This is a genomic window from Sorangium sp. So ce887 (genome assembly GCF_051521455.1).
Lineage (GTDB): Bacteria > Myxococcota_A > Polyangia > Polyangiales > Polyangiaceae > Sorangium.
In genome coordinates, this window is the sequence record NZ_CP150354.1 from 12,304,765 (window position 1) to 12,535,450 (window position 230,686).

149 protein-coding genes, 1 other RNA gene and 1 pseudogene (2 of these 151 running past the window's edge) are annotated in these 230,686 nt (G+C 71.4%); 86 read left to right on the plus strand and 65 right to left on the minus strand.

What is annotated here, in order from left to right:
• From WMF36_RS46180 to purD, 3 genes are all read right to left on the minus strand, one after another.
• Positions 1 to 112, minus strand: the 5' end (the start) of a protein-coding gene (locus WMF36_RS46180) for an FHA domain-containing protein (RefSeq protein WP_437484597.1). It extends 767 nt beyond the left edge of the window; 112 of the gene's 879 nt are visible here — the first part of the coding sequence; it begins with the start codon at positions 110 to 112; its stop codon lies off the left edge, out of view.
• Between the two features lie 189 nt (positions 113 to 301).
• Entirely contained in the window at positions 302 to 751 is a 450-nt protein-coding gene (locus WMF36_RS46185) for a hypothetical protein (RefSeq protein ID WP_437577251.1), read from the minus strand.
• A gap of 193 nt (positions 752 to 944) precedes the next feature.
• Positions 945 to 2,282: a phosphoribosylamine--glycine ligase gene (purD, locus tag WMF36_RS46190; protein ID WP_437577252.1), complete on the minus strand. Its 1,338-nt coding sequence runs from the start codon at positions 2,280 to 2,282 to the stop codon at positions 945 to 947.
• 256 nt (positions 2,283 to 2,538) lie between these two features.
• Here purD and WMF36_RS46195 point away from each other — a divergent pair, with 256 nt between their 5' ends.
• Entirely contained in the window at positions 2,539 to 2,979 is a 441-nt protein-coding gene (locus WMF36_RS46195) for a deoxycytidylate deaminase (protein ID WP_437484600.1), read from the plus strand.
• A gap of 79 nt (positions 2,980 to 3,058) precedes the next feature.
• Here the strand turns inward: WMF36_RS46195 and WMF36_RS46200 are convergent, their stop codons facing one another.
• Entirely contained in the window at positions 3,059 to 4,465 is a 1,407-nt protein-coding gene (locus tag WMF36_RS46200) for a sigma 54-interacting transcriptional regulator (RefSeq protein ID WP_437577253.1), read from the minus strand.
• Positions 4,466 to 4,810: 345 nt separating this feature from the next.
• Here WMF36_RS46200 and WMF36_RS46205 point away from each other — a divergent pair, with 345 nt between their 5' ends.
• Together WMF36_RS46205 and WMF36_RS46210 are read left to right on the plus strand one after the other, a co-directional pair.
• Positions 4,811 to 9,127, plus strand: coding sequence for a protein kinase domain-containing protein (locus tag WMF36_RS46205; RefSeq protein ID WP_437577254.1), 4,317 nt, complete (start codon positions 4,811 to 4,813; stop codon positions 9,125 to 9,127).
• A 55-nt stretch (positions 9,128 to 9,182) separates the two neighbouring features.
• Positions 9,183 to 10,658, plus strand: coding sequence for a hypothetical protein (locus WMF36_RS46210; protein WP_437577255.1), 1,476 nt, complete (start codon positions 9,183 to 9,185; stop codon positions 10,656 to 10,658).
• A 76-nt stretch (positions 10,659 to 10,734) separates the two neighbouring features.
• On the opposite strand, the gene ffs is transcribed toward WMF36_RS46210, so the two are convergent.
• Positions 10,735 to 10,824, minus strand: an RNA gene (gene ffs, locus WMF36_RS46215) — signal recognition particle sRNA small type.
• A gap of 264 nt (positions 10,825 to 11,088) precedes the next feature.
• Between ffs and WMF36_RS46220 the strand changes: the two genes are divergently transcribed.
• Complete coding sequence (locus WMF36_RS46220) at positions 11,089 to 11,877, plus strand: hypothetical protein (RefSeq protein ID WP_437577256.1); 789 nt, start codon at positions 11,089 to 11,091, stop codon at positions 11,875 to 11,877.
• A gap of 66 nt (positions 11,878 to 11,943) precedes the next feature.
• Here WMF36_RS46220 and WMF36_RS46225 read toward each other — a convergent pair whose 3' ends face one another.
• Positions 11,944 to 12,867 carry a hypothetical protein gene (locus WMF36_RS46225; protein ID WP_437577257.1) on the minus strand — a complete coding sequence of 308 codons (924 nt, stop codon included), beginning with the start codon at positions 12,865 to 12,867 and terminating at the stop codon, positions 11,944 to 11,946.
• 105 nt (positions 12,868 to 12,972) lie between these two features.
• Here WMF36_RS46225 and def point away from each other — a divergent pair, with 105 nt between their 5' ends.
• Positions 12,973 to 13,548 carry a peptide deformylase gene (gene def, locus WMF36_RS46230; protein ID WP_437577258.1) on the plus strand — a complete coding sequence of 192 codons (576 nt, stop codon included), beginning with the start codon at positions 12,973 to 12,975 and terminating at the stop codon, positions 13,546 to 13,548.
• Between the two features lie 27 nt (positions 13,549 to 13,575).
• On the plus strand, positions 13,576 to 15,168 hold the full coding sequence (locus tag WMF36_RS46235; protein WP_437577259.1) for a bifunctional metallophosphatase/5'-nucleotidase: 1,593 nt from the start codon (positions 13,576 to 13,578) through the stop codon (positions 15,166 to 15,168).
• Between the two features lie 68 nt (positions 15,169 to 15,236).
• On the opposite strand, the gene WMF36_RS46240 is transcribed toward WMF36_RS46235, so the two are convergent.
• From WMF36_RS46240 to dnaK, 3 genes are all read right to left on the minus strand, one after another.
• Entirely contained in the window at positions 15,237 to 15,662 is a 426-nt protein-coding gene (locus tag WMF36_RS46240; protein WP_437577260.1) for a TraR/DksA family transcriptional regulator, read from the minus strand.
• Between the two features lie 247 nt (positions 15,663 to 15,909).
• On the minus strand, positions 15,910 to 17,934 hold the full coding sequence (locus WMF36_RS46245; protein WP_437577261.1) for a hypothetical protein: 2,025 nt from the start codon (positions 17,932 to 17,934) through the stop codon (positions 15,910 to 15,912).
• A gap of 192 nt (positions 17,935 to 18,126) precedes the next feature.
• Entirely contained in the window at positions 18,127 to 20,043 is a 1,917-nt protein-coding gene (gene dnaK / locus WMF36_RS46250; RefSeq protein WP_437577262.1) for a molecular chaperone DnaK, read from the minus strand.
• 632 nt (positions 20,044 to 20,675) lie between these two features.
• On the opposite strand from dnaK, the gene rpmE reads away from it, so the two are divergent.
• The 5 genes from rpmE to WMF36_RS46275 all read left to right on the plus strand — a co-directional run bounded on the left by rpmE (position 20,676) and on the right by WMF36_RS46275 (position 24,466).
• The gene (gene rpmE, locus WMF36_RS46255; protein ID WP_437484612.1) at positions 20,676 to 20,891 is read left to right on the plus strand and encodes a 50S ribosomal protein L31; all 216 of its coding nucleotides are present in this window, start codon (positions 20,676 to 20,678) and stop codon (positions 20,889 to 20,891) included.
• 301 nt (positions 20,892 to 21,192) lie between these two features.
• Positions 21,193 to 22,308, plus strand: coding sequence for a DUF1385 domain-containing protein (locus WMF36_RS46260; RefSeq protein WP_437577263.1), 1,116 nt, complete (start codon positions 21,193 to 21,195; stop codon positions 22,306 to 22,308).
• A 65-nt stretch (positions 22,309 to 22,373) separates the two neighbouring features.
• The gene (gene prfA, locus WMF36_RS46265) at positions 22,374 to 23,474 is read left to right on the plus strand and encodes a peptide chain release factor 1 (protein ID WP_437577264.1); all 1,101 of its coding nucleotides are present in this window, start codon (positions 22,374 to 22,376) and stop codon (positions 23,472 to 23,474) included.
• Complete coding sequence (locus tag WMF36_RS46270) at positions 23,471 to 24,034, plus strand: hypothetical protein (protein WP_437577265.1); 564 nt, start codon at positions 23,471 to 23,473, stop codon at positions 24,032 to 24,034. Before prfA ends, WMF36_RS46270 begins: the two co-directional genes overlap by 4 nt.
• Before the next feature lie 93 nt (positions 24,035 to 24,127).
• Complete coding sequence (locus WMF36_RS46275; protein WP_437577266.1) at positions 24,128 to 24,466, plus strand: histidine triad nucleotide-binding protein; 339 nt, start codon at positions 24,128 to 24,130, stop codon at positions 24,464 to 24,466.
• 22 nt (positions 24,467 to 24,488) lie between these two features.
• On the opposite strand, the gene WMF36_RS46280 is transcribed toward WMF36_RS46275, so the two are convergent.
• The 3 genes from WMF36_RS46280 to asd are packed head-to-tail and all read right to left on the minus strand — an operon-like array spanning position 24,489 to position 29,644.
• The gene (locus WMF36_RS46280) at positions 24,489 to 26,543 is read right to left on the minus strand and encodes an FAD-binding protein (RefSeq protein ID WP_437577267.1); all 2,055 of its coding nucleotides are present in this window, start codon (positions 26,541 to 26,543) and stop codon (positions 24,489 to 24,491) included.
• A 21-nt stretch (positions 26,544 to 26,564) separates the two neighbouring features.
• Positions 26,565 to 28,922, minus strand: a complete 2,358-nt coding sequence (locus tag WMF36_RS46285) for a methyltransferase domain-containing protein (protein WP_437577268.1) — start codon at positions 28,920 to 28,922, stop codon at positions 26,565 to 26,567.
• The gene (gene asd / locus WMF36_RS46290; protein WP_437582050.1) at positions 28,919 to 29,644 is read right to left on the minus strand and encodes an archaetidylserine decarboxylase; all 726 of its coding nucleotides are present in this window, start codon (positions 29,642 to 29,644) and stop codon (positions 28,919 to 28,921) included. The genes WMF36_RS46285 and asd overlap by 4 nt, the downstream gene beginning before the upstream one ends.
• Before the next feature lie 567 nt (positions 29,645 to 30,211).
• Here asd and WMF36_RS46295 point away from each other — a divergent pair.
• Positions 30,212 to 31,054 (plus strand): MBL fold metallo-hydrolase, encoded by an 843-nt coding sequence (locus tag WMF36_RS46295; protein ID WP_437577269.1) that lies wholly within the window; start codon positions 30,212 to 30,214, stop codon positions 31,052 to 31,054.
• A gap of 56 nt (positions 31,055 to 31,110) precedes the next feature.
• Positions 31,111 to 32,592 carry a sigma-54-dependent Fis family transcriptional regulator gene (locus tag WMF36_RS46300; RefSeq protein ID WP_437577270.1) on the plus strand — a complete coding sequence of 494 codons (1,482 nt, stop codon included), beginning with the start codon at positions 31,111 to 31,113 and terminating at the stop codon, positions 32,590 to 32,592.
• 85 nt (positions 32,593 to 32,677) lie between these two features.
• Here the strand turns inward: WMF36_RS46300 and WMF36_RS46305 are convergent, their stop codons facing one another.
• From WMF36_RS46305 to WMF36_RS46320, 4 genes are all read right to left on the minus strand, one after another.
• A complete protein-coding gene (locus WMF36_RS46305; protein ID WP_437577271.1) occupies positions 32,678 to 33,301 on the minus strand; it encodes a hypothetical protein in 624 nt (207 codons plus the stop codon).
• Between the two features lie 220 nt (positions 33,302 to 33,521).
• Entirely contained in the window at positions 33,522 to 35,093 is a 1,572-nt protein-coding gene (locus WMF36_RS46310) for a hypothetical protein (RefSeq protein ID WP_437577272.1), read from the minus strand.
• A complete protein-coding gene (locus WMF36_RS46315) occupies positions 35,090 to 37,945 on the minus strand; it encodes a DUF4175 family protein (RefSeq protein WP_437577273.1) in 2,856 nt (951 codons plus the stop codon). Before WMF36_RS46315 ends, WMF36_RS46310 begins: the two co-directional genes overlap by 4 nt.
• 78 nt (positions 37,946 to 38,023) lie before the next feature.
• Complete coding sequence (locus WMF36_RS46320) at positions 38,024 to 39,310, minus strand: GNAT family N-acetyltransferase (protein WP_437577274.1); 1,287 nt, start codon at positions 39,308 to 39,310, stop codon at positions 38,024 to 38,026.
• Between the two features lie 226 nt (positions 39,311 to 39,536).
• Between WMF36_RS46320 and WMF36_RS46325 the strand changes: the two genes are divergently transcribed.
• The 3 genes from WMF36_RS46325 to WMF36_RS46335 all read left to right on the plus strand — a co-directional run bounded on the left by WMF36_RS46325 (position 39,537) and on the right by WMF36_RS46335 (position 44,443).
• Positions 39,537 to 41,516, plus strand: coding sequence for a DsbA family protein (locus WMF36_RS46325; RefSeq protein WP_437577275.1), 1,980 nt, complete (start codon positions 39,537 to 39,539; stop codon positions 41,514 to 41,516).
• A gap of 166 nt (positions 41,517 to 41,682) precedes the next feature.
• Positions 41,683 to 42,975: a DUF6882 domain-containing protein gene (locus WMF36_RS46330; RefSeq protein WP_437577276.1), complete on the plus strand. Its 1,293-nt coding sequence runs from the start codon at positions 41,683 to 41,685 to the stop codon at positions 42,973 to 42,975.
• Between the two features lie 136 nt (positions 42,976 to 43,111).
• Positions 43,112 to 44,443 carry a phosphoribosyltransferase family protein gene (locus WMF36_RS46335; protein ID WP_437577277.1) on the plus strand — a complete coding sequence of 444 codons (1,332 nt, stop codon included), beginning with the start codon at positions 43,112 to 43,114 and terminating at the stop codon, positions 44,441 to 44,443.
• A gap of 3 nt (positions 44,444 to 44,446) precedes the next feature.
• Here WMF36_RS46335 and WMF36_RS46340 read toward each other — a convergent pair whose 3' ends face one another.
• Positions 44,447 to 45,952: a hypothetical protein gene (locus WMF36_RS46340; protein ID WP_437577278.1), complete on the minus strand. Its 1,506-nt coding sequence runs from the start codon at positions 45,950 to 45,952 to the stop codon at positions 44,447 to 44,449.
• A gap of 469 nt (positions 45,953 to 46,421) precedes the next feature.
• On the opposite strand from WMF36_RS46340, the gene WMF36_RS46345 reads away from it, so the two are divergent.
• The 10 genes from WMF36_RS46345 to WMF36_RS46390 all read left to right on the plus strand — a co-directional run bounded on the left by WMF36_RS46345 (position 46,422) and on the right by WMF36_RS46390 (position 60,809).
• Complete coding sequence (locus WMF36_RS46345; RefSeq protein ID WP_437577279.1) at positions 46,422 to 47,717, plus strand: DUF1552 domain-containing protein; 1,296 nt, start codon at positions 46,422 to 46,424, stop codon at positions 47,715 to 47,717.
• 59 nt (positions 47,718 to 47,776) lie between these two features.
• Entirely contained in the window at positions 47,777 to 50,206 is a 2,430-nt protein-coding gene (locus WMF36_RS46350; protein ID WP_437577280.1) for a DUF1592 domain-containing protein, read from the plus strand.
• A gap of 202 nt (positions 50,207 to 50,408) precedes the next feature.
• Positions 50,409 to 50,951 (plus strand): inorganic diphosphatase, encoded by a 543-nt coding sequence (locus WMF36_RS46355; RefSeq protein ID WP_437484644.1) that lies wholly within the window; start codon positions 50,409 to 50,411, stop codon positions 50,949 to 50,951.
• Between the two features lie 197 nt (positions 50,952 to 51,148).
• Positions 51,149 to 51,292 carry a hypothetical protein gene (locus WMF36_RS46360; RefSeq protein WP_437577281.1) on the plus strand — a complete coding sequence of 48 codons (144 nt, stop codon included), beginning with the start codon at positions 51,149 to 51,151 and terminating at the stop codon, positions 51,290 to 51,292.
• 279 nt (positions 51,293 to 51,571) lie between these two features.
• Positions 51,572 to 53,335: a DUF1592 domain-containing protein gene (locus WMF36_RS46365; RefSeq protein WP_437577282.1), complete on the plus strand. Its 1,764-nt coding sequence runs from the start codon at positions 51,572 to 51,574 to the stop codon at positions 53,333 to 53,335.
• A gap of 51 nt (positions 53,336 to 53,386) precedes the next feature.
• Positions 53,387 to 54,697: a DUF1552 domain-containing protein gene (locus WMF36_RS46370; RefSeq protein ID WP_437577283.1), complete on the plus strand. Its 1,311-nt coding sequence runs from the start codon at positions 53,387 to 53,389 to the stop codon at positions 54,695 to 54,697.
• Between the two features lie 87 nt (positions 54,698 to 54,784).
• Entirely contained in the window at positions 54,785 to 56,074 is a 1,290-nt protein-coding gene (locus WMF36_RS46375) for a DUF1552 domain-containing protein (RefSeq protein WP_437577284.1), read from the plus strand.
• Positions 56,075 to 56,179: 105 nt separating this feature from the next.
• A complete protein-coding gene (locus WMF36_RS46380; protein ID WP_437577285.1) occupies positions 56,180 to 58,546 on the plus strand; it encodes a methyltransferase domain-containing protein in 2,367 nt (788 codons plus the stop codon).
• Between the two features lie 561 nt (positions 58,547 to 59,107).
• Complete coding sequence (locus WMF36_RS46385; RefSeq protein ID WP_437577286.1) at positions 59,108 to 59,785, plus strand: hypothetical protein; 678 nt, start codon at positions 59,108 to 59,110, stop codon at positions 59,783 to 59,785.
• Between the two features lie 220 nt (positions 59,786 to 60,005).
• Positions 60,006 to 60,809 (plus strand): phytanoyl-CoA dioxygenase family protein, encoded by an 804-nt coding sequence (locus WMF36_RS46390; protein WP_437577287.1) that lies wholly within the window; start codon positions 60,006 to 60,008, stop codon positions 60,807 to 60,809.
• Positions 60,810 to 60,937: 128 nt separating this feature from the next.
• On the opposite strand, the gene miaA is transcribed toward WMF36_RS46390, so the two are convergent.
• Genes miaA through WMF36_RS46405 form a run of 3 tightly spaced genes read right to left on the minus strand, consistent with a single transcriptional unit; the run spans position 60,938 to position 64,502 of the window.
• A complete protein-coding gene (miaA, locus tag WMF36_RS46395; RefSeq protein ID WP_437577288.1) occupies positions 60,938 to 61,885 on the minus strand; it encodes a tRNA (adenosine(37)-N6)-dimethylallyltransferase MiaA in 948 nt (315 codons plus the stop codon).
• A complete protein-coding gene (gene mutL / locus WMF36_RS46400; RefSeq protein WP_437577289.1) occupies positions 61,882 to 63,918 on the minus strand; it encodes a DNA mismatch repair endonuclease MutL in 2,037 nt (678 codons plus the stop codon). The genes miaA and mutL overlap by 4 nt, the downstream gene beginning before the upstream one ends.
• The gene (locus WMF36_RS46405; protein WP_437577290.1) at positions 63,915 to 64,502 is read right to left on the minus strand and encodes a hypothetical protein; all 588 of its coding nucleotides are present in this window, start codon (positions 64,500 to 64,502) and stop codon (positions 63,915 to 63,917) included. The genes mutL and WMF36_RS46405 overlap by 4 nt, the downstream gene beginning before the upstream one ends.
• A 228-nt stretch (positions 64,503 to 64,730) precedes the next feature.
• On the opposite strand from WMF36_RS46405, the gene WMF36_RS46410 reads away from it, so the two are divergent.
• Together WMF36_RS46410 and rsmI are read left to right on the plus strand one after the other, a co-directional pair.
• Entirely contained in the window at positions 64,731 to 66,050 is a 1,320-nt protein-coding gene (locus WMF36_RS46410; protein ID WP_437577291.1) for an RNA polymerase factor sigma-32, read from the plus strand.
• Between the two features lie 3 nt (positions 66,051 to 66,053).
• Positions 66,054 to 66,932, plus strand: coding sequence for a 16S rRNA (cytidine(1402)-2'-O)-methyltransferase (gene rsmI / locus WMF36_RS46415; protein ID WP_437577292.1), 879 nt, complete (start codon positions 66,054 to 66,056; stop codon positions 66,930 to 66,932).
• Between the two features lie 184 nt (positions 66,933 to 67,116).
• On the opposite strand, the gene WMF36_RS46420 is transcribed toward rsmI, so the two are convergent.
• Entirely contained in the window at positions 67,117 to 68,247 is a 1,131-nt protein-coding gene (locus tag WMF36_RS46420) for a mannose-1-phosphate guanylyltransferase (RefSeq protein WP_437577293.1), read from the minus strand.
• A 254-nt stretch (positions 68,248 to 68,501) separates the two neighbouring features.
• Here WMF36_RS46420 and WMF36_RS46425 point away from each other — a divergent pair, with 254 nt between their 5' ends.
• From WMF36_RS46425 to WMF36_RS46440, 4 genes are read left to right on the plus strand one after another with little or no spacing between them, the layout of a single operon-like run.
• Positions 68,502 to 69,005, plus strand: a complete 504-nt coding sequence (locus tag WMF36_RS46425; protein ID WP_437577294.1) for an NADH-quinone oxidoreductase subunit A — start codon at positions 68,502 to 68,504, stop codon at positions 69,003 to 69,005.
• Complete coding sequence (gene nuoB / locus WMF36_RS46430; RefSeq protein WP_437577295.1) at positions 69,002 to 69,550, plus strand: NADH-quinone oxidoreductase subunit NuoB; 549 nt, start codon at positions 69,002 to 69,004, stop codon at positions 69,548 to 69,550. Before WMF36_RS46425 ends, nuoB begins: the two co-directional genes overlap by 4 nt.
• A 40-nt stretch (positions 69,551 to 69,590) precedes the next feature.
• Positions 69,591 to 70,139, plus strand: coding sequence for an NADH-quinone oxidoreductase subunit C (locus tag WMF36_RS46435; RefSeq protein WP_437484678.1), 549 nt, complete (start codon positions 69,591 to 69,593; stop codon positions 70,137 to 70,139).
• Positions 70,136 to 71,302 carry an NADH-quinone oxidoreductase subunit D gene (locus tag WMF36_RS46440; RefSeq protein WP_437577296.1) on the plus strand — a complete coding sequence of 389 codons (1,167 nt, stop codon included), beginning with the start codon at positions 70,136 to 70,138 and terminating at the stop codon, positions 71,300 to 71,302. The genes WMF36_RS46435 and WMF36_RS46440 overlap by 4 nt, the downstream gene beginning before the upstream one ends.
• A gap of 17 nt (positions 71,303 to 71,319) precedes the next feature.
• On the opposite strand, the gene WMF36_RS46445 is transcribed toward WMF36_RS46440, so the two are convergent.
• From WMF36_RS46445 to WMF36_RS46455, 3 genes are all read right to left on the minus strand, one after another.
• On the minus strand, positions 71,320 to 71,910 hold the full coding sequence (locus WMF36_RS46445) for a hypothetical protein (RefSeq protein WP_437577297.1): 591 nt from the start codon (positions 71,908 to 71,910) through the stop codon (positions 71,320 to 71,322).
• A gap of 244 nt (positions 71,911 to 72,154) precedes the next feature.
• Complete coding sequence (locus WMF36_RS46450) at positions 72,155 to 72,556, minus strand: MmcQ/YjbR family DNA-binding protein (RefSeq protein WP_437577298.1); 402 nt, start codon at positions 72,554 to 72,556, stop codon at positions 72,155 to 72,157.
• A 99-nt stretch (positions 72,557 to 72,655) separates the two neighbouring features.
• Positions 72,656 to 73,714: a methyltransferase gene (locus WMF36_RS46455; protein WP_437577299.1), complete on the minus strand. Its 1,059-nt coding sequence runs from the start codon at positions 73,712 to 73,714 to the stop codon at positions 72,656 to 72,658.
• A gap of 595 nt (positions 73,715 to 74,309) precedes the next feature.
• Between WMF36_RS46455 and WMF36_RS46460 the strand changes: the two genes are divergently transcribed.
• Positions 74,310 to 74,888 (plus strand): hypothetical protein, encoded by a 579-nt coding sequence (locus WMF36_RS46460; protein ID WP_437577300.1) that lies wholly within the window; start codon positions 74,310 to 74,312, stop codon positions 74,886 to 74,888.
• 665 nt (positions 74,889 to 75,553) lie between these two features.
• On the opposite strand, the gene WMF36_RS46465 is transcribed toward WMF36_RS46460, so the two are convergent.
• The 5 genes from WMF36_RS46465 to WMF36_RS46485 all read right to left on the minus strand — a co-directional run bounded on the left by WMF36_RS46465 (position 75,554) and on the right by WMF36_RS46485 (position 81,467).
• Positions 75,554 to 76,093: a carboxymuconolactone decarboxylase family protein gene (locus tag WMF36_RS46465; RefSeq protein WP_437577301.1), complete on the minus strand. Its 540-nt coding sequence runs from the start codon at positions 76,091 to 76,093 to the stop codon at positions 75,554 to 75,556.
• 82 nt (positions 76,094 to 76,175) lie between these two features.
• Complete coding sequence (locus tag WMF36_RS46470) at positions 76,176 to 76,640, minus strand: MarR family winged helix-turn-helix transcriptional regulator (protein WP_437577302.1); 465 nt, start codon at positions 76,638 to 76,640, stop codon at positions 76,176 to 76,178.
• Between the two features lie 1,446 nt (positions 76,641 to 78,086).
• The gene (locus WMF36_RS46475) at positions 78,087 to 79,358 is read right to left on the minus strand and encodes a serine hydrolase (protein ID WP_437577303.1); all 1,272 of its coding nucleotides are present in this window, start codon (positions 79,356 to 79,358) and stop codon (positions 78,087 to 78,089) included.
• Positions 79,359 to 79,617: 259 nt separating this feature from the next.
• The gene (locus tag WMF36_RS46480; protein ID WP_437577304.1) at positions 79,618 to 80,478 is read right to left on the minus strand and encodes a DMT family transporter; all 861 of its coding nucleotides are present in this window, start codon (positions 80,476 to 80,478) and stop codon (positions 79,618 to 79,620) included.
• 194 nt (positions 80,479 to 80,672) lie between these two features.
• Complete coding sequence (locus WMF36_RS46485; RefSeq protein ID WP_437577305.1) at positions 80,673 to 81,467, minus strand: phytanoyl-CoA dioxygenase; 795 nt, start codon at positions 81,465 to 81,467, stop codon at positions 80,673 to 80,675.
• Positions 81,468 to 81,990: 523 nt separating this feature from the next.
• Between WMF36_RS46485 and WMF36_RS46490 the strand changes: the two genes are divergently transcribed.
• Complete coding sequence (locus WMF36_RS46490; protein WP_437577306.1) at positions 81,991 to 82,815, plus strand: toll/interleukin-1 receptor domain-containing protein; 825 nt, start codon at positions 81,991 to 81,993, stop codon at positions 82,813 to 82,815.
• A 170-nt stretch (positions 82,816 to 82,985) separates the two neighbouring features.
• Here WMF36_RS46490 and WMF36_RS46495 read toward each other — a convergent pair whose 3' ends face one another.
• Positions 82,986 to 83,483 carry a helix-turn-helix domain-containing protein gene (locus tag WMF36_RS46495; RefSeq protein ID WP_437577307.1) on the minus strand — a complete coding sequence of 166 codons (498 nt, stop codon included), beginning with the start codon at positions 83,481 to 83,483 and terminating at the stop codon, positions 82,986 to 82,988.
• Between the two features lie 180 nt (positions 83,484 to 83,663).
• Between WMF36_RS46495 and WMF36_RS46500 the strand changes: the two genes are divergently transcribed.
• The 3 genes from WMF36_RS46500 (at position 83,664) to WMF36_RS46510 (ending at position 90,493) form a co-directional block, all read left to right on the plus strand.
• Positions 83,664 to 83,870 (plus strand): hypothetical protein, encoded by a 207-nt coding sequence (locus WMF36_RS46500; RefSeq protein WP_437577308.1) that lies wholly within the window; start codon positions 83,664 to 83,666, stop codon positions 83,868 to 83,870.
• Between the two features lie 209 nt (positions 83,871 to 84,079).
• Entirely contained in the window at positions 84,080 to 87,937 is a 3,858-nt protein-coding gene (locus WMF36_RS46505) for an RHS repeat-associated core domain-containing protein (protein ID WP_437582051.1), read from the plus strand.
• Between the two features lie 21 nt (positions 87,938 to 87,958).
• Complete coding sequence (locus WMF36_RS46510) at positions 87,959 to 90,493, plus strand: HEAT repeat domain-containing protein (RefSeq protein ID WP_437577309.1); 2,535 nt, start codon at positions 87,959 to 87,961, stop codon at positions 90,491 to 90,493.
• Between the two features lie 74 nt (positions 90,494 to 90,567).
• Here the strand turns inward: WMF36_RS46510 and WMF36_RS46515 are convergent, their stop codons facing one another.
• The 4 genes from WMF36_RS46515 to WMF36_RS46530 all read right to left on the minus strand — a co-directional run bounded on the left by WMF36_RS46515 (position 90,568) and on the right by WMF36_RS46530 (position 94,243).
• A complete protein-coding gene (locus tag WMF36_RS46515; protein ID WP_437577310.1) occupies positions 90,568 to 91,434 on the minus strand; it encodes a helix-turn-helix domain-containing protein in 867 nt (288 codons plus the stop codon).
• 48 nt (positions 91,435 to 91,482) lie between these two features.
• Positions 91,483 to 92,256: a hypothetical protein gene (locus tag WMF36_RS46520; RefSeq protein ID WP_437577311.1), complete on the minus strand. Its 774-nt coding sequence runs from the start codon at positions 92,254 to 92,256 to the stop codon at positions 91,483 to 91,485.
• Between the two features lie 252 nt (positions 92,257 to 92,508).
• Positions 92,509 to 93,669 carry an SUMF1/EgtB/PvdO family nonheme iron enzyme gene (locus tag WMF36_RS46525; RefSeq protein ID WP_437577312.1) on the minus strand — a complete coding sequence of 387 codons (1,161 nt, stop codon included), beginning with the start codon at positions 93,667 to 93,669 and terminating at the stop codon, positions 92,509 to 92,511.
• 10 nt (positions 93,670 to 93,679) lie between these two features.
• The gene (locus tag WMF36_RS46530) at positions 93,680 to 94,243 is read right to left on the minus strand and encodes a TlpA family protein disulfide reductase (RefSeq protein WP_437577313.1); all 564 of its coding nucleotides are present in this window, start codon (positions 94,241 to 94,243) and stop codon (positions 93,680 to 93,682) included.
• 212 nt (positions 94,244 to 94,455) lie between these two features.
• Here WMF36_RS46530 and WMF36_RS46535 point away from each other — a divergent pair, with 212 nt between their 5' ends.
• From WMF36_RS46535 to WMF36_RS46575, 9 genes are all read left to right on the plus strand, one after another.
• Entirely contained in the window at positions 94,456 to 97,158 is a 2,703-nt protein-coding gene (locus WMF36_RS46535) for a HEAT repeat domain-containing protein (RefSeq protein ID WP_437577314.1), read from the plus strand.
• A 273-nt stretch (positions 97,159 to 97,431) separates the two neighbouring features.
• Positions 97,432 to 97,812, plus strand: a complete 381-nt coding sequence (locus WMF36_RS46540; protein WP_437577315.1) for a hypothetical protein — start codon at positions 97,432 to 97,434, stop codon at positions 97,810 to 97,812.
• Positions 97,809 to 99,899, plus strand: a complete 2,091-nt coding sequence (locus WMF36_RS46545; protein ID WP_437577316.1) for a M20/M25/M40 family metallo-hydrolase — start codon at positions 97,809 to 97,811, stop codon at positions 99,897 to 99,899. The genes WMF36_RS46540 and WMF36_RS46545 overlap by 4 nt, the downstream gene beginning before the upstream one ends.
• An 89-nt stretch (positions 99,900 to 99,988) precedes the next feature.
• Positions 99,989 to 100,981: a formylglycine-generating enzyme family protein gene (locus WMF36_RS46550; RefSeq protein ID WP_437577317.1), complete on the plus strand. Its 993-nt coding sequence runs from the start codon at positions 99,989 to 99,991 to the stop codon at positions 100,979 to 100,981.
• Positions 100,982 to 101,181: 200 nt separating this feature from the next.
• Positions 101,182 to 101,661: a hypothetical protein gene (locus tag WMF36_RS46555; protein ID WP_437577318.1), complete on the plus strand. Its 480-nt coding sequence runs from the start codon at positions 101,182 to 101,184 to the stop codon at positions 101,659 to 101,661.
• Between the two features lie 1,063 nt (positions 101,662 to 102,724).
• Positions 102,725 to 109,246: an RHS repeat-associated core domain-containing protein gene (locus WMF36_RS46560; RefSeq protein WP_437577319.1), complete on the plus strand. Its 6,522-nt coding sequence runs from the start codon at positions 102,725 to 102,727 to the stop codon at positions 109,244 to 109,246.
• Complete coding sequence (locus WMF36_RS46565; RefSeq protein ID WP_437577320.1) at positions 109,243 to 109,644, plus strand: hypothetical protein; 402 nt, start codon at positions 109,243 to 109,245, stop codon at positions 109,642 to 109,644. Before WMF36_RS46560 ends, WMF36_RS46565 begins: the two co-directional genes overlap by 4 nt.
• A 288-nt stretch (positions 109,645 to 109,932) precedes the next feature.
• Positions 109,933 to 110,598: a hypothetical protein gene (locus WMF36_RS46570; RefSeq protein ID WP_437577321.1), complete on the plus strand. Its 666-nt coding sequence runs from the start codon at positions 109,933 to 109,935 to the stop codon at positions 110,596 to 110,598.
• Positions 110,567 to 111,202: a hypothetical protein gene (locus WMF36_RS46575; RefSeq protein ID WP_437577322.1), complete on the plus strand. Its 636-nt coding sequence runs from the start codon at positions 110,567 to 110,569 to the stop codon at positions 111,200 to 111,202. Before WMF36_RS46570 ends, WMF36_RS46575 begins: the two co-directional genes overlap by 32 nt.
• A 60-nt stretch (positions 111,203 to 111,262) precedes the next feature.
• On the opposite strand, the gene WMF36_RS46580 is transcribed toward WMF36_RS46575, so the two are convergent.
• The 4 genes from WMF36_RS46580 to WMF36_RS46595 all read right to left on the minus strand — a co-directional run bounded on the left by WMF36_RS46580 (position 111,263) and on the right by WMF36_RS46595 (position 120,813).
• Complete coding sequence (locus WMF36_RS46580; protein WP_437577323.1) at positions 111,263 to 112,714, minus strand: hypothetical protein; 1,452 nt, start codon at positions 112,712 to 112,714, stop codon at positions 111,263 to 111,265.
• A 364-nt stretch (positions 112,715 to 113,078) separates the two neighbouring features.
• Entirely contained in the window at positions 113,079 to 115,265 is a 2,187-nt protein-coding gene (locus tag WMF36_RS46585; protein WP_437577324.1) for a hypothetical protein, read from the minus strand.
• Between the two features lie 260 nt (positions 115,266 to 115,525).
• Entirely contained in the window at positions 115,526 to 119,581 is a 4,056-nt protein-coding gene (locus tag WMF36_RS46590; protein ID WP_437577325.1) for an RHS repeat-associated core domain-containing protein, read from the minus strand.
• Positions 119,582 to 119,820: 239 nt separating this feature from the next.
• Positions 119,821 to 120,813 (minus strand): fatty acid desaturase family protein, encoded by a 993-nt coding sequence (locus tag WMF36_RS46595; RefSeq protein ID WP_437577326.1) that lies wholly within the window; start codon positions 120,811 to 120,813, stop codon positions 119,821 to 119,823.
• 190 nt (positions 120,814 to 121,003) lie between these two features.
• Here WMF36_RS46595 and fumC point away from each other — a divergent pair, with 190 nt between their 5' ends.
• The 3 genes from fumC (at position 121,004) to WMF36_RS46610 (ending at position 127,754) form a co-directional block, all read left to right on the plus strand.
• Positions 121,004 to 122,404 (plus strand): class II fumarate hydratase, encoded by a 1,401-nt coding sequence (gene fumC, locus WMF36_RS46600; RefSeq protein WP_437577327.1) that lies wholly within the window; start codon positions 121,004 to 121,006, stop codon positions 122,402 to 122,404.
• Between the two features lie 202 nt (positions 122,405 to 122,606).
• Positions 122,607 to 124,199, plus strand: a complete 1,593-nt coding sequence (locus WMF36_RS46605) for a porin (protein WP_437577328.1) — start codon at positions 122,607 to 122,609, stop codon at positions 124,197 to 124,199.
• A gap of 9 nt (positions 124,200 to 124,208) precedes the next feature.
• Positions 124,209 to 127,754, plus strand: a complete 3,546-nt coding sequence (locus WMF36_RS46610) for a PHP domain-containing protein (RefSeq protein ID WP_437577329.1) — start codon at positions 124,209 to 124,211, stop codon at positions 127,752 to 127,754.
• Positions 127,755 to 127,827: 73 nt separating this feature from the next.
• Here WMF36_RS46610 and WMF36_RS46615 read toward each other — a convergent pair whose 3' ends face one another.
• The 3 genes from WMF36_RS46615 to WMF36_RS46625 all read right to left on the minus strand — a co-directional run bounded on the left by WMF36_RS46615 (position 127,828) and on the right by WMF36_RS46625 (position 135,671).
• On the minus strand, positions 127,828 to 132,942 hold the full coding sequence (locus WMF36_RS46615) for an AAA family ATPase (protein ID WP_437577330.1): 5,115 nt from the start codon (positions 132,940 to 132,942) through the stop codon (positions 127,828 to 127,830).
• Positions 132,943 to 133,300: 358 nt separating this feature from the next.
• Entirely contained in the window at positions 133,301 to 134,761 is a 1,461-nt protein-coding gene (locus WMF36_RS46620) for an HTTM domain-containing protein (protein WP_437577331.1), read from the minus strand.
• Positions 134,658 to 135,671, minus strand: a complete 1,014-nt coding sequence (locus WMF36_RS46625; RefSeq protein WP_437577332.1) for a hypothetical protein — start codon at positions 135,669 to 135,671, stop codon at positions 134,658 to 134,660. Before WMF36_RS46625 ends, WMF36_RS46620 begins: the two co-directional genes overlap by 104 nt.
• Positions 135,672 to 136,045: 374 nt before the next feature.
• Between WMF36_RS46625 and WMF36_RS46630 the strand changes: the two genes are divergently transcribed.
• Positions 136,046 to 137,086: an oxidoreductase gene (locus WMF36_RS46630; RefSeq protein WP_437577333.1), complete on the plus strand. Its 1,041-nt coding sequence runs from the start codon at positions 136,046 to 136,048 to the stop codon at positions 137,084 to 137,086.
• Between the two features lie 105 nt (positions 137,087 to 137,191).
• On the opposite strand, the gene sucD is transcribed toward WMF36_RS46630, so the two are convergent.
• The 5 genes from sucD to murA all read right to left on the minus strand — a co-directional run bounded on the left by sucD (position 137,192) and on the right by murA (position 142,596).
• Complete coding sequence (sucD, locus tag WMF36_RS46635; RefSeq protein ID WP_437577334.1) at positions 137,192 to 138,073, minus strand: succinate--CoA ligase subunit alpha; 882 nt, start codon at positions 138,071 to 138,073, stop codon at positions 137,192 to 137,194.
• 94 nt (positions 138,074 to 138,167) lie between these two features.
• Entirely contained in the window at positions 138,168 to 139,370 is a 1,203-nt protein-coding gene (gene sucC, locus WMF36_RS46640; protein WP_437577335.1) for an ADP-forming succinate--CoA ligase subunit beta, read from the minus strand.
• Between the two features lie 254 nt (positions 139,371 to 139,624).
• Positions 139,625 to 140,581: a hypothetical protein gene (locus WMF36_RS46645; RefSeq protein ID WP_437577336.1), complete on the minus strand. Its 957-nt coding sequence runs from the start codon at positions 140,579 to 140,581 to the stop codon at positions 139,625 to 139,627.
• 114 nt (positions 140,582 to 140,695) lie between these two features.
• Positions 140,696 to 141,331: an ATP phosphoribosyltransferase gene (gene hisG, locus WMF36_RS46650; RefSeq protein ID WP_437577337.1), complete on the minus strand. Its 636-nt coding sequence runs from the start codon at positions 141,329 to 141,331 to the stop codon at positions 140,696 to 140,698.
• Positions 141,328 to 142,596, minus strand: a complete 1,269-nt coding sequence (gene murA, locus WMF36_RS46655) for a UDP-N-acetylglucosamine 1-carboxyvinyltransferase (RefSeq protein WP_437577338.1) — start codon at positions 142,594 to 142,596, stop codon at positions 141,328 to 141,330. The genes hisG and murA overlap by 4 nt, the downstream gene beginning before the upstream one ends.
• Positions 142,597 to 142,838: 242 nt before the next feature.
• On the opposite strand from murA, the gene WMF36_RS46660 reads away from it, so the two are divergent.
• Positions 142,839 to 144,023 (plus strand): hypothetical protein, encoded by a 1,185-nt coding sequence (locus tag WMF36_RS46660; RefSeq protein ID WP_437577339.1) that lies wholly within the window; start codon positions 142,839 to 142,841, stop codon positions 144,021 to 144,023.
• A gap of 136 nt (positions 144,024 to 144,159) precedes the next feature.
• Entirely contained in the window at positions 144,160 to 144,648 is a 489-nt protein-coding gene (locus tag WMF36_RS46665) for a DUF2452 domain-containing protein (RefSeq protein WP_437577340.1), read from the plus strand.
• A 16-nt stretch (positions 144,649 to 144,664) separates the two neighbouring features.
• Here the strand turns inward: WMF36_RS46665 and WMF36_RS46670 are convergent, their stop codons facing one another.
• Both WMF36_RS46670 and WMF36_RS46675 read right to left on the minus strand, forming a co-directional pair.
• Positions 144,665 to 145,651 carry an NAD(P)H-quinone oxidoreductase gene (locus WMF36_RS46670; protein ID WP_437577341.1) on the minus strand — a complete coding sequence of 329 codons (987 nt, stop codon included), beginning with the start codon at positions 145,649 to 145,651 and terminating at the stop codon, positions 144,665 to 144,667.
• Positions 145,652 to 145,674: 23 nt separating this feature from the next.
• On the minus strand, positions 145,675 to 146,802 hold the full coding sequence (locus WMF36_RS46675; RefSeq protein ID WP_437577342.1) for a serine/threonine-protein kinase: 1,128 nt from the start codon (positions 146,800 to 146,802) through the stop codon (positions 145,675 to 145,677).
• A gap of 460 nt (positions 146,803 to 147,262) precedes the next feature.
• Between WMF36_RS46675 and WMF36_RS46680 the strand changes: the two genes are divergently transcribed.
• On the plus strand, positions 147,263 to 148,930 hold the full coding sequence (locus WMF36_RS46680; protein ID WP_437577343.1) for a serine/threonine-protein kinase: 1,668 nt from the start codon (positions 147,263 to 147,265) through the stop codon (positions 148,928 to 148,930).
• Here WMF36_RS46680 and WMF36_RS46685 read toward each other — a convergent pair.
• Positions 148,915 to 149,232 carry a hypothetical protein gene (locus tag WMF36_RS46685; RefSeq protein WP_437577344.1) on the minus strand — a complete coding sequence of 106 codons (318 nt, stop codon included), beginning with the start codon at positions 149,230 to 149,232 and terminating at the stop codon, positions 148,915 to 148,917. The genes WMF36_RS46680 and WMF36_RS46685 overlap by 16 nt on opposite strands.
• Before the next feature lie 164 nt (positions 149,233 to 149,396).
• Between WMF36_RS46685 and WMF36_RS46690 the strand changes: the two genes are divergently transcribed.
• The 4 genes from WMF36_RS46690 to WMF36_RS46705 all read left to right on the plus strand — a co-directional run bounded on the left by WMF36_RS46690 (position 149,397) and on the right by WMF36_RS46705 (position 157,048).
• Complete coding sequence (locus WMF36_RS46690) at positions 149,397 to 152,483, plus strand: AAA family ATPase (protein WP_437577345.1); 3,087 nt, start codon at positions 149,397 to 149,399, stop codon at positions 152,481 to 152,483.
• Between the two features lie 188 nt (positions 152,484 to 152,671).
• Complete coding sequence (locus tag WMF36_RS46695; RefSeq protein WP_437577346.1) at positions 152,672 to 154,912, plus strand: SLC26A/SulP transporter family protein; 2,241 nt, start codon at positions 152,672 to 152,674, stop codon at positions 154,910 to 154,912.
• A gap of 69 nt (positions 154,913 to 154,981) precedes the next feature.
• Positions 154,982 to 156,103 (plus strand): polyamine ABC transporter substrate-binding protein, encoded by a 1,122-nt coding sequence (locus WMF36_RS46700; protein WP_437577347.1) that lies wholly within the window; start codon positions 154,982 to 154,984, stop codon positions 156,101 to 156,103.
• A 360-nt stretch (positions 156,104 to 156,463) separates the two neighbouring features.
• Positions 156,464 to 157,048, plus strand: coding sequence for a GNAT family N-acetyltransferase (locus WMF36_RS46705; protein WP_437577348.1), 585 nt, complete (start codon positions 156,464 to 156,466; stop codon positions 157,046 to 157,048).
• A gap of 469 nt (positions 157,049 to 157,517) precedes the next feature.
• Here the strand turns inward: WMF36_RS46705 and WMF36_RS46710 are convergent, their stop codons facing one another.
• From WMF36_RS46710 to WMF36_RS46725, 4 genes are all read right to left on the minus strand, one after another.
• Positions 157,518 to 160,589, minus strand: a complete 3,072-nt coding sequence (locus WMF36_RS46710; protein WP_437577349.1) for a TonB-dependent receptor domain-containing protein — start codon at positions 160,587 to 160,589, stop codon at positions 157,518 to 157,520.
• Positions 160,590 to 161,101: 512 nt separating this feature from the next.
• The gene (locus WMF36_RS46715; RefSeq protein ID WP_437577350.1) at positions 161,102 to 161,929 is read right to left on the minus strand and encodes an ABC transporter permease; all 828 of its coding nucleotides are present in this window, start codon (positions 161,927 to 161,929) and stop codon (positions 161,102 to 161,104) included.
• The gene (locus tag WMF36_RS46720; protein ID WP_437577351.1) at positions 161,926 to 162,819 is read right to left on the minus strand and encodes an ABC transporter permease; all 894 of its coding nucleotides are present in this window, start codon (positions 162,817 to 162,819) and stop codon (positions 161,926 to 161,928) included. The genes WMF36_RS46715 and WMF36_RS46720 overlap by 4 nt, the downstream gene beginning before the upstream one ends.
• Positions 162,812 to 163,915: an ABC transporter ATP-binding protein gene (locus WMF36_RS46725; protein WP_437582052.1), complete on the minus strand. Its 1,104-nt coding sequence runs from the start codon at positions 163,913 to 163,915 to the stop codon at positions 162,812 to 162,814. The genes WMF36_RS46720 and WMF36_RS46725 overlap by 8 nt, the downstream gene beginning before the upstream one ends.
• A gap of 405 nt (positions 163,916 to 164,320) precedes the next feature.
• Here WMF36_RS46725 and WMF36_RS46730 point away from each other — a divergent pair, with 405 nt between their 5' ends.
• A complete protein-coding gene (locus WMF36_RS46730) occupies positions 164,321 to 168,157 on the plus strand; it encodes a serine/threonine-protein kinase (RefSeq protein WP_437577352.1) in 3,837 nt (1,278 codons plus the stop codon).
• 6 nt (positions 168,158 to 168,163) lie between these two features.
• Here WMF36_RS46730 and WMF36_RS46735 read toward each other — a convergent pair whose 3' ends face one another.
• From WMF36_RS46735 to WMF36_RS46745, 3 genes are all read right to left on the minus strand, one after another.
• Complete coding sequence (locus WMF36_RS46735) at positions 168,164 to 168,472, minus strand: hypothetical protein (protein WP_437577353.1); 309 nt, start codon at positions 168,470 to 168,472, stop codon at positions 168,164 to 168,166.
• Positions 168,473 to 168,619: 147 nt separating this feature from the next.
• A complete protein-coding gene (gene gcvPB, locus WMF36_RS46740; RefSeq protein WP_437577354.1) occupies positions 168,620 to 170,113 on the minus strand; it encodes an aminomethyl-transferring glycine dehydrogenase subunit GcvPB in 1,494 nt (497 codons plus the stop codon).
• Positions 170,114 to 170,127: 14 nt separating this feature from the next.
• Positions 170,128 to 170,730 carry a hypothetical protein gene (locus WMF36_RS46745; protein WP_437577355.1) on the minus strand — a complete coding sequence of 201 codons (603 nt, stop codon included), beginning with the start codon at positions 170,728 to 170,730 and terminating at the stop codon, positions 170,128 to 170,130.
• A gap of 299 nt (positions 170,731 to 171,029) precedes the next feature.
• On the opposite strand from WMF36_RS46745, the gene WMF36_RS46750 reads away from it, so the two are divergent.
• Positions 171,030 to 172,709: an FG-GAP repeat domain-containing protein gene (locus WMF36_RS46750; protein ID WP_437577356.1), complete on the plus strand. Its 1,680-nt coding sequence runs from the start codon at positions 171,030 to 171,032 to the stop codon at positions 172,707 to 172,709.
• A gap of 103 nt (positions 172,710 to 172,812) precedes the next feature.
• On the opposite strand, the gene hemL is transcribed toward WMF36_RS46750, so the two are convergent.
• Positions 172,813 to 174,129, minus strand: a complete 1,317-nt coding sequence (hemL, locus tag WMF36_RS46755) for a glutamate-1-semialdehyde 2,1-aminomutase (protein ID WP_437577357.1) — start codon at positions 174,127 to 174,129, stop codon at positions 172,813 to 172,815.
• 302 nt (positions 174,130 to 174,431) lie between these two features.
• On the opposite strand from hemL, the gene WMF36_RS46760 reads away from it, so the two are divergent.
• Entirely contained in the window at positions 174,432 to 175,925 is a 1,494-nt protein-coding gene (locus tag WMF36_RS46760) for a serine/threonine-protein kinase (protein ID WP_437577358.1), read from the plus strand.
• An 88-nt stretch (positions 175,926 to 176,013) separates the two neighbouring features.
• On the opposite strand, the gene WMF36_RS46765 is transcribed toward WMF36_RS46760, so the two are convergent.
• Complete coding sequence (locus WMF36_RS46765) at positions 176,014 to 176,571, minus strand: GNAT family N-acetyltransferase (RefSeq protein ID WP_437577359.1); 558 nt, start codon at positions 176,569 to 176,571, stop codon at positions 176,014 to 176,016.
• 106 nt (positions 176,572 to 176,677) lie between these two features.
• Here WMF36_RS46765 and WMF36_RS46770 point away from each other — a divergent pair, with 106 nt between their 5' ends.
• A complete protein-coding gene (locus WMF36_RS46770) occupies positions 176,678 to 177,190 on the plus strand; it encodes a hypothetical protein (RefSeq protein ID WP_437577360.1) in 513 nt (170 codons plus the stop codon).
• 61 nt (positions 177,191 to 177,251) lie between these two features.
• Here the strand turns inward: WMF36_RS46770 and WMF36_RS46775 are convergent, their stop codons facing one another.
• The gene (locus tag WMF36_RS46775) at positions 177,252 to 177,887 is read right to left on the minus strand and encodes a glutathione S-transferase family protein (RefSeq protein ID WP_437577361.1); all 636 of its coding nucleotides are present in this window, start codon (positions 177,885 to 177,887) and stop codon (positions 177,252 to 177,254) included.
• Between the two features lie 98 nt (positions 177,888 to 177,985).
• The gene (locus WMF36_RS46780) at positions 177,986 to 178,861 is read right to left on the minus strand and encodes a hypothetical protein (RefSeq protein ID WP_437577362.1); all 876 of its coding nucleotides are present in this window, start codon (positions 178,859 to 178,861) and stop codon (positions 177,986 to 177,988) included.
• A gap of 1,073 nt (positions 178,862 to 179,934) precedes the next feature.
• Between WMF36_RS46780 and WMF36_RS46785 the strand changes: the two genes are divergently transcribed.
• Entirely contained in the window at positions 179,935 to 181,428 is a 1,494-nt protein-coding gene (locus tag WMF36_RS46785) for a ferritin-like domain-containing protein (RefSeq protein WP_437577363.1), read from the plus strand.
• Positions 181,429 to 182,003: 575 nt separating this feature from the next.
• Positions 182,004 to 182,735 (plus strand): DUF4142 domain-containing protein, encoded by a 732-nt coding sequence (locus WMF36_RS46790; RefSeq protein WP_437577364.1) that lies wholly within the window; start codon positions 182,004 to 182,006, stop codon positions 182,733 to 182,735.
• A 193-nt stretch (positions 182,736 to 182,928) separates the two neighbouring features.
• Here WMF36_RS46790 and WMF36_RS46795 read toward each other — a convergent pair whose 3' ends face one another.
• Entirely contained in the window at positions 182,929 to 184,371 is a 1,443-nt protein-coding gene (locus WMF36_RS46795) for an aldehyde dehydrogenase family protein (protein WP_437577365.1), read from the minus strand.
• A gap of 82 nt (positions 184,372 to 184,453) precedes the next feature.
• On the opposite strand from WMF36_RS46795, the gene WMF36_RS46800 reads away from it, so the two are divergent.
• The 8 genes from WMF36_RS46800 to WMF36_RS46835 all read left to right on the plus strand — a co-directional run bounded on the left by WMF36_RS46800 (position 184,454) and on the right by WMF36_RS46835 (position 199,572).
• Complete coding sequence (locus WMF36_RS46800; RefSeq protein WP_437577366.1) at positions 184,454 to 185,875, plus strand: aminotransferase class III-fold pyridoxal phosphate-dependent enzyme; 1,422 nt, start codon at positions 184,454 to 184,456, stop codon at positions 185,873 to 185,875.
• The gene (locus WMF36_RS46805) at positions 185,872 to 186,885 is read left to right on the plus strand and encodes a hypothetical protein (protein WP_437577367.1); all 1,014 of its coding nucleotides are present in this window, start codon (positions 185,872 to 185,874) and stop codon (positions 186,883 to 186,885) included. Before WMF36_RS46800 ends, WMF36_RS46805 begins: the two co-directional genes overlap by 4 nt.
• 268 nt (positions 186,886 to 187,153) lie before the next feature.
• Positions 187,154 to 188,197, plus strand: coding sequence for a formylglycine-generating enzyme family protein (locus WMF36_RS46810; RefSeq protein ID WP_437577368.1), 1,044 nt, complete (start codon positions 187,154 to 187,156; stop codon positions 188,195 to 188,197).
• A 130-nt stretch (positions 188,198 to 188,327) separates the two neighbouring features.
• Positions 188,328 to 189,701 (plus strand): serine/threonine-protein kinase, encoded by a 1,374-nt coding sequence (locus tag WMF36_RS46815; RefSeq protein WP_437577369.1) that lies wholly within the window; start codon positions 188,328 to 188,330, stop codon positions 189,699 to 189,701.
• 77 nt (positions 189,702 to 189,778) lie between these two features.
• The gene (locus tag WMF36_RS46820) at positions 189,779 to 190,822 is read left to right on the plus strand and encodes a hypothetical protein (RefSeq protein ID WP_437577370.1); all 1,044 of its coding nucleotides are present in this window, start codon (positions 189,779 to 189,781) and stop codon (positions 190,820 to 190,822) included.
• Positions 190,819 to 193,497 (plus strand): DUF2169 domain-containing protein, encoded by a 2,679-nt coding sequence (locus WMF36_RS46825; RefSeq protein ID WP_437577371.1) that lies wholly within the window; start codon positions 190,819 to 190,821, stop codon positions 193,495 to 193,497. Before WMF36_RS46820 ends, WMF36_RS46825 begins: the two co-directional genes overlap by 4 nt.
• A 43-nt stretch (positions 193,498 to 193,540) precedes the next feature.
• The gene (locus WMF36_RS46830; protein ID WP_437577372.1) at positions 193,541 to 194,833 is read left to right on the plus strand and encodes a hypothetical protein; all 1,293 of its coding nucleotides are present in this window, start codon (positions 193,541 to 193,543) and stop codon (positions 194,831 to 194,833) included.
• Complete coding sequence (locus WMF36_RS46835) at positions 194,830 to 199,572, plus strand: RHS repeat-associated core domain-containing protein (protein ID WP_437577373.1); 4,743 nt, start codon at positions 194,830 to 194,832, stop codon at positions 199,570 to 199,572. Before WMF36_RS46830 ends, WMF36_RS46835 begins: the two co-directional genes overlap by 4 nt.
• Positions 199,573 to 199,824: 252 nt before the next feature.
• On the opposite strand, the gene WMF36_RS46840 is transcribed toward WMF36_RS46835, so the two are convergent.
• Positions 199,825 to 202,290: a type VI secretion system Vgr family protein gene (locus WMF36_RS46840; RefSeq protein ID WP_437577374.1), complete on the minus strand. Its 2,466-nt coding sequence runs from the start codon at positions 202,288 to 202,290 to the stop codon at positions 199,825 to 199,827.
• Positions 202,291 to 202,737: 447 nt separating this feature from the next.
• On the opposite strand from WMF36_RS46840, the gene WMF36_RS46845 reads away from it, so the two are divergent.
• From WMF36_RS46845 to WMF36_RS46880, 8 genes are all read left to right on the plus strand, one after another.
• The gene (locus tag WMF36_RS46845) at positions 202,738 to 203,610 is read left to right on the plus strand and encodes a formate dehydrogenase accessory sulfurtransferase FdhD (RefSeq protein ID WP_437582053.1); all 873 of its coding nucleotides are present in this window, start codon (positions 202,738 to 202,740) and stop codon (positions 203,608 to 203,610) included.
• Entirely contained in the window at positions 203,607 to 205,928 is a 2,322-nt protein-coding gene (locus WMF36_RS46850; RefSeq protein ID WP_437577375.1) for an FdhF/YdeP family oxidoreductase, read from the plus strand. Before WMF36_RS46845 ends, WMF36_RS46850 begins: the two co-directional genes overlap by 4 nt.
• A gap of 551 nt (positions 205,929 to 206,479) precedes the next feature.
• Complete coding sequence (locus WMF36_RS46855; RefSeq protein WP_437577376.1) at positions 206,480 to 207,376, plus strand: formylglycine-generating enzyme family protein; 897 nt, start codon at positions 206,480 to 206,482, stop codon at positions 207,374 to 207,376.
• 115 nt (positions 207,377 to 207,491) lie between these two features.
• Positions 207,492 to 208,970, plus strand: coding sequence for a protein kinase domain-containing protein (locus WMF36_RS46860; RefSeq protein WP_437577377.1), 1,479 nt, complete (start codon positions 207,492 to 207,494; stop codon positions 208,968 to 208,970).
• A gap of 103 nt (positions 208,971 to 209,073) precedes the next feature.
• Positions 209,074 to 210,114, plus strand: coding sequence for a hypothetical protein (locus WMF36_RS46865; RefSeq protein ID WP_437577378.1), 1,041 nt, complete (start codon positions 209,074 to 209,076; stop codon positions 210,112 to 210,114).
• Between the two features lie 16 nt (positions 210,115 to 210,130).
• Positions 210,131 to 212,368: a DUF2169 family type VI secretion system accessory protein gene (locus tag WMF36_RS46870; RefSeq protein ID WP_437577379.1), complete on the plus strand. Its 2,238-nt coding sequence runs from the start codon at positions 210,131 to 210,133 to the stop codon at positions 212,366 to 212,368.
• Between the two features lie 44 nt (positions 212,369 to 212,412).
• Positions 212,413 to 213,705: a hypothetical protein gene (locus tag WMF36_RS46875; protein WP_437577380.1), complete on the plus strand. Its 1,293-nt coding sequence runs from the start codon at positions 212,413 to 212,415 to the stop codon at positions 213,703 to 213,705.
• Complete coding sequence (locus WMF36_RS46880) at positions 213,702 to 218,312, plus strand: RHS repeat-associated core domain-containing protein (protein ID WP_437577381.1); 4,611 nt, start codon at positions 213,702 to 213,704, stop codon at positions 218,310 to 218,312. The genes WMF36_RS46875 and WMF36_RS46880 overlap by 4 nt, the downstream gene beginning before the upstream one ends.
• Positions 218,313 to 218,323: 11 nt before the next feature.
• Here WMF36_RS46880 and WMF36_RS46885 read toward each other — a convergent pair whose 3' ends face one another.
• Positions 218,324 to 220,855: a type VI secretion system Vgr family protein gene (locus WMF36_RS46885; protein WP_437577382.1), complete on the minus strand. Its 2,532-nt coding sequence runs from the start codon at positions 220,853 to 220,855 to the stop codon at positions 218,324 to 218,326.
• Positions 220,856 to 221,181: 326 nt separating this feature from the next.
• On the opposite strand from WMF36_RS46885, the gene WMF36_RS46890 reads away from it, so the two are divergent.
• The 3 genes from WMF36_RS46890 to WMF36_RS46900 all read left to right on the plus strand — a co-directional run bounded on the left by WMF36_RS46890 (position 221,182) and on the right by WMF36_RS46900 (position 224,714).
• Entirely contained in the window at positions 221,182 to 222,588 is a 1,407-nt protein-coding gene (locus WMF36_RS46890) for an aminotransferase class III-fold pyridoxal phosphate-dependent enzyme (protein ID WP_437577383.1), read from the plus strand.
• Positions 222,585 to 223,550: a histone deacetylase family protein gene (locus WMF36_RS46895; protein WP_437577384.1), complete on the plus strand. Its 966-nt coding sequence runs from the start codon at positions 222,585 to 222,587 to the stop codon at positions 223,548 to 223,550. Before WMF36_RS46890 ends, WMF36_RS46895 begins: the two co-directional genes overlap by 4 nt.
• A gap of 138 nt (positions 223,551 to 223,688) precedes the next feature.
• Positions 223,689 to 224,714: a GAF domain-containing protein gene (locus WMF36_RS46900; RefSeq protein WP_437577385.1), complete on the plus strand. Its 1,026-nt coding sequence runs from the start codon at positions 223,689 to 223,691 to the stop codon at positions 224,712 to 224,714.
• Between the two features lie 61 nt (positions 224,715 to 224,775).
• Here WMF36_RS46900 and WMF36_RS46905 read toward each other — a convergent pair whose 3' ends face one another.
• Positions 224,776 to 226,014: a hypothetical protein gene (locus WMF36_RS46905; protein WP_437577386.1), complete on the minus strand. Its 1,239-nt coding sequence runs from the start codon at positions 226,012 to 226,014 to the stop codon at positions 224,776 to 224,778.
• 111 nt (positions 226,015 to 226,125) lie between these two features.
• Between WMF36_RS46905 and WMF36_RS46910 the strand changes: the two genes are divergently transcribed.
• The 4 genes and pseudogenes from WMF36_RS46910 to WMF36_RS46925 all read left to right on the plus strand — a co-directional run.
• Positions 226,126 to 227,424 (plus strand): NAD(P)/FAD-dependent oxidoreductase, encoded by a 1,299-nt coding sequence (locus WMF36_RS46910; protein ID WP_437582054.1) that lies wholly within the window; start codon positions 226,126 to 226,128, stop codon positions 227,422 to 227,424.
• Between the two features lie 136 nt (positions 227,425 to 227,560).
• Entirely contained in the window at positions 227,561 to 228,646 is a 1,086-nt protein-coding gene (locus tag WMF36_RS46915; protein ID WP_437577387.1) for a serine/threonine-protein kinase, read from the plus strand.
• 54 nt (positions 228,647 to 228,700) lie between these two features.
• Positions 228,701 to 230,032 (plus strand): threonine synthase, encoded by a 1,332-nt coding sequence (thrC, locus tag WMF36_RS46920; protein WP_437577388.1) that lies wholly within the window; start codon positions 228,701 to 228,703, stop codon positions 230,030 to 230,032.
• Between the two features lie 235 nt (positions 230,033 to 230,267).
• Positions 230,268 to 230,486 (plus strand): annotated as a pseudogene (locus tag WMF36_RS46925) (ATP-binding protein); the annotation flags it as partial.
• Positions 230,487 to 230,523: 37 nt separating this feature from the next.
• Here WMF36_RS46925 and WMF36_RS46930 read toward each other — a convergent pair.
• On the minus strand, positions 230,524 to 230,686 hold the 3' portion of the coding sequence (locus tag WMF36_RS46930) for an STAS domain-containing protein (protein ID WP_437577389.1). The gene runs 1,682 nt beyond the window's last position; 163 of the gene's 1,845 nt are visible here — the last part of the coding sequence; the start codon falls outside the window, past its right edge; the stop codon is at positions 230,524 to 230,526.

Genomic DNA, 230,686 nt, shown 5'->3' on the forward strand with positions numbered 1-230,686 from the left:
GCGACACAAGCGGGTCGTCGAGCGACAGCTGGCAGTCGGCGCTCCGTCCGATGAAGAACTCGCCGAGCGGCACCTCGAGATCGTGGGCGAGGTAGCGCAATCGGATGCCCATGATCGAGCCATACCAACAGCCCAACAGGCCGTCAAAAGCCAGCTTCCGGGCCGCGTAGCAAAGGTTTGCAAGCCCACAAGAACGGTCCTGGACCGCGGACGGCGACGTCCGTTGCCGTCTTACAGTGTCGCACTGGTAGACGCCCGCGCGGGTGTCTTGGTCGGAGGCTGGTCGGAGGCGGGTCGGAGCTCAGGGGTGGCTCGAGAGGATCCGGAGCAGCGTGAGGATGAGCCGCGGGTGCGCGAGGAGGCCGTAGATCTTGAGCTCCCCGCTGGCCACGAGCCGCGCGAGCTCGCGCAGGGGGCCGCTCTGGCGGCGGTGCAAGAGGCCTACCTTCGGGAGCCTCAGCCAGCGGTGGAACGCGATGTCGGGGAGCCGGCGAAGCGCCGCCTCGTCGCCGCAGAACGTGACGGTGGGGATACCGATGGCGCCGTCATGGACGGTGAGGCGCCCGTGATCGAAGCGCATCGTCATCGACGTGCCGGTGTCCTGCGCGACGACGAGCACCGCGCCGCGCAGCGTCCGGAAATCGGACACGCGCCGCGGGTCACGGCCGAGGTGCTCGCGGATGAGCCGGCCGAAGTGGGCGGCGAGCGCGTTCTCCTCCGCGCCCGGGGCAAGATCGATGATGGGCTCCATGGTGCCGCGCTCTCGCGTCTGGAACGACGCCGCGCCGCCCCCCTCTCTCTGTGGCAGATGCGCTCCCCGGCAAGCCGCGTCGCCGCGCACCTCGGCGGACGGCCTGGGCGGCGATCGCGCGCCCTCGTGAGACGATAGGCACGACAGGTGGCCGAGGGTCAAGCGGCGCGCCGGCGCGGGCGGGCGCCGCGCCTCATCCGGCGGCGCGCGTTCCGTCCATCCCGATGTCGCGGCGGAGCACCTGGCCGTCGAAGTCGATCGCGCTCGCGGCGCGGAACGCGCGCTCCCGCGCCTCCGCGAGCGAGCCGCCCGCCGCGGTGACGGCGAGCACGCGGCCTCCCGCGGTCACGATCGCGCCGTCCCGCTCCGCCGTGCCCGCGTGGTTCACGAAGGCGCCCTCGACCGCGGCCGCAGCGTCGAGGCCGCGGATGGCGTCGCCGGTCACGGGCGCCGTGGGGTAGCCGCGCGCCGCGAGGACCACGGTGAGCGCGTGGCGGCCGGGGACGACGCGCGCCGCCCCGGGATCCAGCGCGCCCGCCGCGGCCGACGCGCAGAGCTCGGCGACGTCGCCCTCGAGGAGCTCCATCAGCGCCTCGCACTCGGGATCGCCGAAGCGGACGTTGTGCTCGAGCAGGATCGGATCCCCCGCGGGCGTGATCATCAGGCCCGCGAACAGCACCCCGCGGAAGGGCCTCCCTTCCGCCCGCATGCCGTCGATCGTCGGCCGGAGGATCTCGCGCTCGACGCGCGCGGCCAGGGCGGGGGTGACGCTGGCGCTCGGCGCGAACGCGCCCATGCCGCCGGTGTTCGGCCCGGTGTCGCCCTCGCCGACGCGCTTGTGATCGCGCGCCGCCGGCAGGACGAAGATCGCCTCGCCGTCGCTGAGGGCGTGCACGCTGGCCTCCTCGCCCTGGATGGCGTCCTCCAGGATCACGGTGGCGCCGGCGTCGCCGAAGCGGTGATCCACGAGCATGTCCTTCGCCGCCGCGAGCGCCTCGTCGACGGTCGTCGCGACGACGACGCCCTTGCCGGCGCAGAGCCCGTCGGCCTTCACGACGATGGGCGCGCCGCGCTCGCGGATGATGCGGGCGGCCTCCTCGAAGGAGCGCGCGATCTGGAACGGCGCGGTCGGGATCCCGTGGCGCGCGGCGAACTCCTTCAGGAACGCCTTCGACCCCTCGAGGCGCGCCGCCTCGCGGCTCGGCCCGAAGACGGCGATGCCGGCGGCGGCGAGCGCGTCGGCGACGCCGGCGCAGAGGGGCGCCTCGGGGCCGACGACGACCAGGTCGGCGCGCTCGCGGACGGCGAGCCGGGTCGCCTCGTCGGGCGACAGGGCGGCGAGGTCGGCGCGGCGGATCGGCGCGCGGCCGGCGCCGCCTTGCGCCTGGGTGCCGGCGTTCCCGGGCGCCACGATGACCTCGGCGACCGAGGGCGATCGGGCGAACGTGCGCGCGAGGGCGTGCTCGCGCCCCCCCGAGCCGAGCACGAGGATGCGGCGATCTGACCGGCGTGGTTTCGCAGTGGAGCTCACGCACGCGCGCTACCACGCGGCGGCCCTCGCTGTCGAGGCGCCTCGCGCGGTCGACCGTCCGCGAGGGGCTCCGCGGCGCCCGACATCGTGATAGAAGCGCCCGCGCGGCTCAGCCAGGGCCGCGGGCGCGCATCGCCGGGCCTCCTCGCGGGGTGACCGGAGGGCGGATCCCTGAACATTCTGGAGGGGACAGCGGGCGCGGATCCCTGGGCATCGAGGGGGCAGCGCGCGCGGATCCCCGTCGTGGAGACGAGCGATGACTCACCGATCTTCGTGGGATGAATACTTCATGCGCATCGCCGAGGTCGTCGCGTCGCGGGCGACGTGCGACCGGAAGCACGTCGGCGCGGTGATCGTGCGCGACAAGAGCATCCTCGCGACCGGGTACAACGGCTCGATCCGGGGGCTGCCCCACTGCGACGAGGAGGGGCACCTCATCGAGGACGGCCACTGTGTGCGCACGATCCACGCGGAGGCCAACGCGATCATCCAGGCCGCGCGGAACGGGGTGCGGATCGACGGCGCGACGGTCTACGTCACGGCCTCGCCTTGCTGGGGGTGCTTCAAGATGATGGCGAACGCGGGGATCTCGCGCGTCGTCTTCGGCGAGTTCTACCGCGACGAGCGCATCTTCCGGTTCGCCACCGAGCTCGGGATCGAGCTCGCCCCGCTTTCGCCGCGCGAGACGCCCGCCTGAGGCGTTGCGCGCGCGGGCGCTCGGTTGAGCGAGCCCTCGCGCAACTTGCGCGGCGTCTTGCGCAACGCTCGGGCAACGCTCATGCCTTGCGCGGCCGCGGCAGCCCGTACACGCGGATGCGCTCCACCAGCGTACGCCGCGAGATCCCGAGCAGCGCCGCGGCGCGCGTCTGGTTCCCCATGCACTGCTCGAGCGCCTGGACGATGCGCTCGCGCTCGTGGGCCTCCATGGTGTCGCGCAGCCGTGTGGGGCTCGCGCCCGCGCCGTCGAGCACGCCCTTCGCGCCGTCGGGCACGCCCTTCGCATTCACATTCGCGTTCGGGGACGCGGCCGCCGAGGCGGGCGCCTGCGACGGGTGCACCGGAAGGCTAGGCTCATGCGATGGACGGGTGGGATCGGCCAGGGGGGAAAGGAGCAGGTGCTCCGGCCCGATGGGCGCCCCGTTGGCGAGGATCACCGCGCGCTCGACCACGTTGCGCAGCTCCCGGATGTTGCCTGGCCAGCTGTGGCGCTGGAGCGCGGCCAGGGCCGCCGGGGGGAGCGGAGCGGCCGCGGCGCTCGCCTCGCTCGGGAAGAGCTCCTTCGCCGTGCGCTCCGCGAAGAGCTGCGCCAGCGCCGCGACCTCCCCGGGCCGCTCGCGCAGCGGCGGGATGGTGAGGGTCACGCCGTTCAGCCGGAAGTACAGGTCCTGCCGGAACGCGCTGCGGCTCACCTCGGCCTCGAGGTTGCGGTGCGTCGCCGAGATGAAGCGGACGTCGATCTTCGTGGGGGTCAGGCCGCCGACCCGCATCACCATCCGCTCCTCGATGACCCGGAGCAGCTTGGCCTGGATCGAGGGCGGCAGCTCGCCGATCTCGTCGAGGAACACCGTGCCCCCCTCGGCCGTCTCGAGCAGCCCCGGCTTCGCCCGGACGGCGCCGGTGAAGGCGCCGCGCTCGTGGCCGAACAGCTCGCTCTCGAGCAGCGACTCGGAGAGCGCGACGCAGCTCAGGCGCAGGAGGGGCCGGCCCGCGCGCGGCGAGGCCCTGTGGATCGACTCGGCCAGCACCTCCTTGCCGGCGCCCGTCTCGCCGAGGAGCAGGATGTTGATGGGGCCCTTCGCGACGCGCTCGGCCAGCTCGTAGACGGCGCGCATCGCGTCGTCCTTGACGATGACGTCCTTGCGCGCGCCCCGTTCGCCGTCCTTCTGCCGGAGGATGACGCGCGCGGCGCCCAGGTAGATCACGTCGCCGGGCGAGAGCTCGACGGCGCCGTCCCGCGCGGGCGCGCCCTTGCCGACGTCGATGAGGCGCTCGGTCGCCGCGCTGCTATGGCGGGTGCGCACGCGGGTCCCGTTGCTGCTGCCGAGGTCCTCGATCCGGAGCGGCGGGCCGAGGTGCAGCACCGCGTGCCGGCGCGACACCGAGGAGTCCGGGACGCAGAGGCCGGCGTCCTCGTCCCTGCCCAGGACGACGCTCCCGGAGCCCGGCAGCTGTCGCGTGCTCATCGAGCTCTGGGTGATGATCAGGACCTCGAGCGGGCCACCATCGCGGGAAAGAACTTCCGGCTCAGCCACATCGCACCCCAGAGTCGCGCCCGACGCCCGAGGACGCCCTTCCACTGCACGCGTGCGATCCGCCCCGGGGACCGCTGCGGCAGCTCGCGCAGGACGGTAGCCAGGACCGAGGGCGCGCCCTGCAGGCGGCTGCGTAGCACGGACGCGCGCGCAGGGCGACTGCTGTGGCGCTCGCTTTGCTCTCCCGGCTTCCGGCGGTGGCGCGGGACGGCGATCGTCGCCTTGCGGAGGCGGCGCGCTCCCGGCGCCGCGGCCCGGGCGGTAGAATTTCTGCGGATGATCGCGGGAGACCCATTCGGCTGGGTGGGCAGCACCCTGGGCGGCAAGCTGCTGGTGGACGCCGTGGCCGGGGAGGGGGCGTTCGGCGTGGTCTACCGGGCGACGCACCTCGGCTTCCAGGAGCAGGTGGCGGTCAAGTGCTTGAAATTGCCAGCAAATTTCTCTCCGGAAGAGCAGGCGTCGCTGCTCGACATGTTCGAGCGCGAGGCCCGGCTGCTGCACCGGCTCTCGCGCCGGACGACGGGCATCGTCCAGGCGCTCGACGTCTCCGCCGCGACCTCGCCGGAGGGCCACTGGACGCCCTACATCGTCATGGAGTGGCTCGAGGGGGAGACGCTCGCGCAGCACATCGACGCGCGTCGCGCCGCCGGGCGCGGTCCGTACCCCGTCGACGAGGCGATCGAGCTCCTCGCGCCGGCGGTGTCGGCGCTCGCGATGGCGCACGACGAGCGCGTCTCGCACCGCGACATCAAGCCGGCGAACCTGTTCCTCGTCGGTTCTCCCGGCGCGACGACGATCAAGATCGTCGATTTCGGCATCGCCAAGGTGATCGACGCGTCGATGCCGCTGTCGAGGGCGCTCGTCGAGACGAGGCGATCGGCGGCGTCGGCGCCTGGCGGGGCCGCCTCCGACACGACGCAGGAGCTCGCGGTATCGCGGACGCTGCACGCGTTCACGCCGCTCTACGGCGCTCCGGAGCAGTTCAATCCGAGGCTGGGCGCGACCGGGCCCTGGACAGACGTGTTCGCGCTGGGGCTCATCCTGCTGCAGCTGGCCTCGGGGAAGCAGCCGATCGACGGGAGCGACTGGGCCGATCTCTACGTCGCCTGCGTCGACCCGCGCAGGCGGCCGTCCTTCGCGGGGCTGGGCGTCGAGGCGAGCGCTGAGCTCGAGGCGGTCATCGGGCGGGCCGTCGCGGTCGAGCCCGCGGCGCGCTTCCGGGACGCGCGGGAGCTCGGCGACGCGCTCGCCGCCGCGCGCCGCGGCGCTGCGCCGAGGCCGGCCGACCCGATGGCGGTCACGCTGGCGAACATCCATCGCGCGCCCGCGCCGGGCTGGAGCGCGCCGCGCCCGGCCCTCGCGGCGCCCGCGCGCGCCGCGAAGGTCGCGCAGCCTGCGGGCGAGTACCGCGTCTGCACCGTGCTCTCTGCGGAGATCGTGGCCGGCGGCGACGGGCAAGCGCCGCTCGATCCGGAGCAGGAGATGGAGCTCCGCGAGGCTTGCCTCGAGCTCGTCCGCGAGCGCGTCGAGGGCCTCGGCGGCGTCGTGAACGGCCGGAGCGAGGGCGCCGTCACCGCGCTGTTCGGCGCGCCGCGCGCGAGCGACAACGACGCCGAGCGGGCCGTCCGCGCCGGGCTGGAGCTCGCCGCGATCGACGCCGCGTCGCTCCGCGTCCAGCTGCCGCCGGGGTGCCGGCCGGGGCTGCGCGTCGGCATCAGCACGGGGAGGCTGTTCGTGAGCGGCGCGGCCGGGCCGGGCGCCCCGGTCGACGCCTCCGGCGAGGCCATGAAGGCGGCCGCGCAGCTCCAGCAGGCCGCCGCGCCGGGCGCGGTGCTGATCGCGCAGCCCACGTTCCGGCAGGTGGCCGGGCTCTTCCAGATCGAGCCGCAGGGAGGGGACGTGCCGAGCTTCCGCGTCCTCAGGCCCGCGAGCGGATCGATCGCCGGGTCCGATTTCCTCGGCCAGGACACCCGCTTCGTCGGGCGGACGGCGGAGGTGCAGCGGCTCTCGGAGGCGCTGGAGACGGTCGTCGCGGAGCGGCGCGCGATGTTCGTCTCGGTGGTCGGCGCGGGGGGCATCGGGCGCAGCCGCCTCCTCTCGGAGATCCGGGGGACGGCGCTGTCGCAGGCGGACCCGTGCGTCGTGCTCGGAGCGGCGTGCTCCTCGCTGTCGATGGATGCGAGCTACCACCTCGCCGCGTCGCTCCTGCGCTCCCATTTCCGCGTGCAGGACGACGACGCGCGCGACGTCGTCCTGCGCAAGCTCAGGACGGGCGTCTCCGGGGCAGGCGCGGGCGGCGAGGCCGGCGGCGCGCCCCATCCGCTCGCCCTGGAGGACGCGCTGGCCGAGGTCGCGGCCGTGCTCTGCCCGCCCCGCCCGGCGCCGGTCGTGTCCGCGACGGCGATCGTCCCCGACGAGGGCGGCGCGGAGGTCAAGAAGCGGGTGGCCGCGGCCGTCGCGGTGCTCCTGCGGACGATGGCCGCGCGCGGGGCCGTGGTCGTCCTGCTCGACGACATCCACTGGGCGGACGACGCCAGCCTCGACCTCTTCGACGACCTGGCCGTGCGCCTCGCGGACGCGCCGCTGCTCCTCGTCGGCGCGGCGCGGCCCGAGCTCTACGATCGGCGGCCGCACTGGGGCGAGGGGAAGGCGAGCCACGCGCGCCTCGATCTCGGCCCGCTACCGCGGCGGCATGTCGAGGACATGGCCCGCGATCGCCTGCGCCTCGTCGCGCGCTGCTCTGCGGAGGCCATCCGCGCCCTGGCGGAGCGCGCCGAGGGCAACCCGCTCACGCTGACCGAGACGCTGTACCTGCTCATCGACGTCGGCGCGCTCGAGCGGCGCGCCGGCGAGCCGTGGATCCTGCACGAGGAGAAGCTCGCCCGGCTCTCCCTGCCGGCGACGATCCAGGGCATCGTCCAGGCGCGGCTCGATCGGCTCGACGGCGAGGCGCGGGCCGTCCTGGCGCAGGCGGCCGTGGTCGGCAGGACGTTCTGGAAGGGCGCGATCGACCACCTCCGCGGCGTCGCGCCGCTCGACGGCGGCGCCTCGAGCACCTCGGACGTGCTGCGCCGGCTCCGGGATCAGCAGCTCATCCGCGCGCGCGACGCGTCGATCTTCCCCGAGGACTGCGAGTACGTCTTCGCCGAGGCGGCGACCCAGGAGATCGCCTACGACACGCTCAGCCTCAAGGTGCGCCGCGCGATGCACCGCGCGGTCGCCTCCTGGCTCGACGGCCTGTCGGCGGCGCCGCGGGGGCTCGGGGAGGTCGGGGCGGCGCTCGCGGCGCTCCACCACGATCGCGGCGGCGACGCGCGGAGCGCCGCGCTCGCCTACGCGCGCGCCGCGGCGGGCGCGTCATCCCTCGGGCAGAACGCCGAGGCGCTGCGCCATTTCGAGCGGGCCCGGGAGATCCACGCGAGCGCCGGGGGCGGCGCCGCGGCGGTCGGCGCCGCGGGGCGCGCCCCGTCGGCGGCCGCGCCGGGGGGCGGCGAGCGCCGGCTGTTCGCATGGCACGAGCGCGCGGGGCTCCTGCTCGACGTCGGCGATGCGCTCCGGCGGGCGGGCCGCCTCGACGAGGCGGAGCGCGCCTACCACGACGCGCGGGCGCGGATCCTCCGCGTGGAGCGGCGCGCCACCGCGCCGTCCTCGCGCGACCCGAACGCGGCGCTGCTCTGGGATGCGCGCGTGGATTTCCGCCTCGCGCTCGCGCTCAAGGTGCGCGGCGCCACGGCCGAGGCGCGCGCGCTCGTCGAGCGGGCGATCGCGCTCGCGGAGCGCGGCGGCGCCGCCCCGGAGGCGCTCCCCATGGTCGGCCTGCTCGCGGCGCTCCACCGGCGCGACGGCGATCTCGACGCCTGCCGCGCTGTCGCGCTCCGGAGCCTGCGCGTCTGCTCGACGCTGCCGCTCGGCGACGGCCGCCGGCGCGAGGCCGCGTCGCAGCTGCTGCTCGCGCTCGGGACGGTGTTCTACTCGCGCGGCCGGCTCGTGCAGGCCGAGCGCTGTTACCGCCAGGCCGCGCGCGCCGTCGACGAGCGCGCGTGCCCGCAGGCGCTGAGCTTCGCGCTGAACGGCGTCGCGGCGGTGCTGTTCGCGAGGGGCGATCTCGGCGGCGCCCGGGAGGTGTTCGCCCGCGCGCTCGCGCTGAAGGAGCGGCTCGGCGATCTCCAGGCGATCGCCTCGGGGCACAACAACCTCGCGGAGGTCGAGCTCCGGCTCTCGCGCCCGCACGCCGCGCTGGAGCACGCGCGGCGCGCGGTGATGCTGGGCGAGCAGTCCGGCGCCGGCGCTGACCTCCCGGACGCCTACCGCAACCTGGCCGCGGCGCTGCTCACGGTCGGCCACGTGGGCGAGGCGCTCGAGTCCGGCTGCGCGGCGCTGCGCCTCGCCGAGGTGGGCGGCGGGCGCGTGTACCTCGCCGACGTCGCGCTCGGCCTCGCGAGGATCTGCCGCGCGGGCCTGCGCGACGCCTCGACGCGCCCTCGCGCCGAGGCCGCCGCGGCGCAGCTCTCCGCCTCGCTGGTGGCGCATTTCGGCGAAGGCGAGCTCGCGGCGCGGGCGGATGAGTGCCGCGCGGTGCTCGCGCGGCCCTGAGGGTCGACCCTTTTCTGGTCAGGTAGCGCGGCGTGCCGCGCGGGAGACGTTCGTCATGATCAAGGCTTGGAATCAGGCAGCCCTCGTTTTGACCGCCGCGGCCGTGCTCGGCCCGGCGGCGCTCGGGTGCGCGTCGGACCCTGAACCGAAGGGCGCGAGCGCGTGCCCGGACGCGCGCGCCGCCTCCGGCGCGTGCATCGGCGTCCCCGCCGGAGCGCTCTGCGATGGCGACTTCTGCGCCGCTTCCGTCGACTGCGCCGAGGTGATCGAGTTCGCGGGCGACGCGGCGCTCTCGCCGGCCGCCGCCGCGGCTCGACCCGGGGCGTGCATCGCGCTCGGCCCCGGCGTCTATGGACCGGTCGCTCTGCCTCCCGGCGTGAGCCTGCTGGGCCGGGGCGCCGGCTCCGTGTCGGTGGCGGCGGTCTCGCTCGCGGCCGGCGACGGCGCGGTCCTCCGCGGGCTCACGGTGCGAGAGGGCGGCGTGGCGCTCGCGGCCGGCGCGCGGGTGCGGATCGAGGCGGTGCGCGTCACCGGGAGCGCGTCCGACGGCGTGACGCTCGGCCTCGGCGCGTGGCTCGACGTCGTCGAGTCCGCGATCGAGGGCTCGGCGCGCTACGGCCTGAGCGCGTTCGACGCCGACCGCGTCTCCGTGGTGCGGTCCATCGTCTCCGGCTCGCGGGGTCCGGGTCTTTGGGCGCAGTGCACCGGCGGATGCGACTGCGAGGCGCAGGTGGAGCTCGAGGTCGAGGACGCGATCCTCCGCGACAACAAGGTGGTCGGCGTGTCGCTCGTCGGGGCGCGCGCCGCGATGTCCCGCGTCGAGGTGAGCGGCAATGGCCTGAGCGGGTTCGACCCGAGCGGCGGCGTCTCGGTGTCCGGCTGCTCGACCCTCGACGCGGCGGCCCTCAGGGTCGCCGACAACAGCGGGTTCGGTCTCCTGATCGATCGCGCGAGCGCGTCCCTTGGCCTCGACGGCGAGGGCTTCGAGGTGAGCGGCAACCAGCCCGGGATCTGGATCCAGAACACGACGCCGGAGCAGGCCGTCGCGCTCCGGGGGGGCGTCCTCGAGAAGAACAGGGCCATCGGCCTGGGGATGAGCGGCGACGCGCGCGGCATCATCATCGACGGCATGCGCATCGCCGGGACCTTCGCCGACTCCGCGGTGGTGAGCGCGGGCGGCGAGCACTCCCAGGAGGTCGTGGGCGACGGCGTGAGCTGGCAGGAGCGGGCGCAGGCGTCGATCTCCGGGCTCGTCCTGAGCGGCAACGGGCTCGAGTCCAGCAATCCATCCATCAGCCCGTCGCGTCGAGCGAGCGTGCTCATCGACGGCGACGTCGGCCCGGACAGCCGCATCGCGGCCGTCACGCTGGAGGGCGGCGACGAGGCGGCGGGCATCGTGCAGCAGCGCCTGCCCGCCGGCGGCGTCAGCCCGCTGCGCGCCACGGATGTCCCGCGCATCACGACGAGCCCGGACGCGCTCTTCTCCGTGCCCCTCGCGCCCCTCGCGCCGGCGGCGCTCGAAGCGCCCTGATCGGCAGGCAGCGACACGGCGTCGGGCTCCGGGACCGCGCCCCAGGTGGGTGCGGGAGAGTATCGAGCCCACAAAAAGCAAGTGGGCCCGCCACACTCGCTTTCCGCTACCGTTGCTCCCTTCCGGGCCTGGCGGGGTTCACGGCGCGCTGTCGGCGGACCCATGAAGTCCAGGCGCTGTCGCCTGACGCACGGACTTCGTAGTCGAACCTCCGCGCCGTGTCGAGCCCCATGGAGCGCGCGGCGGTGTTTCGTGGCTGCGGGTGTCGCGGCTCCGTGGCGAACTCCGCGCCTCCCCTGGTGCTCCTCCGGGCGCCATCGGACTGCAGTCGGAGTGCAATTCAGAGCGCGGGAATGACGTGCGACGGCGCCGGAGCGGGCGTCGTACGGGACTTGCCTCGTACGGGAAGCCCCGTACGCTTGGAAGTGTCGTGGATCCGTTCGATTCCGAGGACGAGGGGCAGGGCAGCCGGCTGATTTCGGTGCTGCTCTTCACCGGCTCTGCAGCGCTGGCGGCGGTCGCGCTCCAGTTCGCCTGGCACCAGCCGGTGATCATGACCGCGGTGCTGAGCGTGGTCCTCGCGTTCGCGGCGGCCCGCTGGCTCGCTCGCCGCAAGCTGCGCAGGCTGCTCCGCTCGGGCGATGTGCGCTCGGTGCTGCAGCGCTGGTCGCCGACGCTGCACCGCATCCCGCACCCCGCCACGATGGCTCCGCTCATGACGGCGACGGCGTTCGCTGCCTACGGCTGGGTCGAGAAGGCGCGGGCGGCCATGGCGGCTGCCGAGCGGGGGCCGGCGTGGGAGGCGGCCCTGGAGCACCGGCTCTTCCTGGACACGCTCCTCTGCACGTTCGAAGGCGATCTCGACACGGCCCTCGATCGGGCCGGTCGCCTGGAGCGCCTCCCGCCCCCGAAGGTCAGCGCTCCGTTCCGCGACCGGGTGGTCACCTTGCGGGTGGCTGCCGGCGCGCTCGCCCGCGCCTTCGCGCACACGAGCGTGCCGGGCGATCGCGCGCTGCTGGAGCGCGCGAGCGAGGTCAGCCCGCTCATCTTCTGGGCCATGCGCTACGCCGCCGCCGTCATCGCCATCGACGAGGGCGAGCTCACCCGCGTCGGAGAGCTCCTCGCCGACGCGCCCTCGTGGCCGCAGGAGTCGACGTTCCGCGCCTTCCACGACGAGATCGCCGACCGCGCCGGCCTCCCCCGCCCGGTAAGCGCGTAGCGCGCCCGGTGGCCGCGCGCGGGCCGCTCTCTTTCGAGGCGTCGGCGCGCGCGTCCGAGGGCCCGCTCAGCCCTGGAACAGCGTGCGGACGGTGCAGTAGGCGCGCGCGTCGGGGGCTGCGCTCGCGGCGCCTTCCGGCGGATCCGGCACGAACGCGCCGAGCGCGCCGAGCGCGCCGTCGATCGCGAACGTGCGCAGCACGATCCTCGCCCGCGCGCCCGCGAAGCACGGCTTGCGGTAGGCGACCTCCACCCTGCGGGCGAGCACCGCCGTGCTGTGCCCGTGCGCCGCGAGGCGCCGGAGCGCGGCCTCCGCGAAGAGCCGCGGGTACACGAGCGAGTTCACGTGCTGGTTCCCGTCCGTGTGATCCAGGCCGAACGCGACGGAGACCGGATCCAGGGTCGGCTCCGCGTCGAACGGCTCCGCGCCCGCCGGCAGGACCATCAGCGCCTCCGGCGAGCGCCACGCGTAGCGCTCCGGCGGCACCGGCGGCAGATCCGGCGAGTCGAAGCGCAGCACCTTGCGCGCCCCGGGATCGGCGAAGGGCCGCGTGAAGACGTGCTCCGCGAACACGCGGCCGACCTGGATCGGCTCGCCGGCGCCGGGCGGCGGTGGGCCGTAGGTCCGGCTGCGGCGCGCGGTGGCCGAGAGCCACATGGCCAGGATCAGCCGGTTCACCTCGGACGCGGCGTCCTCCGTGCGCGCGAGCTGGTAGCGGCCCTCGAGCTGCAGCGGCTCCCGCGCCGCGATCGGGCCGTCGCCGCCCTCGATGATGAGGCGGGTGAGGATCGGGATGATCCCCTGCGTGGTCATCAGCGCCTCGATGGGGCTCCCTCGCATGAGCTTCACCCAGATCGCGGGTCCGAGGCCGTGCGGCAGCGCGTCCAGCATCACCCGTCCGCTCTGGCTGACGTCTTCGAACCGGAGGTGCATGACGGCGTTCGCCTGCTGCTGCGCGGGGACGTGCGGCTCGTCGGGGAAGTCGTGCATGGCCCCTCTCCATAGCCGACGCTGCCGCGCGCCGCATGGCCGGGCGCGTGAATGGAAGCCGTGGCAGGCCGGGTCGCCGGCGCGCGCGTATGGTACGATCGCGGCGTGACGCTCCTGAAAATCGCCCACATCGGCAACCCCGTTCTCAGGCAGCGAGCGCGCGAAGTCACGCCGGAAGAGCTCTCCTCTCCTGCCATGCAGGCGTTCATCGACGACCTTGTCGAGACGATGCGCGACGCGAACGGCGCGGGCATCGCCGCCACGCAGGTCCACACGCCGGTGCGGATCTTCGCGGTCGAGGTCCAGGACAACCCGCGGTATCCGTACAAGCCGAACATCCCGCTCACGATCGTGGTCAATCCGGCGATCGAGCCGCTCACGCAGGAGACGTTCGAGAACTACGAAGGGTGCCTGAGCGTCCCGAACCTGAGGGGCGTTGTCGATCGCACCACCGAGATCCGGCTGACCGGCCTGGATCGCGACGGGAAGCCGATCGATCGCGTCGTGCGCGGGCTGTCGGCGGGCACCTTCCAGCACGAGAAGGACCACGTCGACGGCGTGCTCTTCGTCGATCGCGTGAAGGATCCCCGCACGCTCTGCACCTGGGCGGAGTTCGATCGCTACCACAAGCAGCCCTTCGTCGAGCGCATCGTCCCGTTCATCCAGCGGATGGGCGGCTGAGGTGCTTCGCCGCGCGGAGCCTGGTCGATGCCCGTGAGCGCTGCGCCGGCGGCGCGACGATCCCGCGCAGCGAGCGGGATCGTCGCGCTCGGCGCGTACGCGCTCCTGTCCCTGGCCGCGTGCGACCCCAGGGAGGCGACGACGGCCGCCGCGAAGGCGCCGGCTCCGTCCGAGCGCGCTCCGGCGGCGATCACCCTTCTCTATACGACCGACGAGCACGGGTGGCTCCTGCCCACCACCGAGAAGGACACGGTGCTCGGCGGCGCAGCCGAGATGCTGGCCGTGTGGATCTCGCGCGAGGGCCATTGCGCTGGCCCGGCGCCCGGGGCTTCGCCTCGTCTCTCTCCGTTGCCCGCCTGCCAGGACCCGTCGACGCTCGCGCTCTCCGGCGGCGACAACTGGACCGGCCCCGCGATCTCTTCCTATTTCATGGGGGCGCCGATGGCCGATGCGATGGCGCGCATGGGCTACGCCGCGTCGGCCTTCGGAAATCATGAGTTCGATTTCGGCAGGGACGCCTTCCTCCAGAACAGGACACGGTCCCGGGCCACCTACCTGGCGGCGAACCTGCGCGTGACGGATCCACGGCTCTCCGCCTTCGCGCTGCCTTCCTTCGCCGTGTTCGAGCGGCGCGGTCTGCGCATCGGCGTCGTCGGCCTGACGACGGTGCGCACCCGCGAGGCCGCGACGGCGAGCCGCTTCGAAGGCATCGATTTCCAGGGCGAGGAGGCGGCGCTCGCGCGCGCCATCCCCGAGGCGTGGCGCGCCGAGCCGGACGCGCTCGTGCTCGTCGCCCACGAGTGCCAGGACGTGCTCGAGCCGATCCTCGCGCGTCACCCCGAGTGGCGCCTGTCGTTCGTCGGCGCCGGGCACTGCCACAGGAAGACCGAGCTGCGCGTGGGCGGCGTCCCGCTCGTCAACCCCGGCTGGCGGATGCGCAGCTACGCCCGTGTCTCGCTCGAGATCGATCCGCGTCGTCCGCTGCAGCAACGCGTGGTGTCGGCCTCCACGGAGGTGGTCGACGTGGCCCACCCGGAGGGCGCGCCCGCGGTCCCGCCCGATGAGGCGCTCGTCAAGGCCACCGCAGGCTGGCAGCGCGCGCTGGACGCCGCGCTCGGCGAGCAGATCGGGTATTCAAGCGACGGAATGGAGCGCGACTCCGCCGAGATCCGGCGCTGGATCGCAGGGGCGTGGCGCGATCAGCTCGGGGTCGACCTCGCGGTCCTGAACAAGGACGGTATCCGGCAGGCCCTCCCCAGGGGACCGATCACGAAAGCAACGGTGTTCTCCGTCCTCCCGTTCGACAACAAGCTGGTCATCTGCTCGCTCCGGGGCAGCGACATCCTCGAGACGCTCCGCCACCGCGATGCGGTGCTCGTCGGCCTATCGCCATCGGTCGGCGGTCGCTATGCCCTGTCCGATGGGCGCTTGCTGGACGAGGACCGCCGCTACACCGTCGCGACGATCGATTTTCTCTACTACGGCGGGGACGGCTTTCGCTTCCAGGCCCAGGATCCCTCGCCGCGCTGGACGGGTCTTGACTGGCGCGCGCCGGTGATCGCGTGGACCAAGGCGCTCGGCACGAGCTCGAGCGCTCCGCTGGACGCGCGCTTCCGCTAGCTAGCGTCCTGCCGCACGTCCCTCGACCCGCGTTGACGCGGCGCGGGACGTGCGCTGGCAGGGTGGGCTCAGGAGCCGCCGCCGGTCCGCTCCTCGCGCTCGATCTGTTCCTGGTAGGCGACGCTGTAGCGCGCCCACGGGCGCAGCTTGAGGCGGCGATAACCGATGGGCTCGCCGGTGCCCTCGCACATCCCGTAGGTCCCTTCCTTTATCTTGACGAGCGCGCGGTCGATCTCCGCGAGCACCCGGACATCGCGCTCCAGGAGCTTCGATGTCAGCGAGGTCGCGCCCTCGGCGTTGGCCTCGTCCATCTCGTCGCCTACCTCTCGCGAGACGTCGCGCTCCGCGTGCTGCCGCTCATCGATGTTGGCGACGAGGCTTGCCCGGCGCTCCTCGAGCGCCTGCTTGAGCTCGCTGAGCTGCTCCGGTGCCAGCTCGGGCAGATCGGAGTCGTCCGTATCGGGCGCCGCGCGGCGCACGGGCGGCTTCGGCATGGGGGCTGCCGCCGTGGTGTTCTCGGACGTCTCCGGCCGCTCCGGGCTGGTTCCGTCGCGACTCGCACCTTCACGGTTGTTCATTGGTTTCCTCTCATCTCTTCAAGCAGCTGGGCAATTCGCGTACCGGTCTTGAACGTGGGCGGACGACGCACGCGCTGCGCGCGTCGTCCAGAGGACACGACCGAGCAGGAGCGGCCGTGCTGGGCTGGGCTGCGCTCCTGCCTGTGATAGCGCATCCGGGGGCTTATGGCTTCGTGATGCCGGCCATCTGGAGCCCCGCGGCGAGGAGCGCGCCGATGTCCTCGATCACGGGCTTCGACACGTTGATCGAGAGCTCGGCGCGCGGCGCGGCGCCGCCCTGGTCCTGCGTCGTGAGGAACATCAGCCCTTCCCCTTTGTGGGGGAGCTTTGCCAGCGCTTCGCCGAACCGCCGGGCTTCCGGGGGCAGCGCGACCGGCGCCGCGCCGGGACTGTCCAGCGTCGCGAGCACGCTCTGGAGCGTGCGGGTGATCGGGGCGAGCGTCGAGAATCCACCCGAGACGAACTTCCCGGTCTTCAGCTTCTCTAGCCCCGGGCGCGACGCGAGCGTCTCGGTGTCGGGGGCGCCCGCTTTCACCATGGCGAGCCGCCTCAGCAGCTCACGCTTGTCGTGCCCGAACGCGATCCACGTCGTCTTCTCTTCACCCATGAGGAAGAGGTGCAGCGTCACCGTCATCTTGGGCTTCGGCTTGGCCTTGCCGGAGGGCGCCGGCTCCGCGTCGGCGTCGAGCGAGGGCAGCTCGTTGGTGATCTGGATCTCGACGGCGAGCGACTTCGTCCCGAGCTCCTTCGGCGCCTGCACGGTCTTGACCGTCGGCAGCTCCTTCAAATCGATGTCGAGCTCCGGGAGCCGCTTGCGCAGCGCGGGCGTGTTGTAGGCGGTGACGACGTTCTTCAGGTACTTGATGTGCGTGTCGGGCGCCTCCTCGAACCCGAACAGGTTCCAGCCGACGAGGCCGCCCATCATGCTGTCGAACACCTGGTTCGGCGACGGCTTCCCGGCCTTCGCGGCGGCAGGCGGCGCGTCGAAGTACCCGTGGGCGGACACGCTGGGCGCCTGGTTGATCGGCAGCGAGAGGACGTCGGCGAGCGCCTTGCGATCGGCGGGCTTGCCGATCTTCTCCTTCTCGAGCCACCCCTCGAGCATCGCGCGCAGCGTCTTCAGGATGCCGCCGTAGTGCGCCGGGTCGTAGCCGTGGTCGAAGAAGGCGCCGTGGCTGTCCTTCGGCACGCGCCAGTAGAGCGCCGGCGCGGGCCCGGCGCGGTTCGCGCCGTCGGCCATCGTCTGCGCCAGCCACGACGACTTTCCCCGCAGCTCCAGGGCCGCCGTGAGGTTCACGCAGGACTGGTTGTCGACCTGGAGATCGACGACCGCCCTGTTCGCGTCGTTGATCAGCGCCTCGAGCTCCTCCTGGACGGCGGTGGTCGCGTCGGTGAGCGCCCGGTCGAACTGAGGCTGCCCGATCGAGAGCTGGCTCTGCGCGAGGATCGGGAGCCCGCCGAGCTGCTGCTTGGCCATGTCGCCGTACTTCGTGCTGAGCGGGACGAAGCGGACCTCGCCGTGGATGTCGCGCGCCCCGGGCGCGAGCGTCGGCAGCGTGCGCGCGAGGTAAGGCCCGAGGGTCGTCACATCCCGGTCCCGATCGCCGCAGAGGAGCCGCGCCGGCGTCGAGCCCGCGGACGCGGCGAGGAAGCAGCTCGACGACGCGCGCTCCTTGCCGCCGATCTTCCACATGCCCGGCTTCACCTCGGTGAGGGTGGCGCCGGCCTCGAGCGCGCCCCTGGCCCGCTCCAGCGACGTGAGCCCGAGCGACACGGCCGCGACCGGGTTACCCCGCTTCGAGCTGTCGTCGAGCGCGACGATGAGGTGCACCGGCGCGTCGAGCGCGAGCACCGCGGCGAGCTGGTTCGTGTCGATGGAGGGGCTCACGAGCTCGCTCAGGACGCCCGCGGAGAGCCCCTGCGCGCCCGCCTCGGCGAGCGCCGGCGGCAGCCCGGCGCAGGTGGCGATGCTCGACAGCGTGGCCGCCGGGCTGCTCCAGCGGAGCACGCCCACGACGTCGGCGGGCTCGGCGACGGGGGATAGGTCGAACGCGGGGCTCGCGGCCTGGGGAGGTCCGGCCTTGACCTCTCCCTGTCCTCCTGTCGGCGCGGCAGGCGTGGGGGACGGCCCACAGGCGACGGGACCGGCCATCAGGACCAGGGTGGCGAGCGGCAGGAGGGTTCGCATGAGCGCCGGTTATACGGCTCCCTGACATCCGAGTCGACGCCCAAGGAGAGCGTGGCGGGGGAGTTACGGCGGTCCGCGCCGACCTCCGGGGGATCGAGGCGCGGCATGCAAATGCAAACGAGCGCGGACGAAGCCGCGCTCGTTGCTCGTTGCGTCAGTTACGCCCGTCGAGGAGCGCTCACCTCGCGGCGATCAGTTCGACTCTTCGAACTCCGCGTCGATGACCGAGTCCTTCCCCTTGCCGCCGGCGGGCGGGGGCGGCTGGCCTCCCGGAGCGCCGGGCGCGGCGCCCCCGCCGTCCTGCGGCGGGCCGGCCTTCTCGTACATGACGCTCGCGATCCGGTGCGCCTCCTTCTCGAGCCGCTCCAGCGCCGCGGTCACGGCCGCGTCGTCCTGCTTCTCGATGGCCGACCGGCCCTCGGCGATGATCCCGTTCAGCGCCGAGACGTCGCCCTCCGGCAGCTTGTCCTTGTTCTCGCTGATCGTCTTCTCCAGCGTGTAACAGAGGTTGTCGAGCTTGTTGCGCCGCTCGATCTCCTCGCGGCGCCGCTTGTCCTCGGCCTCGTGCGACGCCGCCTCGCTGACCATCCGGTTGATCTCGTCCTCCTTGAGGCCGCCCGACGCCGTGATGGTGATGCGCTGATCCTTGCCGGTGGCGGTGTCCTTGGCGTGCACCGACAGGATGCCGTTCGCGTCGATGTCGAACGTCACCTCGATCTTCGGCACGCCGCGGGGCGCCGGCATGATCCCTTCCAGGTGGAAGCGGCCCAGGGTCCGGTTGTAGCGGGCCTCGGTGCGCTCGCCCTGGAGGACGTGGACCTCGACGCTCGGCTGGCTGTCGGTCGCGGTCGAGAAGATCTCCTTCTTCTGCGTCGGGATCGTGGTGTTCCTCGAGATCATCACGGTCATCACGCCGCCGAGCGTCTCGACGCCGAGCGAGAGCGGCGTGACGTCGAGCAGCACGAGGTCCTTCACTTCGCCCGAGAGCACGCCCGCCTGGACCGCGGCGCCGACGGCCACGACCTCGTCCGGGTTCACGCCCTTGTGCGGCTCCTTGCCGAAGAACTTCTTGACCGTCTCCTGGACGAGCGGGGTGCGGGTCGAGCCGCCGACGAGGACGATCTCGTCGATCTGCTGCGGCGTCTTCTTCGCGTCGGCGAGCGCCTTGCGCGTCGGCTCGAGCGTGCGGTCGATGAGCGGCCGGATCATCTGCTCGAGCTTCGCCCGGGTGAGCTGCTTCTGGAGGTGCTTCGGCCCCGAGGCGTCCGCGGTCAAGAACGGCAGGTTGATCGTCGTCTCCTGCACGTTCGACAGCTCGATCTTCGCCTGCTCCGCGGCGTCCTTGAGCCGCTGCACGACCATCTTGTCGTTCGAGACGTCGATGCCCGTGTCCTTCTTGAACTCGGCCGCGAGCCAGTCCATCACGAGGTGGTCGACGTCGTCGCCGCCGAGGTGGGTGTCGCCGTTGGTCGAGATGACCTGCACGACGTTGTCGCCGACCTCGAGGATCGAGATGTCGAACGTGCCGCCGCCGAAGTCGTAGACGGCGATGACCTGCTCGTTCTTCTTGTCGAGCCCGTACGCGAGCGCGGCCGCCGTGGGCTCGTTGACGATGCGCTTCACCTCGAGCCCGGCGATGCGGCCGGCGTCCTTGGTGGCCTGCCGCTGCGCGTCGTTGAAGTAGGCCGGCACGGTGATGACGGCCTCGGTCACCTTCTCGCCGAGATAGTCCTCCGCGGCCTTCTTCAGCTTCTGCAGGACCTTCGCCGAGACCTCGGGCGGCGAGACCTGCTTGCCGCGTACCTCGATCGAGGCGTCGCCGTTCTTGCCCTTGCTGACCTTGTACGGGATGCGCTTCGACTCTTCCTGCACCTCCTCGGCCCGGCGTCCCATGAAGCGCTTGGCCGAGTAGATGGTGTTGGTGGGGTTCGTGACCGCCTGGCGCTTGGCGATCTGTCCAACGAGCACCTCGCCCTTGTCATCCCAGGCCACGACGGACGGCGTGAGGCGCGAGCCTTCCTCATTCACGATGACCTTGGGCTCCTTGCCCTCCATCACCGCGACGACGCTGTTGGTCGTGCCGAGATCGATGCCGATGATCTTGCCCATGACGTTGAACCCTCCGAGAAATGTTTGCGCGACGGCTTGGTAGCCGCGGGGGGCGAGAAGACCCGACCGGCCAGCAGGGCTCGGCTGACAGCTGCCGCGAGCCCCTGCTCCAGAGCCGTCAAAACCGCTGGGAATCCGGATACTTTCGCCGAATTTCGCGAGCTCGCTGGCTCGCGACCGCGAAACTAACCATGTGCACCCGAGCGTCAACGCCGCCCCTAGCAATTGCCGTGCGCGCGGCCCGGCCCCCGGCCCTTGACCGGAGCGACCCCGAGCCGCACGTAGGTCGTCCACCCTCCGTGCTGCCCAGCGCTTCGTGCCGGTGTCCCGGTCCGATGTGCTGGTACGGAGCGGCGGGCTCCGCCGGCTACCCCAGGACCCTCCCCGGCCGCTCTGTTCGCACATTTCGCCGCACATTTCGCCGCACATTTCGCCGCACATTTCGCCGCACATTTCGCCGCACATTTCGCCGCACATTTCGCCGCACATTTCGCCGCGCATCCCGCGCCGGACGCCCGGTCCGGGAGACACCGGCTGGGGAGATGGAAGAGCGGCGCGCCGGAGGGGCTTCTTGCGGTCCGAGACGCGCTGAGCTATAGGCGCCCTCCCTCGCAACACCCGAAGGACTCACCATGAAGCCCGGCATCCACCCCGAGTACAAGGACTCCACGATCACCTGCGCGTGCGGCGCCGTCGTCGAGACCCGCTCCACCCGCGGCAGCTTTACCACCGACGTGTGCTCCGCCTGCCACCCGTTCTACACGGGCAAGCACAAGATCATGGACGTCGCCGGCCGCGTCGATCGCTTCCGCAGGAAGTACGGGACCGCTGCCAAGCCGGCGGTCTGATCGCCCGCTCGACCCGACATCCCCGAATCCCTCCTTTTCAGACACGTCCGTCACGCCACACCCCGCCCGGGGCGTGGCGGAGGGCTCGGCGCGTCCCGAGCTCGCCGCGGTTCGCGAGCGGCCGAGCCGCGCAGGGCGGGCGGCCGAGACGTCGCGCTGCGGACGACGTCGCCCATCCACATTCGCGGCGCTGGTCGGCCGGGCGCGATGCGCCAGCCGCATTATGCGCTAGATTGGAACGCGTATGAGCGATCAGCCTGCACGTCCGTATATCGGCGGCCAAGCGGTGATTGAAGGGGTCATGATGCGATCGCCGAGCTCGGTCGCCATCGTCTGCCGGCGCCGCTCGGGGGAGCTCGTGGTGCGCGAGCAGCCGATGACCGCGGTCTCGAAGGGGCCACGCACCTGGCCCTTCGTGCGGGGGGTCGCGACGCTCGTGGAGTCGCTGCGCCTCGGATCCCAGGCGCTCCGGTGGTCTGCGGACCTCTACGAGCAGGATCTCTCGGCCGAAGAGGCGGCCGCGGCCAAGGGCCCGGCGTCCAAGCGCTCGAGCGCCGGACAGGCGAGCGGAGCGACCCTCACCTCGCTGGCGCTCAGCATGGCCGCGATCGCGACGCAGGACGCGGAGCCCGCGCAGATCTCGGGCAGCCCGGGCGCAGGCGGCGCGGACGGGAAGAAGCGGGGCGGGGGGATGGGCGTGATCCCGATCCTCTTCGCCGTCCTGCTCTTCGTGGCGGCGCCTCAGGCCGGCGCCGAGCTGGTCAACAAGCTCCTGGGCCTCGAGCTGGAGGTCACGTCGCCGGGGTTCCAGGCGATCACGGGCATGGCGAAGCTGGCCATCGTCGTCACCTACCTCCTCCTGATCCGCCAGATCTCCGAGGTTCGGCGCGTTTTTCAGTACCACGGGGCGGAGCACAAGGCGATCTCCACCTACGAGGCGCGCGAGGCGCTCGAGGTCGAGAACGCGCGCCGGAAGACGGCCATGCACCCTCGTTGCGGGACGACGTTCCTGGTCATGGTGGCGCTCGTGTCGATCTTGGTGTTCTCGGTGGCCGGGGCATCCCTCGGGGCGTTCCTGCCCAAGCTGCCCGGCGGCCGGTTCGTCGAGAGCGTCGGCTTCTTTCTGATGAAGCTGCCGTTCCTCCCGCTCATCGCCGCGGTGACCTTCGAGATCCAGCGGATCTTCGCGCGCTACTGCACCACCGGCCCGCTCCGCGTGCTGCTCTGGCCGGGGTTCCTGGTCCAGAAGATCACGACGGCGGAGCCCGAGGATGCGCAGCTGGAGGTCGCCCTCGCCTCGCTCCGCGCGACGCTCTGGCGGGAGGAGTCGGTGGCCGCTCCGGCCCAGCCGGATCGGGTGTTCGAGGACTACTCCAAGCTGCTGGCCGACCCCGGCTACGCTGGCGCGCCCGGCTAGCGCGCACCGGCGCCGCCGCACGCCTCGCCGCCGCCGTCCAACTCCGCGCCGCCTTCGGATTGCAGATGCTACCTATCGCGAAACTCGAGGCGGTCCAGCGCCGCTTTCAGGAACTCGAGCACCTCATGTGCAGCCCTGCGGTGCTCTCCGCGCCGGCCGAGCTCCAGCGGCTCAACCGCGAGCGGACCGAGATCGAGCCGGTGGTCGCCGCCTTCGCTCGGCTGCGGGATGTCGAGCGTCGCATCGTCGAGGACCGGGAGGCGCTCAACGATCCCGACCTGGCCGAGCTCGCCCAGGCGGAGCTGCCCGAGCTCGAGCTCGAGCGGGAGCGGCTCGCCGGTGAGCTCGAGGTGCTCCTCCTGCCGAAGGACCCGAACGAGACGCGAAACACCGTGATCGAGATCCGGAGCGGCGAGGGCGGCGAGGAGGCGGCGCTGTTCGCCGCCGATCTCTTCCGCATGCTCTGCCGCTACGCGGAGACGAAGCGGTGGAAGGTCGAGGTGCTCAACCTGAGCGAGGCCTCGGCCGGCGGCTACAAGGAGGTCGCAGCGCTGATCACGGGGCAGGACGTCTTCTCCCACCTCCGTTACGAAGGCGGCGTTCACCGCGTGCAGCGGGTCCCCTCGACGGAGACGCAGGGGCGCATCCACACCTCGACCGCGACCGTCGCCGTCCTGCCCGAGGCGGACGAGGTCGACGTGCACATCGACGACAAGGATCTGGAGATCTCGATCGCCGCGTCGGGGGGCCCCGGCGGTCAGGGGGTCAACACGACGAACAGCGCCGTGCAGATCAAGCACTTGCCGACAGGCATGATCGTGAAGTGCCAGGACGAGCGCTCCCAGCTGAAGAACAAGGCGAAGGCGCTCAAGGTGCTCCGGAGCCGGCTGCTCGAGCTGGAGCAGCGCCGGCAGGAGGAGGCCCAGAGCGCCGAGCGAAGGACCATGGTCGGCACGGGGGAGCGCGCGCAGAAGGTGCGGACCTACAACTTCCCGCAGAACCGGGTGACGGATCACCGGATCGGCCTCACGCTGCACAAGCTCGACAAGATCATCGAAGGGGATCTCGACGAGCTCATCGGCGCGCTGCGCACGCACCGTCAGGCCGAGCTCCTGCGGCGCGGCGGGCTCTCGGAGGCCGCGGGCGCGGTGGGGCCCGCGACGTGAGGGCGCCGCCGCCCATCGATCTGGAGGCGCTGTTCGTCGCGCTCGTGCTGGCGCCGTCCACATTCTCGCGAAACCGCTTCTTCTCGCTCTACGCCGACCCGGCAGCGCGCCGGGTGCGGCGGCGGGCGGCGCTGCTCAGGAGCATCGTGCGGCAGCTGGTCGCCGGCGCGCACCGCGCCGGGCTCGCGCCCGAGGCGAGCGGCGGCGCGCTGCTCACCTACGACGTGCCATCGCTCGGGCTGAAGCGCACCGCCGCGCTCGACGCCCTCGAGCTCGCAGTGCTCCGCATCGCGGTCGCGCGCGGGGCGGTCCTGCGAGCCGGGCAGCAGGACGGCGGGGGCGCTGCGCCGAGCCCGGCGGCGGGCGCCGCGTTGCCCGACGATCTGCTCCCGGAGCCAGCGGATACCTCTCGGATCGAGCGCGCGCTCGCCCGGCTGCTGCCCAGCGACGGGCACGGCGGAGCCGTGGAAAGTCCTGGGCAGGGGGAGCCGGGAGAGCCGGATCCTGCGACCAGGGCGATGCCTCGCGACCGGGAGCGGCGCGACACGCAAGCGCCCTAGCTCCGCCCGCCAGGCGCGCCGCCGCGAGGTGGCGGTCAGAAATCCTGATAGGGATTTCTGACGCGCGGAACGACGCGGTACTAGGAGACGACCATGTGCATCTTCTGCAAGATCGCGAACAAGGAGATCCCGTCGAAGGTCGTGCTCGAGGACGAGCACGTCTTCGCCTTCCACGACGTGAACCCGCAGGCGCCGACGCACGTGCTCGTCGTTCCGAAGCGCCACATCGCGGGGATCGCCCAGGCCGCGCCCGAGGACGAGGCCGTCCTCGGCCGGCTGCTGCTCGCCGCGCGACGGGTGGCAGAGCTGACCGGCATCGCGGAGAGCGGCTTCAGGACCGTGGTGAACAACGGCGCGAACGCCGGTCAGACGGTCTTCCATCTCCACGTCCACGTCATGGGCGGACGGCCCATGGCCTGGCCTCCGGGCTGAATCCGGCCAGCACCGGACGGGATCAGCGAACGTCGCGGGCGGCGCTCACCACCGCGTCGAGCCACGCTGCTTCGGCGTGGCCGAGCGGCGGATGCCGCGGCAGCGAGGTCGGCAGCGCGCGGGGCCGCGACGCGCCGTGGGCGCGCAGGTGCACGGACGTGATGGCGCCGACGCGCCCGCCGACGCCGAGGAACAGCGCGAAGAGATCCGGGCCCACCGCGCGCCGCGGGGCGGGCCGCACAGCGAGCTCGCCGCCGGACGCGAGCCGCGCGGTGAAGCCGGCGACGAGGTGATCGACCGGGTCGCTCCACGGATCGGGCGCGCCGGGGGCGCCCGCCGCGATCCACGCGTCGAGCGTGAGCTCGCGCGAGGCCGCGCCGAAGTCGAGCGCCAGGGTGAGGCCGCGCTGCGCGAGGGCGCGCTCGACCTCGCCGATGCGAGCGGCGCCGGCGGCGTGCACGAGCAGGGAGTCGCCGTCGATCAAGGGCGCCGCGGGCGGCGGCGGCAGCGGGCGGCGCGCGGCGGGGGCGGCGTCGCGCGGGAGCAGGTTGCCAGGGTTCATGATGCCGGCAGGGTCGAAGACGCCCCGGAGCGCATGGATGACGTCAGCGCCGAGGCCGAGCTCGGCGCCGAGCCGCGGCGCCTTGCTGCGGCCGACGCCGTGGTGGTGCGAGAGCGTGCCGCCGGCCTCGATCGCGGCGTCCAGGGCCGCCCGCCAGGCCGCGTCGTACTTCGCCTCGGCCGCCGCGACGGTCGGCGCGCTGCCGGCGAAGGTGAAGTAGATGCTGCAGCCGTCCGGGTAGGCGTGGGACAGGTGGGCCATCACGAAGACGTGGCGCCCGAGCGCCTTGCGCACCGACCGGTAGAGCGCGTCGAGGCGCGACCAGGGCGCGGCGACCTCCATCGTGTCGCTGAACGCGCCGGCCATGAAGACGGGCGCCTGGCGGTAGCTCACGCTGTAGCGGTGCGCGAGCCAGTGGCGCGCCGGCTCCTCGCCGAGCGGCCTGGCCCCGCCGCGCTCGGCGATCGCCGCGGCGCGGGCGAGATCGTCCGCGCTCGCGCGCGCCGTGCCCTCGAAGATGAGGATGAGCGTCGCGCCGCGGAGCGCGCGTGCTCCGAGGGTGTCGACGACCTGGTTGAGGAGCCCCGGCGCGCGCAGCAGGCCGCGCAGCACGGCGGCGCCGGCCCCGGGGCCTCGCCCGGCGCGCGCCCGCGCGGCCGCCCCCTCGGACGGCTCGTGGCCGGCACCGGCGTGGGCGCGCTGCCGGCGCACCGCGCCGAGCCGGGCCATGAAGGAGTCGAACGGGTCGTAGAGGCGCGAGACCGCCGGGCGAAGGCCGGCCTGGAACATCTCCCGCATCGCGTTCCATCCGGCCTCCAGCGTGGGAAACGAGAAGGCGGCGAACGCGCGCGCCGGCGGGGCCGGATGCAGCCTGAGCGTCGCGGCGGTGACCACGCCGAGCACGCCCTCGCTGCCGATGAGGAGCGGCGTCAGATCCGGGCCGTGCGCGCGCCGATCGAGGCGGACGACCTCGCCGCGGCCGACGACGCACTCGAGCGACGCCACCATGTCCTCGATCTTGCCGTAGAGCCCGGAGCACTGGCCGGCGCTGCGCGCAGCGACCCAGCCGCCGACGGTCGAGCAGAGGATCGACGACGGGAAATGGCCGAGCGTGAAGCCCTCGGCGTTGAGCTCCTCCTCGAAGCGGATGCCGAGGGCGCCGGCCTCGATCTCGACCGAGGGGGCCTGCCGATCGAGCGAGCGGCGACGGGAGAGCCGCTTCAGGTCGAGCACGACCGTGCGGTCGTCCGGCAGGACGCCGCCGCACACGCCCGAGCCCGCGCCGTACGGCACGAGCGGGAGCCCCTCGTCCGCGCAGAAGCGGACCACCTGGGCGACCTCCTCGGTGGACGCCGGCCAGACGATCATCCCGGGCCGATGCTCGGCGATGCGGCCCTCCGTCACGGCGAGGTGGTGCCGCGGCCAGAGATCGCGGGCGTAGGCGATCTGATCGACGGGGGACGTGCTGCGCGGGATCCCCGGCAGCGCGCGCGAGATCGCGGCCTCGAAGCTCATGCGTGAGGAGGCCCTAGCGCCTCAGCTCCGCTCGGCAAGGATGATGAGCCGAGGCGACTCCGAGCCGAAGAAGACGCCCGGGTGCGAGGGATGGCCGGTCACCTCGGTGACCTTGAAGCCAGCTTCGTGGAGCATCTTGCCGAGCTCGTGCAGCCCGTAGAGGCGGATCGAGTAGTCGAGCTCCCGCGAGCGGCCGTCCTCGAACATGACGGTGCGCTTCACCCGGAGCCGGCTCGTGAAGAAATCCACCTGCATCTCATCCATGCAGACGCAGCCGTCCCCCTCGAACCAGACCAGGCTCGGCTGGCGGGACGCCACGTAGTCGCGGTTGACGATGTCGAGCAGGAGCATGCCGCCCGCGCGGAGGGCGCGGCGGATGCGGGCGAGGACGTCCAGGTTCTTCTCGTCGTCGAAGTAGCCGAAGCTCGTCGACCAGCAGTAGATGCCGTCGAAGGTCTCCTCGAACGTCATCTCGCGCATGTCGCCCTGGAGGAAGTTCAGCTTCTGGCCGCGGTCCTGCGCGTCGTCCGCGGCGCGGGCGAGCATGGCGAGCGACAGGTCGTAGCCGACCACGCTGTAGCCGCGGCTCGCGATCTCGATCGCGTGGCTGCCCGCGCCGCACGCGAGGTCGAGGATCACCGCGCCCTTCTCGACGCCGAGCCGCTCCTCGATGAAATTGACCTCGCGGCGAACCACCTTGCCGTCGATCTTGTCGAGCGTGCGCAGGAAGTCGTCGCCGAAGAGCTCTTCCCACCACGGGCGCTTCCGGCGTGCGGCGGGCTCGGTCGAGGGACCGGAGTTCGGCTCATGCTCGATCGGCTTCGCCGCGGGCGGGGCGGGGGGAGCGGAGGAGCGCGCGGGCGCCGACGCCTCGCCGTGCGGCGGCGGCACGGACAGGGGCGGCGGCGGCACCGAGCTCGTGAACGTCGCGAGATCAGGCGAGGCCAGCGCATGCGCGCGCGGGCGCCGCGGCGGGGGCGGAGGCGGAGGCGGGGGTTTCTTGGGCTGCGCCGCCTGCGCGTCGGCCCGGGCGGCCCGGGCTTCGTCGGTCATCTCGGCGTCGCGCTCGGGCTCGACCTCCTCGAGATCGACCTCGCTGCTCTTCGGCGGCAAGGTGCTGCGCGTCGCGTCGGCCTGCTCCCGCTCGCCTTCGCCTCCCGCGGGCGAGGCGCTCGAGGGCTCGGCCTTCGTGTCGTCGACCAGCTCGGGCTCCGGCTCGAGCTCCGAGAGCTCGTCCGTGGCCGACCCCGGCGGCCAGTCGAGGGGGCGCGCCTCGATCTCCGGCCCCGAGGGCTGCGGCCGTCGAGGCTCGGGCTGGAGGGAGTCGAACGCGGCATCGCGCGCCGTCGGCGGGCCCTCCGGCAGGCCCTCCTGGTACGGCTCGAGGCCCAGCACGGTCTGGCGCTCCTCCGGCCGGATCCTGAACTGAAGCGGCGGCCACTCGTTCTCGGTCGGCTCGGTCAGCAGCGGCGGCTTGGCGGGCTCGGCCAGCGAGGTGACCGGCGGCAGGTTCGACTCGATGCTGAGGATCTGGAGCGGCCGGATCACCGCGACCGAGTCCGGATCGATGAGGAGCCCCGGCGTCGGCATCGGCGGCACGCTCGAGGATTTCGGCGACGGGCGCGGGACCGCCCGCGGCGCGACCAGCTCCGCCAGGTTCGGCGGCGGCGCCGGCTTGCTGGCGGGCCTCGGCAGCTCGAGCGCCGGGTCGCTGGGAGACCTCGCGGCGGCGTTCAGCCACCCGTCGTCCTCCGCGTCGTCGAGCGCCGGCGATCGCGGCGTCGCCGTGTCCGCATGCGCGGCACCCTGGTCGTGCGCGGCGCCCTGGTCGTGCGCGGCGCCCTGGTCGTGCGCGGCGCCCTGGTCGTGCGCGGCGCCCTGGTCGTCGCCGTGTTGCGCCGCGTCTCCGGGCACGTTCACGAGCCGCCGCGAGCGGCGCCGCGCGGCCTTCGTGCTGTCGCCGCGCTCCACCTCCGCGGCCCGCTCCACCTCCGCGGCCAGCGATTGCCAGGCCCGCCTGGAGGTGGGCGTGGCCGGCAGGGGGGTGCCGTGCCGCGAGCGCTCCGTGGGCGGCCCGGCGATGCGCGGGTCGAGATCGAGATCCGGGATCTCCGAGAGCTGCCCTCCGGAGCTTCCGTCTGTCATGCCCGGAATGACGTCGAGGCGCGGCAGCGGCGTGGTCGTCGCGAGCTGCGGGCGCACGCTGGGCGTGCGCTCGGGCCGTGGAGCGGACGAGCGCGCGGGGAGCGAGCCCGCTTCCTGCGGCGCGAGCGAGGCCGCGTTCCCTGCCTCGCCCGGCAGGGGCGCGCCGGGCTCTCCGGAGGCGCCGCCTTCCTGGGCGGGCGCAGCCAGGGGGTTGCGCGGCCGCTCGCTCGTCATTGCTTGCCCCCTCCATCGAGCGGCTCACCGTAGAGGATCGGCCCCGGAGCCCTGCTCCAGGGGGGCGCCGCCCCGCGCTCCACGAACATGACCGCGGTGGAGCCGAGGTGGAACTTGCCGATCTCCTCGCCGCACTGGACCGGAAGGGCCGGCGAGAGCGTGTGCACGCCGAGCGGCACGTCGCGCGCGTCGACCGCGCTCACCGTGATCCGTCCGACGATCATCGCGCCCACCATCACGACCGTCACGCGTCCGTGGCGCTCGGTGTCGATCACGATCGCGACACGCCGGTTGCGCGCGAACAGTCCCGGGATGTGGCGCTCGCCGATCGCGTTCACCGGGAACAGCTCCCCCGGCATCGAGCGGATGAGGCTCACCTGGCCAGCGACGGGCGAATGGACCCGGTGGTAGTCGCGCGGTGAAAGGTAGACGACCGCGAACTGCCCGCCGTCGTAGCGCGAGGCCTCCGCGGGGTCGCCCACGAGGTCCTCGACGCGGTAAGGCTGCCCCTTGATGAGCAGGCGCCCGCCCTCGGTCACGGGGCCGAGCGCTGCGACGCGTCCATCGGCAGGGCTGGTGATGGCTCCGGGATCGGAGCAGACAGGGCGCATCCCCTCGCGGAGCTTGCGCGTGAAGAACGCGTCGAAGCTCTCGTACGGGCTCGTGAGCACCTCGGCAGCGTCCATGTCGACGCGGTACGCGCGCGCGTAGAGCTTGACCACCGCGTTCAAGACGGCGGCGGGTGCTCTGGCGTCGCAGAGGCGGCCAACGGCCCGGGTAATGCGCTCTCGCGGAAGCACCCGCAACAGCTGTGCGGCGGCGTAGGTGGCAACGGTCATTGTGCGGAACGGTAACAATGCGGGAAAAAGAGCGGTGCAGGAATGCTAGGCCTCGGGAAGGACGTCGGTCAACGCTCGGGTCAGGCGAACCTTCACGCGCCGGCGCGGTCCTCCCATCCAGCGAAGGAGCTCAGCCTTGACGCGACGCGCGACGCTCAGCGCGATCCGTGGCGCGACGCCAGGCCCGTCCCCCGCGCCCCACGTTTCTCCACGTCGTTGCGAGCGCGTCAACCGCGAAGCGCCGCTCCGCGCAAATGTGGGCGCGAGCGCGGGCAGACCGCGCCGCCCGCGCGCTCCATTCTGAAGCGCCGATCCGGATACCGCGCTGCAACTTCGATCGACCCCTGCGAGGGCAGCAGAAAAGCGGAGCGGTTTCAAGTGCCTGCGCCCTGGCACGCCGCTCGCTGAAGGTCGCTGAAGGGCAGAGCGCCCAGGAGGCACGCGACAACGATGGAGATCAGGTTCTGGGGAGTTCGCGGGAGCATCGCTTCGCCTGGGCCGGAGACGGCGGCGGTGGGCGGAAACACAAGCTGCGTGGAGGTTCGCTGCGGATCGTCGCGGATCATCCTCGATGCAGGGACAGGCGTACGCAAGCTCGGAGACGCCCTGCTCCGGGAAGGGTCGGTCGAGGCCACGGTGCTGCTCTCCCACCTGCACTGGGACCACATCCAGGGCTTGCCGTTCTTCGTGCCGGCGTACCTGCCGAGCTCGAAGCTGTCGATCGTGGGCAGCACGCACGGGGTCGGGACCCTCCGCGAGGCGCTCTCGGCGCAGATGGCAGCGCCGAGCTTCCCGGTCCGGCTGGACGAGCTGGGCGCGCAGCTCGCGCTGCGGGAGGCGCGGCCGGGAGAGGCGTTCGATGCCGGGGAGGTCCACGTGCGCATCGCCAAGCTCAACCACCCGGGCGGCGTCCTCGCCTACCGCCTCGAGCACGCGGGCCGCAGCCTCGTCTACGCGACCGACACCGAGCACTACGCCTGCGTCGATCCGGCGCTGCGCGCGCTCGCGGACGGCGCCGACGTGCTCATCTACGACGCGCAGTACACCCCGGAGGAGTATCGCGGCGACGCAGGGCGATCGAGGGCCGGATGGGGGCACTCGACGTACATCGCGGGCGCCGAGATCGCGCGGGCGTGCGGCGCGCGGCAGCTCGTGCTCTTCCACCACGACCCGCAGCGGACGGACGCTGGCGTCGCCGAGATCGAGCGCCTCGCGCGCGAGCTCTTCCCTGCCTCGGTCGCCGCGCGCGAGGGGCTCTGCATCAACGTCGAGGCCCTCGCGCGGGCCGCGTGATGACGCGGATGACGACAAGGGCGGCGCCCTCTATGCTGGATCTCGCTCCGTTATCCATGTCGCGCCTCTCGCTGCTCGTCGATCTCGCCTCCCTCCTCGCCCGGGAGGTCGACTTCGACGCCCTCCTCGGCACGGCGTGCGAGCGGCTCGCGAAGGCGCTCCGCGCCGACCGCGCGACGATATGGCTCGTCGACGCGGAGCGCGGCGATCTCGTGACGCGCGTCGCCCTGCTGCCCGAGCTCCCCGCGCTCAGGCAGCCGCTCGAGCGCGGCATCGCGGGGCATGTCGCCAGGACCGGCGAGGTCGTGCGCGTCGACGACGCCGCGCGCGATCCGCGCTTCGATCCGTCGGCCGACCGGGCGACGGGCTACACGACGCGCTCGATGCTCGTCGCGCCCATCCGCGAGGACGGCGCCGCGCCCATCCGCGGCGTCGTCCAGCTGCTGAACCGCGCTGGAGCGCCGTTCGACGAGGAGGACGAGCGCTACCTCGTCGCGCTCGCGACGCAGCTCGCCCGGGCGCTCATGCTGACGACGCTCCGCGCGGCCGAGGGCGGCGGGCCGGGGGTCGTGCTGCAGGGGCCGTTCAACCGGATCGTCGGCCGCAGCGAGCGGCTGGCCGCCGTGTACGAGAAGGTCCAGCTCGCGGCGCAGACCGACGCGACCGTGCTGCTCCGCGGGGAGACCGGCACCGGCAAGAGCCTGTTCGCGCGGGCGATCCACGTCAACTCGCGGCGACAGACGCGGCCCTTCGTCACCGTCGACTGCACGACGCTGCCGGCGCAGCTCGTCGAGAGCGAGCTCTTCGGCCACGAGCGCGGGGCGTTCACCGGCGCGGATCGGCGCGTGCCGGGCAAGGTGGAGCTCGCGGAGGGCGGCACGCTGTTCCTGGACGAGCTCGGGGACCTGCCGCTCGACATCCAGGGCAAGCTCCTCCGCTTCCTGCAGGATCGCTCCTTCGAGCGCGTCGGCGGTCGCCAGACGCTCCGCGCCGACGTGCGGGTCGTGTGCGCCACGCACTGCGACCTCGAGCACCTCGTCGCCGAGGGCCGCTTCCGGAAGGATCTCTACTACCGCGCGCGCGTCGTCGAGATCGACCTGCCGGCCCTGCGCGAGCGCGGCCCCGAGGACGTCGAGACGCTGGCCCGCCACTTCGCGGACGTCTACGCGACGAGGTACGGAAGGCCCGCGCCGCGCTTCGATCTGGACGCGCTCCGCCACATCCGCGCCCATACCTGGCCGGGCAACGTGCGCGAGCTCGAGCACTGGGTCGAGAGCGCGATCGCCCTGGCGCCGGACGGCCGCATCTCCGCGGGGCACCTCCCGGCGCGCCGGCGCGATGGCGCCCCGCCGCACGCCGACGCGGGCCGCGAGGGCGACGAGCAGGTCGCGCTGCCGCTCGGCCTCACCCTCGACGAGGTGACGCGGCGCTACGTCGAGGCGATGGTCCGCGCGTGCGAGGGGAACAAGACGGAAGCGGCGAAGCGGCTCGGCGTCGGCAGGAACACCCTGGCGCGCGCGCTCCGCACGAAGAGCTGAGGCCGCGGCGCGCCTCCGGCCGCGCGCTCGCGCCGCGCGGAGGCGCGCCGCGGGCGCGCGGCTCGGAGCGCCGTGTGACCCCGCGTCACTCCGGGGTCACACGGAACGCCACGCCGATGCCGGCGACCGCCGCGACGCTAGAGGCTTGCCACTTCTGGACGGTGCCGACCTTCAGATGAGGGCGAGCCAGGACGACATGCAGCTCGAGGAAGCTGCGCAGCTCCACGGTTCGCCAGAGGCGCCACTGGGCGCCCCCGCGCGCGCCGGAGGTGAGTATCCAGGGGAGGTTGCCGTCGTCCTTCGGCTTCAGGTCCCCTGTGAGCTCCGCGTTGGCGACGCCGGACTGCAAGAAGTTGCACACGAAAATGGCATCCCTGTGCCTGCAGAGCGACAGGAGCCCGAAGCCGACGCTGCTCTTCGGTCCCATGGTCGGGACGCCGCTCGGATCGCTGCCCAGCGCCCAGAGCACGCGCGCCTCGGCCGACATGGACACGTCGAGCCAGCGGAGGGTGGCGGCCACCGAGGGGCCGAACGCCGCCACGGGCATCAAGCCGAACGCCAGCACGGTCGACGTGCTGAGCTCGCCGACCGTGCGCGGCTCGCCGACCCCGCGCGGCTCCGAGACGCGTTGCGTGTCACCTGCGTACGCCCGAGCCGACAGAGCGAGGCTCAGCGCCACCATCAGGACGATGCGATCCGTGTTCGTCACCGCGCGACCGTAGGAGAGCGCTCCGGCGCGACGGAAGCCGAAGCGGGCGCGCTCGCGCAGAAACCGGCAAGCGTAGACCATTGCGCCGAGCGGCGGCGTTTACCTCGTCTCGTTGTCTTTTCGACGCAGGACGCCGCCCGGCCGACCGAGGGAGCTCCGTGGCGCCAGGGGGCGTCCCTTCGTCCTGACGGCCTCGGAGGTCGCCGGAGCTTCCGGCGCGCTAGCGCGCCCTGCGGCGCGCGGCCTCGCAGAGGGCCGACCGGATGGGGTCGCCGGGGAGCTCCGGCGGCAGCTTTTCCTCGCAGGCCACCTCGGGGCTCAGCGGGTCGAGCGCGGTGCCCGCCGAGAAGGCGCGATCCGCGTCGGCGCCGCCGTGGAGCAGGCCGTGCAGCGACCACCACCGGCCATGGCGGCTGTTCACGTCCTCCACCTGCTCGACGAGCGGAGCGGCGCTCGCCCGCTCGCCGGAGGCCAGCAGGGCGGCGGCGAGGAAGCAGCGCACCGCCGGCTCATGCGGCGCGAGCGCCTGCGCGCGAGCGTGCTGGACCGCGGCGGCGGCGTGGTGGCCGCGATCGTGGAGCAGCTGGCCGAGGCGCACCCGCTTGGCGACCTCCTGCCGGTGCGGCATGTCCCCGCCCGGCGCCAGGTCGGGCGGCACGTCGGCCGGCACCGTGGCGAGATAGGCGCGCCAGCGCTTGTCCCAGGCCGCGAGGTCCGCGCCGGAGATCTCGGCGATCGCTCGCTCCAGGTCCGCGTCGCTGCTCGCGTCCTTGAGCCGGCGCAGGAGCTGCGGCAGCGCCGTGTCGCCCGCCTCCCTCGTCCAGTAACGGATGAAGCTCGCGACCTCGGCGAACACGATCGCCGCCTCCTCCGCGCTCGGGAGCATCGCGATCGAGGGGCCGATCTTGTCGAGCGGGCGCCCGAGGCCCTTCCGGATGCCGAGGACGGCGATCGCGTCCGCGGACGGCACGTCGTCCAGCGGGTCGGGCTCGCGCCAGCGGACCTCCTCGCGCTTGGCCACGCCCTCCTGCAGCCACAGCGGGGCGTTGTCGCGCGTCCCGCGCGAGAGCGCGAGGTGCGTTATCTCGTGCGCGAGCGTGTCCAGCCAGGGGTAGCCGTTCGGCGTCGCGCGCGGGGAGAGCATCGTCACCCGCCCCCACTTGGCGATGGCGACGGTGCCCGTCGTCCGCGCCGCGTCCTCGGGCAGGCCCGTCATCGCCGAGAGCGTGAACTGATCCCGGACGAGATCGATCCGCAGCGGCCGGAGGAGCTCGACCCCCAGGTCCTTCGCGAGCACGTCGCGCGTCTTCGCGGCGACCTCGACGAGGAGCGGCACGAGCGCGCGATCCTCGTCGTCCTGGAGCCGCACCCAGACGCCGCGCGCCTCGTCGTTCACGACGACGGTCGCCGCGGTGGCGCGGGCGCAGCCGCGCGCGATGTCCCCGAGCGCCGCGCCCTCCGCCGTCGCCGCGAGATCGGGGCGCGCGAGGATCGCCGACGCGGCGTCGCAGTCGCCCTCGTAGATGGCGAGCCGGCCGCGCTCGATGGCGAGCGCGGGATCGGCTGGATCCGCCCCCTTCAGGATGTCCCGCGCCGCCGGGGCGTCGATCTCCAGGATCGCGGCCCGCGCCCGCACGGCGCGATCGAGATCGCCGACCGTGATGCGGCCGGACGCCGTCGCCGATGCGGTCGCGAGCGCGGCGAGGATCACCGCCCTGAGGCCGCGCCTCGCCATGGCCGTCGCCCTGCGCGGAGCCCTGGCCGGGACCGCTGCACCGTCGATGCGCCTCATTTCAGGAGCCCCTCCGCGTAGCGCTTGACCGCCTCTCTCAGCCGCGGATCCGAGGCGCTCCCGAGCCCCTCGAGGACGCGCCGCCGGAACTCCTCGGGGCCCTTGTGCTTGTCCTTGTCCGGGATGTCGGCCTTCCTCGCCATGTTCCGCTCCCCTTCCGACTCGGCGTCGCCCTCCTGACCCTGGTCCTCGCTGCGCGACATCTCGAGCAGCCGCTGCGCGTCGCGCTGGCGCTCGTTGCCCTGCTCGCCGTCCCCCTCGGAGAGGGCGCGCTGCGCGTCGCGCATCGCCTCCTCGGCCTCGTCGAGGCGCTCGAGCATCTCCTCCGGCATGCGGCCGTCGCCGCGCTCGCCCCGCTTGCGCAGATCGCGCGCGCGATCGGCGAGCGAGCCCTCGCGCTGGCTCGACCTCGCGAGGCCCTCCCGCGCCCGCCCCGCCGCAGCCTGTCGCAGCCTGCGCAGCGCCTCCTCGGCCCAGGCGAGCTCCTCGCCGAGCGCCTGCTGCGCCTCGGCGGCCTCGCGGCCGGCCCGCTCCTCGGGGAAGAAGCCGCCACCCTGCGCGCCGAGCCGCTTCGCCTCGCCCAGCGAGCGCATCGCGCCCTGGCCGCTCTGGACCGCCTCCTCGGGGCGGACCTGCTCCAGCGCGCCGGCCATCGCCTCGGCCTGCTCCCTGCCAGCCGCCGCCGCGGACTCGGCCGAGCCCGGCGCCCCGCCCGGCTGCGGCAGATCCCGCACCGCCTCGCGGATCGCCTCCGCGTGCCTCTTCGCCTCCTCGCGGAGCGCCGCGATGTCCTCGGGCCGCGACGCGCGCGTGAGCTCCTCGGCGACCGCGTTCACCTCGGCGGCGTGATCGCGCGCGAGCTCCTCGAGGTCCCGCTCGCTCTGCGCGACGCTCTCGTCGGCGCTCGAGGCCTCGCCGGGCTCGGGTCCGCGCGGCGCCCCGGACTCCACCCCGCCGCGGCCGCCGCCGCCGAACGAGGGCTCCGGCCGCCTGAGCCGCGCCGCGAGGTCGCGCGCCGCGAGCTCGGCGTGCATCCAGTCGCCGGCGCCGCGGGCGCGCGCGATCCTGCGCAGGTCGTTCGCGACGATCTCGCCGAGGTCGAGGCCGAGCTCGCCGATCTTGCTCAGCTCGACCCCCCCGCCGCCCAGCACCGTGACGGCCGCCTCGAGGCGGACCTCGCCGCCCTCGCGATCGCCGCCGCCCAGGAGCTCGGCCGCGGCCGCGGCCTCGTCCGCGACGTCGGCGAGCCGCTGCGCGACGGCCCGGGCGTCCCGGGAGCCGAGGCCGCGCAGGCCGGCGTCGAACGCGAGCAGCACGCCCTCGGTCTCGTCGAGCAGCCCCTGGTGCGCCGCGCGCGTGGTCGATTTCCGCTCGGCGGCGAGCGCCTCGTCGAGCCTGGCCAGCTGACCGCGCGCGAGCGACGCGATGCGCCCCCGCACCCGGAGCCCGCCGTAGTCGGCGGCGAGCGCCCGCTCGACCTCCGCCTTCGCGGTCGCCTGCACCTCGGCCTCGCGCGCCGCGTGCGCCGCGGCGCCGACCGCGTCCGGCGTCCTCTGGCCGATGCGGTCCGCGAGCAGGTCGGTGAGCGCGTCGCGCGCCTTCGCGAGCGCGACGTAGCGCCGCGCCTCGGGCTCGCCCACCTGCGGCGGGATGACCAGGATCGCCTCGCTCCTGCCCCACTTCGGGCCCTCGATCGGGTCGTTGTCGCGCGCCTCGATCCGCACCTCGATGGGCACGTACGTCCTGCGGAAGAAGGGATCGCGCGCCCTGAGCTCGTAGCCTCCGCGGTCGATCTTCGCGTCCCCCGCCGGCCGCGAGAGCACCCGGCGCTCCTCCTTCGGGCCGGCGCGAAGGACGAGATCGACCTCGCGCAGGCCGTGATCGTCGGTGATCTCGTAGCGGAGCGGGATGCTGGGCTCGTCGAGGAGCCTGACCGTGCGCGGCGCGCCCTCGAGCGTGACGCGCGGCGCGTCGTCGGCGATCGACACGACGCGCTGCGCGTCGGCCTGCCGGACGCGCACCTGCCCGAAGCGCGCGGCCGCCTGGAGGGTGGTCGACTCGCCGAGCGTCCAGCGGGCGATCACGCCGTCCTTGCCGTCGTCGACGAACGGGACCTCGGCGCCGCCGTCGGTCAGCACGAGCGCGCGCCCGCCCCGGATCGGGCGGCCGCGCATCGTGATCACGGTCCCCCGCGGCTGCATCGTCGTCGCGAACGGCAGGAGCACCTCCGGGCCCTCGTGCAGGTACTCGGGCGGCGTGGCCATCATCTCGACGTCCTCGAGCCACGGCAGATCGAGCGGCGCCTCGCCGCCGCGGGCGGCGAGGACGTCGAGCCCCTCGACGACGCGCGACGGCTCGATCGCGGCGGCCGCGAGCGCCGCCACGCCGAGGGCGAGGCCCGCGCTCGCCCACCGCGCGGCCGCCTGCTGCGCGCGCGCGAGGATGCGCGCCTGCGAGGCGCGGCCGAGCAGGCGCCGGAGGTGCAGGCCGGCGAGCTCCGGCGACCCGACCCGCTCGTCGGCCGCGGCGCGATCCACGAGCGAGAGCGCCCTCAGGGTGGCGGCGCCGAGCGCCTCGTCCGTGCGGCCGACGATCTCGCGCACGGTGCGCCGGGCGTCGCCGCGCCGCCGCCGCGCGAGGATCGCCCGCGCGACGATCGCCGCGAGCAGCACCGCGAGGCCTGTGCCGGCGAGCCCGCGGGCGAGCGGGGAGCCCACGCGCGCCACGTGCGCCGCGCCGAACAGCCCCGCGAAGGCCGCCGCGGTGAGCGCGCGCCGCGCGGAGGGATCCACCTCGGTGTCCCAGAGAGAGCGCAGCCGCGCGATGGACAGGGCGGGCGCCTCGTTATCCATGGAGAGGCAAGGGTAACCGGCGGCAGGAGGTGGTCCAGCGGATCGGTGGGATCCCCGGGGGGGTGAGCGCCTGGCCGATCAGACGTCGAGCTCGCCGTCGGTCATGAACCAGCTGTCCGGGTCGAGCAGCACGCGCCGCAGCTCGTCCGGGAAGCTGGGGTCGAGATGTACGATGAGCCACCGCGAGCCGACGCTCGGGGGGTGGGGGCGGGAGAAGAAGCCGAGCGCCCGCAGGCGCGCGCTGAACGAAGGGGGGGTCACAAGGAGCATCCCCACGGAGACGTGCCCCTCGCGCCGCATCGCCTGGCAGAACTCGAGGAGCAGGGCGTCGAGCAGGGGGCCGCTGTCCTCGCAGAACATGTCGGTCATCTCGACCTTGTTGTTCCGCACCGAGTAGACGGCGTAGCCGAGCAGCCGCCCGTCGTGCCTGTCGAGCATGCAGAAGAAGCGGTGCCGCGTGTTGCCGAGCTGCGCATAGCGCCAGTTCAGGAACTGGGCGCTCCGCTCGCCGACGATCGGCGAGGGCTTCGCCCGCGACCACAGCTCGTCGAAGCGATGGTCGGCGGCGTCCACGAGCTCGGTGCGCACGCGGCTGCCCTTCGCGAGCAGCGCTGTGGCGTCCCGGAGCGCCATGGAGGCGTCGACGGCGCGCCCGGCGGCGCGCACCAGGGCGTTGTCCGGCTTCACCGTCGCTCGCTGCACGACGCGCTCGGCGGCCGTCGACAGCGCCTGCGTGAGGGGGGCTGGCGGGTCGCCCGGCGCCGCCGCCTCCCAGAGCGCGCGCCAGCGAGGGTGCGGGACCGCCGAGGCCGCCCGCTCCGCGACCCGCTGCACCACCGCGCTCACCGTGCTTCGCTGCTCCCCGGCCGACGAGGCGGCGAGCTCGTTCAGCTTGTACGCGGCCATGAGGGGGCGGACCCAGATGGTGGAGTCCGCGATCTTCTTGTAGCCGGCGCGCTGGAAGATCGGGAATGACGCCTTGTTGGGGAAGCCGAACAGGAAGTCGACCCCGGCGTCGCGGCAGCCCTTCGCGAGCTCGCGCTGGATGCTCATGGCGGCCCCGGCGATGCGGTGCGCCCGGGTCACGCCGAAGTCGCCGAGCACGCCGGCCTTGAGCTTCCGCCCGCTGACGTAGACGTCGCGCGGGTAGAACGAGCCGCTGCCGATGATCTCCCGCTCCGGGCCGTGAAAGCCCATCCAGGTCCGCGGCGGGCCCGCCGGGTTCTGCTCCTGGAACCAGCGCATCCGCCGCTCCACGAGCTCCTGCGATACCTCGCCGTGGGCGAGGTTCTCTTTCCAGAGCTGCGCGAGGACGTCCCTGTGCTCTTCCGGCTGGATGCGGGCGGCGCTGTAGACCTTCTGCATGGCTTCCCGGTGCGCTCTCCTGGCGCGGCCGAGCGGCGCGCCGGGCCCGTCATGGCCGAAGGCGGCGAGGGCGTCAATCGTGCCTGGCCGGGGTTTCTCCGTTCGCTTCTCCGTTCACTTCGCCGTTCATCCTCAACGACGCACGACGCGAGGGGACGTTCCGCGCCGGGCGCAGCGAGGCGCGCGCGGCGACGGCGCCATCACGGAACGGGGGTACACTCGCGCGATGCTCCGCCGCGCCATCGCCGCCGTCGCCTGGCTCTCGCTGATCTTCGCCCTGGCCTGCAGCTCCGCTCTCCCGCCGCCCCCTCCGGGCACCTCGCCGCCGAAGGCCGGCGGGGCCGCGGCGCAGCCGTCAGGGGCGGGCGCGCCGCTCGACGATGTCATGGTCGCGGAGGGCGACCCCGGTCCGGTGCCGGTGACCCGCGCCGATCCGGCGCGCGGCAGCCGGCTCGCGCCCGTGACGATCGTCGTGTTCTCCGATTTCGAGTGCCCCTTCTGCAAGCACCTGGACGGCACGCTGAAGCAGCTGGAGCGGCGCTACGGCCCGGAGCAGCTGCGGATCGTGTGGAAGAACTTCCCGCTCGCCTTCCACAGGCAGGCTCGGCCGGCCGCCGAGGCGGGGATGGCGGTGTTCGCGCACGCCGGTCCCAGCGCCTTCTGGGCGTTTCACGACGCCATCTTCGCCGCGGACGAGCGGCTCTCCCCGGAGCTCGAGGCCGCGGCGCTCCGGCGGGCGGGGGTGACCCCCGGCCAGGTCAAGCAGCTCGTTCAGCGGAGCGCGGCGGCGCAGAAGGTCGACGCCGACATGGCGCTCGCCGCGCGGCTCGGCGTGAACGGCACGCCGGCGTCGTTCATCAACGGCGTCGCCCTCGTCGGCGCGGAGTCGGCGGAGCGGTTCGCCGAGATCATCGACGCGCAGCTCGCCTCGGCGCGGGCGCTCCGCGCCGAGGGGACGCCGCCGGAGCAGGTGTACGCGGCGCTCGCGAAGAAGAGCTTCGCCCCGCCCGCCGCGGAGCCCGAGGACGCCGAGGAGGAGGAAGAGCGCAGGACAGTGCACCTCGTGCCCGTCGGGGACTCGCCCGCGCGCGGCAAGGACACGGCGCTCGTCACGATGGTGCTGTTCAGCGACTACCAGTGTCCGTTCTGCAGGCGGATCACGCCGACGGTCGAGAAGCTCGCGGCGCAGTACGGCGACAAGCTGCGCGTCGTGTGGAAGGACAACCCGCTGCCGTTCCACCCCCGCGCCGAGCCCGCTGCGGAGCTCGCGCTCGAGGCTCGGGCCCAGAAGGGGGACGCCGCCTTCTGGCAGGCCAATGATCGCCTCCTCGCCGTCGAGGCCAGCCTCGACGACGCGGCGCTCGAGGCCCTCGCCGCGGATCTCCAGCTGAACGTGGCGGCGGTGAAGCGCGCCATCGCCTCGCGCAAGCACGCGGCCAAGATCGAGGCCGACATGGAGCTCGCGGACGACCTCGGCGCCGCGGGGACCCCGCACTTCTTCATCAATGGACGCCGGCTCGTCGGCGCGCAGCCGCTCGAGAAGTTCCAGGCGCTCATCGACGAGGAGATCGCCAAGGCGGAGGCCATGGTCGTGGCGGGGACGCCGCGCGCGAAGGTCTACGAGTCCATCCAGAAGCAGGCTGTCCCGCCGGCGTCCCCGCCGAAGGTGTCCGTGCCCCCGCCGTCCAAGGGCCACCCCGGCAAGGGCGCGGCCGCCGGCAAGGTGGTCATCCAGATGTTCTCCGACTTCCAGTGTCCCTATTGCGCGCGCGGCGGCGCCACGATGGACGAGCTCCTCAAGGCCTTCCCGGGCAAGGTCCGTGTGGTTTTCCGCCACCTGCCGCTCCCTTTCCACCCCGAAGCGCAGCTGGCGGCCGAAGCGGCCATGGAGGCGCTCGCGCAGCAGGGGCCGGCCGGCTTCTGGAAGATGCACGATCGGCTCTTCAAGGCCCATGACGCCTCGAACCTCGATCGCGCGGCCCTGGAGCAGCATGCCGCGAGCATCGGGCTCGACGCGGCGCGCTTCGCCCGGGCGCTCGACGAGCGCACCCATCGAGCCGCTGTCGAGGCCGACGCGCAGACCGCGCGGAGCGCCGGCATCACCGGGACTCCGGGGTTCGTGATCAACGGTTACCTGGTCAGCGGAGCCCAGCCGCTCGCGAAATTCAAGAAGGTCGTGCGCCGCGCCCTCCGCGAAGCGAACTGAAGCGAGCTGAACGCAAACGCACGTGAGCTGAACGTGGCCAGGCAGACCGAGCTTGGGCTGCGGGCTTCTGGCCTGGCGCTCGGTCGACTGGCCTTCCGTTCGCCATGCGCGTTGCTCGGGGCGCGTCCATCGGTATCGCCCGCCGAGCTCGTGATACCTTGTCCCAATGCCCAAACCGCGCGGTCGAGGGACCTCGGCCGAACCCAGGCGCACCGTCAAGGCATCGACCGGGCGGGCGCGCGCGCAGCCTCGTGACAAGGCGGGCCAGCGCGGCGTCGCCGACGCGGGCTCGCCGGCCGCGCTGCGCGACAGGCAGGAGCGGTCGCCCATCAGCGCGCGGGCCACGGCCAAGAAGGCGAAGGGGGCCACCGCGCGGGTGGAGGCCGCTCCGGCGGAGCGACGGGCCGCGCCGAAAAAGCGCGCTGCGACGGAGCGGCCGGCGCCGAGGAAGGGCGCTGCGAAGGAGCGAGCGGCCGCGCCGAGGAAGGGCGCCGCGAAGGAGCGAACGGCCGCGCCTAGGAAGGGCGCCGCGAGGGCGCGCGCCGACGAGCAGCCCCGCGCCGCGCCGCCGAAGCGACGACCTCGGACCGCGAAGGTCAAGAGCACCGCGAAGGCCAAGAGCAAAGCGGGCGACGCGGAGCTCTCGCCCCCCCGTCCGCCGGAGCTCGACTGGGACGACACGCCGTCCGGCAGCGCCGAGGAAGCGCTCGCCCAGCGCTGGGCGGCGCGGGGCGAGGAGCTCTTCCAGCAGCTCGCCGATCACGGCGCCTCACAGCACGAGTACCGCGCCGACCTCAAGGAGGGGCGCTTCGTCTGGATCGCGCCGGGCGGCCGCGTGTCCGCCGAGGCGGGCGCGCGCCTGCTATGCAGCTGGTCGCGCGCCACGTCGGTCCTGGTCATGGCGTGGGCCGATCCGCTCGTCAGCAGCACGGGGATCGAGCGCTTCGACGGGATGCCCGCGGAGCAGGACAGCGTGGACGAGGAGGGCGCCTGGCAGATCGCGATGAGGTCGGCCGACGCCTGCGGCGCGGCGTACCTCTACCGCGTGTCCTCGCCGCAGGCCCTGTACTTCCTGGCGCTCGACGATCTGACGTTCTCGCCGAAGCGCGCCTCGTTCCACCCCGGCGCGCCGGTCGGCCTCGTGCTGCGCGCCATCGGCGAGATCCGCGAGGCCATCGCGTCCCGCGCCGAGCCCGCCGAGGTCATCCGCGACAGGATCTCCGCGCTCAGCGACTCGCTGCTCCACCAGGCCAGGTACGCCTACCGCGACACCGACTGGGTCGCGCGCCTCGACCGGACCGGCTCGTGCTTGATGCACCTCGCGAAGCGCATCCCGCGCGCGTGCTTCAGCGCGGTCGCGGCCGGCCAGCGCGTCGACGAGTGGCTCGAGCGCGAGCTCGCGCTCGAGCTGCTCAACGCGCTCTCGCTCATCGAGGACGAGTGGAGCCTGTTCGGCTGACGGGCCGCCGCGCCGCGCGGCTGAGCTCGCGCCGGCGCTCGGCCCCGTCCCCCACCGCCCCGCGCCAGCGCGGGGCGTGACCCGCGCGGCACCGCTCTTGAAAGGTCAAAAGGGGCGGAGGTGAGGGGAGGCGGCGATGGGTCGAGCGAAGCTGTTCCAGGATCGCAGGGACGCCGGGCGCAGGCTCGCGCAGCTGCTCTCGGGGTACAGGAGCGAGGCGCCGCTCGTGCTCGGCCTGCCGCGAGGCGGCGTCGAGGTGGGCTACGAGGTGGCGCGCGCGCTGGGCGCGCCGCTCGATGTGTGGATCGTGCGCAAGCTCGGCGCACCCGGGCAGCCGGAGCTCGGTGTGGGCGCGATCTCCGAGGGGGGCGAGGTGTACATCGACCGGAGCCTCGTCGCGCTGCTCGGGATCACCGAGGCGGAGCTCGCCGAGGTCGCGGAACAGCAGACCGCCGAGGTGGAGCGGGGGGTGCGCCGGTTCCGGGGCGACAGGCCGATGCCCCTCATCGAGGGGCGGACGGTCATCGTCGTGGACGACGGCATCGCGACCGGCGGCACGGTGCGGGCCGCGCTGCGCGACCTGCGCAGGCGCTCGCCGAGGCGGCTCGTGCTCGCGGTGCCCGTCGCCGCGCCGTCGAGCCTGTCGTCGCTCTGCCGCGAGGTCGACGGCACCGCGTGCATCGAGGAGGACCCCGGCCTCCAGGCGATCGGCGCCTACTACGAGGACTTCTCGCAGACCTCCGACGAGGCGGTCGTCCAGCTGCTCGCCGAGGCGCAGCGCGAGCTGCCGCCGCCCGAGGGCGCGGAGCGGCCGCTCTGCGTCCAGGCGGGGACGGCGGCGCTGCCCGGGGATCTCGCGGTCCCGGAGAGGGCGGTCGGCCTCGTTCTCTTCGCCCACGGCAGCGGCAGCGGCCGCAGGAGCCCTCGCAACCGCTCCGTCGCGGAGGCGCTCTGGCGGTGGGGGCTGGCCACGCTGCTCTTCGACCTGCTCACCGAGGACGAGGCGGAGGAAGATCGCCGGAGCGCTCGCCTCCGCTTCGACATCGACCTGCTCGCCCGGCGGCTGATCGGGGTGACGGACTGGGCGCTCGCGCGCCCCGAGCTCCGTCATCTCGGCGTCGGCTATTTCGGCGCCAGCACCGGCGCGGCGGCCGCGCTGATCGCGGCGGCGGCGCGGCCTCGCGCCGTGGGCGCCGTCGTGTCGCGCGGCGGCAGGCCCGATCTCGCGGGCGCGGCCCTGGCCAGGGTGCGGGCTCCGACGCTGCTCATCGTCGGCAGCGCGGACACCGCGGTGCTGGCGCTGAACCAGGACGCGCTCGAGCGCCTCGCCGGCCCGCGCCGCCTCGCCGTCGTGCCGTCGGCGACGCACCTGTTCGAGGAGCCGGGCGCGCTCGCGGCGGTGGCCCGGCTCGCGGGGGAATGGTTCGCGCAGCACCTGTCCCCGAGGGGCGACGAGGCGCGGCCGTGACGCCTACTTCGAGAGCCAGACCGTGTAGGCGTGCGGCATGAACGGCGCATCGTCGGGGTCGAACGGGCGGCTCCGGATCATGCTCCCCGCGTTGACGCCCACGAGCAGCAGCCCCGAGAGGCCGTCGAGCCCGACCACGGTGCGCTGCGCGCGGCTGCTGCCGAAGATGCCGGCCACCTCGACGCGGCCGGCCTCGGCGCCCTGCCTGTCGACCTTCACGATCGCCCAGCGGAACAGCGCGGGCAGCTCCCAGTCGGCCACGAAGGTGATCTCGGCCGCCTCGAGGTCCGGTCGAGCGCTCGCGTTCTCGGCGGAGAGATCGAGCCACAGATAGGTGGCGCCGGTCGGCTCGATCGGTCGCAAGGGCGCGACCCGCCGCGGGAGCGTGGCGTAGGGCAGCGACCACTCGAAGCGCACCCGGCCGAAGTCGCCGAACCGCTCGGCGTCCGACAGGTGGGCGCCGTCGCTGCGGCTGCCCAGGAACGCCCGCGCGATCGCGAGCTCGAGGAGCAGGTCGTCGAGGTCCTTGCCGCGGGACCTGAGCGACGCCCGGAGCGCGTCGAACGTGTCGGGCTCGGCGCGGAAGCGCGCCGCGCCTGCGGGCGTGGACTGCGCCGCGATGGCGAGCAGCGACATCGCGACCTGCGCCGGCGTCCCGGTGCCGTAGGCGTCGTCGAGGTACCACGGGAAGAGCAGGGCGCCGTCGAGCGCGCCGAGCGCCGCGCCCGTCAGCGCCCGCTCGGGGGCGCGCTGGAAGGCGTCGATCGCGGCGAGCTCCTCGGCCGCGCAGGGCGCCGCGATCGCGGCGAGGTAGCTCGCGGCCATGGCGAGCGCGCCCTCCTCGGCCCCGGCGTCGAGGCGCACGGCGACGGCGTGCCCGAGCGCATACGCCGCGTCGGACGCGCTCGTGCACCCGCCGCGCCCTGGCGCCGCGATGAGGGCGAACGCGCTCGCGGCGTCGAACCGCTCGCCGACCGCCCGCAGGTCGTGCCCGACGCGCGTGGGGCTGCGGCGCGGGCCGCGCTCCAGGTAGAGATCGTACGACGGGCTGCCGCCCCGCGCGCCGTCGGGGAGCGGCCGCGGCAGGCCGAGCGCGTCGTAGGCGCGCATCGCGGCCTCCAGGTGAGCGAGGCTCGCCAGGAGGGCGGCGCCGGGGACGTCCGCGGGCGCGTGCACGCACACCGGCAGCGTGAACGAGCAAGCGCGCTGCGGGACGTCGCGTTCGTCGGGGCGCTGCACCGGTGAGACCACGGGGCGGCCCTCGGCCGGCGGGCTGGCGGCCTCGTCGGGGGGCGCACCAGGCTGCGCGCTCGGCGCGGGCGGGCCGGCCGACGGCGCGTCCGGCGCGCGCGCTGCCGCCGCGTGGGGGCCGCCGAGGGACGCGACAAGCGCGAGCAGCGCGAGCCCGCAGCGCGCCTTGCGCCGCGGCCGCTGCGGAGCAGGCGCGCGCTCCCGTCCCTGGGGTGGGGCGTGCGTGGGGCACGGTCTCGTGGGGAGCGCTACAGCCATCCGGAGGCCCGCGGGCGAGGTCTGCCCCCGCGATGGGGCCCTAGCTCATCGCACGAGCGGCGCCTCCTGCCCATCCCGGGATGCTCCACGCGGGCGGCTTGCGGGCCCCGGCGTCGTCGGGTCGGGCGGTCGCGCCGCGGAGCGTCCTGCGGATTGCACCGGTGTGACCGTGCCAGATACTGCCGAGCTCGCTGCATGGCTGTGCTCGGACGAGGAGGGGTTGAGCGGCCGAGGTACAAAGGATGTCTGGAAGATAAAATTGCGACATCTCCTGTGGCGCAGAGGCTCACGCATTGTGGTGCATGTGCGCCGAACTCGTTCCAGTCCAGGATCGCCCTCGAAATCGCCTGGATCTCGCGCCCAGAACCGCTCCGGGTTCAGGCGACATGTGGCCCTGTCATTCTTCGATGAATTCGAGTTCTCGGCGCCGCTCGCCTCGCTGGGCACGGCCTCTGCAAAGCCCGCGTGCATGAACCGCATATCCCGACGTCGCTTCGTCGCCGGCCTGGGCGCTGGTCTCCTCGCCGCTCCGTTCCTCGGGAGGATCAACCAGCTTCGCGCCGACGGTGGGACTGCTCGCAACCTGGTTGTCTTTTTCTCCCCCAACGGGACTCATCATCATCTCTGGCGGCCGACGGGCTCGGGATCGAGCTTCTCTCTCCCTGCGGGCTCGATCCTCGAGCCGCTCGCAGCGCATAAGTCCGATCTCATCCTCTGCGACGGCATCGACTTCAAGGGCGTCGACAACCACGAGCCCGGCATGGTCAACATGCTCACGGGCGGCGGCAACGCCGGGAGCGCCAGCCGCGGCCAGAGCCTCGACTGGTACGTCGCCCAGGAGCTCGGCGGCCGGCCGGTCAACCTCGGTATCTACACGAGCCCGTGGGGGACGAACTCGCAGACCCGCATGTCGTACAGCGCGGCGGGGCAGTTCGCTCCCGTGATCGACGAGCCGCGGACCGCATACAACCAGATCTTCGACGGCTTCACGGGCGCGAACGAACCGACCGGGACGGACGCTGGCGAGGTCGATCCGAAGATGAAGCGCCGGCAGAGCATCCTGCGCGTCACGAACGGCGAGATGGAGGCGCTGCGCGCCGGCGCGCCCGCGCGCGAGCAGGCCAAGCTCGACGCGCACATCGACGGCCTCAAGCAGATCGCGCCCGGCGCCAGCGCGGGCGCCGGCCCCGTCGCCGCGAGCTGCAACACGGCGCCCGCGCCCCCGCCCTCGTTCAACCCGACCGACGAGGACGCCGTCCCCGACATCGCCATCGCGCAGATGGACCTCGTCGCCGCGGCGCTCGCGTGCGGGCGGACCCGGGTCGCGACCGTCCAGTTCTCTCACACGGTCTCGCCGCTGCACCTCCGGTGGCTCGGCCTGTCCGGCCAGGACCATCACTCGCTCTCGCACGCGAGCACGGGCGAGGACGTCGACAGGTTCCGCATCGCGGAGCGATGGTTCGCCGAGCAGTTCGCCTACCTCCTCGGGAAGCTGAAGTCGACCGCCGGCTCCGGCGGCGGCACCCTGCTCGACGAGACGCTGGTCGTGTGGGCCAAGGAGCTCGGCGACGCGCCGCTGCACCGGTGCGAGTCGGTCCCGTTCGTCCTCGCCGGCGGGGGAGCCTTCACGCCCGGCCGCTACGTCAACTTCGGCGGCGCTCCCCACCAGCAGCTCCTTGTCTCGATCTGCCAGGCCATGGGCCTCGGCAACAGCACCTTCGGCGACGCCTCGAAGGGCACTGGCCCGCTGGATGGGCTCGCGTGATGCGCGGTCCTCCGCATGTCCGTCCACCCACAGCACTCGGGATTACGAGGAACAAGCTCATGAACACACACAACACGACGGGACCCCTCGACGAGGCGGATGCGCCTGTCTCCCGGCCTCTGCCGACGAGCGATGCCCCGCGGCGCAGGCGGACACCGCGCCTCAGCCACGCGCTCGTGCTCTCGTGCGCCGCGCTGGGCGCCGCCGTCGCCGGCTGCAACGGCCTGTTCGGAGGCGGCGACGACGACGGCCAGACGAACGGCGGAGACGACACGGGCTCCCTCGACACGGGATGTGCCGACAACGTCGCGTTCTTCAAGGCGAACCTCTGGGACCCGATCATGTCCTCGAAGTGCACCGTCTGTCACACCGAGAGCGGGCTCGCGAAGGGGACCCGCATGGTGTTCGACACCTCGGGCACCGAGGAGGCGCTGCAGGCGAATTTCGAGGCGGTGCGCGACATGGCCGCGATCCAGGTGAACGCCGAGTCGGCGCTCCTCCTGCGCCCCTCCGGCCGGCACCCCGAGGGGCACGCCGGCGGCGCGCTCATCCCGTTCCAGGGCGAGGAGTACGTGGTGTTCGAGAAGTTCGTCAACCGCGTCAACCTGGGCGTGGGATGCGAGGAGCAACCGACGGCCTGCGAGCCCGACAGGGTGTCCGGGCGGCGCGTCCTGCGCCGGATGTCGCGCGTCGAGTTCGACCGGACCGTGGCCGACCTGCTCGGCGTCGACTCGACCGGCTACATCCTCCCGACGGACGCGAACGTCGAGGGCTTCGACAACAACGCCGACGCGCTCCTCTACGCCGGGACCGACGTTCAGCTGATGCGCGACGCTGCCGAGGACATCGCCGCCAGGGTGATCGAGGCGCCGGGCTCGCTCATCCCCTGCGAGGTGGAGACCGGAGACGACGCCTGCGCGACCGCGTTCTTCGAGAGCTTCGGGCGCCGGGCCTTCCGCAGGCCGCTCACCGAGCAGGACCGCGCGCGGTACATGGAGCTCCACCGCAGCGTCGAGGCGGACGAGGGCTTCGCGATGGGCGTCCAGTCGATGATCGCCGCGGCGCTCCAGTCCCCGTACTTCCTCTATCGCCCGGAGCTCGGCGCCGTCGCGCAGGACGGCACATACCAGCTCCTGCCGCACGAGATCGCGTCCCAGCTCTCCTACATGATCTGGAGCTCGATGCCGGATGACGAGCTGCTTGGCAAGGTGGAGTCGGGCGAGCTCGCGACGCCGGCGGTCATCTCCGCCGAGGTCGACAGGATGATGCAGGATCCGCGGGCCGAGGCCGGCGTCCTCAGGTTCTTCAGGACCTGGCTCCAGCTCAACGCCAAGCCGTCGAAGGACATGACGGCATACCCGGAGTACACCGAGGCGGTCCGGCAGGCGATGGAGCGGGAGACCGCGGCCTTCGTGCGCCACCTCATCCGGGAGGGCTCGGGCTCGCTGAACGAGATGTACACCGCGAGCTACTCCTACGTGAACCAGGAGCTCGCGTCGTTCTATGGCCTGGAGGCGCCGGGCGGGGCCGCGGACCAGGACGGCATGACGCGCGTCGACCTCACCGGGTCGAACCGGATGGGCATCCTCACGCTCGGCAGCGTCCTCAGCACCCACGCGCACGCCGCCGAGTCGTCGCCCGTGCACCGCGGCAAGTTCGTGCGCGAGCAGCTCCTCTGCCAGCCGCTGCCGCCGCCGCCCGCGGGGCTCGACGTCAAGCCGCCCCAGCCCGATCCCACGAAGTCGACCCGCGAGCGGTTCTTCGAGCACTCCAGCAACGAGGCGTGCGGCAGCTGCCACTCGCTCATCGACGGGATCGGCTTTGGTTTCGAGCACTTCGACGGCGTCGGCCGCTACCGCGACACCGACGACGGGCACCCGGTCGACGCGAGCGGCGACATCGTGGGGGCGCCGAGCGCGAGCGGCCCGTTCGACGGCACCGGAGAGCTCGCCCAGAAGCTCGCGCAGAGCCCGGACGCACAGGCGTGCTTCACGCTCCAGTGGCTCCGCTTCGGCTTCGGCGCCATGGACCAGGCCGATCTCTCCTGCATGGCGGAGCAGATCACCGGCCAGCTCGGGCCCGAGGAGCTGACCGTCGCAGGCGTCATCAAGGCGATCGCGCGGTCGCCGCGCTTCACGAAGCGCCTCGCCGAGGCGGCGGCGGACCCGGGCTCCTCGACGGATCCCGGCGGCGGCACGGGGCCGTCGGGCACCGACAACGACCCCCCGCCCACGAGCTCGAGCTTCGATATCCAGGAGACCGTGGACTCGGTGTGGGACGGCGGCGGCTGCAAGTCGGTCGTGGTCACCCACCAGGGCGACGCCAAGGCGCTCTGGGAGGTCACCCTCCACACCGACGGCACGCCCACCGACGTGTGGAACGCCGTGGCCGAGGCGGGCAACGCGGGCGTGAAGTTCTCCGGCGTGAGCTACAACGCGGAGCTCGATCCGGGGGCGTCCGCGTCCTTCGGCTTCTGCTGGCGGGAGTGAGCCGCGGCGGCGTATCGCCGCCCGCCCCGGCGCGGCCGTACCAGCGCGGCCGCGCCCGCCCGGACGCGCCCACCCGACCCTGCCAGCTCGGCCGCCCCGGTGCGTGGCGGGCGATACGCCGCGCGCCAGTTTGCCTTGAATTCTGCTATCCTGCGTACCCCTCGCCCGCCTCCAGGGCGGGGCGAAAGCCCAGGACGCCTCAATGACACATCCGCTTCACGACATCGTGCTTCCTGACAGCCGGCACGATTTCTTTCCCGTGGTGATCGAGATCCCGAAGGGGTCGAAGTGCAAGTATGAGCTCGACAAGAAGACCGGGCTCTTGATGCTCGATCGCGTGCTCTACTCGTCTGTGCACTATCCCGCCAGCTACGGCTTCATCCCCCAGACGCACGCGGGAGACGGCGACCCGCTCGACGTCCTCGTCCTCATGCAGGAGCCGGTCGTGCCGCTCACGATCGTGCGGGCGCGCGCCATCGGCGGCTTCTTCATGCGCGACGACAAGGGCGTCGACGACAAGATCATCGCGGTCGCCGTCGACGACCCCTCCGTGGCCCATTACCTGACCCACGAGGAGCTGCCCCCGCACGTGACCAAGGAGCTCATGCGGTTCTTCATCGACTACAAGACGCTCGAGAACAAGCTCGCCGAGGTCGACATGATGTACGACAGGAAGCGCGCCCTGGAGGTCATCGAGGAGTCCGTCGCCAGCTATCGCTCGATCAGCGCCTGGTCCAAGGGCTGACGTGGGGCTGACGTGGCCGGGGTTGGGGAGCCCGGTCACAGAAGAGCACGGATGGATCGCTGCTGGGGTGGATCGCGCTTCCTGGACTTTTTGGCGTCCACCCACGCAAAATCTCCGAAAAAATCCATAAACTGGCCCAAAACCCACGGGTAGCTCCTGAGAGACGGAGCGGCACACAGGTTGCTTAGTGTCTCTCCGTGGATCGCTTTTCGACACTCACGGGAAATGAGCGGCTCGCCGCGAGCCCCGAGGTCGAAGCGCGCCTGGCGGTCCAGCGGCTCCGGTTCGGCTCCGAGATCGAGGGCCGGCCGAGCTGGCTCGCGTGGCGGACGGCATCGTGAATCGGCTCGACGCGGAGCGTCGAACACGACTCTATCCCTGGAGAGCCAGCTCGGTCCGCCAGCGGAACCAGGCAGAAGCGCTGAGAGATCCGATAAAGATTCGATCCAGATTTGATAAAGATTCGATAGAGAATGACGAGTTGCGTCAGGGTGTGTGGGTAAAGGTTCGATAGAGAATGACGAGCTGCGTCAGGGTACGTGGGAAATCACGTGAGTTATCGAGGCGACACCGCTTGATCGGGGCTTGACAACATGAGAGACATCAGCTTTTCTCAAGCAATGATGAGCACGCTTAATAGCTTGGTTTCGGCGAGGGCGTGTCGCCGCTATTCAGCGGTCGCGCTCCTCCTCGCCGGCCCGCTCGGTTGCTTGGGCAATCTGGGCAATGTTGACGGCACGCCCGCGGAGGAGGAGGAGGAGGAGAACAATCCCGATACCACCAACCCGCTGCCGACCGACGATCCGCCGCCGCAGCCGCACGACATCCCCAAGGTGTCGGCCTGCATGGTCGAGGACCTCAGCACCCCCGGCCCGCGCATGGTGCGTCGCCTGACGGTGGACCAGTTCGAGGCCACCGTCCGCGATCTCTTCAAGGATCCGGGCGTCACCCTGCCGAGCATCTTCAACGATCCGCAGGTGCTCGGGTTCACGGCCGACGCGAACGCGCTGGTGATCCGCGACCTGACCGCCCAGCAGATCATGGACTGGGCCGAGGCGACCGCCGAGTGGGCGGTGACGACCAAGCTCGGCAGCATCACGTCGGTCACCTGCAGGGCGACGGACGCCGCCTGCCGGGGCGAGTTCATCCGCGACTTCGGCCGCCGCGCGTTCCGCGAGAAGCTCTCGGACGACCGCGTCGCGTCCTACGACGCCCTGTTCGCGCCGGAGAAGACGTTCGAGGATGGCGCCAAGGTGGTCGTGAGCGCCATGCTGCAGTCGCCGTTCTTCCTGTACCGCCACGAGATCGGGGCCGAGGCCGGCGGCGCGGGCCTCTACGAGCTCACCCCGCACGAGATCGCGAACAACATCTCGTACCTGCTGACCGGGACCATGCCGGACGAAGCGCTGCTGCAGGTCGCCGACGAGGCCGTCGCCCAGGGCACCACGCTGACCAGCGAGCAGATCTCCCAGCACGCGCTGCGCCTCCTGGAGGACCCGGCGACCAAGCCGCTCGCCGAGGCCGAGATGATGCGGTTCATGCGCGGTTGGCTCCAGCTCAACCGCCTGGTCACCAGCGTGAAGGACAACACGGTCTTCACGCTCCCGGACGAGCTGCGCAAGGACATGATGTCCGAGACGCAGGCGCTCATCCTGGACACCGCGTTCACGCAGAACGGCACGTTCTCCAGCCTCCTGCAGGCGGACTACACGTACATCAACAGCGGCCTTGCGGCGCACTACGGCCTTGGCGGCGCCGGCGGCACCGAGCTGACCCGGGTGCAGATCACCCCCGGGCAGCGCGATCGGGGCATCCTGGCCCACGGCAGCTTCCTGACCGGGCACGGCGGCGCGAAGCTGTCCTCGCCCACCCAGCGCGGCAAGATGGTCCGCACCCGTCTCCTCTGCCAGCCGCTCGAGCCCCCGCCGCCCGGCGTCGATCCGAACGTCAAGCCCCTGGACACCCCGGCGACCACGCGTGAGACGCTCGCGAACCACACCGCCGGTACCTGCAACGGCTGCCACAAGTACATGGACAACATCGGCGTCGGCTTCGAGCACTACGACACGTTCGGTCGGTGGCGGAACGACGAGAACGGGCTCCCCCTCGACGTGACCGGCACGATCATCGAGCCGCCCTCCGGGTCGGACTTCAATTTCAGCGGCGTGACCGAGCTGGCCGACTATCTCGCGGCGAGCGAGGACGTCAAGGCGTGCATGGTCCGTTACTGGTCGTACTACGCGTTCGGCGGCACCTGGAAAGAGGACGGCTGCACGTACGAGAAGGTCCAGCAAGAGGCGGCGGTCGACGAGTACCGCATGAAGAACGTGTGGCTCGCGCTGACGCGCGCGCCGCACTTCACCCGCAGAGTTCAAGGTCCGTGACCCCACGGCTGCAAACAACGAAGAGATCGGTAGTCAGCGAAAGGATCGGTCATGCGCAGCCACAGCCGTAGGAACTTTATCAAGGGTGTCGGGGCCAGCCTGGGGGCCAGCCTCCTGTTCTCGCCCTTCTATGACTCCATCGCCAACGCGGCTCCCGGGAAGAAGCCGAAGCGGCTCCTGATCTTCTTCACCATGGGGACGGCTCCCGAGGTCTGGAAGCCGAAGAGCGTCTCCGGTGAGACCCCCACGTTCAGCGATGCCACCTCGCCTCTCGAGCAGGTGAAGGAGCACATCGTGATGGTGGATGGCCTCCCCAGCGCGAGCCCCGGCAACAACCACGGGTCCGCCGACGGCCTCACCGGGATGGGCTACCACAGCGCCGGCCCCTACGGGCTGATCTCGGTCGACCAGTTCATCGTGGAGAAGCTGAAGGCCTCGCTGGCGACGCCCATCCCCTCGCTCCTGCTCGGCGCCGACACGAGCGGCGGCAAGACGGGGTTCTACAAGAACAACAACCTGGTGCCCATCGGCTCCCCGATGTCCGCCTACTCGACCGTGTTCTCGGGGGTGGGGCCGACGACCCAGGTCCCCAACGACACCTCCGCCGAGGATCGGCTGCGCCGGCGCAAGAGCATCCTCGACAACCTCAAGGGCGAGATCACGACGCTCAAGGGGAACCTGGGCGCGGAGCAGAAGTACAAGCTGGATCTGCACCTCGAGTCGCTCCGTCAGATCGAGCAGCGGCTCTCGACCTCGATGCCCGGCGGAGGACAGGGGGGCGGCGGCTGCTCCGTCCCGACAGCGCCCTCCGGCGACATGACCAACGCGATGAAGGCCAACCAGCTTCATCTGGACATCCTCGTCGGCTCCTTCGCGTGCGACATCACGCGGATCGCGGCGATCCAGTGGGGCTCGGATCAGATGATGAACGTGAATCTGCCGGAGATCGGCCTGGCCGACGAGGAGCACAACGGCCTGATCCACGGCAACGACCCCGGGCACGTGAAGCTGATCAAGCTCGAGAAGTGGCTGCACGAGCAGTTCGTCGGCGTCATCAAGAAGCTGAAGGAGCTGCCCGAGGCCGACGGCTCCGGCTCGCTCCTCGACAACACCCTGGTCGCCTGGTGCCGCGACATGGGCGACGCGCCGGCGCACACGCAGAACGAGATGAAGTTCGTCCTGGCGAGCGGCAACGGCGGCTACCTGAAGACGAGCCCCGGCGGCCGGTTCATCCAGAGCAAGGAGCGGCACGAGCGCGTGCTGCTCAGCCTGTGCGACGCGATGGGCGTCACGGATTACGCCGGCTTCGGCGATCCGGCCCTGTCGGCCAAGTCGCCGCTCCCGGGCCTGGCGGCTACCTGAGAATCAGGGGCGCAAGGCCCCCCGCCGCGACAGGCGCGCCCCCACGCGCCTGTCGCGGCGAGCTCCGGGCGAGTGAAAGGGTCGTTCATGCGCAGCCATCATCGTAGAGCTTTTCTTCAAGGCCTGGGTGCCAGCGTAGGGGCCGGCTTCCTGTTCACGCCGTTCCTCGACTCCATCGCCCAGGCGGCGCCCGGGAAGAAGCCGAAGCGCCTCCTCCTGTTCTGCACGATGGGGACGGCGACCCAGATCTGGAAGCCCGCGAGCGTCGCCGGCGAGACGCCCACGTTCAGCGAGGCCACGTCGCCGCTCGCGGCCGTGAAGCAGCACGTCGTGCTCGTGGACGGCCTCCCCAGCGGGAACCCCGGGAACAACCACGGCGCCCCCGACAGCCTCACCGGCCTCGGCTTCAGCGACCCCGCCAGGCTGCTCTCCGTCGATCAGTTCATCGCGGACAAGCTCGTCGCCGGCGGGACGACGACGCTCATCCCCTCGCTCCTGCTCGGGGCCGAGAGCACGGTGAACGGCGGGAGGTCGCCGTACTACCGCGCGGACAACCTGCCGACGATCGCTTCGCCCAAGTCCGCCTACTCGACCCTGTTCGGCTCGGCGATCCCGTCGAACACCTCCTCGGACGACGTGCTGCGCCGCCGCCGGAGCGTGCTCGACAACCTCAAGAGCGAGATCGCGACGCTCAAGGGGAACCTGGGTTTGGAGCAGAAGTACAAGCTGGATCTGCACCTCGAGTCGATCCGGCAGATCGAGACGAGGCTGTCGAACGCGTCCTCCGGCGAAGGCGGCGCCTGCAGCGCGCCCACGACGCCCGCCGGCGATCCGAGCAACCCGCTGGAGGCCAACCTCTTGCACATGGATCTCCTCGTCGGCGCGTTCGCTTGCGACATCACGCGGGTCGCCGCGATCCAGTGGGGCTCGGATCAGGCCATGAACGTCGAGCTCCCGGACATCGGGCTGCGAGGCGAGGAGCACGGCACCATGATCCACACCGGCGCCCCTGCGCACCTCGACCTGATCAAGCTGGAGAAGTGGCTGGCGCAGCGGTTCGTCGACCTCATCACGAAGCTGAAGGCGATCCCCGAGGCCGACGGCTCCGGGACGCTCTTCGACAACACGCTGATCGCCTGGTGCCGCGACATGGGCGACTCGCCGAACCACAACATGAACGAGATGAAGTTCGTCCTGGCGAGCGGCGAGGGCGGTTATCTGAAGACGAGCCCCGGCGGCCGTTACGTCAGGAGCAACGAGCGGCACGAGCGCGTGCTGCTCAGCCTGTGCGACGCGATGGGCGTCACGAGCTTCAGCGGCTTCGGCGATCCGAACCTCCAGGCCAAGTCGCCGCTCCCGGGCCTGGCCGCGAGCTGAGACGGCCGGCGCACGGCTTCCCCGGAGAGGCCTTCGCCGGTCACGTGACCGCGCCGGCGCTGCCATCGTCGATCCGTGTCCCTCGACCGGCGTACACTGGTCGTCATGACGACGAGCGCGCCGGCGGGGTACGAGGCGGAGCAACGGCGAGACGACCTGTCCGCGTACGCGCGGTACCTGGCCGCGATGGACGCGTCCATGCGCCAGAAGGTCGCGCTCACGGCGGCGCACCTCCTGTGTGAGGGCCGCGTCGCCGACATGGGGATGGGCTCCGGGCAGGGCAGCGCCGCGCTGGCCCAGCTCTACCCGCGCCTCGAGGTGATCGGCGTCGACATCGATCCCACGGTCATCGAGCTCGCGCGCCGCGCTCATCGGCACCCGAACCTCAGCTTCCAGCTGGGCGACATCGCCACGGCGGTCTTCCCGCCCGAGAGCCTCGACGGGATCTTCGACTCGTCGGTGCTGCACCACGTGACCTCGTATGGCGGCTACCGCCACGCGAACGCCGCCGACGCGCTGGCGGCGCAGGTGGAGCAGCTCGCGCCGGGCGGGGTGCTTGTGGTGCGGGACTTCCTCGACCCGGGGCCGGAGCCGGTGCTGCTCGACGTGCCCGCCGACGACGGCGACGACGGCCCCGACCCCCGCAGCGCCTCGACCGCGGCGCTGCTCGACCGGTTCGCCGGCGAGTTTCGCTCGCTGTCGCCGGAGCCGGGGTTCCCGCTGGCGCGCGTGGAGCCTGCGCCGACTGGCGCGCTTCCCGCGCCGCGCCCCGGGTGGCGCCGGTATCGGCTCACCCACAAGCATGCTGTCGAGTTCCTGTTGCGGAAGGATTACCGCGCCGACTGGGAAGCCGAGGTCAAGGAGGAGTACACCTACTTCTCGCAAGCGCAGTTCGAGGCGCTCTTCGCCCGCCTCGGCCTGCGCGTGCTGTCGTCCACGCCGCTGCGCAACCCGTGGATCGTGCGCAACCGGTTCGCCGGCCGCTTCGAGCTCCGGGACGCCGCGGGCGCGCGGCTGCCTTATCCGCCCACGAACTACCTGATCGTCGGCGAGAAGGTGAAGGCCGGTCAGGGGGTCGCGTTCGGGCTCCGGCCGGCGGAGGGCCCTCCGCGGTTCCTGCGGATCGAGCATCACCAGGATCGCGCCACCGGATGCGTGTTCGACCTGGCGGCGCGACCCCACCCCACGCTCGACATCGTGCCGTTCTTCTTCGCCGGCGAGACGGCGTACGTGCTGGCGAGGACGAGCTACCCGCGGCCGATCGCGCACGCCTGCCGCGAGGAGACGCCTCCCCTCGACGGCAGCGGCCCGGCCGGCTACCTGGCCGAGCCGATCGCGGTGGTGCAGAGCGAGTTCCCGGTCGGGCACACGGTCGAGCGCGCGCTGGAGCGGGCGGCCGGCGTGCGGGCGGCGGCGATCCAGCGGATGATCCCGGGCACGACGTACTACCCGTCGCCGGGCGGCATCCTCGAGGAGGTGCGCTCGATGCTCGTGGAGGTCGAGCCCACGTTCGTGAACGCGCCTTCGGAGGACGTCTCCGGGTTCGGCACCTCGGGCCGCATCCGCGCCATCGAGGCGCGCCAGCTGCTGCGCGCCGCGCAGGTCGGAGGCCTGCCCGACGCGCGGCTCGAGCTGAACGTCTACGACCTGCTGGCGCGCTTCGGATTGCCCTTCGGGCCGTGGATCGGCGACGACATCGCGCTCCCCGAGGGGCGCGCCGATCCGCCCGGAGGGGGCGCGGCAGGCGCTGCCGGCGCGGACGGCGGCGCGGTGGCCGTCGTGCGGCCGACGTCGCTGCGCGCCCTGCTCGAGCGCCCGAGCCGCCGGCGGTTCTCGCGGGTGGACCCGAGCGCCAGCACCGGGTTCCTCGAGGTGCGGCGCGCGCGCTTCGAGGAGCTGGCCGAGGGCGGCGCCGTGGTGGCCGCGCGCGAGCTCGAGTACGTGGTGCCGCGGCCGCTCGGCGCGCTGACCGTCTCGACCACGCTGCTCGCGCGCGCGCCGTCGGGAGAGGTGGTGCTCGGCGTGGACGACCATGACCTGCCCGCCGCCCAGAGCTTCTCGGGCAACAGCGAGCTCCTTGTCGCGCCGGCGTGGCGGCTGCCGCGGAGCGCGCGCACCCTCGCGGACGCCGAGGCCTTCGTGCGGACAAGGCTCCGGGTCGAGTACGGCGTCGAGGCGGGGGAGGCCGTCGAGCTCGGAGGTGCCTACCGCCCCTCGCCAGGGCTGACGCCGGAGCTCGTGCAGCCGCTCGCCTTCGTGGTCACCGCGGTCGCCGCGGAGGCGCCGACGGCCCCGGCCGGCGCAGCGCCCCCGGTCGCGCCGGCGCCCGTCCCGGATCGGCGGCTGTACTGGGTGCCGCTGACCGAGCTGGTCGCGGGGCGGGAGCACCTGCCCGACGGTCACCTCCGGGTCGTGGCCCTGCGCGCCGCCCACGCGCTCGGCGCCGCGATCGCGCCGCCGCGCCCGCGGTGACGCGGCGCTGGCGCAGGCCCCGCGCCGTCGTGTCGGTCCGATAGGCCACCTCGAACAACACGGCATGGATCGTCCAGCGGGCTTCTCCCCTGGTCGACCCATCAGGCAGCGTCTCCACGAACATCGATGCTTCGCCGCCCGGCGCGCGTGAGCCGACGGCAGGCGGGCGCCGGGCGTTTCCCTCATGATGTCTCCGGGGAACGGCCGGGAGCGATCTCGGGTCGTCACGGGCGGACGAACGTCTGTCTGCCGCGCCGGTGCGCGAAACGGACCCTCTCCCGGCGCCACGGATGAGCACAGGACGCCCTCCGAGCGCAGAGGTGGATTGCGTTCGAGCTGCCTGATGCCCAGACACAGCAATCGCGGGCGATGGGCGGCGGTCCCGAGACATCAGCTGCATTCGTCGCGTCGCGCGCTTTCGCGCGTCATCGCGCGCTTTCGCGCGATGCGGCCGGGCGCTGACGCATCGAAAGGCTGGCACGCCGCGCGCTTACAGCGTCGCACATCGCCGGCGAAAGGCCGCCCCGCAGCGCACAGCGGGACGGAAACCCCATGGACCTTATGAGCAATTCCCTGAAGATCGCGATGGCTGGCCTCTTGCCCACGAGCCGCTCCGTCCGCGGCGAGGTGCTCGGGCAGGACGCCCGCGCCGACGGCGGGCGGGCCGGCTCGTTCGTCGCGCTGCGCGCGCGCCTGCTCGCGAGCCCCAGCCTGGCCGGCGCGCTCAGCTTCATGCAGGGCACCACCCGCCCGTGGGAGCCCCACGAGCTCGCGGCGTGGCTCCACGAGCATGTGGTCGCTCCCGGCTGGATGAAAGCCCCGCGCGCGCTGCGCGAGCCGGGCGCGGAGACCGTGGAGCTCTGCGAGCTCGACGAGCGGCACCGCGAGGTCGCGGTGCTCACCGGGTGCGCGCGCCGGCGCGTGGCGCTCGCGCTGCTCGATTTCGTGGCGCCGAACCCCGAGCGCGGGTTCCTCCGCGCGGCGCTGTACAGCGCGCGCGTGCGGTGGAGCGTCGTCGGCGACCGCTCGGGCTGGCTCCCGGCGCCGCGCGAGAGCGACCTCCTGAGCGACATCGTGCTCAGCCTGTTCGCCTCCGAGATCCTCTCGGACGCGGAGCTCTACAGGAGCCACATGACCGTGTGCGCGGGGTGCGGCCGTGTCGCGTTCGCGCAGGAGGCGCGGCCGCGCGGCGCGGGCTGCCCGCGCTGCGACGGCGAGGTCAGGTGGCAGTCGCGCTGACACCGAGGGATCCAGCGCCGCGCCGTCGACGCCGCGCCATCCCGGCGTCGAGCACGATGAGATCGCCTGCTCGTCCCGCGTGCGTAATCCAGGCGTCTCAAGCGGTATCTTCTCTTCCGAAGACAACGATTCCTGAAAAGAGGGTGTCGTGGTGAATCGGCGGTGAACGAGTGCTGTGCTTGACGACTCGCTAGCGCCGCTCCAGGCTCGGCGCCGAGCCATGAGCCACGCCCGCCCCACGAGCGCCGAGATGGATGAGCTTGCCCACGCAGCGCAGCGCGATGGGTTCTGTTTGATCAAGGATCTCCTCCCGAAGCGCCTGCTGCTCTCGTGGCGTGAGGCCTTCGCGCCGCTGCTCGACGCGCACGTCGCGCGCGAGGGGCACCTCAAGAACCGGGGGCCGGGTCGCTACTATGTGACGCTCCCGTTCAAAGCCCCCTTCGCGGAGCCGCGCATCTACGAAGACGAGACGATCCTGGGTGTCGTCGAGCGCCTGGTCGGGGCCGACATGACCATGGTCCAGCTCGCGGCCGATACTCCGCTCCTCGGGTCCGATTACCAGGATGTCCACCGCGACACGCCACCGCTCTTCCCCGAGACCGGGGAGGAGACGCCTGCGTTCCAGCTCGCCGTCAACTTCCCCCTGGTCGACGTCACCGCCGAGAACGGCCCCATCGAGATCGCCCGCGGTACGCACATGCTCTCCAGGGCCGAGGGGATGCGGCGTCTCGAGCAGGGCGAGGTCGCGCTCGAGCCGGTCTCCATGGAGCTCGGCGACGTCATGGTCCGCGACGTTCGCGGCCTCCACCGCGGCACCCCGAACCGCTCGCCCGAGCCGCGGCCCATGGTGGTCATCGGCTACAGCCGCCGCTGGCTCTTCCGCCCGGAGGTCTCGATCCGGGTGCCCCGCGAGCGCCTCGCCCAGCTGTCGGAGCGCGCGAAGCGCATGCTCCGCTTCAACCCCATCGTCGAGTCGCTCGACGGGCCCGAGGAGACCGAGGTCTACCAGGCCTTCGCGTACTGACGCGCGCCGTCGCTCGCGAAGGCCGGCCTCCCGCGTGGCCGCTCCTCGGCGACGTCTCGCCGCTCGGAGGCGCTGCCATGCGGCCTCCTCTCGGTTCGTAAGATATTGTAATTATTGAAGATACTGGTTCAGGCGAGCGTGACGTGCGCGACCGCCTGATCCCTCAGCCAGGTGCGCTGCCGCCGCACGAAGACGCGCGTGGAGCGCACGATGGCCGGCGCGAGCTCCGCGGCCGGCAGGCCCCCTTCCAGGTGCTCGCGCACCTGCCGGTAGCCCACCGAGCCCATCGCCCGCGCGCCGCCGTAGCCGCGCGAGAGGAGCGAGCGGACCTCGTCCACCCAGCCCTGCTCCAGCCACCCGGCGACGCGGGCCTCGATGCGGCGGTCGAGCTCGGCGCGATCCCTGTGCACCGCGACCAGGCGCGCGGCGTGCCGGCGCTCCCGGAAGCCGTGCTCGGCGTGCCACGCGCTCTGCGTCCGGCCCGAGCGCTCGTAGATCTCCAGCGCCCGGCTCACGCGCACGAAATCGTTCGGCGCGAGGCGCGCCGCGCTCGCCGGATCCACCTCGGCGAGGCGCGCGTGGAGCGCGGCGCGCCCCTCGGCCTCGGCGACGGCGCGGTGGCGCGCGCGCACCTCGGGGTCGGCGGGCGGCGCGGGCGACAGGCCGAAGACCAGCGCCTTCACCCAGAGGAACGTGCCGCCGCAGACGATGGGCACCCGGCCCCGGTCGCGGATGTCGCCGAGCGCCGCCTCCGCGAGCTCCGCGAAGCGCTGGGCGTCGATCGCCTCCAGCGGATCGGCCGCGTCGATCAGGTGGTGCGGCGCGCGCGCCCGCTCGGCGGGCGTCGGCTTGCCGGAGCCGAGGTCGAACTCCCGGTAGATCTGCACGCTGTCGACGCTCACCACCTCGCCGCCGAAGCGCTCCGCGAGCCGGATCGCGAGCTCGGTCTTGCCGCTCGCCGTCGGGCCGACCACGACGAGCAGCTCGCCCGGCGACGGCGGCGCGATCGTCTCCCACGACGGCGGCGCGACGGCCGCGCTCGCCTCCGCGGCGAGCTCGTGCTCCGCCTCGATCACCGCCGCCCCACGCGGTGCTCCAGCTCCGGCCAGCCGACGCGCATCACGATGGGCCGGCCGTGCGGGCAGTGGCCGGCGAAGTCGACCTCGTCGAGCGCCGTGAGCAGCGCGCGCGCCTCGTCCGGCGCCACCGGGTCGCCCGCGCGCAGCGAGCCGTGGCAGGCCATCGTCGCCAGCGCGAGGTCCACCGCGCCGGAGAAGGCGCGCTCGCCCGAGTGGCTCAGCTCGTCCACGAGATCGCGCACGAGGCGCTCGGGCGCCGCGCGGCGGAGCAGCGTCGGCACCGCGTGCACCGCGAGCTGCGCCGCGCCCGCCGGGCGGACGTCGAGCCCGAGCCGCGCGATCGCCTCCTGCGCCTCCTCGATCAGCGACACCTCCGAGGGCGCCGCCGGGACGATCACCGGGAAGAGCAGCTTCTGCGTCGCAACGTCGCGCCCGTCGTACGCCGCCCGCAGCCGGTGGAACGTCACGCGCTCCGCCGCCGCGTGCTGATCGAGGAAGTAGATCCCGTCCGGCCCCTCGCACACGAAATAGGTGTTGCGCACCTGCGCGAGGAACCGCAGCGATTTCCAGGCGAGGGCGCGCTCGGCCGCGGCGAGCACGGGCCCGCTGCCGGTCGGGTACGGGACGGGCGGCGCGCCCGGCACGGACGTCGGCTGCTCGCCCGGCGCGCCCGGCACGGACGCCGGCTGCTCGCCCGCCCCGCCGCCCCGCTCGGCCAGCGCGACGTCGGCCCACGCCTCGAGCTGCACCGGCGCGCCCGCGCCGGTCGGCGCGGCCTGGGGGCGCGCCGGCGGGACCCCGCCGAAATCGCCGCCGAGCCCCCACGGATCGGCCGGCGGCTCCTGCCGCTCGCCCGGCGCGCCCGCCGCGATCGGCTCCGTGGCGGGGCTGCTCGACCAGACCCAGGCCTCCGCAGGCGGCGGGGCCGCGTCCTCGAAGAGCTTGCCCTTCCGGCCCTGGAAGCCGCCGGGGGGCGGCGCGGGCAGGCCGAACGCCGCGGCCACCTGCGCGGCGACGATCTTGTAGAGCGCGTCGGCGACGGCGCGGCCGTCGGCGAAGCGGACCTCGGCCTTCTGCGGGTGGACGTTCACGTCGACGAGCTCGGGCGGCAGATCGATGAACACCGCGCCGATGGGGTACCGGCCCGGCTCGAGCACGCTGCCGTAGGCGAGCGCGATCGAGCGCGCCAGCGATCGGTCGCGCACGTGCCGGCCGTTCACGAACATCCACAGCCAGCCGGCGCCCGAGCGGGCGCGCTCCGGCCGCGACACGAACGCCTCGACCGTCAGCGGCCCCCGCTGCCCCGCGCACGTCGCGAGCTCCTCGCCCGCGAGTATCGTGCGCGCCCGCTCCGCGCGGCTCGAGGTGCGCAGCCACTCCCGCGCCACGCGCCCGTCGCGCGAGAGGACCAGCGTCACGCCGGGCTCGCCGAGCGCGACCGCCTGCGCGATCTCGGTCACGTGCGCCGACTCGGTCCCGACGGCGCGCAGGAACTTGCGCCGCGCGGGGACGTTGTAGAAGAGGTCGCGCACCTCGACCACGGTGCCGGCGGCGCACCCGCAGGGGACGACCTGCGCCGCGCCGCCGCCCTCGATGCGGATCTCGGTCCCCTCGGACTCGCCGTCGCGCCGCGTGCGGAGCGAGAAGCGGCTCACCGAGGCGATGCTCGGGAGCGCCTCGCCGCGGAAGCCGAAGCTCTGGATGCAGCGGAGGTCGTCGAGCCGGGCGATCTTGCTCGTCGCGTGGCGGACCACCGCGAGCGAGGCGTCCTCGCGGCTCATCCCGGACCCGTCGTCCGCGATGCGCACCAGGCCGACGCCGCCCCCCTCGATGTCGACGCGGATGCGGCGCGCGCCCGCGTCGAGCGCGTTCTCGACGAGCTCCTTAACCACGCTCGCCGGCCGCTCGACCACCTCGCCCGCCGCGATCTGGTTGGCGAGGTCGTCCGGCAGGACGGCGACCCTGCGCCCCTCGGGCGTCGCGGGGTTCGATCGAGGATCCGCGCCGGCGATCCTCTCCGCGGTGCTCATGGCTCGTCGCTGGGGTCGACCGTCCGGGCGACCGCCTGGAAGTACAGCTTTGTGCGCTCCCGCGTCATCGCCAGCGCGGCGGAGCCGAGGATGGCCAGCTCGAAGACCACGAAGCGCACCCGCTCGGCGGTCCACCAGAGGCCCGGGTTCGTGAGGCCCGCGCGCTCCGGGATGTCCGGCGGCAGGAGCGCCCCCGCCTGCGCGACCATGTCGATCCAGGCGCCGCGGACGCCCCGGGTGAGCGCGTACTCGACCGCGGCGAAGGCCAGGTTGGCGAAGAGGACCTGGAGCACGAAGCCGCGCGTGCCGGGCCGCCCCCCGAGCGCCAGCCCGCTCGCGATGACCAGGAGCCCGCCGAGGAGCACCTTCCCGATGCTGAGCGGAAAGGAGACGTCCTGGTGCAGGCTCAGGGCGCGCGCCTGGGCGGCCTCCAGCACGAGGTACGTGAACTGGAAGGGCTCGCCCTGGTCGCGCGCTTGCTCGGCCACGGCCATGACGTCGGGGGCCATGCCGTCGCGCAGGTACATGGCCGTCCCGCAGCCGGCCATGAACCCGCGCACGCCGATGAGCCAGGTAAGCAGCATGGCGGCGACCAGGTACCAGGGGCGCAGCGAGCGCGGGCGCGGAGGTCGGTGCGAGTCCACGTGGAGGCTGCCGTGTAGCACGTTCTGCGATCTCGCGCGCTGTCTTCCTTCGGTCTTCCTTACCCGCGGATCGCAGACCGGGTAGCCTCGGAGCGCGAGGTGCCTGCGCGCCGGCGCAGGTGGCGCGGTGCGGCGGGGCTGTACTAGAACTTCGAGGACGAGGTCCTGGTGGCGAAGAGCAAGAGCGAGCCGCGAACGAAGCGAACGAAGGGGACCGGTGCGCCGCAGCCCGCGGGGACGGCGAAGGTGGGCCTCCTGCCCGGGTCGGAGGACGAAGGCGCGGGCCTCCGCGCCGACACGGACGCGGCCCCCCGGCCCGCCGCCAAGCGCCGCGCGCGCACCTCGGCGAAGGGCGCCGGGAACGCGCGCGGCGAGGCGCAGCCCGCGGCCGGCGACGACGACGGTACGCGCGAGGACGACGACCACGACGACGACGACGACGACGACGACGAGGGCGACGCCCCGCCCGAGAGCGGCGCCGCGAGGGCCGGCGACGCCGACGATGGCGAGGTCGTCGAGGTCGTCGGCGAGGTCGTCGGCGAGGTCGTCGACGACGTGAACGTCGATCTGAACGACATCGAGCTCCCGCGCGTCGCGCGGGCCAGAGCCGGCGAGGGCCGCGGCGGGGACGCGGCGCTGTCTCGCACGGACCCGCTGCAGGCCTACCTGCGCGAGGTGCAGCGCCACCCGCTGCTCACGCCGGACGAGGAGAAGGAGCTGACGGTCAAGTACACGAAGACGCAGGACGTCGCGACCGCCGCGCGGCTCGTGACGGCGAACCTGCGGCTCGTGGTCAAGCTCGCGTACGAGTACCGGCGCGCCTACAAGAACATCATGGACCTCATCCAGGAGGGCAACATCGGCCTGATGCAGGCCGTGAAGCGCTACGACCCGTACCGCGGCGTCAAGCTCTCCTCGTACGCGGCCTGGTGGATCCGCGCGTACATCCTGCGCTTCATCCTCAACAACTGGCGCCTGGTGAAGCTCGGCACGACGCAGGCGCAGCGGAAGCTCTTCTTCAACCTCAACAAGGAGAAGGCGAGGCTCTCGGCGATGGGGATCGAGCCGACGGCGGCGGAGATCGCGAAGCGCCTGTCGGTCGAGGAGAAGGAGGTGGTCGACATGGACCGCCGCCTCTCGAGCGGCGAGGCGTCGCTCGACGCCCCGGTCGGCGATCTCGAGGGCCGGACGATCCCGCGCGTCGAGCTGCTCGTCTCGTCGGGGGCGAGCCCGGACATCGCGTTCGAGGCGAGGGAGATGGGCATGCTCGTCCACGATCGGCTCTCGAAGTTCCGCGAGACGCTGAAGGGCAAGGACGTGATCATCTTCGACAAGCGCATGGCCGCGGAGGACCCGCTCACGCTCCAGGAGCTCGGCAACGAGTTCGGTATCTCGCGCGAGCGCGTGCGCCAGCTCGAGGCGCGGCTCCAGTCGAAGCTGCGGACGTACCTGCAGGAGGAGCTCGGCGACGCCGTCGAAGCGGGCTAGGTCTTGTCGAGCGGCAGCGAGCAGGGCGGTGCGAGGGGCTACGGGTGTCTCTACGTGGTCGCGACACCGATCGGTAACCTCGGCGACGTCACGCTGCGCGCGGTCGAGACGCTGCGCGGGGCGGACCGGATCCTCGCGGAGGACACGCGGCGCGCCCGCGCGCTCCTCGGCCACCTCGGCGTCTCGGGCAAGCCGGTCGACCGGTTCGACGCGCACGCCTCCGAGGCGGACGCGGCGCGGGCGGCCGCGCGGCTCTCGGCGGGCGAGTCGATCGCGTTCATGACCGACGCCGGCACGCCGGTGGTGAGCGATCCGGGGACGGCGCTCGTGCGCGCGGCGAGGGAGGCCGGGGCGCGCGTCGTGGCGATCCCCGGACCGAGCGCGGTGATGGCGGCGGTGAGCGCGTCGGGGCTCGTGACGGGGGGCTTCCGCTTCGTCGGGTTTCTGCCCCGCGGCGGGCGCGAGCGGCGCGAGGCGCTGGCCCTCGTCACGTCGACGCCCGAGGCGGTGGTGCTGTTCGAGTCGCCGCGGCGCTTCCGCGAGACGCTCGCGGAGATGGCCGAGCGCATGCGCGGTCGTCGCGCGGTCGTCGCGCGCGAGCTGACGAAGGTGCACGAGGAGATCCTGGGCGGCACCGTGGAGGAGCTCGCGGCGATGGAGCGGGAGTGGCTCGGCGAGATCACGCTGGTGCTCGCGCCCGCCGAGCCGGCCGCGGCGGGCGCGCGCCCGAGCGACGAGGAGCTCGACGCGCGCATCGACCGGGAGCTCGCCCAGGGGAGGCGGGCGAAGCACATCGCCGAGGAGCTGTCGGTGGAGCTCGGGCTACCGCGGCGGGAGCTCTACACGCGGGTGGTGGCGCGGCGGGGAGAGCCGGGCGGGTAGAGCGAGAAAAAACGCAAAGGCGCAAAGGCGCAAAGGCGCAAAAAGAAAGAGGAGATGGGCCGCGTCCACCCAGACATCCGGCGTTCTTTTTCATCAATCTCTTTTTTGCGACTTTGCGTCTTTGCGCCTTTGCGTTTTCTTCTCCTCTCACTGCTCCGGGGAGCGCAGCAGGCGCGCCGCGCCGTCACGTGTGCCGGCCCCGTCCCTGCGCCTTGAGGGCGTCGACCACGTGCTTCACGTCCTGCGCCCGATCGCGCGGCACGATCAGCAGCGCGTCGTCGGTCTCGACCACCACGAGTCCCTCCACGCCGACGAGCGCGATCACCCGGCGGTCGATCTCCGCGCGCGCGCGGAGATCGACGACGTGGTTGCCCTGCGCGTCGACGAGCACCGACCCCGCGGGCGCGCTGTTGCCTCGCTCGTCCTTCTCGGCGAGCTCCCAGGCGCTCTGCCAGCTGCCCAGATCGCTCCAGCCGAAATCGCCGGGCACCACGGCGAGCCCGGCGACGTGCTCCATCACGGCGTGATCGATGCTGACGGCCGGCAGGCGCGGGAACACCTGCAGGACCGCCTCCGCCTCGGCCGCGGCGCCCAGCGCGGCGGCGCGGTCGATCTCGTCGAGCCCCTCGGCGAGCGCCGGCAGGTGGGCGCGGATCGCGGCCCGCATGTCGCCCGCGCGGAAGATGAACATCCCCGCGTTCCAGAGGAAGCGGCCGCTCGCCACGAACTCCGCGGCGCGCTCGCGGTTCGGCTTCTCGACGAAGCGCAGCACCCTGCGGGGTGCCGCGCTCCCCGCGCCGGCCGCCTCCTCCGCCTCGATGTAGCCGAAGCCCGTCTCCGGGTGGGTCGGGCGGATGCCGATCGTCGTGATCGCGCCGCCCTGGGCCGAGGCGACGGCGGCCTGCAGCACCTCGAGGAACCGCGGCACGTCGGCGATGTGGTGATCGCTCGGGAGCACGACCACGACCGCCTCGGGATCGTCGCGCGCGATGGTGGCCGCCGCCCAGCCGATGCACGGCGCCGTGTTGCGCGGCGCCGGCTCGACGAGCAGGCGCCGCTCGGGGACCTCCGGCAGCGCGACCCGCGTGGGCGCCACGAGGTGCTGGCCGGTCGCGATCCAGATGCGCTCCCAGCCGGCGCTCCCTTCGCCGGCGCACAGCGGGAGCACCCGGCGCGCCGTCGCGGTGATGAGCGGCTCGCCGCCGACGAGCGGCAGGAGCTGCTTCGGGCGCGCCGCGCGCGACGCCGGCCAGAAGCGCGTGCCCGCGCCGCCGGCGAGGATCAGGACATGGACGGGGGTTGCGGTCGAGCTCATGAGCGATCGCCGGAGGTCACGCGTCGAAGCTTACCGCAGGGTCGCGGCGCGGTGGCAGGGGGCCGCTCAGGTCAGGGCCGGCAGCGCGTGCGTGGAGGCCACCCTCGCGAAGCCGAGCGAGACGACCCACAGCGCGCTTCCCCTCCAGGGTCTGCCGGCTTGCCGCGCTTCATCTTTTCACCTACATACCGCTCCTGGATCTGGCGCTCTCTCGCCCGGGGCGAGGGAGGGCGAGCCGAGCGAGGTTCCGTCCGATGTTGATGGCATATGCCAGCGTTGCCGCGTTCTTCCTGGTGGCGATCGGCTTCGTCCTCGGCTCTCTGCTGTTCGGGAAGCTGCTGCGCCCCAACAACATGTACGCCGGGAAGCTCGAGACGTACGAGTGCGGTGAGGCGCCCGTCGGGCCCGCGTGGTTCAACTTCAACCCGCGTTTTTACATCATCGCGCTCGTCTACATCATCTTCGACGTCGAGATCGCCTTCATCTATCCGGTCGCGGCGGTGTTCAAGCGCTGGGTGGACCAGGGCAGCGGGCTCTTCGCGCTGATCGAGATCTTCCTCTTCGTGGCCATCCTGATGCTCGGCTTCGTCTATGTCTGGGTGAAGGGCGATCTCAACTGGATCCGCGCCATCAAGGGCGATCCGCGCGGCGCTCAGAACGTGAGCAGCCGGTCCCGGGCGCGCGCGCCGCTCGCGGGCACGAGCGAGGGCGCGCCGGCGGGGCAGGCGGCGGTCGCCGACGGAGGTGCGGAGTCATGACATCGAACCTGAACCTGATGGCCCCGCCCCGCGGGTGGGAAGCCAAGTACGAGAGCGACGGCGGCGGCGTCATCACGACGAGCGTCGACCAGACGGTGAACTGGCTGCTCAACTGGGGGCGGTCGAACAGCGTCTGGTACATGCTCTTCGGCCTGGCCTGCTGCGCGATCGAGCTCATGCAGACCGGCGGCCCCCGCGGCGACCTCGAGCGCTTCGGCGCGGCCCCGCGGCCGAGCCCGCGGTCGAGCGATCTCTTCATCATCGCGGGGACGCTGACGTACAAGATGGCGCTCCGGGTGAAGCGCCTCTATGACCAGATGGCGGAGCCCCGCTTCGTCATCTCCATGGGCAGCTGCGCGAACTGCGGCGGCCTCTTCCAGTACGCCTACTCGGTCTGCAAGGGCGTGGATCAGATCATCCCGGTCGACGTCTATGTGCCCGGTTGCCCCCCGCGCCCCGAGGCGCTCCTCGAAGGGCTCCTGAAGATCCAGGAGAAGATCAAGAGCGAGCGGACCCTCGACCGCCGCGGCGCGACGGGCGGCTGAGCCCTCTTCTCTCGCTGTTCGTTCTGCGCTCCCGCACCCCATGACACCCGAAGAGATCTTCCAGGCGCTCCAGGCGAAGCTCGGCGAAGACGCGGTCTTCGACCTCCACCCCGTGTCCGCGAAGGATCGCGACGCCTGGTTCCAGGTCGCGCCGGAGAAGATCCTGACCGTGTGCCATCACCTGCGTGAGGCGCCGGAGCTCGATTTCGATTACCTGGAGTGCATCACCGGGGTCGACTATCCCGATCTCAAGAAGATCGTGGTCGTCTATCACATCTACTCTTACGCGAAGAAGCGCCGGATCGTCCTCAAGGCGTTCCTCGACCGGGAGAGCCCGGCGATGCCGACCTTGGTCGACGTGTGGTCGGCGGCGAACTGGCAGGAGCGCGAGTGCTTCGACCTGCTCGGCGTGCGCTTCGAGGGGCACCCGGATCTCCGGCGCCTGCTCCTGCCCGACGACTGGGAGGGGCACCCGCTCCGCAAGGACTGGCAGGAGAAGGCGGACTACCACGGCATCCCGACGCAGCGGCCGAACCCCGTCGAGCTCTTCAAGATCAAGCTGCCGAAGAAGGACGCGGAGGCGTCATGAGCCAGGTCATCTTCAGCGTCGACCGCGGGGGCGCGGACCCGGGCAGCGAGCCGGAAGACGAGATGACCCTCAACATGGGGCCTCATCACCCGTCGACCCACGGGGTGCTCCGCTTCGTCATCTCGACGGACGGCGAGATCATCCGCAAGGCGGTGCCGGACGTCGGCTACCTGCACCGGAGCATCGAGAAGATCGGCGAGCGCTGCACTTACAGCGGCTTCATGCCGTACACGGACCGCGTCGACTACATCGCGGCGATGTTCGCCAACGAGGCCTGGGCGAGCGCCTGCGAGAAGCTGATGGGCATCGAGGTGCCGAAGCGGGCGCAGTACCTGCGCGTCATCTCCTGCGAGCTCAACCGGATCGGGAGCCACATGATCGCGCTCGGCGCGATGGCGATGGACGTCGGCGCGGTCACGCCGTTCCCGTGGGCGCTGCGCGAGCGCGAGTACATCAACGACTTCATCGAGGAGCTGTGCGGCGCGCGGCTCACGTTCAACTACCACCGCATCGGCGGCGTCTCGTTCGACCTGCCGGCGGGGTGGGCCGACAAGGTGAAGCGGTGGCTCGAGCGCTTCGAGCCGATCATGGTCGAGTTCGATCGGCTCATCAGCCTGAACGACATCTTCATCAAGCGGCTCGCCAACGTCGCCGTGGTCACGGCCGAGGAGGCGAAGGACTGGGGCCTCGTCGGCCCCAACCTGCGCGCGTCCGGCGTGAAGTGGGATCTCCGGAAGGAGGACGGCTACTCGGTCTATCCGGAGCTCGACTTCGACGTCCCCGTGGGCCGCGGGCGCTACGGCGCCGTGGGCGACTGCTGGGATCGGTTCTACGTCCGGGTCGAGGAGTGCCGCGAGTCGGCGAAGATCCTCCGCCAGGCGCTCGACAAGATCGACGAGCACCCGGAGGACGACCTCCTGGGCAAGCTGCCCAAGAAGATGAGGCCCGACGGGGAGGCCTACGCGCGGATCGAGAGCGCCCGCGGCGACATGGGCTGTTACGTGATCGGGCGTGGCGCGGAGGAGGCGTACCGGGCGCGGTTCCGGACGGGGAGCTTCACCGCGATGGCGATGATCGAGGCCAAGAGCCCCGGGCTATTCCTGGCCGACCTCGTGGCGCTCATCGCCAGCTTCGACGTCGTGGCGCCCGAGATCGACCGGTAGCCGGGGGAGGGAACGCCTCAGGCGCCCTCGCCCCCGCCCTCGCCCTCGGTCCCCCCGCCGAGGAGCTCCGGGCACTTCTCGCTGATCGCCTCGCACCCTTCAAGCGCCTCCTCGGAGGTGTCGGGGGGCGTTTCACACGTGAGCGCCTTGATGAACTCAATCTGGGCGTTCGTGCAGGTCTTGAACTCGCCGACCGTGGCGGTACACCCTTCGAAATCCTCCGCGGGGCACGTCCCCGGTTCCGCGGGCGTCTCCGGATCGCTCATGCACTCTTCCTTGGCGGCCTCGCAGTCACCGCCGAGGGCGGCGGCGACCATGCCGATGAGCTCGCAGCTGTCCTCCTTCGAGAAGTCGGCCGACGCGGCGAGCTCGTCGCACAACGCCTGCGCCTCCTCGCCCGTCAATGTGTCGAGCTGCTTGCCGTCGAGGTCGTCCCCGGTCTCGCCGCCGGTGCCGTCTGTGCCGCCGTTGCCGCCGGTGCCGTCCGTGCCGCCGTTGCCGCCGCTGCCGCTGGTGCTGGTGGTGCTGGTGGTGCCGGTGGTGTCCCCATCGTCATCGCCGCACGCCACGAGCGCGAGCCCGGCCATCAAGAATCCAAGAAGCTTCATCCGTGTCATTGAGCGCTCCATCATCGAGAATGTTCACCTGAATGTCCGCGCGGCGCTCGAGGACGGCTCCGTCGAAGGAAGCGAGCGGGCGGCGTCGTCGATCGGGCAGGCCGCGCGGGGTGCGAACATACTACGGCCACGGCCCACTTTTCCTTCCTCGTCAGAAAATTGCGCAGCACCCTGCGGCGTGTGGATGGCCGCGCGCCGCCGAGGCGCTCTCCGGATCGCGCGTCCCCGTGGTCGGTCACGTCGCGCGCCGGCGCCTCCGCGGACGTGAGGGAGACCCCGGCGGCGCCGCCGGCTGCCCGCTGCGGCCGGCGTCCCACTGCGCGACAACGCGCTTCGGCGCCACGCGACGCCAGGCCCCCACGAGCAGCTCTTCGAAGAGCGTCCGGTCGACGCGACGGAGCTCCACCCGCGTCCAGCCCTGGTGTCCCCAAGGCGTCACCGAGAAGACGTCGGGCTGCGCCTGCACCAGGCTGTCCTGCTCCTCCAGCGACAGCTTCAGGACGGCGCCCTCCTGCTCCACCCAGTGGGTCGCGAAGATCTTCCCTCGCACGCGGAACGACGGCTTGCCGAAGTGGTCCTGCTCCTCGGCCTCGGGCAGCGACAGCGCGAGCTTTCGAAGGTCGTCGGAAGAGATCACGGCGGTGCGCCTCGGCAAGGGGATGGGTCGTGAAGGTCGTCGGAAGAGATCACGGCGGTGCGCCTCGGCAAGGGGATGGGTCGTTGTCGCGGAGGGATCTCAGGCCCGCGCTGCCTCGAAGACCCGGAAGAAGCTCGGCGTCTCTCGCACGCTCGTCACGCCGAGCCCCGCTGCCTCGAGCAGCGCGCGGTACTCGGCCTCCGTGCGCTCGCGTCCACCCGTGTTCACGAGCATGTTGATATCGCTGAACGTGAGGATCCAGTCGAGGGTCGCGTTCCCGCGCTGGGCGGGGGAGGCGGGGGCGGGCGCCTCCACGACGAGCAGGCGCGCCGCGCCGTCCATCGCCTCGCGGCACTTGCCCAGGATCTGCAGGCTGCGGGCGTCGTCCCAGTCGTGGATCACGCTCTTGAGCACGTAGACGTCGGCGGCCGGAGGCGCCGTGTCGAAGCAGCTCCCCGCCACGAAGGAGGCGCGGGCGGCGACGCCGCGCGACGCGAACAGCTGGAGCGCTCCTTCGCGCGCGTGCTCGAGATCGAAGACGACCCCGTCGGCGCCGGCATGGGCCTCCAGGATCGCGCAGAGCAGGGCGCCGTAGCCGCCGCCCACATCGACCACCCGGCGCGCGCCGCGGAGATCGACGGCCCCGACGATGCCGGGCGCGACCCCGCGGGTCAGCTCCACCATGGCCTGGTGGAAGATCGCGGCGGCGGCCGGGTCGCGCGCCATCTCGTCGAAGTGCTCGGTCCCGGACGACGCCGCGGCGTCTCCGGCGCTCCACGCCATCCGGCCGGTGCGGACGCAGTCGGTCAAGCGGCCCCAGGCCTGCCAGACGCCCGGTCCGCCCATCAGCCGAGACCACGCGCGCCGCGCGGTGGGGGAGCTCGTCTCGAGGCATCGCCCCATCTCGGTGAGCTCGATCTGCTCCCCGCGCGCGGCGAGCAGATCGAGCGTGACGAGCGCCCGGAGCAAGCGATCCGTGGCGTCGGGGTGCGTGCCGAGCCGCGCCGCGATCGCGCTGCTCGGAAGCGGCCCGTCGGCGAGGACGTCGGCGACGCCGAGCTCCGCGGCCGCGTGGACGACCTGCGGCACCCAGAGGCTCATGATCATCTGATTCAGGCGGAACGCAGGGGGCAGATTCGTGGGAGACCCGCTCGACATGGTGTTCGCTCCTTCGGGCCTACTCTGGGGGGCGCGACGCCGGGAGTATTGTAAAGATTTTACCTTGCCCGTAACGCGTTCGACCTTGTGGCGCCCGCGATCGATCGATCGCTAGAGCGACAAACGGGTTGAAACCCCGAAAAAAGCAGGAATTTCACAGGGAGGCGAGGAGGCGGGGAGCGAGAGACGGCGAGAGGGAGAGATTCTTTTTTTTCTTCCTCCCCGCCTCCTCGCCTCCCTGTGAAAATTCTCCGGGTTTCAACATGATTGGTGTTCTAAACCCCCGCGCTGTCACCCGTGCGCGTAGCGGAAGCCCGGGAATCATCGGTGCACTTTCGAGGTAGCAGTCTGCTGCGAGAGCGTCGTTGCCGCTCCCCGCCTCCCCGCCTCCCTGTGAATTTTCCGAAGGATTTGAGGGGATACCTCAGCTTGGGAACGGATGGCCTGAACGATGAATCCAAGGACGAACCGTGGACAGGCGACTGAGCTCGTTGGCGGCCTGGATCGAGCGTCGAGGACGGCGGCCCGGACGTCGAGCCGCGCCGGCATGCGCCGTGTGGCGCGGGCGCCCGCCGTTCGGTTACTCTACGCGCCCATGAGAAAGCGGAGCGGGCGCCTTGCGCCGATGGACGACGTGTTCGCCGCGAGGAAGCGACAGGCCGTCCCCCATGAGTTCGTGCTCGAGGCGCTGGCGCCGCTCGGGCCCGTGACGCGCCCGATGTTCGGCTGCGTGGCCGTCTATGTGGGGGAGAAGATCGTCCTCATCCTGCGCGACAAGCCCGCGCCCTCGCAGGACAACGGCGTCTGGCTCGCCACGACCGAGGAGCATCACGCGGCCCTGCGCGCGGAGTTCCCGGGCATGCGAAGCATCGAGGTGCTCGGGGAGGGGGTGACCGGCTGGCAGATGATCCCGGCGGACGCGCCCGATTTCGAGGAGGCCGCGCTGCTGGCCTGCGCGCTCATCCGGGCCGGCGATCCGCGGATCGGGAAGGTGCCCGGAGCGCGGCGGAAGCGGCCCGCCTTGCTACGGGCCGAGACGCCGGCGAAGGGGGCATCGAAGAAGCAGCCCGCCAAGAAGGCGGCGGGGGCGCTCCCCGCGAAGAAGGCGGCGACGAAGCTGCGCCCGAAAAAGGCGGCGACCCGGTCGCGCGCGAGGCTGGGCGCGCGCAGGTGAACGAACACGCAAGGAGCGCCGGCGCTCACGGGGCCCGCGCCACCGTTCTTCCCCATCGAACAGCCGCGCTGCACGCGCTTGTCGATAGACAGGCAGGCTGACGGGTCTACCGTGGCTGCCCCACCAGCCTCCTCTTGGGCGAGGTGGTCTGGTTCACGTGGACCATGGTGCTCTTCGTTGGAGTTCGCTGCAGCGCCCATGCCAGGCTCGCGCCCTCCGCGGAGCCGCGCCACGTCGGCGGCTGCTCTACCCGCTGACCGGCTGGCTCCTCGCGCCGGTCCTCGCGAGCGCGCATCCGTGCGATCGCTCACGTTCCGTGAAAAAGCTGAGTCGTATCGACGAGCTACAGATCCACGGACCTCAACGCGTTGTGGTCTCGGGCGAGCGCGGTCGCGGAGGGACCAGGATGCATTGTGGTCTCGGGCGAGCGCGGTCGCGGAGGGACCAGGATGCATTGTGGTCTCGGGCGAGCGCGGTCGCGGAGGGACCAGGATGTATTGTGGTCTCGGGCAAGCGCGGTCGCGGAGGGACCAGGATGCATTGTGGTCTCGGGCGAGCGCGGTCGCGGAGGGACCAGGATGCATTGTGGTCTCGGGCGAGCGCGGTCGCGGAGGGACCAGGATGCGTTGTGGTCGCGGGCGAGGGGCCCCGCGAGCCCGGGCGCGTCAGCGCATCGTGTGGCTGCGGGTCATCCGGTTCGCGAACGTCGACAGGGTGAACGTGCCGATGCCAACGATCACCTCGAGCGCCTGTTCGGCGGTGAAGCCGGCGCGGAGGAAGGCGTCGAGCTCGGCGTCCGTCACGTGACCCCGCTCGCGCAGCGTCGCCTCGGTGAATGCGGCGAGCGCCTGGAGGCGAGCGTCGGGCACGGGCGTTCGCTCGAACAGCGCAGCGGCCACCGCGGGAGGAGCCCCCGCGCGGAGGAGCAGCTCGCGGTGCATCTTGCGGCAGAGATCGCAGCCGTTCTCGCCCGCGACCACCATCACCACGACCTCGCGCTCCATCGGCGAGAGGGTCGCCTCCTCGAAGAGGGCCAGGAGATCGTCGAAGGCGCGGACCAGGAGCGGCGAGGTCGCGAAGCGGGCCACGGGCAGCGGCACGAAGCCGAACTTGCGCGCAGTCCGCTCCAGCGCAGGGCGGACCGCCGCGGGCGCGGTGTCGAGCGTGTGGGCGGGGAAATGAGGGGAAGGAGCGGGCTGGTTCATGTGAGGGGGGCGTCCCTGGGTTATTGGTTGTTAATGCAAGTAATTGGGGGCCGGAGCGCAGGGTCGAGGGCCGGCGCCGCGCTCAGCCCTCGGGCTCGAGGTTCGCGAGGAGGCGCTGCAGCGTGCGCCGGGTCGTGAGGAGGTCGTCCTCCGGGATGCCGGCGCGCAGCGCGTCGACCATGGCCATGGCCTCGCTCGACAGGGCCTTGCGCAGCTGGCGCCCGCGCGCCGTGAGGTAGACGAGCCGGGCGCGCCGGTCCGTCGGGTCCTGGCGGCGCGCGATGAGCCCGTCGCGATCCATGAGCGCCAGGATGCGGCTCATCGTGGGCACATCACGGAAGGTGCGCTCGGCGAGGTGCGTCTGCGTGACGCCCTCCTGCTCCCACAGCCGGACGAGCACCATCCATTGCTCGGGCGTGATCTCGACGCCATGGGCGCGGAAGCGCCGGTACATCGCGGCGCGGGACGCGAGGTACACGCGGGCCACCCAGTAGCCGAGCGCGTTGTCGAGGATGATCCCCCCGTCGGCCGTGAACTGGTCGCGCATGGTGGGCCAAGCGAACCACACGGCGTGTTAGTTGTCAATGCAATCAATTGTCTCGCGCCCCGCGCTCAGGCGCGTCCGAGCGCGCGGTCGCCACGAGGACGCGGGCGGTCACGAGGGCGCGAGCCGCGAGCAGCCGCGGGCTCGCCTCGGCGTGGCCCGGCCCGATGGGGGGGGCGGCCGCCACCCTCCACCTTGGCGCCGCCAGGGTGCGGCGCTCCTGAAGCCATCCCGAAGCATCTCGGGCTCCCGAGCGAGGCGCCTCCCATCGCGCGTGCGCGGAGCCCGAACTGCGAAGCGGCGTGAGCGCCGCAGGCCAAGCGCCCTGGCGCCCGCAACGCCGGCGTTCACGCCGACGTGCGCCCGCGGCGCTGCCCGCGCCACAGGTTCGCGGCAAACGCGCTCGGTCGCGCAGCGCCGACCGACCCGAGGCGCCACGACAACCGGCGACTGGGCGGCAGAAGGGGCATTCGATGTCCTAGCCTCCCTGCCGGACGCCGGCTTCGCGCGCGTCTTCCCCGCGTTCACGGCGACAACGCAGCTCACGATGCTCAAGATGGTGCCGCAGGGCGACGTGGCCGAGGAGGATCACCCCACGGCAGAGCAGACCACGTCGCTCGATGCGTACATCGCGGCCATGGATCGGGTCTGGGCGGGCTGAGCCCGGGGCGCGCCCGGGGCCGGAGCCCGAGGCGGGTGATCGCGCCCCCGCCGCGCCGTGGCGTCACGCGCTCGTGACAGCTGTAACCCCGCGCTGTCGCGGGCGCGTGACACCCGGCTGAGGTGCCGCCCCGCGCGGCCCGCCCGCGCCCTCGCCCGGAAGCCCCGTTGCGCCGCCCGAGCGGGGCGCAGGGTCAGCCGGCGAGCGCCGCATGCGCGCGCGCCGGAGCTCCGGCACCGCGCTTGCGATGGGCGCTCGTCGACCCCGATCGGCACGCCAGCCGACTCACCCACTCCAAAGACGACAAGGAGAAGCATGACGACCATGAACCTCGCCCACGTCCTCGCCTGCATGCGCTCTCTCTCCCTGGTGGCCTGCGTGACCGGCGAACCGCTATGGCGGCAGCGATGTGCGCTTCACCGTCACGCCGAGCACGGGCGCCTGGCACCGCTACACCGGCGCTTACATCGAATACTTCCCGGTGCCCTGAATCGAAGCCCCCGCGAGGGCGTCGCGCCGCACCGGCGCATGCCATCGAATGCCGCCCCGTGCGCCCTGGGCTCACGCCCCCCCTCGCGCGCGGGTAATGCTCAAATTTGAACATGAAGGTCGGAAGGCGGGAAGAGAAGATCAATGATCTTCTCTCCTTCACCTGAATTCTCTCTGGGCCAATGTGAGCACTACCCGCTCGCAGCGGGACGGGGCGGCATTCTGCCAGGCAAGCTCGAGCGGTTCGCCCAGGTGGCCGGGCACGAGGCGGCCTCGTGCCTGCCTTCCTCGTCCGAGGTCTACTCCAGGGCGTTGGCGAACGCGTTCTTCAGCTCGGAGGCGATGTCCCCCGACGACATCTCGCCGGAGTTGACGATGCCCACGGCGTGGTAGCCCGACGGCAGGCGGATGACCGCGGAGCGGGCGTGGGTCGTCCTGAAGGCGCTCGGGACGCTCCCGCTGCGGTCCACCGGGTGCGAGCCGCCATGGTAGGGGCTCGCCTTCCAGCCGTAGAGGTCCTCGAGCTTCGCGCTCGCGATCTCGCTGGACCAGACGAGCCGATTGTTCCGCGTCGCCGAGGAGCCCGTGGGCGAATAGAGCGCGTCGTAGGTCGAGGGGCTGATGAACCCGCTGCTGTGCCCGAGGTACTGGAAGATCGAGGCGAACGCCTTCGACGAGTAGTACCAGCCGCCCTGCGCCTTGCAGTGCCCGGCGAGGAGCTTCGAGTTGTAGATGACGCCGGCGTACGGATCGGTCTTCGTGGTGTACGCCCCCGCGATCGTCCACCCGTTGACCAGGGTGCCGAGGGCGTCCGGATCCGGGTCGCAGGTGGCCGCGAGGTCGGGGTCGACCGGGTCGAAGATGTAGTAGCGGACGAACGTCTCGTACCACCAACCCATGGCCTGGATGATGTCGTTTCCCGTCGCGCTCCACCCGTTGTTCGCGACGGCGTTGTTGATCGCCGGCAGGTTGGCCGGGTTCCCGACGATCGGGACCAGGTACGTGAGCAGCTTGCTGTTGATGTTGTGGTAGCTCCGGACGCCGTAGTCGCTGTCCTCCACGGGGACCAGGAGCTGAACGAAGGGGTTCGCCGGATCCCCTCCTCGGATGCCGGATTTGTGCTGGAGGAGATCGCGGAACGTGATCTTCCGGTTCTCGACCGGGAGCGCGTTCTTCACCACCGAGGGCAGGTAGTGGCGGATCTCGTTGTCGAGGAAGCTGAGCACCTGCGGGGTGCTCTTCCCTTGCTCCTCCAGCACCTTCACGAGCAAGAGCCCGCCGACCATCTTGGTCGCGCTGCCCACGTTCGCGAGGACATTCCAGGTCATCGCATCGGAGTGGGTCGCCGCTCCTCCGGACACGCCGTAGCGGAACCCGGTCGTGCGGACGAGCGTCGTGGAATAGCCCTTCGTGCTTCCGAAGCGGCTCCGGATCTGATCCTCGTATTCATCGACGTTCAGCTGTGCGCCTTGAGCCGGCGCGCTGAGCCCCGCCGTCGCGGCGACGAGCGACACGGCTCCGAGGGCCTGGAAGAAAGCGCGGGGCTTCGAGCGGTGTAACGATGCGAACATGGGCTTCTCCTTGCGTGACATGGGGGTTGGACCCGCCGAGCCCGGCCCGGGAGGTCGAATGAGACATCCTCGCGAGGCGCGGAGCGGAGCGCCGAGAGGTCATGCGGTGGCAAAGCGCGTCGCGGTCACGGACAGGAGCTCGACGCGCGCCTTGGGCTGAGCGCAATGCACGCCGTGTGCCGGCGTGAGATCGCGGCGAGCTCGCCTGCGGCCGCGCGCGGGGAGGCGGCTCTGGCGGCGCAGCCGGGGCGATGCTGCGCTACTTCGAGCTCTGCGGGCGCAGCGGGCCCTCTGCGGCGGCCGCGCGCGCAGCCTGCAGGGTCCGCCACGCGGTCGCGCCGAGGATGACGGCGCCGCCCGCCATCGACCAGGCGCCGGGCCGTTCACCGACGAAGAGGAGCGTCCACACGGGGTTGAGCACCGGCTCCACCAGCACGAGCAGCGACGCCTCGACGGCCGGCGTGTGGCGCATGCCTCGGCCGAAGAGGGCGTAGGACAGCCCGATCTGCACTGCTCCCAGGAACACCAGGAGCCCGACGTCGAGCGCCCCTGGAAGGGTCGCGCTGCCCAGCGCAAGCGGCAGTGTTCCGAGGCCAGCGAGGACGTTGCTCCAGACGAGCACCACGGGGTTGTCGTCCTGGGCCGCCCGGAGCCCCATGATGGAGAGCGCGAAGGCGAGCCCGCTGAGGAGCGCCAGGAGGTTGCCCAGGAGCTGTCCCGCCGAGAGCTGGTCCAGGAAGAAGAGCCCCAGGCCCAGCACGAAGATCGGCACCGCGAGCTTCTCACCGCGTGAGGGCTGCTCCCGCAGCAGCCACGGGCTGAGCAGCAGCACATAGAGAGGAGCGGTCGACTGGAGGAAGATGGCGTTCGCTGCCGAGGTCAGCTTGGTCGATTGAACGAACAGCACCATGGTCGCCGCATTCGCCGCCGCCGCGCCGAACGAGCGCCATGACGGGACGCGGCGGGCCCTCGGCATCGCCAGGCCGAGCACGACGGCGGCGATGAGCGATCGCCCGCAGGCGACCTGCCACGCGCCGAGGGAGCTCAGCTTGATAGCCGCCCCTCCGGTCGACCAGAGGAGGGCGGCGGCCAGGATCAGCAGTCGAGAGCGAACCAGCATCGGCAAGGCCGCAGGTCTTCGCACGAAAGTCGCTTCATGGGGAGGAGCTCATCGCAGCCGTTGTCCGATTGTACAACCATGCTGACGGAGCTGCTCATCGGCAGCAGCCACCGGCGCGTCCACATTGTGAACGTGGCAGTGAACGAATCGTCGTGCAGAAACTCGATGGCGCGCCGTGGGTCAGGGACAGGCTCTCAGGGGCGAACGAGCGCCATCCGAATCGCACGCTCCACCGGAGAGGCGTCGTCGCGCCACGGGTCGAGCGGTTCCCTCGGCAGCAAGGGAGGTTGCGCGAGGAATCTAGGCCGGTCGCCACGCAGGAGGGGCTGTGCCGCGTGAACGAGGAACGGGTGACACAGGTACACCGTGCCAGCCGGTCCAGTCGCGACGGCCTCGGGGCGGTGCGACGACTCGGCGAAGTCGGTGCTGGCGAGCTCGCCGAGGGTCAGCCCCTCCGCTCCGTGAGGTTCGAGCCTTCGGACGATGTCGAAGTGCGAACCAACGCGAAGACGCGTCGGTGCATCTTGGTCACCGACGTCGGAGAAGAGGAAGAGCATGAGGAGCGCACGCCCCTTCGACGCCACGTTGGCCCGCCACTTGAGGAAGTCCGGCTCGCCCTCCGTTCCGAAGCTCACATCGATGTGCCAGCCGCAGTCGCCCGGATCGTCTGGCGAGGGGAAGCGGATCGGGAATGTGCCGAGGCTGCCGCGAGGCATCCAGCGTCCAGGCCCCACGAGCGCGTCGTAGGCCGCGTGCAGCTTCGGTGTATTGGCCGCCTCACGGAAGAGCGGGTTCGGGATCTCGCCGATACGCACGACGGGGCGCGTCCAGGTGGAGGGCGCGTCCTCCGCACACCCGGTGGCGAGCCACAAGACTCGACGACATGCGTCGGCGAGCTCACGGGGGAAAGCTTCGTCGATCCGAACGAAGCCATCGTGGACGAACTGTTCGAGCTGCGCTGCGGACAGCGCGAAATCATGATGAGGCATCTGAAGTCTCCTGTTGTTCCAGCTCAAGGCACACGACGCGCGCGTCGCGGACGACCCATGAGCGCCGGGATGCGGCGCTCAGCCGAGCAGGAACACGGAGAACTTCATCATCGACGGGATAGTAGCGGACGGCTCGCGGTCGGTCAATGAAGGTCCGTCGTCTCGCCGAGGTCGCTGAGGCCCAGCTCCCAGCGGTTCGGCAGCACGGGCATCGCGCCGGGCGTCGACGACTGCGGGATGATGTAGAGGATGCCCGCGTTCTCGGCGATCGTCGACCGTGGGCCGAGCTTCTGCGCCGCACGTTCGCGCTCGATGTCCTCGAGTGTCCGACCTGCAAGGGGAGGATGACGGACGATACCATCCGCGTGCAGGACGGATCCCGGAGGCCAAGACCTGCACCTCGGAGACAGCGTTCCTCGATGTACAGACTCGCCAGGATCTGGACGGCAAGGAAAGGGTCTGATCAAAGGCCGCTCCGCTCGTCCGCCTGGCGTCTTGCTGATACGCTCTCCTCGTGTTTCCCGTGCCTGTCCCGATTGACGTCTTCATCTCGTACGCAGCCGCGAACGAGAGGCAGAAGGACGTGCTCAGAAAACATCTGTCGGCCCTGAAGCGCGAAGGGAAAATCCGCACCTGGCATACCGGGCGCATCGGGGTCGGCAGCGATCGGGACGCCGAGCTCGCGGTCCGCCTCGACGCGGCTCACCTCATCGTCCTTCTCATCAGCGTCGATTACCTCGCCGGCGACGCGCAGTGGCGAGAGATGGAACGGGCGCTGGGGCGCCACAACGCCGGGCGGGCGCGGCTCATCCCCATCCTCCTCGACGCGTGCGACTGGGAGGGCACGCCGTTCTCGGCTCTGGCGCCGCTGCCCGCGAACCGCGTCCCCGTGATGTCGTGGAAGCGCGAGAGCGAGGCGTGGACCGCCGTCACGCTCGCCATCCGGGCCGCCGTCGCAGATTTCACGTACAGGACCACTGCACCCACGCTGATGGACACGACCGCGCCGACGCGGCCGGCGCACACGGCACGCACGGAGAGGACACTCGACACGTCCCCCGCCGCTACCACCTTGCCCGCGGCCGGGGCCGGCAGGGCCCCGCCCCCACGACACCGAGGCAGAGCCAGGGCCTCGACGGCAGCTCGCGCGCTGATAGCTATCCTCGTGCTGGCGCCGTTCGCGGCGGTCGCGCTCGTCATCGATCGATTCACCACGACAGGTCAGACAGCAGGCGCGACGGCGGACGCGGGGCCGGCGGACGCGGGACCGACGGCGCGGCCGCGGACCCCGCCGCCGAGGACCGTGACCGCCGGCGAGCCGGAGCCGCGGCCGCCGCGCGGACCCTAGCGACGGTGTGACGCCCCTCCCCAGCGCGAGCGCGCGCGCCGCAGGCGTGACCTGCGAGATGTCACGCGCACTCCGCAGAGCCTGCGGGCGCCGGCGAACTGGGCAGCGGGCGGTGGCCCGGAAGGCGCAGGTGGCCGTGATGGACGCGCGAAGGCCGCCGCGACGAGGGCTCAGGGGCTCATGCCGGTGAGGTCGATCAGCGCGGCGCGGGCCCGGGTCGGGGTCGTCCCGGTGAACTGCTTCACGTCGCGCGCGAGGTGCGCCTGGTCGTAGTAGCCGAACCGCTGCGCGAGCTCCGCCCAGGTCCCCGAGGCGCCCGCCTTGAGGTGCTGCACCAGCCTGTCGAAGCGCACGAGCCGGGCGAGGAGCTTGGGCGGGACGCCGACGTTCTCGCGGAACAGGTCGATCACGTGCTTCTGGCTGTAGCCGAGCTCGCGCGCGAGCGCCCGCATGTCGACCGCGCCCCCGCGCTCCTCGATCCGCCGCACCGCCCACGGCACAACGCCGAGCTCGTGCCGCGCCTCGTCGACGCGCTCGCCGAGCGCGCGCTCGATCAGGTCGAAGCGCGCGTCCCACGTGGGGAGCTCTTCGAGGCGCTCGGCCAGGCGGCCGTGCTTTCTGGGCAGGAGATCGCGGGCCGAGATCACGCGCCCGGTGAGCTCCGCCATCGGCACGCCGAAGAAGAGCCGCCCTGGGTCCTCTTCCGCTGTGGCCCTACGCGGGCCCGACCGGCCGCCTTCGGAAGCTTCAGCGTCCAACACGGCGGGGGGGCGGCAGCGTCGCCCCGGGCCAGCGCCTGACGGGGCGGTGTCGAGGCGAGGCTAAGGGCGAAGCGCCGCTCGTCTCAGGTGGCAGAACGTTCCTCGCGCGCGAAGCGGCTCCTGCACGAGGACGGGCTCGACCTCTACTCGATGGATCTCCTGCCGCAACAGGGGATATGCCAGCTGAGCGCGGTCGTGGCGGGGTGGGCGGTGAAGACGCCTTGCGACGCGCGGAGGATGCCGCTGCTCCTCAGGACGCTGATCGGGGCGGCGGGCGGGTCAGGGGGCCAGTGAGAGAGCGACAAAGGGGCGGGGGCGCGGAGGGCGCTGGTGGCCGTGATGAACGCGCGAGGGGGACCGCCTCTCGCCGATCACCTTCGTCTCCAGCGCCGATGCGGGACGCTTGACGCGGCCTGGGGGTAGTCGACAATGCGCCCATGGCGCGCACCGCTCCGGTCCCGAACATCCCCGCAATCCCTGGCATGAACCCCGGTGTGTGGATCATGGGCGGCGGGGGCGGAGGTGGGGGGGGCAATGGCCGCGGCGGGAGCGGCAGCGGCAATGGGCAAGAAGCCGGCGGTGGCAATGGAGGGAACGACGCGCAAGGGGGCGGCAAGGGCGCCGGATCGTGCGGTCCTGGCAGCGGGGCCGGCTGTCCCAACCCGTCCCACGGCGGCGGGGGCGGCACACACGCCGGCGACCCCATCGACCCGGTGACCGGCCGTGTCTACACGGTCCCTGCGGTCGATCTTGCGCTCCCAGGGCCGCTGCCGCTCGTGATCAAACGAACCTACAGCAGCACCGCGCGCGATCGCGACGTCGGCCTCGGCCGGGGCTGGGCGCACTCGCTCGCCTGGGAGATCGAGCCGCGGCGCCGCACGCTCCTGCTCTACAACCCCGAGGGGACGCACACCCGGGCGCCCCTCCCCGCCATGGGTGAGAGCGTCGTGCTGAGCCGCGGTGTGCTCACGCGCCACGACTCGGGCTACACGCTCGTCATCGAGACGGGCGACGTGCTCATCTTCTCGGGTACCCAGGCGAGAGGCGCGCGGTACGTCCTGTCGCGCATGGTCGACCCCAGCGGCAACAGCATCGACCTCGCCTACACCGACGGTCGCCTCTCGTCCATCATCGACAGCGTAAAGCGCACGGTTCGCGTGCGCAGGCACGCCGATGGTCGCATCGCCGCTTTCGAGGTGAAGAACAGCCCACACCAGGGCCAGTGGGTGGCGTTTCGTCGTTATCGATACGACTCGTCTGGTCACCTCGTGGCCGCGGAGGACGCCGCCGGGCGCTCCGTCTCTTACTCGTACGACGATGGGCGGCTCACGTCGCTCGTTTACCCGAGCGGCCTTCTCGTCCGCTACCGGTACGACGCGCAGCATCGCTGCGTGGAGACCTGGACAGAGGCTCCTGGGTACACGGACGCGCTCGACGAGAGGGTGCCGGCGTTTCTGGCCGACGGCGTGACGCGCGCGAAAGGCATGCTCCACTGCAAGGTGGAACACGGCGGCGACGGCTACGTCGAGCTCGTCACATCGCGTGACGTGAAGCGGTACTCCGGCAATGAGCACGGGAAGCTGGAGAAGGCCGTTTGGGGTCCCGGGGTGCACACCAACACGTTCGATTCCATCGGCAAGCTCACCTCGTACACGGATCCCACAGGAGCAAGTTGGCGCTGGAATCGCGACGTGTTCGGGCGGGTCGTCCGCGAGATCGACCCGCTTGGCGCCGTACAGGAGTACACCTACAACGAACGTGGACTGCTCACGTCGATCACCGATCCTGTCGGCACCGAGTTTCATTTTGAGTACAATAGTGGCGGAAAACTCTTGGCGGTAGACGGCCCGGGCGGGAACGTCATCGTATACAAGCGGGACGGTCGTGGCTTACCTATCGAGGCCACGCTGCCGGACGGCGCCACCACCAGGATGGAGTACGACGCGCTCGGTAATCGCGTCGTCGTCACGGAGCCGGACGGCGGAAGGAGATTCATCGAGTACGACTACCTCGGGCAGGTGCTGGGCTTCACGGACGAGCGTGGCGGCACCACACGCTACGTGTACGGACCATGCAAGGAGCTGCGCCTGATCCGGCTCCCCGACGGAGGGACGATTGGCTACGACTACGACGAGGATGGGCGGCTCGCCGCCGTGACCGATCCGATGGGTCGCCGTTGCGAGCTCGCCTGGTCGGGGATGGTCGTCCACAAAGTCTGCCGTCCCGACGGAGCTCGAGTGCGCTTCCGTTACGATCGCGAGGGCGATCTGCTTCGGGTCATCCATGGCTCAGGTGAAGAGCACGTCCTCATGCGCAGCCCCGCGGGGCGGATCGTCGAGGAGCGGACCTTCGACGGTCGAACTATCCGATACAAACACGATCTGCTCGGACGCATCGTTCAGAGCGAGAGCGGCTCCGGCGAGATCACCGAGCTCAAATACGACCTCGTCGGGCGGCTCGTCGAGCGGGCCTACGCCGACGGCACGGCGGATCGGTTCGAGTACGACGCGGCGGGCCGCCTGCTGTGGGCAGAGTCCTCCGTGTCCGAGACGGTGTTCAGATATGATGGCCGCGGACGGCTGGCTGCAGAGCTGCACCGGGTGAACGGCCGTAGCTACGTCGTCGAGAGCGCCTACGATGCGGCCGGACATCGCACGCGCAGGAGCACCTCCTTAGGATACGTCGAGAGCATGGTCTACGATCCGATGGGCCAGCCGACGCGCGTCCTCCTGGGCGACACGGAAGCCGTGGAGATCGGCTGGGACAGGCGCGGCTTCGAGGTGCGGCGCGCGCTGCCTGGCGGTGGCCTCATCCAGAGCGCCTGCGATACGATCGGGCGCATCACGCACCAGCGGGTATTCCGCCCCGCGGGCCAGCCGCGCGCAGGCGAGCCTGCCTGGGCCGGTCCCAGGCCACCTGGGCTCACGGAAGAGCATTATCACGCGTACACGTCCGCGGGCGACCTTCAGGAGGAGTGGGGGCTCGTCGAGGGGCGCACGGGGTACACGTACGATCCGGTCTCGCAGGTCCTGTCGCGGGTGCCTCAGCGCGCGCGCGCCGAGCTCTTCGGCTACGACACGGCGGAGAACGTCCACGAGGCCGGTCCCCCGGCGCAGCCCCGGCGCTACGAGCTGGGCGGCAAGCTGATCCGCCGCGGGGACGTGGAGTATCGCTACGACGCTGACGCACGGCTGATAGAGAAGAGGCGCACCGCAGAGCGCGGGCGCTCCCTGTGCCGTTACCGCTGGAACGCCAGAGGCCTCCTCGAGGCGGTCGAGTTCGATGACGGCGCTGTGATCGAGTTCGTGTATGACGCGTTCGCGCGGCGCGTGGAGAAGCGCATCAGGCGCCGCGGCGAGGCGGCGCGCGCCACCCGGTTCGTATGGGACGGCGACACCGTGGTGCACGAGGTGCGGGAGGCTGCGGACACGCATGGCAACACGGTCGTCCATGAGCGTACGTACTGCTTCTTGCCGCGCAGCCACGCGCCGCTCGCGCACCGCGACGCGCAGGTGCTCGCGTCGGGCGAGCGCGCGGAGGGCGGCTGGGTTCACTATGTCAACGATCCGGTCGGGCATCCTCGAGCTCTGGTGTCTGGGCAAGGCGAGGTCCTGGGCCGCATCCATCGCAGCGTCTGGGGGCAGCTCGACGCTGGAGAGCCCGGCCAGGCGACGACGCCCCTCCGCTTCCCGGGACAATACGCGGATGACGAGACCGGCGTCGTCTACAACCGCTACCGGTATTATGACCCCGAGATAGGCCGGTACATCAGCCCTGATCCGCTCGGGCTCGCAGGCGGGCTTCGCCCGTTCGGGTACGCGAGCAACCGGCCCCTCGCGATGATCGATCCCGACGGGCTCGCGCCGGTCCGTGCGAGCGTCCAGGGGCCGTACTCCAACGGGCCTTTCGGCTCGTCGGCGGACGTGCGGTCAGGGCAGCGGCATTACGGCGGCGGAGAGCGCCTGCCCGGCCAGCTGCACCCTGCGGTCCAGGATGCGGTGGTGCCCGTGTATAACGGTGTCTCGGCCAGAGGCCAAGCCGACGCGCTGCCGCACTACTGCGCGGAGCCGTGGGCGATGACCAACTACATCCGAAACTACGAGCACGCGAACGGCATCCCTCCGGATACAATGAACCCGCAGCACCCGAATTGGAACGACTGCGTCGGTTCCATTCAGTCCATCACCGCTCAGCAGGGGCAGACGAGCAGGATCCCTTGCCCCAACTGTAGCCAGATGCTGGCCAACCTGGGGGTGCAGAGTCACCAGGTGCCACCCGTGAACGGCCAAAACTTCAGCCCGCCGGACCGGGGCTGGGCGAGCCAGCACCAGGGGCCGGCCGTCCACCTCGGCTTTCGCTGACCGGAGGCGAGGCGGACCGCCATGTCAGATGCCATGATTGCCGTCTGGGAGACCTCGGGCTGGTCCGACGCGGAGGTCAGCGTGGCGGCCATCCACGCGCTCAGGGACGACTGGGCCTCTCAGGAGCGGCTGCGGGAGCTCGCGCTCGCCGGGGAGCCTGTCGCGATCCGCGAGGCGGCCCTCCTCGCCGTGGCGCTCGCGCCGAGCAACCTGCCGGTGTTGCGCCAGGGCGTGACCGCGGCGCAGCACGAGGTGCGCGCCGCCTCGGTCGCCGGCCTGCGCGCGGATCCTCTGGCCCGACCGATCGCGGCGCACCTCCTGGCGAGTGACCCGTCGTGCGGCGTGCGCGCGGCGGCGGCGACGTTGCTCGCCGGCGATCCCAGGTACACGCCCGCTCTGCGCCGGGCGTTCGAGGCGCCGCTGCCGAACCCTAGCGTGGATCCGGAGGCGCCTCGGCTCGAGGGCGCGCTGGTGCGTGCGCTGGTCAGAGAGCCGGCGGTCGTCGAGCAGGTGAAGGGTCGGCTCGCTGCGCTGGCGAGTGATGTCCGCGACCTCGTGCTCGAGGACCTCTGGGCACGTCCGGAGCAGCGCCCCGATGTGCGCGCTCTGCTCGCGCACGAGGCCGCCCTGGTTCGCGCGTCGGCAGCGCGGGCGCTGCGTCGCGATCCGGAGGCGGCGAGCGCGCTGCTCGACCTGGCCCGTGATCCGTCGCCGCTCGTCCGGGCGGCAGCGGTGTCCGTGCTCGGCTTCGATGCGATGGCGAGGCAGGTGAGGGCAGGGCGGCTCGCGGACGCGAGCGAACACACATCGGTGCGCGTGGCGATCGTGGAGACCCTGCGTGCCGGCGAGGAGGAGATGGTCCGAGCGCTGCTGTCCGATCCGAGCCCGGCGCTCCGCGGGGTGGCCGCGTCCGCTCTGCGGGACGACGCGGCGTCCGTCGCGGCGCGTCGGGCCCTGCTCGAGGACGCCGCGCCGTTCGTGCGGGCGCGCGCCGTGAGCAGCCTCGCGCGTCAGGATGCGCTGTTCGACAGCGTCATGCCCTGCCTTGGAGATCCGGATCCCCACGTCCGCCGGGCCGCCATCGAGGTCCTCGGTCGATACCCGCCGGCGCTTTCGCTGCTCCGGCGGCACATCGATGCGCCCTCCCCGGTTGGACCAGCCGCGATGCAGGCGCTGCGCGACGATCCGGAGTCGATCCCGCTGCTGCGCACGCGCCTCCGTCCGGCCCGGCGTGCGGAGCGGCGGCGCAGGCTGCGCGACCTGGCCCGGGATCCCTCCTCGGTCGCGGGGGTGCGCGCGCTGCTCGACGACCCCGATGTGCTTGTCCGGACCGATGCGGCCAGCGCGCTCGGCGACGCCCGGGATGAGGCGATCGTGCGCCGGCTCGACGATCCAGACCCGTGGTGGCGTGCGGTTGCGGTGAGGGCCGTCGCCGGGACGGCGGACGCGCGGGAAGTGCTCCTGCGACGGCTCGGGGACGGCGACGGCGCCGTGCGCGCCGCGGCGGCGGAGGCGCTGGCCGGGGACGAGGCGGCGGCGCCGCGCATCCGGGAGCTCCTCGACGAGCCCGCCGCCGCGGTTCGCGCCGCGGCGATCACGGCGCTCGCGCGAGACGCGGGCTCCGTGGAGCGGATCGCCGCCACGCTGGGCGAGCCCTCGGACATGGACGGGGATCCGGCGCAGCTCGCGGCGGCGCGGGCGATCGCCGGCCGGCCGGAGCTGGCGGGCCGGCTGCGCGCCCTCGTGGAGCGAGGCGACTACGCCGCCGAGGTGACCCGGGTCGCGCTGGAGTCGCTGGCGCCCACGGACGCGCCCGTGGATACCCTCCTCGGGATGCTGGACGACGTCCAGGAGCTCGATGCGCTGAGGCTCCCGGCCGCGAGGCTCCTCTGGGCCCAGGGTCAGCACCGCGCCGCGGTCATCGCCCGGATTGACGATCCCAGCCCCGCGCTCCGCGCCGCGGCGCTGGAGCTCCTCGGTGACGACGCGAGCGCCGTCGATCTCGCTCGGGCGCGCCTGCGCGACAGCGACGCGCGCGTGCGCGCCGCCGCTGCTGCCGCCCTGCGCCGCCGCACGCCCACGGACCGGGGTGTCGCGCTCGTCGAGCTCGCGGAGGAGACGCGGGTCGCGACGGCGGGCAGACTTCACGATGCTCCGGTCCTATCGCGATCGGAGCTGCATTTGGATGTCGACCCACGAAAGGACGCTGTGATCGCGTGGCTCTGCGCGCGGCTTGCGAGCGACGAACGCGGCGGGGCTATCGCGGCCGGCGCGGAGGTGGCGCGCTCGGAGGTGCCGTGGGGGGTCAAGGACGTGTACCTGGTGCGGCTGCCGTTCGATCAGGAGGAGGCCCCGCTCGCGGCCGGCGTGTTTCCGATGCACAATCTGATCGAGATCTCTGCCGTTGCGCGCCAGCTCACGGTCGAGAGGTCGCCGTCGATCTGGCTCGTGTGTGCGGACGTCGCGTTCTCGGATCTGGCGCCGCCGGAGCTCGAACCGGGCACGGTTGCGTGGGGACCCACGTATTTCGGAGTGCGGATTTGCCGCTCGCACTAGCTCGTTCTGGCCGCATGGAGTGCGGTCAGGGCTGGGGCGGCCGCTGGACGCGCGAAGGCCGCCGCGACGAGGGCTCAGGGGCTCATGCCGGTGAGGTCGATCAGCGCGGCGCGGGCCCGGGTCGGGGTCGTCCCGGTGAACTGCTTCACGTCGCGCGCGAGGTGCGCCTGGTCGTAGTAGCCGAACCGCTGCGCGAGCTCCGCCCAGGTCCCCGAGGCGCCCGCCTTGAGGTGCTGCACCAGCCGGTCGAAGCGCACGAGCCGGGCGAGGAGCTTGGGGGGGACGCCGACGTTCTCGCGGAACAGATCGATCACGTGCTTCTGGCTGTAGCCGAGCTCGCGCGCGAGCGCCCGCATGTCGACCGCGCCCCCGCGCTCCTCGATCCGCCGCACCGCCCACGGCACCACGCCGAGCTCGTGCCGCGCCTCGTCGACGCGCTCGCCGAGCGCGCGCTCGATCAGGTCGAAGCGCGCGTCCCACGTGGGGAGCTCCTCGAGGCGCTCCGCCAGGCGGCCGTGCTTTCTGGGCAGGAGATCGCGGGCCGAGACAACGCGCCCGGTGAGCTCCGCCATCGGCACGCCGAAGAAGAGCCGCGCGCCGATGGGCGTGAGGTTCACCTGGAGCCCGCGCTGGAACCCGTCGTGCTCGGTCAGCGTGAAGGTGTCGTCGAGCCCGGCGACGAACCCGCCCGGGTACAGGGCGTGGCGGCCGTCGCCCCCGGCGCCGAACACGCGAATCGGCGGTCCGAACTCGATGATGACGACGACCTGCGGCACCGGGAACTCGACCCGCCGCAGCGGCCGTGGCGCCTCCTCCGTGTAGCCGCTGTAGTCGCGGATGTAGGGGCGGAGCCGCGTCGCCGGGGGCCGGGTCGCGAGCTCCCAGCGGCTCTCACCGGACGTGCCTCGCGTGACCCGCGCACGCTGAGCCAGCGCTTGCATCGAGGGGCAAGGCTACCCCCGGGCGCGGGCGCGATCCAGCCGCGCGCCTCAGTCGCAGGCTGGCGCCTCCTCCCGGTAGGCGATCCCGCTGTCGACCGGCACCTTGCCGCCCTGATCGTGGGGCACGATCACGTGGCACTCGCCCTCGGTCACGTTGCCTGACGCGTCGACCGCCCGGACGCCGAGGGTGTAGACGCGCGCGTCGCCGTTGCCCTTCCGCTCCGCCAGGAGGTCCACCGAGCCGCAGCCGAGGTTCATGATGTCCACGTCGGTGTTGCCGTCGCCCGTGTCGTTCCGTGGCTCGTCGCTCGCGGCGTAGGTGAACGTCACCTCGACGTCGTCGTCACAGGCGTCGTCCATCTCCACGCAGTCGTCCACCGAGAGGGTGTGGAACGAGTGGTTCGGCGGCCAGAGCTCAGGGCGCCTGTCCGAGAGCACCGGCGCGATCGTGTCAACGACCACGAGCTCCGAGGCGCAGAGCGAGAGCGGCGCGCCCTCCGCCTCCGCGGTCACGGAGATCTCGTGCGTCCCGAGGGCGAACGGCCCCTCCGCGGAGACCGCCACCGTGACATCAACGCAGGTGCCCTCCGAGAGCTGCGCATAGATGGTCTCGACGTACGCGCCCCGGTGCGTCGCGCACTCGGCGACCCGCTCCTCGCCGCACACCCACTCACCCTCCGGGATCGCGTCGCCCGGGTCGACGCACTCGGCGACGAGGGCCTGCGAGCTGCCGCCGACCGGCTCTTCATGATTGCACCCGAACGACAGACCCGTGACGGAGACCACGCTGAACAGCCCGAGTAGACTGGCTCTCTTCATCATGTCGATACGGATAGCAATCCAATCGCGTCTTCGCGAGAGAAAAGATGCCGAGTGGACACATGAGATTGAGATCGATTGTGACCTCTGGAGTGCATTTTCTTGAGCCGTATCTGGAAGCACCGAGAACCACACCGCTTTCGGTCGCCGCCGAGGTGTGTCGTTCGCGGTTCCGCGCCCACGCGGGCGGATTGTCGGCGCGGGCGTGCGACGCGGCGCTGCAGCGCCGCGGCGGCTGGCGCCGGGAGGGGCGCGTCAGCGGACGGTCTTACAGCACCTGAAACCGAGGTGGTAATTCACGTGCCACGCGTTCTCCATCGGCTCCACGTGCCAGCGCGGGCTGTAGGAGCAGTGGTCGGGGTACGTCTCCCTGTCCTTCGGCCGGGGCGCGTCGTGCGCGCGGGCGACCTCGACGTAGAACCAGGCGCTCCCCTTGAGCTGGCTGTACTGCTCGCCGTCGTCCCGGTCGCGGCGGGTCATGATCTCGGCCACATTGCCGTGCTGATCGAAGACCCCGAACCGGGAGCGGCACGCCGGGTAAGCGCCCGCCGGCTCGGTGTCGGTCGCGCAGGTCTCGTAGGCGGAGCGCGCCGTGTCGGCGTCGCAGGGCGTGCCGTCGATCGCGCGATGCCGCGCCTGCGTGTGGCAGATGGCGAGATCGAGCTCGTCGCCGTAGGCGTACGTCCTCGGCTGGCCGCCCTCCGGGTCGCCGCGGCACGCGAGGCTCCACTCGTCCTCGGTGCAGAGGCGCTTGCCCTGCAGGCTGCACACGGCCGCCGCCTGCGTCGGGCCCGCCCACACCATCGGCAGCTCGCACGGCTTGTTGGGGAACTCGAAGATGTCGATGCAGAACTCGGCCGGCTTCGGCTTCCCGCGCGCGTGCTTGAAGACGGGCACCATGTTCTCGTGGCCGCCGCAGCGCGCGCGCTGCTCCTCGGTCTGGAGGACGACGCCGCGGAGCCCCTCGAGACACTGCTCCTTCGAGCGCGTGTGCCGCGCGAGCGCCTTGTTGCCCTGGTTGACGCGGGACGGCGCGCCGCCGCCGAAGTTCTTCTCCAGGAAGAGCTCGGGGTTCTTGAACCTGCGCTCGCGCGCCGTGAGCTCCTTCAGCGAGAAGAGCCGCACCAGATCTTCGCGCTCCTCGTAGTGCGTCGCCATCGGATCCCCGGCCGGCGGCGCCGAGCCGCCGTCCGCCGGAGGAGCGCCGGCCGCGCCACCGGCCGGAGGCGCGCCGGCTGAACCCGAGGCCGCAGAGCCAGCGGAGGCCGCGGGGCCGGTCGCGGGCGCGGAGGGGCCCGCCGCGGGCGGCGCGGCGGCGTCGTCGCGGCCGCGATCGGCGTCGCCGCAGGAGCAGGCCGGCATGGCCGCGGCGAGCGCCGCGAGCGCGAGGCGCAAGGGACGGGAGCGCTGTGTCACGTGGGCGAGGTCAGAGGGTCGCAGCGACGATCTCGGAGAGGCTCGCCTCGTCGACGACGCCGGTGAGGTACGCCGCGACGTTCCCCTGCCGGTCGATCACCACGAGGCTCGGCAGCTTGTCCACCCCGTAACGGACCGACGCTTCCTTCGCGTCGTCGATGAGGATCGGATACGAGAGGCCCTTCTTGAGGGCGTATTCGCTGGCCACGTGGGGCGGGTCATCCACGTTGACGCCGAGCACCACGAGCCCCCTCTTCTCGTACCGGCGCGCGATCCGGTCGAGGATCGGCGCCTGGACCGCGCAGGGCCCGCACCAGGTGGCCCAGAAATCGAGGATCACCGGCTGGCCCTTGAGCTCGGCGAGCTGCATGCGCGCGCCGGGGTCGCCGTTGGCCGCGACCGGCAGCGTCACGTCGGGGGCCGCCGCGCCGACCATGCCCCCGACCCCGGGCGACAGCCGCGGCAGGATCGCAAGGCCGAAGAGCGCGCTCAGGGCGATGAGCACCGCGACTGCAGGGTAGAGAATCTTACCGGAACTGAACTCGGGTTCGGCCATCGGGGGCCTGGGCTTCATAGCAAATCTTTGGGCCTACGCCCGAGCGCCTCTGGTACGGTCCGGCGCCTCGACCGGCCGGGCGCTTCGTCGCCCGGCCCGGGGTCGGAGGCGCAGCGCGGCCCGCCGCGCGACGCCGCCGCCGCCGCCGGTGGGGTCGGGGGCGCAGCGCGGCTCGCCGCGCGCTGCCACCGCCGTTCGGGTCACGTCGTCGCCCGCGCGCTGGAGGAACCATGCTGGATCGTCCGAATCTTTCACGAGAAAATCCCACGGGGCCGCGCGGACGGCGCCCACCGCCCGGGCTCCTTCCGGTCAAATGGGCGGCCAAGTGGCCCCCCGATGACAGCGATCTGCCCGGAGCCCCGCCAGCGCCCGGCGGCGGCGGCGGCGGCGGCTTCGCGGACGACGGCAACTTCAAGCGCGGCCGGTTCAGCCCGGTGTCGATCGTGGTCGGCCTCCTCCTCGCGCTCGGCGCCGCGGGCGCCATCTGGTTCGGCGTCAAGCAGGACAGCCAGAAGATGACGGCCGACGCCATCTCCAAGGAGAAGAAAAACATCTTCGTCCTGCCCAAGAAGGACCAGCTGCCCCTCTGGCGCACGTGGGCCGCCTCGAGCGCCGAGCTGTCGCTCCAGCAGGAGGCGCTCATGCAGCTCGCGTGGGCCGGCGACCCCGAGGGCGTCGCGCTCGCGACGAAGGCGCTCGCGCTCCCGGACCACCGCGTGAAGGGCGTCGCCGCGCAGGTGCTCGCCTACTACGGCTCGCCCAAGGCCGACGGCGCCAAGCCCGCGCTGCTCGAGGCGCTCAAGGTCGCCGACGAGAGCGACCGGCCCCAGATCGTCTGGTCCCTCGTCGAGCTCAAGGAGCCGGCCGCGTTCAAGGACGCGATGGACCAGTACCGGAAGGGGTTCCTCTCGAAGGTCGAGCGGCTCGGCGGCGGCATGGCCTTCGAGCCCGAGAAGCTCGCCGGCCTCGTGTCGCTCGAGGAGCTCGCGAAGCTCGCGACCGACGAGAGCCCGTCGGTGCGGCAGCTCGTCGCGACGGTCCTGTCGCGCAACGCCGAGTCCAAGTGGACGAGCGCGCTGATCTCGCTGGTGAAGGACAAGGACGTCGAGGTCGCGCGCGAGGCCGCGAACGGCCTCGGGCGGATCGGCGACGAGGCGGCGCGCGCCCCGCTCCTCGAGGCGCTGTCGAACGCCGACAAGGACAGCCGCCAGCGCTTCCTCGAGGCGCTGCGCGACGGCATCGGCGGCGAGGGGCTCGTCCTCGCCCTCGAGAGCGTGAAGAAGGACCCCGAGGAGACGACCTGGTTCCAGACGAAGCAGATCATGGAGATGCTGCGCGAGCTCGCCGATCCGCGGTCGGCCGATCCGCTCGTGAAGTGGATCGAGGCCAAGAAGCCGCCGCTGCACTGGCAGGGCGAGGCGGGGACGCGGCTCGCCGAGGTCGGCGACATCCGCGGCGCCAAGTACATCGGCGAGCGGATGCTGGCCGACCCGCTCAAGCTCTACAAGCTCGAGAAGTTCTGGGAGGCGGACGAGGGCGGGCACCTGTCGCGCACCGACCTGCCGCGCGTCGTCGGCGCCCGCATGCTCGCCGACCTCGCCACGGTCCACGAAGACAAGAGCGCCGAGCTCAAGGCGTCGGCCGAGGCGCCGATCATCCTGTGGCTCAAGGATCGCCCGCAGCCGCACGCGAACGGCCTGCGCTTCCTCGCCACGATCCGCTCCGAGAAGATCCTGAAGGACATGCGCGACTGGGCCTTCCCGACGGACCCGCTCCCCAAGGAGGGGCAGCTGCCGCCGTTCCCGGCGGCGTTCGAGACCGCGCAGAGCGCGCTCCGCTACGTCGGGCGCATGAAGGACGAGCCCTCCTACCCGCGGCTGCTCGATCAGCTCAACCGGAAGAAGGACCCGAAGATGGACATCACCCAGGACGGGCTCCAGGGCGCGGGGCTCGCGATGCTGGGGATGGCGCTCCGCGCGGTCGCCTACGGCGCGTCGCAGGGGCTCGCCGAGTGGGGCGACCCGCGCGCGGTGGAGCCGCTGACGAAGCTCATCGAGGACGAGATGTGGCACGAGGAGGCCCGCCAGGCCGCGTGCGAGGCGCTCGCCTGGTGCGCCGACGACAAGGCGATGCTCGAGGTGGCGAAGAAGGCGAAGGACTTCGCGAGCAAGACGGAGCCGCGCAAGCAGCTCATCGGCGCCTGTTACGCGTCGGCGCTCGCGCTCCGCCCGGTGCCGAGCGCGGCCGGCGAGCTCGTCCCGCTGCTCGTGGCCGACGTCGATCCCGGGGTGCGCATGGCCATCGCGCGCGCCATCGGCATCGGCGGCTTCGACGAGGGGGTGCAGGGGCAGCTCTTCGAGAAGCTGAAGGACGTCGAGGTCCGGAACGCCGCGGCGCTCGCGCTCATCCTCGGCGGCACGAGCGACACCGCGGCGCGGACGGTCGCGATGTACGCCGACTTCGACAAGGCGGCGCTCGACGACCTCAAGGACCACTACTACCGCGCGTTCGGCTACTGGTCGGACGAGGACTTCAAGCGCGGCAACCTCTACCGGTACGTCGCGAACGCCGAGGCGATCACGCGGGTGAAGGTCGCCGACGCGCCGCAGGAGTGGGCGCGGCAGCGGCTGCAGGCCCAGTTCGACAACCTGAAGTACGACAACGGCCCGCACTCCGAGACCCGCGTCGTGCTGCGCTACCGGCTCTACCAGGCGGCCAAGAGCGGCGACGGCGGGCAGAAGAAGGGCGCGATCGAGACGCTCAAGTTCATGAAGGAGAAGGGCGTGCTCATGGCCCTGCGGCACGAGCAGGGCGAGACCGGCGCGCTCGCGAAGCGCGCGTTCCACGAGCTCATGAACCCGAAGGCCACCGTGGCCGAGGACCTGAGCGCGCTCGCCCCGGCCACCAAGGCCGGGGGCGCCGACGTGCAGTAGCGGCGCGCAGCCCGGCGCGCGGCCGCGCCACGCTCGGCCGCGCGATCCGGGGTCAGGAGGCCCGGGAGCTCTCGAGGGAGGTCGTCCTCCCCGGGGATCCCGGGCTTCCTGTTTTTGTTCGGGCTGCGCGGCCGAGGCGGTGTCCAGCGCGCATCGAGCTGGCTGGAGCGCCGGGTGTCCGGCGCGTGTCGGGCTGGACAAAACGCACGTTTCGGAAGAGTGTTCGCGCCGAGGTGCATCGTGGCTACCTGGCGTGATGAGCTCATCGAAGCCGTGAAATCGAAGGCGGAGCGCGAGACGGAAGAGCTCGCGCGGCACAAGAAGCGGGTCGCCGAGGCGCTCGCGGCCGCGGAGTCGGCCGTGTCGCAGGGGGCCGAGTCGCTGAAGTTCGCGCACGAAAAGCTGCAGGAGAAGGGGCAGCCCGTCGTGCTCTCGCAGGAGCCGGACAAGCACCGGATCGCGTTCGGTGAGTTCAGCCTGGCGCTGGAGCTCCTGCGCGACTCCGCGATCGTCCGGGTGACGTTCGGCGACGGCAAGCCGCGCGAGTTCGACTTCGCGAAGGACCGCCACATCGCGCCCGCCGACGTGGAGGAGTACATCGGCCGCCGCGCGCTCGAGCTGGTCCGCGCGGCGCAGAAGGCCGCGCCGTGGTGAGCGCCGAGCGCGCCGCGGGCCGCTCGGCGCGCGCGGTGGGGCTCCGCTGCGGCTTCGTCGCGGGCCTGCTCGCCGCGCTCGCGGCCTGCGCGCCGCCCCGCGGGGCGACCGCGCCGCCGGCCTCGCCGCCGGCCGCCGCCGCGGCGCCTTCGGCGCCGGCCTCGATCGACCTCGATCCCGCCGCGGAGGCGCGGATCAAGGCGGACGTCGTGTACCTCGCGTCGCCCGAGCTCGCGGGGCGCGGTACCGGTGAGCCGGGGGCCGAGCTCGCGGCCGATTTCATCGCGCGCCGGTTCGCCGAGCTCAAGCTCTCGCCGCTGGGCGGGGAGGGGAGCGACGCGAAGGCGTACCGGCAGGTGTTCGACGCGCGGGTGGGCGCCGACGTGGCGCCGGCGGCGCTCGCGGTGCAGCGCGCGGGCCGGAAGCAGAGCGTCGAGGCCGGCAAGCTGGTCACGGCCGACGGGAGCGCGAGCGGCACGGTCACGGGGGCCGCGGTGCTCGTGGGCCATGGCGTGACCGCGGCGGCGCTCTCCTGGGACGACTACGGCGGCCGCGACATCGAGGGGAAGATCGCGATCGTGCTCGACGGCGTGCCCACGCTGGGTGGCGGCGCCGAGGCGAAGGCGCAGGTGGGGCCCGCGAAGGCCGGTGCGGCGCACGCAGGGACCGCGCAGGCCGGTGCGGCGCACGCAGGGACCGCGCAGGCCGGTGCGGCGCACGCGGGCCCGCACGGCGGCGCAGCGCACGCGGATCCGCATCACGCGCCGTCTCCGCGGCCGGCGGACGCGCTCCGCGACTTCGGCAGCGTCCGCTACAAGCTCCGCACCGCCCGCGAGCACAAGGCCGCCGGCGTGATCCTGGTCGCGGCGGGCGACGAGCTCCCGCGGGTGCCGGACGACGCCGCGAGCATGGGCATCCCGGCCGTGATGATCACGCGCTCCGCGGCCCGGGCGCTCTTCCCGACGGCCGGGCTCGCGCCGCCGGCGAAGCCCGAGGCCGCGAAGCCCGCGGCCGCGAAGCAGGCCGCCGTGAAGGCCCCTGCGCCGAAGCCGCTCGACGGCATCACCGTCGAGATCACGACCCAGGTCACCCCCCGAACGGCGCCGGCGTCGAACGTGATCGGCCTGCTCAAGGCGCGGGACGGCTCCCCTCACGCCGGCGAGTACGTCGTCGTCGGGGCGCACTACGATCACCTCGGCCACGGGGGCAACGCGCACTCGCGCGCGCCCGGCGTGCACGCGGTGCACCCGGGCGCCGACGACAACGCCTCGGGGACCGCGATGCTCCTGGAGGTGGCGCGGCGGTTCGCCTCGCTCCCCGCGCGGCCGGACCGCAACCTGCTGTTCATCGCGTTCGGCGCCGAGGAGATCGGCACCATCGGCTCGCGCCACTTCGTCGATCACCCGCCGGCGCCGCTCGGGGGGATCAAGCCCGTCGTCGCCATGATCAACGCGGACATGGTGGGCCGGATGCAGAAGGACAAGCTCCTCGTCGACGGCCTCGGCACCTCGCCCGACTGGAAGCCGATCGTGGACGACGCCGCCCGCGGGCTCGGCCTCGCGCTCGAGTTCGGCGCCGAGGGGTTCGGCGCGAGCGATCACACGTCGTTCACCGCGTCGCGCGTCCCGGTCGCCTTCCTGTTCACGGGCGCCCACGAGGACTACCACCGGCCGAGCGACACGGCGGACAAGATCAACGTCGCCGGCGTCTCGCGCTGCGCGGTGCTCGCGGCGCGGATGGCGCTCGCCCTGTCGCAGCGCGACGCGCGGATGGCCTTCACCGATCCGCCCGCCGATCCTCACCGCAGCGGGCGCGGCGGCTTCCGGGCGTCGCTCGGCACGCTGCCGGACTACGTGTACCAGGGGCCCGGCGTGAAGCTCACGGGCGTGCGCCCCGACGCGCCGGCCTCCCGCGCCGGGATGCAGGCGGGGGACGTGATCGTGCGCATCGGCGCCCACGCGGTCACCAACATCCACGACTTCATGTTCGCGCTCGGCGATCTCGAGCCGGGCCGCGAGGTCGTGATCGAGGTGGATCGCGGCGGCACCCGCGTGCCGCTCAAGGTCATCCCCGCCCCCGGCCGATGAGCCGGCGCCCCCGTCGCGCCGCGCCGCCGGCTGCTCCTCGTCGACGGCGCAGGGCCGCGCGCCGGCCCTGCGCGGGGTGCCTCGTCTTCGTGTGCGGCCTCGCGGCCGCGCTCCTCGCCTGCGATCGCCGCGAGCCCGCCGCGACCGACGCCGCGGTCCCCGCGAGCACCGGCGCAGCGGCGGACGCCGAGCCCGCGCCACCTGACGGCGCCGCCGCGGAGCTGCCCGACGCCGCCACGGACCTGCCCGACGCCGCGGGGGCCCCGGATGGCGCGACCGCGGAGCCGCCGCCCGACGGCGGCTCGTCGGACGCCGGGCTGCCCGGCAGCTCCGAGGGGTGCCCGGACGACATGGTCCTCGTCGACGGCGACTACTGCCCCCTAGTCGAGCAGATCTGCCTGGAGCACCACAAGGAGTTCGTGAAGGACCAGGCGAGGCGGTCGAATCCTTACGGCGAGACGGAGGGCTCGACAAGCGTCAGCGAGCGCTGCCTCGAGTACAAGCAGCCGACCGCGTGCCTCTCGAAGAAGCGCACGCCGATGCGCTACTGCGTCGACCGGTACGAGTGGCCCAACGAGAAGGGCGAGCTCCCCGCGCTGCTCGTCTCGTGGCGCGAGGCCACCAAGGCGTGCGAGGGCGCCGGCAAGCGCCTCTGCACCGAGGACGAGTTCAGCTTCGCCTGCGAGGGCGAGGAGATGCTCCCGTACACGTACGGGTTCGCGCGCGACGCGACGAAGTGCAACATCGACCGGCCCTTCCGCCAGCGCGAGCTGACGCTCTACCGCTACGAGCGGTGCATGCGGCACCCCAAGTGCAAGGCGGAGCTCGAGCGGCTCGATCAGCGCGTCCCTGCCGGCTCGATGCCGGCGTGCGTGTCGCCGTTCGGCGCCTACGACCTCAACGGCAACATCAACGAGTGGGTCGTGCGGCCGGGCCGCAAGTCGCCGGACCGGAGCGGGCTGAAGGGCGGCTGGTGGGGCCCGATGCGCGGCCGGTGTCGCCCGACGGTGGGGTTCCACAAGGAAGAGGATTACGGCTACGAGCAGGGGTTTCGTTGCTGCAAGGATGCGGCTCCGCGGTGAGCGCGCGGTGGCGCCTTCATTTTAAGGGTCGCGTGGCCGCCGACCGAGGGTACGCTCGCCTCCAGCGGGCCCGCGGCGCGGCGCTCGCCGGCGAAGGGCCTGCGGTTGCTCCTCCGGGGGCAGGGGCTCAGATCTCAGCGGCGGGTCGACCCGGCCCGTTGCCTACGCGGGGGAAAGCCCCGCACCTGCGGGAGACCTTGATGAAGCGATCCATGTGGTTCACCAGCGCGCGCTCGGCTGCGGCGGTCGTCCTTGCTCTCGGAGGCCTCGGGCTCCTGTCCTCCGCGTGCCGGGGCAGCGAGGCCGAGGATCCGTCGACCCAGCAGCAGAACGCCTACAACCAGCAGCCCGGGCAGTACCAGCAGCCTGGGCAGTACCAGCAGCCTGGGCAGTACCAGCAGCCGGGGCAATACCAGCAGCCGGGGCAATACCAGCAGCCGGGGCAATATCAGCAGCCTGGGCAGTACCAGCAGCCGGGCGCGCCCGCCCCGACGACGACGGCGCAGCCGAGCCCGCTCGCGCTCCCGTGTACGAACGACATGGTCTGCGGCACGCACAAGTGCAACACGGCCGCGGGCAAGTGCGCGTTCCCCTGCGCCGCGAACACCGACTGTGCGGCGGGCTTCTCGTGCATGGGCGCCGGCTCGGCGACCGCGATCTGCGTCCCCGGCGGGCAGTAAGCAGCGGCTGAGGCCGGCCGCGCGAGGTGCGCGGCGGCGATCGGAAGTTCGCAGGAGCCGCCTGTCGCGCCATCCCAGGGATCGGCTCGCGCCGAGGCAGCTGGCTGCCTCCCCCGAGACCGGATCCGGTCGTGGTAGGGCAGCTGGCAGCCTCCCGGTAACCGGATCCGGTCGTACCAGGGCAGCTGGCAGCCTCCCGGTAACCGGATCCGGTCGTGGCAGGGCAGCTGGCAGCCTCCCGGCAACCTGATCCGGTCGTGGCAGGGCAGCTGGCAGCCTCCCGGCAACCGGATCCGGTCGCCCTGGGGCAGCCGAGCTTGCCTCCGGCACCGGATCCGGTCGTGCCAGGGCAGCCGAGCTTGCCTCCGGCACCGGATCCGGTCGTGCCAGGGCAGCCGAGCTTGCTTCCGGCACCGGATCCGGTTGTGCGGGATAGCTCAGCTGCCTGCCTGCGACCGGACCCGGTCCCGCCGGAGCAGCAGCAACTCCGCATCCGAGCTGCTCCGCATCCGGAACCCCGGACAGACGCGGCCCCCGTAGAACGGCTTCGCAAGCGCTTGCGTACTTCCGCAACGGCTCGCCTTCCCGGGGCGACGCCCCCTCGCCGCATGAAGGCAGCGCAAGCCGCCTTACAGCGCGTATCGTGGTCGCCGTACACCCTGGCTCCGCTCTTGCTTTGAGGTGCGCGCGCGCCACGCGGCCGGCGACGCCGTGACGGGCGGCTCATGCAACGACCCTTCGAGAGGCTCGATCCCATGTCGCGCGGACGAGCGCGGCATGGATGCGACGAGCGCCGCGCGGACGCCGGTAATTGGCCATTGTAAAGATTCATTACGTCAACCTCAAGAATGAGGCATGTCTCATGAGCATTCACAGGAGACGATGCACACGTGCGCCGTCGGCCGCGCACGATTTCGCGACGTCACGTCGTGCCGGGGCCCGGCGAAAGCGTTACTTCTCCCTCGCGGGGTTATGCCTCGCCGCTTGCGTGCTCGCCGTTGCGGCGTGCTCGGACTCGCCGCGCGAGCCAAGGCTCTTTCTCTTCGACCCAAGGCTCTCTCTCTTGGATGGAGACCTCGACATCGAAGGGCCCGTCCTCCCCGGGGACGACCTGTTCGGCACGCTCTGCCCGGGCTACGACGCCACAGAGCTCCCTCTGGACCTGCCGCGCTCCGAGACGGTCGCCGCAGGCGCGATCGACGGGACCTTCTCGGTCTCGAGCACCGGCGAGGCGACGTACACGATGCCGCTCGCCGTTCCTCCGGGGCGCGCCGGCATGCAGCCGGAGCTCGCGGTGAGCTACGACAGCTCGGGCGGAGAGGGCGTGATCGGCATGGGGTTCTCCGTGACGGGGCTGTCCGCGGTGACGCGGTGCCCGCGCACGATCGCGCAGGATGGCGAGATCCGGGCCGTTCAATACGATCAAGACGACGCGCTCTGCCTCGACGGGAAGCGCCTGGTCGAGGTGGGCAGGGCGGGGGATCTCGTGGAGTACCGCACGTTCCCCGATACCTTCACCAAGGTGATCGCCAGCTATGATCGCTGGGATTGGGAAAAGGGCCCGATGCATCTCCGCGCGTACACGAAGTCAGGGCGGATCATCGAGTACGGGAACGAGCCGAGCGGCCGGGTCATGGGCAAACGCGGCGTCGTCCGCGCGTGGTGGGTGACGCGCGTGAGCGACCGCTACGGAAACACGATGGACACGCGGTACAAGAGCGAGGAGCACCCGACGGAGAAGTACACCGTCGAGCACGCGCCGCTGCGGATCGATTACACCGGTCATCCATCGGCCCCGGCGACGCGCGCCGTCGAGTTCGTGTACAGCGCGCCGCAGTCGGGGGGGCGCGTGTTCTACTCGCGCGGGATGGAGCTCCGGAGCTTGTGGCGCCTGTACGAGATCCGGATGCTCGGGCCCGGCGACGCGCTCGTCCGGAATTACCGCTTCTTGTTCGACGACGCGCCCGCGACAGGGCGGCGGCTGCTCCAGCAGGTCGAAGAGTGCGCACCGGACGGCATGTGCAAGCCGCCGACACGCTTCGGGTGGCACCACGGCACGAAGGGGTTCAGCTGGCTGGCGACGCCGCTCGAGGTCCCCACGTCCGATCGCGGCAGCAGCATGCTGATGGACGCGACGGGTGACGGGCTCGACGACATCGTGATGTCCGACGACGAGCTCGCGATGTACGAGGGCGTCGAGGTGCCGTTGACCACCTGGTTCCTCGCTCCGAACCGGCTGTCGGAGGGGGTCTCGACCGCCTTCAACGTGGACAGGCTGGTGGCTGAGGTCACTCACCTGGATCCGGACACGCCCTTTCAGCCCGAAGTCGGCACGCCGATCGACTACAATCAAGATGGACTCAGCGACATCTTCATGCACGACCTGCAGGGTCGATGGCCGAGCTGGCACATCCTCCTCGCGGAGCGCGAGGGCAACTTCACGCGCCTCGACACCGACGTCGCGCGCATGTACCCGCTGCTCTCGGCGTGGACGCCGGGCAGCATCAAGACCCCGACGCATTCGGCACACCTGGCCGACGTCGACGGCGACGGCGTCTCCGACCTCATCCAGTGCGGCGATGACGGCATCAGCATGGCCTGGTGGGTGCACCTCTGGCGCCCCAGCGGGCCGGAGGGGCCCGGGTTCGAGCCCACGCCGAGCCCGATCCCCGCGCTGTATGCGTACCCGTGCAACGCGGACCTGCACACGGTGGACGCGGACAGCGATGGCAAGGTCGATCTGCTCGTGCACACGGGGACGTTGATCGACGGGGTGACGATGAGCTTCGGCACAACGTACGACGCGGTGACGTACCAGAGCCCAGGCGCGTGGTCGATCACCCCGACCGGCCTCCCGGTCCGGCTCCCCGGCGGCCGCATGCTCTTCCTCGACGTGAACGGCGACGGCCTGCCCGACGCGGTCCAGACCGGCCTTCCGGACCGGCAGCTGCGCACCTACATGAACACCGGCGTCGGATTCGCCGCTGCCGTGAACAGCCTGCCCGCGCTCTGGATCGAGGCCGACCGGTTCGCGAACCTCGCCGTGCCGATCGACTGGAACGACGACGGCCGCCAGGACCTGCTCATGCCGATGCGGGATCCGGGCGGGGTGCCCGCGTGGATGATCCTCGAGTCGACGGGGAAGGTCGGAGACGGCACCTTCACGCTGGTGGACTCGCACCTGCCGGTCGAGCCCCTCATGCTCGATTCCGAGGTCACGCTCGCGCACGCGCAAGCTCCGCGGGTGACGGACCTGAACGGCGACGGCGTTCAGGATGTGCTGATGTCGGTGGGACGTTTCTTCCGCATCTTCCCGAACCTGCTCAAGGACGAGGATCTCCTCGCGAGCGTGACCGACGGCATGAACTCCCTTGATCCGGACGACCCCGGCTTCCTGCCGAACGTGACGATCGCCTACAGCCACCTGTCGTCGCCGCACGTTTGGGACGGGTTGTCGCCGCTGCCGGACGAGCAGAAGATTTACAACCCGATGGAGAACGCTGTCGAGGAGGAGTGCGCCTACCCGCTCCGCTGCGCCCTCGGCCCGCGGGCGGTGGTCAGCGGTTACACGCTCAACAACGGCGCAAACGTCGAGCGGCGCTTCGAGGTCGCCTACAGGAACGGCCGTTACCACCGGCTCGGCCGCGGCTTCCTCGGCTTCGGCAAGCGGATCGTGCGCGATCTAGACACCGGCTCCGGGACCGTGGAGTCCTACGACAACGTGACGTTCGACGAGGATCTCAACGTCTTTCCCTACGCGCGCCAGGTCGTGCGGGAGGTGCGCTACAGCCCTTCCGGGAACCATGATCAAGCGCCCTCCGAGATCGTCGAGCTCTCGCACACGAACTCGCTGATCCTGACCGTCAAGACGAACGGCGGCAGCACGTACTTCACGTTGCCGGTCTTCCGCAGGGACGTGAGGGGACAGGGAGAGTACTCGCCGGGCGGCGAACAGAGCGTCGAGGCGTACGCGATCGATCGCGCGGGATTCCCGCCGATCATCATGAGCGACGCGACGATTGTCTACGGCAATTACGACGAGTTCGGCAACATCCTCGCCGAGTCGTCGTCCGCGGACGACGCCGATTTCACGCTCTGGGTCGAGCGGAAGTACACGAACGACACCGCTTCCTGGCTGATCGGCAAGCTGGACTCCGTGACCGAGTGCAGCAGCGCCTCGTGGATTGACCAGTGCCGCACGATGTCGCGCACGTACAACACGCGCGGGCAGGTCGTCCAGGAGTCCGTCGGCACCGAGGATGACCCGCAGACGGAGCTCCACCTCACGTACTCGCGCGACGTGTACGGCAACCTCAGGAGCACCCGCTCCGTCGACGCGTTCGGCGCGCGCCGCAACTCCTGCATCTCGTACGACCAAGAGCGCATCTTCCCGTACGCGCGCTTGAACGCGGAGGGGCACATCACGCGGATGAAGTTCGATCCCGGCCTCGGCGTCAGGACGGCGCTGGTAGATCCGAACCACCTCGTCACGCGCTGGGTGATCGACGGCTTCGGGCGCGTCGCGAAGGAGATCCGGCCGGGCGAGGAGGACGAGGTGATCACCACGTTCACGCGCACGAAGGACGGCGGCGCGTCCGGCACCGAGTGGAACGTGAAGGTGCGGACGCAGGAAACTGGCGGTCGCGACGACACCGTCGAGCTCGACAGCCTTGGGCGTCCGGTCCGGTGGTGGACGCATCGCCCCGACGTGGGCGCCGGCGCCGAAGAGCGCGTCATGCAGGAGATCGTCTTCGATGAGCTGGGCGAGCACGTGGCGCGACGATCGCTGCCCGCCGGCGAGGACACGCCGCGCGATGCGCTGCGCTACGACGACTATGCCTACGACGGCATGGGCCGCATCAAGGAGCACCGGACGCCGTGGGGCATCACGACGAGGTACGCGTACCGGAGGACGACCGTCGAGGTGAACAGTCCACTCGGCGTGACGACCATGATCAAGAACGACGCGCTCGGCCGGCCGGTGTCGATCACCGACGCGATGCTGGGGGAGACGCGTTATAGCTACGGGCCGTTCGGCGGGCTGTGGACCGTGACCGATCCGGGCGGCGCGGTGACGACGACCGAGCGCGACGCTTACGGCCGAGTGCGAAAGTTCACGGATCCCGACCGTGGCGAGACGATCACGCACTATAGCGGGTTCGGGCTGCCGACGTATGCGAAGGACGCGCTCGGGAGGGAGCGCTGGTTCGAGTACGATCGCCTGGGCCGCATGACGGCGCGCGTCGACAAGGAGGAGGGTAGCGAGAGCACCTATCGCACCACGTGGACGTGGGACCGCGGGGCGACGGGCAAGGGCAAGATCGCCGAGGTCGAGAGCCCCGAGCATCACAAGACCACCTACACCTATGACCCGCTCGGGCGGCTCGAGACCAAGCAGCTGGCGCTCGATGGCGAGACGTTCACGACGACCTTCGGCTATACGCCCTCGAACCAGCTCAACCTCATCTTGTACCCCGCGGGCGACGGCGGGGAGCCGTTCTCGGTGCTCTACGAGCTCGATCCGCACGGTCACGTCCTCGAGGCGCGGAACGCCGCGACCGGCGATCCGTACTGGGAGCTGAAGGAGACGGACCGGGCCGGGAGGATCCGGACCGAGGTGTTCGGCAATGGCGTCGTGACCGAGCGCTCGTACCACGAGACGAAGAACCGCCTGGAGAGCCTGCGCACGACGAAGGACGCCGTGGAGCTCCAGGACCTGGCGTACACGTACGACAACAGGCTCAACCTCAAGACCAGGAAGGACCTACGCCAGACGAAGACGGAGTACTTCTTCTACGACAAGCTCGATCGCCTGAAGTGCTCCCAATTCCGCAATCTGTCCACCTGCCTGTTTCATAACATGTACGCGCCGAATGGCAACATCGACGCCAAGCTGGGCATAGGCACGTACGAGTACGACCCCGACCAGCCGCACGCGGTGGTCCAGGCGGGGAACAGATTCTACGGCTATGACGCGGTCGGCAACCAGATATCGAGGCCCGGCGCGACGGTCTCGTACACGCCGTTCGACAAGCCGGAGACGTTCACGCTCGACGGCGGCGCGACGATCGAGCTCGACTACGACGGCGATCAGAACCGCATCCGGAAGACGACGCCGGACGAGGTGACCCTCTACGTGGGCGACCTGTACGAGCGGGTCACCCGGCTCGCTCCGGACGCTGGCGAGCCGAGCGTCGAGCACAGGTACTCCGTGCTGGTGAACGGGCGGGCGGTGGCGCTCGTGACGCGCGCCGCGGGGGCGCTGGGTACGACGCTGTACCTGCATCGCGACAACCTGGGCTCGATCGACGTGATCACGGACGCCTCCGGCGGCGTGCACGAGCGGCGCAGCTACCAGGCGTGGGGCGACCGCCGCCAGCCGACCTGGGACAGCGCGGCTCCGGGCTCGTTCGGCAGCTCCCCTGTCCGGCAGGGGTTCACGGGGCACGAGGGCGACGGCGAGCTCGGGCTCATCAACATGCGGGGACGGATGTACGATCCCGTGATCGGGCGCTTCTTGACGCCGGATCCGCTCGTGGCGAATCCGCTGTCCGGGCAGAGCTTCAACCCGTACAGCTACGTCCTCAACAACCCGCTGGCGTATGTGGATCCGAGCGGGTTTCAGGAGGCGCCGGCGGAAGAGGAGGGATCCACGAAGGCCGGGGTCCCCGAGGCCAGGCATGTCGCGGGCCAGGGGCTCACCGTGCATGTCCACGGCGTGCGACGGCACCTCACCGGCGAGCCGCGCAAGGAGACGGACGTGAACTCGTCCAGCGCCGACGTCGGCGTCGTCGCGCCTCCCGTCGACGTGAACATCTACGGAACGAGCTCGGGGTACGTGCCCGAGCCGGTGGCATCCACGCCGGATCAAAGCACGCTCGGCAGCGTGGTGGGCGAGGGCCTGCTTGGCGTCGGGGAAGGGCTCGGCGAGCTCACGGTCGGGCTCGGGCGGTCGCTGGTGCTGAACGCGCTGACGTTCGGCGGCTACGGCGCCTACGAGTTCGGGACCGCGATGTGGGACGGATACAAGGAGGACGGCGTGGTCGGGGCGCTGAACGCCGTGAACCCTCTGTACCACATGCTGACGGCCGGAACGGACACGGTCCTCGCCGCCGTGCGAGGCGACTACCGCGCGGCGGGCGCGGCGGGGACCAAGGCGGTCGTGCTCACCCTGGGCGCGGCCTTCGGGCTCGGCGAGGGACTCACGGCGGTGAGCGGAAGAGCCTTGGCGACGAGAGCCGCAACGGGAGAAGGTTGGCTCGTCAGCAGGAATGTCTCCAGGAACAGACACGGGTACCTGACGAACGGCCGCTACATTCTCGATGACAATGCCATGGCCCCGCATCGGACAGGCAGCCTTGCCGAAGGCAAGAGCCAGTTCTTCTACCACGTGAACGAGAAACAGCTCGTCCTCGATGCTGCGGCTCACGCCGACGATGCAAGCCTGTGGCACAGGAACAAATCCGTCATTGTGTTCGATGATTTTATCGGCGTGCATGCCAGGACAGGTCAGAGGACCAACGTTCTGAACCTTTACCGCACCGAAACGGGTCTCATCCACGGTGCGCCAGGGAGCCCTCAATGAAGCAGGATCTCAGCGATATCTTTCGGCACGGGCTCGCGGCATCGGCGGCCTGGACGCACGAGAAGGTCCACGATACCCTTCAGGCGTTGGCGGTGCACTCTCCTGGCTCGAGCGTGGATTGGGAGCCTGGCGACGAGGAATGGGGCAGAGTTCTCGACGCTGACACGGAAATCGTGGGGCTTGTCTGTGCGCGTATCCCAATAGGTGCAGTGCGGGACGACGTCCCACGTTCGGAGCTGCCGAACGATGTTACGTGGATTCGATTCACGTCGACGAGGGAGCGAGACTATCAGGTCGCGCCGCAGATCCTCGAGAAGGTGTTTCGGCGTGAGGTCTCGCGAATGATCGACTATGGGGCTCTATCGCTGGACGAGCTGTGGTGGGCAACCGTGTCCTGAGCGGCGTCCGCCATTCCGGTCGTGGGTCTTCCTCGCCGTAGCGGTCCCCCGACATGTCCCCAGGCAATCCCGGCCGAGCTTTTCCCCTCCCCCCGCGTGCGGCGGCGCGACGCGTGAGCGCCGCGCCGCCGCACCCGACCTCGGTCGAGCGCGTGGGCACGTATCGATTCTCTTACGTGAACAGCGCGGGCACCAAGCGCAGCCTCCTCGAGGCCGTGCGCTGCGACGGGGCGCACGGGTGCCTGTGGGGCAGGAGGTTCGAATGGCGGACCAGCCGCCTGCCTGTGTATGACGCCGTCGATGTCGCCGAGCGCGAGTTTCCCGCCCTCCACCGGCTCGGCGAGCCAGATCCGCGGTTCCACGTGCTCGACGCGAACGGCGACGGCATGGATGATCTCCTCTACCGGATCGACAAAGCGGCGTTCCTCCGCCTCCCGGGGCGGGGCGCGTGCGGACGAACTGACCCGACTCGACGAGGAGCGCCACCGGTGGTGGCTGCGCCGGGACGAAGGCGGCGAGTTCGGGGCGGATGTTCCGACCAGGCTGATCGCGTGGTGCGTCGGCGCGGCGCGCGCGGTGGATCTGGACGGGCGACGGCCGCGGACAGCTGCTCGCAGCCCAGTCCAACTGCCACAGCTCGGTCGCGATCGGCCAGGACGACGCCGGCGTCATGGTGGCGCCTCCCGCAACATCCCGGAGCCGGCGCTGCTCGTGCATCTATCGATGGGGGACACGTTCCAGCCGGCCGTCGCGGTGGGTAATCCGGGCCCCCCGCACGTAATGGACGGCTGGGTCTTCTCTCAGCTCGGCGATTTCAACGGCGACGGCCTCGCGGACACGGTGCAGCGCCAGGGGCGGCGCTTGCGTGTGCTGCTGCAGCGGGACGGGCAGGCGGACGTGGTGGTGAAGGTGTGGGACCACCGTGGCGGAGCACGCGCGCGAGGAGGTGGTTGACGCGAACCGGTGGTCCGACGCGCCTGCGACGGCGGTGACGTTCGACGGGGCCGGGGTCACGCTGCTCGACGGGTCGGAGGTGACGTGGTTGCGTAACCGGTCGGGGGTCGCCGTGCTCGACGAGTTCGGCAACCTGCGGAGCGCGCACGAGGCGACGTCCGGCGGGGGGCGCCGCGACGTCGAGAGCACGTACGAGAACCGGAGCGCGCCGTGGCTGATCGGGCTGCCGAGGACGATACAGAGCGGGGCGCTGGGTGACGAAATCGCGCACGGTCGACGCGGGCCGCCCGATGATCCCCTCGACGTCGTGGGTGAGGCGATCGTACCGATTGCCGGCGTGGAGGCGGGCCATGGTCGCGAGGTGCTCGAAGAGGTGATCGGGCAAGCCCCGACTCCGCAGCTCTTGATCGCGCCAGGCTTCGAACGGGACGTCGACATAGTTGACGGTGCGATGAAGCGCATCTCCGTACTCTGCCGCCATGGCCTTCATGTCCAGCGAGAGCATCGAGCGGCTGCTCGACCCGAATTTCGATCGCGCAGCGAGCGCGCGCCGCTCGCGTCGGGCGCGATCGCCGCCGCGGTGGACGCCTTCGCGTTCCTCTGATGGGCGGCGAGGGCGCCTGTCGGGCAGGACGAGCGTGTCATCCCCCGCTCCGGGGCGGCGTCACTCCGCCCCGCCCTCGGATTCGGGCGGCTCGGCGCGGAAATGGCTCACGGCCTGAGCTCCCGCGGGCGCCTCCGGCGAGACGGCCGGCCTGCGCTGGGCCGCGCCTGCGCACTTGTCGCTCTCCATGGCGAAGCTCCCGATGCTCGTCCAGAGCATGTCGAACTGGCTCTGATCGAAGCTGGAGCGGGACTGGAAGAGGTCGTAGCCGCCGTAGTTCGGGTCGGTCCCGTCGCCGTCCTCCGGGCCGATGAATCGATAGTGGCCCATGACGTCGGCGTGATCGGCGTCGACAAGGAAGCTCTGCGACGCGTCCGGATAGACCATCGATACACAGTTGACGATCCCGTCGTTCATCGCCGGCGCAAGCGGCTCGAGCCGGGTCGGGTCATCGAGCCGGGGGACGGCGCAGGGCGGTCCGAGGGCCGTCACCACCTCCGGATTCGTGATGTTGGCCGTGATGCCGTAAAAGATGCCAAAGGCGCCCAGGAATGCCCCGCCGGGATCGAGCTTCGCCCGGGTGACGATCGACCGGAGCGCGACGCCCCTCCGCTTGTAGTACCTGCTCAGGTCCTCCTCGACCTCCGCCCCGAGCTGGCTGGCTTTCCCTGCCTGTCTCGCGCTCTCGATGCAGCCCACGAGATCGCGAGGCAAGGCGCCGACGCCGCTCGCGGGCTGGCCCGCCGCGAGCTGGCCTTGGCCTGCAGACGACAGCGGATCGAGATCCCCGAACACGTCGGCGTCCTCTGCGACGTGCAGCAGCCAGCGGAGCACGTTGTAGTACTCACCGCGCGCCTCGGCCCTGGCGAGGCCGTCGCACTCCGTGGCGTGGAAGCGACCGAGCGTGTCGAGGGCGGCGCGGAAGATGCCGTCCGAGTAGCCGAGCGTCCGCAGGAGCGTCCTCATGTGGCGGGCCACGGCGCTCGCGTCCCTCGGGCGAGCCGCGCGGAGCCACAGGTGGAGGAGCGAGGCCGCGCCCGTGACGAGAGGCCTCCTCCGACGGAAATAGTGGGCGAGGTTGGTCCCGCGGTGCGGCGTCGAGAGGAACTGGATCGAGCAGATGCTCTCGAGGATGCTCTCCGCCGGGACGCCGTAGACCCGCTCGTGCCGCTCGCTCGCGGAGAGGAGCAGGAGCATGAGCGTCTTGATATCCCTGCCGCCGGTCGAGTGGCCCACGAGATGGAGGCTGTCCCGCTGGCCACGGCCGGCGTTCTCGTGGAACACCCCCTGCCTGAACCGATCCGCGAGCCAGCGGAGGAGCCCATGCGCGCGGGTGTCCACGCTCGCCGTGGGCAGGTTCGGGAAGCAGTGCACCGAGAGCGGGCCCAGGTAGGGCCCGGTGTCGGTCTTCCGGAGGACCTCGGTGACGCCGCAGTAATAGACGACCGAGCCCAGGATATCAAAGCCCGCGAAGCCGGGCACGAGCACGAGATGGCTTCTTGACTGACTCATGCCTTTCCCTCCCACATGAAAGAGCCGGGAAGGTTAACGAAGCATCATAGTTCAGGGCAAGCGGAATCGTGGCGCTCGTGAACGGCCCGAGGCTTCGGTCTCTACGCCGGCACGATAGCCCTTGATGCCGTCCAAGTCGTATGAGCGCGCAGGCTTCTGGCGATCTGCGCCGAGGCGGGGAGGAGGCGGGGGCGCCGGGCAAGGCGCTGCGTAGTAGGGATACGCCGCCACGTGGAAGCTGCGCAGGTTGTAGAGCGGGATCCCCGGGAACTTGTGGTGCTCGTTGTGAAGCACCGGGTGGACACGAGCTACGATGAGCTCGGGCGGGTGCAGCAGATCAAGTATCCCGAGGTACCACCGGCGCTCAGGGGAACCACGCCGCGACCTGCACCACCTCGCGCGCCGCGCCGGCCAGGCCGTCGTCGCCCGCGAGCGCCGCGATGAGCGGCACGAGCCGCACGAGGCTCACGCCGTCGCCCGCGAGCGCGGCAGAGCGGAAGTCGCCGGCGAGCGCATCGAGCAGGAGGCCGAGCGCCGCGGCGGCGCCCTCGGACGGGAAATAGCGGGCCAGCGGGACCAGGTCGAGCAGGCGGTCCGGCTCGTTGGCGCCGAAGCGCAGGGCCAGGGGGAGGGCCTGACGCACCAGCTCGGGCGCGTGCACGGGGTCGTGGCGCGCCAGGAAGCCGAAGGCGCCCAGGCGGCCAGCGTCGCTGAGCGGCCCGACCGCGGTGAGCAGCGCGTCGCTGTCGCCCTTCGCCGCGAACCAGGGCCCCACGTCGAACAACAGCAGCCCGTAGCGGTCGCGCGGCTCGGCCTTCTGAATGGCCTCGTCGATCTGCGCCAGCAGCCGCGCCGGCTCCGCGGCGAACGGGAGGCTGCGGGCCAGCGCGCGCACGCGCGACGCGGCCGGCAGCGCTTCGAGCAGGTCCTCGGCGGGATCGCCCTGCGCCCGCAGGCGCGGTATCAGACCCTCGAAGAGCTCGGTGGCGTGCTCGCCGAACCGAGGCGCGAGCGCCGCGGCGCGGCGGGCCTCCGGGGCGGCGAGGAGCGGCACGAGCCGCGCGAGCGTCCAGTGCTCGTTCAGGTTGTACGGCTCGATGTGCTGCTCCACCGCGGCGAACGCGTCGTGCACGCGATCGGGATCGCCGAGGACCCGCGCGAGCGCGGCGAGCGCTCGCGCCCGCGCCGGCCCAGGCAGCGCCTCCGCGTCAGGCCAGAGTGCCTCGGCGACCGTGCGCGGGAAATGGCTGGCGAAGACCTCGATATCGCCAGGATCTCCGGCGCCGTCGCGGAGGCTGGCGAGCGCTTCTCGCGCGACTGCGACCCCTTCCTCCGGAGGCAATCCCCCCGTCGCGACGAGCATCTGGTGCGCTCGATCCTCCGCATTCTCCACGGTCCGGAACGTGGCGAGCGCTTCTCGCGCGACCGCGTACCCTGCCTCGCCCCCGACGACTTCGGCGAGGCTCAGAAGGACATCCCCGCGGAACTCGACGTCCGGGATGCGCCGTGCGGCGTCCGCCGCCCACGCGAGCACCTCGGCGCGCGCCGTGCCGGCCGCCATCGCCGCGCCGAGCGCGGTGAGCGCCCTGGCCTGCCGCCGCTCATCCGCGATCGGCGTTTCCCGAGTCATGGGCTCGACGCCCACAGGAGCATCGTGGTCCTCGCGGTCCGCGCATGTGTTCACGCTCGCCTCGACGAGGGCCGCGCGCACCGCGAGGGTTGCAGCCTCGTGACCCGACGGAAGCGTCTCCACAGCGCGCCGGCGCACGCGCTCGAGGTCAGCGACGAAGCCGAGATAGCCCTCGGGCCGAGCCATCCAGCGGGCGAGGTGCTCCTCGGTGACCAGCGCGGCGAATGCCTGGAGCGGCGCGGTGGCCTGCTCGAGGTGCGCCCGCGTGTAGGCGCAGGGATAGCCGTCCGGCGGGAGCGACAGGAGCCGGCGGATCGACGTTTCCCGCGCGCCGCGGTCGAGCCGCTCCTCCACCTCGCGACGGGCCGCGCTCCAGCGGAATGCGTACGTGCCCTCGACGGCCGCGACGAGCGGCTCGATCCCGGCGAGGGCGTCCTCGATCGGGGCCCCGAGGGCGGTCGTGATCTCGTCCTCGCGAAGCCGGCCGTAGGCGACCGAGAGCAGGCCGAGGAGCCGGGCCGGCACCGCGCCGGCGGCGGCGAAGAGCTCCGCCGGATCGCCCGGCGCGGGCCAGGGCCGCGACGGCAGCGGATGGAGCCGCGTGCGCGCCGGATCGAAGCCGAGGCGCGGGATCCACGCGCGGGCCGCAGCGTCGTCGCCCTCGACGGTGGCGAGCACCTTGACGCGGGGACCCACTGCCGAGAACAGCGCCGGCCAGGAGACGAGCGGCTCCGCCTCCTCCACGTCGGTGATCGCGAGCAGCAGCGACGGCTCGCCCTCCGTCGGCCCCACGCGCAGGTGCTCTTCCGCGATCCGCATGCGCAGCCACCGAGGAGACCCGCCACCGTAACCGGCGAGCAGCCGCGAGGTGAGCAACGCGACCAGGTCGCGTTCGAGCCTGAGATCGGGCGCGATCGGCACAAGAGTCGCAGCGTAAGTGGTGCCTTCCCGCTGTGTACGGACCAGGTGGGCGGCCACGACCGCGCGTCGGCTGGGGCGCGGGCCGTGCAAGATTGCATAGGACCGGTCTGGCTCCTCGATCCACCGGCCGAGCGCGGCCAGCGCGCCTTGCTCTCCGGGGTCGAGTGTGGCGCGGAACGCCTCGTCCCAGGCGCAGCGACAGGCGCGCTCGACAGGCGCGGGGGCGGGGATTCGGGGCCGGGGTGTCGTCATCGCGTGCGTCAGGTGGTGAACGGGGGGGTTGTGGAGCGCGTCGTCCGGATGTTCCGTTGTCGAGAGCGCCTCCGCTCGCCGCTCTGCGTGATGTTCCCATCCCACCGGCCCATCTTGTTCACCTTGGTTTCCGTCTCGTCGTTTGGGCCGATCACGCCGCCCTTTGCGTCGTCCCCGATGTTGGCCGGGTGGAGGCCGAGCTCGCGGAAGATCTGCGCGCACATGGGGCAGGGCGCCATGCCCTCGCCATCCTCGTTCGTGGTCTCGATCGTCGCGCCGTTCCTGAAGCGCTTCTGAAGCTCGGCGCGCACCTCCTCATTGGTCATCTTACGCTTCCCCTGCGCCGTTCGCTGTGCGTCCCCTTCGTTGCGGATCTGGCGCGCCATCTTGTGCAGCGCGTCCACCTCCGCGCATGTTGTGTCCCCTGTCTGGGTCTCGTTGCGCGCCTTCTGCGCGTTCTTGACGGCCTCGGTGATGGCGTCGTCCTTGCCGAACTGCTCGCGCTGGGCCTCTGCCTTTGCCCCGCCGCGCTCTCCCTGGCTCTTGCCCTCGATATCGCCCGGCACCCCGCGGCGGTTCTTCGGCTCGGTAAAATCCTTGCCCCCGGGGTTGTTCCCGGCCGCGTTCCGGACGGTCGAGAACGGCATCAGGCCGCTGGGATCGACGAAGCGCGTCGGCGCGTTGCCGGCGTAGTCGAAGCCGTTGAAGCCGCCGTCCAGGCCGGCCGGGTCCGCGCTCAGGTACCGGCCGAGCGCGGGATCGAAGTAGCGGTAGCGGTTGTAGACGAGCCCCGTCTCCTCGTCCTCGTACTGGCCCGGGAAGCGGAGCGGCGTCGTGGTCCGCCCGCCCTCCTTCACCTTCGCGCCGAACGCGGACCGGTCGAGCTCGCACACCACCTCGCCCGCCGGGCCGACCAGGCGCTCCGGGGCGCCCACGTCGTCGTTGAGGTAATGGAACCACGGGCTCTCCTCGCGCCGCCCGCCCGCTATGCGCGTGTCGCGGTGGGCCCAGGGGGCGTACCGGGCCTCCTCGAAGCAGTACGTGCGCTCCTCCACGACGGGATCGCCCGACACCTGCGCCACGCGCTTGATCTCGTGGACCAGCACGCCGCCGTCCCACACGAAGCGCACGCTCGACACCTCGCGCCGCCGCCCGTCGGGCGCTCGCTCGAACGTGCGCTTCCCGATGCGCCGCGCGAACGGATCGTAGCTGAGCTCGATCACCTTCCCGTCGGGCCTCTCGACCGCGCCGAGCAGCCCGAGGGCGTTCCACGTGTACCGCGTCAGCCGCCCCTCCGCGTCGCGCGCGCTCGTGAGCCTGCCCGACTCGTCCCATGCGTACGTGGTGCCGCCCTTCTGCACCAGGCGGTTCCCGGCGCCGTAAGCGCGCTGCTCGCCGTCCGGCTCGTGGAGGTTGCCCGCGGCGTCGTAAGCAAAGCGTTGCACCCGGCCCCGCTCGTCGCGGACCCCCAGGAGCTGGCCCGCGGGGTCGTGCTCGAACAGCCTCCGGCCGAGCGCGTCGTCCCACGACTCGACGAGCTCCGAGCACGGCCCATAGCGGAACGCCTGGTACACCGTCGTCCCCGGCGGGCGAGGGCCGACCCACTCGGGCCGGCCGGCACCCGCGCTGGCTTGCCCGGGGTGGCCCACCCAGCGCTGAGCCATGCGGCCGAGCGCGTCGTAGACGACCTGGATGCGCCCTCCATCCGGCAGCGCGCGGGCGATCTCGCGCCCGAGCGCGTCGTGCGCGACCCCGACCGCGGTGCGCCCGTCCAGCACCACCTGCGTAGCCCGGCCGCAGGCGTCCCGCGCGAAGGCGGCCGAGTGGCCCAGCGACGTCGTCCGCTGCACCACGTTGCCCATGAGATCGTACGTCCGCCGCACGAAGAACGCTTCCCCCGACGCGATCTGCCGCTCCTCCACGACCCAGCCCACGGCGTTGCGCGTGAACGTGAGCTCCCCGGCGGGCGTGACGGCGGCGATCAGCTGGCCGCAATGATCGTACTCGAACGACTCCGTGGCGCCGTCCGGCAGGGTGCGCCGTACCAGCTGTCCGGCCGCGTCATAGGTGAACTCCGTGAGCTCGCCTGCGCCGGTCTTCTCGTGAAGGAGCTGTCCGGCCATGTCGTGCCGGTAGTACTTCTCCAGCCCGGCGAACGTCCGCTCGTACACCATGCGGCCTGCTGTGTCGTAGCGCATGAGGTACACGTCCCCCCGCGCGTTCTCGGCCTGCACGAGGCGGCCCTCGCGATCGTATCCGAGCCGGTTCACCTCGCCATTCGGGCGGCGGATCGCGCAGACCTTATGGAGACCTCCGCGATCGAAGCGCGTCGAGGTGCCGTCCGGGTGGTCGACGCGCACGACGTCCCCGTTGCGGTCGTGGACATAGCGGGTCACGCCCCCGTCCGGGTGGCGCACGGCGACGCGATCTCCCCGATCGTTGTAGGCGTACGACGTGATGTGCCCGAGCGCGTCGCGCACCGAGAGGCAACGTCCCCAGTAGTCGTAGACGTGCTCGGTGACGGCGCCTGTCCCGTCGATCTTCTGGATCACGTTGCCGTGCGCGTCGTGGAGGAAGCGCGTGCGCGCGCCGTTCGGCGCGACGGTCTCCGTGATGAGCCCCCGCGCCTCGACGCGGACCTCGAAGGTCGCGCCGATCGGATCGGTCCAGTACAGGACGCCCGCGGTGCGCGTCACCTCCGTGACGCCGCCGGCCGGGTCGGTGACGCGGCGGATGTGCCCGTCCGGCTCGCGCTCGATGACGGTGGTGCGGCCCAGCGGATCGCTCACGCGGAGCGTGCGGCCGCGGGCGTCGCGGACCCAGGTCGTGGTGGCGCCCAGCGGGTCGGTGAACGAGCGGAGATTGCCGTTTTCATCGTAGGTGCGGCAGTAGACGGCCCCGCCGGATACGGCCTTGTCGAGCTTTCCGAACTCGTTGGCGAAGTAGCGGTGCACGGTGATCGAGTCCGCCACCTCCGAGTACCCGTCGTCGCCGTAGACGAGCTTGCAGTGGTAGATCCCCCGGGCCTTCGTGCCATCGGCGAGCGTATCGGGCACGCCCTCCGCAAGGCCGAGGCGCCCCGGATCGGGGTGATCGCCCCAGGTCTCGACGCAGCGGCCACGCTCGTCGTACCGGAAGTGGAAGGTGAGGTCCTCGGGATCCGTGCGCGACGTCAGCCGGTGATCGTCGTAGGTGTAGCGGCTGACGCAGCCCTCAGCGTCCGTATCAACGACGAGGTCGCCGCGCTCGTCGTAGGTATAGCTCCGGAGCGCCACCCACCTCCCTCGCTCGGGCGCGTTCTTGACGTCGAGCGCGGCGATGCGGCCGTCGGGCGTGCGCCGCACGCGCACGACGCGGCCGGCGGCGTCGGTGATCGACTCGACGCGCCCCTCGCGGTAGGCGAGCCGCGTCGTGTTGCCATGGGCGTCGCGCACGGCGGAGAGGCGGTATGTCGAGCCGTCGCGCTCGGAGAACAGGTAGAACGTGCCGGCGGCGTCATCGAGCACGAACCCGCTGGCGTCGCGGGTCAGGACCCAGCCGTCGGGGCCGAGGCCCGCGTCCCCTTCGGCGATGGCGTCGAACGAGAGCTCCGCGCCCGTGTCGGTCCACAGCACGGTGGTCCGACGCCGCACCTCGACGGCCCACGCGAACGAATGCGCCCAGCCGAAGCCGAGGCCGACGTCGCGCTCATGGGCGCTCGTGCTGTAGCGGCGCACGAACTGCAAGCCGAGAGGGCCGAGCAGCTCGAGGTCGACTACCGGATCGGTGAACACACGGCCGGTCGCGACGTCGACCGGGTCGCCCTTCGATACCTTCCCGCTCTTCTTCGACCCGTGGTGGTTCGGGCAGCCGGAGCCGTCGCCGCCCGTCCCACCGCAGCCCGATTTCCCCCCTCCATCGGCGCCGTTGCCCCCGTTGGAGCCGTCGGCACCCTGGTCCTTGCCGCTCCCCTTGCCGCCCTTGCCGTTGCCGCCGCCGCTCCCGCCGCCGCCGCCCATGATGAAGACGCCGGGGTTCATGCCGGGGATCGCGGGGATATTCGGGACGGGGGCCGTGCGCGCCATGGGACCGAGCGTAACAGGGGGAGCGAAGCACCTGAAAGGCGCATCTCCCGGCCACAGCCGCACAGGAGCGCACGTCGACCCGATGGGGGCAGTCGCAAGGTCTATCGCGCTACCTATTACACCATTTACACTGTCGCAAAACTTATGCCCGCGCGGCGAGTGCCAAGGCGACGCTCGCTTCGCCTCTCGAACCGCGATCGGCTCCGGATCGCTCGGGCGCGAAGGCCCGAGCGCGCGGCTCAGGCGGTGACGCCGGGCTGGATGCCGTTCAGCGCCATCATCTTCTGCCGCTCGGCTTCCTTGTTGATGTCGCGGTACCGCTCGTCGAGCTTCGCGATATCGAGCCTCAGGATGCGGCCGTACAGCGCGAAGGCGATGCCGACGATCGACGGGTGGCAGGCGGACTTCACCCGCTCATCGTAGTGGGGATACGCTGCCACGTGGAAGCTGCGCAGGTTGTAGAACGGGATCCCCGGGAACTTGTGGTGCTCGTTGTGATAAGTGACGTTGTTCCAGAGGAAATTCGTGACGTGCGCCCGCGTCCCGTAGGTGCGAGAGCTGTACGCGTCCTCCCCCGGCAGCATCTCGTAGTGCTCGATCATCGAGGTCGCGCTGGCGAGGATCGCGCCGAAGACGAACGGCAGGACGTAGAAGAAGAAGAACACCTGCCACGGCATGACCCAGAAGAAGAAGGCCATGAGGCCGTAGAAGCCGAGGAGCTCCAGGTTCATCCTGACGCGCTGGAGCGGCGACAGCCGCTTCACGTACCGCGCCATGCAGCCGAGGAAGTAGAGCGGGTAGGCGAACGTGTAGACCGCGAGGAGCAGGAGCTTCGCGAGGACGGGGTTCCGCGTGTAGTCCGTGACGACGAAGTTGTCGACGTCAGGGTACGTGTTCGCGATCTTGTGATGATGAAGGTGGTAGTTCGTGTAGAGCGTCACGCTCATCCCGGTCGGTGCCCAGCAGAGCAGGGCGATGAGGTACGAGACGGGCTTCGAGCGCGAGCAGCTGCCGTGGACGGCGTCGTGCGCGACCGCGCCGAGGCCACGGACGAGGTTGGCGATCACGAACGAGCACGCGATCCCGATCGGGATGGCGAGCGCGTGGTGCTGCGTCGCGTACAGCACCCACGTCAGCGCGGCCCAGATGCCGAAATGAAGCGGTATCTTGAGCAGGTAAATCGGGTTGCGCTTGTAGGCAGCCTGCAGCAGCTCCCGCGGTACCGTATCCATGCCGGCCATGCTGATCTCCGTGTTTCTCGCGCGTGCGCGGCCCGGAACTTCGCAAAAAAAGGGCGAGAAAACAAGAGCACGCCCGCTTTTTACCCCGGGACGCGAAGACTTTTACGCAGGGGCACGCAGGCGCCGTCGACGGGGCTTCGCGCCGCTTGAGGGGCCCGTCCACTGCCGCTAAGACGCGGCGATGGGGACTCGCATCGAAAAGGACAGCTTCGGGCCGATCGAGGTGCAAGCCGACCGCTACTGGGGGGCGCAGACGCAGCGCTCCCTCGAGAACTTCCGGATCGGCGGCGAGCGCTTCCCGCGGGAGATGATCGCCGCGCTCGCGACGGTCAAGAAGGCGGCCGCGCTCGTCAACCGCGACCTCGGGCTCCTGCCGGCCGACAGGTGCGGGCTCATCGCCGCGGCGGCCGACGAGGTGATCGAGGGGAAGCTCGACGACCATTTCCCGCTCGTCGTCTGGCAGACGGGGAGCGGCACCCAGACCAACATGAACGTGAACGAGGTCATCGGGAACCGCGCGATCGAGCTGGGCGGCGGCGTGATGGGCTCGAAGTCGCCCGTTCACCCGAACGACGACGTGAACCGGTCGCAGAGCTCGAACGACGTGTTCCCGACGGCCATGCACGTCGTCGCCGCGCTCCAGATCGAGCGCCGCCTGCTCCCGGAGGTCCGGCGGCTCCGCGACACCCTGGCCCAGAAGAGCGCGGCGTTCGCCGAGATCGTCAAGATCGGCCGCACGCACCTGCAGGACGCGACCCCGCTCACGCTCGGACAGGAGTTCTCCGGCTACGTGGCGCAGCTCGACGCCGGCATCGCCGCGATCGAGCGGGCGCTCCCGCCGCTCCACGAGCTCGCGCTCGGGGGCACGGCGGTCGGGACGGGGCTCAACGCCCACCCGGAGTTCCCGGCGCGGGTGGCGGCCAAGATCGCCGAGCTCACCGGGGCGCCCTTCGTCACCGCGCCGAACAAGTTCCAGGCGCTCGCGTCGCACGACGCCCTCGTCGCGGCGCACGGCGCCCTGAAGACGCTCGCCTGCAGCCTGAACAAGATCGCGAACGACGTCCGCTGGCTCGCGAGCGGGCCGCGCTGCGGGATCGGCGAGATCACGATCCCCGAGAACGAGCCGGGCAGCTCGATCATGCCGGGGAAGGTGAACCCCACCCAGGCCGAGGCGATGACGATGCTGTGCGCGCAGGTGCTCGGCAACGACGTCGCGGTCGGCGTCGGCGGGGCGAGCGGCAACTTCGAGCTCAACGTGTACAAGCCGCTCATCATCCACAACGTGCTGCAGTCGATCCGGCTGCTCGCCGACGGCAGCGCGTCGTTCGACGAGCACTGCGCGCGCGGCATCGAGCCGAACCGCGAGCGGATCGCGCGCAACGTCCGCGAGAGCCTGATGCTCGTGACCGCGCTGAACCCGCACGTGGGCTACGACAACGCCGCGAAGATCGCGAAGAAGGCGCACGCGGAAGGGAGCACCCTCCGCGAGGCGGCGCTCGCGCTCGGGCTCCTCGACGCGCGGACGTTCGACGAGGTCGTGAGGCCGGAGCGCATGATCGGCCCGTCGGCGGACAAGGGGTGATCGCGGCGCGGGATGACCGCGCTCCTCCGTGAGCCCGCGAGCCCGCGAGCCCGCGAGTTCTCGTGTGAGCGCGCGTGTTTTCGTGCGAGCGCGCGCGTTGACACCCTGTCGCGTCCTGGGATAGACGAACAGCGCCTGCCAGCGGCGCCGCTGCAGCTTCGCAGCGGCTCCCACCCTCGCCGCCGGCCGACAGGGGATGCCGATGACACCTTGCGCATGGATGCGTGGCAGCGCGGATCCTCGGTGGTCCAGGGTGCGGCGGCGCGCGGGCGTCCTCGTCTCGAGGGCCTGCGTCGCCGGAAGGTCCGTCGCCGCCGGAAAGGGCTGTGTCGCCGCCGTCGTCTTCGTGGCCGCGGCGGCGCTCTGGTGTTCGCCGGCGGGCGCTCAGCCCAGCCGGCCGCTGCCGGTGCAGCCTCCGGCCGCCGACCCGCTCCCGGTGCTCCCGTCCGCCGCGCCGGCGCTCCCGGACCCGCCGCCGCCCGCCGGCGCCGCTCCGGTCGCGCCGCCCGCCGCCCCGACACCTGCCGCGCCGCCTGCCGCCCCCGTGACACCGCCTGCCGCGGCCGCGGCCGCGCCGGGCGGTGCGGCCGCGCCGCCTTCCGGCGCCGTCTTGCCGCCTTCCGGCGCCGTCTTGCCGCCTTCCGGCGCCGCCTTGCCGCCGCCGGCCGACGCGGCGTTGCCGCCCGCCGGCGCGGCGGCCGCGCCCGCCGGCTCCGACGCCGCGCCCGCATCCGACGGCGCGGCCGGCCCGCCCTTCCAGCTCAGCCTCGGCCGGCTCTCGCTCTCGCCCCTCGTGCTCGTGCAGGCGCAGGCCGTGCCGTACGTCGGCGAGCACGCCTTCCTGCAGGCGGGCGACGTCGCCGAGGGGCAGGGGTTCCGCGTGCGGCGCGCCCGGGTCGGCTTCGCGGGGACGCTCGCCGGGTACGTGCCGTTCGCTGTCGCGGGCGAGCTCGCCGCGGGCGAAGGCGCCTCGCCGCGGCTCTCCGAGGCGTGGATCGGCTACGCCCACTTCCCGTTCGCGCACCTCTATTTCGGCGCGCACGACGTGCCGTTCAGCCGCTCGGCGATGACGGGCGCCGGCGAGGGCGCGCTCATCGAGCGGCCCTTCGCCGTGCGCGCCATGGCGCCCTTCCGCCAGGTCGGCCTCCACGTCGAGGGGCACTTCCGGGACAGGGCGTTCAGCTACTTCGCCGGCATGTTCAACGGCTTCCAGCGCTCGGATCAGTTCTTCACCGGCTACCTCGAGAACGCCGGGAGCTTCGGCAACCGCTTCGACCACATCGCCTACGTCGCGCGGCTCGCCACCGAGCCGCTCGGCCCCCTCCCGCGCTCGACGCAGGACCTCGCCGTCTCGCGCCCCCGCGTCGGCGCGGGCGCGAGCTATTTCTTCAGCGACGGCGGGACGCGCGACATCCACGGCATCGGCGCTGACGTCCTGGTCCACGCCGCGGGCGCGCACGCGCTCGCCGAGCTCCTCTGGAACCAGAGCGACCCCGAGAGCGCCCCGACGCAGCCGCTCGGCCAGCTCGGCCCGATCACGTCGCTCGGCCTCGTCGGCGAGGTGGGCTACTTCGTGAGGCGCATCAAGCTCGGCGTGAGCGCGCGGTTCGAGTGGCTCGATCCCAACCTCGATCTCTCCGACGAGACCGACAGCTGGGCCCTCACCGCCGGCGCGAGCTACCACTTCATCGACAACGTGCTCAAGGCGCAGGCCGACTTCACCCACCGGCAGGAGATCCACGGCGTCGCGCTCGACAACGACGCCGTGGCGCTGCAGCTCCAGCTCAACCTCTAGCGGCCCACCATGCGAACCCGCCGCTCCGCCCCCGCCTTGCTCGCGCCGCTCGGCGCCGTCGGCCTCGTTGCCCTGGCCGGCTGCGACGAGCCGAACCTGCTGCGCGCCAAGCCGATCGAGAACCGGTTCGAGCTGGTCGGCGGCCCTGTGGCGATGGCCGATGTCGGCGATTTCCTTCTGGAAAACGACCAGATCCGGGTCGCGATCCTCGGGCCGCGCCACTCGCCGGGGCCGGGCGTCTACGGCGGCTCGCTGGTCGACGCCGACCTGCGCCGCCCCGACCCGCGCTTCGCGAGCGCGTCGGGGCGCGATCGCTTCGCCGAGGCGTTCCCTGTCGCCAACCTGCTCGTGCCGGATCCGGGCGCCACCGAGGTCTTCGTGGCGCGCGACGGCTCCGACGGGCAGGAGGCGATCCTCCGGGTCGAGGGCGACGGCGGGTTCCTCTTCCACGCGCTCGGCGTGCTGAGGACCCAGGAGGACATCCTCGGCCTCCTGTTCGACGGCCTCAAGCCGGACCTGCGCTTCCGCACCGACTACATCCTTCGCCCGGGCGAGCGGTTCGTCACGATCCGCACGACGCTCCTCCTGCCGGACAGGGCGGTGGGGTGCCCGAGCGTCGGCTCCTGCGCGCTCGAGTGCGAGCACGGCCTCGCGGCGGGCGACGACGGCTGCCCCGCGTGCGCCTGCGGGGAGCCGCTCTCGCTCGACAACTACACGGGGCCCTCGGACATCTTCCGGGGCATCCTCGGCGACGACCGCACCAAGGGCCCCGAGCGGAAGGGCGGCATCGTCGCCGGCGATTTCGTCTTCTTCGGCAACCAGAACGACATCTTCGGCCCCGGCATCGGGTTCGACGAGGAGAAGGCGGTGTTCGACGCCCTCTTCTCCGGCCGGGACACGTTCCAGCGGCCGCTCAGCTTCGACTTCGTGGCCGCGGCGGGCGGCGACGTCAGCTACGGCTACTTCACGAAGGCGCGCCCGGGCGACCCGCCCTCCACGGTCAACGTCCCCGTCTTCACGAGCGCGGCCACCGCCTTCCTGAGCGCCGGCAGGAGCTGCCTCGCCGCGGGCGACGACGACGAGGCGTGCGACAGCAAGCGGTCGTTCACCTACGAGCGCTACTTCGCCGTGGGCGAGGGCGACATCGCGAGCGTCGCCGAGGTGGTCCACGGCGCCCGCGGCACGGAGACCGGCGCGCTCGAGGGCGTGGTCCGGTGGCGGTCGACCGGCGAGCCCGTGCCGAACGCGCGCGTCCACGTCTTCCGCGACCCCGATCCGGGCGCGCGCTTCGCGAGCGTCGACGAGCTTGTCGAGGCGAACCTCGCGCGCTCGGGCGACGTGGGGCTCCTCCTCGCCATCGACGCCGACCTCGGGCTCGATCCGGTGGAGGACGGCGATTTCCACGCGCGGCTCGTGCCCGGCGGCTACCTGCTCGTCGCGGAGAGCCCGGGGGGCACGGCGCTGTCCGCGCCGATCCGCGTCGCGCTCGGCGCCCGGGCCGCGGTCTCGGTCGCGGCGGACCTGCCGAGCCCTGCGCGCCTCGCGTACCGGGTCGTCGACGAGGGCGGCCGGCTCGCCCCCGCCAAGCTGACGTTCGTCGCGCTCGACGCCGCGGGGCAGCCGCGCGAGGGCGACGGAAAGCGGCGGGTCTACCTCGGCCACGGCCGCCTCGGCAGCGGCGTCCGGCAGATCGAGCGCTCGGCGACGGGCGAAGGCTCGGTCGAGCTCGAGCCTGGCCGCTACCGTGTCCTCGTCACGCGCGGGCCCGAGTTCGGTCGGTTCGAGGTCCCGGACCTCGAGGTGCGCGCCGGGGAGATGCGGCGGATCGAGGCGGTCGTGCCGCGCGAGGTCGACACGACGGGCTGGATGTCGATCGACATGCACCTGCACCAGCGCCCGAGCTTCGACAGCGGCATGCCGCTCGAGGAGCGGGTGACCTCGGCGGTCGTCGAGGGGCTGGAGATCGCGGTGGCGACCGATCACGACGTGCACACCGATCTCGAGCCTGCGGTGAAGCAGCTGGGGCTCGAGCCGTTCCTGAAGACGGCGATCGGCGCCGAGGTCTCGACGCTCGAGCTCGGGCATTTCATCGGCTTCCCGCTCGGTTACGACGAGCTCTCGGTGCCGGATCACGGCGTCTTCGACTGGGTTTGCCGCGCGGGCGGGGACGTGATGGACGGCATCCGCGGCACGGCGGCGGACGGGGAGGACGCGCTCATGATCGTCGCTCACCCGCGCGACGGGTTCATCGGGTACATCGACCAGCTCGGCGTCGACCCGTTCACGCTGGACCGGACGATCCCCACGCTCGAGGCGAGCAACCCGCTGTTCCAGGCGGGCAGCTGCGATTTCGACGCGATGGAGGTCTTCAACGCGAAGCGGTTCGATCTGCTCCGGACCCCCACGGTGCAGGAGGTGGTCGATTTCAACCGCTGCCTGTCCCGGATCGACGCTGCGGAGGACGAGGTGTCGCTCGGCGCGGCGTGCAGCGAGCTCCCTGCCGGCCTGCCGGCGTGCCGGCCTGGCGAGCGGTACGCGGTGTGCCAGCAGCGCGCCCGCTCGGCCCTCGCCTGGGCGGTCACGAAGCGGATCCTGACGAGGACGCCCGAGGAGCAGGAGGCGCTCTGGGGGTTCGACAGGACCGCGGCCGAGGGGGAGGCGCTCTGTCTTGTCGGCGAGGGCGGAGCGGTCCCGGAGGCGGACGCGGACCGGCCGTGCACCTTCCATGCGGGCCAGGTCGACGACCTGTTCCGCTACCTCGATCACGGCTTCTCCCCGACGCAGATCGCGAGCAGCGACAGCCACGGCGCCTCACCGGAGCCGGGCTTCCCGCGCACCTACTTCCGCTCGCCGACCGACCAGCCTGCGGCGATCGATCTCGGCGAGGTCACCGGGTCGCTGCGCGCGGGCAGCGCGTTCGCGACGTACGGTCCGTTCGTGCGCGCGGGCGTCGGCGGCGTGACGTTCGGCGGCGTGGCGCGGGTCGAGGGCGACACGGTGCCGCTCGACCTGCGAATCGAGACGGCGAGCTGGTTCGGCGTGGATCGCGTCGAGGTGTACGTGAGCGGCCAGCTGGTCCGGGTGCTCGAGCCGGACGCGGGCCCCTCGGCGATCGTGGACGTCGACGCGCGGATCGAGCTGCCGGCGCCGCCGTCGGACGGCTGGGTCGTGGTGGTGGCGATGGGGCTGCGCGACGAGAACCTCCTCACGCCGGTCGCGTTGCCTGTGTCGTTCGGCGAGCTCCAGCTGCCGCGGGTCGCGAGCCTTGCGTTCACGCAGGTCGAGGCGCTCTCCCGGTTCTTCACGGCCTCTCCGCCGGTCCCCGACTGGTACCCGGTGGCGCCCTATGCGGTGACGAACCCCATCTTCCTGGACCGCGACGGCAACGGCGTTTACGACGCCCCGCGCGGCCCGCCTCCGTTCTGCGCGAGGCCGTGCGACCCGGCGGTGCTCGACCCGTCGCAGTGCCCGCAAGGGCAGGAGTGCCTTCAGGACGAGGCGGTGTGCGGGATCTTCGTGCTGGGGCGCTGCGAGGACAAGCAGGCGTCGCCGTAGCGCCCGGCGGGTGGGCGCGCGGCCGCGCCGACCTCCGGGGCGGCGGCGATGGATGGCGGAGCGCGCCGCGGGTTCAATGGGCCGCTCCGGCGCGGGACGGCGCGAGCGCGTGGGCGACGGCGCTCTGCAGCGTCGAGTGGGCGACGATGCCGCGAAGGTCGATCCCTCCCTGCACGAGCGCGCGGGCGACCTCCGGCTGCATGCCGGTCAAGATCGCGCGCGCGCCGAGCAGCCGCAGCGCCGACGCGGTGCGGATCAGCGTGTCGGCGACCCCGGCGTCGACGTGCTTCAGGCCCGTGATGTCGATGATCACGACCGACGGGTTGTGGCGCTGGACGCCGACGAGGGTCGCCTCCAGCACCTGCGCGGCGCGCACCGCGTCCATCGTCCCGATGAGCGGCATGACCAGGACACGATCGGTGATCGGGATGATGGGCGTCGCCATCTCCGAGAGGCGCAGGCGCTGCACCTCGATGATCTCCTCCTGGAGAGCCGCCCGGCCCTGCTCGGCGCGCTCGCGTTCGCCGAGCTCCTCGAGCAGCCGTTCATTGGTCCGGTTCAGCTCTTCTGCCTTCTGCGACAGGCGTTCGTTGACCGAGCAGAGCTCTTCGGTGCGTCGCTGCACCTCGCTCTCGAGCCGGTCGTTCATGGCGCGATGCCCCTCGGAGACCTCCTGCAGGCGACCGTAGAGCAGCGCGTTCTCGAGCGCCGCTGCGACCTGCGCGCCCAGGAGGCGGAGGAGCTCGGCCTGCTCCGGGGTGAAGGCGCCGCTGGCGAGCGCGTTCTCGACGTACAGCACGCCCGTGAGCCGGTTCTGGTGGATGAGCGGAAGGCCCATCACCGACTTCGGCCGGCGCGCGGAGAGGTAAGGATCCGCCGCGAAGCGAGGGCTCGCCGCGGCGTCGTCCAGGATGACGAGCTCTCGCGTGCGGGCCACGTAGTGGACGATGCTGACCGGCAGATCCGAGGACTCCTCGAGCGGACGCCGGAGCTCCACCTCGATCGATTCAGGGTCGATCGTGATGGCCGCCTCGATGACCAGCCCTCCCTCGCGCGCGAGCACCAGGAAGCCGCGCTGGCCGCCGGCGCTCGAAAGAACGGCGCGCATCACGCGCTCGAGCGCCCTCCCGAGCACGAGCTCGCTGGAGATCGCGTGCGTCGCCTGCAGCACCGCCGCGACATCGACGAGCTTGTTGAGGAGCGGGTGGCTCACCGACACGGTGCTCGATCGAGAGAGGGTCTGATCGCGCTCCGCTGCGGGCGCTCGATCGACGGGAAGCGCGTCGAGCCCGTGCTGCCGGATCAGCGCCGCGGCCTTTCGTTCAGCCCCCCACTGCCGGTAGGCGTGCATCGCCGCGTTCAGGTAGAGCGTGGCGATGCGCCGCCGGCCCTTGCGAGCGTAGTACAGCCCGGCCAGCTCCGACGCGAGCGCTTCGTACTGTATGAACTCGCTCTGACGGGCGGCGTCGATGGCGTCGTCGTAGAGCTCCATCGCCTCCCCGTCGCGGCCGGAGGTGCGCGCCATCTCGCCGAGGACCAGGAGGTGTTTCGCGCGGAAGTTGTCAGGGCACTGGCTCGCCCAGAGCTCGAGCTTCTTGAGCGACGCGGAGAGCGCCTCGGCGTGCCGCTGCCGCTCGCCCTCGTCGTGCTCGCCGAGCGCGATCAGCGTGAGCGCGAAATAGAAGTGGTATGTCGCCTCGATCGGCATCGCCATGACGGCCCCGAGGACGGGACGCGCCGCCTCCGCCGCAGCGAGCGCCGCCTCGGGGCGGCCGTGGGAATAGAGCAGGATGAGCCGGATGATATGATAGAAGGCGATGCCGCACCCGAAGCTCGCCCGGGTGAGCGCGGCCAGGCACTCCTCCTCGGCGAAGCCCTCCTCGTTCAGCGAGGCGTCGGCCTCCGTGAGCCCCTTCAGGCTGCGCAGAAACTGCTGCTCCAGCCGGATGGTCTCGAGGACGGCGTGATTGCCTGTCTTGCGCGCGAACGACGCGAAGCGCTCGGCGACGCGGTGGACCTCCTCCAGCGGATCGCCCTTCTCGTAAACCTGCCAGACGGTCTCGAAGGCGAGGTAGCTCGCGTACACCAGGTCGCCGGCCTCGAGGCACGCGAGGAACGCCCTCTCCAGGATGGGCAGGTCGTCCCGGATAGGATGGACCCAGAAGTTGATGTGATCGCCGTGGAGGTGCAGCAGCGTCCCCCGCAGCGAGACGTCCCCGAGCTTCTCGTTCAGGCGAATCGACATCTCCGAGAAGCGGAATCCAGAGGGGATATCGCCGAACGCCGAGACCAGCATGAGCCCGTACACGCTGTAGGCGAAGCAGGACGCCTCGGTATTGCCGTGCCGCAGCGACAGGTTCAGCATCTTCAGCGCGATGAGCGGGAACACGCTTGGCCGCCCGATGTACGCGCAGGGCGCGCAGTCGGCGAGCAGGTGGATGACCGCGCGGATGTGCTCATCGGCGAGCAGCGGCGCGTGCAGGACGTCCTCGATGCTCCTTCCCGCCATGCTCTCGGGGATCTGCGCGATCTCGGCGGAGACCGCGGCGCCGATCTCCTCGCTCGTCTCAGGGATCTCGACGTCGAACAGGCGCAGCGCCTCCTGTCCCACAGCGACGCCCTCGTCGTAGCGGCCCGCGACCTGATAGAGCTTCATCCGCAGGCTCTGGACCCGCGCCCGATCGAGGTTTGACCGCGCCACATCGAGCAGGCGCTGGAACAGCGCCTCGGCCTCGGCGAAGCGGCCGCACAGGTACTCGCACTCGGCCGCCTCCAGCGTGAGCGCCCAGCGCAGCGCGTGGTCCCCCGAGGAGCCGTCGTCTCCGATCGCGCTCCGTCCGGCGCTGAAGTACTCCGCCGCGGCCCCGTAGGCAGTCGAGCTCTTGGCCTTCCTCCCGGCGCGCAGGTTCAGGCGCCCGAGCAGGCTTCGCTCGCCGGGATCGGCGATGAGGCGGGCTCCGTAGTTCAGGTGGTTCACGATGTCGAAGAGCTGCTCTTCCTGTGGCTCCCCGCGTTGACTGGCCAGCATCAGGCGGCCGACGCGCAGGTGGGCGGCGCGCTTGTGCTCGTCCGCGATGAGCGCGTAGGCCGCCTGCTGGACGCGATCGTGCAAGAACTGGTAGGAGACGGCGAACGACGCCTCGCTCGCGGGCTCGTCGTGGGATTGCTCTCCCGGCTGCACGAGCCGGTAGTCTGCGTCGATGGGGAGCAGGAGCCCTTCCTGCATGGCCCCCCACAGGTCCTGCGCCGACTGCGCGGCAGGCTGCTCGGAGATCGTCGCGAGCGTGCGCAGATCGAACCTGTGCCCGATGCACGCGGCGAGCTGCAGGGCGCGCTGGGTGGGCGGCGAGAGCCTCTGCAGCTTGGCGATCATGAACTCGACGACGTTGTCCGTCACGGCCCGCGACTCGATGGCCGCGAGGTTCCATGCCCATTGGCCGGTCTCCGGCTCGCAGCGGAGGAGCCCGTCGTCGCTCAACATCCGCAGGAACTGCCCGATGAAGAACGGGTTGCCCTGCGTCTTCCCGTGGATGAGCTCGGAGAGCTGCGCGACGTCCTGCGCCGTGCGACCCAGGGCGTCCGAGACGAGCGCGGTCACGTCCTCCGGCGAGAGCGGCGCGAGGGGGATGTCCGTCACGGCCGCGTTCGCGGCCCGGATGGCGTCGAGGGTGATGATGAGCGGGTGCGCCGGGCTCACCTCGTTGTCGCGGTACGCCCCGACGACCAGGAGATGGCCCGTGTCGGGGTCGGTGAGAAGGAGCCGCAGCAGCCTGAGCGACGCCGCATCCGCCCATTGCAGGTCGTCGAGGAGCAGGACCAGCGGGTGCGACGGGGCGGTGAACACGCCGAGAAAGCTCCGGAACACCATGTCGAAGCGGTTCTGCGACTCGGAGGGGCCGAGCGCCGCGACGGCGGGCACCTCGCCGAGGATGAGCGCGAGCTCGGGGATGAGATCGACCAGGACCCCGGCGTTCGCGCCGAGCGCCGCGCCGAGCTCTGCTCTCCAGCGGGACAGCACCTCGGTTCGCTCGGAGAGGAAGTGCTGCACGAGCCCCCTGAACGCCTGGACGACCGAGGCGCAGGGCACGCCGCGATTCAGCTGATCGAATTTCCCGTGGGCGAAGTGGCCCCCGACCCTGGCGATCGCCTTGTAGGTCTCGTGGACCAGCGCGCTCTTGCCGACGCCGGAGTAGCCGGAGACGAGCACGAGCTCCGCGGCGCCGGCTCGGGCCCGCTCGAAGGCGGAAAGGAGCCGGTCTCGCTCCACGTCCCGGCCGTAGATCTTCTGCGGAACGCGCAGATCGTAGCTGCGATCGCTCCGCCCGATGGGGAAGGGATGGACCCGGCCCGTCTGCTCGAGGGAGCGCAGGCACTCCGCGAGGTCCGCCTTGACGCCGTACGCACTCTGATAGCGGTCCTCGGGGGTCTTGGCGAGGAGCTTCATGACCACCTCGGACACCGGCTGGGGCACGTCCCCGCGACGCTCGTGCGGCGGGACGGGCGGCCGCGCGATGTGGCTGTAGATGACGTCGATCGGATCGGCGTCCGAGAACGGCAGCGCGCCGGTCAGCATTTCATACAAGGTGACACCGAACGAGTAGAGATCCGCGCGGTAGTCGATGCCCCTGTTCATGCGCCCGGTCTGCTCGGGCGATATGTACGCGAGCGTCCCTTGCAGGGTAGAGACCGAGGTCGACTCCTGGAATTCCTGCTGGAGCCGCGACGCGGCGCCGAAGTCGATGAGCGTGGCGCCGCGGAGGTCTGAGCTGATGATGATGTTTCTTGGATTGATGTCCTTGTGCGTGATGTGGCAGCGGTGCACCGCGCCGATGGCGTCGGCGATGGCGACCGAGAGCGCCAGCGCCGTGCGTAGATCCAGCCGGCGATCGTGGAGGATTGCCCGCAGGGTCGTGCCCTCGACCGCCTCGGTGATGAGGGCGAGCCCGCCGCGCGTCCTCTCGAGCGCGCACACCCGCACCACGGCATCTAGGTCCAGATCGCGCAGCAGATGGAACTCGTGCCGTAAAAGGGCGAGATCGCGGACGCTCGGGTGCTCGCCCTTCAGCGTCTTGATGACGACCGGCCGCTGATCCGCGGCGCGGTGGCCGCGGTAAACGAGGGTCTTGCTGCCTTCATGGATCAGCTGCTCGACGACATGTCCCGGCAAATCAAACGATGCTGTGGTCATGCGTATTTGTGCTCGCGCTCGTGATGGCCCTGTCCGCCGCTGGCGTTTTCTCAACTACAGACCGAGAGCATCAGTATAGGAGAGTCCTCTGCGGGTTTGCGCATAGAATGCAAATATCAGCGGAACGACGTGTGCTGCGTCACGCCCCCGCGTCGTGTCGCCCGTCGTTGAGCGTCATGCGGAGCGCTTGTCTAGAGTGCATCTCATTGCATCGTCAGCGCATCTCGCGCGCCGGGAAGGTCGAGCTCTGGCGCTCGGCTCACCCCTACGAGGTGTGGATCACCGCGATCGGTGGGCTGCGATCGTCCTCGCGTCCCGTGATCTCCCCTCGATGCGGCCGGATTTCTGACGCGCGGCGTTAGGGTGGCTGCACGACCGCGAGGAGCCCTCTCGGCTGCGACGCCAGATCGAGCGTCGGGTCGACGAGATCGCGGTAGGGCCCTCCGTTCAGCGACGCGACGACCTTGGCCGTGACGATCGGCCGCACCCCGAAGTCCTCCCGCCAGCGGTCGGCGACGTGGCGCGCGAAGTCGACGATCATGTCGGGCCGCGCGCTCATCTCCCCGAGCTGGCGGTCGGTGAGCCACGCCTCGAGGTCGAGCGACTCGCGCACGCCGGTCCTCGGATCCAGCACGCGGATGTCGAGCTCGCTCACGTTCTTGTCGCGCAGCTTCATCCGCCACGAGAAGCGGTGTCCGGCCTCGTTCCACGCGACGTCGCCCGGATAGACCCAGTGGCGGAGCGGCACCACGAGGTGGACCAGGAGATAGCCGTGGAGCAGCGCGAGCGGCAGGACGCGCCGTCGCCACGCCGCGGGCGAGGGGACCTCGGCGCCGCCGCCTGGGCGGTCCGCGCTCCCGAAGAGGAAGGGCAGCCGCCGCCTCGGCCACGAGGGATCGGCGAACAGCGCGAGCGAGGCGATCATCGCGTAGGGGAAGATCCCGATCTTGAACAGGAGGGCGTTGGAGAGGTTGAACGCCACGGCGAGCGCCGCGCCGAGCGGGAAGGTGCGTCGGGAAAAGAGCAGGAAGCCCATCGAGAGGTCGAGGAGCAGCCCTGCATAGGAGAGCGCGAGCCCCGCGGCCGGCGTGGCGAGGAGCGGCCCGACGAGGGGCGCGCCGCGGTGCTCGGCGAGCCACATCGTGAGCGGCTGTCCCTGCAGCCAGTCGCCGTTCAGCTTGGCGATGCCGCCGTAGAAGTAGACCATCGCGATCTGGGCCTTCAGGGCGAAGAGGTAGAGGCGCGGCACGGTCTCCGCCGGCGCTCTCTGCCCCTCGTCGGCCGGCGAGGCGCGCCGCGCGCGGAGGCGATCGAGCGAGAGGGCGCGGTGCGCGGGGGCGGCGGCGAGCAGCAGGCCGAGGAGGCAGAGGAGATAGAGGTGGTTGAGGTACTGTGCCTTGTCGAGGAGGAAGACATACGTGAGCGCGGCGCAAAGGAGCGCGGCGCTCACCCGGTAGAAGAGCCCGACGGCGCAGAGGAGCGCGAGCACGAAGAGGACGGCGAAGTGCCAGTACATCCCTGTCCCGCCCCAGGGGCGGATGAAGGGGACGAAGCTGAAGAAGAAGCCGGGCTCGATGTAATAGCGAGAGATCCGATCGTGGAGGACGTACCGGACGACCTCCCACGCGATCAGGGCGCCATAGCCGATGCGGAAGACGGCGAGCGAGGCGGCGTCGACCTCGGCGGTGAGGTGGGCCGCCCAGCGCCGCGCGAGGTCACTTCCAGTGCCCGTGTGCGTGCCCGTGCTTGTGCTTGTGCTTGTGCTTGCCGTGCACGTGGATGTGGACCGGTCGTCCGTCGTCGTCGTCGTCGTCGTCATCGTGGATCACCACCACGCCTGGAGTCGTCTTGACCTTCACGGCCACGTTCCACGTCGTCGCCACGATCACGCTCACGGCCGGCGCGCTCGGGCCGACCACGACGTGCACGCCGGGGCGATAGCCGACGAGCACCACGTCGGCGTGCGTCGGGTGCGCCACGACGACGGTGAGCTTCACGGGGTTCACCCTGGCCGCGACCGTGCCGACGCAGTAGAGGCCGCCGGGGCCGGGGGTCAGCAGGACGACCTCGGAGCCCGACCCCACGAAGCCGAGCTTGATCTTGCGGTCGCCGACGGGGATCGGCTTGAGGTTCGCGTCGAGGACATACACCCTCACCTGGCCTGAGGCCTTGTCCGCGACCACCTCGACGGTGTCGTCGCCGACCACCTGGATGATCCCGCCGTTCGGGCCCGTCTTGCCCGGCGGGATGGGCCGCTTTTCGGCCTTCCGCGCGCCCTCGACGAGGACCTTCGTGCCTCCTACGGGCACGTGGAGCGTGCCATTCCACGGCTGTCCGGCGACGACGACGTTGTACTTCACCTCGGTGAGATCGGCCTCGAGCTTGGGCCCGGCCGCGATGAGGAGCCCTGTCTTCGCGTCGAGCGCGAGCGGGACCTGCGCGTCGCCGTTCGGCCCTTTCCAGGTGAGCGTGCCGCTCACCTCCTTGTCGATGGGCTTGCCGTCAGGCGCCCTCACGATCGCCCTCACGGTGCCGTCGGGCGCGATCTCCCATCCGACCGAGCCGCCGTCGTGCTCCTCGGTCAACGGCTCTTCGAGGGCCACCGGGACGGCCTCGATCGACTCCTCGGTCACGGTGGCCTCGGCGGTGCTCTTGCACCCTGCCGCGAGGGAGCTGCCGGCGATCAGGGCGGTCAGGGCGACTACGGAAAAGACGCTCTTGGCGTGCATCAAAGCCTCCAAACAGAGGAGGGTATCGCAAGGGCTCCGCTGCGTCTGTACGAACCCTCTCGCTCGGCGGCGATGAGGGTCATGGGCGACGACATTGGACGCGCGGTGACCACGTCTCCCGTGATCCTCGCTCGTGCAGCCCTCCGCGATGAGATTGTGAGCGTCGAAGGGCCTTTGGCAGAGCGCCTCATGGGGTGACGAGCGCTGTGGACGCTCGTGGCGGTTCGCCAGGCGCGATCGCGAGCGTTTGCGGATGCCTCTGGCGGCTCGCCAACGCGCCGCCGCGCGCCTCCGTGGGCCCCGGATCGTCGGCGCCCGCCGGGCTTCCCTCCAGGGGCTCTTCGGGCTAGCGTCCCGGACGAGCCCGTCCTGCCATGTCCCAGCGCGTCTATGTCGGCCTCATCGGTTACGGCCTCGCCGGCGCCGTCTTCCACGCCCCGCTGATCCGGTCCATCCCTGGGCTGCGCCTCGCCGCCATCGCGACCCGCCGGGAGGGCCAGGTGATGACCGACCACTCGGGCGTCGCCGTGCATCCGACGCCCGAGGTGCTGATCGCCGAGCCCGGGATCGACCTCGTGGTGATCGCCTCGCCCAACGAGACCCACGTCCCGCTCGCGCGCGCGGCGCTCGAGGCGGGCAAGCACGTGGTCGTCGACAAGCCGTTCACGATCACGAGCGCCGAGGCGGACGAGCTCATCGCGCTGGCCGCGCGCCGTGGCCGGCTCCTCTCGGTGTTCCAGAACCGCCGCTGGGACGCCGACTTCCTCACCGTGCGCCACTGCATCGAGCAGGGCCTGCTCGGCGAGGTGGCCTCGTACGAGGCGCACTTCGACCGCTTCCGCCCCGCCATCAAGCAAGGCTGGCGAGAGGAGGCGGCGCCGGGCTCGGGGATCCTGTACGACCTCGGCGCGCACCTGATCGATCAGGCCCTCGTGCTCTTCGGCCCGCCGCGCGCGGTCACCGCCGACCTCCTGGCGCAGCGGCCCGAAGCGCGCACGGTGGACTATTTCCACCTCACGCTCGAGTACGGCAAGCGCCGCGTCATCGTGCGCTCCTCGACGCTTGTGAGCGAGCCGGGCCCGCGCTTCGCGGTCCACGGCGACGGCGGGAGCTTCCTCAAGCACGGGATCGACGGCCAGGAGGAGGCCCTCAAGGCGGGCAAGCGCCCGGGCACGCCGGAGTGGGGGCGGGAGGACCCGCGCTGGTTCGGCACGCTGGTCACGGCGAGCGGCGAGCGCCGCACCATCGAGAGCCTGCCCGGCGCCTACGAGGCCTATTACGAGGGCATCGCGGCGGCGATCCTCGACGGCGCCCCGCCGCCGGTGCGCGCCGAGGAGGCGCGCGACGTGATCCGCATCATCGAGGCCGCGATGAGGAGTTCGGCCGAGCGGCGGACGATACAGCTCGACGCGTGACCGGAGCGGCGCGCGCGCCGATCAAAGAAGGATAGGGTAGGCCCACGGCGAGGGGGCTCGCCGTGGGCCGGGCAGCTCGGAACAGCGGCCTCCGTGCGGGAAGGATCAGCGCGCCGCCGCGAGCGCCGCCTGCATCGCGACGCCCATCTCGGCCGGCGTGGCGGCCACCTTGGCCCCCGCCGCCTCGAGCGCCGCGATCTTCTCGGCCGCGGTGCCCTCGCCGCCCGCGATGATCGCGCCGGCGTGGCCCATGCGCTTGCCCGGAGGCGCCGCGCGGCCGGCGATGAACGCGGCCACCGGCTTCTTCATGTTCTGCTTGATCCAGGCCGCGGCGCGCTGCTCGGCCGTCCCGCCGATCTCGCCGATCAGCACGACCCCGTGCGTGTCGGGATCCTGGTTGAAGAGCTCGAGCACGTCGATGAAGTCCATGCCGCCGACCGGATCGCCGCCGATGCCCACGCAGCTCGACTGGCCGATGCCGAGCGCGCTCAGCTGGCCGACCGCCTCGTAGGTCAGCGTCCCCGAGCGGGAGAGCACGCCGATGTGCCCCTTCTTGTGGATGTGGCCCGGCATGATCCCGATCTTGCACTCGCCGGGCGTGATCACGCCGGGACAGTTCGGCCCGACGAGGCGCGCCGGCTTCCCATCGAGGAAGCGACGCACGCGCACCATGTCGAGCACCGGCACGCCGTCGGTGATGCAGATGACGAGCTTGCAGCCCGCGTCCACGGCCTCGGTGATCGCGTCCGCGGCGCCGACCGGCGGCACGAAGATGCACGACACGTCGGCGCCCTCGTTGCGTACGGCCTGCTCGACCGTGTCGAAGATCGGCACCTTGTCTTCGAAGCGCTGGCCGCCGCGACCGGGCGTCACGCCGGCGACGACCTTCGTCCCGTACTCGATGCAGGCGCGGGCGTGCTGCGACCCGTAGGCGCCCGTGATGCCCTGGAAGACGACCCGCGTGTCCTTGTTGACGAGGATGCTCATCGCTTGATTACTCTACCTTCAACGTGGACAGGAGCTCGGCAATCGCCGGTCGCTCGCTGCTCAACTGGGTTCGGGGCTCGGTGCTCGCGGGCGCCTAGGCGCCGCTCTGGGCCTTGCCGCCGCGCGTGGCGGCGACGATCTTCTGCGCGCCGTCGGCCATGGAGCTCGCCGACTGGATGGTCAGGCCGCTCTCGTCGAGCAGCTTGCGGCCGGCCTCGACGTTGGTCCCCTCGAGGCGGACCACGAGAGGCACCTTGAGCCCGAGCTCCTTCGCCGCGGCGATGACCCCGGCCGCCACGACGTCGCAGCGCATGATGCCGCCGAAGATGTTCACGAAGATGCCGCGGACCCGCTCGCTCCGGAGGATGATCTGGAACGCGGTCTTGACCTGCTCCTGCGTGGCGCCGCCGCCGACGTCGAGGAAGTTCGCCGGCTTGCCGCCGTAATGGAGGATGATATCCATCGTCGCCATCGCGAGCCCGGCGCCGTTCACGAGGCAGCCGATGTCGCCGTCGAGCGACACGTAGGAGAGGCCGGACCGCTTCGCCTGAAGCTCGACCGGATCCTCCTCGTCGACGTCGCGCATCGCGTTCCACTCGGGGTGGCGGAACTCGGCGTTGTCGTCGAAGGCCACCTTCGCGTCGAGCGCAAAGACGTCTCCCGCGCGGGTCACGACGAGCGGGTTGATCTCGAGCAGCGAGCAGTCCTCCGCGGTGAAGCACGTGTAGAGCGAGGCCACGAGCTTCAGGAACTGGCGCTGCGTCTCCTTCGCGGTGAGCCCGAGCGCGATCGCGAGCTGCCGCCCCTGGTACGGGGCGAGGCCGAGCACCGGATCGATGAAGAGCTTGACGATCTTCTCCGGCGTGCTGTGGGCCACCTCCTCGATGTCCATGCCGCCCTCGGTCGAGGCGATCACCGCGACGCGGCGGCGCTCGCGATCGACGAGCATCGCGAAGTAGAGCTCGCGCGCGATGTCGAGGCCCTGCTCGATGTAGAGCCGCCGGACCTTCTGCCCCTCGGGGCCCGTCTGCTTGGTGACGAGCTGCATGCCGAGGATCTTCTCGGCGAGAGTGGTCGCTTCGGCGCTGCCGCCCTTCGCGACCTTCACGCCGCCGCCCTTGCCGCGGCCGCCCGCGTGGATCTGCGCCTTCACGACGACGACCGGGTTGCCGGTCTGGGCGATCAGCCGATCGGCGATCGGCGCCACCTCGCTCGCCTGGAAAGCGGGCTCCCCATTCGGTACCGGCACCCCGTAGCGGGCGAAGAGCTGCTTGCCTTGATACTCGTGGATTTTCATGAGAGGGGCCGCCACCCTATCACAAGGGCCGGCCCCGCGAGACGCGAAAAACAGGGGCACCGGGCGTCAGTTACGTGGTTGCGTGGTTGCGTGGTTGCGTGGCGCGCTCGCTACGTTTCGAGTGTTTCGTGCCGACCCCCGCTCATCAATGGAAAAGTCCGGCGCTGCGGCGCTCGACGTCGCCTGCCTCCGTCGCTGTCAGGCGCGGCGCCGCGCCCTGACGCGTCGAGCGCCACAACGCCGCTGCCGTCTCGTCACTTGGCGGCGTACGGGGGCGGCTCGGGCCGGCGGAGGGCCACGAGGGCGAACAGGCCGGGCAGGATGTCGTCCTCGACCTTGGAGACCTTGCCTTCGAGGCTGATCTTGAGCTCGTCGAACGGCGCGACGGTGAGCCCGGCGCTCGCGGAGAGGCTCGGCTGGGGCGCGAACAGGAACGCAGAGAGCGCGCCCCCGGGCTCGTGGAGAGCCTGGACTCGAACGAGCGGATGGATTGCCACCGTCGGAAGGATATTGGCGATGATCTCGCCTCCCACCCAGGGCTTCAGCTCGATCGCTCCGGCCTCGTCCGCCGCGCCGACCAGCCCGACGCTGCCATCGATCGACACCGACAGCGCCTCGGCCGGATAGAGCTCCAGGGCGACGACCGCCGAGTAGAAATCGATCGTCGGATAGAACGCCACGCCCGACCAGGTCGACCAGAGCGCCTGCATCGTGGTCAGGCCGGCGCCGAACGTGGGCGCGTTGACGTCGAGATCGAAGCCGCCGAAGACGTTGACCTCGTATCCATCGCCGAGGACGAGCCCGGGCTCGACGCCGAGCATCCGGCCAGGGACCGTGCTGATCATCGTCGAGAAGGTCGGGAAGTAGTTGATCCAGCTGTCCCAGTCCTCGATGCCAATCGCGTGCGAGACGATGCCGAGCCGGAGGTGGTAATCCTCCCGGCCGATCTGGAGCATCGCCCACTCGGGAGGGCCGATCTTGAGCTCCTGCGCCGGCAGGGACCACTCGGGGTAGACGAACGCCGGCAGGCCGAACGCCGGCAGACCGAGCGGCGCCGAGGTGGCCTGCATGTCGAGATCGAGCCGGAAATACAGCGACTCGCTCGCGAGCCGGAGCCCGACCTCGGCCTGGGCGACGGCGTCGAAGCGGTGGATCCCCGGAGGGTCGCGGTGCACGCCGGCGACGATGCTGGTCCCCCCTCCCACCCACATGTCGATCTCGGCCGGGAGCGCGGCGAAGTGCGTCAGCAGCTGAGCCTCCTCTCTCTGTGTCTCGGATGGGCGTCGATCTCGGGCCGCGGGCGGCGAGTCGCGCGCCCGCGGCGATCACCGCTGCGCGCCGGTCGTCGCGGCCCGCAGGCGCTCGATCAGCGGGCGCACGACGTCGCTCCGCAGCTTGTACGACGCGCGGTTCGCGATGAGAAGGGTGCTCACCTCGGTGACCGTCTCGAGCACCTCGAGGCGATTCTCGCGCAGCGTGGCGCCCGTCTCGACGATATCGACGATCAGGTGAGAGAGGCCGACGAGCGGCGCGAGCTCCACGGAGCCGTGGACGGGGATGATCTCCGCCACCACGCCCTTGCTCGCGAAGTGATCCCCGGCGATCCGCGGGTACTTCGTGGCGACGCGCGGCAGATCGGGGATGGGCGTGCCCTCCGGCCCGGCCACGACGAGGCGGCAGCGGCCGATCCCGAGATCGAGCGGCGTGTAGAGATCGTGACGGCGCTCGAGGAGCGTGTCGCGGCCGGAGACCCCGAGGTCGGCGGCCCCGTACTCGACGTAGGTCGGCACGTCGTCGGGCTTCAGGAACACGTACCGGAAGGCGCCGTCCGCGGTCGGCCGGACCAGGCGGCGATCGTTCTCCTGGAGCGGCGTGCTGTCGAGCCCGGCCCGCTGCACGAGCGGGATCAGATCCTTCAGGATCCGCCCCTTGGGCACGGCGATGGTGAGCGGCTTCGTCATCCGGCCCGCCCCTCGACCCGCACGGTGTCGGCGCCGAGCTGCGCGAGCTTGCGCTCCATGAACTCGTAGCCGCGATCCAGGTGATAGACGCGCAGCACCTCGGTCTCGCCCTCGGTCGCCACGAGCCCGGCGATGACGAGCGAGGCGCTCGCGCGCAGATCCGTCGCCATCACGGTCGCGCCCGACAGCGGCGCGCCGCCGTGGACGTGCGCCGTGTGGCCGTCCACGTCGATGTGCGCCCCCATGCGCGAGAGCTCGGGCACGTGCATGAAGCGGTTCTCGAAGATGGTCTCGACGATGCGCGAGGTGCCCTGCGCGAGGCACATCAGGACCATGAACTGCGCCTGCATGTCGGTCGGGAAGCCGGGGTGCGGCGCGGTCGTGATGTCGACGGCGCGCAGCGGCCGGCCGTCGCGGCGGACGCGCACGCAGTCGCCCTCGCGGCCCACCTCGACGCCCGCCTGGCGGAGCTTGGCCGCGACCGCCTCGAGGTCCTCGAGCGGCGCGTTCTCGATCAGCACGTCGCCGCCGGCCGCGGCCGCCGCGACCATGTACGTGCCGGCCTCGATCCGATCCGAGATGATCGCGTGGTCGAACGGCTCGAGCTCGTCCGCGCCCTCGATGTGGATGACGTCCGTGCCGGCCCCGCTCACGCGCGCGCCCATCTTGTTGAGCACCCGGCCGAGCTCCTCGACCTCGGGCTCGCGGGCGCAGTTCACGAGCGTGGTGCGCCCCTTCGCGAGCGCGGCGGCCATCATCAGGTTCTCGGTGCCGGTCACCGTCGGCAGGTCGAACACGACCTCGGCGCCGCGCAGCCGCTTGCACTCGGCGACGATGTAGCCGCGCGACAGCCGGATCGTCGCGCCGAGCGCCTCGAGCCCCTTGAGGTGCTGGTCCACCGGGCGCGTGCCGATCTGACAGCCGCCGGGGAGCGACACCTTGGCGCGGCCGAAGCGCGCGAGCAGCGGTCCGAGGACCATCACGCTCGCGCGCATCTGCTTGACGAGCTCGTAGGGCGCCTCGGGCCGCACGTTGTCGCCGGCGCCGACCCTGACGAGCGGCGGCGCGACCTCGACGTTGCGGCCGAGGAACCGGAGCAGCGCGGAGGTCGTGTCGATGTCGCGCAGCGCGGGCACGTTGCGGAGCAGGCTCTCGCCGTCGGAGAGCAGCGTCGCGCAGAGGATCGGCAGCGCCGCGTTCTTCGCGCCGCTGATGCGGATCTTGCCGGAGAGCGGCTTGCCGCCCCGGATCCGGATTGAGTCCATGCCCCGCTATCGCACAACCCGCGGCGGAACGCGATGTTTCGGGGACGCCGCCCGCCGCTCGCGTCCGGCGCGGCGCGCGCCGGGCCACCCGCCGCTTGCGTCCGGCGCGGCGCGCGCCGGGCCGGACGCCGCTCGCTTCCGGCGCGCGCCGCGCCGGGCCACCCGCCGCTTGCGTCCGGCGCGGCGCGCGCCGGACGACGGGCGCCCCACTTTGCCCGGCGCTGGTCTAGTCTCCTCCGGCCATGCGACCGAGCGCCATCGCCCTGTCCACGCTGCTCGCCGCCTCCGTGGCCTCGCCCGCCGCCGCCCAGCCGTCGGTGGACCTGCGCGGGTTCCGCGCCTCGATCGACCCCGGGGCCGGCGTCTACTCCGAGCCCGCCGCGACCCCGGACACGGGCGAGTGGAGCGCGAGCCTCTGGGGCTCGTACGCCTACCGCCCCATCGTGCTCCGCGATCCGGCCTCGGGCGAGGTCCGCTTCGACGTCATCCGCCACCAGGTCAGCGCCGACTTCGCGGCCGGCGTGGGCATCGCGCGGCGCCTCCTCGTGGGGCTCACGCTGCCGGTGGTCGTCCACCAGGCCGGCGACGCGCCCAGGTCCGACGCCACGCGGGTGCTCGGCGACACGTGGGTCCCGGCGCAGGCGCTCGGCGATCTCGGCCTCGTCGCCAAGCTCACGCTCGTGCAGCCCACCGGCGGCGATCTCGGCGGGCTCGCGCTCGCGCTGCACGAGCGCTTCACGCTGCCCACGGGCGACGAGGCGTCGTTCGTGGGCGAGGGGAGCGTCACGAACGAGCTCAGGCTCCTCGCCGAGTACCGCCTGATCGCGTTCGGCGCGCACCTCGCGGCCGGGCTCAAGCTCCGCGCCGCCGAGGCCCGCTTCGCGTGCCAGGCGACCCCGGCCTCTGCCGCGGGCAGGGATCCGTGCCCCACGGTGTTCGGCCACGAGCTCCCCTTCGGCCTGGGCCTCTCGTTTCGGCCGCAGATCCTGGGCATCGACCCCGAGGGGCGCGCCACGATCTTCCTCGAGGCCAGCGGGCACCTGCCGCTCTCGCCGATCGCGCCGTTCGAGAACCAGGAGACGGCCGCGCTGGAGCTCGGCCTCGCGGCGCGCTACGCGCTCGGCGACGTCTCGTTCCTGGGCGGCGTCGGCACCGCGCTGGTCGGCGGGATCGGCACCACGCCGCTGCGCGCCGTCCTCTCGGTCGCGTGGACCCCGCGCGTCCACGACGCCGACGGCGACGGCGTGGACGACGAGGCCGATCAGTGCCGCGAGCTCGCCGAGGACCTCGACGGCTTCCAGGACGAGGACGGGTGCCCCGAGGGGGACAACGACGAGGACGGCGTCTTCGACGATGAGGACCGCTGCCCGACGCAGAAGGAAGACGAGGACGGCGTCGAGGACGAGGACGGATGCCCCGACCCGTGACGGCGGCGGGGACGGCGCCCCGGCGCGCGGGGGAGGTGCGCCCGGACGAGCCCGGCGCGGCGCCCGCCGGCGACGGCGTCCGGCGACGTCGTCGCTACAGCGCCGGGGCGCGCTGCACTAAGCTCCGGGTCTCCGCATGAGCGACGACGGCTACACGAAGCACGGCGGCGGCCGCCACGAGGGGCCCGCCCGCACCTCGCCGTACCCCCTGAGCCGGCTCTCCGCGCCGCACGAGCTTGTCGACGTGGCGCGCGAGATCCAGCAGGCAGACGCGCTGCTCGGCGCGGTCACCGGCGGCAAGCTCGCGCAGATCGCCCGGCAGATCCGGTCGCTGCAGGAGCAGGCGCGGCAGGTCCTCGAGGCGGCGCAGCGCGACAGCGAGCTCCACCGGGCGGCGTGCAACTTCAAGAAGCGGCCCGGCCACGTCTACCACCTCTACCGGCGCGACGACGGCGTCCGCTACCTCTCACTGCTCTCGCCCGAGGAGTGGGGCGGCTCGCCGCCGCACGCGTTCGAGGGCTCGTACCGGCTCGAGCTCGACATGTCGTGGACGCCGGCCGACGAGGCCGAAGCGCACGACGTCGAGGCCGGCGCGCTCGCGCGGCTCCTCGGCCGCGGCGAGTGACGACGCCCTCGCGCGCTCACGCGCCGATCCGGAGCAGGACCTTCCCGAACGAGGCGTTGCTGGCCATGTAAATGTGCGCTGCGGCTGCATCGTCGATCGAGAAGATCCGGTCGACGACGGGCCGCACGGCGCGGCTCGCGAGCCACGGGGAGATGTTCCGTTCGAGCACCTGCGCCGCCGCGATCTTCTCCTCGAGCGGGCGCGAGCGGAGCACGGTGCCGATCAGCTCGACGCGCTTGCGCAGGAGCTCGCGCAGGTCGAGCTCCGCGGACGCGCCGGCCGTCAGCCCGACGAGCGCGATGCGGGCCTTCGCCGCGCACGCCCTGAGGTCCTCGCCGACATACGCGCCGCCGACGAGGTCGAGCACCGCGTCGACCCCCGCGCCGCGCGTCGCCTTCAGCACCTCGTCCGCGAACTTCCCGCCCGACGCCGCGATCCCGGCGTGCAGCCCGAGCTCCCGGCAGCGGTCCAGCTTGTCCTGCGTGCGCGACGTCCCCACGACGAAGCACCCGAGCGCGCGCGCGATCTGGAGGCCGGCCGTCCCCACGCCGCTGCCGACCGCGTGCACGAGCACGCGCTCGCCGGGGGCGAGCCGGGCGCGCGTCACGAGCGCGTCGTAGGCGGTGACGAACGCCTCGGGGACCGCCGCCGCCTCCTCGTCGGAGAGCCCGTCCGGCGCCGGCGCGACCTCGCGCTCGTGGGCGACGATCCGCTCGGCGTAGGCGCCGCCCGCGACCAGGCCGAAGACGCGATCGCCCGGCGCGAAGCGGCGCGCGCCCTTGCCCGCGGCCTCGATCACGCCGGCGTACTCGAGCCCCGGCACGTCCGGCGGCACGCCCGGCGGCGCCGGGTACATGCCGAGCCGCTGCAGCAGATCGGCGCGGTTCACCCCGGCGAAGCGGACGGCGATGCGCACGTGCCCCTCGGGCACCTCGGGCGCGTCCACCTCGCGCACCTCGAGGACCTCGGGACCGCCCGGCTCACGAATGAAGACGGCTCGCATCGTCGATGCTCCGCAGCTACCGCTCAGTCTTCCATGGGCGGCGGGAGCACGCTCTTCCGGTAGAAGTACTCCACTTTTTCCGAGTCCGGATCGACCGGCTCGCCCGTCGGCTCGGCCGGCGCGCCGCCGCCCATGGCCGCGTCGATCTGCACCTGCTCGAGCGCGTCCATCATGGAGGTCGCGCTCGGGAAGCGCTCCTCGCGGTCGAGCGCGAGCGCGCGCATCGTCACGACGTCGAGCGAGTGAGGCACCTCCGGCCGCAGCATGCGCGGGCGGATCGGCTTGACGCGCTGGATCTCGGCGAGCAGCGCCGCCGGCGTCGGCGCCTTGAACGGCAGCTGCCCGGTGAGCATCACGTAGAGCAGCATGCCCACGGAGTAGAGATCCGCGCGCGCGTCGAGATCGCGGACGCCCTGCGCCTGCTCCGGCGCCATGAAGGCGGGCGTGCCGGCCACCGCGTGGCTCCCCGCGGCGCCCGTCGAGACGAGGAACGACGCCGCCGACCCGGTGTTGAACGCCTCCGCGACGCCGAAATCGAGCACCTTCACGGTGAGCGGGCCGCGGTCGCCGCCGACGAGGCAGATGTTGTCCGGCTTGAGATCGCGGTGGAGGATGCCCTCGTTGTGCGTGACGACCAGCGCGCTCAGGACCTGGACGGCCACGTCCAGCACGACGGGAATGGGCATCGGGCGCTCGCGTCCGAGCCGCTCGGTGATGGTATCGCCTTCCAGCCGCTCCATCACGAGGTAGGGCGTCCCGTCCTCGAGCACGCCCAGATCGTACACCTCGACGATGTTCGGATGGCCGAAGCGGCCGGCCACAGCGGCCTCGTTGTGGAAGCGGGCGATCGCCGTCTTGCTCTGCGCGTACTGGCCGCGGAGCGTCTTGATCGCGACCCGGCGCCGCAGGCCGATGTGGATCGCGTCATAGACCATCCCCATCCCGCCCTTCGCGATGACGCCGAGGATGCGGTACCGGTCGTGCAGAAGCCGGCCGACGAGCGGGGCCTCCTTCGTCGGCCGGGGCTGATCGGGATCGGTATCTGGCGGCAGCGGGCCGTCCATCGGCCACCCCGACTCGCCCCTGCTCGTTGGCGGCACCCGCGTCGAGGAGGGCGGGGCGATGCTCGGCGTGAGCGCCGTGCCGTGCACCGGGCACCTTTGGGTGTCCGACGGGTGCGGCAACCCGCACGCCTGGCATCGGATAAAGTGCTGCGGCGGCATCGGGGACCCGGCCAGAGTACGGGTACATCCGCCCATGCAGCAAGCTCGTTCAGGGACCAGCGTCCGGGCCGGGGGCACACGCCCACAGCGTGTGGTCGGGTAGCCAACGAATGTCATCTTCAGCAGCTGGGTTGGATCGGCTCGCAGCTTACGGTAGGCTGAGCTCAAACGTGCCGCAGCCGGTCCGGAAGCCAAGCCGACGAGCGCGGGCGGTGCCGCAGCGAGGGCAGGTCCCAGAATTTGCACCTGAACGTAAACCAGGACGTAAGTCGCAAATAGGTCGCACGTTAGCCGAACGTCAGGCGGCGCGTGACGGGCACGGGGTACGCTTTCCCCGGGTGCCAGCAGTGGGGGCCAGCGCGATGGGAAGGGGAAAGAGACACAGGCCATGAGCACGGCGGAGAAGCTTTCGGACGGTGCCTCGGCCAGCGGAGAGTCCGACCCGCTGCTGGGAAAGGTCTTGAATCAGAAGTTCAAGGTCCACTCCCTGCTCGCGACGGGCGGCATGGGCGTCATCTATCGCGGAGAGCAGATCGCCCTCGAGCGGCAGGTCGCGATCAAGGTCCTGACGCCAACGAACGCATCGAATCAAATCGACCCCAACTTTCATAAGCGCTTCTTCCTCGAGGCGAGCATCCTCGCCAGGCTCCAGCACCCGAACATCGTCACGGTCTTCGACTACGGCCGAGTCGAGAACATGGAGCCCGAGCGGTACTTCATGGCCATGGAGTTCCTCGAGGGCGAGACGCTCTTCCGGCGGCTGCGCAAGACCGGCCGGCTGTCGGCGCCCGACGCGATGGGCGTCGCCCGGCAGATCGCGCGCGGGCTGCGCGAGGCGCACAAGCACGGGGTGGTGCACCGCGACCTGAAGCCGTCGAACGTCATGCTCGTCCCCGGCGAGGACACCGGGGAGCTCGTCAAGATCCTCGATTTCGGCCTCGTGAAGGTGCTCGCCGACGACTCGGAAGAGCTCACGCAGCAGGGCTCGTTCCTCGGCTCCCCGCGCTTCATGTCGCCCGAGCAGATCTCGCACGGCAAGGTCGATCTCCGGACGGACGTGTACTCGCTGGGCGTGATCGTCTATCAGATGCTCTGCGGGAAGGTCCCGTTCGAGGCGCAGAACTCGGTCCAGATCTTGATCGCCCACCTGCAGCAGCCCGTCCCGCGGATGCGCGAGCGCAACCCCGAGGCCGACGTGCCCGAGCCGCTCGAGGCGTTCGTGCTGCGCTGCCTGTCGAAGGAGCCGGACGGCCGCCCGGTCAACATGGAGGCCTTCATCCGCGGCCTCGGCGAGTGCGCGCAGGCGATGGGCCTGTCCCCGGCGTTCGGCTCGACGGGCCTCGTGACCATGGATTCCGGCGGGACCGGCAGGATGCCGACGCCGATGCCGCCCGTGCGCGTGATGACCGCGATCCCGGCGAGCCCGTCGCCGCCGTCGTCGTCCTCCGGCTCGGCCTCGCAGGTGGACGACGCGTCGCTCGGCGCCGCCTCGCGCCCGGCCGACGCGGCGCCGCAGGGCCGCAAGGGCATCGTGCTCGTCGCGGCGGGGGTCCTCGCCGTCGCGGGCATCGGGATCGCGATGTCGCAGATGCGCTCCAAGGAGCCGGCGCCGGTCGCGACGCAGCCGGAGAAGCCGCAGGTCGCCCCGACGCCGCCGCCGCCCGCCGACGTCGGGACGTTCGTGCTGATGGTCGAGTCCATGCCCTCGGGCGCCGAGGTCCTGGAGGACGGCAAGCTCCTCGGGAACACGCCGCTCCAGCTCTCGATCTCGAACAGCTCGGTGCGCGCCAATCCGCGCCGGCTGACCGTCCGGCAGGAGGACTACGAGCCGTACTCGATTGTCCAGGGCCCCTCGGATCAGTCCGTTCGCCTGGTCGCCACGCTCACGAAGCGCGCGGCCGCGCCGACGAGCACGCCGGCCGCGCCCACGCCGCCGCCCCAGGCGGCTCCCGTGTCGCGACCCTACTCCGCGCGGCCGGCCCCGAGGCCCACGCCGTCTCCCGACGCGCCGCCCCCTCCTTCTCCCCGGCCGCTGGACATTCAAATCGAACGATGACCTTCCAGCGCCCCGCACGCCTCATCGCCGTCTACCCGTCTGTCCTCTCGGCGTGGCCGTTTCGGGCGGATGTCCGTGCCGACGTGGAGGCGCCTTGTTCCAGGCTCTCCGCCGAGGGGAACCCCCCGCGAGGCGCCGGTGTGCTGCGCTCTGCGGGACGGGCGCATGCGCGCCAGCCCGCGCAGCGTCACGACCAGCCCGCGCAGCGTCACGACCAGCCCGCGCAGCGTCACGACCAGCCTGCGCAGCGTCGCGACCAGCCCGCGCAGCGTCGCGACCAGCCCGCGCAGCGCAACGACCACCCAGCGCCGCGCCGGGCCTGCGCCGCGCGGGCTGGCGACGTCACCGCCGATCGAAGATCCCGGTATTCATCTGTTCCCGCCGGCAGTAGACTCCAGGCTCTGCGTCCCGCAGACGCGCTTCCCAGGCCGATTCCCAGCGGGATCCGTTGCTGAGGAGCAAGGAAATGAACCCGCTCGTCCCCGACTTCATCATCCAGCAAGACGCTCTCGGCAACACCGAGGGCAGCTTCACGGGGGCGGTGCTGATGATCGACATCCCCGGCTTCACCGAGCTCACGGAGAAGCTGATGCAGCACGGGCGCGCGGGCGCTGAGACGCTCGCGGGCACGCTCCGGTACTACTTCGACCCGCTCATCGCCGCGGTCCACCACGCCGGAGGCTTCATCACGAACTTCGCGGGCGACGCGTTCACGGCGCTGTTCCAGGACACGCCGGACCGCAAGGTCGCGGAGTACGTGCTCGGCGCGGCGCTCTCGATGCGCGATCTCTTCGCCGAGCACCCCGAGCGCGACACGCCCTTCGGCAGCTTCCCGTTCTCGTTCCGGATGGGGCTCGCGTGGGGCTCGGTCGAGTGGGGCATCGTCCGCATCTCCCCGGAGCGCGCTTACTACCACTTCCACGGGCAGGCGCTCGCCGCGTGCGTCGCGATCGAGCGGCAGGCGCAGAAGGGGGACATCCTCCTCGACCGCGCGCTCTGCGATCGCATCCCGCCCGCGAGCGCGAAGTACCACGGCGAGGGCGTCTACAAGCTCGGCGACGTGCCGGCGCCCAGGATGCCGCAGGTCCCGAGGCACCCGCCGCGCGGCGAGGGCACTGCCTTCGTTGCGAGGGGCGTCGCCGACATGCCCCCCGAGGGCGAGTTCCGCAACGTCACGAGCGTCTTCCTCTCGTTCGAGCAGATCCCGAGCTTCGCGGAGCTCACGCGCCTCCTCCACGAGCTCTCGGAGCTCTACGGCGGCACCTTCACCGGCATCGACGCGGGCGATCTCGGCATCGCCGCGCTGATCCACTTCGGCGCCCCGATCACCCACGAGAACGACAACGATCGCGCGCTCGACTTCGCGCTCGAGCTGAAGAAGCGCGGCCTCCGGCAGATGCGCCTCCGCGCGGGGATCACGCGCGACGTCCGCTACGCCGGCTTCAACGGCGGCACCGAGCGCAACGAGTTCGCGTGCATCGGCCGCGCGACGAACCTCGCCGCGCGCCTCGTCGCGAAGGCCCCCTGGTCGGCGATCTGGGCCGACGAGCAGGTCTTCCGCGCCGGCGAGACGAGCTACCAGTGGACGACGGAGAACATCTTCCGGTTCAAGGGCTTCGACCTGCCCATCCTCGTCTACTCGCTGGAGCGCCGCCGCATCTCGGTCCAGAAGGAGTTCTACGACCTCGGCCTCATCGGCCGCGAGGCGGAGATCGAGCAGCTCGCGCGCTACGTCGGGCCGATCTTCGAGGGCAAGCCGGCCGGGATCACCTACATCGACGGCGAGCCGGGGCTCGGGAAGAGCTACCTCGTGCAGCGCTTCCGCCACCGGTGCGAGGAGCACCAGACCGACCGGCCCTTCCTGTGGATCGACGCGCGCTGCGATCAGACGCTCCAGAGCTCGCTGAACGCGTTCGAGTTCGCGCTGAAGGAGTACTTCTGGGAGTCCTCCGCGCTCGGCAAGGAAGAGAAGCTCACGAACTTCGACGACGCGTTCGAGTACCTCCTCGAGCGGCTGCCCGAGAGCCAGGCCGCGCTGAAGCGCGAGCTCGACCGCGCGCGCTCGGTGTTCGCCGCGCTCATCGGCATCCGCTGGGAGGACTCGCCGTACGAGCGCCTGCACCCGAAGCTCCGGTACACGAGCACGCTCTCGGCGCTGAGCTTCGTGTTCCTCGCCGAGGCGTCGCTCCAGCCGGTGATCCTGCACCTCGAGGACGCGCACTGGGCCGACGAGGACTCGCTCGAGGCGGTGCGCGTGATCGCGCGCGCGTGCCGGGGGCTGCCGATCGCGATCATCTGCACGACGCGGCGCAAGGACGACGGCACCCCGGTGCGCATCCCGCTCGATCCCGGGATCTCCGAGAAGGTGATCGAGCTGAAGCCGCTGCCGCGCGAGCAGCTCCTCGCGCTCGCGGTCCCGTTCTTCGGCGGCCCGATGCCGGACATGCTCGCGACGCTCCTCTGCGAGACGGCGGGCGGCAACCCGTTCTTCGCGCAGGAGATCCTCGCCTACTGGCTCGAGGACGGGCGCTACGGCTCGAGCTCGAGCTCCATCTCGATCTCGAACACGTTCATGCCGCCGAAGAACGTGAACAGCCTGCTCATCTCGCGGCTCGACCGGCTCGACGCGAAGGTGAAGCAGACGATCGTCGCCGCGGCCGTCCTCGGGCGCGAGTTCGACCTGCGCGTGCTCGCGCTGATGCTCCCCGACGCCGCCGTGCTCGAGGAGCACGTGCGCATCGGCGAGGCGCAGTGCATCTGGTCGCAGATGACGGAGCGGCGCTTCCAGTTCAGCAACGCGCTCCTCCGCAACGCGGCCTACGAGATGCAGTCGCGCGCGCGCCTGCAGGAGCTCCACCGGCTCGCCGCCGAGGCGATCGAGAGCCTGTACGGCGATGACCTCGAGGACCAGCTCGTGGCGCTCGGGCGCCACTGGCGCCGCGCGGGCAAGGTGGATCACGCGCGCCGCTACTTCCTCGCGGGCGCGCGCAAGGCGGCCGCGCGCTACGCCCACGAGGAGGCGACGCGCCTCTACCGCGTCTACTTCAAGCTCTCGCCGGAGCCGACGCCCGAGAGCGTCATCGTGCGCTACGAGTTCGCCCGCGACGTCCTCGAGGCGAGGGGGCGGTACCAGGAGGCGCGGCAGGAGCACATCCGCGTGCTCACCGACGCGCAGAAGCTCGGCGACCGCGCGTCGGAGGCGCTCGGCTTCCTCGGCCTCGGCCGCACGCACTGGGCGATGCAGCAGCCCGACGACGCGCGCACGTACTGGGAAGAGGGGCTGCGCGCCGCGCGCGAGGCGGGCAATCTGCCGACCGAGGGGCTCACGCTCGCGAGCCTCGGGATGGCCTACGCCGTCCAGGGCCGATACGACGCCGCCCGTACGCTCTACGCGCGCGCGATCGCGGTCGAGCGGCAGATCGGCAACCGGCGCGAGGAGGCGAGGCTCCTCGCCGAGTTCGCGAAGCTGCACCGGCTGAGCGGCCACCTCGGCGAGGCGGAGGCCCTGCAGGAGCAGGCCGCGGCGATCGAGCGTGAGCTCGGTGCCTCTTGAGCCGGCGCGGGGGGCCGCGGTGCCCCCCGCCCGCCACGCCGCCAGCATCGTCGTCGCGACCCTCGCTGCCGCATACCTGCCCGGCTGCAGAATCGCTATGCTCGGCTCGCCTGGGGAGCGGCGCTAGCGCCCCTCCGGCCTAGAGCGGCGCGGATTTCGCCACATCGTCCGAGAGGTCTCTCAAGAGCATGACACAGCAGGAAGCAGGGGACGTTGCGGAGCCGGTGCGCGAGGAGCAGCGCGGGTCGGCGAAGCGGCTCAAGCTGGTCCAGGCGGCCCTGGCCGCCGCGGTCTCGGGGACGCTGGTCGTCACCTTCGACATCTCGCTGGCCGCGCTCGTGTTCACGCACGACTTCGCGGACCGGCTGTCGAAGGGGATCGGGATCTTCCTTGTCAGCTCCGTGATCGTCGGGGTGATCGTCGCCCTCCTCAGCTCCTTCCGCCCCGTCATCGCCGCCCCGCAGGAGGACGCGGCCGTCATCTTCGCCTCGATGGCCTCGGCCATCGCGGCGGGCGTCCACAAGATCGACCCGAACGCCGACGCGTTCCCGACGGTGATCGTCGCGATCGCGCTCACGTCGGTCGTCGCCGGCGGCTTCTTTCTGCTGCTCGGCATACTCCGCCTCGGGGTGCTCGTCCGCTTCATCCCCTATCCCGTGGCCGGCGGCTTCCTCGCCGGCGCCGGCTGGCTGCTCGTCCAGGGGTCGCTCTCGGTCATGTCCGGCAAGCCGGCCACGCTGAACATGCTCCCCGAGCTGTTCTCGAGCTCGCTGGACAAGGTCCTCACCGGCCTCGTGTTCGGTGTGCTCCTCGTGGCGCTCCTCCGGCGCTACACGAACCTCCTGCTCCTGCCGATCCTGCTCGTCGGGTCGACCGGCGTCTTCTACCTCATCCTCTACATCTCCGACTCCAACGTGACGCAGGCCTTCGCGGACGGGTGGCTCCTCGGGCCGTTCCCGCGCGAGGCGCTCTGGCCTCCCGTGGAGGCCGCCGACCTCAAGAAGGTGAACTGGCCGGTCCTGTTCGACAGCGGCGGCAACATGGTGGCGGTGACGGTCATGGCGGCCATCACCGTGCTCCTGAGCGCGTCCGGCGTGGAGCTCGCCACCGAGCAGGAGATCGACCTCGATCGAGAGCTGCGGGCCACCGGGGTCGCGAACATCGTCGGGAGCATGTTCGGGTGCGTCGTCGGGTACATGTCGATGCCCGAGTCGTCGATGAACTTCAAGACCGGCGCGAACACCCGGCTCGCGGGCCTCTTCGCGGCGTCGGTCAGCGCGCTCGTGCTGGTCATCGGCGCCGACGCGATCAGCTATTACCCGCGCCCGGTGCTCGGGGGGCTCATCGCGTACCTCGGCTTCCACTTCCTGATCAACACGCTGTACGAGGGCTATTTCCGGCTGCGCCGGACCGAGTACCTCGTCGTGGTGCTCATCCTCCTCGTCGTCGCCGTCTGGGGCTTCCTCCTCGGCGTCGCCGTGGGGCTCGGGGTGTCGCTCATCCTGTTCGCGCTCAGCTACAGCCGCATCGAGGTTATCCGCAACGCCATCTCCGGCCTGCACCTCCGCAGCAACGTGGCCCGCAGCGACGGCGAGGAGATGACGCTGCTGGAGCGAGCCAAGCAGCTGTACATCCTCCAGCTCCAGGGTTATGTCTTCTTCGGGACGGCGTACAACCTCCTCGTCAGCGCTCAGCAGCGCATCCAGAGTACGGACGGGGAGATACGGTATCTGCTCCTCGACTTCCGGCACGTCAACGGGCTCGACTCCTCGGCCATCGCCAGCTTCCTCCGGCTCCGCCGGCTGGCGAAGGCGAACGGCGTGAGGCTCATCCTCACCGAGGTCCCGGCGGACATCAGAAACCACCTCGAGCGCGGCGAGGTCGTGATCGAGAACGACGACCAGTGCCGGATCTACCCGGATCTGGACCGCGGCCTGGAGGCGTGTGAGAACGAGATCATCCAGGAGGCGCCCCCGAGCATGCTGCCGCCGCCCATGCTCTTCTACGACCTCCAGGATGTCTTCAACGGCAGGCCGGAGATGCTCCGCTTTCTTAACTACCTGGAGCGCGTCGAGGCCCCCGCGGGGTTCGACCTGTTCCGGCAAGGGGACATCTCCAAGGACCTCTACCTCATCGAGGGCGGTGAGCTGACGGCGTGGCTCGAGATCGACGGGAAGAAGGTGAAGCGGCTCCGCACCATGGGACCGGGCTCCGTGGTCGGGGAGTCAGGGCTTTACATGGGCGAGAAACGTTCTGCGACGGTGACCGCGAGCCGCCAGGTCACGCTCTACAGGCTGTCGGAGGAGGCGCTTCGGCGGCTCACCGCCGAGGCGCCCGAGCTGGCAGCCGCGTTCCACCACTTCGTGGTCACGTTGCTCGCGCGCCGAATCGTCCACTCGACTGGTCCTGTCAAATCATTGTTCAACTAGAGCGAAGAACGTCCAGTCACGCCGCGTTCCCGCGAGATGCCTTGAACAAGAAGGAGAAAGGACTGACTGATGCAATACAGACGTAGACCCCTGGTGCTGGTTTCGGTGCTGCTGGGGGCCCTTTCGCTTATGGCTTGCTCCAAGAAGGATCCCCCGCCGGCGGGGCAGGACCCTGGAGCCGGCGCCAAACCAGCCGCGCCCGCCGAAGTAGGCGAGCTGAACCTGCTGATCTTCCCAGACTATATCGATGAGAAGATCGTCAAGGATTTCGAGGTCCTGACCAAGGCCCAGGTGCGGCTGACCCGATACGACTCCACCGAGGAGATGGAGAGCAAGCTGGCGTACGCTGGCGCGGAGAGCCAGTACGACGTCGTGATCATGGCCAGCCAGATCCTGCCCAGGATGGTGCGGCGCGGCCTCGTCAAGCCACTGGAGCACGCGCAGATCCCGAACCTCAAGAACCTCGAGCCGCGGTTCTCCGGGGCCGGGTTCGACGACGGCAACAAGCACGGTGTGCCGTACCAGTGGGGCACCGTCGGCATCGTCTACAACAAGAAGAAGCTGCCCAACCTCGATCCGTCGTGGTCGGTGCTGCTCGATCCGAAGAAGGTGGCCGGTACGTTCGTGCTGCTCGACGAGCAGCGGGACATGCTCGGCTCGGTGCTCAAGTACAAGGGGTTCTCGAGCAACACCACGAACGCGAGCGAGATCCGCGAGGCCGGGAGCGTCCTCAAGGACGTGAAGAAGCAGCCGAAGTGCCTCGGGTTCAAGGGCGGCGTGGGCGCCATGGAGGATGTCAGGGCGGGCTCCGTCGACATGGCGGTCGTCTGGAACGGGGACGCGCAGAAGGCCATCCAGGCGGAGAAGGACCGCCTCGCCTTCGTGATCCCGAAGGAGGGCTCCGTCATCTGGGTCGACGTGATGACGATCGCGGCGAAGGCGCCTCACCCTGAGCTGGCCCACAAGTTCATCAATCACGTGCTCACGCCGGAGGGTGGCGCGCAGCTCTCGCTGTACACCAAGTACGCGTCGCCCAACGCCGCAGCGCAGGGCAAACTGCCGCCGGAAGACCGCACGAACACGCTCATCTATCCGACGAAAGAAGTGTCGGATCGCCTCGAGCACCACCGCGACCTGGGCGAAGCGGCCAAGGTGTTTGACGAAGTCTGGACGGAAGTGAAGTCACAGTGACGTCGCCGTGCCGTCGTCATCGATGGAAGCGCGGTACGCCACCGCGGGCTCAGGGAGGCACCTGCGCCCACGTGGACGGACACGCACCCTCTGTGAAGTCTCCTCTCTGACCCCCCGTGACCAGCGGCGTGTGGGATCTACCCCGGTCCCAGCGCCTCATGTGAGGCGGAACGCGACCTCGTGTGCGGCGCGCGGCGCGGACCGCTGGTCGGCGCCTGCGTGCGGTGCGTGCGGTGCGCACCGCACGCAGGCGCCGAGCCAGGATGCACAGTGGACACAATCGGATCGCGTGCCGTGAGATTGCCGCACGATGCCGCGGAACGATGATAGGCTGGGCGTTATACCTGGGAGAAGCCCCTGATGAGCAGCCCTCTCGACCTTCCGTTTGCCGTTCATCCTCGTATCGAGACAGAGCGTCTGGTACTGCGTGAGATCCAGGAGTCCGATGCTGAAGCCCTGTTCTCCGTCTGTTCGGACGCTGAGTGGCTGAGGCTATGGGGCGCTCCCGTTCACAGAGAGGTCGCCGATACACGGAAGATGATCGGCATGCTCAAGCGCGCGCACCAGGAGGGCTCGCAGCTCCGATGGGGCATCAGCATCCGGGGGTCGGAGCACCTGATCGGCGCCGTAGGGTTCTATCGCTTCCTGATGCCGCACTATCGCGCCGAGATCACCTACGAGCAGGCGCGCACGTCGAGCGGCAAGGGGTACATGACGGAGGCGCTGCGCGCGGTCGTGCGGTTCGGGTTCGAGCAGCTCGACCTGCACACGATCGAGGCGGGCATCGACCCCGGGCACGGGCCCTCGCTCCGGGTCGCTGAGCGGCTCGGCTTCCAGCGGGAAGGGTACCTCCGGCAGAACTACTTCTTCCAGGGGAGTTTCTACGACACGATCCTGTGTACGCTGTTCAACCCCAAGCCGGCGCAGCGGCCCTACAACAAGTAACGGGGCTTCTGGTGGCTCTGTAGGATCTCAGGTCCGCTCGATGTGCCCGGCCCCCGACAAGGGGGGTCGTCGCGCGGGGCGGGCGATGGGCCGAACTCGCCTGGGGCGTCCTGTCCCCGTCGTGCGATGCACGACGGAGACAGGACGCCATTCGGGCTCAAACATCGGCCCATCGCCCACCCCGTGCGACAACCCCCCTCGCCGGGGGCCTGCCGTTTGTCCATAGAATGACCGTCCTCGGCGCTGGCAGGCGTCGATGAGCGCGGGCGCCGCTTGACGGTGCGTGCCGCTCGCTTTCGCCTTCGGCGCTGGCAGGCGTCGACGAGCGCCGGGGGCGCTCGACGATGCGCGCTGCTGGCTTCGGCCTGGCGGGGATGATCTCGGGGGGACAAAAAGACAGCGCCCCTCCGCTGGAAGGGGAGGGGCGCTTCGCGATGCAGGCAGCTGGCGAGGCCAGCGCCCGCGGTTCTCAGAGGCTCATGTTGAGCGAGGCGAGGAACGTGCGGCCGTTCTGCGGCATCTTGGCGATGGTGTACTGAGCGGCCGTGGGCGCCGTGTAGCGCCAGTCGCCGACGTTGTAGACGCCGACGTTGTACCGGAGCCCGCCGACCTCCAGCTGCCCGGAGACGACGATGTCCCAGATCACCGCCGGCTCGGTCTTGGTCTGATCGGGCACGCCGTCCGGCGGAGGTGTCTCGCCCTCGTACGTCTTCACGTTGCGGTCGTACCGCGGCGCCTCGACCGTCAACCGCGACGCCAGGACGACCGCCTTCCCGAAGAGCGGGGCCGCGCCGCGGACCGATCCCATGTGCTCCGGTGAGTTCGGGACCTGGCGCAGCTTGTTCACGCCGTCCTCTTCCAGGTACTGCGCCTTCGCGTAGGAGTACGAGGCCGAGGCCATCCATCCCTGCCGCCACTCGCGGCGCAGCTCAGCCTCGCCGCCCACGACGAGGATGGGGTCCCCGGTGTTCCTGTATTGCGTCGGATCATCCACTGGGATCCCGCTCCCCTGCTGGAAGATCAGTTTGTCGAGGTGGTTCACGTAAGCGGCACCGAGCACCGATACCGTGGAGGAGAGCCGGTGCGTGAACTCGATCTCTCCCGACCAGACAAATTCGGGCTCGAGATCGTCCCCCTGCTCGTAGGTCACGTCAACACCCGTCCCGGCTTCGTTGAGCAAGGCGTACCCGTAGAACATCTCCTGGATGGACGGCGCCCGGAAAGCGCGGCCGCCGGTGATCTTCAGGTTACCCTGCTCGTACGGCTTGGCGATGAGCGCGATCCGAGGACTCGGCACGACCTCGCCGAGCGTCGAGTAGTAGTCGAAGCGAGAGCCTGCCGAGATGCGGAGCCGCTCCGACGGGGTGATGTCGACGAGCGCGTACCCGGCGAAGATATTGTAAGGGCGCTTGTCCTCTCGGTCCATTTTCTTGAGCTCGTCCGCCGCCTGCGCCTCACTCAGACCCTCCAGGTTTGGCAGCGGCAGGTAGATGAACTCGTAGCACCCGGTGCCGTCGCAGACCGTGTCCAGGCCGCGCTGCGTGGCCTGGAAATGTATTTGTGCCTCGGCGCCAACGGTGACCTTCACCTGGGAGATCGGGCTGAACTCGACCCGCTGCTCCGCCAGAAGCCAGAGACCGTTGAAGTCTTCCTGGTCATGGATCTCGTTGAACCCCGGCGGCATCAACTCCGAGGCCGGGTCGTACCAGAGTTTGTCGCGGAAATTGTACCAGTTGAAGCTCGCGCGGGTGAGCGTTGCCAGCTTGTCCCCGAAGCGCGGCGCCAGCGAGAGCTCGACGAACCCGCGGGTGTCTCGATAGGTGGTGTTGTCGCCGCCAAGCTGGGTCGTGGCGACGCCGTTCGGGAGCGTCTTCCAGCGGGAGTTCAGGTACGCCTGCGCCGAGAACGACTTCATCCAGAACCGGCCCTGGAATGTCCCGACGTTGAACTTGTCCGTATCCCGGGCATACCCGTCGAAGCTGGGGGTCGTTAGGTGCTCCCTGTAGTCGCCGAAATAATAGTCGCGCCCGAGGCTGCGCCCGGCGGCGGCCGACATCCAGAAGCCGGAGTCGCGCCCGAGCGGCATCTGGGCCGACACGCGGCCTCGGATCAACCCGTTGTCCGCCGTGCCGACGCCGAAGCCCACGCTGCTCGCCGTCGGACGACCCTTCGTCACGACGTTGACGACGCCGGAGAACGCGCCCGTACCGTAGAGCACCGAGCCGGGACCTCTCACGATCTCGATCCGCTCGACGTCCTCGAGGTCCGTCCGGGCCAGGTAGTCGAAGTACGACAGGTTGACCCAGTTGTCGTTCATCGAGTGACCGTTGAGCAGGGTCAGCATGCGGTTGCCGAAGTCGCCCGGCAGGTTGATCCCGCGGACGCCCGCGAAGGTGTACGCGCCGTCGTACGTCGTGAAGACGCCGCGCGTGCCTCTCAGCGCCTCCGCGACGGTGGGATAACCCATCGCGCGCAGCTCCTGCCCGGGGATGATGGTGACCGAGCCCGGCGCGTCCTCGACGGCCTCCGCCGAACGAGACGCGGCCTCGACCTCCTCGAGCTGGCGGAGCGAGATGTCGATGCGGGTCTGCTGGCTCGCCACCACGTTCGCGACCTGCTCCACCGGGCGGAACCCGCGCAGCGAGACGCGCACCCGGCGCTGGCCGCTCTGCACGTTGAGCACCGCCGGCGTGAAGCCCATCGGCTTGCCGTCGACCTCGACGAGCGCGTCGCGCTCGTCCGCGTTGACCACCAGGCTGCCGGTGAGCGGGTTGAGACGGTAGCGCGCGGTCACCGTGCTGGCGGCCCCGACGTTCACGTCCTGCTCCGACGGCTGATACCCCTCCTGCGAGAGGTACAGGCGGTGCCGGCCAGGCGGCAGCGTGAGATCGCACGGCGCGGTGCACGCCACCGGACCGCTCGCGTCGTTGACGCGCACCGTCGTGCCCGCCGTCTCGCCGACCACGCGCACCGTGCCGACGATGCGCTTCAGCTTGATCGCGACGTTCGTCTGCTCGCCGACCTTCGCCTCGACGTTCTCGACCTCCGCCGGCTCGTATCCCTCGAGATCGACGATGATCTTGTGCTTGCCAGGCTGGAAGCCGAGCAGGCGGGGCGTGTTGCCGCGCCCGCCGAGATCGCGGCGGTTGATGTACACCGTCGCTCCGGGCGGGTCCGACGTCACGTTGATGACAGAGACGTTTGGCCGGATGCGCGCGAGCGCCTCCTCGATCGCGGGCCTGCGCGCAGCGTTTGGCTCGAGATCGAGCGCCTGAACGTAGTAGCGGAACGCGTCCGGGTACTCCTGGAGCGCCTCGTACGTTCGAGCGATGTTGAAGATGACGTTGCGGTTTGGCACGAGACGGTTCGACACCAGGAAGTGCTCCAGGGCGCCCCGGTAATCGCGTGCTGAATAACGCTCCGTGGCGATCCTGAAGTGTAGATCGGCCTCATCGGCCAGATCGTCCGCCCAGGCAGGCCGACCGGAGAATGTGAGGAGTGAAACGAGTATGAGTAGGAGTGCGGAACGACGAAAGCTCATCTTTCGATCTCGATTCCCAGCGGTCGTAGTGTGGAGCGGAAGGCGCCGTCCGCCGGGTCCAGCAGTGACGCTGAGACACGGCGAGCTTGGGACGAATAGCCGCATTGCCGGGTCAGCTTACCGTAAGCCGTGGGCCGATCCAACCTGTTCGCACAAGCGGCCGATGCCTCCTCCTCCACGTGGACGTCGCTGTGTAGGCGCTTCTGCGCGGCGGGCCTGATAGCGTGAGCAAGACCCGGCGGCGCGGCGCGCACGGAGCGCGGCGCGCGCGTGGATCTCCCCCGAGATCTTCGCGCATCCGAGCGCCGGAAGGCAAGCGCCCGAGGTCGGGCTCGCTCGCGCGCCGCCCCATCGCCCGGGCCGGGTCGCAGAGCGCTGCACGCGCCGCCTCCACATGCATAAGCGTTCGTGAGGCGCCGCGCGGAGGCGCCGCCGCCCCGGGGGAGCGGCGCGGGCCCCTCAGCGGCGGCGCGGCTCGATCACGAGCTCGGCCGTGGAGCGGAGGCGACAGCTCAATCGTGCCGCCAGCGGGTCATCCGCTCCAGCATCATGATGAACAGGATCACCCCGAACACGAGGAGCGTTGAAATCGCGAACAGGTCCGTCCGCATCCCTCGCACCTGAGAGTGATAGACGAAGAGCGGGAGCGTGACCGAGCGTGGGCCGGATGTGAAAAAGCTGATCACGAAGTCGTTGAGCGACATCGTGAACGCGAGCATCGCGCCCCCCACGATGGCCGGCCACAGGAGGGGGAGCGTGACCCTGCGGAAGTGGATCCAGGACGAGGCGTAGAGATCCGTCGCGGCTTCGCTCAGCGTCGGTCCGATCGAGATGAGGCGGCTGCGGACGATGAGCGTGACGAACGCGATCTCGAACGTCACGTGGCCGATGATCATCGTCGTCATGCCGAGGTCGAACCAGTCCACCACCCGGCGGAGCAGGTTGAACGCCATGACCAGCACCGCCGCGAACGTGATGTCCGGAGCGACCGCCGGGATGTCCACGATCGACTCGAGCAGGCGGCTCACGGAGGTCGTCCACGGAAAGCGCATCCCGAGCGCGAGCAGCGTCCCGAGGACCGTCGAGATGACCGTCGAGGCGCCGCCGAGCAGCAAGGTGTTCACGGCCACCTCGCGGATCTCCCTGGCGCGCCGGCTCGTCTCGGGATCGGCGAAGAGCTCAATGTACCAGCGCACCGAGAAGCCCGTCCAGACCAGGCCCCGCTCCGCGGCGTTGAACGAGTACATGGCGACCGCGAGCAGCGGCACGTAGAGGAGCCCGAAGCCGAGGAAGGCGGCGACGGTCGTCAGCGCGCGCCAGGGGCCGCGGCCGCTGCTCACAGGATCTCCACGGAGCGCCCATTTCGACGGTACAGCGAGACGCCGCCCAGGGTCAGGATGATGAGCAGGAGGCTCAGCGCCGCGCCATAGGGGATGTTCCGGCCCGGGCCGAACTGGTGCTGGATCAGGTTGCCTATCAGCCAGTGCTTCGCGCCGCCGAGCATGTCGCTCACCACGAAGACGCTCATCGCAGGGACGAACGTCAGGATCACGGCGACGCTGAGGCCGGGCAGGGTCTGGGGCAAGATCGCGGCGAAGAAGACGCGGAGCCGCGAGGCGTAGAGGTCCTGCGCCGCCTCGACGAGCGACCAGTCGAGGCGGTCGATGCTCGTGTAGAGGGGGACCACCGCGAACGGGAGCGAGGCCGCGACGAGGCCGAGCGCGACCGCGGTCCAGCTGGGGTAGATGTCGCGGCCGGGGTCGATCCAGCCGAGCCAGGCGGCGAGCTTGGCAGGCATCAGCTGCGCCGACAGGAGGAGCTTCCAGCTGAACGTGCGGATGACGAGGTTCGTGCAGAGCGGGACGATGACGAGCGCCAGCCAGAAGAACCGCCGGCGCCGCGAGCCGCGAGCGATGAAGAAGCCCATCGGATACGCGAGCGTCACGGAGGCGCTCGTGGCGATCAGGGCGAGGACGATGCTCCGGATGAGGATGCGCGCGTTCTCGCCCGACGCGGAGCCGAAGATGCGCGCGAACGACTCGAGCGTCAGCTCCCAGATCAGGACGCCGTCCGCGTCGCGCTTCATGAACGACACGACGAAGAGCGCGAGGCTCGGCAGGAGGAGGAACACGGACAGCCAGGAGATGCCGCCCGCGATGAACAGGAAGCCCCGCGCGAGGAGCCTGCGCCGCGTCGTCAGCTGGCCATACCAGACCGTCGGCTCAGTCACTGAGCACCTCGAGCCGCTCGGAGGGCAGCGCGAGCCAGACGGACGAGCCGGGCTTGAGGCGCGAGCGGGGGCTGAGCTGCACGCGCAGCGGCCCGGGCTCGATGATGAGCTCCACGTGATCGCCGCGGTAGAAGCTCTCGCGCACGACGCCGCGCACGCCGTTCTCCGGCGGCTCGTTCTCGCACAGCTCGATCCACTCGGGGTGGATCGCGAGCGTGCCGAACTCCCACTGTGGCGTGGTCTGGACCCTCAGCGCGCCCACGGTCGTGAAGACGAGCGTGGCGCCGACGCGCTGCGCCGAGATGAGGTTGGCCGCGCCGAAGAACTCGGCGGCGAAGCGGCTCTGCGGCCGCTCGTACACCTCGGCCGTCACGCCCTGCTGCTCGATGCGGCCCTTGTTCATCAGCACGATCCGGTCCGAGACGGTCATCGCCTCGTCCTGATCGTGAGTGACGAGCACGAACGTCTTCCCGAGCGCGCGCTGGAGGCGGCGCAGGTCGAGCTGGACCTCGGCGCGCAGCTTCGCGTCGAGGGCCGACATCGGCTCGTCGAGCAGCAGCACCTCAGGCTCGTTGACGACCGCGCGCGCGAGCGCGACTCGCTGCTTCTGACCGCCCGAGATCTGGTGCGGATATCTCTCCGCGAGATCATCGAGCTTGAGCATCGAGAGGCTCGAGCGCACGCGATCGCGCACCTCCGGGTCAGGGATGCTGCGCGACCTCAGGCCGAACGCCACGTTCTCGAACACGGTCAGATGCGGGAACAGGGCATAGTTCTGGAACACCGTGTTCACCGGCCTGCGGTTCGCCGGCAGGTGGTCAACCGCCCTGCCCGCGAGGAGGATGCGCCCCCGATCGGAGCGATCGAGCCCCGCGATGATGCGGAGCAGCGTGGTCTTTCCGCAGCCGGATGGCCCGAGGAGCGTGACGAACTCGCCGGCCTCCGCCGTGAACGACACGTCGTTCAGTATCTGTGTCTTCCCGAAGCTCTTGCTGACATTCTCTACAACGAGGCTGCATCCCGGGTTCCGCGCGGCCTCGCTCTCGGTCGGGGGCCTCGTGATGCGCCGCGCCGACGACGAGAAGAAGTCTCTCAACCTCTGGATCACCCCAGCAAACCCTTTGCGCGTGGCGCTCTCGGAACCGCTTCCGATGCCTCGGAGCGTACTACGCAGACCATGATGCTCTCCCGTTGTCAACTGGGTGCGCGCCGGCTTGACCGGCTGAGCGGCGCGCGTCGGACCGGGTTCTTTTCGCTCGCAGGCCGGGTACGCTACCGCCCTTCCCTTGGGCGTGCCAGCTTTCTGCCGATCCGGCTCGCGGCGTGACGCACGCGCCACGCAGGCCGCGCGCGCCGCCGGCGCACGCCGCGCGTCGTGCGCGCTTCCCCCGCGCTCGCCGCGCGCTTCCCAGGCGCCTGCCACGCGGCTTCCGCGCGCCTGCCACGCGTCTTCCACGCGCTGCTTGCCACCGCTCGGCGCCGGTGATTTCTTGGTCCACGCATGGGCCTGAGGAGCGCGAGACCTGAGTTCGGAGGCACGCGTCGCTTCCAGGTCGTTCGCGTCGTCGGTGTCGGCGGGATGGGGGTTGTCTACGAGGCCTTCGACCGCGAGCGAAAGGGGCGCGTCGCCCTCAAGATCCTCCGGAATCTGAGCGCCGATGCGCGCCTCCGGTTCAAGAACGAGTTCCGTTCGCTGCAGGACATCCAGCACCAGAACCTGGTCAGCCTCGGCGAGCTCCACGAGGAAGAGGGGCAGCTCTTCTTCACGATGGAGCTCATCCGCGGCGTCGACTTCGTGGTGCACGTGCGGCTCCACGAGGAGGGCGACGCCGGGGCCGGGCCGAGGGGCGAGCCCGCGAGCGGCGGGCGGCGCTCCACCCTGCCGTCGATCCCCCTCTGGCATTCGCAGGGCCCCGCGTCCGAGCCGCAGCCCCGGATCAAGCGCCCCTTCCACGAGGCCCGCCTCCGCTCGGCGCTGGCGCAGCTCGCCCAGGGGCTCGCGGCGGTGCACGCGGCCTACAAGGTCCACCGCGACATCAAGCCTTCCAACGTGCTCGTCACCGCCGAAGAGCGGGTGGTCGTCCTCGACTTCGGCTTCGTCGCCGACGCGAGCGGCCCGGGGCGCGAGCACGCCGTCGTCGGGACGCTCCACTATATGGCGCCCGAGCAGGCCGAGGGGAAGTCGGCCGGGCCCGAGGCGGATATCTACAGTCTGGGGGTGATGCTCTACCTCGCGCTGACGGGCGTTTATCCGTTCCAGACCGCGCCCAAGGCGACGATGGACATGATGCGGCGGGCCGAGCCGCCGCCGCCGAGCCGGCTCGTCGAGGACATGCCGGCCGACATCGACGAGCTCTGCGTGGACATGCTCCGCATCGACCCGGCCGCCCGCCCGACCGCGCGCGACGTGCTGCGGCGGCTGCGCGTGCAGGAGCTCATCGAGGAGCCGCCCGTCCTCTCGCAGCGCATCGGCTTCGTCGGCCGGCACAGCGAGCTCGCCGCGCTCGAGGGCGCGTTCGCCGAGGCGAAGATGGGGCGCGGGATAACGCGGTTCATCGAGGGCGAGTCGGGCGTCGGCAAGAGCGCGCTCCTGCGCCGGTTCCTGGAGCGCATCGACAAGGAGGCGCTCGTCCTCGCCGGGCGCTGCTACGAGCGCGAGGCGGTCCCCTACAAGGCGGTGGACGAGCTCATCGACGCGCTGAGCCGGCACCTCGTGCGCCGCCCTCCCGAGGAGATGAGGGCGCTCCTGCCGCCCAACGCCGGCCTGCTCGGCACGGTGTTCCCTGTGCTCCGGACGGTCCCCGCCATCACCGAGGCGCGCGCGCGGCGCAAGGCGATCGACCCGCCCGAGATCCGCGCCCTCGTCTTCACCGCCCTGCGGGAGCTGCTCGGCCGGCTCGCGGCCGAGCGGCCGCTCGTGCTCGCGATCGACGACCTCCAGTGGGCCGACGCCGACAGCGTCGCGCTGCTCTCGGAGGTGATGCGCCCGTGGACCGAGGCCGACCTCAGCGCCGCGAGCCGGCCCGGCTCGTTCGCCGGCCTCGACGGCCCCGTGCCCGCGGGCGCGCCTGTCGATCCCTCGCGCCCGCGGGCGATGATGCTCGTCGCGGCGGTGCGGACCGCATCGGAGACGGCGCCGCCGGTCTCGCGGCAGCTCGGGGTGCCGGTCGACTCGCTCGGGCACATCATCCTCCATCGCCTGTCGCTCGCCGAGGCGCAGGAGCTCTGCGTGCTGCTGCTCCGGGGCGCGCCGCTCGGCCGTCCGCTCAGCATCGAGGCGATCGCGCAGGAGGCCGGCGGCCATCCGCTGTTCATCGACGCCCTGCTGCGCCACCGGCTGGCCCAGGACAACGACGGCAGCCCGGTGCGCCTCGACGACGTCCTCTGGGCGCGGATCAGCCGGCTGGATCCGCGGGCGCGCCAGCTGCTCGAGCTCGTCGTCTGCGCCGGCGTGCCGGTGCTGACGTCGGTGGCCGCGCACGCCATGGCGGCGGACTTCGGGGAGCTCACGCGGGTGCTCTCGGCCCTGCGCGCGGCGAACCTCGTGCGCACCGGCGGCTCGGGGCAGGACGAGTTCGCCGAGCCGTTCCACAACCGCATCCGGGAGACCGTGGCGAGCCGGCTCGACGAGCAGACGTCGCGCAGCTGGCACGGCCGGCTCGCGCTGGCGCTGGAGGCCTCGGGGCGCGCGGAGCTCGAGGCGCTGGCCGAGCACTGGCGCGCCGCCGGGGACGCCGAGCGCGCGGCCGGCTACGCGGTGCGCGCCGGCGAGCAGGCCGAGGCCGCGTTCGCGTTCGACCACGCGGCGCGCCTCTACCGCATGGCGATCGATCTCCACCTGCCCGGCGGGGCGGAGCGGCGGGTCGTGCTCGCCAAGCTCGGCGACGCGCTGAGCAGCGCCGGCCGCGGCGCCAAGGCCGCGGAGGCCTACATGGCCGCGAGCGACGGCGCCCCGGAGGCCGAGGCGGTCGATCTCGGGCGCCGGGCCGCCGAGAACCTGCTCCGCGCCGGCTACGTCGACGCCGGCATGGCGGGCCTGCGCTCGGTGCTCGGCGCGGTGGGCATGCAGGTGCCGAAGACGCCGGAGCTCGCGGTCGCGTCGCTGATGCTGCGGCGCGCGCAGGTGCGCCTGCGCGGGCTGAACTTCGTCGAGCGGCCGGCCGACGAGGTCTCGGCGGAAGATCTCATGCGCATCGACGTCTGCTGGTCGGCCGCGATGGGGCTCGCGATCGTCGATCCCACGCGCGGCGCCGACTTCCAGGCGCGCAACCTGCTGCTCTCGCTCAAGGCGGGGGAGCCTTACCGCGTGACGCGCGCCCTCGCCTTCGAGGCGACCTACCTCGCGATCGACGGCGGCCCCTCCGCGTCGCGCGTGACCGACCTGCTCTCGACGGCGAGCGCGATCGCGGCGCGCATCGGCCGGCCCCATGCGCTCGGCCTCGTCGGGTTCGTCGGCGGCGTCACGGCCACGCTGTTCGGCCGCTGGCACCAGGGCGTGGCCGATCTCGATCGGGCGGACGTCATCTTTCGCGAGCGCTGCACCGGCGTCACGTGGGAGCGGAGCTGGGCGCACACGTTCTCGGCCTGGGCGCTCTGGTACGGCGGCGAGACGCGCGAGTTCATGCGCCGGGTCCCCATGTACCTGCAGGCGGCCGACGAGCGCGGCGATCGCTACCTCGCCACGAGCCTGCGCTCCTCGCAGGGCAACGCCTACTGGCTCGTGGGCGACGACCCCGACTCCGCGCAGCGCCAGGCGCAGGACGCGATCCGGAGCTGGTCCAAGGCGGGCTTCCAGCTGCAGAGCTACTTCGACCTCGTCGCCCGCGCGCACATCGGCCTGTACCGGGGCGACGGTGAGGCCACGCACCGCCTCTTCGCCGAGCAGCAGTCGGGCATCGAGAGCTCGCTCGCCCTGCGCATCCAGGCCGTGCGCATCATCATCACCCACCTCAGGGCCTGCGCCGCGCTGGCCGCCGCCGCCGCCGTCACGCCGGCCGACGCGGAGCCGCTGTACGAGGAGGCGACGCGCGCCGCCCGCAAGATCGAGGCCGAGCACATGCCCTGGGCCGACCCGCTCGCCGCGGCGGTGCGCGCCGCGGTCGCCGCCGCCCGCGGCCAGGCGGAGGCGGCGGGCCATCAGCTCGCCGAGGCCGTCCGCGGCTTCGATGCTGCCGGCATGGCCCTCTACGCCGCGGCCGCGCGCCGCCGCCACGGCGAGCTGCTCCAGGGAGACGAGGGCCGCACCGCCGTCGCGACCGCGAACGGCTGGATGCACGACCAGGGCATCGTGAGCCCCGATCGCATCACCCGCATGCTCCTGCCCGGCTTCTCGACCTAGCCCCCGTCAGGGCTTCACGCGCAGGATGGCCGTGCCCCGCTGCTTTCCGTAGAGCTGCTTGATCTCGATCTTGTACTCGCCCGGCGACGACGCGCTGAACTCGACGGGCGAGGCGCTCTGCGGCTTGCCGGTGGGCAGGTCGCGCAGCACGCGCTCGATGATGATCTTCCCCGAGGGGGAGCGGATCTTGATGTTGAACGGGGGCGTCGCCTCGTCGTAGGCGCGGAACACGACGCGCACGGTGTCTCCAACCGAGACCGGGGTGGTCTGGCTGATGGTCTCGATGTCGCCTTCGTTCTCAACGGTATCGGCCACGCGTCGCTCGTCCCGTGAGGTACCGCACCGCGGGCCCTCGGCGCTCATTGTAGACGCGTCCGGCGGAGATTCGCGAATTTGGAGCGCGCCGCCGGCCGGCACCACCTGCCAGAGGAGGCCGCGCGACGGCCGCCTCCTCCGGAAGGATCACGTCCTCGACCATCGCAGGCGCGGCTGGCGCGCGGCCCGGGCCTCGTCGAGGCGGCCGACCACCGTGCCGTGCGGCGCCTGCTTCACGACGTCCGGTGTCTCCTGCGCCTCCTTGAGGATGCTGAGCATCGCGGCGGCGAACTCGTCGAGCGTCTCGCGGGTCTCCGTCTCCGTCGGCTCGATCATCAGGGCGCCGGGCACGACCAGCGGGAAGTAGACCGTGGGCGCGTGGAAGCCGTAGTCGAGCAGCCGCTTCGCGATGTCGAGCGTCTTGACCCCGGTCTCCTTCTCGATCTGGCTGTCCGAGAGCACCACCTCGTGCATGCACGGCTGCGGCACCGGCGCGCTGTAGTGGTCCTTCAGCTTGGCCCAGAGGTAGCGCGCGTTCAGCACGGCGAGGCTGCTCGCCGCCGTGAGCCCCTCGCCGCCCATCTCCCGGATGTACGCGTACGCCCGGATGAACATCCCGAAGTTGCCGGTGAAGGCCCGGAGCCGCCCGACGCTCTGGGGCCGGTCGCGGTCCCACGCGAACGCGTCGCCACGCCGCACGAGCACGGGCGACGGCTGGAACGGCTCCAGGTGCTTCTTGAAGCAGACCGGCCCGGCGCCGGGGCCCCCGCCGCCGTGCGGGGTCGTGAACGTCTTGTGCAGGTTGATGTGGATGACGTCCATGCCGACGTCACCCGGCCGCGCGTGCCCCATGATGGCGTTCGTGTTCGCGCCGTCGCCGTAGACGAGCCCCCCCTTGTCGTGGATGAGCTTGATGATCTCGGGCAGGTGCGTCTCGTACGCCCCGAGGGTGTTCGGGTTCGTGATCATCAGCCCGCAGACGTCGCCGTCCGACCCGTGGCGCTCGATCGCGGCGAGGACCTGCTCGGGGTGGGTGATGCCGTCGGCGGTCTTCTCGATCCGCACGGCCACGAGCCCGTTGAGCGCGCAGCTCGCCGGGTTCGTGCCGTGGGCGCTCTCCGGGATGAAGACCTTCCGCGGCGAGCGCCCCTTCGACTCGTGGAACGCCCGCATCATCATCAGCCCCGCGAGCTCGCCCTGCGCGCCCGCCGACGGCTGCAGCGAGCAGCCGTCCATCCCGCTGATCTCGCAGAGCGCCTCCTGCAGGCGCCACATCACCTCGAGCGACCCCTGGCTGAGCTCGTCGGGCGTCATCGGGTGCAGCTTCGCGAAGCCCGGGATGCGCGCGGCCCACTCGTTGACCTTCGGGTTGTACTTCATCGTGCACGACCCGAGCGGGTACATCTGCCCGTCGATGCAGAAGTTCCACTGCGAGAGCCGGACGAAGTGCCGGAACGCCTCCGGCTCGCTCACCTCCGGCAGGCCGGCCGCCTCCTGGCGCGCGAGCGCGCCGTAGTGAGCGCCGGGATCGACGTCGGGCACGTCGAGCGGCGGGAGCGACGCGCCGGTCCTGCCCGGCGTGCCGCGCTCGAAGATGGGGGGTTCGCGGAACTGAATGCCTCGCGGCTGCGGTTGGGTCATCGGGGGCTGTTATGTCAGAGGGCGGGGGGCTCGGCAGGTGCTTCGTCGGGGGGGGAGGCGGGCGGCTCGGGCGCCTCGGACTCCTGGTTCTGGCCGTCCCAGTCGCCGCCGCCGATGTCGGAGCTGCCGGTGCCCCCGATCGACTGCAGGTCCGGCAACATGTTGCGCTGCTTGACGGCTTCCCAGGGCTCGCCGACCTCATCCTTGTTACGGCCGATCTCGCCCACGATCTTGTCGTCGACGTTCTCGCCCTCCGGCCGCGTGTACTTGAAGTACCCCCGGCCTTCCTTTGTCGAGTTCGGCCCGATGGCGCCGATGACGTGCTCGGTCCAGGTGAACTTGATGAGATCGCCCGTCACCGTCCCGTGCAGCTCGCCCCACCGATCCTTGACCGGGCGCATCCAGCGGCCCTCCATGGAATCGTTGTCCTGGACGAGGTGCAGGTAACCGTAGAGCTCGCTGTAATAGACGCCCGTCCAGTCGCCGCCCTCGGGCATGTCGCCAGCTTGCACCTTGGCCGTCTTGGGCGCGGGGGTCGAGCTGCAGCCCAGCGCCGTCGTCCCCAGCAGCAGGGCACAGGCGGCGCCGGCAATCCAAAGCCGTCGCGATACGTTCATGGCGGCGGAGCCTAGCACAGCACCTACCCGCACCCATACCCCCGCCATGGGCCCCGCAGCAGCGGCAGAGGAACGAGCGTGCGTCACGCGCGTCACGTGCGTTACGTGCGCAACGTGAACGACATGCAGCCTACCTGCCCCGCTGAAGGAGGAGCGTAACGCACCGTTCAGCGCATCCGCGACGGCGTCAATTTTCCGCTTCGCCTCTTCGTGGACCGCGAAGCGCTGGTAAGCTTCCGAGCATGATGAAGTCCTTTGTCTGCAACCGAGGTTTTGTAATTCCCGGTAGAATTGCTCTCTTGACCAGCCTCCTCGCCCTTGCGGCCTGCGAGGGGCGGCTCGGCGACCTTGACGGCACCCTCCCCGACGACGACGACGACGGCGGCGGCAGCAGCAGCAGCAGCGGCTCCTCGGGCGGCCCTCGCCCGGTCCCCGGGGGCTCCAAGCCGTTGCCGACCGCCGCGTCGTGCGCTCCTGCGGCGAGCGGCGCCGCCGACGTCGCGGAGCCCCAGCTCCTCCTCCAGCTGTCCGACGACGACGAGAGCGCGTGGCTCGGGTCGCCGGCGGTCGCCGATCTGGACGGCGACGGCGAGAGCGAGATCCTGGTGACGCACAACGGCAACATCGTCGCCTGGGGCCCCGACGGCGAGCAGAAGTGGCGGTTCGACGAGTCGCGGGAGCACGGCCGCATCTGGGCGAGCCCGATCGTCGCGGACTTCCGCGGCGACGCGCAGCTCGAGGTCGTCTTCGCGGCGCGCACAAGGATCTACATGCTCGACGCGAGCGGTCAGGTGGTGGACGGCTGGCCGGTCACCTGGAACGACGAGATCCGCGCCCTCGCCGCCGGCGACGTCGACGGCGACGGCCAGCTCGACGTCGTGGCCGCGAGCACCGACAGGTCCCCCGACGTCCTGACGGCCTTCCACGCGAGCGGGGCGCGGGTCGCCGGCTTCCCGCCGATCGAGAGCAACACGATCGGGTGCGACGCGCGCCGCAGCGACGACGCCGAGTGCTGGATCGTGGGCGTCTACGACCAGAACCTGGCCATCGGCGATCTCGACGGAGACGGCGCGCAGGACATCGTCGCGCCGATGGACAACTCCTATGCCGGGTTCTACCGCGGCACGGGGGAGGCCTTCGACGCGAATCCCATGTTCGAGGGCCGCCCGAAGACGCCGGGCGTGCGGTACATGCACGACCTCGCGCTCGCGCAGCAGGGCTTCGGCGACAGCCGCGACCTGCAGGCCTATTTCAAGAACTCGGCCCCTGCGATCGCGGACGTCAACGGCGACGGCACGCCGGAGATCATCATGCTCGCGGCGGCCGAGGACGTCGACATGTCGGACCAGTCCCAGGGCGTCGGCCTCTGGGTGGTCCGCAACGACGCGAGCCGCATCGAGGGGTGGGAGAGCCCGTTCTACGCGCCGGACTATCTGTCCGGCGGCGAGGATCTCGGCGGCAACATCGTGGCCGCGACGCAGCAGGTGACCGTGGCCGACCTCGACGCGACGCACCCCGGCCCCGAGATGATCTTCGCGGGCCTGGACGGGCGGATTCACGCGGTCCACGCCGACAAGGAGGAGTACTGGGACGTCCAGTTCACGGACGACACGCAGGTGCTCACGGGCGGCGTCGTGGTCGGGGACCTGTCGGGCGACGGCATCCCCGAGGTCGTGTTCAACACCTACTCGACCGAGGAGAACCGGAGCCACCTCTTCGTCCTCAACGCGGGCGGCAAGATCCTCCACAAGATCCCGCTGCCGCGGCTCGGCGCGATGCCCGTGCCGACGCTCGCCGACGTGAACGGCGACGGCACGATCGAGATCGTCGTGTCGCTCCGCGAGATCGGGTGGATCGGCAACGAGCCGGAGCCGAACACGTACGTGTACACGGTGCCGCAGTCGGCGACGAACTGCCTGCTCTGGCCGACCGCGCGCGGCAACTACTACAGGAACGGCTGGGTCCGCGCCGCGGACTGACGCGCTCCGCGGGGCCTGCGCGGGCAGGCTCCGCGCTCGTGCGCTCGTGAGAAGGGCCGATGGCTCCGGCGGTCGGCCCTTCGCCGTCGAGGCCGGTCCGGCCTCAGGCCGCGAGCGCCTCGCGGCAGGCGGAGACCGTCCGCTCGATGTCTTCCTCGGTGTGCGCGCCGCTCAGGAAGGCCGCCTCGTACTGCGACGGAGGCCAGTAGATGCCGCGCGCGAGCATGCCCGCGTGGAAGGCGCTGAAGCGCTTCGTGTCGGAGGTCGCGGCGTCGGCCCAGGAGCGGACCGGGCCCTTCGTGAAGAACAGCGTGATCATCGAGCCGACCCGCTGGACGCACGCGGTCACGCCGGCGCCCTCGGCGGCGGCCCTGAGGCCGCGCTCGAGGGACGCGCCGAGCTGCTCGAGCCGCTCGTAGAGGTCGGGCGTGAGGCGCTCGAGCGTCGCGAGCCCCGCGCTGACCGCGAGCGGGTTGCCGCTGAGCGTGCCGGCCTGGTACACGGGGCCGAGCGGCGAGACGACGCGCATCACGTCGGCGCGGCCACCGTAGGCCGCGAGGGGCATGCCGCCGCCGACGATCTTGCCGAGCGTCGTCAGGTCCGGCCGGAGGCCGAAGCGCTCCTGCGCGCCGCCGCGGGCGACGCGGCAGCCGGTCATCACCTCGTCGAAGATCGAGAGCGCGCCGTGCTTGCGGCAGAGGTCGATCACGAGGGCGAGGAAGCCCGGCTCCGGCGGGACGCAGCCCATGTTGCCGACCACGGGCTCGAGGATGACCGCGGCGATGTCGCCGCCGCGCGCCGCGAAGGTGGCCTCGAGGGCGGCCGGGTCGTTGTAGGGCAGCGACAGCGTGGCGCGGGCGACGCTCTCGGGGACGCCGGCCGAGTCGGGCGCGCCGAAGGTGGCGAGCCCGCTGCCTGCCTTGACGAGCAGGTGGTCGGCGTGGCCGTGGTAACAGCCCTCGAACTTGATGATGGCGTCGCGGTGGGTGAAGCCGCGCGCGACGCGGATGGCGCTCATCGTGGCCTCGGTGCCGCTGGAGACGCAGCGCAGCATGTCGATGCTCGGGTAGAGCTCGCGGATCTTCTCGGCGAAGCGGACCTCGAGCTCGGTCGGGGCGCCGAACGAGAGGCCGCCGAGGGCGGCTTCGCGGACGGCCTCGACCACGGCGGGGTTCGCGTGGCCGAGGATGGCCGGCCCCCAGGAGCCGACGAAGTCGATGTACTCGGCGCCGTCGACGTCGAACAGCCGCGCTCCCTGCGCGCGGGCGATGAAGACGGGGTCGCCGCCGACGGCGCGGAAGGCCCGCACCGGGCTGTTCACGCCGCCGGGCAGGACGGCGGCGGCGCGGTCGAACAGGGCTTTGGAGGCGGGGGCTCGGCCCCCGCGGGCAGGCGGAGGAGCGCTTGTCGCGTTCGTCATCGTGCTCCGGCCATAGCAGGGGCAAGGCGGGGGAGCGACGCGGAACGAGGCTGCCGGCGCGGGGCGTCGAGGTTTGCCGGACGCGGGGCGTCGAGGTTTGCCGGACGCGGGGCGTCGTGGTGGCGGGGCCCGAACGACGGACGGGGGGCTGGTGGCGAGCGGCCTTCGATCCACACGATCCTTTGCGGCGCGGTCGCGCTTGGCTATGGTGATCGTCTGGAGAGAGGGGGCCGCGAGCTGCGGCCCGGGCTGCTCCTGGGGACCGCGGGCGCGGATCCCCGAGCACAAGCGTCTGGTGAGCCATGCGGATCTCCGAGGACCCCGGTCCGGGGCAGCGTCTCGGGCGATATGAGCTTCTGCGCCTCATCGGCGAGGGCGGGATGGCGCAGGTCTGGGCCGCGCGCATGGAGGGCTCCCGCGGCTTCCACAAGGTCGTCGCGCTGAAGACGCTCATTCCGGCGCTCGCGCGTGATCCGCAGTTCCAGCGCATGTTCCTCGACGAGGCGAACCTCGCCTCGAAGATCCACCACCGCAACGTGGTCGAGATCCTCGATCTCGGCGACACGGACGGCGTGCTCTTCCTCGTGATGGAGTGGATCGACGGGCAGACGATGCAGCGGCTGCTCCGGCCGGGCCTGCGCCCGATGCCGATCTCCCCGGCGATGGCCGCGCGCATCGTGGCCGACGCGGCGCACGGGCTGCACGCGGCGCACGAGCTCCACGACGAGCGCGGGGTGCCGCTCGGCATCGTGCACCGCGACGTCTGCCCGCAGAACATCCTCATCGATCGCGACGGCACGGTGAAGGTGGCCGATTTCGGGATCGTGAAGGCGTTCGAGCGGCTGGGCGACACGACGCAGACCGGCGAGATCAAGGGCAAGGGCGAGTACATGTCGCCCGAGCAGGCGCAGGGGCACCCGGTCGATCGCGGCTCGGACATCTTCTCGCTCGGCGTGGTGCTCTTCGAGGCGGTGACGGGCGCGCTCCCGTTCCAGGTGCTGCACGATCTCGTGCTGCCGCAGACCGGGGTGCCGGAGCCGCCGCGGCCCACGCTGATCGCGCCGCATTGCCCGCGGGATCTGGAGGAGATCATCCTGAAGGCGCTCGCGCGCGACCCGCGGCAGCGCTTCCAGACGGCGGGCGAGATGGCGAGCGCGCTGGAGGACTTCCTGATGCGCAGGTCGGGCGTGATCACGACCGTGCAGGTGGCGGAGCTCCTGATGGCGCGCTGCGGGGACAAGCTGGAGGAGGAGCGGCAGATGATCGCGGCCGCGATCGTCCCGCAGCAGCGCCCCGGCTGGCGGCCGAAGCCCGGCGCGACGCTGAGCTCGGGGCCGCCCTCCTCGGGTCGTTCGCGGGGGTCGCGCACGCCGCCGCGGAGGGGGCTCGGCGGGCTGATGCGCGCCGGCAGCGACGCGCTGCGCCCGGTGGCGCTGCCGTGGCTCGTGGCGTCGGTGTCCACGGGGGTCGCTGTCGCGTCGCTCATGTTCGTCGCGCTGAGCCGGCCGAGGGATCACCGGCCCCTCGTCGACCCGATCGCGGTGCAGACCCAGCCGAGCGTCGCGGTGGTGAAGCTGAACGGCGTGGTGCTCGGCGTGGGCAGCCAGATCATCGCCCGGCCACAGCCGGGGGTGTCGCTGCTCGTGGAGGCGCGGTCGAGCGACGGCGTCTCGCAGACCGTGGAGCTCACGTCGGAGTCCCCCGCGCGGATCCAGATCAACCTGGAGCTGAAGGGCGAGCCGGGCCCTGAGGCCGCGGCGCCGCCGGGCAGCGGGAGCGCGCCGGCGTCGAGGTAGCCGCGGGGGCGGCGCGCCGACGGGGAGGCGCGGCGCGGGCGCGTCCTCGGCGGTGGCCACGCCGACGGCGGCTGCCGACGAGCGCGGGTCACGTCGCGGCAGCCTCGTCGCGCAGCAGGCCGTAGACCGCGGTGTCGGTGAACCGCCCGTCATAGTACCAGTTCTGGCGGTGCTGCCCCTCGCGCACGAAGCCGAGCCGCTCGAGCACGCGCGCCGAGGCGCGGTTCTCCGGATCGATGTGCGCCTCGACGCGGTGGAGCTCCATCGACTCGAAGCCGAAGCGGAGCACGGCGCGCAGCGCCTCGGTCATGATCCCCCGGTTCCAAAGCGCGGGCAGGAGCTCGTAGCCGATCTCCGCCCAGCGATGCGGCTTGTTCCAGCGCCAGAAGCCTCCTGTGCCGACGAGCTCTCCGTTCTCTTTGAGGGTGATGCCCCAGCGGATCGAGGTGTTCTCGCGGACGCCCGCGAGGATGGCGGCGATGCGCCGCTCGGAGTCGGCGATCGAGCCGTCGGGCCCGCGGCCGAAGTAGCGTGTCACCTCCGGATCCGACTGGATGCGGAAGATGCGCTCGACGTCGCTGGGCTCGATCGAGCGGAGCGTGAGGCGCGGCGTCGTGAGGACGGGGAACGGGTCGAACGATGCCATCGGGCGATGGCATCAGCGGAGGTCTCCGGGGGTCAAGCGCGGGGCACGGGGCGAGCGCCTTGACGGCGCCGCGTCTTCAACCGAGATCTGCCGGGGAGGACTTCGCATGGCGCCGCTCGAGGATCTGGGTGCGGAGCCGCTCGCCGCGCTCGAGGAGGCGGAGGGCGCCGCCGGCAGCGAGCGTGGGGCGAGCTCCGGGGCGCCGGGGTGCCGCGTCCGCTTCGCCCGCGGGGTGACCGAGCTGCCCGGCGATCAGGCTGTGGTGGTGCTCCACGAGGACGCGTTCCTGCGCTGGCGGCCCACGCCGGAGCGGCCCGAGGGCGCGCCCTCGCGGCTCGCCGAGGTGACCGTGGGCGCGGCGATCGCGGTCGAGCACGGCGGCATCTGGGACGAGGGGCTCGTCCTAGGCCGCGTGGTGCGCCCTGCGCGCGCAGGCGGCTTCCGGGTCGACGGCGATGTGGAGGGCTATCCATCCATCGCTGACGCCGAGCGGGCGCACGGCCCGCTCGAGGCGGGTGAGCTGCAGGAGCAACCGGCGACGGCCGGCGATCCGGCGTTCGAGCTGGGCGAGCCGATCGGGCGCGATGCGCGCGGGACCGGCCGCCGAACGAGGAGATAGCCGCGGGCGTGGTGCCCTGGGGGCGCGTCGCCCAGCGGGCGCGCCGGGCCTGCCGCGTTGCTCAACCGAAATCGGTGAGCGCGTCGCCGCGCGCCTCGGTCCAGCTGTCGCGGCTGCGCAGCCGCTCGCGGTATGCGATCACCTTCGGCCAGCGCTCGGCGTCGTCGAGGTGCGAGCCGCGGAGCATCGCGAGGGCGGCGCCCACGGCGCAGTCCGCGAGCGACATGGAGCTCTTGAGCAGGTACTTCTGTTCGTCGAGCTCTGCCTCGAGCAGGTCGAGCGAGCGCGTCGCCTCGTCGGCGGCCCGCTTCAGGACCGCCTCGGCGGGGGCAGGGAAGCCGGTCCTCGGCGCGACGATGCTGGCCCACCAGACGACGCCGCAGTGCGGGGTCAGGTGCGCGCTGTCGAAGAACAGCCACTGGAGCGCCCTGGCCTCGGACGTCGGCACGTCGGGCCAGCGCGTCGTCCCGTGGGTGCGGCCGAGGTAGGCGATGATGGCGTTCGACTCCCGGAGCACGAGCGGGCCGTCCTCGAGGACAGGCACCTTCCGGTGCGGGTTCAGCCGGGCGAAGGCCTCGGCGCGGTGCTCGCCTCGAAACAGGTCGACCTCGACCGGCTCGTAGGCGAGCCCGAGCTCGGCGAGGGCGAGGCGCACCTTGAGCGCATTGGGCGACCGGAGAAACGTGTAGAGGCGCATGCCGGCGCAGTAGCGCATGCGGCCGGAGGGCGCGAGCGGGCGTGGTGGGGGGTGAAGAAGAGAGGCGCGCCGAGGGGAAGCGTGAGCGTCCGGCTGGATCAGGCGATGCCGAGGACGGGCGGCTCGACGGGCGCCGATTCGGGCTTCACGGGGCTGGCAGCATCCGGCTTCTTGTCGGGCCGCGGGGACGCCGATGTGGAGCGTGTCGCTGTGTACAGGTTGGGGAAGCGGCCTTCGGGATCGTCGTAATAGAAGAGGAACCGGCCGACACGGACGGCCTCGTCGTAATGGCGGAAGAGCAGCTTGGCGGCGCGTGCCTGGTATCCTTTCCAGAGCGTCTGTTCGGGCGTCGCCGTGGCGCCGAGCAGCCGGAGGATCTGTTCGGCGAGGGCGCTCGCGTCCTGCTCATCCTCGCTGCGGAAGTTCCGCTTGTCGTCCTTTATCGCCTCGCGATGCTTGCGGTACATGTCGGCGGCGCCGGACAGGTCATTGGCGAGGTCGAGGTGGCCGCTGCCCGCGCGCAGGTGCGCGAGCTGCGCGGTCGCTTCCGCGTCGCCGTCGAGGTGGTACTCGAGCGTCTTCAGCATGCGCGCGCGCGTCTCGTAGGCACGCTCGACGAGCGTGGCCGGGAGCGCCGCGCCGGAATGCGTCGCCGAGGTAAGGAGGAACTTGTACCGGGCGAACCAGGTCGCCCAGGCGACGCTCTCGAGCCCGTCGATCCGCGCGGCATCGAGCGTGCCCGCCGCGGCGATGGCCGCGATGCGCTGGCGCAGCTGCGGCGCGGAGAGCGTCTCGGCCACGCCGATGGCCTGCACGGCGGCTGCCTGGAGGTCGAGCCGCGGCGTGTCCAGCTCGGAGAGCGGTATCGCGTCGAGGTCGGGCTTCACGCGGTGGAAGGCCGCCTCCGCGGTATGGATCTGGGTGGGTTCAATGGCGGGTGTACCTGATTTGTTCGGTTTTTTGGGTTTGGGCATGAACGCAATGACTAGGTCGCGCGAGAGCGAATGTCGCGAGAGAGCACGAAAATGGCGTGATTCATGAATAGAGTCGTGCGGTTGCATCCAGGCGGCCGGGGAGGCCTGGGACACGACCGCTCAGCGGCGCGGGCGCGAGGGTGGAGCGGAGCACCAAGTGGACGGAGCCGACGGTGCTCCGGCCGGTGCGTCGGGGTTGCCGGCGATGGAGGACGTTGCGGGAAGCGCGCGGGGCTTGGCCGGAGGTGGTGGAGGACGTTGCGGGAAGTGCGCGGGGCTTGGCCGGAGGTGGTGGAGGACGTTGCGGGAAGTGCGCGGGGCTTGGCCGGAGGTGGTGGAGGACGTTGCGGGAAGTGCGCGGGGCTTGGCCGGTGGTGGTGGAGGACGTTGCGGGAAGCGCGCGGGGCTTGGCCGCAGTGGATACGGGGGTGCGGGAGGTGGAACGTGCTGCGTTCGGCTTCGTCGGCGGCTGCGGGATGCACCTTGGTCGCTGAATCGGTGGCGGAGACCATTTATTCGCAACGGGAAGCCGGAATTTAACGCAAAGGCGCAAAGGCGCAAAGGCGCAAAAAGGCAAGGGGGAGGGGGGAAGTCATTCCTGCAATCCGTTGACCACGCGATGGATACCCTGGCTCCAAGGCTGCGATGCATCTCGATCGCCGCGTCGACGACGATCTTGGCCATCCCATTCTCGTTCATTTCTCTTCCGTAGTTTTGCGCCTTTGCGCCTTTGCGCCTTTGCGTTGAAAATCTGGCTGCTCCACAGAATATGCGCTGTGCGTACGGATAACGTCTAGGTCCGTTGGCGTCGAATCCGGATCTCCGGGCAGCGTGGCCGCCGTCGTGTGAGACAGTCCATGGCGCGCAGCTGCTCAGCAAGACCGTCGATGCCGTACGTCGCGACGAGGTTCATGCTCTCAGGAAGGCAGGACAGCAGGCCGTGCTGACGAAGACACTCGTCCGGTCTGTCTCAAACCTGTTGGCAACTTCCGGGCGCGCGCCCGACCCCGCGGCTCCCGCCACACCGCGAGCCCGATCGTCGGCCGCGCGCGCCGCTCTGCTACCCTCGCGCCATGGACCGCCACCGCTCGCTCCGCATGACCCTCCTCCTCGCCGCCGGCGCCGCCGGCTGTTCCAGCTCGAACAGCCGCGACATCGCGGTCGTCACGCTCGCCGAGCCCCAGGCCGCGGGCGGCGACGCGGGCGCCCCGGACGATCCGGCGGCGCCCACGCCCCGGACGCCGCGCGCCGCGGGCTGGGTGCAGGAGCCGGACGGCACGGTGCACCGCGCGTCGCGGGTCCGCTGCGACGCGACCATCGCGCAGCGCGCGTGCAGCGGCACCGAGCGATCGTTTCAATGCAAGACGGACGCCGATTGCAGAGAGGGACCCCGCGGCAAGTGCGTGAGCGCCTTCGGGCAGATAGGGGCGTATTGCGGCTGCGAGTACGCCTGCGAGAGCGACGCCGAGTGCGGCGCATCCGAGGTGTGCGTCTGCAAGGGGACTGGCGCGCTCCGAGAGGAGCACTCGGTCTGCGCGAAGGCCCAATGCGCGGTCGACGCCGATTGCCCTGGCAGCACCTGCGGCCTGTCGGCCTACTTCAATGGGTGCTGGGAGCAGGTCACGCTCGCCTGCCGGACCAAGGACGACAGCTGTCGGAGCGACGCCGACTGCGCGTCCGACACGATCCCGGGGGCCGCCTGCGTCGCCCCCGACATCGATGGAGAGAGCGTGCGCTGGCAGTGCGCAGGGATCTCCTGTGCCATCGGGCGCCCCCTCGTCGTCGACGGCCGGCCGCGCGCCGCGCGGGGCGCCGCGCGCGATGACTGGCGCGCGCCCGCGGAGCTCGACGTCGCGTCCCTCTCGCCCGAGGTGCGCGAGGGCGCCGCGGCGCACTATGCCGCCGTGGCCGCGCTCGAGCACGCGTCGATCGCGAGCTTCGCCCGCTTCTCCCTCCAGCTCCTCGCGCTCGGCGCGCCGGCCGCCCTCGTCGGCGAGGCGCACCGGGCCGCGCTCGACGAGGTGGAGCACGCGCGCCTCGCCTACGGCATCGCCTCGCGCCTCGCGGGCCGGGCGATCGGCCCGGGGCCGCTGCTCGAGGCGGCCACGGCGCCGCTCGGCGCAGGCGTCGTGGAGGTGGTGGAGGCGCTCGTCGAGGAGGGGTGCGTCGGCGAGACGCTGGGCGCGGCGGAGGGCCGGGAGCTCTCGCAGATCGCCGGGGATCCTGCGCTGGCGGCCGCGCTCGCGCGCATCGCCGCCGACGAGGAGCGGCACGCGGCCCTCTCGTGGAGGGCGCTCTCGTGGATGCTCGCGACGTTCGGCGAGCCGGCGCGCGCCGCGGCGGAGCGGGCGTTCTCCCGCGCCGTCGCGCGGTATGCGACCGACCCGGCGCCGGGGCCCGCCGCGCACGAGGCGCTCGGCGTGCTCCCGGCGCGCGCGCTCGGGGCGCTGCGCCGCGAGGTGCTCGCCGAGGTCGTGGCGCCGTGCCGCGCGGCGCTCCCGGGGTTGTCGCGCGACAGCGCTCCTGCCGCTCCGTCGAGCCTATCCAGTCTGGGGGGCCGGGGGTAGTCGACCCCGGCCTACCCGACTAGAACATCTATCATGTTGAAACCCCGAGAATTTTCACAGGGAGGCGAGGAGGCGGGGAGGAAGAAAAAAAAGAATCTCTCCCTCTCGCCGTCTCTCGCTCCCCGCCTCCTCGCCTCCCTGTGAAAATTCCTGCTTTTTTCGGGGTTTCAACCCGTTTGTCGCTCTAGCAGGCTCGGGGCACGGGACGGGGGAGCGCGGACTCTGTGCGTTCCGGGAGTACCGGTGCATAGAATGTCGGTGTTATCGGGGATGTCCTGAGGGGCCAAAGGGGGCTACTGAGGCAGATTCGTCACGGCCGTAGCAACTTGCCACAGTGTGGATGGGCACGATCGCGAGGTTCGGCGGGGAAAACATGCTGGGACCTTGCGCACCGATCTTGCACAGGGGCCGGCACCTGAACCCACCTGAGGAGGTCCTTATCTATGGTCGCATCGCGCAACGTTCTTGTCTTGACGGTCGGTCTTGCTCTCGCTGTCGGTTGCTCCAGCCAGCCTGCGGCGACTGACCCGAGCACGGTGAACGGAGCAGCTCCGCCGGCTCCGGCCCCTGCTCCGATGGCGCCGCTGGAGACGCCGCCGGCCTCACAGCCGAGCACCGACGCGCAGGCAGGGGCGACGCAGCCGGGGATTACCACCAGCACGACGCCGAGCGCGCCCGTCGAGGCGCCGCTCACCGACGAGCAGATCGTCGCCGTGCTCGACGCCGCGAACAAGAAGGAGATCGACGAGGCTCAGCTCGCGCAGACCAAGGCCAAGCACAAGGACGTGAAGGCTTACGCCAGGGTCATCGCCCAGCACCACACGGAGGCCAAGGCGAAGCAGGCCAAGCTGATCAAGAAGCTCGGCCTCACGGCGGCGGACTCGGACAAGAGCAAGCAGCTCGTCGATGAAACGCAGCAGGCGGTCGACCAGCTGAAGGCCCTCCAGGGCGCCGATTTCGATCAGCAGTTCGTGGCGATCATGGTCAAGGACCACCAGACGACGCTCGACCTGCTCGACAGGCGCGTCCTGCCGGACGCGAAGAACGCCGATCTGAAGGCGATGGTCGAGAAGGAGCTCCGGCCGACGATCGAGAAGCACCTGAAGGACGCGGAGGCGCTCGCGCAGAAGCTCGCCCCGGCGGGGACCACCGCCGGCACGGGCGCGGCCCCCGGCGCGACGGGCGCCGGTGCCCAGGCCGGCCAGACCGGCGTGACGGCGGGGAGCCCGGGCGGCCAGGGCGGCGTGCAGCCGCCGGCGGCGACGCCGGCCGCCGCAACGAAGGGGGCCTCGCCCGCGATGAAGTAGTCGCCCGCGGCCGGCCCACGGCATCGCGCCGAAGGGCGCGCGGCGTGGATCGGGCGTCCGGAATTGAATGAAGGAACGCGAGCAGCTGATCGATGGACCGGCTGCGCGCGTCGCCGTTTCTGCGGCATGAGCTCAGAACGACAGTCGCGCCGAACCCTCGAGAGAATCCTCCGGCCTCCCTCTCCCGCTCAGATCAGGTGAGCGATAGCCAGACGGACTTGAGCTGCGTGAGCTCGTCCAGCACCGCGCGCCCGTTCTCCCGCCCGAAGCCGGATTGCTTGATTCCGCCATACGGGCTCGCGGCGTCGAACCGGTTGTACGTGTTGATCCAGACCGTGCCCGCCTCGAGCCGCGCCGCCAGCGCGTGCGCCTTGCCCACGTCGCGCGTCCAGATGCCCGCCGCGAGGCCGTACTCGGTCGCGTTCGCGATGCGCGCGGCCTCCTCCACGTCGTCGAAGGGGATGACCGCCAGCACGGGGCCGAAGATCTCCTCGCGGGCGACGGTCATCGACGGAGAGACCGCCGAGAACACCGTCGGCTCCACGAAGAACCCCGGACCCTCGCCGCGCCCGCCGATCTCGCGTCGCGCCCCCTCGGCCGCGCCGCGATCGATGTAGCCGAGCACCTTCGTGAAGTGCGCCTCGGAGACGAGCGGGCCCATCTGCGTCGACGGGTCGAGCGGATCGCCCGAGACCAGCCGGCGCGCGCCGCTCGTGACCGTCTCCAGCACGCGATCGTGCACCGCACGCTCCACGAGGAGCCGGCTCCCCGCCGTGCAGAGCTCGCCCTGGTTGTAGAAGACGGCCGTCACCGCCGCCTTCGCGGCGCTCTCCACGTCCGCGTCCGCAAAGATGATGTTCGGGCTCTTGCCGCCGAGCTCCAGCGACAGCTTCTTCAGCGTGCCCGCCGCCGCGCGCATGATCGTCCGGCCCGTGTCCGTGCCGCCCGTGAACGAGATCTTCGCCACGCCCGGGTGCTCGACGAGCGCCGCTCCCGCCTCCTCGCCATGGCCCGTGACCACGTTGACGACCCCCGGCGGCACCCCCGCCTCCGCGAGGATGCGGGCGAGCTCCAGCGTCGTCAGGCTCGCCTCCTCCGGCGGCTTGATGACCACCGTGTTGCCCACCGCGAGCGCCGGCGCCACCTTCCGCGCGGCGAGCAGCAGCGGGAAATTCCAGGGGATGATCGCGCCGATGACGCCGAGCGGCTCGCGCACGGTGTAGTTCAGGAACGGGCCCCGCACCGGGATCGTCTCGCCGCCGAGCTTCGTCGCCCACCCGGAGAAATAGAAGAACGTGTCCGCCGTGCGCGGCACGTCGATCGTCCGCGCGGCCGTGATGGGCTTGCCCGTGTCGACGGCCTCGAGGTGCGCGAGCTCCTCGCAGCGCGCGAGGATCAACTCCCCCGCCTTCCACAGGATGCGCGCGCGCTCGTTCGGATCCATCGCCGCCCACCGCGGAAACGCCGCGCGCGCCGACGCCACGGCGGCGTCCACGTCCTCGCGCCGGCCGCGGGCGAGCCGCGCGAGCACCCCGCCGGTCGCGGGATTCGCGGTCTCGAACGTCTCGCCGGAGAGCGCCTCCCTCTCGGCGTTGTCGATCCAGAGCTTCTTCACCGTCTCGCGCGTCTCGGGCATGCCCTTGTCGTAAACCCGCGCACCCGGGCGCGGCAAGCGGCGATGACACGCGCCCTGCCGTGCGGGATACTCGGCCCTGCCCATGGACTTCTCCGACCGCCCCACGCTCCCGTCCGTCCCTCCGCGAAGAGTCGTCACCGAGCTGCCAGGGCCGAAGGCGCGCGCCTGGATGGCGCGCGGCGGCTTCGACATGCAGTCGCGCTACCGCGCGGTCGTGATGGACGACATCGCGAGCCGGGGGTGCTCGCTCGTCGACGTGGACGGCAACGTGTTCCTCGACCTGTTCGCGAACTTCGCGCTCGGGGCGCTCGGCTACAACCACCCCTCGCTTGTCGAGGCGGCGCACCGTGACGGCTTCATCCGCGCGGTCGCGAACCCGACGTCGACGCCGTTCGTGACGACGCCGGCCTGGTTCGAGTTCATGGAGGCGCTCGAGCAGCGGTACGCCCCGCGCGGCATGGCGCGCGTCTTCTGCGTGGACGCGGGGGGCGAGGGCGTCGAGTCGGCGCTCAAGGCGGCGTTCATCCGGCACGGCGAGCGCCGGCGGGAGGCCGCCGGGCTGCCGAGAAATCCGCTGGAGCTCCCGGAGGAGCAGCAGAAGAGCATCCTGGACAACGGGGGGACCGACGCGGTGGTCGTGTCGTTCGCCGGCGCGTTCCACGGCCGCGGCCTCGGGCCGATGTCCGCGACGCACTCCAAGGTCATCCACAAGGCCGATCTGCCCGCGTTCCCCTGGCCCACGGCGCCGTTCCCCGCGAGCCGCTTCCCGCTCGCGCGCTTCGCCGACCAGAACGACCGCGCCGAGGCGGAGGCGCTTGCTGACCTCGAGCGGATCCTCGACGCGCACCAGGGCAGGGTGGCCGCCGTGATCGTCGAGCCCGTGCAGTCCGAGGGCGGCGACCGGCACGCGAGCCCGGTCTTCTTCCGCCGCGCGCAGGAGCTCGCCGGCAAGGCGGGCGCGGCGTTCATCCTGGACGAGGTGCAGACGGGCCTCGGGATCACGGGCACGCTCTGGGCGCACGAGCAGCTGGAGCTGCCGCGCCCGCCCGACCTCATGTGCTTCGGCAAGAAGATGCAGATGGGCGGGTTCTTCGCGACGTCGGCGTACGACGTCGCGCAGTTCGGGCGCATGTACCAGACGCGCAACGGCGACCGCGCGCGGGCCGCGATCGCGCTGGCGACGCTCCGCGCGATCGAGTCCGAGGATCTCCTCGCCAGCGTGCGCGCGGCGGGCCGCCACTTCCTCTCGCGGATCGAGGAGCTCTGCGAGCGCTACCCCGCGCTCGCGAGCGAGCCGCGCGGCCGCGGCTTCCTGCTCGCGTTCGACCTGCCGACGACCGCGGCGCGGGACGATTTCCTCGGGCGCGCGCTGCGCCGCGGGGTGTTCGCGAGCTACACGGGGACGCGCTCGGTGCGGCTCCGCCCGCACCTCATCACGACGATCGCGGACGTCGACGAGGCGGTCTCGGTGTTCGACGCCGTGCTGCGCGAGATGGCCGGGTGATCGTCGACCCGCGCGACGTGTGCCCGGGGGAGGGGCCGGAGAAGGTCGCGCGGGCGCTCGCTCAGTTCTCCGTCGACGAGGTGCAGGGCGACGCGGCGTTCGACGAGGGCTACCGGGCGCTCGACGCGGTCTTCGGGCCGAAGGGCGAGCTCGAGCGCCGCGAGGTGCTCTCGGCGTGGTTCGCCGGGCAGAAGACGGACCCGGCGGCGCCGATCGTGGCGACGTACCACATGCTGCTCGCGCGCGGCGTGGACGGCGACGGGCGCCTCGCCGGCGTGCGCGACTGCTACGTCACGCTCGACCGCGCGGCGCGGCGCTGCGTGGTGCTGCTCTCGCATGCCCTCGTCCTGCCGGCCTTCCGCCGCACCGGCCTCGCCGCCCTGCTGCGCGCGGCGCCCGTCGCGCTCGCGCGCCGGGCGATCGCCGAAGCCGGGCTCGGCGGGGGACCGGGAGCCGGCGGCGACGGCGGCGACGGCGTGGAGGTGATGCTCGCCGCCGAGATGGAGGCCGTCGACCCGGACGACCGCGACACGGTGGTGCGGCTCATCGCCTACGGCCGCGCGGGGTTCGCGATCATCCCGCCGGCGGTGCTCCCGTACGCGCAGCCCGACTTCCGCGACATCGCCGCGCTCGGCGTCACGCCGGTGCCGCTGCCGCTGCTCGCGGTGGTGCGCCAGGTCGGCGAGGAGGAGCGCGACGACATCCCGCGCGCCCGGGCCGAGTCGTTCCTGCGCCACTACCAGACCGCCCACGCCGCCGAGGTGAGCCCGGGCGAGCTCGCGCCGATCCGCGAGAACGCGCTCGCGCGCCTCGCGGCGTTCGCGGGCGAGCGCGTGCCGCTCGTCCGGATCCCGCAGGGGCCGGCGGAGATCGCCGGGTTCGCGCCGCTGCTCCGGAGCGTGGTGATGCCGCTCTACCCGCCGGCGTGGCGCGGCAAGGCGCCGCTCGACGCGCCGGAGCGGGAGCTCGAGCGGCTCGTCGCTGCGTGGTCCACCGGCGAGGCGGGCTAGCGCGGGATCTCGCCCCACGGCGAGGCGTGCGCACGCAGTGCGAAGAGTCGCGCCGTGCGCGGAGTGATGGTATCCCTGGCGGCGCCGTCAGCGCTGTTATCTGCTACCTGCAAGTAATTTCGTCCAGGCCAGCGTCGCACGGACAGCGCGCACCGTGTCGCGGAGGCGCGCGGCCGCGGCGGGCCTGGACCGTAGGAGACCGATGATCAGCGCAAACAAAGTGAGACGGCTGGGGGCAGTGTGGGGCCTGCTGGCCGGCGGGTGCACCGTGCTCGCGGAGTTGGACAAGGGGTATTTCGTGGTGGGGGCCGAGACCACCGGAGCTGAGGGGGGCGGCGGCGGCGATGCCGGAGGCGGAGGGGAGGGCGGCGCTGGGGGCGATGCCGGAGGCGGCGGCGATGCCGGAGGCGGCGGCGATGCCGGAGGCGGCGGCGATGCCGGAGGCGGCGGCGAGAGAGGGCGGAGCTGCCGTGAGCTGCTCGCCACGTGCGGGCCGCTGGAAGATGAGGATTGCTGCGCGAGCGAGGCAGTTCCCGGAGGGAGCTTCAACCGGAGCGACGACCGGGCGCATCCCGCGACGGTGAGCCACTTCTCGCTGGATCGGTTCGAGGTGACGGTGGGTAGGTTCCGGGCCTTCGTGAACGCCTACCCGGGCAGCCGGCCGGCCGGCGGGGCGGGGGCGTACCGGCCGATCGAAGGGAGCGGGTGGGATCCTGCGTGGGACGGGGAGCTGCCTCCGGATCAGGCCGGGCTGATGGTGGCTTTGAAATGCCGTGCGTCGTACGAGACGTGGACAGACAGCGTCGGGGCGAACGAGAACCTGCCGATCAACTGCTTGAGCTGGCTCATGGCGTTTGCGTTCTGCGCCTGGGACGGGGGCCGGCTGCCGACGGAGGCGGAGTGGAACTACGCCGCGGCCGGCGGCCGCGAGCAGCGGCTGTATCCGTGGTCGGATCCGCCGAGCGATATGACCATCGATATCAGTCGGGCGTCGTATTCCTGCGATGCGGACGGGGCACCCGAGTGCTCGCCGGCGGACATCCTGAGCGTCGGGTCGACATCGCCGAGCGGCGACTCGAGGTGGCGTCAAGCGGACATGGGAGGGAACCTGTGGGAGTGGGTGCTGGACTGGCACGGTGAGTACCCAGATCCGTGCAACGATTGCGCCCAGTTGACGCCGACGACGAATCGTGTGTACCGCGGCGGGGCGTGGGATGTCGGCGATGCTGCCGCGCGCACGGGCTCCCGCGCCGGCGACGTCCCGGCGCTGAGCTGGTCCAACCAGGGGGTCCGCTGCGCGCGGACACCTTAAACTTCGCAGGTCGGGGGTGGGTTGACATCTCGGTGACATCTCGGTTGCAGTTCCCGATCTGCACGATCGCGTGAATCCGGCCGTTCTTGACGCTATTGACGCTATGGGCCGTCCACGCCACCCTTGCGCGGTGTCGGCTACGTTCGTCGAGGGCACGGTCTTCGCACGCCGCTATCGTGTGGTGAGGCTCATCGCCACGGGTTCAATGGGCGCTGTGTACGAGGTGGTGCACCTCGGGACGGAGCGGTGCCGGGCGCTGAAGGTCATGCATGAGCACCTCTTCGCGCAGGCGGACATGCGCGAGCGGTTCCTGCGCGAGGCGCGGATCGCGGCCAACGTTCAGAGCGACCACATCGTCGACGTCTTCGACGCGGACATCGACGAGGCGACCGGGATGCCCTTCCTCGTCATGGAGCTGCTCCGCGGCGAGTCGCTGGACGATCGCCTGGAGCGCCTCGGCGGTCGGCCGCCCGGCGAGGCGATGATCTACCTCCACCAGATCGCGCTGGCCCTCGACCAGACGCACGCGGCAGCCATCGTGCACCGGGATCTGAAGCCCGAGAACCTCTTCATCACGCAGCGGCAGGACGGGACGCCGTGCGTGAAGATCCTCGATTTCGGGATCGCGAAGCTCGTGGTGGAGGGCTCGAAGGCGGCCGGCGCCACGCGTACGCTCGGGACGCCGCTCTACATGGCGCCGGAGCAGTTCCGCTCTCGCGCGCGGCTCACGGGCGCGGCGGACGTCTATGCGCTTGGCATGATGGCGTACACGCTGCTCGTGGGGAGCCCTTACTGGAGCTCGGAGGCGAGCAGCGCAGAGGACGTGATCGCCTTCGCGCTCATCGCCTCCCGCGGCCCCGAGGAGCCTCCGGTGCAGCGGGCGCGCGCGCAGGGCGCGGTGCTGCCGCCGGGCTTCGACGCGTGGTTCGCGCGGGCCACGGCGATCGACCCGGCCGCGCGATTCCCCACGGCGGCGGAGGCGGTGCGGGCCCTCGGCGCGGTGCTCGGCGTCGACGCGAGCGCCGGGATGCCGGCGGCGTCCTCGCTGCCGGCGGAAAGCTCGATCCCCGAGCGCGCCGCTCCGCGGGAGGGGTCGCCGCTCCGCTTCGCGGGGACGTCGACGGGCGCTACCGTGTCCCCCATGCCGTCGCGGCGGCAGAGCCGGGGGGCGCTCGTCGCGGCCCTGGCGTTGATCGCGGTCGCGGCGCTGGGCGTGGGGACCTGGCTCGCGCTGCGGCCGAGGGGCGAGGGCGCGCCGGCGCAGGCTGGCGCGCCGGCGGTCGTCGCGGCGAGCTTGGACGAGGCGGGCGCGCCGCCGCCGCCCTCGGCCGCGTCCTCCCCGGCGGTGCTGGAGCCGGCGGTGCAGCCCGCGCCGCCCGTGGTCGACGCGAGCGCGAGCGTGGCTCCGCCGGCGCCTGCGAGCGCGAACGCGATCTCGACGGCGCCGGGCAAGAGGCCGCCGGCGCCGCCGAGCTCGCCCCGTCGCCTGTTCGGACGGGACTGAGGGCGATGTCCGCCGCGACGATGAGGCCTCATGCCCCCACCGCTCGTTCCTCCGCCCGCTGTTGGAGACGCCAGCACATGCCCTCTTTTGCTCGCCGGTGTCCGCTGTTCCTCTGGACCATCGTCCCGCTCTTCGTGTGCGCTCCGGCGGCGGCGCAGGACATCGCGCCCGCGGAGGTCCTGTTCAACCGGGGCCTCGCCGACATGGATGCGGGCCGGTACGAGGCTGGCTGCAAGGCGCTCGCGGAGAGCCGGCGCCTCGATCCCCGGCCGGGCACGCTCTTCACGCTGGCCTTCTGCGAGTCGCGGTGGGGCCGCGTCGCGACGGCGGTGACGCGCCTCGGCGATTTCCTCGCGCTGGTGGAGCGGATGCCTCCGGCGCAGCAAGCGCAGCAGGCCGAGCGCGCGGCGGCGGCGCGAGAGGAGCGCGCGCGGCTGGCCCCGCGGGTGCCCGAGCTCGCGCTCTCGCTGCCGCCGGATGCCCCGGCAGGGACGGTGGTGATACGCGACGGCCAAGCGCTGGGCGAGGCCTCGCTGGGCGTCGGGATGCCGGTGGATCCGGGGGAACACGTGGTGTCGACCCGGGCGCCGGGAGGAACTGCGTGGGAGCGACGCATCACGATCGCGGAGGGCGAGAAGAAGCAGCTGACGCTCGAGGTGAAGGAGCCACCGCGGGTCAGCGAGCCCGCGCGGGTCAGCGAGCCCGCGCCGCCCCCTGCCGCCTCCGGGGGCGGCGAGGTCTCGTCAGGCCGGCGCGCGGCCGTCTATGTGGCGGGCGGCGTCGGGGTGGCGGGGGTCGTCCTGGGCGGGGTGATGGGGGCGCTCACGTTCGGCAAGAAATCGGTCGTCGCGGAGCACTGCGGCGCCGGCATCGGGAACAGCCGCGAAGAGGCGTGCGACGTGACCGGGTTCGACGCGACGCGGAGCGCGAGCACGACGGGCCTCGTGAGCACCCTCGGCTTCGGGGTGGGCCTGGTCGGGCTGGGCGCGGCGGCGGTGCTCTACTGGACCGAGCCGAAGCAGGGCGATCGGGCGACCGGCGCGGCGCCGCGGTGGGTCGGCGCGGGCGTGATCGCGGTAGGCCCAGGGGCCACGGTGATCGGCGCCCGAGGGGTCTGGTGAGGGGAGTGGTCGGCAGCGCGATCGCGCCCGACCAGGTCCTGGCGCTGCCCGGCGCGACGGCCGCCGCCGTCGCCTGGCGGTCGCGGGGGCAGCTCAACGTCACCGTGATCGCCAAGGCGACCTTCGCGTTCGCGCCCGACGCGGAGATGCCGAGGGGCGCGCCGCAGCCGATCTTCGCGGCGAACGTCCATCACGACGGGGACCCGCTGCGGAGCGTCCGCTTCACGAGCGATCTCGCCCCCTACCTCGGCCGCGCCGACGCGCTCTTCACGGGGCACGCCTGCGCGCCGCCGGGGACCTCCGTGCTGTCCCTGCCGGTGCGCCTCGCGATCTTCGACCGGGGTCGCGCGGTCCTCGACAAGGGCCTGCTCGTCCAGGACAGGGCTCCATTCCAGTCGTTGCCCATCGTCTACGAGCGGGCGCACCGCGGCGCGGACGGGCAGGAAAACCCCCTCGGCGTCGACCCGAAGGCCGGAAAGGAGCAGGCCACCGTGCTCGACCCGGCACGGCCCCAGAGGCCGGCGGGATACGGCCCGATCGCCGGCGCGTGGCCCGCGCGCAAGCGGCTGCTCGGGAACACCTCGCTGTCGGCGCTCGAGGGCCCCGTTCACGAGATCCCCGAGCCGTTCGACTGGTCTTACTTCCAGGCGGCGCCTCCCGATCAGTGGATCGACCACCTGCGCGGCGGGGAGTGGCTCGTGCTCCACGGTCTGCACCCGACGGTGCCTCACTTGAAGATGCGTTTGCCCGAGGCGCGGGGCCTCGCGCGCATCCACGGCCTCGCCGCCTTCGGGGTGGAGGAGGGGCAGCCACTCGCGCTGCACGCCGACACGCTGCGCATCGACGGCGAGGAGCAGCGCTGCGCCCTGGTGTTCCGGCGCAGCTTCCCCGTTCCGAGCGAGGCCGCGCTCGCGCGCGTGCGCGTCGTTGCGGGGGTCGAGCAGCCCGGAGCGCCCCTCGAGTGGCCTACGCGGCTCGAGGACCGCGCGCCGCCATCGCGCGGCGCGGCGCCGCCATCGCGCGGCGCGGCGCCGCCGGAGGGGGCCGTGCCGGCGGTCGGCGCGATCGTAGTGGGCGCGACGGGACGCGCGCCGCGGGGGCTCGCGGCGGCCGCGATGACGACCGATATCGCGGAGGGCGCCCTGGAGGCGGCGCTGCGCTCGGCTCACCCGTTTCGGCCGCAGGGCGCGCCGCTCGCCGTCGCGATCCGCGAGGCGGCGCCGGCGCCGCCGCAGCAGCAGGACGCCGGCGCGAGCGCGCCCGGCAGTGAGCGGGGGCCGGCGCCGCTTGCCGCGATCGCTCGCCCCAGGGCGCCGCGCTGGGTCGCCACCACGCAGGATGTCCCAGATCTGTCGGACGAGGCCCCGAGCAGCGCGCGTGCGCTCCCGTTCCAGGAGCCGCCTCCTGGGGCCGCGCCCGCGCTGCTGGTGGGCGCTTCCGCGCCGCGCGCGCGGATCGAGCGCGTCGCCACGGGCACGCTGGAGGTCTCGGTGGACGAGCCCGCGGGCGCGGAGCTCAGGAGCGCGCTGCCTTTCACGGGGCCCGGCGTGGCGCCGGCGGCGCCGCCCGCTGCCGCGCCGCCGGGCGCCGCGGAGGGCGCCGCGCTCGACGCCCCGCGGACGGAGGGCTGGGCAGCGCCGGCGCCGCCGCAGCAGCAGGACGCCGGCGCGAGCGCGCCCGGCAGTGAGCGGGGGCCGGCGCCGCTTGCCGCGATCGCTCGCCCCAGGGCGCCGCGCTGGGTCGCCACCACGCAGGATGTCCCAGATCTGTCGGACGAGGCCCTGAGCAGCGCGCGTGCGCTCCCGTTCCAGGAGCCGCCTCCTGGGGCCGCGCCCGCGCTGCTGGTGGGCGCTTCCGCGCCGCGCGCGCGGATCGAGCGCGTCGCCACGGGCACGCTGGAGGTCTCGGTGGACGAGCCCGCGGGCGCGGAGCTCAGGAGCGCGCTGCCTTTCACGGGGCCCGGCGTGGCGCCGGCGGCGCCGCCCGCTGCCACGCCGCCGGGCGCCGCGGACGACCCCGCGCTCGACGCCCCGCGGACGGAGGGCTGGGCAGCGCCGGCGCCAGAGCAGTACATCGGATGGCCGGCCGATCCGCCCCTGCTGGGGCCTGTCGCCGAGCGCGCGCAGGCGGCGCAGGGCGCTCCATCTCCGGCGCCCGGCACGGTGCCGTATTTCGAGCCGGCCGCGCCGGTGAGCACGGCGGCGCCGCTCGCGGCGGCCCCGGCGCCCGAGCCCGCGCCGCCCGACCCCGACCCGGCGAGCTTCTCGCTCGAGCGCTTCGCGGCCGTCACCGCCGAGCTCGCCGCGGGGCGCGCCCCGCGCGCGGCGGTGCTGGCCTCCCACGCGCTCGGCGAGCGCGCATGGAGCGCGATCGACCGCCACTGGGCCGACGCGATCAAGAAGGACGCGGCGCACGGCGCGGGCCGGCTGCGGAGCGCGTACGACAGCGCGTACGTGGCCACCGTGGAGCGCTTCCGCGGCCCGCTCACCCCAGCGGAGTACGCGCGCCTCGTCGTGGCCGTGGAGCGCAAGCAGAGCGACCGGGTCCTCGACGAGCTCAGGATCCAGCGCCCCGCGCTGATGCACGTGATGCGTGTCTGGACGAAGAAGGCGGCCGCGGATCCGAGGCTCTTCGGCGAGGTGTCCGCGGCGCTCGCCTCGCTCCGGGCGCAGTGATGTGACCGCTTCGAACTACCTTTGACCACGAGGGCGGTCTGCGATGTGGCGCAAGCTCCATGAACTGAAGGCGACGCTGGACGAGTTCGTCGACCAGCGCGAGAACCTGCTCCTGGTCGTGAGCTGCGCTGACCCGGAGATGGCGTATGTGCTCAAGACCCTGGAGGGGATGGACGACACGGCCCCTTCGGACATCTTCCTGGTCTTCGGCGAGACGTTCACCGATGCGGGGCAGTACACCTCGGCGATCATGAGGAGTCTCCGGGTCCAGATGGAGATCGCCAAGTCGCCCCGCGCGGCGCAGGGCGAGGCACCGCTCCCGCCGCTGCCCGCGGTCTGCGACGACGCGGAGGCGGCGCCGACCGCGCGCCTGCGCGCGGCGATCGATCATGTCTCCTCGCTCCTGTCCGCGCAAGGCGGGCACCGCGCGATCTGGGGGTTTCTTCCGCTCCAGATCGCCGACCGCGAGGGCTACGCACGCCTCGTCGGCGCGTTCGTGCCCGCGCGGGGGCCCGAGCTGTGGATGCGGGGCCTGCGCGTCATCGCGCGCGACGACCGCTCCGCCCCGTTCCTGTTCCCGGCGCTGCGCAGGAGCAAGGCGCCCGGGGTGCTGCTCTACGAGCTCGACATGAGCCCGGCGGCCCTCAACGACGCGCTCGTCAAGGAGGCCGGCGACCGGAGCTTGCCAGTCGGCGATCGCATGCAGGCGCTGCTCCAGCTCGCAGGGCTCGACTACGCCTACCGGCGTTATCCGCAGGCGCTCGAGAAGTACGGCGCGCTCTACAGGTACTACGCGGCGCACGACGCGCCGGTGATGCAGGCGGTGATCCTCCAGGGCGTGGGCGACGTGCTCCGGCAGATGGGCGACGTCAAGGAGGCCAGGGTGAAGTACCACCAGGGGCTCGCGCTGGTGATGTCTTCGCAGGCGCTGCCGATCTTGCTGAACCTCACGTATGCGATCGGCGACGTCGGCCTGGAGCTCAAGGACCACCGCGACGCCGAGGGGTTCTTCGGCCTCGCCGCGCAGATCGCCACCAAGCTGATGAACCCCTTCGTCAAGGCGGACGCCCTGGAGGAGCAGGGGATCGCGCGGTACCGCGCGGGCGACGCGACGGGCGCCGTGCTCGTGTGGAAAGAGGCGGCGGCGCTGAGCAAGACGTTCGCGTACCACAAGCGCCACCGCTCGGCGCTGGAGCGCCTGATCTCGGCCTACAGGGGCCTGTACATGGAGAACGAGCGCCGCGCCTGCGAGGCCGAGCTCAAGAACGCCGTGCAGGCGGTGAAGGCGGAGGCGCGTGAGGCGCACGAGCATCCGCTCCGCGGGACAGCACCATGAGCACGAAAGGGAATGCTGTGAAGGGAGCCGCGTCGGCGGCCGCGGACCAGGCGGAAGCGCCGAAGCCGCTGATCGCGCCGACGGGGAACGCGACGCTGGGCGTGCTGACGGGCGACATCAACGACGCGCACGCGGCGTCCCAACGCCTGTCGGACCCGAAGGCGACCGACCTGGACAAGGCGAACGCGGTGATCGGCGAGTCGCTGAACGCGATCATGCTGCCGGTCACGCTGCTGAACGACGGCTTCGCGCTGGCGACGCGGGACATCGGGAAGCTGATCGAGCTACCCGCGGCGACGCTGTTGACGCCGCACCTCGGGATCCCGCACGTGCACCTGCACCCGCCGGCGATGCCGATCCCGCTACCGAGCTTCGGTGTGGTGGCGGCGGCCGGGTGCGCGTCGGTGCTGATCAACGGGATCCCCGCGGCGCGGGCGGGGGACGTGGGGATCGCGACCGGGTGCGGCACGTACTCGCCGGTGTTCGAGGTGTTCACCGGGTCGAGCAAGGTGTTCTTCGGCGGCGCGCGGGCGGCGCGGATGCTCGACATCACGATGCACTGCATGCCCGGGGCCGGTGCGGCCAAGGCGATGGCCACGCTGATGAAGGCCGCGTCGGTGGGGATGGGCGTGGTGGGGGTCGGGGCGGGGGTGCTCGACACGGTCACCAAGGCGGAGCGCGCGAAGAAGGTGGAGCGGAAGCCGATCGATCCGGGCGAGGCGGCGAAGATGACGCCGGAGGAGCTGGCGGCCGCACAGGAAGCTGCGGAGGCCGCCGCGGCGGAGGAGCCGCAGGACAACCTGGAAGAGGCGGCGGCCGAGGAGGCGGCGGCGAATACCACCGGGATCCAGGCCGGCCTCGACGCGGCGGCGCTGGCGCTGAGCATGCTAAAGGGGCTGGATCCGGGGACGCCGCCGTGCATCGGCGCGTTGCTGACGGGGCATCCCAACGTGCTCATCGGCGGGTTCCCGATGCCGCCGTGGTCGGCGGTGGCGCGGGGGCTGGCGAAGCTGGGCAAGTCGAAGGGGAAGAAGCGAAAGTCCAAGCAGCCGCTCGACAAGGGCAAGCGCAGCGGACATCCCATCGACCCCATCACCGGCGCGAATGAGGATGAGTTCAACGATTATGAGGAGCCGGTACCTGTCGGGTTCCGGTGGGACCGCAACTACACGAGTGCGGACGCCGACCGCGAAGGGCAGATGGGTCGCGGATTCCGCCATGGATACGAGCACCGCCTGAAGGTTGACCTCGATCAGGTCACGTATACCAATGCTCGCGGGCAGGCCGTCGAGATCCCGCTGCCCCGATCGGCGAAGGACACGATCCTTCTCCGAGGGTACATCCTCCGCGTCCGCGACGACGCTGACGCAGTGATCTACGAGCTCGAGCGCCCCGCTGGGCCTACCATGCAGTTCGTGCGGGCGCGGCGCGCCGGAGCGGGCTCCGAGCTCTCCCTCGCACGGATGCACACTGCAGACGTGCAGATGCGCTTCCTCTACGACGACTTGGGCCGGCTGCGAGGGATCGACGAGACCTCCCGTTCCGCCGCGATCGAGACGCGGTTCGCCCTCGACGACCGCGGCCACATCGTCGAGGTCCGACGCGGCCCGCGCGGCCAGCGCGACCTCCCGCTCATCGCGGCGTACGGCTATGATCACGCCGGCCGCCTCACGGTGTTCCAGGACGCGATCGGGGCCAAATCCCGCTACACGTACGACGCTGCCCACCGCATCGTGCGCATGACGGACCGCAATGGCCACAGCTTTCATTTCGCGTATGACGACCAGGGACGATGCACCGAGGAGCACGGCGACGGCGGACTCTGGCGGGTCGCACTGCGCTACGAGCCCGAGAACCGGCGCACCCTGGTCACGCGGGCCGATGGCGGTGAATGGGTCTACGAGTACGACGAGAACCAGACGCTCACCAGCATTCACGATCCCTACGGCGGCAAGCGCCGCCTCGTGACGGACGAAGAAGGCAAGATCACGAGCGAGGTCGGCGCCGACGGGGGGACGGTGTGGAATTTCCTCTATGACATCGCCGGGTACAACTACGGACTCGCCGATCGGTTTGGCCGGTTCCATCCGCCCCTCGACGTGGAGCCCAACCCTCCACCCCCGCCTGCTCATCGGGTACCCAGCACCGCGAGGGCGCAGCAATGGGGCGAGGCCGGAGGTATGCCCGCCGCCGTGAACGGCTGGCGGCACGCGCTTCCGGATCCGGTCCAGTCATTCCTGGCCGCGCTCCCGAGCGACGCGGGGGCACAGGGGCGACCATCGCAGCGGAGGGATCGCCTCGGGCGGGCGATCGAGGAGACCGACGCCGCCGGAAGGCGCCGATCTTGGGGCTACGATCCCAACGGCAATGCCGTACGCTTCGTCGACCGCGACGGGCGCGAGCACCGCGTCGAGAGCGCCTCGTGGAACCTCGTCGGAGCGACGATCGATCCGCTCGGTCACCGCACCTGCGTCGAGTATACAGCGCACGAGCGGGTCGCTTGCGTCGTGGACCCGGGCGGTAGCGAGGTTCGTTACGACTACGACCTCAAAGACCGTCTTGTGCGCGTCACATGTCACGGCGTGGTGCGCGATGAGTACTCGTACGACATCGGGGATCGCCTCGTCGAGAAGCGGGATGCCTCGGGCGACCTGCTCGTTCGCTGCGCGAGCGACGGCAACGGCCTGCCGTCCGAGTACACCCTCGCGTCGGGCGAAGTGTTTCGGTACCGGTACACTGATCAAGGCGACGTCACGCGGGCGTCCACGAGGGAGGTCGAGGTGCTCCGGGACTTCGACGCACGGCAGCGCCTCCTCTTCGACGAGCGCGATGGGCGCGGCGTGAGGCACCGCTATGCGGGCGGGGCGCTCGCCGAGACGACGTATCTCGGCCGCTTCACCGTGCTTTATGGCGCCGACCCGGGCGGCACGTTGCGGATCCGGGCCCCGGTGGGAGGCGAGCATCGGATCCGGCAAGATCGAAGCCTCGTCCTCCTGGAGCTCGGCAACGAGACCTCGGTGATCTCATCGTACGACGAGGAGAATCGCTGCACGGGTCGAGCGGCGTGGCGGAAGCGTGGGACTAGCACCGCGCTCTGGTCGGTACGTTACACCTACTCGGCCGAGGGGGAGCTCCTGCGTGTCGACGACAACCATGCGGGCGTGACCCACCACATCTACGACGCGGCGCATCGGCTCGTCGGAGAGCGGGGGCCTGACGGAACGACGTCGGCGATCGCCGTGGATGCAGCCGGCAACGTGCGAGAAAAGCACGGGCTGCGGCGCACCGAGGTCCTCGACGGCAATCGTCTACTCTCGGCGGGCCGCGAGCGGTTCACGTACGACCAGCGAGACCGCCTCGCATCGTGGACGGACGAAGCAGGCGAGGTGACGCAGTACCAGTACAACAGCATCGACATGCTGGTGAGGGTGTCCTGGAGCGTCCGGGCGGAGGAATGGACGGCCGGGTACGACGGGATCGGTCGGCGCCTCTGGAAAGCGCTCGGCGCAGCGCGGACCGAGTATTTCTGGGACGGCGAGCGGCTCGCCGCGGAGATCGGCCCGACGGGAGCGGTGCGGATATACATCTACGCGGGGCGGGAGGCGCTCGTCCCGATGATGTTCATCGACTATGCGAGCATGGACGCGGATCCGGGGAGCGGGCGCGCGTACTACCCGATCGGCAACCAGCTGGGCGTCCCGCTGCACATCGAGGACGAGGCGGGTAATATCGTCTGGAGGGCGCGTCGCGTCGAGCCTTATGGGACGGTCGTGGTGCATCCAGGGGCCTCGATCGCCTACGCGCTGCGCTTCCCTGGGCACTATCTCGATGAGGAGACGGGGCATCATTACAACCGATTTCGCTACTACAGTCCTAGGCTCGGCCGGTACCTGCAGCCGGATCCGGCAGGTCAGGCAGGCGGCGTCAACCTTTATGCGTATCCGGCGAATCCGCTGGCTCATGTGGACGTGCTGGGGCTTGTTCATACCCAGCAAGAATGGGACAACTTCGTTGCGAGCTGTTATGTTGCGAACCCACCGATCGCTCAACCCCCGGATTTTATTCGTTTTCTGACATCTAGTAACGCCCAGACCCAGTTCGACCCGCTCGCCGTCGACGCAGAGCGGAGCAGGCTCGAGCGGGCGCACGCCCGATACTGGATCCGAGCATACAGAGCGTCGAGACACCTGCCCCCGCCGCTTAATCCGCTTCCGCACGGCCACTACACACGCCCGGAGAACGTGACGCGGGAGGATGCGACCACGAACGACGACAAGGCTGTGACATATTTTTACACGCAAGCGCTAGCGAACGGGAACCACCTGCATTCCCCCACGTCCTACCCGCTCGGCGAGAACGAGCGCAGGCCGGCGCTTCTCCTCAATCTGGATGGTGAACGATACGCTTTTCTTCACGCGATCGCCGACCAACACGCATCGTCAGTGCAGATAGGCGGTCCGAGCGGTTCAACCGGCCTGCCAGCTCAGTGGTCCGGGAGCGATCACGCTGCAATGCTGTATACGACGCCGACAGGCAGGAGGCTTCTGGTCTGGAACGCACAGGACTGGAAGGATGCGGACGGCATCACCGAGGCGAACCTGCGCACCGGCACCGTGCTGCAGGAGATGCTGCTGGCGCACAGGCCTGACGTCGTTGTCCTGCTCGAGACCGGCGTAGCGTCCAGGGAAAACAAGTTCCTCCAGTGGTTCATCGAGGAGATCTCCGCACCGCCCCCGTAGCCGCTCCGCGGACTACCCTTCTTGTCCTCTGTGATCCCTGTTTCGTCTCCGTCGCGGAGCCGGGGACGAGCTCGGGGCAACGGGTGCTAGCACTACTGCGGGAAGTCGCCCCGGAGCAGCAGAAAAGCCGCCAAGGCCGCCAAGAGGAGAGGGGAAGGGCCGTCCCGGTATTCCCCCGTCCTATTTCCCTGGTTTTTTGGCGCTCTTGGCGCCTTGGCGGTTCGCTTCCCGGCCCGACTTCCCGCAGTAGTGCTAGTTCAGCTTGATCAGCGCCGCGTTGACGTCGACCAGCTCGCCGCCGTCCACCGTGACCTTGCTCCCCCCCTTGATCTCGATCTTCGACGCGTCGAGGGTGATGTTCGCCCCCTTGATGGTGATGTCCCCGCCGAACGAGATCACGAGCTTGCCTCCCGAGAGGCTCATCTCGGTCTTGCCGTGAAGATCGACCTTCGGCGAGGTGACCAGGGCCGACGTCTTCGCGCCCACCTCGAGCTTGTCCGAAGCCAGCGTCTGCGTCGTTTCCGCGCCGATCTGCTGCGCCTTCGCGGCGACGATCTGCTCGCCCCGCGACACGACCTGCTGCTTGCCCTTCACGATGGTGATCTGCTCGCCGTCGACCTGGACCCCGTGGTTCCCCTTCACGAAGAGCCCGTGATCCGCGTCGTAGCTCGTCCCCTGGGCCCCGACGACGTGGATCGACTGCTTGCCCTGCACCGCGAGCGAGTCGTCGGCCGTGACCGCGATCGCGCGGCTCCCGGTGATGCTCTCCGTGGAGTTCCCCTTCACCGCGAGCGTCCGGTTCCCGCTGATCGCCACGCTCTGGTCGCCCTGCACCCCGACGCTCTGGTCGCCCTGCACCCCGACGCCCTGGTTGCCGCCGACGCTCGTGTCCTGGTCCCCGCCGACCCCGACAGTCTGGTTCCCGCCCACGGTGACCGTCTCGTTCGCGCCGACCACCTCCGCGTTGTTCGCACCGACCATGGTGCTCCGGTCCGCGCCCGTCGCCTCGCTCCGGTTCGAGCCCACGCTCGAGCTGCTGTCGACCGTCACCGTCTCGCTGCGGTTGTTGCCGACCTCGCTGTTCCAGTCCTTCGGCGTGTGCAGCAGGATCTGCTGGGCGCCCGCGGTGTCGTCGAACCGGAGCTCGTTGTGCGTGTCGCCCCCCGGGCTCGTGTCCGTCTTGAAGGTGCTCACCGCCGGCACGACCGTCGGCGGCACGTTCTGGCGGTTGTACACGCGGCCGACCACGAGCGGCCGGTCGGGGTCCCCGTCCTCGAAGTCGACGATCACCTCCACGCCCACGCGCGGGTGGAACACGGCCCCTTGGCCGCCGCCCGCGAAGACCTGGCTCACCCGCACCCAGCACGACGTCGGCTCCTTGCCGTGCCGCTCGCCGTCCTGGTCCCAGTGGAAGCGCAGCCGCACGCACCCGATCTCCGCGCCCGGCGGCCCGCCGATGTGGATCTCCTGTCGTGACGCCGACGGCTCCGCCGTCACGAACGCCGTCTGCGAGCCCACGATGCGCGGCTTCCGCGTCACCCGCGCGGGCCGGAAGCGCGACTCGGCGGCCGAGCCCGCCTTGCCGCGGCGAGCGCACTCGAACGCGCACGCGTACGGCACCACCTGCGCCGGGACGTTCACGTTCGAGGACGGCGGCAGCACCCTCGGCTGCTCGCCGCGCACGTCGAGCCGCATGACCAGGTACTCGCCCTCGTGCCGCGGCCGCTCGTGCTTCAAGGCGAAGATGGTCCCCGCCGCGAGCACGCGGCTCGGGCCGTCGCCGACCGCGTAGCTCTCCTCGACCTCGATCCGCTCGCGCCTCGCCGCGGCGAGCGGCCTGCCCTGGTCAGGCGTGTCGGGGTAACGCCCCGGGTACTCGTGCTCGACGAGATCCCCGCCGCCCGCGTCCGCCTCCACCGCCATGCTCAGCGCCGGCTTCTTCCAGTTGTAGTCCTGCAGCGTGACCTTGCGGGGGCGCAGGCGCGCGCCGAGCTTCATCGTGGTCACCTCCCGGCCGCGGAGGCCCGCGCCGAGCGGCAGGAACGGCTCGAGCCGCGCGCGGCCCGCGTCCTGGTCGGAGAGCACCAGCAGGCACGTGCCGCCGCCGTTCTCGAAGTGGTAGCTGATGCCCTCCTCCTCGAGCAGGCGCGACACGAAGGCGAGGTCGCTCTCGTTGTACTGGACGCAGTAGCGCCTGGCGGCGATGGCGTCGATGCGCGAGGTGTCCGACACGCGCCAGGTGAAGACTTCCTGCGCCGGCTTGAAGTCGCCGAGGCCGTCGTCGGGCTCCACCCCGCCGCTGCCGCGCTGGAGGGCAGGGTCGCCCTGGAGGACCGCGTCGATGATCTGCCGCGTGGTCTTCTCGAGGAAGATGCGGCACCGCGTGCGGTGCGCCGCGCGCGCGAGCGGCGGCGAGAGGACGAGCCGGTACGCCATGTCCCCGTGGATCGGGCCGAGCTCCTCCGCCTCGGTGATGATGCCGTGGACGACGCGGTAGGCAGGCAGGGTGCCCGTCGCAATGCGGAGCGTCGCACGGGCCTGGATCAGCTCCTCCGGATCGACCTCGGGCGCAGGATCGGGGGTGATCGCCGTGATCTCGTACCGATAGAGCGTCGAGATGCCCTCCGTGCCCCGGAAGCTGACGACGTGCAGATGGTCCCAGGGACCGGAAAGCCCGGAGGCTCCTTCCCAGGCGAAAGTAAAATCGAGATCACTCACCCGGTCGCTCTCTTTCTTTCTCGCCCCGTCGCGGGGCCCCATCGACCGCGCAGAGGGTGCTCTGCTCGCATCGAGCAGGCGCCGCGTGCGAGCGCAGGAATGCACTCCGGCACATACGACCATAATGCGACGCCGTCCCGGGCGTCGTCCTTGCATGGGTCGATGCGTCGAGGCGAGGATCGCGCCTCGCCGGCGGATTCGTCCTACACGAGCGCTGCCAGTGCTTCTGGCACGTGGGCCTGACCACCGCGAGCCCGGGTGGGCCTGCCTGCCGCGACAGCCCGGGTGGGCCTCACTGCAGCGACAACCTGCCTTGGATCGTATGCGCCGGGCGCTCGCGCCATCCAGGCAAGCGCTGCCGCGCCGCGCTCTCCTCGGCCGGCGTCCGCCGCTTCGGCTCGACGGCCCATCGCAAGGGAATAGGATGTGGGGAGCCCGGACGCCGCGATGCCCTCCAGCACCACCCACGTTTCGATCCGCAGGATCACGGGCGAGAGCGCCTCGGACGCCGAGGATCAGCTCGCGGTCGAGGAGCCGCTCGAGATCGTCGTCGTCGCGCGCCCGCGCGGGGCGCTCCCCATGGCGTCGCGGGAGCGCGCCCCGCGACGCCTCGGCATCACGATGCGCACGCCCGGCAACGATCGCGAGCTCGCGATCGGGCTCCTGTTCGCCGAGGGGATCATCTCCCGCGCGGCCGACGTGGTCGCCGTCGACGAGGCTGCCGGCCCCTCGGGCGACCTCGTGCGCGTCACGCTCGCCGAGGACGTGGTTGTCGATCTCGGGCGCACCGAGCGCGCCCTCGCGGTCGCGAACGCGAGCTGCGGCGTCTGCGGCAAGGCGTCGATCGACGTGGCGTCGTGCGCGCCGCCCTCGCCGCTCGCGCGGGGCGCCCCGCGGATCGCGCCGCGCGTCGTGCACGGGCTCGCCGCGCGTCTCCGCGAGGCGCAGCCGGTGTTCGGGCGGACCGGGGGGCTGCACGCGGCGGCCCTCTTCGACGCGGGCGGCGCGCTCGCCGACCTCCGCGAGGACGTGGGCCGCCACAACGCCGTCGACAAGCTGATCGGCGCCGCGCTGCTCGCCGGGCGGCTGCCCGACCCGGGCGCGGTGCTGATGGTCAGCGGGCGCGCGGGGTTCGAGCTCGTGCAGAAGGCGCTCAGGGCGTCGATCCCGGTGATGGTCGCGGTGGGCGCGCCGTCGAGCCTGGCCGCCGAGCTCGCGTCGGCGCACGGGATGACGCTCGTCGGCTTCGCGCGCGACGGCCGGTTCAACGTGTACGCGGGCCGGGAGCGCATCGCGGTCGCGCCGGAGGCGGCGTCGTGACGGCGCGCGACGTGCGCGATGTGCAGGCCGAGCCGCCGGTCGAGGCCGAGCCGCCCCGGATCGGCGAGCGTAGCGCGGCCGCCGGCGGGCTCGCGGCGGTCGGCGCGACGCTCCGGCACGCGGTCGGCGAGATGGGGGTCGCGCGCGCCGTGCGCACGCTCCTGCGCGTGAACCAGGGCGAGGGCTTCGACTGCCCCGGCTGCGCGTGGCCCGAGCCCGAGGAGAAGCGCTCGGTCGCCGAGTTCTGCGAGAACGGCGCCAAGGCGGTCGCCGAGGAGGCGACGCTCCGGCGCGTCACGCCGGAGTTCTTCCGCGAGCACAGCGTCGAGGCGCTCTCGCGTCAGTCCGACCACTGGCTCGGCAAGCAGGGGCGGCTCGTCCACCCGATGCTGCTCGACGAGGGCGCGTCGCACTACCGCCCTGTGTCGTGGGACGAGGCGCTCGAGCTCGTCGCCTCGTCGCTGCGCGCGCTGGCCTCGCCGGACGAGGCGCTCTTCTACACCTCGGGGCGCACGAGCAACGAGGCGGCGTTCCTCTACCAGCTCTTCGTGCGCGAGCTCGGGACGAACAACCTGCCCGACTGCTCGAACATGTGCCACGAGTCGAGCGGCGTCGGCCTGCGCGAGGCCATCGGGGTCGGCAAAGGCACCGTATCTCTTCATGATTTCGAGCTCGCCGACGCGATCTTCGTCGTCGGGCAGAACCCGGGGACGAACCACCCGCGCATGCTCTCGGCGCTGCGCGAGGCGCGGCTGCGCGGGTGCGAGATCGTGACGGTGAACCCGCTCCCCGAGGTCGGCAACGAGCGCTTCCAGCACCCGCAGCACCCGCTCGATCTCGTCGGCTCAGGGGTGCCGCTCTCGACGCTCTTCGTCCAGGTGCGCATCAACGGCGACGTCGCGCTCTTCACCGGGATCATCAAGGAGATGCTCGAGGAGGAGGAGCGCAGGCCGGGCGCGGTGCTCGATCGCGCGTTCATCGAGCGCCACACCCACGGCTTCGAGGCGTTCGCGGCCGCCGTGCGCGGGACGCCGTGGGACGACATCGTGGAGCAGAGCGGGGTCCCGCGCGTTCAGATGCGGGCGGCGGCCGAGATCGCGATGCGGTCCGAGCGCACGATCGCGTGCTGGGCCATGGGCCTCACGCAGCACCAGAACGGCGTGGCCAACGTGCAGCAGGTCATGAGCTTCCTGCTCCTGCGCGGCAACATCGGGCGCCCCGGCGCGGGCGCGTGCCCGGTGCGCGGGCACAGCAACGTGCAGGGCGACCGGACGATGGGCATCTGGGAGCGCCCGCCCGCCGAGCTCCTCGACCGCATCGAGAAGAACTTCGGCTTCTCGCCGCCGCGCCGCCACGGGCTCGACACCGTCGCCGCGATCGCCGCGATGGCCGACGGGCGCGCCCGCGTCTTCTTCGCGCTGGGCGGCAACTTCCTCTCGGCGACGCCGGACACGGCGTTCACCGCCCGCGCCCTCGCCCGGTGCGACCTCACGGCGCACGTGTCGACCAAGCTGAACCGGGCGCACCTCGTGACGGGGCGGCGCGCGCTCATCCTGCCTTGCCTCGGGCGCACCGAGCGCGACGTGCAGGCGGGAGGGCCGCAGCTCGTGACGGTCGAGAACTCGATGGGCGTGGTCTCGAGCTCGCGCGGCAACCTCCCGCCGGCCTCGGAGATGCTGCGGAGCGAGGTGGCGATCGTGGCGGGGCTCGCCCGCGCGACGCTGGGCGCGCGCTCGCGCGTACCCTGGGAGGAGCTCACGGCCGATTACGATCGGATCCGCGATCTCATCGAGCGCACGATCGATGGGTTCGACGATTTCAACGCGCGGATCCGGGACCCGCGCGGCTTCGCGCTGCCAAACGCCGCGGCCCGGCGCGAGTTCCGCACGGGGACGGGCAAGGCGAATTTCCTGGTCCACCCGCTCCCGCGGCACGAGCTCGAGCCGGGCGAGCTCCTGATGATGACCATCCGCAGCCACGACCAGTACAACACGACCATCTACGGGCTCGACGATCGTTACCGCGGCGTCCGCGGCGGGCGCCGCGTCGTGTTCATGAACGCCGAGGACGCGGCCGAGCGCAGGCTCGCGCAGGGGGCCCTGGTCGACGTCACGAGCCGCTTCTCCGACGGAGAGCGCGTGGCGCGCGCGTTCCGCGTCGTGCTCTACACGATCCCCCGCGGCAACGTCGCGGCCTACTTCCCCGAGGCCAACGTGCTCGTGCCGCTCGGCAGCATCGCCGAGAAGAGCCACACGCCCGCGTCGAAATCGATCGTCGTGCGCGTCCAGCCGGCCGTCGTGAACGACGGATCCGCGTGACGCTCCCAAGGCGTCCCGCGACGTCATCGGGTCACCACGCCGCCATGGACCCGATCGCGACGAAGCGCCGCTGCGTCGAAGATTGCGGCAGCGCCTCGGCGGCTTGACGGACCGGAGCGGGATATCGCGGGTCGCCTCGCGGCGTGGAGCCGGAGCGAAATAGCCGCTATGCGACAGTTCGGACAGAACCGACTTCGTCGCCGAGTGATGAGGAGTCGTTACGCCCTGCCGAAAAAGTACTCCAGGTGCATGTCTCCATCGCTGGGTGTCTCATCAACGTGCATGGTTGAGTGCTCGGCGTACCGGTCACGTGGCGGCCCAGCACGGAGACATGATATCATCAAGGTTGTGCCCCAGGTTGCGCCGCCACGGACGTGCGGGACGGCGCCCCGTTGCCTGTGCGACGTCCCGTCTGTGCGACGTCCCATCGGGCGCAGTCGGCCGTTCGCGGTGATGAGGATCCGGGGAGAGCGATGGCCAGTCGAAGGTGCGCGAGATGGTTGGTAGCAGCGTGGGGCCTATTCGCCGGCGGGTGCACGGCGCTCGCGGGCGTGGACAAGGACTATTATGTGGTGGGGGACAGGGCCAGCGTACGGAGCTGCCGTGGGCTGCCTGCAAAGTGTGGTCCGTGGGAAGAGGATTGCTGTACAAATGAGCCGGTCTCTGGAGGGAGCTTCGACAGGTTCAACGATTCAGATTTTCCGGCGACGGTGAGCGACTTCTCGCTGGATCGGTTCGAGGTGACGGTAGGGAGATTCCGGGCGTTCGTGAAGGCCTATCCGGGTAGCCGGCCGATCCGTGGGGCGGGGGCGCACCCGTTGATCCAGGGGAGCGGGTGGGATCCCGCGTGGGATGGGGAGCTGCCTCGCGATCAGGCCGAATTGAGGGAAAAACTGAAATGCAGCCCGTCGAGAGCAACGTGGACAGAGAGCCCGGAAGAGAACGAGACGAAGCCGATCAATTGCGTGACCTGGTTCATGGCGTTCGCGTTCTGCGCCTGGGATGAGGGCCGGTTGCCCACGAGAGCGGAGTGGAACTACGCGGCGGCCGGCGGCGAGCAGCAGCGGATGTATCCGTGGTCGGTTCCGCCGGGCGATACGACCATTGATAATGGCTATGCGGTATATGGTTGTCCTGCGGATGAGCAACCGGAGTGCACGGCCGCCGACGTCCTGAGCGTCGGGTCAAAGTCGCCGAAAGGCGACGGGCTGTGGCATCAAGCGGATATGGCAGGGAGCCTGTGGGAGTGGGTGCTGGACATGGGCGGGTCGAATCCAGCGATGTGCGACGATTGTGCCCAGCTGACGCCCGCGACGGAGCCGACGCGCATGGTGTGCGGCGGCGGTTATGTGAACGATTCAAGCTACCTGCGCACTGCCAAACACTACAAGAACGATCCGGCGAAGCGCCAAGCCGACCAGGGCGTCCGCTGCGCGAGCACGCCGTGATTGCGCCCGTTGATGTGGGATCGTCCGTCCTGCCTTGTTCTCCTGTTCGACTTCGTCGGACCGCATGAGCCCTACCATTCTTGACGCAATCATCTATTCACATCACCCTGCTCAGGTGTCGGCCAGTTTTCTCGAGGGTACGCTCTTCGCGCGTCGCTATCGCGTGGTGCGGCTCCTCGCGGCGGGCTCGATGGGGACGGTCTACGAGGCGGTGCACCTCGGGACGGAGCGGCGCAGGGCGCTCAAGGTCATGCACGCGCACCTCTTCCAGCAGGCGGATATGCGCGAGCGCTTCCTGCGCGAGGCGCGGATCGCGGCGAACGTGCGGAGCGATCACGTCGTCGATGTCTTCGATGTGGATATCGACGAGGCGACCGGAATGCCCTTCCTGGTCATGGAGCTGCTCCGCGGCGAGTCGCTCGCGGATCGGCTCGCGCGCGTGGGGCGCCTGCCGCCTACCGAGGTGATGATCTATCTCGGCCAGACCGCGCTGGCCCTCGACCAGACGCACGCGGCATCCATCGTACATCGGGACTTGAAGCCCGAGAACCTGTTCGTCACGCAGCGGCAGGACGGGACGCCGTGCGTGAAGATCCTCGACTTCGGCATCGCGAAGCTCATCGCGGAAGGCACGAACGCGGGCGGCGCCACGCGCACCCTCGGGACGCCGCTCTACATGGCGCCCGAGCAGTTCCGCGCCCGCTCGCGGCTCACGGGCGCGGCGGACATCCATGCGCTGGGCATGATGGCGTACTCGATGCTCGTCGGGAGCCCATACTGGGAGGCGGAGGCGAGCAGCGCGGAGGACGTGATCGGCTTCGCGATGGTGGCCGTCAACGGTCCGGTGGAGCCTCCGGTGCGGCGGGCGGCTGCGCAGGGCGTGGCGCTGCCGCCGGCCTTCGATGCGTGGTTCCTCCGGGCGACGGCGACGGACCCTGCGGCGCGGTTCCGCACGGCGACGGAGGCGGTTCAGGCGCTCGGCGACGTACTCCGCCTCGCCGCGAGCGGCGGGCCCCCTGCGGCCCTCGCGGGCGCTTCGCCCTGGCCCGGCGCGAGCTGCGCCACGGCGAGCTCCGCACCGGTGGGGGGCTCGCAGCGCGAGAGCGTCTCTGTTCCGCAGCGGCCGCCGTTCGCGGGCACGTCGATGGGCTCCTCTGTGTCGTCCTCCGTGCCGGCGCTGCCGAGGCGAGGAGCGTTCGCCGCAGTCGCCGCGCTGCTCGGGTCTGGGGTGCTCGGCGTGGGGATCTGGATCGCGCTCCACGGGCTGGGCGGGCGCGCGATGGTCGAAGCCGTGACCCCGGAGGCCCCGGAAGCCGCGGCGGCGAGCCAGGACGCCGACGGGGCGAACGCGCCACCGCTGCCCGGGAGCGCGGCCGTGTCCCCTTCGGCGGCGGAGCCGGCGGAGCCGCCCGGCGAGCCGGTGGACGCGAGCGCGAGCGCTGCGCCTCCCGGCGCGCCCGAGCCCGCGAGCCCGGCGCCGTCCTCGTCTGCGGCCGCGAGCCCGCGTGGGACCGCGGGGCCGAGGCCAGCGCCGGGCGCCCAGCGGCCGCCGCCTCCGCCGCGACCGCCGCATCACCTGTTCAGTCGAGACTGATGCGCCATGTCCGCCGCGGCGCCTCTCCTTGTCCCGGCCCCTGCCGTTCGCTGTTTGTCCCCTCGCGCTGTTCGTCCACTGACCCGCTGAAGATCCCCTGTCCATGACCCGCTCGTCCTGCAGATATCTGCGTCCTCTCTGGGCGGTCATCGTGCCCCTCGTCGTCTCCACGCCGGCCCTGGCGCAGGACATCGCGTCCGCGGAGGTCCTCTTCGATCGCGGCCTCGCCGACATGGAGGCGGGCAGGTACGAGACGGGCTGCAAGGACCTCGCGGAGAGCCAGCGCCTAGACCCCAGGCCGGGCACACTCTTCACGCTGGCCTTCTGCGAGTCGAAGTGGGGCCGCGTCGCGACGGCCGTGGGGCGCCTAAGCGATTACCTGAGGTTGGTGGAGAGGCTGCCCCAGGCTCAGCGGGCCCGACAGCGTGAGCGAGTGGGGGCGGCGTCCGCGGAGCGCGCGCGGCTGGCCCCGCGGGTGCCGGAGCTGGCGCTCTCGCTGCCCGCGGGAGCCCCGGCGGGGACGGTGGTGACGCGCGATGGTCTCGAGCTGGGCGAGGCCTCGCTCGGCGTCGGGCTTCCGGTCGATCCGGGAGAGCACACGGTGTCCACCCGGGCTCCGGGAGGTCCCTTATGGGAACAGCGCATCGCGATCGCCGAGGGTGAGAAGAAGCGCGTCGTGCTGGAGGTGAAGGGGGGAACGGGCGCTGTCGCCTCGATGCCGTCCTCTTCCGGCAGCGAGGTGTCGGCTTCCGGGGGCGGGGTGTCAGCAGGTCGACGGACGGCCGTATACGTGGCGGGCGGAGTCGGGGTCGCGGGGGTCGTCCTGGGGGGGATCATGGGGGCGCTCACGTTCGGCAAGCGGGGGACCATCGAGGAACACTGCGGCGCCGGCATTGGAGCCCACGACGAGAGGGCGTGCGACACGACAGGGTACGATGCGGCGAAGAGCGCGAAGAGGACAGGCCTCCTGAGCACCATCGGCTTCGGGGTGGGGCTGGCCGGGCTGGGGACCGCGGCAGTGCTGTTCTTGACCGAGCCGAAGGGCGCGAGGTCGACGACCGGCGCGGCGCCGAGGTGGATCAGCGCTGGCGTGCTCGCTGCAGGGCCTGCGGGGACGGTGGTCGGGGCCCGCGGGGCGTGGTGAGGGGAGGGCTGTCCTGATGCTCCACGGAGCGGCCCGGCATGGGATCGCGCCCGATCAGGTGATCGCGCTGCCCGGCGCGACGGCCGCCGCCGTCGCGTGGCGGACCCGGGGACAGCTCCACGTCACCGTGATCGCGAAGGCGACGTTCGCGTTCGCGAGCGACGCGGAGATGCCGAGATCCGCGCCGCAAGAGATCTTCGAGGCGAACGTCCATCACGGCAAGGACCCGTCGAGGAGCCTCCGGTTCACGAGCGATCTCGTCCCCTACCTGGGGCGCGCCGACGTGCTCTTCACGGGACATGCCTGCGCGCCGCCCGGGATCTCGGTGCTCGCCTTGTCGGTGCGCCTCGCCCTCTTTGACCGAGGTCGAGAGATCCTCGACAAGCGGCTGCTCGTCCAGGACAGGGTCCCATTCCGGTCGTTGCCCCTCGTGTACGAGCGGGCGGTGCGCGGGGCGAACGGGCAGGAGAACCCCCTCGGCGTCGACGCTGGCGCCGGCCCAGAGCAGCCGACTGTGCTCGGCATCCAGGCGCCGCATCGACCTGCGGGATACGGCCCGGTCGTGCGCGGATGGCCCACGTTCTGGAGGCTGATCGGGGACACGCCGCGGTCGTCGATGATCGACGCCTCCATTCAAGAGATCCCGGAGCACTTCGATTGGTCTTGTTTCCAGTCGGCGCCTCCCGACCAGAGGGTCGATTCCCTGCGTGGCGGGGAGTGGATCGTGCTCCAGGGGCTGCATCCGACGGTGCCTCACCTGAGGATGCGCTTGCCCGAGCTGCGGGGCCTCGCGCGCGTCCACGGCCTCTCGGCCTTCGGGGTGGGCGACGGCCAGGGGCTCGCCCTGTGCATCGACACGCTGCGCATCGACGGCGAAGAGCAGCGCTGCACCCTGGTGTTCCGGCGCAGCTTTCCCCTCGCGAGCGAGGCCGCGCTCGCGAGGATGCGCCTCGTCGTGGGCGTCGAGCAGGCCGGAGCGCCGCTCGCGTGGCCTCCTCGGATCGACGTTCGTGCCCTGCCGGAACGTGAAGCTGCCCCCGCGGGCGGCGTGGCGTCCGCTGGCGCCGGGCTCGCGCCGGGCGCGACCGGGGGCGCGCTGAAAGGTGTCGCCGCGGCCGCGGTGACGGCCGAGATTGATGAGGGCGCGCTGCCCGACGAGCGGCGTCCGGTGCACCCGTTTCGTCTGGAGGGCGCAACGACCTTGGAGCCGCGTCTCGCCCTCGCTCGCGCCAAGACGCCGCTCTGGGCAGCCTCCACGCTGGAGGTCGAGGATCTGCCGGAGCAGGCGCTGCGGAACGCGCGAGCCTTTCCGTTCCAGGAGCAGCTTCCCGGCCTGCTGCCGGCGCCGCCGCTGAACGCCGCCGAGACGCGCACGATCAAGGTGCGCATCGCCTCAGGCACGCGGGAGCTCGCGCTCGATCAGCCACCGGGCGCTGGCCCCGGGAGCGCGGTGCCCTTCCTTCCGCCCGGCGTCGTCGCGTCGGCTCACGCGACCGGGGCGATGCCGGCCTCGCCCGTGCAAAGCGTGGCCGACAAGGACACCTGGAGCTCCGGGGACACCGCTCCTGGGCCGTGGCTCGGCGTGCCGGCGGCGCCGCCGGGCGCCGTGGATCAAGCTGTTCCCAGCCTCTCGCGAGCAGAGGGCCCAGTCGAGTACGTCGGATGGCCGGCCGAGCCGCCCCTGCTGGCGCTCGCCGCCGAGCGCGCGCCGGCCGTGAGGTCCGCACCGGCTCCGGCGCCCGGCACGGTGCCGTACTTCGACCCGGCGGCGCTGGCGAGCCCGGCAGCGCCACCCGCGCCGGCGCCGGAGCCCGCGTTGCCCGAGCCCGACCCGGTGAGCTTTCCGATCGAGCTCTTCGCGGCCATCAACGCCGAGATCGCCGAGGCGCGCGCGCCGCGCGCGGCGGTGCTGGCCTCCCACGCGCTCGGCGAGCGCGCGTGGAGCGCCATCGAGCGCCACTGGACCTCGGCGATCAAGAGCGACGCGGGGCACGGCCCGGGCCGGCTGCGGAGCGCGTACGACAGCACCTACGTGGCCACGGTGGAGGCCTTCCGCGGGCCGATCCTCCCGGCGGAGTACGCGCGCCTCGTCGTGGGCGTGGAGCGAAAGCAGAGCGATCGGGTCCTCGACGAGCTCGGGATCCAGCGCCCTGCGCTGATGCACGTGATCCGCCTCTGGACGAAGAAGGCGGCCGCCGATCCGAGGATCTTCCGCGAGGTGGGCGCGGCGCTCAGCGCGCTGCGCGGCCAGTGACGTGATCGCTTCGAACCCCCTTTGCCCTGGAGGGCCGGTCCGCGATGTGGCGCAAGCTGGATGAACTGAAGGCGACGCTGAGCGAGTTCGTCGACCAGCGCGAGCACCTCCTCCTGGTCGTGAGCTGCGCCGACCCGGAGATGGTGTATGTGCTCAAGACCCTCGAGGGGATGGATGACGCGGCCCCCTCGGACATCTTCCTGGTCTTCGGCGAGCCGTTCATCGAGGCCGCGCAGTACGCGTCGGCGATCCTGAAGACCCTCCGGGTCCAGATGGAGATCGCCAAGGCGCCCCGCGCGGCGCAGGGAGAGGCCCCGCTCCCGCCGCTGCCCGCGGTCTGCGACGACGCGGCGGTCTCGTCGAGCGCGCGTCTGCGCGCGGCGATCGACCACGTCTCGTCGCTCGTCCCGGCGCAGGGCGGGCACCGCATGATCTGGGGGTTTCTGCCCGTCCAGATCGCCGATCGCGAAGGCTACGCGCGCCTCGTCGGCGAGTTCGTCCCCGCGCGAGGGCCCGAGACGTGGATGCGGGGCGTGCGCGTGATCGCGCGCGACGACCGCGATGCGCGTTTCCTGCTCCCACCGCTGCGCAAGAGCAAGGCCCCGGGGGTGCTGCTCTACGAGCTCGACATGAGCCCGGCCGCGCTCAACGACGCGCTCGTCAAGGAGGCCGGCGACAGGAGCCGGTCCGTCCCCGAGCGGATGCAGGCGCTCCTGCAGCTCGCGGGCCTCGATTACGCCTACCGGCGTTACCCGCAGGCGCTCGAGAAGTACGGCGCGCTCTACAGGTACTACGCAGCGCACGACGCGCCGGTGATGCAGGCCGTGATCCTCCTGGGCGTGGGCGACGTGCTCCGGCAGATGGGCGATCTCAAAGAGGCCAGGGTGAAGTACCACCAGGGCCTCGCGCTGGTGATGCACACGCAGGCGCTGCCGATCCTGCTCAACCTGACCTTCGCGATCGCCGACGTCAGCCTGGAGCTCAAGGACCACCGCGACGCCGAGGGGTTCTTCGGCCTCGCCGCGCGGATCGCCGAGAAGCTGATGAACCCCTTCGTCAAGGCCGACGCCCTGGAGAAGCAGGGCGTCGCGCGTGACCGCGCGGGCGACGCGACGAGCGCGGTGCTTGTGTGGCGGGACGCGGCGGCGCTCGCCAAGACGTTCGCGTACCACGAGCGCCACCGCTCGGCGCTGGAGCGCCTGATCGCCGCCTACAAGGCGATGCGCATGGATGACGAGCGCCGCGCCTGCGAGGCCGAGCTCAAGACGGCCGCGCAGGCGGTGAAGACCGAGGCGCGCGAAGCCGAGGAACATCCGCTGAGGAGGGCTACGACATGAGCGCAGACGGGAACGCGGTCAAGAGCGCGGCCGCTGCGGCCAAGAACGAGGCGCCGGCGGCGCAGCGGCTGATCGCGCCGACAGGGAACGCGCCGCTCGACGTGCTGGTGGGCGACATCAACAATGCGGCGGCGCCGTTCCAGAGCCTGTCCGATCCGGAGGCGAGCGATCTGGACAAGGCGAACGCGGTGATCGGCGGCACGCTGAGCGCGGTGATGACGCCGATCACGCTGATGAACGACGGCTTCGCGCTCGCGACGAGGGACATCGCGAAGCTGTTCCCGCCGTTGCCGGCGGCGACGCTGGGGATGCTGCACCTCGGGATCCCGCACATGCACACGCATCCGCCGGCGATGCCGATCCCGCTGCCGAGCTTCGGGCCGGTGGCGCTGGCCGGGTGTGCGTCAGTGTTGATCAACGGGATGCCAGCGGCGCGCGCGGGGGATCTCGGGATCTCGCTCCTGTGCGGCACGCTGGCACCGCCGTTCGAGGTGTTCACCGGGTCGAGCAAGGTGTTCTTCGGCGGGGCGCGGGCCGCGCGGACGCTGGACCTCACGATGCACTGCATGCCCGGAGCGGGGGCGGCCAAGGCGACGAGCTCCCTGTCGAAGGTCGTCTCCGTCGGGGGAGGCGTGATCGGGGTCGGGGCGCAGGTGCTGGATGCAGTGACCCAGGCGGAGCAGGCGAAGAAGCTGCGAGCGAAGGAGGTGAAACTGAAGGAGATCGACCCGGGCGCCTCGGCGCAGATGACGGCGGAGGAGCTGGAGGAGGCGAAGGCAGAGGCAGCGGCCGAGGCGGAAGCGGAGAAGCAGGCGGCCCTGGAACAGGCGGCGGCCGCCGATGCGTCGGCCAAGATGACGGGGATCCAGGCGGGGCTGGACGCGGCCGCGCTGGCGGCGAGCCTCCTGATGGGCATGGATCCAGGGACGCCGCCGTGCATCGGCGCGGTGCTCTCGGGGCACCCCAACGTGCTGATCGGCGGATTTCCGATGCCGCCGTGGTCGGCGGTCGCGCGGGGGCTCGGGAAGCTAGGCAAAGGGTTGAAGCGACTTGGAACGCGGGTCGTCCCGAAGCTGAAATGCATGTTCACAGGACACCCGATCGACCCTGTCACCGGTGCGAACGTCGACACCTTCATCGACTACGAGGAGGATGACGGCGCCTCCATGTTTCGCTGGGTCCGGTATTACAACAGCGCAGACGCGGTGCGCACAGGGCCGATGGGGCGGGGCTTCCGGCACACCTACGAGCATAGCTTGGCCATCGATATCGATTGTATTGTTTACACGGACGCCGAAGGAAAGCAGGTGAAGCTCCCGCCGCTCAAGCCCGGGCAACCAGAGGCGTTCCGCGAGGGATACGGGATGCGCGTCCGAAGCGGCAGCGATTCGCTGGTCTACACCGTGACGCGTGGGGGCGAGCCAGCGATCGAGTTCGTGCGCCGGGGCGGGCGCGACACCGCGCCCCGTCTGACGCGGTTGATCCGAGGAAAGGCGTGCGTAGAGCTCACCTATGGCGAGCGCGGCCAGCTTGCGAGGGCGATCGAGACAGGGCTCCAGGACGTGCAGGAGGTGCGGTTTAGCTACGATAGCCGAGGCCACCTCGTGGAGGTGCGCCGGGGGCCTCGCGGCGAGCGGTCGCTGACGCTCATCGCGGCGTATGCCTATGACGACGCCGAATGCCTGATCGCATGGCACGACGCGGTGGGCGCTCGCGGCAGCTATGCGTACGACGCCGGCCAGCGCGTCGTGCGCATGACGGACCGCAATGGGTATAGCTTTCATTTTGCGTATGATCCCGATGGGCGTTGCGTCGAGGAGCGCGGCGAAGATGGCTTATGGCGCGTTTCGATGCGCTATGAGACGGAGCGGCGCCGTACGCTCGTCACCAAGGCGGACGGGGGAGAGTGGATCTACGAGTACAACGACGATGGGACGCTCGTCTGCGTCCAGGATCCTTATGGCGGGAGGCTCCGGTGGAGCCTCGACGATGAAGGCAAGATCGTGGAGGAGACCGGCGCGGATGGGCAGACCAACCTGCGCTTCCTTTATGACGCGCGGGGGCGCCACTACGGCACGGTCGATAGGCTGGGTTACCTGATGCTGCCGCTGGACGTCATGCCGAATCCGCCGGATCCCCTGGAGCATCAGGTGCCCGAGACGGCCCTCGCGCAGCAGTGGGGCGACGTGCTCTCGGCGCTTCCAGCGGTCGCGACGCTCACGGCTGCGCTGCCGGCCTCCGTCCGGGAGCGCGCCCTGTGGCTGCGCGGGGACGTGCGCGAGCCGCGCGAACCGGAGCGCCGGCGGGACGCGCTCGGACGGGTGATTGAGGAGGTCGACGCGGCGGGGCACAGGCAGTCGTGGGTGTACGACGCAAGCGGTAACGTGACGCGCTACACCGATCGTGACGGGCGCGAGCAGCGCACCGAGATCACCTCCTGGAATCTGATCGGCGCCGAGGTGGATCCGCTCGGCCACCGCACCCGCTATGACTACACTGCACACGAGAGGGTCGCTCGTGTCGTGGACCCGGGCGGCGGCGAGAGCCAGTACGAGCACGATTACAGAGATCGGCTGGTGAGGGTCGTGCGCCACGGCGTGGTGCGCGAGGAGTATGTTTACGACCACGCCGATCACCTGATTGAGAAGCGCGACGGCGACGGCGCTGTTCTCCTTCGGGTCTCGGTGGGCGAAAACGGCCTTCCCTCGGAGCTTCGCCTCTCTTCGGGGGAGGTATACCACTACGGTTACGACGCGAAGGGCCGCATCACGCGCGTCGCCATGGATGAGGTGGAGGTCCTGTGTGGCTTCGACCCATGGGACCGGCAGACCTTCGACGAGCGGAACAGGAGCGGCGTTGAAAGCCAGTTCGAGGGCGACGAGCTGCGCGCCACGACGTACTTCGAGCGATTCTCCGTCATGTACCACCGCGCGCCGGACGGCGCGTTGCTCATCGAGACGCCGGCCGGCGGGACGCACCGGATCCAGCATGACGGCCGCGGCACTGTGCTCACGACGTTCGGCAACGGAACGAGCGTGCTCTCCTCCTACGATCACGACGAGCGTTGCCGTGGGCGTATCGTCTGGCGGCAGCGGGACGGCCGGACCGCGCTCTGGTCGGTGCGCTATACGTACTCGCCGGAGGGAGAGCTCCACGCGATCGAGGACGACATCCGCGGCGTGACGCGGTACGCCTACGACGCCGCGCACCGCCTGGTCGGCGAGGCGACCGGCGCCGGCGTGAAGGACCCGATCCTCCTCGACGCTGCCGGTAATGTGCTCGCCAAGCCGGGCTTGCCGCGCGCCGAGTTTCTCGAGGGAAACCGCCTGCGCGCCGCCGGGGGCGAACGCTTTGTCTATGATGGCCGCAACCATCTCGCCGAGCACGCCGCCGACACCGGCGAAGTGGCGCGGTATCGCTACAACAGCCTCGACATGCTCGTGGGCGTGTCGTGGAGCGGACGGGGCGAGGAGTGGACAGCCGGCTACGATGGGCTCGGCCGACGTCTCTACAAGGCCATGGGCAGCAGGCGCAGCGAGTTCTACTGGGAAGGCGACCGGCTGGCGGCCGAGGTGGGCCCCGAGGGCACGCTCCGGATTTACGTTTACGCAGGGCCCGAGGCGCTCGTCCCTCTCCTGTTCATCGACTACGATTCCATCGACGCGGCGCCGGAGAGCGGAAGCATTTGTTACGTGATATGCAACCAGATCGGGAGTCCGCTCCAGATCGAGGACCAGGCGGGCAACATCGTGTGGTGGGCCAGCCACGTCGAGCCCTATGGCAAGGTCACCGTCCATGACGGCGCGTCGGTCTCCTATGCGCCGCGCTTCCCGGGGCATTACTTCGATGAGGAGCTCGGCCTTCATTACAACCGCTTCCGCTACTACAGCCCCCGCCTTGGTCGATACTTCCAGTCCGACCCCGCTGGTCAATCGGGCGGGACCAATCTCTATGCCTACACAGCGAATCCGCTCGCCGTCGTCGACATCCTCGGCCTCATGCACCAGGGGCAGAGGCCGAGTCGGGAGGAGAGAGCCCAAACCAGAAGGAACTACAAGCTTTACGAACGTACCGACTCGCAACACAACAGGACGCGGGGCGCAAAACAAGCCAACGAGATGATCGCCAGTGCGGGCCATGACCGGACGGCCTTGGATAAACAGATAAATCGCCGTAAGCCACCTAGCGTCTTGTCCGACGGACGAAAGATCTTCTCTGGATCGAGGAGCTTCAATCCAGAATTTTCGAAATCGTGGTGGGAGAAGAAAATGCGCGAGAATGGCGGGAAGAATTTGAATTGTTCGATGTGTAAAGAAGAGATCAGTATGCAGGGCAAGAGAGGGGATAAGCCGTCAATCGACCACAAAAAAGATTGGGCTACGCAGAAGCTCGAGATTGAGCCTGTGGTCGTGCTCAAGGACGGCGTGCACTGGGAGGTCGTGCTCTCGGACGATGCTCGAAACGTCATCCAAGACGAAAGTAACCTGGCACCGTCGCACCAGGGGTGCAATAGCAGCAAGAGCGGCGTCAAGGGTAATGACTCTATCGTTCCACGACCAGGCGCCTGTCCCACGCCGGACAAGTGTGACTGTCCGACCGCGAAGTGAGGTGCAGCCGCTCAGTTCAGCTTGATCAGCGCCGCCTTCACGTCGACCTGCTCACCGCCTTCCACCGTGACGGAGCTCCCACCCTTGAGAGTGATCTCCGACGCCTCCAGGCTGATTTTCTTCCCCGTGATGGCGATATCCCCGTCGAACGAGATCACGAGCTTGGCGCCCAGGGTGGCGCCCGAGAGGCGCATCTCGTCGTTGGCTTGAAGGACGACCGTGGGCGCGCCGATCGCGGCCAACCTCCGGGCGTCCGCGTGGAATGTATCCGAGTTCAGCACCTGCGTCGTCTCCGCGTTGATCTGCTGCGTCGGTGCTTCGATGACCTGCTCCGTCTTCGACTCGATACGCTGCTGCCCCTTCACCACGGTGACCTGCTCGCCGTCGACATGGACCTCCTGCTTCTTCTTTACGAAGAGCTCGTGATTCGCGTCGTACGTGGTCTCCTGGTCCCCGACGACGTGGATCGACTGCTTGCCCGCGACCGAGAGCTCCTCGTCGGCCGTGACCTCGACCGTGCGGTTCCCTGTGACGGTCTCGGTGGAGTCCCCCTTCACCCCGAAATTCCGGTTGCCGCTGATCGTCACGCTCTGGTCGCCCTCGACCCCCACGCTCCGATTGCCCTGCACCCCGACGCTCTGGTCGCCCTGCACCCCGACGCTCTGGTTGCCGCCGACGCTCGTGTCCTGGTCTCCGCCGACCCCGATCGTCTGGTTGCCGCCCACGGTGACCGTCTCGTTCGCGCCGACCACCTCCGCGTTGTTCGCGCCGACCAGGGTGCTCCGGTCCGCGCCCGTCGCCTCGCTCCGGTTCGCGCCGACGCTCGAGCTGCTGTCGACCGCGATCGTCTCGCTGCGGTTGTTGCCGACCTCGCAGTTCCAGTCCTTCGGCGTGTGCAGCAAGATCTGCTGGGCGCCCGCGGTGTCGTCGAACAGGAGCTCGTTGTGCGTGCCGCCCCCTGGGCTCGTGTCCGTCTTGAGGGTGCTCACCGTCGGCACCACCGTCGGCGGCACGTTCTGCCCGTTGTATACGCGGCCGACCACGAGCGGCCGATCCGGATCCCCGTCCTCGAAGTCGACGATCACCTCCGCGCCCACGCGCGGGTGGAAGACGGCCCCTTGCCCGGCGCCCGCGAACACCTGGCTCACCCGCACCCAGCACGACGTCGGCTCCTTGCCGTGCCGCGCGGTGTCCTCGTCCCAGTGGAAGCGCAGCCGCACGCACCCGATCGCCGCGCCCGGCGGCCCGCCGACATGGATCTCCTTGCCCGGTGCGGACGGCTCCGCCGTGACGAATGCCGTCTGCGAGCCCACGATGCGCGGCTTCGGCGTCAGCCGTGCGGGCCGGAAGCGGGACTCGGCCACGGAGGCCGCCTTGCCGCGGCGCGCGCACTCGAAGGTGCCCGCGTAAGGCACCACGTCCTGCGTCGCATTCATGTTCGAGGACGGCGGCAGCACCCCGGGCTGCTCGCCGCGCACGTCCATCCTCGTCACAAGGTACTCGCCCTCGTGCCGCGCGCTCGTGTGCTCCAGGGCGAAGATCGTCCCGGCCGCGAGCACGCGGCTCGGGCCGACGCCGACCGCGTAGCTCGCCTCCACCTCGAGCCGCTCGCGCCTCGCCGCGGCGAGCGGTCTGCCCTGGTCCGGCGTGTCGGGGTAACGCCCCGGATACTCGTGCTCCACGAGATCCCCGCCACCCGCGTCCTCCTGGACCGCCATGCTCAGCGCCGGCTTCTTCCAGTTGTAGTCCTGCAGCGTGACCCTGCGGGGGCGCAGGCGCGCGCCGAGCTTCATCGTGGTCACCTCCCGGCCGCGGAGGTTCGGGCCGAGCGGCAGGAACGGCCCGATCCGCGTGCGGCCCGTGTCCCTGTCGGAGAGCACCAGCAGGCACACGCCGCTGCCGTTCTCGAAGTGGTAGCCGATGCCCTCCTCCTCGAGCAGCCGCGACACGAACGCGAGATCGCTCTCGTTGTACTGGACGCAGTTGCGCCGTGCCGCGACCGCGTCGATGCGGGAGGTGTCCGCCACGCGCCAGGCGAAGAGCTCGCGCGCCGGCGAGAAGTCGCCGAGGCCGTCGTCGGGCTCCGCCGCGGCGTCGTCGGCGCGCTGGAGCGCAGGGTCGCCCTGGAGCACGGCGTCGATGATCTGCCGCGTGGTCTTCTCCAGGAAGACGCGGCACCGCGTGCGGTGCGCCGCGCGGGCGAGCGGGGGCTCCACGACGAGCCGGTAGGCCATGCCGCCGTGGATCGGGCCGAGCTCCTCCACCTCGGTGAGGATGCCGTGGACGACGCGGAAGGCGGGCAGGGTGCCCGTCGCGATGCGGAGCGTCGCCCGGGCCTGGATCAGCTCGTCCGGGTCGACCTCGGGCGCAGGCTCGCGCGTGATCGCGGTGATCTCGTACCGATACAGGCAGGAGATGCCTTCGGTGCCGCGGAAGCCGGCGACGCGCAGGTGCTGCCAGGGACTGGAGGGCCCGGCGGCGCCCTCCCATGCGAAGGAGAAATCGAGATCGCTCACGCTGTCGCTCTCTTTCTTTCTCGGCACGTCGAGGGCGCGACCTCGAGGGCGCGGAACGTCATCCCCCCGATCGAGAGCGCCGCGCGCGAGCGCAAGCAGCGCTCAGGCCCGCCGAGCATAATAGAACGATCCTGACGAGGCGCCGCTTCCACTTCGGCTCGGGCGCGATGTGCCGGCTCGCCTGGTGCGTCTCGGCTGGATACCCGCCTTCACGGGAGCTGCCCGCGCGGCGCGTCGTTCCTGGCGCCCCGTCCGCGACGCTGGTATTGGCCTTCTTCCGCCGCTCCAACCAGGCGAAGCCGCGATGGCTGCCCGGCGATGCACTCGCTCCTCTTTCGCACCGGAGTCCGACCATGAACGCACTGCCCAGCATCTCTCCGCCTGTCCCCGGTGAGCCCGAGCGCGCCGCCATGCGCACCGCCATCCCGGGGCCTGCGTCCGAGGCGCTCCGCGCTCGACACCATCGCTACCAGGACGCGCGGCCGATCCACTTCTATCAGGACGCGCGGAAGAGCCTGGGCAACTACATGGTCGACGTGGACGGCAATGTCCTGCTCGACGTGTACGGGCATATCGCCGCCGTGCCCATCGGCTACAACCACCCGGATCTGCTCGCCGCCTGGCGCGATGGGCGCTTCGACTGGTGCGCCGGCTACCGCTCGTCGCTCGGGGTCGCGCCCGCGCCCGAGTGGGTCGACATCGTCGAGAAGACGCTGATGCGCGTCGCGCCGAAGGGGCACTCGCACGTGTTCACCTTCACGACCGGCGCCGAGGCGGTGGAGAACGCGCTCAAGGCCGCGTTCATCCGGCTCGCCCGGCGCCGGCGCGGCGGCGCGCAGCCGAGCGACGGCGACCTCGCCGCCGCCATGCTCAACCGGCAGCCCGGCATCAACGCCTTCAAGGTGATCTCCTTCGAGGGCGGGTTCCACGGCCGCAGCATGGGCGCCCTCTCGGCGACGCGGAGCAAGCCGATCCACAAGCTCGATATCCCCGCGTTCGACTGGCCCGTCGTGCCGTTCCCTGCGAACCAGTTCCCCGAGGCGGCCCACGCCGAGCAGAACCGCGCCGCCGAGGCGCGCTCGCTCGAGGCGGTCAAGGCGGCGATCGACGCGCACCCGGACGAGATCGCCGCGGTCATCGTCGAGCCCATCCAGGGCGAGGGCGGCGATCGCCACGCGAGCCCCGCGTTCTTCCAGGCGCTCCGCCGCCTCACCTCGGAGCACGGCGTCGCGCTCATCCTCGACGAGGTGCAGACCTGCGGCGGCGGGACCGGCGCGCTGTGGGCGCACGAGGCCTGGGACCTGCCCGAGCCGCCGGACATGGTGACGTTCTCCAAGAAGATGCAGCTCGGCGGCTTCTACTGCCGCGAGGAGCTCGCGCCGATCGAGCCGCTGCGCATCTTCAACACCTGGCTCGGCGACCCGATCCGCGGCGCGCAGCTCGAGGTGATCCTCGAGGTCGTCGAGCGCGACAGGCTCCTCGAGAACACGCGGGTGACGGGCGAGCGCCTCGTCGCCGGGCTCGAGGACCTCTGCCTCCGCTACCCCGGGGTGCTCTCGGGCGCCCGGGGCAGCGGCACCTTCGCCGCCGTCGACTTCCCCCACGCCGCCCGCCGCGACGCGGCGCTCACCGCGCTCCGCAACCGCGGCCTCGAGGTGGGCGGCTCGGGCGACCGCACGCTCCGCTTCCGGCCCGCGCTTGTCTTCGCCCCGCGCCACGTCGCCGAGGCGCTCGACCTCCTCGAGTCGGTCTGCAAGTGACCGCCGCCTCCGCCTCGCTCCCGATCCGGGTGTTCCACTCGGCGCGCTACTTCGCGGACATCGGCGAGCACGTCATGCCGATGCGCAAGTTCGCCCTCGTGCGCGAGGCGATCGAGCGGAGCGGCCTGCCCGCGCGCATCGACGAGCCCGAGCCGGTCAGCGACGAGGACCTCCTCCGCGTGCATACGCCCGAGTACCTCCGGGCGATCGCGACCGGCGAGCCCCGGGCGCTGGCCGAGTCGCAGAAGTTCCCCTGGTCGCCGGCGCTCGCCGGGGCGGTGCGCTTCACGAACGGCGGCTGCATCGCCGCCGTCTCCGCGGCGCTCGAGGAAGGCATCGCGGGCAACCTCGCGAGCGGCTTCCACCACGCGCACGCCGCGCACGGTGAGGGCTTCTGCACCTTCAACGGCCTCGTCGTCGCGATGGAGCGCGCGCGCGCCGAGGGGCGCATCCGCCGCGCCCTCGTGGTCGACATGGACCTCCACTACGGCAACGGCACCGCGTCGCTGCTCGCGTCGCGCCCCTGGGCGTTCGCGCTCTCCATCTACGGCAACTGGTACAAGCAGAACCGGGCGTACCGGGACGTCGAGGGCGAGCGCGCTCCGGACACGGAGAACAGCTGGTCCGTCCCGGTGCCGGGCGGGAGCGGCGGCGCCGCCTACCTCGAGATCCTGGCGCGGCACCTCGGCCCCGCGATCGATCGCGCCGCGCCCGACCTGATCCTGTACCAGGCCGGCGCGGACCCGTTCCGCGAGGACCCGTACTCGCCGCTCGACCTGACGCACGACGACCTGCGCGCGCGCGACGAGATCGTGTTCCGGGCCGCGCTCGAGCGCCGTATCCCGATCGCGTGGGTCCTCGCGGGCGGCTACACGCCCGACGTGAGCCGGGTGGTCGAGGTGCACCTCGGCACGTTCGTCGCGGCGGTGCGGGCCAGGGAGGCGCGTCGGGAGGGGCAGTGATCCCGTAAGAAGAGGCCATTCACTCGGCGCGTCTCCGCGCGGCGCAGGTGAAGGCTCATTGCGCGGGGGCACACGGCGGCGTGGCGCCTGCTCCGGCGCGGCGACCTTCGCGCCGGCCTTTGCTGGTAGACTCCCGCCATGGCCGATCTGAACGACCCCGTCCGCCTGGCCGAGCTGCACGGCGCCATGCTGCGCACGGACGCGGACGCTCTCCTCGACGCCTGCGTGGCGCGGGCCGCCAGGCTCGCGCGGGCGCCGATCGCGTTCGTGAGCCTCGTCATCCGCCATATCCAGCTCCTGCGCGCGCACCACGGGCTGCCCCTGGAGCTCGCCGTGAGCTGCGCGACCTCGCGGAGCAACTCCTTCTGCCAGCTCGTCGTGCGCGATGAGGTGCCGCTCATCGTCGACGACGCGCTGCGCGACGAGCGCGTGCCGAAGGAGCTCGTCGAGAGCTACGGCATCCGCGCGTACGCGGGCGTACCGGTGCGCGTGCGCGGGCACGCGATCGGCTCGCTCTGCGTGCTCGACGTCGTGCCCCGCCGCTTCGACCCGCGCGCCATCGACGGCCTCGAGCAGCTCGCCCTCGAGGTCGCCGGCCGGCTCTCGGACCTCGTCGAGCGCGACGCGCCGCTCGGCAGCGCCGACGTCCAGGAGCGCCTCGTCCGCATCGAGCAGGCCACGCGCGTCCTGGAGCGCGCGCTCCTGGCCCTCGCTCCGGTCATCGCCGCGGCAGAGAGCGCGGCGGGGGCGCGGCCGCAGGCGCCGTCGGTCGACGCGATGCACGCGACCCCCACGGCGCTCGTGACGCTCGCCAGCCTGCGCGCGGCCGTCGGGTGCTGGCGCGACATGGGCTCCGTCGCGGACGGGCTCTGCGACGAGGCCGCGGCCGTCGCGAGCTTGGCCCCTGCGGCGTCCGGGCTCGTCGCGGCGGCCCGGGTGCTCGCGCGGGGCCTGGCCGAGGTCGGCCCGCTCGTCCGCCTCGCCGAGGGCGTGCTCGAGGGAACGCTCGAGGAAGTCGCCGCCGAGCGGGGGAGGGCGGTCGTGCTGCGCGGCGCGCTCGAAGCGCACGAGGCCGCCTCCGCGGCGGTGAGCGAGATCCGCGCCGGCGCCCTGCGCGCGCGGGCCGAGACGAGCGGCGCCGCGGCGTCGTCGCGCACGCCCTGAGCCGCCGCGGCGTCGTCGCGCACGCCCTGAGCCGCCGCGGCGTCGTCGCGCACGCCCTGACTCACCGCGGCGCGGCGGTCGAGGGCGGCGCCGGCAGCTCGCGGGTGATCTCGCCCGCGTCGGCGCCCTCGGACGGGGGCGGCTCCGACCCCGGCGTGACCGGCGTGCCCTCCCAGGTCGCGCTCTTGTCCCGGCTCCCGTAGACGTACGGCGGGCGGGCCTCCAGCTCCCGCGCGATGCGGGCGAGCTCCTCGTCGAGGTAGCGCGGGTTCGCGGCCAGCTGCTCGCGGACGCCGCTGTTCACCACGTAACCGCGGATGTCGGGGCTCTCCGGGTAGTACTTCGTGAACACGTTGTACCGGAAGAGCGGCTTCAGCCGGTGCACGTCCCTGGGCCCGGTCGGCAGCGGCAGGAGCTCGACGAAGCTCTTCCGCTTCGCCCGCTCCTCCAGCCGGTCGAGGACGAGCTGGAGGCTGTTCTCGAGCAGGTGGGGCGCGCAGTGATCCGCGAAGTCATCGTAGAGCAGCCGCATGAGCGCCCGCGCCTCGTCGATCGGCAGCTGCGCCTGCCGCTCGCGGCCCATGCGCCGGACGAGGACCATGAACGGAGAAGGCTGGTTGCCCGTCGCGCGGATCTCGTCGGGGTCGCGGAAGTCGGGCTGGCGGTAGGGGAAGTGGCGCGGGTTGATCGCGTCGAACCCGCCGCGGCCGTAGAACAGGATGCGCTGCCACGACAGGCGCTCTTCGGGCGTGAAGTACTCGACCTCGGCCGCGAGATCGAGGTTCATCCCGAAGTACTTGCCCGGGGCGGCGGGCGCGGGGAGCGTGATCTTCCCCATCGCGTGCAGGTCGGCCAGGTACTGCATGGCGAGCTCGACCGGGGCGATGCGCAGCCAGTACGACAGCACCGTACCGCGCGCCTCGGGGATCATGAAGATATGGGCGAGATAGATGACGCAGAGATCCGGCGCGTACGCCGGGTTGATGAGCACGGTGCCGTCGCGCACCCCGCGCACGTTTCCGTCCGAGTCTCGCGCCACGAGCAGGAAGTAGCGCATGTAGGTGCCCGACGGCTCGGGCGTGAACGGGTCGTCGCGCAGGAAGGCCTGGATCGCCTCCTTGCGCTCCATCTCTCCATGAGGGCCGAAGCAGTCCCAGAGGATCTGATACGCCGTGTCGAAGTCCGGGTCGGAGGGGTCTTCGATGGACCAGATCTGGTATTTCCGGGTTTCGCGCTCGATCATCTCCACCACGTCCTGGTGGAAGAGATCCTTCATGCAGAGCCGGACACGTCTCTTCAAGCAGGGCTCCCGGGGTTCATGGTGCCAGACGGAGCGTTCATCTGATAGGTAATCATCGTGACCCGGGCAGCTCTCGTCGACACGCGCACCTACATTGATTCCGCTCGCTCGGTGTGGAGCGAGGCGGGGCCAGCCTATGAGCCCGTCCCACCGCTGCGCGGGGACGCGGTGGCCGATGTGGTCATCATCGGGGGAGGGTTCACCGGAGTCTCCACGGCATACCATCTAATCCGCAGATTTCCGAGCCTTCGCGTCATGATCCTGGAGGCGCGTCACCTCGCGAACGGCGCGAGCGGGCGCAACGGGGGGATGATGCTGAACTGGATTAACGGGGTGAGCTACCGCGATCCGCTCCTCACGCGCCGCGTCTACGAGACGACGCGCGCGGGGATCGACGGCATTGTCGGGATGATCCAGGAGCACGACCTCCCGGTGCGGTACCGGCGCGACGGCTGCCTGGAGGTGCTCACGGACGCTCGGCGGGCGGAGGCGGCGCACGCGCGGGTGGAGCGGCTCGCCGGGTGGGGCATTCCGCTACAGTACCTGGACGGCGCGACGCTCGCGACGCGGCTCGGCATCCGCGGGGCGGCCGGGGCCGTGCTGGACGCGACCGAGGGGCAGCTCAACGGGGTTGACCTGCTGCGCAGCCTGCGCCCGCTCCTCCTCGCGTGGGGGGTCGCCCTCCACGAGGACACACCGGTGCTCCGGATCCAGGAGGGACGCACGATCGAGCTGACCACGCCGGGCGGTGTCGTCCGGGCCTCGGCCATCGTGCTCGCGACAAACGGCTACACGCCGCGGCTCGGCTACTTCAAGACCGGAATTTTCCCGCTGCACTCGCACGTGATCGCGACCGAGCCGCTCGACCCTGGGGTGCGCGCCGCGCTCGGCTGGGGGCAGGTCGCCGGCTTCAGCGACGACCATGACCGGATCGCATACGCCAGCATGACCCCCGCCGGTGAGCTCGTGTTCGGCGGGGGCAGCAACGCGGCCTATGCCTATCTCTACGGGAACCAGACCTCCTACCCGGGCTCCCCCGGCTCGGCGGGGCCGGCGTTCGAGGCGATCCGGCGCCGGCTCGTCGGCTATTTCCCCGAGGCCGAGCGGGTGCGGATCGCCCACCGCTGGACGGGGACGCTCGGGATCACGATGAGCCGGATCTGCAGCATGGGCGTGCGCGGCGAGCATCGGAACGTGTACTACGCCCTCGGCTACAGCGGCCACGGCGTGACGCTCGGCAACCTCGCGGGCCGCGTGCTGTGCGACATCTACGCGGGCGACGACGCGCGGTGGCAGGACCTGCCTTTCTACATGTACCCGCTCGGGGGCGTCCCGCCCGAGCCGCTCCGCTGGCTCGGCTATCACGCGTACACGAAGCTGACGGGGCGCTCGCCGCGCAACGCGGCGTGAGCGCGGCGCCGGGGTGAGCGCGGCGCCGAGGTGAGCGCGGCGCCGAGGTGAGCGCGGCGCCGAGGTGCGCGCGGCGCCGAGGTGCGCGCGGAGCTCTTGCATGGCCGGAGCGCGGGGCGCTATTCGATGCGGGGCCATGTTCTGCGCGCGCTGCCACCGGGAGTACGACGCGGTCCATCGGTTCTGCCCCTACGACGGCGCGGAGCTCGCCGAGGCGCGGCGCGTCGACCTGTTCCGGTTCAAGCCGACCCGGCTGCGGGGGACCGTCCTCGGGGAGCGCTACGAGGTGCGCGGCTACCTCGGCAAGGGCGCGATGGCGCGCGTCTACCTCGCGATCGAGCTCGAGACTGGGCAGCCGGTCGCGATCAAGGTCCTGGAGTCGTTCGCGTCCCGGGCGGAGCGGACGCGCGAGCGGTTCGTGCGCGAGGCGCAGAGCGCCGCGATGATCGGGCACCCGAACATCGTCAGGGTGCTCGACGCCGGCACGCGCTCCTCCGACGACGCGCCGTACATCGTCATGGAGTATCTCTTCGGCGAGTCGCTCGGTGACTGGCTCCGGCGTGAGCGCCGCATGGAGGCCGACCTCGCCATCCCGGTGCTCGCCCAGGCCGCGTCCGGGCTCGCCGCCGCGCACCGGGCCGGGATCATCCACCGCGACGTGAAGCCCGACAACCTCTACCTCGTGGGCGCGCAGGGGGACCCGTACGCGGTCAAGGTGCTCGATTTCGGCCTGGCGAAGATGCAGGCCGCAGACCACATCACGGCGACCGGCACCGCGGTGGGCACGCTCGAGTACATGGCGCCCGAGCAGGTCGTGAGCGACAGGCCCGACGCCCGCACCGACGTCTACGGGCTCGGCGTCGTCATGTTCCGGACCTTCACCGGGGAGCTCCCGTTCCCGCGCTCGGATCAGTCCGAGCTCCTCGCCCGGCAGCTCGTGACCCCGCCGCCCCGCCCCTCGGAGCGGCGCCCGAGCATCGATCCGCTGCTCGAGTCGGTGATCCTGAAGGCGATCCGCAAGCGCCCGGAGAACCGCTATCCCTCGATGGAGGCGTTCGTCGAGGACCTCGAGCGGCTGGCCGGCGACCGCGACGGGCCGCTCTCGGCGGAGGAGCCGCTCCCCGAGCCGGACGACGTCTACGTCCCGCAGGGATCGTTTGCCAGGAACGCGGCGATCTACTTCTATAGGCGGCTCGGCATGGAAGCCCCACGCTTCGACTGAACCCGACACCACCTCCCGCGGGCGCTTCCCGCCACCCAGGAGATCCGTATCGCCATGGCCTACTCTGCTGCATTCCGATGTCTGACCGGCTGCCCCGGCAGCTACCCGCTGACGCAGCCCCTCTACCGCTGCCCGACCTGCGGCGGCCTCCTCGACGTCGCCCACGACATCGAGGCGCTCCGCGATCGGAGCCCCGCCACGTGGATGAAGCTCTTCGACGAGCGCTACAAGCGCACGGTGTGGCCCTACGGATCCGGGGTCTGGGGCAAGCGGGAGTGGGTCTCTCCCCAGGTCCCGGACGATGCCATCGTGTCGATGGACGAGGGCGGCACCAACCTGTTCTGGGCAGATCGCTACGGCCGCTCGCTCGGGCTCGATGAGGTCTGGGTGAAGCTCTGCGGCAACAGCCATACGGGGTCGTTCAAGGACCTCGGGATGACGGTGCTCGTCTCGGTGGTGAACAAGGCGATCCGCGAGGGCCTCGAGGTGCGCGCGATCGCGTGCGCGTCGACCGGGGACACGTCGGCCTCGCTCGCGGCGTACGGCGCGGCGGCCGGCCTGCCGGTGGTCGTGCTCCTGCCGCGGGGCAAGGTGTCGATGGCGCAGCTGGTCCAGCCGATCGCGTCGGGGGCGCTGGTCCTCTCGCTGGACACCGACTTCGACGGCTGCATGGCCATCGTGCAGCGGCTCTCGGCCGACGGCGTGGTCTACCTGGCGAACTCGATGAACGCCCTGCGCCTCGAGGGCCAGAAGACCGTCGCGTTCGAGATCGTGCAGCAGTTCGACTGGACGCTGCCCGACTGGGTCGTCCTGCCGAGCGGCAACCTGGGCAACGCCTACGCCCTCTACGCCGGCTTCAAGATGCTGAAGGATCTCGGCCTGACGACGCGCTTCCCCCGGCTGTGCGTGGCGCAGTCGGCGCGCGCCAACCCGCTCTACCGGGCGTGGGCCGAGGGGCGGAGCGAGGTCGAGCCGATGAAGGCGGGCGAGACGCTGGCGAGCGCGATCCAGATCGGCAACCCGGTGAGCGCGCCGAGGGCGATGCTGGCCCTCCAGGCGATGAACGGGGTCGCGGAGGAGGTGACCGAGGACGAGCTCTGCGACGCGGCGGCGCGCGCCGATCGCACCGGGATGTACACGTGCCCGCACACGGCGGTCGCCCTCGCCGCCCTGGAGAAGCTCGTGAAGAAGGGCCTCGTGGAGAAGCGCCAGCGGGTCGTCGTGGTCTCGACCGCGAACGGCCTCAAGTTCACGGAATTCAAGGTGAAATACCACGAGCGCGCGCTCGCGGACGTGACGAGCCGGCACGCCAACCCGCCGGTCGAGCTGCCGCCCGACTACGACCGCGTCCTCGCCGCCCTCGACAGACACGCGGGCAAGCGCTGAGCGGAGCAGGCCTGCCGATGCGCTGAGCGGCCGCGACGTGCGATGATCGGCGCGCCCGATCAGGGCCGGGGGGCCCTCGAGCCTGCCGGACAGCGGCGCGGGCGCGTCGTGACGCGCTCGGTCCCCCCGGCATCCTCGTTCGGCAGCGGCATCCGTGGACATCCGCCATCGCACGCTGCTCTCGTTCGCCCCCCTCCTGACGGTGGCGGTCGCGCTGGCTGTCTTCCTCCCCCTGGGCATCGCGAGCGATCACCTGACCCGGATCTTCTCCCACGGGTTCACGACGCGCAGGGGCGGCCACGGCTTCGGGCTGCACAGCTGCGCGCTCGCCGCCGAGGAGATGAGCGGCGTGCTGTCGGTGAAGAGCGACGGCGCGGGGCGCGGGGCCACCTTCACGCTCGTGCTCCCGCTGCGGCTCGGGAGCGCCGCCGCGCTTCGCCCCGCGGCGTCGTGAGCGGCCGGCGCCGGCTTTGCCGGGCGCCGCCCCGCCGCTACCTGCGCCGCCTCGCGCGGCGCCGCCCGGGCCTCCGGCGGGCGCCCGCGGAGGTCATCGCCGAGGCGATGCCGTCCTGCAGGGTGGTGTGCGTGACGATCCCGCTCATGTCGACGCCGAGCGCGACGAGGGTCCTGGCCACCTCGGGGCTCAGGCCCGTG

Excerpts from the sequence above, each read along its gene's own strand:
- WMF36_RS46185 (WP_437577251.1), bottom strand. The coding sequence starts at position 751 with ATGGAGCCCATCATCGATCTTGCCCCGGGCGCGGAGGAGAACGCGCTC.
- WMF36_RS46195 (WP_437484600.1), top strand. The coding sequence starts at position 2,539 with ATGACTCACCGATCTTCGTGGGATGAATACTTCATGCGCATCGCCGAG.
- WMF36_RS46200 (WP_437577253.1), bottom strand. The coding sequence starts at position 4,465 with ATGAGCACGCGACAGCTGCCGGGCTCCGGGAGCGTCGTCCTGGGCAGG.
- WMF36_RS46205 (WP_437577254.1), top strand. The coding sequence starts at position 4,811 with ATGATCGCGGGAGACCCATTCGGCTGGGTGGGCAGCACCCTGGGCGGC.
- WMF36_RS46210 (WP_437577255.1), top strand. The coding sequence starts at position 9,183 with ATGATCAAGGCTTGGAATCAGGCAGCCCTCGTTTTGACCGCCGCGGCC.
- WMF36_RS46225 (WP_437577257.1), bottom strand. The coding sequence starts at position 12,867 with ATGCACGACTTCCCCGACGAGCCGCACGTCCCCGCGCAGCAGCAGGCG.
- WMF36_RS46235 (WP_437577259.1), top strand. The coding sequence starts at position 13,576 with ATGCCCGTGAGCGCTGCGCCGGCGGCGCGACGATCCCGCGCAGCGAGC.
- WMF36_RS46240 (WP_437577260.1), bottom strand. The coding sequence starts at position 15,662 with ATGCCGAAGCCGCCCGTGCGCCGCGCGGCGCCCGATACGGACGACTCC.
- WMF36_RS46245 (WP_437577261.1), bottom strand. The coding sequence starts at position 17,934 with ATGCGAACCCTCCTGCCGCTCGCCACCCTGGTCCTGATGGCCGGTCCC.
- dnaK (WP_437577262.1), bottom strand. The coding sequence starts at position 20,043 with ATGGGCAAGATCATCGGCATCGATCTCGGCACGACCAACAGCGTCGTC.
- rpmE (WP_437484612.1), top strand. The coding sequence starts at position 20,676 with ATGAAGCCCGGCATCCACCCCGAGTACAAGGACTCCACGATCACCTGC.
- WMF36_RS46260 (WP_437577263.1), top strand. The coding sequence starts at position 21,193 with ATGATGCGATCGCCGAGCTCGGTCGCCATCGTCTGCCGGCGCCGCTCG.
- prfA (WP_437577264.1), top strand. The coding sequence starts at position 22,374 with ATGCTACCTATCGCGAAACTCGAGGCGGTCCAGCGCCGCTTTCAGGAA.
- WMF36_RS46275 (WP_437577266.1), top strand. The coding sequence starts at position 24,128 with ATGTGCATCTTCTGCAAGATCGCGAACAAGGAGATCCCGTCGAAGGTC.
- WMF36_RS46280 (WP_437577267.1), bottom strand. The coding sequence starts at position 26,543 with ATGAGCTTCGAGGCCGCGATCTCGCGCGCGCTGCCGGGGATCCCGCGC.
- WMF36_RS46285 (WP_437577268.1), bottom strand. The coding sequence starts at position 28,922 with ATGACGAGCGAGCGGCCGCGCAACCCCCTGGCTGCGCCCGCCCAGGAA.
- WMF36_RS46295 (WP_437577269.1), top strand. The coding sequence starts at position 30,212 with ATGGAGATCAGGTTCTGGGGAGTTCGCGGGAGCATCGCTTCGCCTGGG.
- WMF36_RS46300 (WP_437577270.1), top strand. The coding sequence starts at position 31,111 with ATGTCGCGCCTCTCGCTGCTCGTCGATCTCGCCTCCCTCCTCGCCCGG.
- WMF36_RS46310 (WP_437577272.1), bottom strand. The coding sequence starts at position 35,093 with ATGAGGCGCATCGACGGTGCAGCGGTCCCGGCCAGGGCTCCGCGCAGG.
- WMF36_RS46315 (WP_437577273.1), bottom strand. The coding sequence starts at position 37,945 with ATGGATAACGAGGCGCCCGCCCTGTCCATCGCGCGGCTGCGCTCTCTC.
- WMF36_RS46320 (WP_437577274.1), bottom strand. The coding sequence starts at position 39,310 with ATGCAGAAGGTCTACAGCGCCGCCCGCATCCAGCCGGAAGAGCACAGG.
- WMF36_RS46325 (WP_437577275.1), top strand. The coding sequence starts at position 39,537 with ATGCTCCGCCGCGCCATCGCCGCCGTCGCCTGGCTCTCGCTGATCTTC.
- WMF36_RS46330 (WP_437577276.1), top strand. The coding sequence starts at position 41,683 with ATGCCCAAACCGCGCGGTCGAGGGACCTCGGCCGAACCCAGGCGCACC.
- WMF36_RS46335 (WP_437577277.1), top strand. The coding sequence starts at position 43,112 with ATGGGTCGAGCGAAGCTGTTCCAGGATCGCAGGGACGCCGGGCGCAGG.
- WMF36_RS46340 (WP_437577278.1), bottom strand. The coding sequence starts at position 45,952 with ATGGCTGTAGCGCTCCCCACGAGACCGTGCCCCACGCACGCCCCACCC.
- WMF36_RS46345 (WP_437577279.1), top strand. The coding sequence starts at position 46,422 with ATGAACCGCATATCCCGACGTCGCTTCGTCGCCGGCCTGGGCGCTGGT.
- WMF36_RS46350 (WP_437577280.1), top strand. The coding sequence starts at position 47,777 with ATGAACACACACAACACGACGGGACCCCTCGACGAGGCGGATGCGCCT.
- WMF36_RS46355 (WP_437484644.1), top strand. The coding sequence starts at position 50,409 with ATGACACATCCGCTTCACGACATCGTGCTTCCTGACAGCCGGCACGAT.
- WMF36_RS46365 (WP_437577282.1), top strand. The coding sequence starts at position 51,572 with ATGATGAGCACGCTTAATAGCTTGGTTTCGGCGAGGGCGTGTCGCCGC.
- WMF36_RS46370 (WP_437577283.1), top strand. The coding sequence starts at position 53,387 with ATGCGCAGCCACAGCCGTAGGAACTTTATCAAGGGTGTCGGGGCCAGC.
- WMF36_RS46375 (WP_437577284.1), top strand. The coding sequence starts at position 54,785 with ATGCGCAGCCATCATCGTAGAGCTTTTCTTCAAGGCCTGGGTGCCAGC.
- WMF36_RS46380 (WP_437577285.1), top strand. The coding sequence starts at position 56,180 with ATGACGACGAGCGCGCCGGCGGGGTACGAGGCGGAGCAACGGCGAGAC.
- WMF36_RS46385 (WP_437577286.1), top strand. The coding sequence starts at position 59,108 with ATGAGCAATTCCCTGAAGATCGCGATGGCTGGCCTCTTGCCCACGAGC.
- WMF36_RS46390 (WP_437577287.1), top strand. The coding sequence starts at position 60,006 with ATGAGCCACGCCCGCCCCACGAGCGCCGAGATGGATGAGCTTGCCCAC.
- mutL (WP_437577289.1), bottom strand. The coding sequence starts at position 63,918 with ATGAGCACCGCGGAGAGGATCGCCGGCGCGGATCCTCGATCGAACCCC.
- WMF36_RS46405 (WP_437577290.1), bottom strand. The coding sequence starts at position 64,502 with ATGCTGCTTACCTGGCTCATCGGCGTGCGCGGGTTCATGGCCGGCTGC.
- WMF36_RS46420 (WP_437577293.1), bottom strand. The coding sequence starts at position 68,247 with ATGAGCTCGACCGCAACCCCCGTCCATGTCCTGATCCTCGCCGGCGGC.
- WMF36_RS46425 (WP_437577294.1), top strand. The coding sequence starts at position 68,502 with ATGTTGATGGCATATGCCAGCGTTGCCGCGTTCTTCCTGGTGGCGATC.
- nuoB (WP_437577295.1), top strand. The coding sequence starts at position 69,002 with ATGACATCGAACCTGAACCTGATGGCCCCGCCCCGCGGGTGGGAAGCC.
- WMF36_RS46435 (WP_437484678.1), top strand. The coding sequence starts at position 69,591 with ATGACACCCGAAGAGATCTTCCAGGCGCTCCAGGCGAAGCTCGGCGAA.
- WMF36_RS46440 (WP_437577296.1), top strand. The coding sequence starts at position 70,136 with ATGAGCCAGGTCATCTTCAGCGTCGACCGCGGGGGCGCGGACCCGGGC.
- WMF36_RS46445 (WP_437577297.1), bottom strand. The coding sequence starts at position 71,910 with ATGAAGCTTCTTGGATTCTTGATGGCCGGGCTCGCGCTCGTGGCGTGC.
- WMF36_RS46455 (WP_437577299.1), bottom strand. The coding sequence starts at position 73,714 with ATGTCGAGCGGGTCTCCCACGAATCTGCCCCCTGCGTTCCGCCTGAAT.
- WMF36_RS46460 (WP_437577300.1), top strand. The coding sequence starts at position 74,310 with ATGAGAAAGCGGAGCGGGCGCCTTGCGCCGATGGACGACGTGTTCGCC.
- WMF36_RS46465 (WP_437577301.1), bottom strand. The coding sequence starts at position 76,093 with ATGAACCAGCCCGCTCCTTCCCCTCATTTCCCCGCCCACACGCTCGAC.
- WMF36_RS46470 (WP_437577302.1), bottom strand. The coding sequence starts at position 76,640 with ATGCGCGACCAGTTCACGGCCGACGGGGGGATCATCCTCGACAACGCG.
- WMF36_RS46475 (WP_437577303.1), bottom strand. The coding sequence starts at position 79,358 with ATGTTCGCATCGTTACACCGCTCGAAGCCCCGCGCTTTCTTCCAGGCC.
- WMF36_RS46480 (WP_437577304.1), bottom strand. The coding sequence starts at position 80,478 with ATGCTGGTTCGCTCTCGACTGCTGATCCTGGCCGCCGCCCTCCTCTGG.
- WMF36_RS46485 (WP_437577305.1), bottom strand. The coding sequence starts at position 81,467 with ATGCCTCATCATGATTTCGCGCTGTCCGCAGCGCAGCTCGAACAGTTC.
- WMF36_RS46495 (WP_437577307.1), bottom strand. The coding sequence starts at position 83,483 with ATGGCGGAGCTCACCGGGCGCGTGATCTCGGCCCGCGATCTCCTGCCC.
- WMF36_RS46505 (WP_437582051.1), top strand. The coding sequence starts at position 84,080 with ATGGGCGGCGGGGGCGGAGGTGGGGGGGGCAATGGCCGCGGCGGGAGC.
- WMF36_RS46510 (WP_437577309.1), top strand. The coding sequence starts at position 87,959 with ATGTCAGATGCCATGATTGCCGTCTGGGAGACCTCGGGCTGGTCCGAC.
- WMF36_RS46515 (WP_437577310.1), bottom strand. The coding sequence starts at position 91,434 with ATGCAAGCGCTGGCTCAGCGTGCGCGGGTCACGCGAGGCACGTCCGGT.
- WMF36_RS46520 (WP_437577311.1), bottom strand. The coding sequence starts at position 92,256 with ATGATGAAGAGAGCCAGTCTACTCGGGCTGTTCAGCGTGGTCTCCGTC.
- WMF36_RS46530 (WP_437577313.1), bottom strand. The coding sequence starts at position 94,243 with ATGAAGCCCAGGCCCCCGATGGCCGAACCCGAGTTCAGTTCCGGTAAG.
- WMF36_RS46535 (WP_437577314.1), top strand. The coding sequence starts at position 94,456 with ATGCTGGATCGTCCGAATCTTTCACGAGAAAATCCCACGGGGCCGCGC.
- WMF36_RS46555 (WP_437577318.1), top strand. The coding sequence starts at position 101,182 with ATGAAGCGATCCATGTGGTTCACCAGCGCGCGCTCGGCTGCGGCGGTC.
- WMF36_RS46565 (WP_437577320.1), top strand. The coding sequence starts at position 109,243 with ATGAAGCAGGATCTCAGCGATATCTTTCGGCACGGGCTCGCGGCATCG.
- WMF36_RS46570 (WP_437577321.1), top strand. The coding sequence starts at position 109,933 with ATGACGCCGTCGATGTCGCCGAGCGCGAGTTTCCCGCCCTCCACCGGC.
- WMF36_RS46580 (WP_437577323.1), bottom strand. The coding sequence starts at position 112,714 with ATGAGTCAGTCAAGAAGCCATCTCGTGCTCGTGCCCGGCTTCGCGGGC.
- WMF36_RS46590 (WP_437577325.1), bottom strand. The coding sequence starts at position 119,581 with ATGGCGCGCACGGCCCCCGTCCCGAATATCCCCGCGATCCCCGGCATG.
- WMF36_RS46595 (WP_437577326.1), bottom strand. The coding sequence starts at position 120,813 with ATGGATACGGTACCGCGGGAGCTGCTGCAGGCTGCCTACAAGCGCAAC.
- fumC (WP_437577327.1), top strand. The coding sequence starts at position 121,004 with ATGGGGACTCGCATCGAAAAGGACAGCTTCGGGCCGATCGAGGTGCAA.
- WMF36_RS46605 (WP_437577328.1), top strand. The coding sequence starts at position 122,607 with ATGACACCTTGCGCATGGATGCGTGGCAGCGCGGATCCTCGGTGGTCC.
- WMF36_RS46610 (WP_437577329.1), top strand. The coding sequence starts at position 124,209 with ATGCGAACCCGCCGCTCCGCCCCCGCCTTGCTCGCGCCGCTCGGCGCC.
- WMF36_RS46615 (WP_437577330.1), bottom strand. The coding sequence starts at position 132,942 with ATGACCACAGCATCGTTTGATTTGCCGGGACATGTCGTCGAGCAGCTG.
- WMF36_RS46620 (WP_437577331.1), bottom strand. The coding sequence starts at position 134,761 with ATGACGACGACGACGACGACGACGGACGACCGGTCCACATCCACGTGC.
- WMF36_RS46625 (WP_437577332.1), bottom strand. The coding sequence starts at position 135,671 with ATGCACGCCAAGAGCGTCTTTTCCGTAGTCGCCCTGACCGCCCTGATC.
- WMF36_RS46630 (WP_437577333.1), top strand. The coding sequence starts at position 136,046 with ATGTCCCAGCGCGTCTATGTCGGCCTCATCGGTTACGGCCTCGCCGGC.
- sucD (WP_437577334.1), bottom strand. The coding sequence starts at position 138,073 with ATGAGCATCCTCGTCAACAAGGACACGCGGGTCGTCTTCCAGGGCATC.
- sucC (WP_437577335.1), bottom strand. The coding sequence starts at position 139,370 with ATGAAAATCCACGAGTATCAAGGCAAGCAGCTCTTCGCCCGCTACGGG.
- WMF36_RS46645 (WP_437577336.1), bottom strand. The coding sequence starts at position 140,581 with ATGTGGGTGGGAGGGGGGACCAGCATCGTCGCCGGCGTGCACCGCGAC.
- hisG (WP_437577337.1), bottom strand. The coding sequence starts at position 141,331 with ATGACGAAGCCGCTCACCATCGCCGTGCCCAAGGGGCGGATCCTGAAG.
- murA (WP_437577338.1), bottom strand. The coding sequence starts at position 142,596 with ATGGACTCAATCCGGATCCGGGGCGGCAAGCCGCTCTCCGGCAAGATC.
- WMF36_RS46660 (WP_437577339.1), top strand. The coding sequence starts at position 142,839 with ATGCGACCGAGCGCCATCGCCCTGTCCACGCTGCTCGCCGCCTCCGTG.
- WMF36_RS46665 (WP_437577340.1), top strand. The coding sequence starts at position 144,160 with ATGAGCGACGACGGCTACACGAAGCACGGCGGCGGCCGCCACGAGGGG.
- WMF36_RS46670 (WP_437577341.1), bottom strand. The coding sequence starts at position 145,651 with ATGCGAGCCGTCTTCATTCGTGAGCCGGGCGGTCCCGAGGTCCTCGAG.
- WMF36_RS46680 (WP_437577343.1), top strand. The coding sequence starts at position 147,263 with ATGAGCACGGCGGAGAAGCTTTCGGACGGTGCCTCGGCCAGCGGAGAG.
- WMF36_RS46690 (WP_437577345.1), top strand. The coding sequence starts at position 149,397 with ATGAACCCGCTCGTCCCCGACTTCATCATCCAGCAAGACGCTCTCGGC.
- WMF36_RS46695 (WP_437577346.1), top strand. The coding sequence starts at position 152,672 with ATGACACAGCAGGAAGCAGGGGACGTTGCGGAGCCGGTGCGCGAGGAG.
- WMF36_RS46700 (WP_437577347.1), top strand. The coding sequence starts at position 154,982 with ATGCAATACAGACGTAGACCCCTGGTGCTGGTTTCGGTGCTGCTGGGG.
- WMF36_RS46705 (WP_437577348.1), top strand. The coding sequence starts at position 156,464 with ATGAGCAGCCCTCTCGACCTTCCGTTTGCCGTTCATCCTCGTATCGAG.
- WMF36_RS46710 (WP_437577349.1), bottom strand. The coding sequence starts at position 160,589 with ATGAGCTTTCGTCGTTCCGCACTCCTACTCATACTCGTTTCACTCCTC.
- WMF36_RS46730 (WP_437577352.1), top strand. The coding sequence starts at position 164,321 with ATGGGCCTGAGGAGCGCGAGACCTGAGTTCGGAGGCACGCGTCGCTTC.
- gcvPB (WP_437577354.1), bottom strand. The coding sequence starts at position 170,113 with ATGACCCAACCGCAGCCGCGAGGCATTCAGTTCCGCGAACCCCCCATC.
- WMF36_RS46745 (WP_437577355.1), bottom strand. The coding sequence starts at position 170,730 with ATGAACGTATCGCGACGGCTTTGGATTGCCGGCGCCGCCTGTGCCCTG.
- hemL (WP_437577357.1), bottom strand. The coding sequence starts at position 174,129 with ATGACGAACGCGACAAGCGCTCCTCCGCCTGCCCGCGGGGGCCGAGCC.
- WMF36_RS46760 (WP_437577358.1), top strand. The coding sequence starts at position 174,432 with ATGCGGATCTCCGAGGACCCCGGTCCGGGGCAGCGTCTCGGGCGATAT.
- WMF36_RS46765 (WP_437577359.1), bottom strand. The coding sequence starts at position 176,571 with ATGGCATCGTTCGACCCGTTCCCCGTCCTCACGACGCCGCGCCTCACG.
- WMF36_RS46770 (WP_437577360.1), top strand. The coding sequence starts at position 176,678 with ATGGCGCCGCTCGAGGATCTGGGTGCGGAGCCGCTCGCCGCGCTCGAG.
- WMF36_RS46775 (WP_437577361.1), bottom strand. The coding sequence starts at position 177,887 with ATGCGCCTCTACACGTTTCTCCGGTCGCCCAATGCGCTCAAGGTGCGC.
- WMF36_RS46780 (WP_437577362.1), bottom strand. The coding sequence starts at position 178,861 with ATGCCCAAACCCAAAAAACCGAACAAATCAGGTACACCCGCCATTGAA.
- WMF36_RS46785 (WP_437577363.1), top strand. The coding sequence starts at position 179,935 with ATGGACCGCCACCGCTCGCTCCGCATGACCCTCCTCCTCGCCGCCGGC.
- WMF36_RS46790 (WP_437577364.1), top strand. The coding sequence starts at position 182,004 with ATGGCGCCGCTGGAGACGCCGCCGGCCTCACAGCCGAGCACCGACGCG.
- WMF36_RS46795 (WP_437577365.1), bottom strand. The coding sequence starts at position 184,371 with ATGCCCGAGACGCGCGAGACGGTGAAGAAGCTCTGGATCGACAACGCC.
- WMF36_RS46800 (WP_437577366.1), top strand. The coding sequence starts at position 184,454 with ATGGACTTCTCCGACCGCCCCACGCTCCCGTCCGTCCCTCCGCGAAGA.
- WMF36_RS46820 (WP_437577370.1), top strand. The coding sequence starts at position 189,779 with ATGCCCTCTTTTGCTCGCCGGTGTCCGCTGTTCCTCTGGACCATCGTC.
- WMF36_RS46830 (WP_437577372.1), top strand. The coding sequence starts at position 193,541 with ATGTGGCGCAAGCTCCATGAACTGAAGGCGACGCTGGACGAGTTCGTC.
- WMF36_RS46835 (WP_437577373.1), top strand. The coding sequence starts at position 194,830 with ATGAGCACGAAAGGGAATGCTGTGAAGGGAGCCGCGTCGGCGGCCGCG.
- WMF36_RS46845 (WP_437582053.1), top strand. The coding sequence starts at position 202,738 with ATGCCCTCCAGCACCACCCACGTTTCGATCCGCAGGATCACGGGCGAG.
- WMF36_RS46865 (WP_437577378.1), top strand. The coding sequence starts at position 209,074 with ATGACCCGCTCGTCCTGCAGATATCTGCGTCCTCTCTGGGCGGTCATC.
- WMF36_RS46870 (WP_437577379.1), top strand. The coding sequence starts at position 210,131 with ATGCTCCACGGAGCGGCCCGGCATGGGATCGCGCCCGATCAGGTGATC.
- WMF36_RS46875 (WP_437577380.1), top strand. The coding sequence starts at position 212,413 with ATGTGGCGCAAGCTGGATGAACTGAAGGCGACGCTGAGCGAGTTCGTC.
- WMF36_RS46880 (WP_437577381.1), top strand. The coding sequence starts at position 213,702 with ATGAGCGCAGACGGGAACGCGGTCAAGAGCGCGGCCGCTGCGGCCAAG.
- WMF36_RS46890 (WP_437577383.1), top strand. The coding sequence starts at position 221,182 with ATGAACGCACTGCCCAGCATCTCTCCGCCTGTCCCCGGTGAGCCCGAG.
- WMF36_RS46900 (WP_437577385.1), top strand. The coding sequence starts at position 223,689 with ATGGCCGATCTGAACGACCCCGTCCGCCTGGCCGAGCTGCACGGCGCC.
- WMF36_RS46915 (WP_437577387.1), top strand. The coding sequence starts at position 227,561 with ATGTTCTGCGCGCGCTGCCACCGGGAGTACGACGCGGTCCATCGGTTC.
- thrC (WP_437577388.1), top strand. The coding sequence starts at position 228,701 with ATGGCCTACTCTGCTGCATTCCGATGTCTGACCGGCTGCCCCGGCAGC.